Here is a 225495-nt window from a genome sequence, read left to right as displayed (position 1 = left end):
CTGCCGCCGGCATCGGCAGGGCACGGATGGCCACGCTCCTGCGCACGATCGTCAGCACCCCCGCCAGGCTCGCCTCCACGGCGCGGCGACTGGTGATGCACCTGCCCGCGCACTGGCCCTGGGCCACAGCCTGGACGCTGCTATGGGAGACCGCGACCGGGCCACCACGCACCGCGATACCCTGACCACCCAGCCCGCGACGGGCGCGACCGGAAACCAAAGTGGAAAAGCCAGAGCACCGGCTGGCCGACCCCGCACGCCCCCGCAACAAGCCACGCCACCGAAACACGAAACCACGCCCACCAAAACCACGACGGTGGATCAGGGCTCAGTAGCACGATCACCGCGGCGCTTGCCGCTGCCGCGATTGTGGGTGGCCTGGCCGGCGTTGGCCTTCTGTATGCGCTGCGCCCGGTGATTGCCGCGGTCAGTTCTTCTGCGCTCGGCGTGCCTCAGCACATCCCCGGACTGATTGCCCTGGTCGCGGCCGTCACAGCTGGCAGCGCGCTCTGTGTGCTCTTGTTCGGCGCTGTCGCACTCCCCAGGGCTTCTGTGCGTCGCCACAGCCGATCGTCCTGGTGGGTGCTGGGCATCGCGAGCGCTCTCTTCATTGCTGGGATTGTGATCTCCAATGAGGCTGACATCAATACCAAAATCCTCGCCGTCGTCTTGATAAGTGCTGCACTGTGCGTCGCGGGCTCACAGTGGCTACGCGTGATTCCGAATAGGCACGGTCCGTCGCCGTGGGTTCTCGCCGTGCGTCGGGTACGCGGCGAGGGTCGAGGTGCCACCGTCACACTGATCGCGCTCAGTGTCTTGCTCTCGTCAGGTTTCGCGCTCATCACCCTCTATGCGTCTGATTCGGCCACATCGAATGAACAGATTGTTGAGCGGATGCCACCCGGGCAGGCCTACTTCGAGCCGCCAGAGCCCGATGACGCTCTGCTGCGGCAGATCGAGGATTACCTCGGAGTCGACGCAGCGACGCCATTCGCGTTCATAGCTGCCGATACCGCGCAGATGAACGGCCTCGCGATCGCGGTACCATCGGCTTCTGACGTCGAGCGACTCATCACACGCCCGCTGACTTCAGGTGAGCGCAGTGCGCTGCAGTCGGGTGGCGCCCTTCTGACCACGTCCGCCTCGGGCGGGAGCCTGAAACTCAGCACCGATGACGGGCACGAGGTCGATTGGCCAGGGGTAGTGATGCAAGATGTCCCTGCCAGCTTTCGGCGGCTGAGTGGGATCGTGCTGCAACGCACGGCGGAGAACGCAGACCTTCCGCTGGTACGGAGAACGTGGGCATTCACCGGCCTCACGGCGTCGCAACTCGAGAAGGTCGACAGCGCACCTCAGGATCTCGGCTTCGATGCGCAGTGGTTGGAAGGTTACCGCGTGCCCGACACTTACAGTGTGTCGGACGAGGTGCTGCTCATGCTGGGGGTGCTCATGTTGGTGGGTGCGTGCGTGATCGTTGCTTATTCGGCGGGCACCACGCGAGCGCTGCGACCGCGGGTGAGCGGGCTGATGGCCGTCGGCCTCGGCCGCGGATGGCTCGCGCGTGCAGTGGCGGGAGAGATCAGCCTCGTTGTGGTGCTCGCTATCGTCACCGCCGCTGTGGCGGCGGCACTCGGTGTCACCATCGCCATCGCTATCGGCGCGGTCCCGTTGCACCTGTCGGTACCGTGGGGGCTCATCGGACTGGTCACATGCTCCTTCCTCGTGGTGGCATGTGGCGCGGCTGCGATGTCGATTCGGCGACTACGTCCAGAGGAACGCAACGGATGGTAAGTCGCCGCACAAGCGGGGCATGGAACCGACTGTCACGCCAGCTCGGTGATGACCGGATGGGTTTCATGCCCAGTGTCTGCAAAGTTACCCACCACACCCTTATCCACCACACCCTTGTGCGCCGCCTGGTCAATCCCATGCATACAGGCGGTGGGCTCACTCCCACCGCACTTGCGCCTTGACTCGTGCTTTCAATACGTCTCGGATCGACGATGGACGGCTGGTGTCATCGTGAGACCGAAGCCGGCTTCGTCCAGATGAGCGCAATGGCCGGTGGGTCGTCGCACCGTCATGGTGCGTGACGGTCGTCAGGCCAACTCGGCGATGATCGGGTGGATCGCCGTGTCGAAGGCCGCGACGTCCTGCCGCAGCCCGTCGGTGACGGCTATCGTGAGGGTGCCGATCCACCAGACGCCGCGCTGGGTCAGCGGCAGCACCTGCACGTTCAGTTCGAACGAGTGCGCGCGGCGGCCCACCTGGCGCTCGTGCTCGGCGATCGCGCTCGCATACGCCCGGTATGAGGTGCCCGGCTTGGCCGTGGCATCCTTCGTATACCGTGCATGCATGGTCTGTGAGAGGGCCATCGCCTCGGCGGCATGCGGCGCGATCGCGGCACGCAGCTCGTCGAACCCGTCGACGGGCAGGGCGAGCAGAGTGCCGAAGCCGTCGACCAGCTCCAGTGGCACCGGCGACGGATGCGCCTGCGGCTCGACGGTCATCTGCCAATACGCCGTCCACTGGCGCTCGAGTTCGTCCTGCGCCTGATCAGAGCGGTCGGCCGTACGAGGCGGGATGCCACGCAGGTGCGGCAGCTCAGAGGGTGCGCGGATGCCCACCAACTGACGCAGGCAGAGCGCGAGCAGCACGGGATGACTCGCATCCTCCCGGATGGTCCACTCGGGACCTGCCACGCCCGCCATGCCGCCATTGTAGGGCGGCGTGTCGGGCCGCGACCCGGGCGAACGCAGCGGGGGAGGTGCTCAGAACGGAGGGTCGGGGACGAACTGGACCATGTGCACCGGGGTGTCGACATAGACGCGACCGGTGGGACTGGTCCACCGCAGGATGCCGTGGCCGAGTTGCTTGACGCGCCAGGGCGTATGGTGCTTGACGATGTGATGTCGTCGACAGAAGTCCGCGAGGTTGTCGCTGCAGGTCGGTCCGCCGAGGGCCGCATCGACGGTGTGGTCGTGATCGTCTCGCCATGGTGGCTGCGTGCAACCGGGAAAGCGACAGTGCTCGTCGCGGGTGTCGAGAAAGCGTTTCAGGGTGGCGCTCGGCCGATACCGGTCGACGAGGAGGGGTTCGCCGGTGTACGGGTCGGTGAGCACGCGGTTCCAGCCGGGAGCACCGGCGGCGAGGCGTTTCGCGGTCTGCATGTCGATGGGGCCGTGCCCGGCCAGCAGCGCGGGCTGCTTGCTGCGGCCGAGGATGCTCAGCACCGGCACCGTGATGTGCACGGTGGCGCGGATGGCGTCGAGAGCATCGCCGGTGCCGTGTGCGGTGGGCACGGCGGTCAGCAGGATGTCGGCCAGGATATCGGCCCGCTTCTGGTCCACCGTCCGGGTGTCGCCGTCGCCATCCGTGCCGGCCGAAGGTCCGGTGGTCAGTGTCACACGGTCGGTGGTCATTGGGTCGGTGGTGGCATCGCCTGCTGCGGCCTCGGACGCGGCCTCCGAGTCCTCGGGATCTTCGGACTCGGTGTCGTCGGCGCCTTCGCGATCGTCGGCGGGGCCTGCCGCGGCCTCGGGGTCGTAGGCGTCTTCGGGCTCAGTGTCGTCTGCGCCATCGCGATCCATGGCGTCGCCGGTCCCATCGTGATCGTCCTCGGCATCGCCGGTCCCATCGCGATCGTCCTCGGCATCGCCGGTCCCATCGCGATTGCCCTCGTCGTCGCCGACCAGCGCGATGTCGGGATTCCGGCCGATCGCATGTGCCATGGACGTGAGCCGGTCGTAGATGGCGTGCGCGAGCATTGCGGGGCCCTCGAAGATGACGCGGGCGAGATCGTCGGACAGGTCGATCAGCCGCACACTGCGCTGTTCGTGCGCGAACGCGATCTGCTCGGCGGCGCCGTCGGGGTCGACGCGCGCGGCGATCACGCGGGCGATCTTGGCGAGCCGGTACGGGGTCTCGGCACGTGCGGCCTCGAGGACGCGCCGTTCGTAGTCGGCGCGCTTGTCGGGGTCGGCGATCATGGCGCCGGCGTCGAGGATCGCGTGCGCGTGGGCCTGGTCGATGTCGCCGTTCTTCCAGGCGGCGTGCGTCGCTTCGAACTTCTCGATCAGTTCGGCGGCGCGTCCCATCCGTGACTGCACGGAGCGGTCGGACAGCCGCATCGCCGCGCCGAGCTCACTCGAGACTTCACGTAGGGGCAGATCGCTGCAGTACCCGTGCTTCTGGTCGCGGTACTCCTGCTCGCGTGCGATCACCAGGTCGACGGCGTCGGCGAGCAGTCGGGTCTCGCGGGCCTGCAAGGCCGCGACCTCGCGGCGTGTGTCGACCATCTGCGTGACCAGGTCGTCGAGCGCACGCCAGACTCCTGGCGGTGTCGGCTGCTCGTGCTCCACGTCCACTCCCGGGTGGGTACGTCGACGACGACCCGCGCGCGGCGGTGTCCTCGCCGGACCGGTGCGATAAGTGGGCACGAGCTCCGATCCACTCTCAGAATAGCACAGATCTACGATTCATGCAGATTCTAAAATGAGGATGTATTCATACAAGTGTGCGGATCAGCAAATGGGTCGGCGGGTAGGTGGATCTCCCCGCACCGCAGCGTCAGCACTGCATCGACGTCGCCGGGTGACATCCTCCATCCGTGATATCCCGAGGCACGCGGTCCCTCGACAGGCTCAGGTGCACCAGGATGCTGCCGCACGGGCCCGACAGTGCAGTTGAGCATGTCGACGGCACGTGCCCCGCGACGCAGCCTCCACCCGAATCCCGGCATCTGCCCAGGCGCCGCCCCGGTAGGCTGGGCTCGTGGCCGCACCCTCCTCTGCGAACCCCTATGCACAAGCCGGAGTCGACACCGCCGCGGGTGATCTCGCCGTGGAGTTGATGAAGTCGGCCGTCAAGCGCACCCACGGTCCCGAGGTGCAGGGCGGTGTGGGCGGTTTCGCCGGACTGTTCGACGCCTCGGCCCTGCGCGGCTACACGCGTCCGCTGCTCGCGTCGAGCACCGACGGCGTCGGCACCAAGGTCGCCATCGCGCAGGCGATCGACAAGCACGACACCATCGGCCAAGACCTCGTCGGCATGGTCGTCGACGACATCGTCGTGGTGGGTGCCACACCCCTGTTCATGACCGACTACATCGCCTGCGGCAAGGTCGTTCCCGAGCGCATCGCCGCGATCGTCGCCGGCATCGCCCACGGCTGCGAGCTGACCGGCACGGCCCTGGTCGGCGGCGAGACCGCCGAGCATCCCGGCCTGCTCGGTCCTGCCGACTACGACGTCGCCGGCGCGGCGACCGGGGTCGTCGAGGCCGACCGCGTGCTCGGCGCCGAGCGGGTGCGACCCGGCGATGTGGTGCTGGCCCTGGCATCCAGCGGTCTGCACTCCAACGGATACTCCCTCGTACGCCACATCGTCGCCGGCGCCGGCATCGCGTACGGCGACCACGCCGCCGACCTCGGCCTGACCTGGGGCGAGGCGCTGCTCGAGCCGACCCGGCTGTACACCGCGCCGCTGCTGCAGCTGATCGAGGCCCTCGGCGACGGCGTGCACGCGCTCAGCCACGTCACCGGTGGCGGCATCGCCGCCAACCTCGCTCGCGTGCTGCCTCGCGGCACCTGGACCGAGCTCGACCGCGCGACCTGGTCGCCGCAGCCGGTGTTCCGGGTGCTCGCCGACATCGGCGGACTGAGCCTCGAAGAGACCGAGGGCACCTGGAACCTCGGCGTCGGGTTTCTCGCCGTGGTGGCGCCCGAGAAGGCGACGGATGCCACGGGCGCACTGCGCGCGGTGGGCATCGACACCTGGCAGGTCGGGGTCGTGCACGACGGCGCTCGCCCGGACGGCGAGTTCGAGTCGGGCGCGAAGGGTGTGGACGGCGGCGCGGTGCGCCTGGTCGGATCGTACGCAGACACCAGCAACGGAGCGAAGTAACACCACATGTGCGGCATTGTCGGCATGGTCGGGCGCGGCCCGGTCAACCAGGACATCTACGATTCCCTGCTGCTTCTGCAACACCGCGGCCAGGACTCCACCGGCATCGCCACCGCCGAGCCGAGCGGCGTGTTCCACATGCACAAGGCGCAGGGCATGGTGCGCGAGGCGTTCCGCACCCGTGACATGCGCTCATTGCTGGGCACGATCGGGCTCGGGCACGTGCGCTACGCCACCAAGGGCACTGCGTCGAGCGAAGAAGAAGCGCAGCCGTTCTACGTCAACGCGCCCTACGGCATCGTGCTGGTGCACAACGGCAACCTCACGAACACGCGGGAACTGACCGACGAGTTGTTCCACAAAGACCGCCGGCACCTGAACACCAGCTCCGACACCGAGCTGCTCGTGAACGTGCTGGCCAACGAGTTGCAGTCCTCGATCTCGGGCCTGGAGCTCGGCCCCGACGAGCTGTTCCAGGCCGTGACGCGGGTGCACGAGCGCGTCGAGGGGTCGTACGCGGCGATCGCACTGATCGCCGGCTACGGGCTGTTGGCGTTCCGCGACCCGTTCGGCATCCGTCCCCTGATCCTCGGGGTGCGTGAGGCGGCCGAGGGCGGCTACGAGTGGATCGTGTCGAGTGAGTCGCTCGTGATGGAGAACGCCGGCTTCGAGGTGGTACGCGATGTCGAGCCGGGCGAGGCGGTGTTCATCGACCTCGACGGTCGGCTGCACACCCGCCAGTGCGCACAGCATCCCCAGTTGTTCCCGTGCTCGTTCGAGTACGTGTACCTCGCACGTCCCGACTCGGTGATGAACGGCATCTCGGTGTACGAGTCGCGGCTGCGCATGGGTGAGCGACTGGCCGACACCATCGCCAAGCACGTGCCGCGCGACAAGATCGACGTGGTCATGCCGATCCCCGACTCGTCGCGTCCGGCGGCGATGCAGGTGGCGCGAAAACTGGGCATCGAATACCGCGAGGGCTTCTACAAGAACCGCTACGTGGGGCGCACGTTCATCATGCCGGGTCAGGCAGTGCGCAAGAAGAGCGTGCGGCAGAAGCTGAACGCGATGTCGAGCGAGTTCAAGGGCAAGAACGTGCTGTTGATTGACGATTCGATCGTGCGGGGCACGACGAGCAAGCAGATCATTCAGATGGCGCGGGATGCCGGGGCCGCATCCGTCACGTTCGCTTCCGCTGCGCCGCCGGTGCGCTATCCGCATGTGTATGGCATCAACATGCCGTCGCGGCACGAACTGGTCGCGCACGGGCGCACCATTCCCGAGATCGCCGAGGAACTCGGCGCGGACTTCATGGTGTACCAGGAGATCGAGGATCTGAAGGCGGCCATCCTCGAGGGCAGCGAAATCGACGATCTCGATATGAGCTGCTTCGACGGCCGCTATGTCACCGGCACCGTCAGCGACGAGTACCTCACCTGGGTCGAAGGCTCGCAGACGAGCTGACCGATCGGTCTCTACACCGATACGGCCATCAAGGCGGCGGCGATCGCGAACCCCAAGACACTGCACATCAGGCAGGCGATGGATATCCGCCGGATGATGCGTCTCTTCTTCCGGAACACCGCCCACAGGATCGCGCCCACAACCGGAACGGCAAGCGCAGTCAGGGCCGAGAGGATGTTGGCGCTGTCGATGCCGCCTGCTCGGATACCTTCACGTCCCCATGCGCTGAACGTGATCAGATACAGCACGACCGGCACGCACACCGACAGGACGATCACCGTGACCCACATCGGTGCAATCGACTGCTCGTTCATTGTCACTGCTGGACACGTCCTTGACGTTGCTGCGAACCTCCGGGCACAACATGCTACGCGACGTGCACCACGCGGGTCCTGAGGGCCACGCCGCCTGAGGGCAGTGGGCATGCCCGGCGGCATCTCACGCTCACACCGACGTCGACCGCCGTGCCTCGTCGGCTGTCGACGCCGGCCGACTCCCGGCATCCCGCTGCGTTTCCCCTGCCCGCCCACAGCGGCCTTTGTCAAGGGGCTCGGCGACGCCGTACCCGGGTCGTACCGTCGGGGCATCCGACGACAGGGGTGAGACATGACCGACGATCCGCGCCACGCACACCGGCCGGAGGGCTTTCCCGGCCAGGAGCAGGACCAGCCCGGTGACATCGACCAGACCGCGCCCGAACCCGACCACGGCGAGGACAGCTACGTCGGCTGCGGCCGGCTCGACGGCCGGCGGGCACTGATCACCGGCGGCGACTCGGGCATCGGCCGCGCCGTCGCCATCGCATTCGCCCGCGAGGGCGCCGACGTCGCCATCGCGCACCTGCCCGAAGAGCAGGACGACGCCGACGAGACCATCGCCCTCATCGCCGCCGCCGGCCGCACCGGACTCAGCCTGCCCGGCGACGTGCGTGACGAGGACTTCGCCGCCGGCATCGTCGACCGCACCGTCGACGCGCTCGGCGGCCTCGACATCCTCGTGCTCAACGCCGGCTACCAGAAGGACCGCGACTCGCTCGCGACCCTGCCCACCGACGGATTCGACCGCGTCATGCGCACCAACCTCTACGGACTGGTGTTCACCGCCCGCGCCGCCGTGCCGCACCTGCGTCCCGGCTCATCGATCATCGTGACAGCCTCGATCCAGGCCTTCCACCCCTCGCCGTCGCTCATCGACTACGCCATGACCAAGGCCGCGCAGGTCGCGTTCGTGCGGGCCCTCGCCGAAGAGCTCGGCCCCGACGGCGTGCGCGTGAATGCCGTGGCCCCCGGGCCGATCTGGACGCCGCTGATCCCCGCCACCGGCTGGGACGCCGACCGGCTGGCCTCGTTCGGCCAGGACACCCCGCTCGGCCGCGCCGGGCAGCCCGCCGAACTCGCCGGCGCCTACGTCTACCTCGCCTCGGACGCCGCCTCGTACGTGTCGGGCGCGGTGCTGCCGGTCACCGGAGGAAAGCCGCTGTGACCCGCCGCCGGGCACACCGACGCGCGCCGGGCGGCCGCCGGCGTCGACCGCGACTGCTCGCCGCGCTCGCGGTGACGGTCCTGCTCACCGGCTGCGCGCCGGCGAGCCCTGACCCGCAGCTGGTCTCGGCCGCACAGGACGCGCTCGCCGCCGACCAGACACTGCGGCTCGGCGTGCGCCAACAGCAGGGGCACCTGCTGCTGGACACCACCGCATCCGTCATCTACGACGACATGCGGCAGCAACTGGCCGACATCGCCCGGCAGCTCGAGACGACGGATGCCGCGACCGCCGCCGACGGTCGCTACCGGGCCGCGGTGCTGACCGCCCTGCGCACCGCGCTCGAGGGTGCAGACGCCGCCGCCCGCGGCGACCTCACCCAGGCGGAGCGACTGCTCGCCCGGGCGTCGGCCGCACTGCACGACCTGGAGCGGCAGCCATGAAGCGCCTCTTCGCGGTCGCGCTCGGCATTCTCACCGCCATCGGCGGGTTCGTCGACATCGGAGACCTCGTCACCAACGCCGTGGTCGGCTCCCGCTACGGCATGGGCCTGGCGTGGGTGGTCGTCGCCGGCATCGTCGGCATCTGCGTCTATGCCGACATGGCCGGCCGCGTCGCCGCGGTGAGCGGTCGCGCCACGTTCGAGATCATCCGGGAACGTCTCGGACCGCGCACCGGGCTGGCCAACCTGGGCGCCTCGTTCCTCATCAACCTGCTCACGCTCACCGCCGAGATCGGCGGCATCGCGCTCGCCCTGCAGCTGGCGGCGGGTGTCGGCCCGGGGATGTGGATCCCGGTCGCACTGTTCGCGGTGTGGATCGTGATCTGGCGCACCAAGTTCTCGATCATGGAGAACGTCGCCGGGATGCTGGGGCTGTGCCTCGTGGTGTTCGCGGTCGCCGTGTTCCTGCTGCATCCCGACTGGGGCACGCTCGCCGCCCAAGCCACCCGGCCCTGGGCGGCCGCCGGCCCCGACCTGTCGTACTGGTACTACGCGGTGGCGCTGTTCGGCGCCGCGATGACCCCGTATGAGGTGTTCTTCTTCTCGTCGGGAGCGGTCGAGGAAGGATGGAAGCCCCGCGACCTGGTCACCGAACGCATGAACGTGTTCATCGGGTTCCCGCTGGGCGGCACGCTGTCGCTGGCGATCGCGGCCTGCGCCGCGGTGGTGCTGCTGCCCCAGGCGATCGAGGTCACCTCGCTGTCGCAGCTGGTGCTGCCGATCGCGCAGGCAGGCGGACAGCTGGCCCTCGCGTTCGTCATCGTCGGCATCCTCGCCGCCACGTTCGGCGCGGCCCTGGAGACCACGCTGTCGAGCGGTTACACGCTCGCCCAGTTCTTCGGGTGGAGCTGGGGCAAGTTCCGCCGTCCCCGTGAGGCCGCCCGCTTCCACCTGTCGATGATCGTCTGCCTGCTCGTCGGCGGCGGCGTGCTCGCCACCGGGGTCGACCCGGTCATGGTCACCGAGGTGTCGGTCGTGTTCTCGGCCGTCGCACTGCCGCTCACCTACTTTCCGATCCTGGTCGTGGCGAACGACCCCGAGTACATGGGCGACAAGGTCAACGGTCGGGTGCGCAACGCCCTCGCCGTCGTCTTCCTGGTCGTCATCCTCGTCGCGGCGCTCGCGGCGATCCCGCTCATGATCGCGACGGGGATGGGCTCATGAGCCGCGCCCGCACGCCCTCGCACCCGCTCGAGTGGTACCGCGATCCGGACGGCCGCGGCGTGGACGCCCGGCTGCACCTGCTCGACCGGCAGATGCTCGACCGCGACGGTGTGCCGGTCAGCACCGTCGACGACGTCGAACTCGACGGGATCTCGGTCGGCGAGAGCGTCGACCACGATCATCCACCCACCGTCTCGGCCGTGCTCGTCGGCGCGGCGGTGCTGCCGCGCATCTTCGGCGGCAGCATGCCGCGCTCCCGCTGGGACCGCATCGAGTGGAGCCGCGTCGTGCGCCTCGGCACGGTGCTCGAGCTGCGCGTGCGCGCCGATGACCTCGACGCCACCTGGCTGGAGCGTTGGATCCGCGACCGTATCATCGCGCGCATCCCGGGGGGTTCCCATGCTCCTGAGTGAGTTGCTCGACTCGCGCGTGCTCGCCCGCGGCGGCGATGAGCTCGGCCGGGTGGTCGATGTGCGCTTCCGGCGCGGACCGCGCCGGTCGGGTCGCGAAGGCGAGCTGGTGCTCGTCGCGCTCATCGTGAGCCCGCACAGCCGGCTCTCGTTCTACGGCTACGAACGGGGCCGGGTGAACCGCCCGGTCGTGATCGCCCGGCTGATCGAGTTCCTGCACCGGCGCTCCCGCGTCATCCCGTGGGAGTGTGTCGGCCGTGTCGACGTCGACACCGTGCGGCTGGGCGTCGACCCGCCGCACATCCCGCTCGACGCACGCCGACCGATCCCCGACGACGACACCGCGCCGGCAGCGAGCGAGCCGGAGCGATGACGCGCACGTGACGAGCGCCTCACCCCGAGACGGACGCGGAGTCGTCCTGACCGGGCGAACCCGGTGCCGGTTCGGGCAGCAGTCGCAGACCCCCGATCGAGTTCGCCTCGACCGCCAGCGTCTCCAGCCACACCCGGTTCAGCTTCGGCATGCGGCTGCCGTAGAACTTGAAGACGATGTTGGACTGCGCGTTCAGCCACACCACGGTACGGCCCGAGCCGAGCGAGGCGTCGTCGGTCCACGTGAACGCGAACGACTCGCTGCGGCGCAGCTTGTCCATCACGACGATCTGCAGGTGCGCGAGCGCGCGATCCTCGATCTCGGTGTGCACCGAACCCTCGTAGATGAACCTGCCCATGCCGGCCCTCCGCCTGTGTGCTGTTGCCGCATCCCACGATATCGGTTGCAGATCGGTGGCGGACCGTCAACCCCCTGCCGGGCCCGCGGCATCCGTCGCACCATGGCGAAGACGAACGGATGCGGTGGGCATCACCGCAGAGGAGGTCGGAACATGACGTACCCAGAGGTCTCGACGACCCACGCGTCGTGGGGTGCCGGCAGCCCACGGCTCATCGTCACCGGGCGAGACGAGCGCCGGGAGGTGCTGCTGGAGGACGACGTGGTGCGCATCGGATCGGGCGCGGACGCGCAGATCCGGCTCGACGGCATCGACGCCCTCGCCGCCGAGATCCGGCACGACGCGAACGACGAATACGTGTACGTGCCGCACCAGCCCGGCGAGACGAACGCCCGGCTGCGGCCGATGGACGCCGCCGAGGGGCAGGATGGCGAGATCCTGCGCACCGGCGCCCGGTTCACACTCGGCGACTGGTCGTTCGTGTACCTGCGCGACGAGTTCGCCGACCACGGCCGGCCCTACGGCGGTCGTGAGGGCGGCGAACTGTCGCGGCAGTCGGAGCAGCCGCCGCGCCCCGACTACACCGCCGAATCCGGCCGGGCACCCGACGGGCCGCCGCCGGAGCAGACGGCACCGAACGAGGAGCCGGCCTGACGGGAGGCCTGTCATGGGCAAGTTCATCTACGAAGGCACCGTCAAGGTCGACTTCGAGGATCGCACCCTCGCCCACCTGCAGTTGGTGATCGGCAACAAGCTGCGACGCGGTGAGGCGTTCCACTTCAGCTGGCGCGACGACTCCAGCATCGGCGACGGTCGCACCACGGTGTGGGTGCATCCGCGGTCGTCGCTGGTCTACAAGTTCTACGGCAGCCGGCGTCCCGCCCTGAACCGGGCATGGGTCGACGCGCTCGCCTACACCGCCAACTCGCCTGCCGGGCTCTACATCGTCCCCGAGCCGGCGATGGGCACCGAAGAGCCGGAGTGGCCTGATGAAGAGGATTGACATCGTCTACGGCGGCCAGCTGTACAGCGTCGGCGGTCGCGACCTCGAGGAGTTGATGGACGAGATCGCCGAGGGGGTGCGCGTCGGCGGGCGCTGGCTGCGGGTCAACGACGGCGAAGGCTTTCGTCGTGACGCTCTGCTGCTGCTGGGGCCCGGCATACCGATCGGGGTGATCCCGGTGCCGGCGGATGCCGCGCTGACCGAGCCCGCCGGTGACCTCGCCGACGACCTGGGTCGCAACGCCGGCAGCGCGCTCGGCGACGACTTCGGGCGCGACGACGGCAACGACCTCTGGTACACCTTCGGTCACGGCTTCAGGCACCCGGACTGAGCACGAGCGGACTCACCCCTTGAGCCCGCTGGTGCTCACCCCCTGGATGATCTGCCGCTGCGCGACGAAGAACACGATGATCATCGGGACCGTGGTGATGACGCTGGCGGTCACGATGACCTCCCAGTGCCATTCCCCGCCGAAGCCGAAGGCGTCCACCAGCGACTTCAGGCCGCGCGGCACGGTGAACGTCGACGAGTCGCGCAGGTAGATCAACGCCCGCATCAGGTCGGTCCACACCGCCTGCACCTCGAAGACCAGCGTCACCGCCAGCGCGGGCCGGGTCAACGGCAGCGCCACACGCCAGAACACGCCCCAGTGGGATGCCCCGTCCACGCGCGCCGCGTCGAACAGATCGCGCGGCAGCCCGAGCATGAACTGACGCAGCAGAAAGATGTAGAACGCACTGCCGAACAGGTTCTGCGCCCACAGCGGCACCAGCGTGCCCACCAGGCCCAGGGCATTCCAGATCAGGAATGTGGGGATCATCGTCACCGCGCCCGGCAGCATCATGCTGCCCAGCACCAGGCCGAACAGGGCTCCGCGACCGCGGAAGCGGAAGTACGCGAACCCCCACGCCACCATGGCGCTCGACAGCGTCACGGTCACCGCCGCCAGCACCGTCACGATGGCGGTGTTCGCCAGCCACAGCGCCAGCGGCGCCTGCTGCCACACCGTGACGTAGTTCTCGGGCGTGAACGTCTGCGGGATGAGCCGGTTGTCGAACACCTCGCCGCGGGGCTTGAACGAGGCGCTGAGCAGCCACACGAACGGGTAGGCGAACACCACGGCGAGCACGCCGAGCGCGGTGAGCACGAGCACGCGGCGCAGCACGCGGCCGCGCCGCACGGCCGAGGGGCGCAGGTCTGCTCCCTCGGCCGGCGGTGCGTCCTCGATCAGATCGCGGACACGGGTCGGCCCGCCGGCGGCGAGCGGCTCGACCTGCGCCTCGCGGTCCGGGACGCCATGCGGCAGCGTGCGGCTCATCGCGAGGCCTCACCCTCGTAGTAGACGAGGCGACGCGACAGCGCCACCTGGATCACGGTGATGACCATGATGACCAGGAACAGCATCCATGCCATGGCGGACGCGTACCCCATGTGGAGGAACTCGAACGCCTGCTGGAAGAGGTAGATGACGTAGAACAGGGCGGCGCTGTTGCCGTAGGTGGTGTTGCCCGAGCCGAAGAACGCGGTGTACGCCTCGTCGAACGTCTGGAACCCGGCGATCGTGTTGATCACGATCAGGAAGAACAGCGCGGGACTGATCATCGGCAGCGTGACGCTCACCGATTGGCGCAGGAATCCGGCACCGTCGAGCCGCGCCGACTCATAGAGCTCTTCGGGCACGTTCTGCAGTGCCGCCAGCAGGATGATCACCGATGCGCCCACCGTCCACAGGCTCATCAGCACCAGGCCCGGCTTGACCCATGCCGGGTCGGTGGTCCAGGCCGGGCCGTCGATGCCGAACCAGCCCAGCACCGTGTTGACCAGGCCGTTCTGCCCGTTGAACAGCAGCAGGAACAGGATGCCGACGGCCACCGGCGGGGTCATCTTGGGCAGGAAGAACACCGTGCGGAAGAACCCCGCAGCCCGACCGGCGCGGTGCAGCAGCATCGCGAGCGCCAGGGCCACCAGCACGTGCAAGGGCACCTGCAGCACGGTGAACACGAGGGTGTTGGTCATCGCCAGCGCGATCTTGGGGTCGCTGAACAGGGTCGCGTAGTTGGCGAACCCGACCAGGTGCGGGTCGTTGATGACGTCGTAGTCGGTGAACGAGAGGTACGCACTGTAGAGCAGCGGCCAGGCTGTGAACACGAGGAACCCGACCAGCCAGGGACTCACAAACAGCAGCGCGGATGCCGTGTTGCGCCGCCGTGCGCGGGCCTGCGAGCGCCGCCGCTGCGGGCTCGGTGCCCCGACCCGCGCCGGGGCCGCGACCGTCGACGCCGCGGTGCTCATTTCTTCTGCTCGCCCCATGCGGCCCAGGCGTCGTCGAGCGCCTTCTGCGCCACCTTCTGGGCACCTGCCATGGCCTGTTCGGGCGTGGCCTGTCCGTTGAGCACCGAATTGACGGCATCCTGCCACGCCGTCGTGAACTCGGCGTCGGCAGGGTTGGCCGGCAGCGAGAACGCGGCCTTGTTCGCCTCGTACATGTCGGCGACGGCGGTGTCCCAGGGCTCGCCGCCCGAGGTGACCATCTTCTGCACGATGGCGTCGGCCTCGGCGTTGCCGGTGAGGATGCCGGTGAACGGCTTGTGGTCCTTCTCGCGCGCCGTCAGCCGCGCGTTCGCGGCGGCCTTCCAGGCGTCCACCGACGTCATCACCCGCGCCCAGCGGCACGCCGCCTTGGGGTTCTTCGCGCCCTTCGGAATCGCCCACGCCGAGCCGGACGCGAAGGCGATGGTCGCGCCCTGGCGGTCGCGCACGGTGTCGAACGCCATCGGCGCCTTCGGCGAGACCTCGTTGAGGGTGTTGATGTACCACTGCTCCATCGGCATCGCACCGAGCACGTTCGTGGCGAACTGGTTGCCCTTGCCGAAGAAGTCGGCCGAGTCGCGGTAGGCCTTGACCGCGCTGAAACCGCCCTGCTCGTCGTACACCGACACCGCCCAGGTCAGCGCCTCGACCACCTTGGGGTCGTCGAGCTGCGCCTTCTTGCCGTCGGCCGAGATCAGGTCGGCGCCGTTGGCCTTTGCCCACAGCGGCAAGAACTCGGGCAGCTTGGTGTCGACGCCGATGACCTGAAGCTTGCCGTTCTGCTTCTTCATCAGCTTCGTCGCGGCGGCACTCATCGCCGACCAGTCCGAGCCGTCGACGTCGTCGAGGGTGAGTCCGGCGGCCTTCAACAGCGCGGCGTTCGCCATCGTCACCTGCACCGTGTTGAATTCGGGGATGCCGTAGACGTGGCCGCCGAGGGTGACCTGCGCCAGCGCCGAGGGCACATACATCTTGGTGTCGATGTCTTCGCCGGCGATGCAGTCCTCCAGCGGCAGGATGGCGCCGCGCGCGGCGAGCGACCCGATCTGGCTGCGGTTCGCGTACACCAGGTCGGGCGGGCTGCCGGTGGCGACCGCCGAGAGGAACTGCTGCAGGTCGAGATCGCCCTCGGTGAGCTTCACCGAGACGGCGCCGAGGGCCTTCTTCGCCAGGTCCATGCGCGACGTGGCGACCTCATCGACGCCCGAGAAGCCCATCACGTGCAGCGTTCCGTCGAGGGTCGCGGTGCGCGAGTAGTCGACCTTCTGCGTCGGCCCGCCACCGGTGCCGACCGCGCAGCCGACCGCGGTCGCCGCCAGCACCGCGCACAGTCCCACCGCCCCGATCGTCCGCGTGGTCTTGCGCGTCGCTCTGGCCATCGTGCACCTCCGTCGCCGCCCCGCTTCGAAGTGGGCGGGCGGATTGCACGCTAGGCGGCGCGGGTTAGGGCCGCGCAGAGGCTTGATCCCCCCGGTGTCGCGGCGTACAATCGCGCGGCCGGGCGGGTTGCACGCCGATCGGCGCGTGTCAAGCCCCAGTCATCCGGAGGCCTGTCCGGGGCAGGCTGCTCCGGGAGGTACGAGATGGATCATCGCGTCGAGCTGGTGCGCCTGGGTGAGGGTGCCTGGCGGTTGTGCGATCGGAGCGTGCCGGAGCACGATGCCGGCAGCGTGCTCGCCTACATCGAAGAGGGACGCTTCGGCGTCGACGTGGTCTGGCTGTGCGAGAGCCATGCCCCCTCGCGCTTTCCGACCCTCGATGACGTCGTGGCCGCGGCATCCCGCATGCTCGCCGGTGCGCGCTCGTCGGGCCCGCGCCGCCCGGTGATGATCCCGCACCACCCGCCGCTGCCGCACTGAGTCGGCGGCGTCGGTGTGCGGGGCGCCACAGACGGGAACCGAACGCGCGGGAGCGAGGACGAGTGGCGTCGGAAGGGGAGTGCGCGTCGGGCAGGCGGCGGTCGGTGCCGCGGTCAGGAGTCGTCGTCCGACACGCCCACCGCGTGCACGACCTGCGAGGCATCCTCTTGCACATCCTCCGGGGCGGTGTCGATGTGCTCGGCGATCAACATGATGCCGCCCGACGAGTTCGCCGAATTGGCGAGGTCTTCGATCCACTTTCGGCTCAGGGGCGGCGTCTCGGGCTCGTCGAACACGAACCGCAACGGGATCGACGGATGCAGCCAGATCGTGCTGCGCCCACGGGGCTCATCGTCGGGGTGCTGCCATGAGACGGTGAAGCTCTCGCCGCGGCGCAGCTTGGTCGCGATGACCACTTTCAGGTGTGCCAGGGCACGATCTTCGATGTGGATGGGGGTCGCCGACCCGCCGTAATAGATGGTGCCCATGCGCTCATCCTAGGCCCGCGCGCCACAGTCCCGGCGCGCCATCGACTCGGCCCGTGCGCCACGGCCTCGGACCGCACGCGACCCAGCCCCGCGGGCGGCAGTCCAGCCTCGCACGGCCGCACCGCCGTCGCGCGAGAGCACCGCGGCCGCACTCGCCGAACGCCTGCCGGTGCTATGCCTGCTGACGCTGGTACGAACCGGTCGCCGCGTCGTCCTCGTCGTCGGCGTACTCGTCCGCCCACTTGTCGACGTACGCGTCCTCGCCACCCTCGTGGTGCCCGAGCTCGCGCTCGAGCGCCGAGAAGTTCACGTTGTACGTGTCGTACTTGAGTTCACGGGCGATCTTGGTGTGCTTCGCCTTCTGACGGCCACGCCCCATGCGAGACCCCCTTATATCAAGTCGCGGGCAGCTGGTGGGCCCGACGCGTTCACGAATCCGGCCTTCAAACCGGTAAGAGTAGCATTCAGGATAACACGCGGGGTGATGACCGGCCGGGTCGCACGGCGGTCGCATGCGACGCCCCCACGGGAGGTGAGCGGGTATATGTCCGACGAGGCATCCGACGCGCCGCACGAGGGCGGCGCACCCGAACAAGGGCTGCCCGGTGCGGGTCTGCCCGGTGCCGGGCTGCCTAGTGCTGATCTTCCCGGCGCGGATCTGACCGATGACGCGCTGACCGGTGCGGTCATCGTCGGGGTGGTGCCCGGCGAGCCCCCGCGGGTGGTCAAAGAAGCCGCGCGTCACGCGAAGGCGTTCGGCGCCCCGCTGGTGGTGGTGAACGTCGACGTCACCCGGTTCGTGGCGTACGAAGACCCCGACGGCACCGTGCAGACCGCGCCGGTCGACCTCGCCCTGGTCGGCCGTGAGAACGAGCGCCGGCAGGTGGTCGCCGAGGTGACCGAGGCGCTCACCGGCAGCGAGCTGACCTGGGCGCTGCGCGAGCTGGTGGGCGATCCGGCCCTGGCCATGAAACAACTCGCCGAGAAGCTTCGTGCCCGCCTGCTCGTGGTCGGCACCCGCAAGCGCGGTTTCGGCGAATCGATCCGGGAGTTCTTCACCGGGTCGGTCGCCGTGCGCCTCGCGCACCGGCAGACCCGCCCGGTGCTCGTCGTGCCGATCGGCGAGATGGTCGCCGACGACGAAGACTTCCCCTGGTGACACCGCCCCGGTCACGCAGCGTCCGCTGTCGGCACTGGACACGTCGCGTCGGCTGACACGGGTACGCCTCAGCCGCGCAGACCGCGGGTGAGTGCGCGCGCCGCCTCGTCCAGGGCACGGTCGAGCTCGTCGACCACGGCCGCGGTCAGTTCGCCGCCGCGCGCCACGTGCGTGCGCAGATCGGAGCGCACCCGCGCGCGGAACGCGTTGACCGTGGCATCCGCCCGCTGCAGCTGCACCCGGCTGCGCACCCGCACGTCGTCGCTCGGCCCGGGGGCGGGGCGGGATGCCGCGTGCCGCTCCGCGGCTGCGGCCGCGGCCAGATCGGCTCGCAGGCTCTTCATGGCGTCGCGCACGCTCGAGCGCACCTCGTCGGCGATGAGTCGCACCGAGTCGGCCAGGCCCGCCTCGATGCCCTCGAGCTCGTCGGCGCGGGCGGCCACCTCGGCGCGCCCGGCGTCGGTGATCGCATAGACGGTCTTGCGTCCGTCGACGGTCTTGGTGACCAGCCCCTCCTCTTCGAGCTTGGCCAGGCGCGGATAGATCGTGCCGGCGCTCGGGGTGTACGTGCCGCCGGTGCGGTCCGACAGCGCCTGCATCAGGTCGTAGCCGTGCCGGGGCGACTCGTCGAGCAGGCTGAGCAGGTACAGCCGCAGGTCGCCGTGCGAGAAGACGGCGGGCATCAGCGCTGCTCCCCGTCCGCGCCGGGCTCGCCGGGTGTGCCGGCGGCGCTCGCCGGGCGGCGCATCACGGTGGTGTCTCCCGACACCGAGTTCGTGCGCACGTCGGCGAAGACGCCCGAGAGCTCGCCGACCGAGCCGGTGAAGTTCGTGGTCAGGCCGTTGCCCGAGCGCACCGTGCCGTCCACGACGACCCGTCCACTCACCGAGCGCACGGCGTAGTTCACGGCGAGGTCGTCGTCCAGGCGCACGGTCGCGTCGCCGCTGACCGTGTTGAGCGAGATCTGGTGCACCTCGCCGGTCGAGTCCACGAGCATCCCACCCGAGACGGTGTCGATGAGGGTCTTGCGGATGCGCCCGGTCGCGGCCACGTCGCCCGACACGCTGTTGGCCGACAGCTCGCCGACCAGCTCGCGCACCTGCACATCGCCCGAGACGGCGTTGACGGTGAGGTTGCCGACCAGGCCGTCGGCGATGACATCGCCCGAGACGGTGTTCAGCTTGACGTCGTGATGGATGCCGCTGATCAGCGCGCTCGCGCTGACCACACCGAGGGTGAGGGCGATGCTGCGGGGGACGGCGACGCTGACCTCGGCCTTGGGCCCGCCGGAGCCGAAGTTGCGGAAGACGTCGAGGAAGTTGTCCCACCGCAGCTGCGGGTGGTCGATCTCGACGACGTCGCCGGTGACCTCGATGCGCAGGTCTTTGCCGGTCACGGCGTGCACCTCGATGCGCAGGCCGGGCTCGTCGTGCGCGACGACGTCGACCTGGCCGCCGATGAGGCCGATCTTGAGCTTGCGGGCGTCGTCGATGTCGATGACGCGCGTCTGTCCGGGCTGGATGAGCCACTTCTCCAGGGTCATGGGGTGCTCCTCTGTGGTGGGGCCGTTGGTTGATCACGATATATCGCGTGTGGCCACTGTAACACGATATATCGCGACGACGCCACTGTGGCGTAAGGCTGTCCGAGCGGGGCGAGCTGGGTCGAGCGGGTCGAGCGGGTCGGAAAGCCCGGCGCGGGCGGGGCCGGAAAGCCCGGCGCGGGTGGGTCGGGGCGCCGGGCGCGGGCGCGGTTGACTTTGACGCAGCGTCAACCTCTAGCGTGGGCCGTGTCAGAGAGGAGGAGGGGCATGGAGTGGTCGATCCAGCAGGTCGCGCGGCTCGCCGGCACCACCAGCCGCACGCTGCGTCACTACGACGACATCGGACTGCTGCCGCCGACGCGCATCGCGCCCAACGGGTACCGGCACTACGACGAGACCGCGCTCGTGCGCCTGCAGCGCATCCTGCTGCTGCGCGAGCTCGGCCTCGGGCTGCCGCAGATCGCCGACGTGCTGGCGCGGCAACGCAGCGAGGTCGACGCGCTCACCGCGCATCTCGGCCTGCTGCGGCAGGAGCAGCAGCGCCTTCAGCGGCAGATCGCCGCCGTCTCTTCGACCATCGATGCATTGAAAGGAGGTGATTCACCCATGGCAGAGAACATGTTCGACGGATTCGACCACACGCAGTACGAGGACGAGGTCACCGAGCGCTGGGGCGCCGATGCGTACGCGCAGAGCGACCGCTGGTGGCGCGGCATGACCGCGGCCGAGCGTGAGGCGTGGCAGCAGCGCGTGGCGCAGCTGCAGGCCGACTGGCAGGATGCTGCGGCCCGCGGCATCCGTCCCGATGCGCCCGAGGCGCAACAGCTGGCGGCGCGCCACGTCGCGTGGTTGCGCGGCATCCCGGGCACGCCCGCCGGCACCCCCGGCGGCGACCTGGTCGGCTACCTGCTCGGTCTCGGCGAGATGTACGTCGCCGACCCGCGGTTCGCCGCCGCCTACGGCGGCGTCGAGGGTGCGACGTTCGTGCGCGATGCGCTGCGTTCGTACGTCGAGGCGCAGCTGTAGACCCGTGGGCCGGGTGCACACGGCCCACGGGCACCTACCCTGGAGGGGTGACCGATCCCGTCGCCTTTCTGCGCGCGTGCGAGCTGGGCACGCGCGTCACCGTGCGCCGCCGCATCGATGGCGGCTGGAGCGACGCACTCGGCTACCTGCGTGAGCGCACCGACACCGGGTGCGTGGTCGAGACCCGGCGCGGCCCGGTCGCCGTGCCGTGGGATGCGGTGACCCATGCCATCCGCGTGCCCGAGCCGCCGCCGCGCCGCGGCCCGCGGCATCCGTGCTGATGACGTCATCACCAACACACCGGCCCGTCGATGACCCTGGCCACCGTTGGATCGACCGGTTCGGGCTCAGCGCCGTTCGTGCACGAACCGCGGCCGGCCGGCGAGGATGCCGAACACGAGGATCCCGACGGTGACGATCAGCAGCGCCAACAGCGGGCCGTCCCACGAGCCGGTGGCGTCGTGCAGGATGCCGACGAGGATGGGGCCGAACGCGGCGAGCAGGTAGCCCACCGACTGCGCCATGCCCGACAGCGACGCCGCGTGCAGATGGTTGCGGGTGCGCAGCCCGAACAGGGAGAGGGCGAGGGTGATCGACGCGCCGCCCGAGGCGCCGAGCAGGATCACCCACACGATGCCCCAGCCGGGCAGCAGCAGCTGGCCGCCGATGCCGGCGAAGGCGAGCACCGCGGCCACGGCGGCCAGTGCACTCTGCGCGCGCAGCCGATGCAGCAGGGCGGCGGCGCTGAGGCTCCCCGCGATGCCGAGGGTCTGGAACACGAACTGGTGCCAGCCGGCCGCCGCCGGCGACAGGCCGTCGTGCTGTTCGATCGCCGGCCACCAGGTGATCGCCGTGTAGTAGATCGTCGACTGCAGTCCGAGGTACAGCGTCACCGTCCACGCCAGCGGCGACGACCACATGGTGCCGATGTGGGCGGGATCGGCCGGGGCGTCGCTGTCGGCGACGGCACCGGCATCCGCCGCCCGCTGCGCCGAGGTGTGCCGCGCGCGCAGCGCGGGCAGGAACACGGCGAACCCGATCAGCGCCAGTGCCGCCCACACCCCGAGCGACAGCCGCCATCCCGCCGCGCTCGCGCCCGCGATCGGCACCGCAAGGCCCGCCGCCACCGCGGCCACCCCGCTCTGCAGGGCGGAGTAGATGCCCGTCATCGGGCCGACCCGGGTCGGGTATTCGCGTTTGACCAGGGCCGGCAGCAGAACGTTGATCATGGCGATCGCCGCGCCCAGGATGCCGGTTCCCGCCCAGATCGCGCCGGGCAGCGGCACCGACCGCAGCACGATCGCGGCCGCCAGCACCAGCAACGAGCCGGCGAGCGACCACTCCAGTCCGATGCGGCGCGCGATCGTCGGGGCGACCGGCGAGATCACCGCGAACCCGATCACCGGCAAGGCGACGAGAAAGGATGCCGCGGCCCCGCCGATGCCCAGATCCGTGCGGATGTCGGCCATCACCGGCCCGACCGACGTGATGCCGGCGCGCAGGTTCGCGGCCAGCAGCAGCACGCCGGCGAGCATCAGTCCGGCACGGACCGTGCGGTCGCTGCGCGCGGGTGAGGGCGTCGGGACCGCGGGCATGGGTTCAGGCTATGCCTGCAGCCCGGCACCCGACGAATCGCCGCGATCGTCGGCGCGCAGCACCGACAGCCGCAGCCGCGCGGTGCCCAGATGCAGGGTGTTCACGGTCGCCGCGGCCGATGCCGCGCCGACGAAGACACGGCACCGGGGGCACGCAACGGTGCGCGCTCCGGTGCCGTGTGGGGCGGGATGCCTCCGGCCGCGCCTCAGGTGCGGTTGCGGCCGCTGATCACCCGGAACAGGAAGGCGATCAGGGCGATCACGCCGATGATCAGGGCGACCCACAGCAGCCAGTGCAGCGCGGCGTTGAGCCCGCTGAAGATCGCGACGATGATCGCGATCACGATGATGATGATCAGGGCGATGTTCATGGGGCACTCTCCTTGTCTGCCGGCGCGGGTCGTCGCGCGGACACAACACACACTGGCAAACACCACGCCCGCCCGGCAAGGGGTTGACGCCCGGTCCGCCGCGATGGTACCGGGCCAGGTCCGTAGCACGCACGACGCGGAAGTCAACCCCCTGTGGCCGGATGCCGCACCGCCCTACGGTCGTGGCACGAGCAAGGAGGAGTCATGCCCCGAGGACGCGCATCCAACAGCCTGAAGGACCCCGACCTCTACGAGGACCTGCGCAAGGAGGGCGCCTCGAAAGAGAAGGCCGCCCGCATCTCGAACGCCTCTGCGGCGCAAGGCCGCAGCACCGTCGGCCGCCGCGGCGGCAAGGCCGAGGACTACGAGGACCGCACCGTCGCCGAGTTGCGCACGCGCGCCAAAGAGCTCGGCCTGCACGGATACTCGGGCAAGAAGAAGTCCGAGCTCATCTCCATGATCCGCAACCACTGACCCCCATGGTGCGCGTCCACCGCGCGCATCCCCACCGGGACCCCGGGATCCGTCGCATCGCGGCGGGGTCGGGGTTCCGGTTCGTCGATGCCCGCGGCAACCCCGTCGACGCCGTCGCCCGCGCCCGCATCGACGCACTCGTCATCCCGCCCGCCTGGACGGATGTCTGGATCAGCGCCGACCCGGTCGGACACATCCAGGCGGTCGGCACCGACGACGCCGGCCGACGGCAGTACATCTACCACCCCGCGTGGACCGCCCGTCGCGAGCGCGGCAAGTTCGCCCGCGCGCTCGCGCTCGCCGAGGCGCTGCCGGGCATCCGCGGCCAGGTCACCCGCGCCCTGCGCGCGCCCGACATCACGCGGGAACGCGTGCTCGCGGCGGCGATCCGGATGCTGGATGCCGGTGCCCTGCGCATCGGCGGCGAACAGTATCTCACCGCCCACGGCAGCCACGGCCTGGTGACGCTGCAGTGTCGGCACGCGCGTGTGGACGAGGCATCCGTGCGCCTGGCCTTTCCTGCCAAGAGCGGACAGCGCATGGAGGTGACCGTCGACGACCCCGACCTGGTCGCGCTGCTGGCCGAGTTGATCCGCGGACGACCACGCGCGCCGCTGCTCGCCTACCGCCGCGGCCGGCGCCGGGTGCCGATCCGCTCCCGCGACGTCAACGGCGAGCTCGCGCGGCTGAGCGGCGGCCGGTTCACCGCCAAGGACTTCCGCACCCTGCGCGGCACGATCGCCGCGGCGCAGGCGCTCGCGCTGCACGACCACGTCGACGGCGCCCGCGGCCGCGCGCAGGCCGAGCGCCTCGCCGCCGAAGCTGCAGCCGAGGTGCTCGGCAACACGGTCGCGGTGGCCAGGCGCAGCTACATCGACCCGCGCGTGTTCGAGCGGTTCGAGCGCGGCCGCCTGCTCGAACTGGACGGGTCACCCGAGGCGGCGCTGGTGCGCCTGCTGCGCTGAGATCGGTTCGCAGCGGCCGTCGCCCCGCGCCGCGTGAACACCGTGACAGCGGCCCGCACGGTGTACACATTCCGACGTGGAATACTGAGCGCGGCGCGGCCGCTGGCCGTGGCATCCCGCCCCTGAATCCGCCCGAGGGTATTCGTGTCGAAGCTCGCCGTCCTCAGTCTGCGCAACCGTGCGCTCATCGCGCTCGTGACGATCGTCGCCGCCGTGTTCGGCTCGCTCGCGCTCGTGAACCTGAAACAGGAACTGATCCCGTCGATCGAGTTCCCGCAGCTGGTGGTCATCTCGAATTACCCGGGTGCGTCGCCCACCGTGGTCGAGACCGACGTGTCCACCCCGATCGAGCAGGCCATCCAGGGCGTGCCGGGGCTGGAGAAGACCAGCGCCACCAGCACGACGAACTCGTCGATCGTGCAGGCCCAGTTCACCTACGGCACGAACCTCGCCGGCGCCGAACAGAAGATCGACCTGGCGATCAGCCGCATCAAGAGCACCCTGCCCGACGGTGTCGACCCGAACGTGGTCTCGGCGTCGATCGACGACTTCCCGGTCATCCAGCTGGCCGTCACCGGCTATGACGACGAGCAGAAGACCCAGGCGGTGCTCGAGTCCACCATCGTCCCCGACCTGCAAGATCTGCCCGGCGTGAACGCCGCGCAGATCGTCGGCGGCCGCGGGCAGCGGGTGACCATCACGCCCGACACCGACAAGCTGGCTGAGGCCGGGTTCACGACGCAGTCGATCACCGACGCGCTGGCGCAGAACGGCATGCTGTTCCCCGGCGGCGACATCACCTCGGGGCAGCAGACCCTCACCGTACAGACCGGCACCAAGCTCGACGCCGTGAAACAGGTCGCCGACCTGCCGCTCGTGCCCACGGCATCCGTCGCGCCCGCCGGCCCCGGGTCGGGCGCCGCGCCGAAACCTGCCACGGTCACGACCATCGCCGACGTCGCGAAGGTCGTGCTCGAGCAGGACCCGGTCACCACCATCTCGCGTGTGGACGGCAAGGCCGCGCTGACCCTCGCGATCACCAAGCTGCCGTCGGCGAACACCGTCGACGTGTCGAAGGCCGTGCGCGCCGCGCTGCCCGACCTTGCGCACAAACTCGACGGCGCCACCTTCACGGTCGTGTTCGACCAGGCCCCCTACATCCAGCAGTCGATCGACTCGCTCGCGCAAGAGGGTCTGCTGGGCCTCGTGTTCGCGGTGATCATCATCCTGATCTTCCTGCTGTCGGTGCGCTCGACCCTGGTCACCGCGATCTCGATCCCGACCAGCGTGCTCATCACCTTCATCGGCATCCAGGCGTTCGGCTACTCGCTGAACATCCTCACCCTGGGGGCGCTGACCATCGCGATCGGACGCGTCGTCGACGACTCGATCGTGGTGATCGAGAACATCAAACGCCACTACGTCGACGGCGCCGACAAACGCGAGGCGATCACCCGTGCCGTGCGCGAGGTCGCCACCGCCGTGTCGGCGTCCACGATCACGACCGTCGCGGTCTTCTTGCCGATCGCGTTCGTCGGCGACATGACCGGCGAGCTGTTCCGGCCGTTCGCCCTCACCGTCACCATCGCGATGGCCGCGTCGCTGCTGGTCGCGCTCACCATCGTGCCGGTGCTCGCCTACTGGTTCCTGCGGCCCGGCAAAGCGGTGACGGATGCCGCGGGCCGCGCCGTCGATCCGGAATCGCCCGACGCCCCGCCCTCCCGGCTGCAGAAGGCGTACCTGCCGATCTTGCGCTGGACGCTGAAGCACTCGTGGATCACGGTGCTGCTGGCGCTGCTGGTGCTCGGCGGCACGGTCGGGCTCGCCCCGCAGATGAAGACGAACTTCCTCGGCGATTCGGGGCAGAACACGTTCACCATGACCCAGGACCTCGGGCCGGCGGCATCCCTTCACGCTCAAGACGCCGCCGCGCAGAAGGTCGAAAAGGCGTTGCAGGGCGTGTCGGGCATCCAGACCGTGCAGGTGTCGATCGGTTCGAGCGGCTCGTCGCTGCGCGACGCGTTCGCCGGCGGCGGCAGCGGGGTCACGTATTCGATCACCACCGACCCCGACGCCGACCAGCAGCGGGTGCGCGACGATGTGCGGGCCGCCGTCGCCGGGCTGACCGACGTCGGCGAGCTGACCGTGTCGGCCTCGGAGGGGCTCGGGTCCAGTGACGTCGAGATCGACGTGACCGCACCCGACGGCGCCACCCTGAGTGCGGCCACCGACGCCGTGGTCGACGCGGTGAAAGGCAAGAAGGGCATCGGCCAGGTGACCACGAACCTCGCCGCCGCGCTGCCGTACATCGCCGTCGACGTCGACCGCGACAAGGCCGCGCGGCGAGGGCTCAGCGAGGTCGCCGTCGGCAGCCTGGTCTCGCACACGATGCGCCCGCAGTCGATCGGCACGGTCGAACTCGACGGCACCGGCGTGACCGTGTACCTGGCGGCGTCGAGCGTGCCCGATTCGATCGACGCACTGAAGGCGCTGAAGGTGCCCACCGCCACCGGTACGGTGCGCCTGGACAGCATCGCGACCGTGACCCGCACCGACGGACCGACGTCGATCTCGACGCAGCGCGGGGTGCGCACCGCGACGGTGACGGTGTCGCCGTCGACCGATGATCTGACCGCGGCCTCGGCCACCATCGACGAGGCACTCGCATCCGCTGACCTGCCCGAGTCGGCGAACGCGTCGATCGGCGGCGTGCTCTCGCAGCAGACCACCGCGTTCGGCCAGCTGGGTCTGGCGATGCTCGCGGCGATCCTGATCGTCTACATCGTGATGGTGGCGACGTTCCGTTCGCTGCGGCAGCCGCTGCTGCTGCTGGTGTCGGTGCCGTTCGCGGCCACCGGGGCGATCCTGCTGCAGATCGCAACGGGCGTGCCGCTGGGTGTGGCATCCCTCATCGGTGTGCTCATGCTGATCGGCATCGTGGTGACGAACGCGATCGTGCTCGTCGACCTGGTGAACCAGTACCGCGAGAAGGGGCTCAGCGCCCATGATGCGGTGATGGCGGGCGGCTCGAGGCGGCTGCGGCCGATCCTGATGACGGCGCTGGCGACCATCTTCGCGTTGACCCCGATGGCGCTGGGGATCACCGGGCACGGCGGGTTCATCTCGCAGCCGCTGGCGATCGTCGTGATCGGCGGCCTGGTGTCGTCGACCGTGCTGACGCTGCTGGTGCTGCCCACGCTGTACAACCTCGTCGAGGGTGCGCGTGAGCGGCGGGCTGCACGCCGGGCGTCGGGTAGGCGGGCGGCCGTCGACGAGAGCGGGGCGATGGATGCCACCGGACCCGCCGTGCCCGACACGACGGTCGCAGGCTCGGCAGAGGCGGCGGTCACCGTGGAGCAGGGTGCGGATGTCGCCGGAGCCGGCGCCGCGGCGGGTTCGGTCGGTGGGTTGCCGGCGGCGGCGCCGGTGCACCAAGAGACCGCCGACGAGCCGCGGCGGCGCAGGCGGCGCTGAGCGCTTCGCCGCCGCGTGGCCGTGCACAGTGCGCTGTGCAGGCAGAACGAGAACAGCGCCACCCAGCCGAACACCAGCACGAACGCGATTAGCTCGAACGCGGCCAGTGAGATGAGTTCGAAGAGGCGCAGCACGACCAGCGGGATGAGCACGGATGCCACAGCCGCGGTGATGCGCAGCAGACCCGGCGAGTGGTGGCGGCGACGGATCGCGACGACGGTGAGCATGCCGAGGAACGAGAGCATGATGCCCGAGGCGGCCCGCTCGTGCCAGAAGCCGTTGACGTTGACCGGAATCAAGCCGACCGCCGACAAGTGCAGGCCCGCCGAGACCATCAGCACGCTGAACGACCGCGACCGGCTGACGCCGCGCAGCTCTTGCAGGCGGCGCAGGTCGGCCCCCAGGCGGCAGGCGAGCACGACGATCATCAGGCCGGCGGCGAGCATGGTGAGGTTGAACGCATGGCCCGAGAAGTCGTCGAGGGTGCCCAGTTCGCTGAAGGCGGTGCGCCACCAGCCGTGCACGGTGGTGGTCGACATCGACAGCGCGGTGCCGGCAGCGAGCACGGCGATGGCCACCAGGGCGAGTGCGGGGCCGGTCTGCAACCGCCGCAGGTCGGGTCGCGGCAGGCGGAGGGCGCGCGGAAGAGAGGACTGCGGGAGGAGTGCGAGCGTCGTCATCGGGTACCACGGTTCTCGGGGCGCCCTGAGACATCCCGGACCCCCGGCTCCCCAGCCTCCGGTACCTCATGGCGCCGGATGCAGATCTTGCCAGCCCCCAGCGCGACGGTCACCCGTCGAGTCGATAGTATTCCGCTTTCGCTGTGAAGCGGGAGTGGGATGTTCCCGCAGCGGAATACGGCACGCCGGGTGTGGGGTGAGTTCACAGCGTGCACCGGTACTGTCGGAGGGTCGGTTCAGGACACCGTCGCGCATGCGGCGGATGGGTTTGTGAGTCCAGGGGCCGATGGTGAGCGCCGATCGGTGCACATGACCATCACAGGAATGGCCCCGGCCGACGGTGTTCCGGGTTACTCGGGCGCGCGCCCGAGCTCGCTCTTGTGCGACAGAACCCAGAAGGACACCCCGTGCCCAAGAACAAGAAGCCCGCGGGCGGGCGCCCCGCCGCCAACTTCGACCCGCGTTACGGCAAGCGCCGGCCCGGCGAGTCGTCGTCCGGCACCGCCGGCAGCCGCAGCCCGGGTCACCGCGGGCACCGTCCCGCCGAGACCGAGGGCGGCAAGCGCCGGTGGAGCGCGCAGGAGCGCGCCGGTCGCGCCGAGGCCCGAGCCATCCGCGACCATCGCGGCGCGCGCCCGGCCCGCGCAGACGACGAGCGCCGCACCCGCCCGTGGGACGAGCGCCCGCGTCGCTTCGAGGACCGACCTGCTCGTCGGGTCGATGAGCGCCCCCGACGCGACGATGACCGGCCTGCACGTCGATTCGAGGACCGGCCTGCGCGTCGGTTCGAGGACCGGCCTGCGCGTCGGTTCGAGGAGCGGCCTGCGCGTGCACCCCGCTCCGAGGACGGACGCCGGGGGTTCGATGACCGCCCGGCCCGTCGCTTCGAGGACAGGTCCGCGCGTGCGGATGATCGGTCTGAGCGCCGGTTCGAGGATCGCCCCGCACGCCGGTTCGAGGACCGGCCGCGTCGCTCCGATGACCGTCCGGCCCGAGCGCCCCGTGGCGTTGGCAACCGCACCCGGAACCACGACGACCGGCCGGGGCGGTCCGACGATGCGCCCCGTCGGTTCGATGACCGTCCGGCCCGCGCGCCGCGCCGGTTCGAGGACGGACCGCACCGCTTCGACGATCGCCCGCGTCGCGCGGATGCCCGGCCTGCCCGCCGGTTCGACGACCGCACCGACCGCCACCACGACGCCCCACGCGGGCGTGATGCGGTCGCCGAGCAGCGCATCGACGTCGTGCACGAGCGGCTCGAAGCCCAAGCGGTGCAGGCGGATGCCGGGTCCACGGCATCGTTCGCCGACCTGGGTCTCGGCCAGAACATCGTGAAGACCCTCGCCGAGCTGGGGGCGCAGCATCCGTTCCCCATCCAGGCCGCGACCACCCCGGCGATCCTCGCCGGCAAGGACGTGCTCGGCCGCGGACGCACCGGATCGGGCAAGACGATCGCGTTCGGCGCGCCGCTGGTCGAGTCCCTGCTGCGCGCCCGGGCCGGCCGCACGCGCGACTTCGGCCGGGCTCCGCAGGCGATCATCCTCGCTCCCACGCGCGAGCTGGCCCTGCAGATCGACCGCACCGTGCAGCCGATCGCGCGCTGCGTCGGCCTGTTCACCACGCAGATCTACGGCGGCGTGCCGCAGGGCCGTCAGATCGGTGCGCTGCGCAAGGGCGTCGACATCGTCATCGGCACACCTGGGCGCATCGAAGACCTGATCGATCAGGGTCGCCTCGACCTCTCCGAGGTGCGCATCGCGGTGCTCGACGAGGCCGACCACATGTCTGAACTGGGCTTTCTCGAGCCGATGCAGCGCATCCTGCGTCAGGTGCCCGCCGGCGCGCAGAAGCTGCTGTTCTCGGCCACGCTCGACCGTGAGGTCGCCGCGCTGGTCGACGAGTTCCTGGTCGACCCGGCCGTGTACGAGGTCGAGGGCGAAGACCAGGACTCGGGCACCATCGACCACCGCGTGCTCGTGGTCGACCACCGCGACAAGGCCGAGATCCTGTCGGCGCTGGCCGCACGCGAGGGCAAGACGCTTGTGTTCTCACGCACCCGTGCCTACGCCGAGATGCTCGCCGAACAGTTCGACGAGGCCGGCCTTCGCGCGGTCGCCCTGCACGGCGACCTCAACCAGGCCAAGCGCAGCCGCAACCTGCAGCGGCTGACCTCGGGCAAGGCCGACGTGCTGGTGGCCACGGATGTCGCAGCCCGCGGCATCCACGTCGACGACATCGACCTCGTGATCCAGGCCGACCCGCCCGCGGAGTACAAGACGTACCTGCATCGGGCCGGGCGCACCGGTCGCGCCGGCAACGCCGGAACCGTGGTGACCCTGATCACCCACCAGCGCCGGCGCAAGATGGCCGAGATGCTCGAGCACGCCGAGATCCGTGCGCCGTTCGTCGACGTGCGTCCCGGCGACGACCTCATCGAGCAGCTGCGCGCCGGCTCGACCGCGCGCGACGAGTAGGCGGCACCGGTGCGCGCCGGGGAGATGCCCGGCGCACACCGGCGCGGGTATTCCCCGCCGCCGTCGGTCGAAGTCGGCTACTACGAGCGTGACACGACCCACGTCCGACCTGACTCGATCCACGTCCGACCTGACACGATCCACGTCCGACCTGACTCGTCCATGTCCGACCTGACTCGTGCCACGTCCGACCTGACTCGTGCCACTTTCGGTGGTCTGGTCCCCGCGCCGCCTTGTGATCGTTGGTTTCTCGGGGTTCTTGGTGCTCGCATGGGGCACTAAGTCGTGGGGCACTAAGTCTGGTCCGTGGATGACTCTGGTGGAATCGTTCGTGCGGCGTGTGAAGACCGCGTCCGGGCCGACGGCGGTGCAGATCCAGCAGAAGCGCCGGCCCGCATTCCGCGGGCGCCGACCGGGGCCTCCGGGCCTCCCGGGTACGCGCGCCCCCGTCCCCGCCCCGAGTCGGCCCCCGATGCCTGCCCTCGCCCCGGGCCCGCCGCCGCCCCGGGCCGGCCCCCGATGCCCGCCGCGTGCACAACTGCGGGGATTTTCGGCGACACGCCGAGGGCGGGTGCCGTTGCTGCGGCGTGTCGTGCACGATCCCCGCAGTTGTGCACGGCCCAGCATCGCCGACATCCGTCGCAGGCGATCTCGTCACGGTTTCCGCCCGTACGATCGCCGCCTGTCTACGGCACGCGCAGTTCTTTGATGGGTCCCCGCCGCCTGGCGGCTCGGGCTGAGGAGCCGGATATGCCCGGCGCACACCGGGTGCGGGTATTCCGCCCCGGGCGATACTCTGCCAGGATGGCGCGCGTGTCCCACCGCTTGTCCGCCCTGGTGGCCGCCGTCGTCGGCGCCCTGGTCGCCGGGGCACTGGCGGCCCTGCCTGCGGCTGCCGCACCGGCATCCGTCGCCGACGTGGATGCCGGCACGACGAGCCTGAACGGCTATCGCAGCGTCGCCTACTACGGCGGCTGGCAGGCGACGGGCGGCGCGAAGGCGACGCTCAAGCGCCTGTTCGTCGGCAGCGCGACCTCGCGCAACATCACCCATCTCGACTACGCGTTCGGCAACATCGCCGGGTCGCAGCAGGCGCTGGACGACGCCCGCCGCGCCGGCGCACAGGGACTGGACGATACCCGGCCGTACACCTGTTTCGCGTCGGATGCCGCAGCCGGCCCAGCCGGTCAGACCGAGGCCGCCGGGTCGGCGCGCGACGACTTCGTACGCACGTACTCGGCCGCCGACTCGGTGCTGGGCATCGCCGACACCGCCACGCAGAAGCTCGCCGGCACGTTCAACCAGCTGCGCCAACTCAAGCGGCTGCACCCCGATCTGAAGGTCAACATCTCGCTCGGCGGGTGGTCGTACTCGGCGTCGTTCTCGGCGGCGGTGTCGACCCCGCAGCGGCGCGAGCAACTGGCATCCAGCTGCATCGATCTGTACATCAAGGGCAACCTGCCGGTCATCGACGGGCGCGGCGGGCCAGGCGCGGCAGCCGGTGTGTTCGACGGCTTCGACCTGGACTGGGAGTGGCCGGGCGCGCCGAGCTGGGCGCAACAGGCCGGCAACTCCGTCGACGAGCAGCACGATGCGGCGAATTTCCTCGCGTTCGTGCACGAGCTGCGCCGTCAGCTCGACGCCCTGACGGCCACGACGGGCCGGCATTACGAGATCTCGGCCTTCTTGCCGGCGAGCCCCACCGTGATCACCGCGGGCGGCTGGAACGTACCCGCGCTGTTCCACGACCTGGACTACGGCAACCTGCAGGGGTACGACCTGTGGGGGTCGTGGGCCGACACGACCGGCTATCAGGCCGGCATCCACGGCGATGCCGCCCACAACTGGGGGCTGGGGCTCGACACGATCGTCGCGTCGTACACGCAGGCCGGGATCGATCCGGCACAGCTGAACCTCGGCATGCCCGCCTATGGGCAGGGCTGGAAGGATGCCGCGGCCCGGCCGTGGGCGTCAGGTGTCGGCATCGGTCAGCAGTCGTGGGATGCGCTGAAGGCCCGCGGGTTGCAGGTGCACCACGACTACACGGCGGGCGGCGAATTCAACGCGACATGGGGATACGACCCGGCGACGGGGCAGTTCTGGTCGTTCGACGACCCGTTCGCCGTCGCCGAGAAGACGAGGTGGGCGACCCGGCTGGGGCTGGGCGGCGTCGACTTCTGGGACCTGGGTCAGGACGTGCGCGGCGATCTGCCCGCCGCGGCGGCGACGGTGCTGCGCGCGGCGCCGCGCGGACCGGTGGCGGGCCGGTCGCCGGTGTCGTGCCGCACCACCCCGAATGCGAAGGCGCGTGCGTGGAATGCGCAGCGCACCTATCACGGCGGCGACCGCGTGTACCTCGACGGCCACGTGTATGAGGCACTCTGGTACGCGAAGGGCGAGCAGCCGGGGGCTGCGTCGGCCGGACCGTGGTCGACACTGACCGCCTGCGGTGTCGACCCGGCGACCGTGCAGCAGTGGTACCCCGACCGGGTGTACCGGGCGGGCGATCAGGTGATCCACCGCGGCGTCACCTACACCGCGCAGTGGTGGACCCGCGGCCAGACCCCGGGCAGAGCCTCGGGCCCCTGGCACCGGTGACGGCGGGCGCGGCAGCCGGCGCGCCCGGAACCGCGTGACGTGTGGAGAACAGACATCCGAATGAGTGCCGACGAGAGCGGGCGAAGGGTCGAAGCGGGCGCGTTCTGCTCGCATGTTCAGGTTGTCAGGGGCAGAATAGGGCGGGTGACGGTTCCCGACCCGCACGAGTCTTCGCGCGCACCGCTGACCCGGCGTGCGCTGCGCGAGGCACGCGAACGCGCGACGCGCGAGGTCGCCGCGCGCGCCGAGGTCGACCCCGCCGACGCCGACATGGGCGTGGCGACCGTGCCCATCCCGGTCGTCACCACCCCGGCCAGCTCGGCCCCCGCCGATGCGGTGCAGGACCATCCGCCCATCTTCAAGCCGCCGCCCCCGCCCGTGCGCGCGCTGCGCACCCGGCCGATCGCCGTCGCGGCTGCCCCCTTGCTGAACGGATCCCACACGGTGCCCCGCATGCGTCACGCCCGCCGCACGGCCGCGCTGCCCGCGCGGGCCGTGCTGGCCGCGGCATCCGTGCTCATCCTCGCCGGCGGCACCGCCGGCACCGCGATGGCACTGTCGGATCGCGGCCCCGACCCGCTGCGACCGCCCGCCGCGACCGCCGACATCATCGCCTCGCAGGTCGACGGCACGAGGGCGGATGCCGCGACCCCGACACCGGCGACATCCTTGCCGCCGGTGACCACCGAGCAGTCCGCACCCCTCGTCGAGGTCGCCTCGCTCGACGTGTGCGACATCCCCGCGTTCACCACGGCGCTCGCCGCGCACGACGACGCCGCGGCGATCCGTGCGGCCGGGGGTGCCGACGAGTTCCGCACGGCGGTCGCCGAGGGGCGCGCGCCCTGCGTCTCACTGAGCGACCCGGCACATGCCTGGGTCGTCGTCGACAAGCTGCGACCGTTCGACCCGATCGACTACACCCCCTCGCCGTTGACCGTTCCCGACAAAGTGCGCTCGATCGTCGGCGGTGAGTTGCGCGCCGACGCGGCCGCCGCGCTGACGCGCATGGTCGCGGCCGCCCGTGCCGACGGGGCCGGAGAGATCGCCCTGCAGAGCGGGTACCGCTCGTACAAGACGCAGAAGCAGTCGTACGGCGTGCAGGTCGACATGCGCGGCACCGAGAAGGCCGACCTGGTCAGCGCCCGCCCGGGGTACAGCGAGCACCAGTCCGGCCTGACCGGCGACGTGGTCGCCTGCAACGGCGGATGCGGCACGCTCGACGACCTCGCCGGAACCCCGCAGGGCGACTGGATCGTCGCCCACGCGTGGCAGTACGGCTGGATCGTGCGCTACGAGAAGGGGCACACCGGCGTGACCGGCTACCTGCCCGAGCCCTGGCATCTGCGCTACATCGGCACCGAGCTGGCCACCGCCTACCACGACGGCGGATTCCACACCCTCGAGGAGTTCTTCGGCCTGCCGGCCGCACCCGACTACGCGCACTGAGCCCCGCGGTGCGCCCGGCGCACCGTCGCCGATCACCCGACGGCATCCACCGCGTAGCCCCTACCACGAGCCGCCCGCGGATTCTCGGCCACGGGCCGTGTTGTACACACCGACGAGCGTGGGCCGTGGCATCCGCCGTTTCGTTGTAGGTGGTACTGAATGCCATCGGCGGTGACACTGGATGCCGCGTAGCATCGTGTGTGCGGATGGTTCACGCCCGTCCGCCCCACCGAAGAGAGAGGTTCCACACGCCATGGAACGGCAGATCTACGACGAGGACCACGAGGCGTTCCGCGACGTCGTCAAGGAGTTCATCAAGCGCTACGCCACGAACGACAAGCGCGAGAAGTGGGATGCGGACGGCGAGATCGACCGTGAGACGATGCTCGCCGCCGGTGAAGCCGGCATCATCGGGCTGAGCGTGCCCGAAGAGTTCGGCGGCGCCGGCATGCTGCAGGACTACCGCTTCCGCGCGATCGTGCTCGAAGAGACCATCGCGTCCGGCAACGGCTCGCTGGCCGGTGCGCTCGGCATCCAGGACGACCTGGCCGTGCCCTACCTGGTGCACATGGGCACCGACGAGCAGAAGCAGAAGTGGCTGCCCAAGATGGCCACCGGCGAGGTGCTCGGCGCCCTGGCGATGACCGAGCCGGGCGCAGGCTCCGACCTGCGCGGCATCAAGACGACCGCCAAGAAGGTCGACGGCGGCTACCTGGTCAACGGCGCGAAGACGTTCATCTCCAGCGGCAAGACCGCCGACGTGGTCGTCACGTTCGTCAAGACCGGCGAGGGCAACCGCCCCGACGCGTTCAGCCTGGTGCTGATCGAAGACGGCATGGAAGGCTTCGAGCACGGCAAGAAGCTGAACAAGGTCGGATTCCACGGCTGGGACACCGCCGAGCTGAGCTTCACCGACGTGTTCGTGCCCGACGCGAACCTCATCGGCGGTGTCGAGGGGCGCGGCTTCATCCAGTTGATGATGAACCTGCCGCTGGAGCGCCTGTCGATCGGGGTGGCCGCAGCTGCCGCCGGAGAGGCCGCGCTGAAGTGGACGCTCGACTACACGCTGAGCCGCGAGGCGTTCGGGCAGCCGGTCGCCGACTTCCAGAACACGCGCTTCGCCCTGGCCGACATGGCCACCACCGTCGACGTGATGTGGGCGTACGTCGACCGCGCGATCATGCTCTACAAGGACCGCAAGCTCAGCCCCGAAGAGGCCGCGAAGGTCAAGTTCTGGGCCACCGAGCGCGAGTGGGAGCTTCTCGACCTGGGCGTGCAGCTGCACGGCGGGTACGGGTACATGCTCGAGTACCCCATCGCCCGCGCCTGGGCCGACGCCCGTGTGCACCGCATCTACGGCGGCACGAACGAGGTCATGCGCGAGATCGTCGCCCGTGAGGTGACCGGCCGCAAGTAGCCCGAACCTGCGGCATCCGTCGTCTGTTCACACCGGGTCGGTCTCGCCCGGCATCGACGACTCAGGGCACGCGCAGTTCTCTGATGGGTTCGCGGCGGCTGGCCACCAGCGCGGGCAGCAGGGCGGCGAGCAGGCACACAACCACGGTGAGCACCGCGAGGGCACCGACGAACGCGATGCCGGGCAGGGGGTCGCCGGTGGCCAGCAGGATGACGGTGGCGGCGAGCACCCCGGCGGTGATGCCGATCGCGGCCAGGATCGCCGTCTGGGTGAGCAGCAGGCCGATGATCAGGGCGCGGGTGGCGCCGAGGGCGCGGCGGCGCCCGTAGTCTTTGCGCCGCATCATCACCAGGCCGTACAGCAGGATCGCGATGAGCACGCCGGCGACGGCGAGCAGGGCGAGCACGAGACCGCGGCCGAACCCGGCGAGCTGTCCTTGGATGAGGCCGCGCAGCGTGGCGAGTGCTTCGGAGGTCTCGACGGTGATCTTGCCGGGGTCGGTGGCGGCGAGCACGCCGGTGACGGCGGTGGTGACCGGTCCGACCAGTTCGGGGGTGTCGGCGATCACGAGCAGGATGTTGACCGGCTCGGTGCCGTCGGGGGTGCGGGGGATGAGCATGACGGGCTCGAAGTCCGCCAGGTACGCCGGTGTGTGCAGGGTGCCGCCGATGCTGTACTGCGCGCCGGTGGTGAGCGTGATGCCGCCGGCCGCGTCGGGCATGCCGAGCTGGGTGAGCGCTTCGGGTGACGCGTAGGCGAGTTGACCGGGAACCGGGATGCGGGCGGGGATGCCGAGGGCGGTCAGGTGGGTGCCGTACGCGTAGCGGGCGGGGACGAGGGTGCCGCCGGGGATGCGGCTGTTGGTGGTGTCGATGGCGGTCGAGAACGCGGCGGCGAATTGGATGCCGTCGATCCCGGCGATACGGTTCAGCACGCTGGTGGTGATGCCGGCCTCGTCGCCGGCGCGGATCATGATGGTGCGGGTGCCGGCGGAGTCGATCTGCCCGAGGACCTGCTGCTCGTTGCCGACGGTGCGGCCGGTGGTGAGCATGATCGCGAGGATCATGCCGGTGACCATCAGGATCGTCAGGATCGAGGCGACCGGGCCGGAGCGGGCCGATGCCGCGGCCTCGCGCACGACGGCGGCCAGGCGGGTCACAGCCGGATCTCCGTGTCGCAGGCGGCGGCCACCTCGGGGGAGTGGGTGACGACGATGACCGTGGCGCCGGTGCGGGCGTGGTCGCGCAGGGCGTCGACGACGATGTCGGTGGTGGCGGGGTCGAGGTTGCCGGTGGGCTCGTCGGCGAGCAGCACGTCGGGACTGTTCAACAGGGCGCGGCACAGGGCGATGCGCTGGGCCTGGCCGCCCGAGACCTGCCCGGGTTTGCGGTGTGCGGGCACGTCGACCCCGAACCGGTCGAGCAGAGCGCCGGCGCGGGCCACGGCATCCTGCCGCTTCTCTCCCCGGTACAGGGCGGTCTCGGTGATGTTGTCGAGCACGGTGCGGGTGGCATCCAGCGCGGCGTCTTGGAACACGAACCCGAACCTGTCTGCCCGCAACCGTGCGCGGGGGCCGTCGCCCAGCGTCGAGGCCGGCACGCCGTCGAGCCGGACCTGCCCGCCCGTGGGGTGCAGCATGAGTCCGAGCAGGTACAGCAGGGTCGACTTGCCGCGGCCGGACGGCCCGGTCAGCGCGGTCATGGTGCCCGGCTCGAACCGCGCCGTCCACCCGTCGAGCACGGGGGTGCCGGGCACATAGGCGAACGACACGTCACAGGCTTCGAGCAGTGCGGTCATCACTTCTCGTCCGCGGTGGCGGGCACCCGGGCGCGGAACCCCTCGTCGACGCCCTCGATGACCGACATGCCCTGCGCGGTCGCGGTCACGGTGACGGGATGCTGCGCACCGGCCTTGTCGATCAGAACGGTCTGCCCGTCTGCGGTCGTGGTCAATGCCGCGGTGGGCACCACGAGTCCTGTGACGGTGGGGGCGGTCACGATCTTCGATGCCAGCAGGGTGTCGCCGGTGACGGGCACCTGGTCGCAGTCGTTGCCGCAGATCGGTGCTTTGCCGGTGGCCGCGAGTGTCACGTTCACGCTGTTGGACTGCGGGTCGGGTTTCTGCGAGTCGACGACGGCGTTCCACGTGCCGCCCTTCGGTGCGGTGATCTGCACCGGCGTGCCGCTGGGCATGAGCGCTGCCTGACCCTGTGCGACGGGCACGGTGAACGACGGCGATGCGGGCAGCGCACCGATCGCGGTCTCGCCACCGGTGACCGTCTTGCCTCGGGCGATCACCTCGCCATCGAGTGCGACCCGGGTGGGCAGGGTCGGCAGGAACACGACATCACCCAGTCGCACCGTGCCGTCGGTGGCCACCCCGGTCGACTTCTGCCAGGCTCTGATCGCCGCCACCGTGCCCGGGCCGGCCTTGCCGTCGGCGGGGCCGGAGTAGAAGCCGAGGGTCTTCAGCATGCGCTGCACCTGGGCGACATCGGCACCGTGGTCGCCGGGCCCGATCGCGCGGAACGCGGGCACGCTGCCCTGCGCGGCCACGGTCGGGCGCAGATCGACGGTGTACAGGGTCGTGCCCATGGTGACGACGGCACCCGGCTTGACGCCCACCGACGTGACCACGCCCGCCGCGGCGTTGGATGCGACCGGGGTGGTCGACCACGATGCCACCGTGTTCAATGCGATGCTCGAGCCCACCTGGCCGGACTGCACCGTCGCGTACGTGTACTTCGTCGCCGTCGTCGGATCCTCGGCCGGCCGCAACACCGTTGCGACCGCCCAGCCGGTGATGCCGGCGACGACCGCCACGACCACGACGACGAGCACCCACACCCACCAGCGACGACCGCGAGGGGGCACGGTCGGCTGTGCAGCGTCACCATCGACTGTCACTGCAATCCTCTCTGCCGGTTCATTCGCACTCTATCGGCCCGTTGACACAGTGGCCCGCACAGGCCACCTGATCGGACACGCGCTGATCGGACACGCGCCGTGCGCGACGCGACATGCACTGGCAACGATGTCGTGGCCGACTACCCGACGCCTGCCTCGCGTTGCCATTTCACGGGGTCGACGCCGTCGTACAGTACGGCCCCGGGAGCCTGTTGCGGACCGCATTTCGCCGCGATATCGAATTCGTTGACACCGGGGTCGACTTGTGCGAAGGGGTAGAAGGGCGTGCTGTTCCATGTGTCGACGAAGACGGTCTTGCTGGGTTTGTCGGTGATCGTGTAGCCGAGTTTCTGCAGGCACGGGATGTATGCACGCACATCCCACTCGTATTGGGCTTCGGTTTGCGCGCGACCCCACGGTTTCTCGTAGCGTGGCCACACCGGGTATTGTGCGAGGCACTTGTACGTCGCGTCGTTGAACGCCTGCTTCTGCCCCGGAGGAACGGCGATGCCACCCTGCTCGTCCGCGGAGTAGCCTGCCGCGGTCAGGCACGATATCTGCACAGTCTCACGCTCTTCGGGATTGATGAACCGAATCACGCGATACACCGGCGGCGAGACGACGCCGAAGACATCTGCCCACCCAGCCAGCGTTTTCTCATAGATTGCGCGGTCTGCCGGGCTGAGCTTTGCGACCAATGGGTCATCGGTCGGCCCATACGACGCGCTGTTCGTTGTCTGGCTCGGTGCCGGGCTACCTGCGCCCGGTGCAGAACATGCGCTCAGGACGCACGACAATGCGACCGCAGCAAGGAAGACCGTCCCGGCTAGGCCGCGACGCATACAACGCCCGTCATCTTGATCCATCGACTCATCATTGAGATCACGACCTTCCTGAACACGGGACGCTACCACACGGGCGCGCCGCGCAACACCACCCCCGTGTTCCGGTTCGAAGTGCAACGTCGAGTTGTGGGGTGAGTTCGTCTTGGCGGTCAAGGGTGCTCCGACGGATGCTCCAGCACCGGTACGACCGGTACGGGTGCGGTGACGCACAATCACTACATCAACGGAGTGTGGAACTTTCAGACGTTCCAGAATGGGGTGGTGAATGCGAGGCGTGAGAAGACGTTCTGGGATGGCGTGACCACGATGGCCAGCGTTTCTGGGGCGGGACCCACCTACGCGACGTACTACTGCGACTGACGTACTAGTATCACGGAATATGACGCGAACCGGGCTGCGCAGGCGGGCCGTTCAGGGCTTGGTTGTTCTGTGTGCCGGTCTCGCAATGACGGGGTGTACGTCCGGCCGGAACGAAGGTGAGACGCCGACACCGACGCCCCCTGCCTTGTCGGCGGCCAGCCGGCAGGCACTGTTGAAGGCTGATCTGGACCGGCAGTGGCAGGAGACGGGACTTCCCGATGCGAACCGCCCGAATGTCGACGTCGTCCGCTTCACGACGCTCTTCGATTGGGCCGAGGCGTCAGCCGACTGCCTGCAACGAGACGGCTGGGACGCCGCGGCGGAGGATGGCGGGCTGAGCGCGACGGAGCCTGCTGATCCGGCACAGGCCAACGCGATGAGGTACGCGGTCTACGTCTGTTACGCGAAGTACCCTATGGATCCTCGATTCAGCGTGCCGCTGAACGAATCGCAGCTCCGTTACCTGTATCGGTACTACACCACGACGATGCGTGACTGTGTGAGAAAGCAGGGCTACGAGATCTCCGATCCGCCCTCTGAATCGACGTTCGTCGAAAACTATCAACGGAATGCATGGACGCCGTTGTAGGACGTTCCGCCGGCGGCCTTCAGCGAGGTGAGTGCGGCTTGCCCTCAGATACCTGAGGGGTTGTGGGGTGCATCCGGCTGACACGTCGCGGTCGTGTGTGCGCGGTGTGCTCGCCGGTGCGGGGCGCAGGCCGGTGGTCAGGGCGTCCAGGGAAAGAGCAACCAGAACACTGACGCCGAAGCGGTGAGCATGAGTACGGTGAACACGGTGTCGCGCACCCGCCACGGCACCCGGTGACGCTCGGTGCGGGTCGGGTACGCACCGAAGGCACGGGCATCCATCGCCAACGCCACCCGCTCAGCGTGCCGGATGGCGCCGGCCAGCAGCGGCACGATGTAGCCGAACCCGCGGGCGATCGCCGCGAACGGGCCGCGGCGGGCGCCCGCCGCGCGTACGCGATGCGCCTGGCGGATGATGTCGAGCTCGCGCCGGAACCGCGGCACGAACCGGAACGCCGCGATCGCGGTGTAGCCCACCCGGTACGGCACGCGCAGCTGCTGCACGAGCGAGCGCGCCAGATCGGGACCGGTCGTGGTCAGCCCCGCGATCAGCGCCAGCGCGACGATCGCCGCCAGCCGCAGCCCCGTCGCGAACCCGATCTGCACCGCGCCGGCATACAGCGTCCACCCGCCCACGCGCACCAGCGCGGGCGTGCCGGCCACACCGGCCGGATCTGTCCACAGCCCGAACGCGACACCCAGCAGGGCCACAAGCAGCGGAATCACCGCGAACAGGATCAGTGCCAACCGCACGGTCATGCGGGCACCGACGAGCACCACCGCGTACGCCAGCGCCAGAAACACCAGTGGCGTCGCCAGGTCACGCACGAACACCAAGGTCAGCATCGCCGGCGCCGGCGCGAGCAGTTTCGCCAGCGGGTTCAGCCGGTACAGAAAACGCACCGGCGAGACCGGGCCCGCCTCGGCGTACGGGTCGATGGCGACGGATGCCGTTGTCATGGCACGCTCACCCCCTGCGGCAGATCGGCCAGCCGTGCCACACCCGTCAGACCGGGGTGCGCGGTCAGCCCGTGCAGCGCCTCGCGCAGCGGCGGAAGCCGCAGACCCGCCCGCAGGATCAGGGCGTCGTCGGCGAACACCTCGGCGGTCGGTCCGTCGGCCAGCATCCGGCCGCCGCCGAGGACGATCGTGCGGTGCGCGTACTCGGTCACCAGCTGCATGTCATGCGTCACGATCAGCACCGTCGTGCCGTCTCGGTTCAGGCCGGTGAGCAGGTCGAGCAGCTCGTCGGCGCGGGCCCGATCCTGCCCGAAGGTGGGCTCGTCCAGCGCCAGCACGGGCGCCCCGGCGACCAGCGCCGTGCCCACCGACAGACGGCGCTTCTGACCGCCCGACAGCAGGAACGGATGCACCTCGGCTCGGTCGGTCAGCCCGAAGCGGTCGAGCATCTCGGGCACCCGGGCTGCGGCATCCGTCGCCGACAGGCCATGTGCCAGCTCGTCGCGGACCGTATGCGTGACGAACTGGTGCTCGGGGTTCTGGAACACGAACCCGATGCGTCGCGCGATCTGGCGGGTGGGCAGCCGGGTGATGTCGGTGCCGGCGAGCCGCACCGTGCCGCGAGGCGGGGTGATCACGCCGGCGATCGCGTGCAACAGGCTGGTCTTGCCCGCACCGTTCGCACCCACGATCGCCACGAACTCGCCGGCATCGACCTCGAAGCTCACGCCGTGCAGCACCCCGGTCTTACCGCGCCGCAGCGTGAGGTTGCACACCGCGACGGCGGCCACTCGCGGCGGCGCTGCGAGCTCCGCGGGCGGGGATGCGGCCGGCTCGGCCGCCCGGCGAGGGAACGAAGCGGCCGTGCAGAGACCCGGCGGCGGCTGTGTCGTGACCTCTCGCGGCTGCTCCACGGGCTCGGGCGTGGGCATGGCCCGGGGCTCTGCCGCGGGCTCGGGTTCGGCCTCGGGCGCGGGTGCGGGCTCGGCCTCGGGTGCGGGTGCGGGCTCGGCCTCGAGCGTGGGTGCGGGCTCGGCCTCGAGCGCGGCCCGCAGCTCGGCCGGGGTGAGCGGCAGCGGATCCATGCGGTACCCGGCTGTGCGTAGCCTCAGGGCGGCCAGCGTCGCAGTGGGCAGCCACACGCCCAGCGCATGCAACTCGGCGGCCCGCTCGCGCAGCACCGCGCCGGCCTCGCCGGCGGCGATCGTGCGGCCGGTGGCATCCAGCACCACCACCCGGTCGACGAACCCGATCGCCTCATCGAGGTTGTGCTCGATCAGCACCACCGCCCGATCTTTCGCTGCGACGATGTCGGCCAGCGCCGCGTACACCTCGCCGACGCCCTGCGGGTCGAGGTTCGCGGTCGGCTCGTCGAGCACCAGCACCGGTGACCCCAGGGCGAGTGCCGCGGCGATCGCCAGCCGCTGCCGGCCGCCGCCCGACAGGGCGTCGGGGTTCTCGTGCCGGCGCTGCCACAGGCCGACCCGGCGCAGGGCCGACTCACACCGGGACAGCACCTCGGCCAGCGGCAGCCGCAGGTTCTCGGGCCCGAACGCCACCTCGTCGAGCACCGTACCGGTGACCAGCTGCGCGTCGGGGTCTTGGAACACCATGCCGACCCCGGTCGACAGCCGCGACACCGGCGTGGTCGCGGCATCCTGCCCCTGCACCCGCACGGTGCCGGTCACCTCGGCGGGCACGTCATGCGGAATCAACCCGTTGAGGGTCAGCGCGAGCGTCGACTTGCCCGACCCGCTCGGGCCGAGCAGCAGCACGACCTCGCCGGGCCGCACCGCCAGCGAGGCGCCGGCGGGGGCGAACACGTCTTCACCCTCATGGCGCACGGCCAGATCCGTCACCTCGATCAGGTGGTCGGCGTCGGGTGCGGCGTCGGTCACGTCACCCTCAGCGGCGCACGGGCCGGCGGCCGATGCCCGCCTGCCGCAGCTTCGCGCCGATGAGCAGGCCGAGGGCGGTCCAGACGACGGGGCCGAGCACGGCGACCACGACATAGACGATCTGCGCCCACAGGGCGAACTGCCCGAGGTCGACGGCCAGGGCCACGACGACCGCCACGAGGATGCCGATGATCGCCGCCGAGATGAAGTACCGCCACACCTTCCACACCCGGTAGCGGGTGAGTGCGGCCACCCCTTCTTGGATGCCGCCGAACAGCAGTGCCGTGCCGATGAACCGGCCCGCCCACTGCGGCGCGGTCGCGCTGGCGACCAGCGCCGCCAGCACGTGCGACAGCAATGCCACCCACGGCAGGTGCAGTGCCTCCTGCGCGATGATGCCGGGGATCACGTGCGCGCCGAGCACCAGCCCGTACAGCATCGGTGCGGTCAGCAAGACGGCGGTGGTGATCCATCCCGCGGCACTGCCGACCAGGCCGGATGCCACGCCGATGGCGGCGCACACGAGCAGAACGCGCGTCGACAGGGAGGCAGGGGCGGGCACGCGTCCAGTCTATCGGCGCGGGTTAGGTGCCCCTTACCGGGGCGGATGCCGGGCGGCGTTCAGATCCGGCGGTGCCGGCGGGTGAGGCGGACGCCGGGCAGTGGCGGGGCGGGGATGCGCTCCGGGCCGTGACCGACCACGTGCCCGAACCGCGGGTCGCCGGCCTCCCACGCCTCACGCGCGGCGACGATCTCGTCGTGCGACCGTGCCACGAAGTTCCACCACATCACGATCTCGTCCTCGAACGGCTGCCCGCCGAGCACGAACACCGTCGCCCCGTCGCGGCTCGAGACCTCGACCCCGTCGCGCCCGACGCCCAGATACAGCAGGTGTTGCGGGGTCAGCGCGGTCGTGGCATCCGTCGGCGACCCTGCGGCATCGCCCGGGGCGGGGATGCCGGTGCGCACCTCGAGCGTGCCGTCCACGCCGACCAGCCCGTACTCCCAGTCCGGGCGCAGGGGCAGCCGCACACGGGCTCCGGCCGGCACGCGCACCTCGGCGCCTGCGATCGGCGTGTACGCCGAGGCGGGCGAGACGGCACCGGCGAACCGGCCCATCACCACGATGCCGTACGCGGCCTGGCCGTCGATCGCGGCCAGCTCGACCTCGGGCAGCGAGCGGTGCTGCTCGAAGGCGGCCTCACCGTGCCGGCGCGACTCGGGCAGCGCCACCCACAGCTGCAGCGCGTCGAGCTCGGTCGGTGCGTCGCCGACCGAATACTCCGAGTGCGCGATGCCGGCGCCGCTGGTCATCAGGTTCAGTTGTCCGCGCATGATCTGAACGTCACTGCCGAGCGTGTCACGGTGCCGTACTGCGCCGGCGAACGGCCAGGTGACCGTCTGCAGCCCGATGTGCGGATGCGGTTCCACGCGCATCATCGTCGTCTGCGGTCCGAACCGGTCGAGAAAGCACCATGCGCCGATCATCGGCAGGTCGCGCTGCGGCAGCGAACGGTGCACCTCCATCGCCCGCACGCCGCCCAGCGGCACCTCGCGCGATTCCAGCAGCACCGCGCGTGGACCGTCGCACTCGGCGGCGCCCTCCAGCTCGGCGGGCTCGGCCGCCGAAGCCAGCCGGGTCATACGCCGCCGCCTCCCGCGGGCCACTCGACGATGAGCCCGTCGATCTCGTGATCGCGCAGGTGCTTCTGCGCCTGCTTCTGCACCACGGGGCAGACCGGCACGACGGTCTCGCCGCGGGCCGCGGCATCCGCCAACGCCCCGTCGACCAGCACCCCGGCCAAGCCCCGCCCCCGGAACGACGGGATGATCACGGTGTGCGGCATCACCAGGCGCCCGGCGTCGTCGCGGCGGATCTCGGTGAAGCCGGCGAGCTCGCCGTCGACAGACAGGGTGTAGCGGTGGTTCTCGTCGTCGCGGCGCACGATGGACTCGGCCATGGCGGCTCCTCTCGTCACCTGCCTCTAACGTACGGCCGGTCCGTGGTGTTCCGCAGGGTGGCGCTGCGCCGGGCGGGCACAACGGCGGAGAGCCGGGCGGGCACCGGTGCTGCAGCGGGCGAGCACAACGGCGGGGCCCGGGCGGGCACCGGTGCTGCGCCGGGCGGGCGGGCTGCGCCGGGCGGGCACAGGCGCTGCGCCGGGCGGGCACAACCGGATGCGCCGGGCGGGCACAACCGGATGCGCCGGGCGTGCACAACTGCGGAGATCTTCCGCGACACGCCGGGGCCGGGGCACGCAAGAGCGGCGTGTCGCCGAGAATCCCCGCAGTTGTGTCCGACCGCGGGCGCCGCGTGATCCGGCCGAGTGCTTCGCGAGGGGTGTGCGGGCCGGCGCCTGCATGCGGCGGCCGACCCCGCGGCGGTACGGCAGACTCGAGGGGTGAGTTCCCTGCTCGACCGGATGCGCAGCGCCGGCGCCGACGCCGACAGCGTGTACGACGGGTTCGTCTCGTGGGCCGCCGACCGGGGGCTGACTCTGTATCCAGCCCAGGACGAGGCCGTGATCGAACTGGTCTCGGGATCGCACGTCATCCTGTCGACACCCACCGGCACAGGCAAATCGCTGGTCGCCGTCGCCGCGCACGCGGCGGCCGTGGCATCCGGCCGCCGCACCTTCTACACCGCGCCGATCAAGGCACTCGTGAGCGAGAAGTTCTTCGCCCTCGTCGAGATCTTCGGGGCGCAGAACGTCGGCATGGTCACCGGTGACTCGTCGGTGAACCCCGACGCGCCGATCGTGTGCTGCACCGCCGAGATCCTGGCGAACATGGCGTTGCGGCAGGGCGCCGATGCTCCGGTGGACCAGGTCGTGATGGACGAGTTCCACTTCTACGGCGACCCCGACCGCGGCTGGGCGTGGCAGGTGCCACTGCTGCTGCTGCCGCGCGCGCAGTTCCTGCTGATGTCGGCCACGCTCGGCGACGTCACGGCGCTCGCCGAAGACCTCGAGCGGCGCACCGGACGCCCGGTGGCACAGGTCACCGGCGCCCAGCGCCCGGTGCCGCTGCACTTCTCGTACGAGATCCGGCCGGTGCACGAGGTGGTCGAGCTGCTGCTGCGCGACGCCGAGACGCCGGTGTACATCGTGCACTTCTCGCAGGCCGCCGCGCTCGAGCGCGCGCAGGCGCTGTCGAGCATGAAGATCGCCACGCGCGAGCAGTGCGACGCCATCGCCGAAGCGATCGGCGACTTCCGCTTCTCGACCGGATTCGGCAAGACCCTGTCGCGACTCGTGCGCGCGGGCATCGGCATCCATCACGCCGGCATGCTGCCCCGGTACCGGCGCCTGGTCGAAACGCTCGCGCAGCGCGGGCTGCTGCGCGTGATCTGCGGCACCGACACACTGGGCGTGGGCATCAACGTGCCCATCCGCACCGTCGTGATCACCGAACTGGCGAAGTTCGACGGCACCCGGATGCGGCAGCTGAGCGCCCGCGAGTTCCATCAGGTCGCCGGCCGCGCCGGGCGCGCCGGGTTCGACCCGTACGGCAACGTTGTGGTGATGGCTCCGGAGTGGGAGATCGAGAACGCCGCGGCGCTCGCCAAGGCGGCCGACAACCCCGCCAAGCGCAAGAAGATCGTGCGCAAGAAGGCGCCGATCGGCGCCGTGAACTGGGGCAAGGGGTCGTTCGAACGGCTGGTGGATGCCACACCCGAAGCGCTCGTGCCGCAACTGCCGCTGACCGCGGCGATGCTCATCAACGTGATCGCCCGCGGCGGCGACGTGTTCGGGAACGTGCGGTCGCTGGTGTTCGACAACCACCAGACGCGGCCGCAGCAGTACGCGCTGGCGCGACGGGCGTTGGCGATCTTCCGCACCCTGCGCGACGCCGGCATCGTCGAGGCTTCGGGGCCTGGCATCCGTCTCACCGTCGACCTGCAGCCGAACTTCGCGTTGAACCAGCCGCTGTCGCCGTTCGCGCTCGCCGCGATCGCGCTGCTCGACCCGGACGACGCGCCCGGCGCGGCCGGATCCGGGCATTACGCGCTCGATGTGGTGAGCGTGATCGAGGCGACGCTCGACGATCCGCGGGCGATCCTCGCGCAGCAGGAGTACAAGGCGCGCGGCGAGGCCGTGGCGGCGATGAAACAGGACGGTCTCGACTACGACCAGCGCATGGAGCTGCTCGAGGAGGTCACTTACCCCAAGCCGCTCGACGAGCTGCTGCACCAGGCGTACGAGGTGTTCGCGTCGAGCCAGCCGTGGGTGCGCGACTTCACGCTCTCGCCGAAATCGGTGGTGCGCGACATGTTCGAGCGGGCGCTGTCATTCTCGGAGTTCGTATCGTTCTACCAACTCGCCCGCAGCGAAGGGCTCGTGCTGCGCTACCTCTCCGACGCGTACCGCGCGATCCGGCAGACGGTGCCGCTCGAGGCGCGCACCTCGGAGCTGCTCGACGTGATCGAGTGGCTGGGCGAGCTGGTGCGGCAGGTCGATTCGAGCCTGGTCGACGAGTGGGAGCAGCTGGTGCATCCGTCTGTCCGCTCCGACGAGCCGGTGCTGCCGCCGGCGCCGCCGTCGGTGGTCGCGAACCATCGGGCGTTCACGGTGCTGGTGCGCAACGAGATGTTCCGGCGCGTACAGCTGGCGGCGCTGCAGCGCGACGACGAGCTGGTCGAGCTCGACCCGGATGCCGCGTGGCCGGTCGTGCTCGACGAGTACTTCGCCGAGCACGATTCGATCGGCATCGACGGCCACGCGCGCTCGCCGCGGCTGTGCGCGATCGACGAGTCGGCCGCCTCGAGCGGGACGTGGCACGTCGAGCAGACCATCGACGATCCCGCCGGCGACCACGACTGGCGCATCCGCGCGGTGGTCGACCTGGACGCGTCGGCCGAAGCCGGTGCGGCCGTCGTGCGGGTGACCGAGGTCGTGCGGCTGTAGGGCCGAGCTGATCGCGGTCTCGCCCGTGGGTGGGCGTGTCTGCGGGCGGTGTATCTGCGGGGTGCGTCTGTGCGGTGCATCTGCGGTGTACACAACTGCGGTGTGCACAACTGCGGGGATTTTTCCCGACACGCCGTGCCCCGCGCGGAATCGACGGCGTGTCGCCGAGAATCCCCGCAGTTGTGCACGGATGCCTCGATCCATCGGCCGAGGCCGGCGCAGCCGTTGCGCGCGAGACGGAGGCCGTGCGGCCGTAGGGCCACGTCGACCTCAGCGCGCATCCCATTTACCGGGCCGCGGTTGGCGGCGGCGCGACCCGGTGTACCTCGGATCCCACGGGAACCGGCCACGCCTGTCGGTGTATGTCAATTGCAGCAGGGGCACCGATGCCTCAGCCGGGCGCTGATAATGCCGGTTGGCACCGAAGGCGATGTCGCCGGGGTTCGGCACTTCCTCGACGAAGATGCGCCTGTCCCAGCAGGGAAGTATGAGGTTCTCGCCCGGGGTGAGGCGAGCCCCGTCGAGCACGAGTCGCGCGGCGGAATTGAGGACGGATGCAACCGTCGGCATCCCGACGCCGACGATGACGAGCTCGGGATGGGCAATCCCGAACAGTCCGATCGTGTAGGCGAACGGCCTTTCCGATTCGGCCGAGCACATGCAGCCGGGAACGGAGCACGTGCCCATGCCGATGAGTTGCAGGCAGACGCCATGGCGGCGGATCGTATCGGCGGTGCGTGCGTCGTCTTGATCGAGCCAGGCGCTCTGTTGGGGTGTGGGTGCGGGTGACATGAAGGCGTTCCTCTCGGAGTGGATGCATCGGGTCGAGGGCACGTGCCGAGCACGATAGTCCGGGCCGCGGACAACGCTCCGTGGTTATCCACAGGGCGTCGTGCAGCCAGGGTAGAAAGGTGCTCGCAGCGCTCGAAGAGGCCGAACATGTCGGGATGTCGGCTGCGACGCTGGTCGAGGCATCCGTCGTCGCGGACGGCCCACGAGACCCCGTCCGCTCCGGGCGTTTCGATGCGTTCATCGACGCACTGGAGCTCGACGTCGTGCCACTGGATGCGGAACAGGCGCGCGTCGCCCGCCAGGCATATCGGGACTACGGACGTGGGTCAGGGCACCCGGCGCGGCTCAACCTCGGCGACTGCTTCGCCTATGCGTTGGCGACCGTGCGGCGTGAGCCGCTGCTCTACGTCGGCGATGACTTCGCCCGCACCGACGTCCGCGGTGCGCTCGAGGGCTGATGCGCTCAGGCGCCGTCGTGCTCGGTGCGGAACACGTGCACGAGCGCGTTCGCGTGGCCGTGACCCATACCCTGCTCTTTGAGGAACGCGACCTGGTCCATGTGCTTCTCGCCCGCATGCGGGCGCAACACGGCGATCCATTCGTCGATGGTCCGGCCGTATTTCGCCTCGATCGACGGGAAGTACGACTTCGGACCCTTCACCTGCTCGGCCATCCGCGCTCCGTCCGTTCGGTGGCCTCGACGCTACCAGGACGCACTGATGACCTGACCGGTCAGATAATCAGATAGTGTCGAAGCGTGCGCACCATCACCGCGACGGAGGCGTCTCGTCGCTTCTCCGACCTGCTCGATGCAGTCGAGGGCGGCGAAGGCGTGACGATCACGCGAGGGGGCCACGCTGTCGCAGAGATCCACCCCGCGCGGCGTCGGACCGGGCGTGACCTGCGTTCTGCGCTGGAGTCGGGTGTGCCCGGGTTCGATATCGACCTCGACGGCGATGTCGCCGATGCCCTGCGTCTGGTCCGCGACGACTCGGTGGACCCGTGGCGCGACGCCTGATACTCGATACCGACGTCCTCATCGAGTACGAGCGCGGTTCCATCGACCGCGCGATGTTCGACGACGACGAGCTCGCTGTCGCGTCGATCACGGTCGCCGAGTTCCGCGTCGGCATCGAGTTGGCAGCGACTCCGGAGCGCGCGGCTGAGCGAGCCCGAATACTGGCAGTCCTCCTGTCGGTGGTCGACGTGCTCGACTACACCGAAGCGACGGCCGCCCACCACGCTCGGCTGATCGCCGACGTTCGTCGCCAAGGAGCCCCGCGCGGCGCCCATGACCTCATCATCGCCGCGCACGCACTGCAGACGGATCGGACCATCGTCAGCCGCGATGCCGTCGCACGGTTCGGCACCTTGCCGGGCGTGCGCGCCGAAGCCGTCTGACCCTGGCGAGGCACGCGCTGAGCGATGACGTCGCGGGTGCCGCTGCGCGCGGGTGCCGCTACGCTCGCGGGATGACCGTGAGCGTGCTCGGCATCGACGTCGACGACGAGCTCGTGGGGCGTTGGCGCGGTTGGCTCATGCCCGAGCGCCAGCCGTTCGTGGTGCCCGCCGCGCTGATCGCAGAGCGGGCGTGGCGCGACGATCGGTCAGCGGTCTCGTTCGAGGTCGCGGACGCGTTCGAGCTGTACGGCGTCACCCGCGGCGACGCCATTGTGCTGCTCGATCATGGATGTCACCGGTACAGGTGCTGACCGTGCGCGACGTGATCAACCGCTCGCGGTATCGCGGGCTGCGGCTGGAACGCCGGTCGCTGGTCTGATCGGCCGACCAGGCGAGCGGCGCGCCGGTCACTCCTTTGAGCGCGGCGGGTTGAACATGAACTCGATGCGGATGCCGTTGTCGTCCTCGACGAACGACGCGTAATAGCGCTCGGTGAAGCGCGGATACTCCTTGGGCTCGCGCACCACGGCCCAGCCCGCGTCGGTCGCGATCTTGTGCAGGCGGTCGACCTCGTCACGCGAGCTGACATCGAACGCGAGATGCTGCCAGCCGACCCGGCCGTGCACGTGCGGTCCGGTGCCTTCTTCACGCGCGCGGTACAGCAACAGCTCGGTCTCGCCGTCGCGCGTCCACGAGGTGCCGCGGTCGTAGTCGCTGCGGGCGTAGCCGAACGCCGTCATGATCGGATCGAACTGCGTGCGGGCGCGCTCGAGGTCGTCGACGGTGATTCCGAGGTGATCGAAGATGGGCATGCCGCGAGTGTAGAGGGGGGCTCCGACGTCGGTGTCGCCGGCACTCGAACCCCGACGGTGTGATCCACGCGCAGTGTCTTACATTCTGTGTCACACTGAAGACATGGCAGCCACGATCACCTTCCGCCCCGACGAAGACGCGCGCCGCGCACTCGATGAGCTCACCGCTGACGGCACACCCACGTCGACAGCCGTGCGCAATGCCCTCATCGAGGCCGCCGGCCGGCACGCGAAGACGAGGCTCCGCGCCGAGGCGGATGCGCTGGCCGCCGACCCAGACGACCGCGCCGAGGTCGCCCAAGTGCTGCGTGACATGGAGACACTGCGTGCGTGGTGACGTCTACCAGCTGCGGGCACCACGCGGAACACGGGGCCACGAGCAGCGCGGCCCCCGATATGCCGTCGTCGTACAGTCCGACGACCTTGATGTGCTGTCGACATGGATGGTCGCGCCCACGTCGACGTCGGCACGCCCCGCGAGCTTCCGGCCGGCGGTCGAGCTCCACGGAACCCCGACACGCGTTCTCGTGGAGCAGACCTCGAGCATCGACCCGAGTCGGCTCGGCGACCGGGTCGGGCACCTGAGCTTCGACGAGCTGCGCGCCGTCGACGCCGCATTGCGCCTGGTTCTCGCGCTCTGACGCCCGCGCGTCAGTCGGTGTCGACGTCGGTGTCGCCGGTCCCGGCTACGTTGAAGGGGTGAGCACACCCGCCGGCGACCCGTACGCAGACATCGCGTGGAGCGATGCCGACGCACCGCCCGACGAGTGGGCCCCGCCGGAGGACGACGGGTGGATGCCGCCGCCTGACGACGGCGACCGGGCCGGCGTTTTGACCCGCCTCGCCCGCGGGGCGGCCGAGCCGTCCACGACGCCCGGGCCCGCGGCATCCCGAATCGTGTCGCCACGTCGCGACTTCATCCCCACGCCCCCTCCGCGCGGCGCCGGCGCCCCGCGCGGAGCCTCCGGGCGCGTGGGCCCAGCAGCCGACCCGCTGCACGTGCTGCGAGAGGTGTACGGCTACGACGCGTTCCGCGGCGACCAGGCGGCGATCGTCGACCAGGTGATCGGCGGCGGCGACGCCGTCGTGCTGATGCCCACCGGCGGCGGCAAGTCGGTCACCTATCAAGTGCCCGCGCTCGTGCGCGCCGGCACCGGGCTGGTCGTCAGCCCCCTGATCGCCCTCATGCACGACCAGGTCGACGCGCTCGTCGCCAACGGCGTGCGCGCCGCCTACCTCAACTCGACGCAGAGCCCTCCCGAGCGCGCCGCTGTCGAGCAGGCGTACCTGGCCGGCGAACTCGACCTGCTCTACGTCGCCCCCGAACGGCTCAACCTCGCCCAGACAACCGCCCTGCTGCAGCGCGGCCGGATCAGTGTCATCGCGATCGACGAGGCGCACTGCGTGTCGCAGTGGGGACACGACTTCCGTCCCGACTACCTCGCGCTCGGCGACCTCGGCGAGCGGTTCCCGGGCGTGCCGCGCATGGCGCTGACGGCGACCGCGACCCGCGAGACCCACCGCGAGCTCACCGAGCGGCTGCGCCTACCCGACGCGAAGCACTTCGTCGCCAGCTTCGACCGGCCGAACATCCAGTACCGCATCGAGCCCAAGGTCGATCCGCGCCGCCAGCTCGTGCAGTTCATCGGCACGATGCCCGAGGGATCCGCCGGCATCGTCTACGCCCTGAGCCGCAAGAGCGTCGAGCAGACCGCCCAGCACCTGCGCGCGCAGGGCATCGACGCGCTCGAATACCACGCCGGCTTGGACTCCGGCATCCGTGCCCGGCACCAGTCCCGGTTCCTGCGCGAGGACGGCGTCGTCATGGTCGCGACCATCGCCTTCGGCATGGGCATCGACAAGCCCGACGTGCGATTCGTCGCGCACATCGACCTGCCCAAATCGGTCGAGGGCTACTACCAAGAGACCGGCCGCGCCGGCCGCGACGGCGAGCCCGCGGTCGCCTGGATGGCGTACGGCCTCGGTGACGTCGTGCAGCAGCGTCGGCTCATCGACGCGTCGGAGGGCGACCGCGCCTACAAGATGCGCCTCGGGCAGCACCTCGACGCCATGCTCGCGCTGTGCGAGACGGTGGGATGCCGCCGCCAGAACGTGCTCGCGTACTTCGGTCAGGCATCCGATCCGTGCGGCAACTGCGACACCTGCCTGCAGCCGCCCGAGACCTGGGACGGTCTGGTGCCCGCACAGAAGCTGCTGTCGACGATCGTGCGGCTGCAGCGCGAGCGCGGACAGGCGTACGGCGCCGGGCACCTGGTCGACATCCTGCGCGGCGCGCAGACCGAGCGGATCGTGCGCTTCGGGCACGACCGGCTCGCGACCTACGGCATCGGTGCCGACCTGACCGACCAGGACTGGCGCAGCGTCATCCGTCAGCTGCTGGCCCGCGGCATCCTCGTGGCAAAGGGGGAGTACGGCACTCTCGCTCTGGGTGACACGGCGGCCGGGGTGCTGCGCGGCGAGACCGACGTACCGCTGCGCCGCGACGTGCTCGGGCGGGGCGGCTCGCGGTCGTCGGCGCGCAAGACCGCGGCGACGGATGCTGTGGCCCCCGCCGATCGCGACCTGTTCGAGGCGCTGCGCGCCTGGCGCGCCGGCGTCGCGAAGGAGCAGGGCGTGCCCGCGTACATCGTGTTCGGCGACGCCACGCTGCGCGCCCTCGCCGAGCATCGCCCCGCGACGCCCGCCGACCTCGACGGCATCACCGGGATCGGAGCCAAGAAGCGGGAGGCCTACGGCGATGCCGTGCTCGCGGTGATCGCCGCGCACGGCTGAGCTGCGGCACAGTCCCACGCCCGACGCGGCCGCACGGGCTCCCGGTCAGCGGTCGTCGTGCGTGACCGGAATGTCAGTGAGCTGAAAAGCGGTCTTCGCGTCGCCCTCGAAGCTGTCCACCAGCTGGATCGTGATCGTCTTGCCCACGCTCATCGGCGGGAACACGATGTCGGACGTGCGGGTGTCGCCGCCGTCCAGCCGCTGGAAGGTGGACAGGTCGGTGAGGGGCAGGAGCGTTCCCGCCACGGCGCCCGACGGTTCATGCAGTCCGGCGATCGTTGCGACCGATCCGTTCATCACGGCGATACCGGCCATCGAACGCAGCCGGTCGAGACCGGGGGGCCCGATGAAGGAGCCCTCGAAGATCGCGGGGCCGAAGGCGCTGTCGACGGCATCATCGGTCGCGGTGAGCACGATCGTCACGATCGGGTGTCCGTCGACGATGCGGGCGCGCGGCGCGGAGACGTGGTAGGGCCGGACGATGTCGATGTCCACGCCGTCGGGTCCGGTGGCGCGCGGCCCGTCGAGGGGAGGTACGGCTGCGGCATCCCTCGTCGTCGTCTTCACCGGCGCGGTGTCGAGCGACAGTTCGACGCGTCGGTTCGCGGCGCGGCCGGCCGCCGTGTCGTTGGAGGCCACAGGCTCGGTTTCGCCGCGGCCCGACACCCGCAGTGGGTACGCGTCGGTGTCGATGAGCTGCGTCAGCGCGTCGGCGACGGCCTGCGCACGCTTCTTCGACAGGGCGAGGTTGTAGGCGTCCGTATCGACGCTGTCGGTGTGACCGACGACGCTCACCGTGCCCGGCTCGCGGTTCTTCAACTCTGCGGCGGCGTCGGCGATGACGCCCTTCGCCTTCGCGGTGAGTGTGGCCGAGTCGGTGGCGAACAGCACATCCGAACCCAGGGTGATGCGCACCTTCTCGGCGTTCTGCTCCTGGCGCGTCTGGGTCGCCAGATCGAGTGCGAACGAGGTGATCCCAGACACGGGGGCCGACTGGGCGCCGCTCAACGATGACTGTGCACCGTCGTTGATGACCGATCCGTCATCGCCGTCGACGGGCGCCGCCGGCGGCGGCGCGTGGATCACCGGGATGCCGGTGACGACGCCGCCCTGCGGGATGAACAGCTGCAGCGTGTCGGCGCCCGGGTCGCCGTACAGCACCTGCATGCGTCGCACGGCGTGCGCCGCAGACGGTGTCGCCGTGCCGGGCGCCTGTGTGCCGGGCGTCGCGGCGGTGGCGGCACCGGGCCGGTCGCCCAGGACGAAGACGGACTCGTCGTGCGCGGTGACCGCGGGTGAGACGACGCGATCGTGGGCGAGATCGAGCACGCGCAGTCCGGCGAGGGTCGGCAGCTTCGCCTGCGAACTCGACGACCACGCGGCGGTGAGTTGGTAGTCCGCGACAGCGTCATCCGAGGAGATGTCGAGGGTGAGCACCAGCCCGTCGGCCGTCCGCGCGATCGGGTGCACGGCGGCCGTGAGCGTCGCCGGTCCGACGGTGAACGGCATGTGCCCGACGATGGTTTCGGCGTCGACGGACGCTGTCGGCGACGGCGCCGTCTCTGAACGATCGGGGTCGGGCGATGCGGTGCATCCGGTCAGCAGCAGGATGGCGGCGGTGATGCAGACGAGGATGCCGCGTCGCATGGGTGGCTCGCTTCCGTCGGTGCAGATCCCTCTCAGTGTACGGACGCGCCGTCGCGCTCGATCGGGACCGGAGTCGCACCGATACCGGTACGGTCCGGCACACCGCCGGGCGGGTCAGCCTGAACCGCGGCGGAAATCGGGAACTCGACGATGGGGTATCGCGACCTGTTCTGAGCCGGATGCTGTCGCCGGCGCGCGAGGCTCCGTAGGCTGAGGCCAGACCGTCCACGAGACGCCGACGGAGCCGGAGGTTCCACCCATGGGCCTGAGCAACATCGAGATCGCACAGGCCGCGCAGCTGCGGCCCATCACCGAGATCGCCGCGACGTTGGGCATCCCAGCCGACGCGGTCATCCCCTACGGCACCACCAAGGCGAAGATCGCCCTGCCCTACCTGCACGAGATCGGCGACCGGCCGCAGGGCCGGCTGATCCTGATGACCGGCACGTCGCCGACACCGGCCGGCGAGGGCAAGAGCACCACCGTCGTCGGCCTCGGCGATGCCCTGAACCGCATCGGCGAGAAGGCCATGATCTGCCTGCGCGAGCCGGCACAGGGCCCGGTGTTCGGCATGAAGGGCGGGGCGTGCGGCGGCGGCTACGCGCAGGTCGTACCGATGGAAGACATCAACCTGCACTTCACCGGCGACTTCGCCGCCATCGCCGCGGCGGCCAACCTACTCGCCGCGCTCGTGGACAACCACATCCATCACGGCAACGAACTCGGCATCGACGTGCGCCGGGTCAGCTGGCGGCGCGCGCTCGACGTCAACGACCGGGCGCTGCGCGACACCGTGATCGGCCTCGGCGGCACCGGCAACGGCTACCCGCGCGAGTCGGGGTTCGACATCGTCGTGGCCAGCGAGGTGATGGCGATCTTCTGCCTGGCCACCAGCCTGGCCGACCTCAAACAGCGCCTCGGCGAGATCGTCGTCGCCTACACCCGCGACCGGCGCCCGGTGCGCGCCCGCGACCTGAACGCGCACGGCGCGATGACCGCGCTGCTGCGCGACGCGCTGGCACCGAACCTGGTGCAGACCATCGAGCACACCCCGGCGTTCGTGCACGGCGGACCGTTCGCCAACATCGCGCACGGCTGCAACTCGTACCTCGCCACCGGGTCGGCGCTGCGCCTGGCCGACTACGTCGTCACCGAAGCCGGCTTCGGCGCCGACCTCGGCGGCGAGAAGTTCGTCGACATCCTGTGCCGCGCCACCGGGCTGCGCCCGTCTCTGGCCGTCGTGGTCGCCACGGTGCGTTCGCTGAAATACCAGGGCGGGGTGGATGTCGCGGACCTGCCGCGCGAGGATGTGCCGGCCCTGCAGCGGGGTCTGGTGAACCTCGAACGGCACCTGCACATCGTCCGCGACGTGCTGGGCCTGCCCGCCGTGGTCGCGATCAACCACCGTGCCGAGGACGGCGAGGCCGAGGTCGCCGCGCTGCTCGACGCGTGCGAGCGGATGGGCGTCACCGCCTCGGTGGCGACGCATTTCACCGACGGTGGGGCCGGTGCCGAAGACCTCGCCCGCAAGGTGGTCGCAGAGTGTACGAGGCATCCCGAACCCGCCGAACCGGCCTACACCTACCCGTCCGAGGCGACGCTGTGGGACAAGATGACCGCGATCGCCACCCGGGTGTACGGGGCCGAGGGAATCACCGCCGACTCGGCCGTGCGTGCGCAGATCCAGCGGCTGCAGGACGACGGCTACGGCGGCCTGCCGGTGTGCGTCGCCAAGACGCAGTATTCGTTCTCGACCGATCCATCGGCACTGGGCGCGCCCGAGGGGCACACCGTCAACGTGCGCGAAGTGCGCCTGGCTGCGGGGGCGCGGTTCATCGTCATGATCTGCGGCAGCATCATGACGATGCCCGGGCTGCCGGCACGGCCGGCCGCGGCATCCATCGACGTCGACGCCGACGGGAAGATCACCGGGCTGTTCTGAGGGGCGGGGGCATCCTGCACTGTACCTGAGGGTGGTGAGGCCGGGGTGGGCCGGGCGGGCTGCGCGCGGCTGGGTTGGTCACTCCGTGAAGATGATCTCGAGGCCCGTGAATCGGGTGAAGCCGCGGTCGGCGGTGATCACGGGCACACCGAGGCTGACCGCGTGCGCCGCGATGAGCGCGTCCTTGGACCGCGCCGCGCTCGGCGGCATCGCTGTCAGCGACGCGTAGGCAGTGGAGGCCGCGCCGTCGAATGGTCGCCAGAACGCGCGCAACTCATCGAGGGCGGAGACCAGCTGGGCCCGCACGCGCGCCAGTTCGCGCCCGTTCGGCTGCGCGGCGAAGCGCTCTGCGCCCCGAAGCAACTCGCCGCGCACGATATGGGAGGCGCCGTGGTCCTCGATCGCATCCACGATCTGGTCGGGCAGCACGCCGATCAGCACGCTGGTGTCGATCATGGCTCTCACCGTGCGTCGTCCAGCCGGTCGGCGTCGCGATCAGCGGCGAGGGCGCGTCGTTCTTCTTCGACGACCTCAGCCGGGAGCAACGCGCTCAGCAGGCGCAATCGCGTCTTGATCGCCGCCAGTTGCTCGGGCTCGTCGTCCGGCAACGGCACAACGCGCAGGCGCGGCCTGTTATGCACGGTCACGATGGCGCCGGTCTCAGCGAACGCAGACGGGTTCGCCTTGAAGACGCTCATCGGAACCTCTGGCGTAACGTTCTGGGCTGACATGATCGATTAGGTCTCTTCGGTATGAATAAGTCTGTTTGTACTCATATTAGTCCGATTTGTCTCGTTCACGCCGTCCTTGTCGCGGGAAGGATCCATCGCTGGCCGATGACCCGGGCGCGGGTGGATGCCGCAGCCTGCGACATCACGACGCCGAGAGTGAGAGCTCCCACACGTTGTAGACGACCTCGCCGCCGCGCCACGGCATCGTGCTCGTGCCGGTGTGCGTGAAGCCCGCACCGCGGCACAGCGCGTTCGAGCCGGGGTTGTCCTGGCCCGGATGCGCGACGAGCAACCCTCGGATCGATCAGCGCGTGGCCCCCCAATCGGTTCTGTGCGCCGCGCACCGGCCCGCGCTGACGCGCGAGTGTGCGGATGCCACAACCCGGGCGCGGCACGGGAGCGGCCGAGGTTGTGGCATCCATCAACCTGTTTGAAGGTGCGTTGTGGGAGACCTACCGTGAGGGTGTTCCCCAGGAAAGGTGATCCTCGATGGTCGACGTCGTCCGCACGAAAAGGCCCGCCCTGCACAAGCGCACCCCGGCCGGGGGCGCCCCCACCGCGCCGCGCAGCGCCGACGAGGCGCGCCGCGCCGACGCGTCCGAGCCGCGCATCGACGTCGCCGCGGTCACCGAGCTGCTGCTGGGCACCTGGGCGCAGGCGCGGCGGCAGTCGCGCGAGATGATCACCGACGAGGCCTTCTGGCAGGTCCCGGGGCAGCCCGTCCCGGAGCACCGCGAGCGGGTGCTGGGGCAGCTGCGCCGGTTCGTGGATGCCGGCGCCAGCGGCCGCGCGTACCCCGTCGAATACGGTGGCCAGAACGACAACGGCGGCAACCTCGCCGCGTTCGAAGAGCTCGTGCTCGCCGACCCCAGCATGCAGATCAAGGCCGGCGTGCAGTGGGGGCTGTTCGGCTCGGCCATCCAGCAGCTGGGCACCAAGAAGCACCACGACGCCTGGCTCGCCGACGTGCGCACCCTGGCGCTGCCCGGCGCGTTCGCGATGACCGAGATGGGCCACGGGTCGGATGTCGCAGCGATCGGCACGACGGCGACCTACGACCCCGATACCGATGAGTTCGTCATCCACACCCCGTTCCGCGCCGCGACCAAGGAGTTCCTCGGCAACGCGGCGCTGCACGGCCGCGCCGCGACCGTGTTCGCGCAGCTGATCACCGGCGGCGTCAACTACGGCGTGCACTGCTTCTTCGTGCCGATCCGGAGCGACGACGGCCACGACCTGCCCGGCATCACCACCGAGGACGATGGTGTCAAGGGCGGCCTGAACGGCATCGACAACGGCCGCATCTCGTTCGATCACGTGCGCATCCCACGCGAGAACCTGCTCAACCGCTACGGCGACGTCGACGCCACCGGCGCCTACTCCAGCCCGATCCCCAGCCCCGGCCGGCGGTTCTTCACCATGCTCGGCGCGCTCGTGCAGGGCCGGGTGTCGCTGGACGGCGCCGCCACGACCGGCGCCGCGCTCGCCGAGTACATCGCGATCACCTACGCGAACCAGCGCCGCCAGTTCGACTCCGGCGTCGGCACCGAGGAGGTCGTGCTGCTCGACTACGGCCGGCACCAGCGCCGACTGCTGCCGCGGCTGGCGCAGACCTACGCGCAGGCGTTCGCGCACGACCAGCTGCTGCGCCGGTTCGACGGCGTGTTCGGCGGCGAACGCGACACCCCCGACGAGCGCGAAGACCTCGAAACCCTCGCCGCCGCGCTCAAGCCGCTGTCGACCTGGAACGCGCTCGATACCATCCAGGAGTGCCGCGAGGCGTGCGGCGGCGCCGGATTCATGGCCGAGAACCGGCTGGTCGGGCTGCACCACGACCTCGACGTGTACGCCACGTTCGAGGGCGACAACAACATCCTGCTGCAGCTGGTCGGCAAACGACTGCTCAGCGATTTCGCCAAGCAGTTCACGGGCAAGGATGCTGCGGCCCTCGCCCGTTACGCCGTCGGGCAGACCGCGGAGCGCATCTTCCACGGTGCCGGGCTGCGCCGGCTCGGGCAGGCGGTCGCCGACTTCGGTTCCACCGCGCGCTCGGTGGAACTGGGGCTGCGCGCCGAGCAGCAGCACGAGTTGCTGGCCGGTCGGGTGGAGCAGATGGTGACGGATGTCGCGAGCGCGCTGCGGCCCGCATCCTCACTGCCGCCGGCCGAGGCCGCGGCGCTGTTCAACCAGCACCAGTCCGAGCTCATCGAGGCCGCGCGGGCCCACGGCGAGCTGTTGCAGTGGGAGGCGTTCGCCGAAGGCGTCGCCGGGATCGAGGATGCCGGCACCCGCCAGGTGCTGACCTGGCTGCGCGATCTGTTCGGGCTGTGGCTGATCGAGAAGCACCTGGCCTGGTACCTCATCGGCGGGCGGCTGTCGAGCCAGCGGGCCGCCTCGGTCACCCGGTACATCGACCGGCTGTGCGCGCGGCTGCGGCCGCACGCGCAGGACCTCGTCGACGCGTTCGGGTTCGCGCCCGAACACGTGCGCGCCCCCATCGCCTCGGGTGCCGAGCAGCAGCGTCAGGACGAGGCACGCGCCTACTACGCCGAGCTGGCCGCCTCGGGTGCGGCGCCGGTGAGCGAGAAGTCACTGAAGAAAAAGGTCACGAAACCATAACGAACGCCGTTCGCATGTGAGGTTTCGGCCCGCTGCGGACATTAACCATATGAAGGCGTCGTCGGGACACGGCCTTCACAGGGGGACCGTTCGGGCTACGGTCCCCCTTTTCCGTTCCCGCGCGGTGCTAAGTCGGGCTACGGTCCCCCTTTTCCGTTCCTGCGCGGTGCTCAGTCGGGTGCGGTCCGCTCCGTTGCTGCGCGGCGCCCGCTCGGTGCGCGCGCGGATATGCTCGCCGGATGACCGACGTGACCGACCTGCGTACCGGGCCGGACGGCCGCGCCCGCTGCGGATGGGCCGACAGCGACCCGGAGTACCGCCGCTACCACGACGAGGAGTGGGGCTCGCCCCTGCACGGCGACCGTGCGCTGTACGAGAAGCTCACCCTCGAGGGCTTTCAGGCCGGGCTGTCGTGGATCACGATCCTGCGCAAGCGGCCCCGGTTCCGCGAGGTGTTCGCCGGGTTCGACCCGGCCGTCGTGGCACAGTTCGGCGACGACGACATCGCCCGGTTGATGGCGGATGCCGGCATCATCCGCAACCGCGCCAAGATCGAGGCGGCGATCGGCAACGCCCGCCTGGTCGCCGACATGGCCGACGGCGACCTCGACGCTCTGCTGTGGTCGTTCGCACCCGACGCCGTGCGTCCCCGGCCGGTGGCCTTCGCCGACGTGCCCGCGGTCACCCCCGAGTCCACCGCGATGAGCCGCGAACTGCGCCGCCGTGGATTCCGCTTCGTCGGCCCCACCACCCTCTATGCGCTCATGCAGTCGGCGGGCATGGTCGACGACCACCTACAAGGGTGCTGGCGCGCCCGCTAACCTGACTCGAGTCGCCCACGAAGGACCAACGAAGGATCCGCATGCCGTTCGCCGTCCGCCGAGCCGCGCCGAGCGCGGCCGGGCTTGCGGCGATCGCCGCCGTGGCGGCCGTGCTCGCCGGCGGGCTCGCGGCATCCACCGCCCTCGCCGCCAGCACCGTCGACGACGGCGCCGCGACCCTCGTGGCCGCCGCCGACCCCGCCGACCGCAGCATCGTCGTCGACGCACCACCCGACGCGGCTGCCGCGGTCACCGCCGCCGTCGACCGTGCGTTCACCGGCGCGCCCGTGCACGTCGCACGCACCATGCAGGCGACCGCGGTCGGCTCGCTCGGACCGACGCTGCTGTGGGATGCGCCCGGCATCGCCGCCCGCGCCCGCCTCGTCGACGGCACCTGGCCGTCGGGTGCGGGCGAGGTCGCCGTCGGCGAGCCCGCCGCCGCCCATGCCGGCCTGCACGCCGGATCGATGCTCACCCTCGACGGCCGGCCCGTGCAGGTCAGCGGCATCTGGCAGGCGACGGATGCCACAGACCCGGCGTGGGCGGATCGACCCGCCGTGTTCAGCGGACGCGACGCCGACGCCGTCGGACCGGTGCTGGCCGACGCGTCACTCGTCGAGCAGGCCGGCGGCGCCCGGGCGACCTGGACGATCAGCGCGGCGCGGCCGGTGACGACGGCCCGCATCGCCGCGTACCGGGACGGCATCGATCGGCTGACCGCATCCGTCGACGCGATGACCGGGCAGGGCATCCGCGTCACCGGACGCTGGGAGGCCACCCTCAACCGCGCCGCATCGGCCGCCGCCCTGGCCCGGGGACTGCTCGGCGTGCCGGCGGCACTGCTGGCCGTGATCGGGGCGCTGACCCTGGGCGTGCTTGCACACTCGGCCGGGCGCCGCCGCGCCGACCAGGTGCGGCTGCTGCGCGCCCGCGGCGCCGCGACCGGGTCCATCGTGCGCGAATCGACCGGGCTCGCCGCCGGTGCGGTCGCGGCGGGCGTCGTGGCGGCCGCGGCGGTGCTCGCAGCCACTGGCGTGCTCCCGCTCGCTTCCGCTGCCGGCGCGGCGTCGGTGATCGGGGTGATGGCGGTGGTCGGGATCGTGGCGGCGCTGCTGGTCGCGACGGTGCTGGCCGTGGCATCCCTCGCCGCGCCGCCTGCCCGCGGTGACGTCGGCCGCCGCAGCCTCGCCGGGGTCGCCGCGGCGCTGGCCCTCGCCGCGCTGCTGACGGCGATCGCCGCCGCGCAGCTGCTGTCTGCGGGGCTGGTGCGCGACGGGTCGACGGATGCCGCAGCCGCCGCGGCCCCGGCCCTCGCGCTGGTCGCCGCCGCCCTGGTGGTCACGCTGCTGGCCGCCCCCGTCTTCTCGCTCGCCGAGCGCGCGGTGCGGCCCGGGCGCGGGCTGCCCGTCGTGCTCGCGGTGCGGCGGCTCGCCCGGCAGGCCGCGGTCGTGGTCGCCGGCGTGCTCAGTGTGGCCCTGGCCGCCGCTGCGATCGCGTTCGCCGTGTCGGCCACGACCCGGGTGGGCCAGGTGGTGCACGCCGACGTCGCCCGGCTGGTCGGTACCGACGTGCGCGCCGTGTACGACTCTTCGCCGGTGGTCGACCCTACGCATCCGTCGATGTCGGCAGGCATGCTGCCGGCCGGCGCAGGGTCGACGACCGCCGCGTTCGCCGCCGATGCGACCCTGGGCCGGACACCGGTGCGGCTGGTCGCGCTGCCCGGCACACGGCTGGGCGTCTCCGCCGCCGACGCGCCGGTCGCGCACGGGCCGGTGTCGGTCACCGTCACGGCGGCGATGGCCGACGGCGGCGCCTGGCCGGACGGCACCTTGGCGGTGCGGGTGTGGCTGCTCGACCGCGACGGCGCCGCCCGCGAGCTCGACGTCGGCGACGTCCCGGTCGACGGTCGAGCACACGCGCTCGCGGTGCCCACTGCCGACGGCGATCCAGCCGACGGCGATGCGGCCGACGGTGATCGGGTCGCCGCGATCGAGGTGGCCGCGGCATCCGCCCCCGGTGCGATCAGCGTGCGTGTGACGGTCGCCGGCGCCGCCGTCGACCCTGCCTCGGTGACGCTCGACCCCGCGATCGGGCGGGTGCGCGCGCTGACCGCGGTCGGCGCCGACCAGCCGCTGCCGGTGCTCGTGACCCGCGCGCTGGCCGACCGCCTCGCTCTGCAGCCGGGTTCGCCCGTCGCGCTGCGGGTGGGCACGATCGCCCGCCCGGTCGAGGGCCGGGTGGTCGCCGTGCGCGACGGGTTGCCCGGCGTGGGCGCCGGTGCGGGTGTCGCCGTCGATCTGGGCGGTCTGACCGTGCGCGCGCTCGCGCTGGGCGGGTCGGTGCCGGCGGCCGGTGAGTTGTGGGTCGACACCGCCGACGTCCCGGCAGCGTCGGCCGCGCTGCGCGGCATCGCCGACCGCCCGGTGCGGGTGCTCACGGCGGCGGCGGTGGGCAGCACCGCCGTGATCGATCCGGTGCTCGGCCTGAGCGCGGCCGGCACCGCCGTGGCCGCGGGGCTGGCGGCGGTGGCCGCCGCCGCGGTGGCGATCGCCGCCGTGCGCACGCGTCGCGCCGAGTCGGTGCCGCTGCGCGCGTTCGGGTTCTCGCGATCGCGACAGCGCGCCACCGGCGCGATCGAGATGGGTGCCGCCGCCTGTTTCGCCGCGATCGGCGGGGCCGCGGCGGGCATCGGTGTCGCCGCGTGGCTGGCCCCGGCGCTGCTGGCCGCCGTCACGGTCGGAGGCGTGTCATGACCCGCGCCGCACCCCGCCATTCGCCCCGCGCTGCTCCGGGCCAGGCTCCCCGCCATTCACCCCGTGCTGCTCCCCGCCATGCGACCCGCGCCGCGCCCCGCCGCGCCCCCCGCGTCGGCGGCATCCGCGTGGCGCTGCGCGCGGCGTGCACCGCGCCGTTCGCCTCGGTGCTGGTCGTACTGCTGGTGACCGTGGTCGCCTTCGCCGGGGCAGCACTGCCCGCGCTCCTCGACGACGCCCGCACCGCCACGGTGCAGCGCACACTCCACAGCGCCCGGACCGACACCCTCGATGCCACCGCCCACATCCGTGGCACGCCGACGGCGGGCCCGGGCACCGGCGTCGCCGTCTGGGATCCGATGCGCGCGCAGCTGAGAGGCATCCACGACCGGATGCCGCAGCCGCTGCGCACCGTCACCGCCGCCGGTGCCGGTTTCGTCACGCTCGACGGCCAGACCGCGATGCCGCTGGACGGATCGGCCCGGCCCGCCAACCGCATCACGATCCTGCTCGATCCCGACGTCGGCGCGCGCATCCGGATCGTCGCCGGACACCTGCCCGAGCCGGATGCCGTCGACCCGCCCGTCGACCAGATCGTGCAGGTCGCCCTGTCGCGTGAGGCGGCCGACACCCTGGCCTGGCCGCTGGGCGAGCGTCGCCGCCTCGACTTTCCGTCGCACCCGATGACCGTCGAGCTCGTCGGCGTCTATGAGGCCCGGCGCCCCGCTGAGAGCGCCTGGACGCACCAGCGCACCGGGCTGCACCCCGACATCGAGCAGGTAGGGACCGGCGACGTCGTGCACCTCGCCTCGGCGTACGCCGCTCCGGGTCTGCTCGACCGGCTCGACCCGTGGCTGGATGCCACAGCCACCACCGTCTTCTTTCCGTTGCGCGCCGACCGGGTCGCCGGCACGCAGGCCGCCGTGCTCGCCGCGCAACTGCGCGGCTTCGCGGCACGGCCGCAGGCGTTCTCGGGCACGTTCGGACCCGACAACTCCGCGCTCACCTTCCTCAGCTCGGCGCCGGCGCTGCTGGATGCCGGCGCCGCCCGCGGCGACGCGATGACCGCCATCGTCACGCTCGCCGCGATCGGCCCGCTCACGGTCGCGATCGCCGCCGTGGCGATGACGGGGTGGATGCTGGCCGCCCGGCGCGTGCCGACCGTGCGCGCCGCGCGTGCCCGGGGCGCGGCCATCGGTCTGCTGGCCGCGCTGCTGGCCGGTGAGGGGCTGGCGCTGGCGGCGGTCGGCGCCGCCGTCGGTGCCGCGTCGGCGGCCGCGATCGTCGGCTGGGCCGGAGCGTCCGCCCTCGTCGTGCCGGTCGCCGCCGTGATCGCCGCCGCCGTCGCGTGCCCGCTCGCGGCGCTGCCGGCCGCGGCCCGGCGCGCGCGCACCGACCTCGGGGTCGCCGACCGACCCACCCGCATCCGCCGGCTCGCGATCGAGGGGGGAGTGCTGGTTGCGGGCGTCGCGGTGCTTCTGGCTGCCGCGCTCGGCTCGCAGACGACGGTGGCCCCGGTGCGGCTGGCCGCGTCGGCCGCCGTCTTCGCGATCGCCTGTGTGGTGGTGCTGCGACTGGTGCCGCTGCTGCTCGGCGCGGTCGAGGCGCCGCTGGCGCGTGGCCGCGGCGTCGTCGCGCTGGTCGGCCCCGCCCGCGCACGCCGCGGGCGGACGCTGCCGGTGATCCCGGTGCTGGCCGCGCTAGTCTGCGTCGCCACGGCGTTGTTCGCCCTGGTCGCCTCGGCGACGGTGGCATCCGGCGTCGAGGCCACCGCCCGGGCCCGAACCGGTGCCGATCTGCGGGTGAGTGCGACGCAGATCCCCGACGCCGCGATCGCGCGCGTGCGCGCGCTGGACGGCGTGCATGCCGTCGCCCCGATCTACGCCGACGTGCAGCTGCCCGCCCGCGGCACCGCCCAGTGGCTGACCGTCACCGTGTACGCCGTCGACCCGCACGAACTGGCCGCGGTGCAGCACGACGTGCCCGGCGCGGTCGTGCCACCGGCCACCGCGCCCGACGACGCGATCCCGGCGGTGGCCGCGGCATCCGTCGTCGACGCCGCCGGCTCCGGACCCCTCGTGGTCCACGGCGTCGACGTGCAGCTGACCGCAGCCGACAGCCAGCCGGCGTACGTCGACGGCGCCCGCTGGGTGCTCGTCGACCGCACGTACGCCGACCGGTTGGTCGGGCCCGCGCCCACCGTGCACACCCTGCTCGTCGACCTCGGCCCCGAGGCATCCGTCGCCACGGTGGCTGCGGCGGTGCGACAGGCGGTCGGCGGCGACGCGCAGACCCGCACCCCGCAGGCCGAGGCGGCGCAGATCGCCGCCGACCCGGCGCTTCAGACCGTGCGCGGAGCGTTGGCCGGTGCGCTGGCGGTGGCGGCGGTGCTGTTCGTGCTGACGATATCGATGACGCTGCTGCGCGGCGCGCCCGAGCGTGGGCGCATGCTCGGGCTGTTGTCGACGATGGGCTACCCGCGCCGCCGCGAGCTGCCGCTCGTGTTGTGGGAGGTCGGGCCCGCACTCGCGCTGTCGCTCGTGGTGGGGCTGGGCGCCGGGCTCGCGCTGCCGCCGCTGCTGCTGGGCGGCGTCGACCTGACCCGCTTCGTCGGCGGCCGGTCGCAGCCGCCGGTGGTTCTCGAAGGGTGGATGCCGGTGGCCGTGGCCGCAGGGTTCGCCGCCGTCGCCGCGGTCGCGGTGACGGCGGCGGCGGTGGTGGCCTCGAGGTCCAGTGCCGCCGCTGCACTGCGCCGGGTGGATGAGGAGGTCGTGTCGTGATCGAGGAGGTGGGCCATGGCCGATGAGCCGGACATCGTGTGCGAGGCGCTGGTGCGCATCTACACCGCGCAGGGGGTCGAGGTGCAGGCGTTGCAGGGGCTGGACCTGACCGTGGGCCGCGGCGAGATGGTCGCGCTCGTCGGAGCGTCGGGGTCGGGCAAGTCGACGCTGCTGAACATCCTGTCGGGGTCCGACACCCCCAGCGCCGGCCGCGCCCGGGTGGCCGGGCACGACCTGGTGGCGATGCGCGGCCGCGAACGGCTGGACTACCGGCGACGCTGCGTGGGGTTCGTGTGGCAGCAGTCGGGACGCAACCTGCTGCCGTACCTGACGGCGCGCGAGAACATCGCGATGGTGCACGCGGTGGCCGGGGTGATCCCGCGCGGCCGGCGCGCGCAGCGGGCCGACGACCTGCTGGCCGCGCTCGGGGTCGCCGAGGTCGCCGACCGGCGCCCTGCGCACATGTCGGGCGGGCAGAAGCAGCGCGTGGCCATCGCCGTCGCGCTGGCCAACGAGCCGGCGGTGCTGCTGGCCGACGAACCGACGGGCGAGCTCGACGAGGCGACGAGCGCGGATGTGCTCGCCGCGATGGAGTCGGTGAACCGCGACCACGCGGTGACGACGCTGATCGTCACGCACGACGCCGCGGTCGCCGAGCACGTCGACCGCACGGTGCGCATCCGTGACGGCCGCACCGCGACCGAGACGCTGCGCACCACGCACACCGACGACGAGGGCCGGCGGGTGCGCACGGCGGCGGAATACGCGGTGCTCGACCGGGCGGGGCGGATGCAGTTGCCGGCGGACTACGTGCAGGCCCTCGAGCTGCGCGACCGGGTGCGGCTGTCGCTGCAGCCCGACCGCATCGAGGTGCGACCCGGCCACGCTGCGGTGCCGCCGGCGGACGAAGCGCCCGACACCGACACCGAGGGGGAATCATGAGCATGCTGCGGGCACAGGGGCTGAGCCGGGTGTACCGCACGCCCGCCGGCGAGGTGCACGCCGCCCGCGAGATCGACCTCGAGGTCGATGCGGGTGAGGTCGTCGCGATCCGGGGACGGTCGGGCGCGGGCAAGACGACGCTGCTGACCATGCTCGGCGGGCTCGACCGGCCGACCGCGGGGCGCGTCGAGATCGACGGGCGCGACCTGTACGGTCCGGACGGCACCGCGCTGCTCGGCGTGACGGTGGCGAGCGTGTTCCAGGGGTTCGGGCTGGTGCCGATCCTGTCGGCGGCCGAGAACGTCGAGGTGCCGCTGCGCATCCGCCGCACCGACCCGGCCGAACGCGCCCGGCGGGTGGCGCAGGCGCTGGATGCCGTGGGCCTTGCCGACCACGTGAACCAGCGCCCGGCGGAGCTGTCGGGCGGGCAGCAGCAGCGCGTGGCGATCGCCCGGGCCCTGGTCGCCGAACCGGCGGTGCTGCTCGCCGACGAGCCGACCGGGCAGCTCGACTCCGAGACCGGCGCGCAGATCATGGACCTCATCGCGCGGCTGGCGCACGAGCGCGGCACCGCCGCCGTGGTGGCCACGCACGACCCCGTCATGCTCGCCCGCGCCGACCGGGTGCTGCAGCTGCACGACGGCCGCCTCAGCCGGGTGGGGTGAGGCGGCCCCACCGACCCATGGGCAAACGGACCCATCGCCGTTCTCAGCCGCGTCACATATCCTGCTGAGGGTCGGCCCGACGGTCGGCCCGTCGAATCATGCCCGCAAGGTCCCAGGGGGGAGACCGCACATGAGGTTCGCCGCGTGGCTGCGCGCCCGCCCGAAGACCCTCGCCGCCGCCGGCGTGGTCACCGCGGGGGCCGTGGCGATCACGACGCTGGCGTTCGTCTACCGGGGCAACCCCACCGCCCAGCTCGACCTCAACGACGGCAGCGTGTGGATCACGAAGCAGTCGGCGCTCATGGTCGGCCATTTCAACGACTCGTCGCGGGTGCTCGACGGCGGGCTGAGCACCTCGACCGACAAGTACGACATCCTGCAGTCCGGACAGACCGTGATCATGCACGACGAGGCAGGCAACGCCGTCTCGTCGGTGGACCCGGCCACCGTCGCCCTCACCGGCTCGACGAACGTGCCGGCCGGCGCCCAGGTCGTCCTCGGCGGCAGCACCGTCGCCGTCGTCGATCCCGCCAAGGGGTCGCTGTGGGTGGTGCCGGCGGCGGGCATCGCCGGCTTCAAGGCCGCCGGCACCAAGCCGACCGCCTCGCTCGGCGCGGGCGCGGTGGCCACCGTCGCCACCGACGGCACCGTGTTCGCCGTCTCGCCCGCCAAGCGGTCGCTGGTCACCGTACGCGTCGACGCACAGGGCGCGCCCACCGGGACCGACACCCGCTCGCTCGAAAAGCTGACCGGGCCGGTGACCGTCGCCGCCGTCGGCGACACCCCGGTCGTGCTCGACGCGCGCGGCACGCTGCTGACCGGTTCCGGCCTGCACACGACGGTGCCCGCCGGCTCGGTGCTGCAGCAGCCGTCCGCTGCCGCCGATGCGGTGACCGTCGCGTCCGAGTCCGCGCTGCTGCGCGTGCCGTTCGACGGATCCGAGGTCCGCAGCCGCGACGCGGGCGGATCGGGCGCGCCGGCCGCCCCGGTGTGGCTGAACGGCTGCGCCTACGCGGCGTGGGGGGCCTCGGCCCGGTTCGTGCGCGACTGCACGGGCACCGCAGACGACCTGGCCCGCGACATCCCGGGCCTTCCCGCCACCGCGCAGCTGACGTTCCGGCAGAACCGCGACGTCGTCGTGCTCAACGACGTCATCGGCGGCTCGGCGTGGATGGCCAGCGACAAGCTGCAGCAGGTCGACAACTGGGACGACCTGAACCCCGACAAGGGGCAGACAGAAGACGATCAGGAGCAGGTCACCGAAGAGACGATCCAGTCCACGCTGCCCAAGCGCACCCCGCAGAACACCACCCCCATCGCCAACCCCGACGCATACGGCATCCGCCCCGGCCGCACCACCGTGCTGCCGGTGCTCGAGAACGACACCGACGCCGACGGTGACGTGCTCACCGTCACCGTGCCCAAGGGCAACCCCCGGCTGGGGCAGCTGGAGCGGATCAACAACGGTTCGGGACTGCAGATCGTCGTGCCGGCGGATGCCTCGGGCAGTGACTCGTTCACGTATCAGGTCGACGACGGCCGGCCGAACGGCACGGCCACCGCGAAGGTGTCGCTGCGGGTGCACCCATGGAGCGTCAACGAGGCCCCGAAGCAGACCCGGGTGACCTCGCTCGAGGTCGAGGCCGGCGGGGTGCTCAGCTACAACGTGCTGCCCGACTGGCGGGACCCCGACGGCGACAGCATCTACCTCAGCGGCGCCGAACCCGCGCCCGGCGACGAGGTCGAGGTCACCTCGGACGGGCGGATCACGTACCGCGCCACCTCGGGCACCCTGGGTCGCAAAGACGTGAAGATCCACGTCTCGGACGGCACCAAGACCGCCACCGGCACCATCCGCCTCGACGTGCGGCCCCGCGGCGCCACCGAGCCGATCGCCACCGCCGACCACGTCATCGCCCGTGTCGGCCGCGCCATCACCGTCTCGCCGCTGGTCAACGATCTGTCGGCCGGCAGCCAGGAGCTGCGGCTGACCCGGGTCGAGAACGTCGACGGCGCGACGGTCACCCCGGACTTCGCGAACAAGACGTTCCGGTTCATCTCGTCGAGCCCCGGCACCTACTACGTGCAGTACCTGATCGCCGCCGGCACCGCCACCGCCGAGGGCATCGTCCGCATCGACGTCCAACCCGACACACCCACCGACGATCCGCCGGTCGCGGTGCAGGACGTGGCGCTGCTGCCCGCCGGCGGCGACACGCTCGTGAACGTGCTGGCCAACGACTCCGACCCCGGCGGCGGCATCCTCGTCGTGCAGTCGGTGTCGGTGCCGCCGGATGCCGGTGTCTCGGTCGCCGTGCAGGGCCACGAGACGCTACGGGTCAGCGACCAGGGGACCCTGAAGGGGCAGCTGACGATCGGCTACACCATCTCGAACGGCACGCACAGCGCCGACGGCGAGGTCGTCGTCATCCCGGTGCCGGCGCCGTCCACGATCCGCCCGCCGGTGGCCGAAGACGACCAGGCTGTGGTGCGCGCCGGCGACGTGGTGACCATCCCGGTGCTCGAGAACGACTCCGACCCGAACGGCGGCCGGCTGCACGTGGCGCCCGACCTGGTGCCGCCGCTGGTCGACGCCAAGGACGGCGAGGCGTTCGTCTCGCAGGACGAGGTGCGGTTCAAGGCCGGCACCACACCCGGCACCGCCTACCTCACCTACGAGGCGGTCGACGCCAGCGGGCAGAAGGATGCCGGTTACGTCACCGTGCAGATCCTGCCGGTCAGCGTCAAGACCAACCAGGCGCCGCGGCCCAAGGACCTCACCGCGCGCGTGCTGAGCGGGTCGCAGGTGCGCATCCAGATCCCGCTGGACGGCATCGACCCCGACGGCGACTCGGTCGAGTTGACCGGCATCGCCTCGGCCCCCGGCAAGGGCCGCATCGCGCAGGTCGGTGACGACTACATCGACTACGAAGCGATCGGCGACGACACCGGCGCCGACACGTTCACCTACCGGGTGCGCGACCGGCTCGGCCGCGAAGGCATCGGCACCGTCCGCGTCGGCATCGCGCCCGCGGCATCCGAGAATCAGCCCCCCTACGCCGTCAAAGACACCGTGGTGATGCGGCCGGGCCGCCAGGTGGCCGTGCCGGTGCTCACCAACGACTCCGACCCCGAGGGCGATCGCATCGGCCTGGTGACCGACGGCATCGTGCTGCCGAAGGTGGCGGGGCTGGATGCCACCGTGCAGGGCGACCGGGTCGTGGTCACCGCGCCGTCGCAGCCGGTGCAGACCTCGCTGCAGTACACCATCCAAGACGCGCGCGGCGCGCGGGCGGTGGGCGTCGTGCAGGTCTCGGTGCGCCCGGACGTGCCGCTGCTGCGGCCGATCGCCCGTGACGACCGGGTGCAGCCCGAAGACATCGTCGACGGCTCGGCAGTGGTCGACGTGCTCGGCAACGACGAAGACCCCGACGGGACCGTCGACGCGTTGACCCTGAGCATCGACGGCTCCACCGCGCAGGTGCTCGGCGACGGCAAGGCCCGCATCCGTCTCACTGACGAAGACCAGCTGCTCACGTACACGATCACCGACCGCGACGGGCTGACCGCATCCGCGTTCATCCGCGCCCCCGCCCTCGGCTCGCTGCCCCCGGCGCTGGCGTCGACCAAGCCGGTCACCGTCAAGAGCGGCGAGACGATCGAGCTGCCGCTGGCCGACTACGTGCGCACCGCCGGCGGCAAACCCGCGGTGATCACCGAGACCGAGAAGGTCAGCGCCGTGCACGGCAACGGCGACGGCCTGGTCAAAGACCGCACCACCCTCGTCTACACGTCGGCGAAGCGGTACTACGGCCCCGACGCGCTCACCTTCGAGGTGACCGACGGCGCCGGACCCGACGACGCGGCCGGGCACAAGGCCACCCTGGTGCTGCCGATCACGGTGACCCCGCCCGACAACGAGCCGCCCACGTTCACGAACGGCCAGTTGAAGGTGGCGCCGGGTGAGGATGCCGCGGGCATCGACCTGCGCGCGCTGACCACGGACCCCGATCCGGGAGACCTGGCGGGCATGCGCTACCGCATCGCCGGCGACGTGCCGGCCGGGCTGTCGGCACGCGTGGACGGCCAGAGCCTGCAGGTGGCGGCCGACGCGTCCACCCCCAAGGGCACCGCGGCGACCATCCCGATCGAGGTCAGTGACGGGCACACCGAGCCGGTGCGCGGTTCGGTCGCCGTCTCGGTCACGGCATCCACCCGCCCCCTGCCCACCGCGAACGACGACGTGATCGAGCAGGCCGACCAGGGCAAGACGATCCGCGTCGACGTGCTCGACAACGACGTCAACCCGTTCCCCGACACCCCGCTGAAGATCACCGCCGCGGTGGTCGAGGCAGGCGACGGCACCGCCGAGATCGCCGGCGACCACCTGCAGATCACCCCGGCGAATCACTTCGTCGGCCGCATGACGGTGCGCTACCGCATCCAGGATGCCACCCGCGACCGCGACCGCGAGGTCGAAGGCCACGTCGTGGTCACCGTGCAGGGGGTGCCTGCCGCGCCCGGCACGCCCACCGTGTCGAGCGTGCAGGACCGCACCGTCGTGCTCAGCTGGACGCCGCCGGTGGACAACGGCGCCCCGATCACGAAGTACACCGTCTCGGCGACCTCGGGCGGTTACAGCAAGGTGTGCCAGGCGACCACGTGCACTCTGGACGGGCTGACCAACAACGTCGAGTACAACTTCCGGGTGGTGGCCACCAACCGGGTGGGCGACTCGCCCGCGTCGCCGCCGTCCGAGACGGCACGCCCCGACGCCCGCCCCGACACCCCGCAGCCGCCGACCCTGAAATACGGCGACCGCAGCCTCAAGGTGACCTGGACGACCCCGCCCACCCCGGGCTCGCCGGTCGAGTCGTTCAACCTCGAGATCTCGCCGGCCCCGCCGTCGGGCATCGCGCAGAAGACGAAGGTCACCGGCAACTCGCTGACCTGGACCGGGCTCGAGAACGGCACCGCCTACCAAGTGCGCGTACAGGCGGTCAACCGTGCCCCCGAGCCGTCGAGCTGGAGCGCCTGGTCGGCGACCGAGATCCCGGCGCGCGCCCCCGACGCCCCCGGCAAGCCTGCGACCGCGATGCTCGAGCCGGTCGGCGACCAGGCGCAGATGCGGGTGACCTGGACCGCGCCGAACGACAACGGCGACGCCGTGTCGCAGTACCAGCTCGACGTCATGCGCGGCTCATCGGTGCTCAACTCGATCACCGTCGGCGGCACCACCCGTTCGCAGGCGGTGCGGGTCGACACCTCGACCAGCGACTACACGTTCCGGGTGCGGGCGCAGAACAAGGCCGGCTGGGGCACCTGGAGCCCGGTGTCGGCACCACGCCGCGGCGTGACCGCGCCCGGCCAGCCCGGCGCCCCGAAGGCCACCCCAGGGGACCGGCAGATCGCGGTCAGCTACACCGCCGCGGCCGGGCACGGTGCCACCAGCGGTGAGATCCGGTACCAGTACAGCCTCAACGGCGGTGCCTGGCAGGGCAGCTGGAGCGGCACCAGGGGCACCATCACCGGGTTGACCAACGGCACCGACTACAAGGTGCGGGTGCGCGCGGTCTCGACCGTGGACGGCACGACCTACCCGGGCGGCGCCTCGGCCGCCTCGGCCGCGGCCGTGCCGTTCGGAAAGCCCGGTACGCCGGGTGCCTCGGCGAGCGCGAGCGGCCAGACGATCACCTACCACTGGTCGGCCCCCGACGCCAACGGCGCCGCCATCGACCAGACGCAGATCCGCATCGACGGCGGTGCCTGGCAGACGAAGTCGGCCAGCGGATCCACCTCGGGCAACTACGGTTTCTCGCAGCGTCACACCATCGAGGTGCGTGCGCACAACAAGGCCGGCTGGAGCGCGGTCGCCTCGGCCAGTGCGACCACCGCCGCGCCACCGCAGCCCACGGCGATCGTCTCGCGCGGTGCGTACCACACCAGCAGCACGTGCACCTCGTCGACGTGCGCGTACTTCAAGGTGACGGTGTCGAACTTCACCGCCGGCGACTACCAGGTCTACTGCAACGCGACCGGCCCGTACGGCGGCACGCCGTTCGCCGGTGGTGCGACCTGGCACTTCCCGGCCAACGGCACCGTGCAGCTCGGCTGCTACTTCGGCGGTCCCGGCCAGCAGGTCTGGGTGACCATCGGCGGCAAGGACTATCAGAGGTCGACGTGGTAGCGCACCGCGCGGCAGGACGGCAGGCGCGCACGGTGCGCACGGCACAGGAGGAGACACCGAGATGACGATGACACCCGAGCAGGCGACCTGGTTCCAGGGCACCTTCACGCGCCTGGTCGACAACATCGACCAGGCCGTGCTGGGCAAGCGCGAGGTGGTCGCGCTCGTGCTGGCGGCGATGCTCGCCGAAGGGCACGTGCTTCTGGAAGACGCGCCCGGCACCGGCAAGACCAGTCTCGCCAAGGCGCTGGCGGCCACCGTGCAGGGCACGTCCAGCCGCATCCAGTTCACCCCCGACCTGCTGCCTTCGGACGTCACCGGCGTCACCATCTACGACCAGAACACGCGCACGTTCGAGTTCCACCGCGGCCCGGTGTTCGCCTCGATCCTGCTGGCCGACGAGATCAACCGCGCCTCGCCGAAGACCCAGTCGGCGCTGCTGGAGGTCATGGAGGAATCGCGGGTCACCGTCGACGGGCAGCCGCACGAGGTCGGGCGGCCGTTCCTGGTGATCGCCACGCAGAACCCCATCGAGCAGGCCGGCACCTACAAGCTGCCCGAGGCGCAGCTGGACCGGTTCCTCATCAAGACCAGCATCGGCTACCCCGACCTCGCCGTCGCCGAGCAGATCCTCGCCGGCGCCGCCGACCGCAACCCCTCGGCGCACCTGCCGGCGATCATCACCACCGGTGCGGTCGCCGACATGGCCGACCTCGCCTCGACCGTGCACGTCGAACCCGCGGTGCTGCGCTATGCCGCACAGCTGGCCGAGGCCACCCGCACCGACCCGGCCACCCGGCTGGGCGTGTCGGTGCGCGGGTCGCTGGCCATGGTGCGCATCGCCAAGGTGTGGGCGGCCGCCCAGGGCCGGCACTACGTGATCCCCGAGGACGTCACGGCGCTGAGCGGTCCGGTGTGGACGCACCGGCTCGTGCTCGACCCCGAAGCCGAGTTCTCGGGGGTCGACGCCGACACGGTGATCGCCCGGGTGCTCGAGCAGGTCGCCGCGCCGCAGGCGAGGTCCGTCGCCTGATGGGGGCGCCGGTGATCGACGCTCCCGCCGGCCTCTCGCCCTGGCGTGAGGCCGTCGTGCGCGTGGGCCGCGCGTCCGGTGCCGGCATACGCCGTGCCGCCGGGACGGTGCGACCGGTCACCTGGGCGCTGATCGTCACCACCGCCGCGCTGTGGGTGCTCGGCACCGTGCTCGGCTGGTGGGAGCTCACCGTCGCGGCCGTCGTGCTCTCCGTCATCCTCGTCGCCTGCGCACTGCTGCTGATCGGGCGCACCGCCTACGACGTCGGCCTCGACCTGACCCGCACCCGGGTCGTCGTCGGCGAACGCGCGGTCGGCGCGCTCATGCTCGCCAACCCCGGCACCCGCGCCATCCTGCCGTCGCGGGTCGTGCTGCCGGTGGGTGCCGGCCGTGGCGTGTTCGCCGTGGCACGCCTGGCACCGGGCGAGTCGGTCGAGGAACTGTTCGCGATCCCGACCAGCCGTCGCGGCGTGCTGCCGGTGGGGCCGGTCAGTGTGGTGCGTGGCGACCCGCTCGGGCTGTTCGAGCGGGTGCACCGCCGTGACGACCCGGTCGACCTGTATGTGCACCCGCGCACGGTGGCGTTCGACGGGCAGACCCTCGGGTTCCTGCGCGACCTCGAGGGTCTGCCGGCGACCGACCTCTCGCCCGACGACGTGTCATTCCACGCACTGCGCGAGTACCAGCCCGGCGACGACCTGCGGCACGTGCACTGGCGGTCGACCGCCCGCACCGGGGCGCTCATGGTGCGCCAGTACGAAGAGACCCGCCGCTCGCACTTCGTGATCGGGCTGTCGGGCGCCGCCGGCGACTACCGCACCGACGCCGAGTTCGAGTTGGCGATCTCGGTCGCCGGGTCGATCGGCCTGCGCGCGCTGCGCGATTCGCGGCGCGTCGACGTGCACGTGCCCGGTCGCACCCTTCCCTCCGGCACCGGCAAGCGGTTCCTCGACGCGCTGGCCGCGCTCGAGCACACGCGTCCCCGTGACGGTCGTCTCGAAGCGCTGGCCGGACAGGTGGCGGCCGCTGTGGCACTGGCGAGCATCGTCGTGCTGGTGTGCGGGTCGACGGTGGATGCCTCGCGCCTGCGCCTGGCCTGTTCCCGGCTGCCGTACGGGGCCCGGGTGCTGGCCGTGCGTGCTGAACCGGGCGCCGCACCCGCCATGCGCCGCATCGGCGAGGCGTCGGTGGTCACCGTCGGTGCGCTCGACGAGCTGCCGGCGGCCCTGCGGAAGGTGCTGGCATGAACAGCATCCGTCGCCGGATCGTCGACGTGGCCGCCGTGGCGGCCCTGCTGCTGGTGACCGTGATCGGCTTCTGGCCCACCTTCGGCGGCCCCGGCTATCTGCTGCCGGCGCTGGGTGGTCTGTCGCTGGGCCTTGGCATCGCCGTGGTGGCGGCCCGGCTGCGCTGGGGCGTGCTGCTCACCACCGCCGCCGCGATCGTCGCCTATTTCGTGCTCGGCTCGGCGCTCGCCGTCCCGTACAGCGCGATCATCGGCGTCATCCCGTCGCTCGACTCGCTGCAGCAGCTGGCCGCCGGGGTGGTCACCTCGTGGAAGGCGCTGGTGACCACGGTGGCCCCGGTCTCGGTGGCCGACGGCTTCGGCATCGTGCCGTTCCTGCTGCTGCTGATCGCCGCGGTGCTCACCGGCAGTCTCGCGCTGCGGCTGCGGCATCCCGCCTGGGCGCTGCTGCCGGCGGGCGCGGCCCTTCTGGTGCAGATCGCGCTGGGCACCTCGACGCCGGCGGCCCCGATCGTGCAGGGTGTGGTCTTCGCCGTGACCGCGGTGGTGTGGCTCGCGCTGCGTCAGGCGTGGGCCCCCGCGCAGACCGTGGTCTCGCTCGGCGAGACCGGGCAGGCCACGCGTGCGGGCACGCGCCGCCGGGTCGCGCTCGGGGCGGGGATCATCGCGGTCGCGGTGGCCGCCGGCGCGGTCACCGGCGCGGTCGCCGCCCCCGTCTCACCGCGGTACGTGGTGCGCGATGTGGTGATCCCCCCGTTCGACATCCACGACTACGCCAGTCCGCTGCAGTCGTTCCGGGCGATCGTGCGCGACGACCGGCAGACCACACTGTTCACGGTGCAGGCGCTGCCGCACAACGCCCGGGTGCGGTTGGCCGTCATGGACGCCTATTCGGGCGTGGTCTACAACGTGTCGGACGCCGGGTTCGGCTCGTCGAGCGCGTTCTCGCCGGTGCGCGCGAACATGTCGCCCGACGCGAAGGGCACGCCGGCGACGGTGCACATTCAGATGGGGGCGCTCGACGGGGTGTGGATGCCGTCGGTCGGCGCCGTGCAGTCGATGGTGTTCGACGGGCCCCGGGCCGACGACCTGCGCCGTGCGGCCCTGTACAACGAGGCGACCTCGTCGGCGCTGGTGACCGCCGGGCTGACGAAGGGCGACGGGTACGAGCTGAACACCGTCGTGGCCGCGCGACCGAGTGACAAGGCGCTGGCGAAGGTGCCGGTGGCGCCGGTGCGGATGCCTCGGCAGCAGGGTGTGCCGCAGGAGGTCGCTGCGGTCGCGGCGAAGGCCACTGCCGACGCGCGCACGCCGATCGAACAGGTGCGGGCCCTGGAGAAGTACCTCGCCGACGGGGGGTTCTTCAGCCACGGGCTCGAGAACGAGCCCCGCTCGCTGGCAGGGCACGGCGCGGCGCGCATCTCGGCGTTGCTGCAGTCCCGGCAGATGGTGGGCGACGACGAGCAGTACGCCACCGCGATGGCGTTGATGGCGGGGGCTCTGGGCATTCCCGCGCGCGTGGTGATGGGGTTCTATCCCGCCGAGGACGAGGCATCCGGCTCGGTGTTCTCGGCCACCGGAGACGACCTGCACGCGTGGGTCGAGGTGCCGTTCACCGGGGTGGGCTGGGTGGCGTTCGATCCGACCCCGCCGAAGGATCATGTGCCCACCGACCAGACCACCAAGCCGCAGACCAAGCCCAAGCCGCAGGTGCTGCAGCCGCCTCCGCCCGCGCAGCAGCCGGCGGACGAGCCGCCGACGGTGCCCGCCGACCACGGCAAGAAGGACGACAAGAATCCCGCCGGCGCGATCCTTCTCGCCGTGCTCGCCGCCGTCGGTGTGTCGGCCGGGGCCGTCGGGGTCGTGGCCGCGCCGTTCCTGGTCATCGGGGCACTGAAGTCATCGCGGCGGCGCCGGCGGCGCACCGCCGAACGGCCGGCCGACCGGATCAGCGGCGGTTGGGACGAACTGAAGGACGCGGCGCTCGACTACGGCACGCCGGTGCGCGCGGGTGCCACCCGCTCCGAAGACGCCCGGGTCGTCGCCGCCGCGTTCGACCGACCCGCCGTGACCGCGCTCGCCCAGCACGCCGACGCGCGGGTGTGGGCGCCGGGCGAGCCCACAGACGCCGAGGTCGACGAGTTCTGGTCGCACGTGGACGGCATCGTCGACGAGGTCGGAGCGGAGCGCGGTTTCTGGCGACGCACCCGCGCACGCTTCACGGTGCGGTCGCTGGTGGCGGGCACCGCGCTCGAGCGATGGATGCCGCGCATCGGCCGCCGGCGTGCCGGTGACGCCGGTGCACACCAGGGCGGGCGTTCCGGGCACGGTGTCGGTTCGCGGCACAATGGCAACGGGCACGACGACCGGGCCGGCAGCGGCGCCGGCCGGCATGAGGAGGGCGCATGACGGCATCCGAACCCGCCGCACTGGGCGCACGCGTACTGGCATGCGTGATCGACGGCGCCATCGGCGCAGGGGCGGCCGTCTTCGCCGCCGCCGGGTGCGCGGCCGTACTGGCCGGCACGGTGCACGATCCCCGCGGGGTGTTCGTGGTGGTCGCGACGGTGCAGGCGGTGTCGTGGCTGGTCGCGCTGGCCTGGCTGGTGGTGCTGTCGGTACTGCAGGGCGGCGCCGGATCGGTGGGCCAGCGCGCGCTCGGCCTGCGGACGGTCGACCGCGACACCGGGGCACCGCTCGGCTTCGGGCGGGCGCTCGTGCGCAACCTGGTGTGGGCGCTGGGCGGGGCGATCGTCGTCGGATACGTCAGTCCGCTGTTCGATGCCGGCGCCTACCGCCAGGGCTGGCACGACCGGGCCGCCCGCGCGGTGATGGTGCGCGTGGCCAGGGACGGTGCCGGGATGCCGCAGCCATCGCCCGTGCATCGCTCGGTGCCCGTGTCGCAGCCGGTGGCCCCGGGGGCCCCGGGCGTGCCGGCTCCGGAGCCGGCGTGGGTCACGACGGGGGCAGGGGCACCGGCCGTACCGCCGCCTGTGCGCGAAGCGGGCGAGACTGTCGACGGGGACAGCATCCCGTATCTGACCGCCCAGGGCAGTGCGACCGGAGCCGGGTCCCGCGCCGTCGGCACCCGCCGCACCGCACCCGCACCGTCGTCCGCACCGACACCTCCGGCCGCGCCGGCGTGGATCACACCCCGGCCGCTGCCGGCCGCCGGCGCGGTCGCCCCCGACTCGTCGGCGGCTGAGCCGGCGCCATCCGCTGCCGCATCCCCCGGCCACACGACACCTGGCGCCGAGACACTCGGCGCCGAGACACCCGGCGCCACGGCGTCCGCGCCTGCGACACCCGCTGTCACGGGGGCCTACCTGCGCCCGGCGGCCGGCCGGTCCGACGCGCCGCGCCCGTTCTCGACCGTGCCGGCCGGGTGGCCCAGCTCGCCGTCGCCGTTCGCGGCACCCGTGCAGCCGGCGCCCGCGGCTGGTCCGGCGCCGATGCTCGCGCCGCCTGTGCCCGCGGCCCCGGCGCTGCCGGTGGAACGCCGGGGCGTGATCTCCCAGGTGCCCGGCGTCACGCACGACCGGTCCACCGCGACCGACGTCCCGCCCGAGTCGCCCCCGCCGACCGGGGCCGTGGCATCCGCCTCACCCGGCCCGGTCGATGTCGGCCAGACCATCGGTGCCACCACGATCACCCGCGGGTTCGCGGCCGCCGCACTCGGCCCCGACGGCGCCGCACCGGCATCCGCCGCCGCCATGCTGGTGTGGGACAACGGCACGCGCACCGGCATCCACGGTCGCACCGTGCTCGGCCGCAATCCGGCCGGCGAAGACGGCGCGGTCGTGGTCGCCGTGCGCGACGAGACCCTGTCGCTGTCGAAGACGCACTTCGAGATGGGGGTGGATGCCACCGGCGTCTGGGTCGTCGACCGGCACTCCACGAACGGTGTCGTGCTGGTGCGCAACGGTCGCCGCGCGCCGGTCGTGCCCGGGCGACGCGCCCCGGTGCGGGACGGGGACCGGCTCGAGTTCGGCGACCGCACCGCGACCGTGGAGATCCTCGGATGAGCGATCGCGACGTCATCGCCGTGCAGTGCGGCGCCGCCACCGACACCGGGCTGCGACGGCGGCTCAACGAGGACTCGTATATCGCGGCATCCCCCGTCTTCCTCGTCGCCGACGGCATGGGAGGGCACCACGCCGGTGAGGTGGCCAGCGCCGCCGTCATCGACGAGTTCGCGCACCTGGTCGGCCGGCCGAGCGTCTCGGTCGACGACCTGCGCGCCACGTTCGACCGGGCCCGTGCCCGGGTCGAGCAGCTGCCGGTCGGCGCCGGTGCCGGTGCCGGCACCACGCTCAGCGGCGTGGCGATCGCCGACATCGACGGCGACGGGTACTGGCTCACCATCAACGTCGGCGACTCGCGCACGTACCGGCTCAGCGACGGCGAGCTTGAGCAGATCAGCGTCGACCACTCCGTGGTGCAAGAACTCATCGACCGCGGCGAGCTCGACATCGCACAGGCCTCGCGCGACACCCGGCGCAACGTGATCACCCGCGCGATCGGTGCCGGCAGCGACGCCGACCCGGACTATTGGCTGATCCCCGCCGAAGAAGGCGACCGCATCCTGGTCTGCTCGGACGGGCTGCCCACCGAGCTCGACGTCGCCCGCATCGACGCCATCCTGCGCGCCGAGGCGCATCCGCAGGCGGCTGCCACCCGGCTCGTGCACGAGGCGGTGCTGCACGGCGGGCGCGACAACGTCACCGCGCTCGTGGTCGACGCGATCAGCGTCGGCGACGCCTCGTGCCGGCCCGACGGGCGCGGCACCCAGCCGGTCGTGCCCGACGAAGACGACGAGCTGAACGCCGACACCCGCCCCCGCACGCCGTACCCGACAGGAGGATCACGCTGATGGTCGCACTGCACTACGCACCCGGCGACGCCCACCTGATCGCCACCCGGTCCGCCGTCGTCCTCATCGACGCCGACGTGCCCGCCGACCTGCTCGCCCGCATCTGGCGCGAGGTCGACGGTGGACGCGGTCTCGCCGCGGTGCTCGAGGCGCTCACCGGCGCGTTCGGGACCTCGCTGACCGCGATCCCGCCGTTCCTGGTCGCCGTCGCCGAGCCGGGCGGGGTGCGCCTTGCCGTGCGCGGCGACATCTCGGCGACCGCCACCGGCGGCGGTGCCCCGGTCACCGTCACCGGTGCGGGGGTCACCACCTGGTCCGAGCAGGTCGCCGCCGGTGCCACCCGCACCGAGATCGGCGCCGGCGCCACGGCCGACGCCGTGCTGCCGCTGCGCGACGGTGTCGCCCGCGCAGGCGCCGTGGTCGTCGATTGGGGGGTGCATGCCGCGTCCGGCGCGCCCGCGTCCGGTCCTGACGCCGAACCGGGTCGACCGCCGGTGCCGCCTGCGCCGCCGGTCACCGCGGCGTCCGCACTGCCGCTCATCCCGCCCCCGCCACCGCTGCCTGCCGCCTCGGCCGCACCCGCAGCGCTCGCCGAGCCCGCACCGGATGCCGAGCCCGCAGCGCTCGCCGAGCCCGGACCGGACGAGGAGCCGCCCGTGCTCCAGCCGCCCGCCGAGCCCGCCGTCCCCGAGCCGGCTGCCGTGCCCGGACCGGATGAGGTGCCGCCCGTGCCCGAGGCGCCCGCGCCGTCCGTCCCCGAACCACCTGCCGTACCCGAGCCGGTCGCGCCCGAGCCGTCCGCCGCGCCCGAGCCGCTCGTCGTACCCCAGCCGTCCGCATCCGAGCCGGCCGCCGTGCCCGGACCGGATGAGACGCCGCCCGTGCCCGAGGCGCCCGTGCCCGAGGCACCCGCGCCCGAGCCCGCCGAGCCCGGACCGGCCGCGGAGACGCCCGTGCCCGAGCCGTCCGCGCCGGAGCCGGCCGTACCGGAACCGGCCGCCGAGACGCCGGTGCCCGAGGCATCCACCCCGGAGCCGGCCCCGCCCGCCCCCGCCGCACCCGAGCCGCCCACCGAGACGCCTCCGGCCGGAATCGAGACCCTCGCCCCCTCGCACGTGACGATGGTGCCCGGGCTCATCGACGACGTGCCGCGCCCGATCGTCGATGCACCGCCCGCGGGCGGCGATGTGGGCGATACAGTGGCTTCCGTGCGTGTTCGGGGGGACCACGACGGCGAGACCATCTCGGTCTCGCGCGCCCGCGAGCTGCGCGGCGAGACCGGCGGCGACGAGGCGCCCGAGCCGCTCGCCCCGCCGCGCCCCGCCGCCCCCGGCCGGTTGCGGCTGTCGACCGGCCAGGTGGTTCCGCTCGACCGCACCGTCGTGATCGGACGGCGGCCCCGCTCCACCCGGGTGACCGGCACCGACCTGCCGCACCTGATCGCGGTCGCCAGTCCGCAGCAGGACATCTCGCGCAGCCATCTCGAAGTGCGCGTCGAAGACGACAGCATCCTGGCCACCGATCTGCACACCACCAACGGCACCACGCTGCGTCGCGCCGGTGCCGACCCGGTGCGGTTGCACCCGGGCGAGCGCAACGTCGTCGTCCCCGGCGACGTGCTCGACCTCGGCGACGGCATCACGGTCACCGTGGAGGACATCGCGTGAGCCCCCGCCGGAGTCCCGCCGCGCCGCCGGATCTGCCCGGCTTCACGTACGTCGACCTGCTCGGGTCGGGCGGGTTCGCCGACGTGTATCTCTACGAGCAGCAGCTGCCGCGCCGCCGTGTCGCGGTGAAGGTGTTGCTGACCGAGCGGATGGCGTCCGGGTCGGTGCGCGAGTTCACCGATGAAGCCAACGTGATGGCGATGCTGTCCACGCATCCGGCCATCGTCACGATCTACCAGGCCGGGGTCGCCGCCGACGGACGCCCCTACCTGGTGATGGAGTACTGCCCGAAACCGAACCTGCAGGTGCGATACCGGCGCGAGCCGTTCTCGGTCGCCGAGTCGCTGCGCGTGGGCGTGCAGGTCGCCGCCGCCGTCGAGACCGCGCACCGCGCCGGCGTGCTGCACCGCGACATCAAACCGGCGAACATCCTGGTCACCGAGTACAACCGCCCGGCGCTGACCGACTTCGGCATCGCGTCGACCACGAACGCCGACACCGAATCGGCGGGCCTGTCCATTCCGTGGTCGCCGCCCGAGTCGTTCGCCGACACGCCCCACAGTGACGTGCGCAGTGACGTGTACGCGCTGGGCGCCACCGTCTACACCCTGTTGGCCGGGCGGTCGCCGTTCGAGTTGCAGGGGCAGCGCAACACCGCCGCCGACCTGATCGGGCGCATCGAGACCGCGCCGCTGCCGCCGTTGGGGCGACAGGATGCTCCGCCCTCGCTGCAGCGCACCCTCGAGCGGGCGATGGCCAAGAGCCCGGCCGGGCGCCACCAGAGCGCGCTCGAGTTCGCCCGGGCGCTGCAGAAGGTGCAGATCGAGCTGTCGCTGGCGGTCACCCCGATCGACATCCTCGACGACGGGTCGGTCGACGACGTCGCCCGCGACGAGGACGACGGTCTCACCCGGGTGCGGGGCGTGGTCAGCATCGACCCGCAGACCGCGCCGGCGGCGGGGCTGACCCATCCGGCCGACCTGCCCCGTGCGCCGGCGTCGCCGTTCGCACCGGGTGGCGGCTCGGCCGGGGGTGGTTTCGGGCCGGGCGCGGTCGCTGCGCCGCGTGAGGCGTTCGGCGCGGGCGCGGTGCCGCCGCGTCCACCCCTGCCCGACGCGGCGGACGAGACGGTGGTACGTGCGGCCGTCGCCCCGACGGCGGCCACCGCGCCTGACACGATCGCGCGCATCTCGGACCAGCCGGCGCCGGCTGCGGCATCCGTGCCCCCGCCGGCCGCGCACCGGGCGGTGGGTCTGTGGGCGTGGATCGGTGCGGGCGTGGTCGTGGTCGCGCTGATCGTGGTCGGCGTGGTCGCGCTGCCGCAGCTGCTGGGCGGACCGGCGCCCGAGAAGTCCGCGAGTGCCGCGCCGCCGAAGCCGAAGGATCCGCTGCCGGCGACGGTGCCGGCGCCGACCGATCTGGCGGGCACGGTCGAGAAGGGCGTGGTCGTGTGGACCTGGCGCAACACCGACAGCGAGGCGGGTGACGCGTTCTTGTGGCGGGATGTGTCGCGTGCGGACGAGCCGGGCGCGCTGCAGCGGGTCGACGAGCCGACGGTGCGGCAGAAGACGGATGCCACGGGCCGCACCTGCATCGAGGTTCGCACGGTGCGCGGGGACGGGGCGAGCTCGGACGCGGTGACGAGGTGTGTGCCATGACCGATGAGACGGTGACGCGGGAGCGCGACGAGGTGGTCGTGGAGTTCGCGGGGGAGCGGTTCACGGTGCGGCCGGGGGAGGTGTTCACGGTGGGTCGCGAGGGCGACCTGGCGATCGACGACAATCTGTTCCTGCATCGCCACTTTCTCACGATCGAGTGTGTCGACGGGTTGTGGCTGTTGTCGAACGTGGGCTCGCGGCTGTCGGCGACGGTGACCGATTCGGGCGGTCGGGTGCAGGCGTGGCTGGCACCGGGCGCGCGGCTGCCGCTCGTGTTCGAGGCGACGACGGTGATCTTCAGCGCCGGGCCGACCACGTACGAGATCGTGCTGCATGCCGCGGCGCCGGCGTTCCGCGAGACGGCGCGGTTCGACGACGAGGTGGGTCAGTCCACGATCGGCGAGGTGCCGCTCACGCAGAGCCAGAAGGCGATGATCGTGGCGCTCGCCGAGCCGCTGCTGCGGCGCGAGGGCGCCGGCATGAGCGAGCTGCCGACCTCGGCGCAGGCCGCGCAGCGGCTGGGGTGGACGCTGACCCGGTTCAACCGCAAGCTCGACAACGTGTGCGACAAGCTCGATCGCGTGGGGGTTCCCGGAATGCGTGGGGGCGTGCGTTCGTACGCGACGAATCGGCGGGTGCGACTGGTCGAACACGCGATCGCCGCCCGGCTGGTCACCCGCGACGATCTGCCGCTGCTCGACCTCGCCCACTCGGGCGAGGACTGATCCATCCCGCTCTGCCCCCCGTTCCCGCTCTACCCTCGTTGCACGCCCCCTCACAGGCTTCGGACGATCGCGCCAAGTTCGGAGCGATCCGCCGGAATCCTCCGAACGTCGTCCAATCCTCCGAACTCTGGGAGCGACGATCGGCGTGCAGGCTGGACGAGCGTCCCAGCAGCCTGTACAGCTCGTACGCAGTCTCCCTTCCGAATCACCGCGAGCCTCCTCGAGCTCCCGTCGACGTCGCGCCCGCCTCACAGGCTTCGGACGATCGCGCCATGTTCGGATTGATCCGCCCGAATCCTCCGAACGTCGTGCAATTCTCCGAACTCTGGGAACGTAGGCTGCTGACCTACGCCGTCCGATGGGTCTCAGATGCCGTGATGCCCGCCCGGAGCATACGAGCGTGCTCTCACGCCGGAGGCTGTGGATAACTCTGACGGGGCGTGCGCGGAACTCGCTACGGTGGCGTGTATGTCTCGTCGCGCGTTCGTGTCTGCCGCGGTGATCGTGCTCGGGCTGCTGACCGGGTGCTCGGCGCACCCGGCGCCGAGCCCGACCCCGAGCCCCCGGTTCACGAGCGAAGCCGACGCGTACAAGGCCGCGGAGGACACGTACCGGACGTACGTGGATGCACTCAACGCCATCGACACCGCCGAGCCTGCGACGTTTGAAGACGTCTTCAGACTGGAGTCCGGCAATGCGCTCGATGACGACAAGAAGACACTCAGTGGGTTCCACGCCGATGGCGTGAAGATCGAGGGAGACGCTCACGTCACCGTTATGGAACCCGCGTCCATCACGCTGTCACCGCTGACCGTGCGGCTGAGTGCGTGCTTCGATGTCTCCGATGTCCGGGCTTTCGATGCCGATGGCAATTCCCTTGTCGATCCCGAGCGGGATGATGTCCAGAGCGTCACGGTCACGATCGAAGAATCCCAAGCCTCTCCGACAGGGCTTGCCATCAGGGGGGTCAAGTCACGCGATGGTGATCCAGAATGCTGAGGGCCATCGCTGTGCTGGCGCCCTCACATGGGTCTCAGATGCCGTGATGCCCGCCCGGAGCATACGAGCGTGCTCTCACGCCGGCGGCTGTGGATAACTCCGAGGGTGCGTGGACGGATGTCGCTACGGTGGCGTGCATGTCTCGTCGTGTGCTCGTGACTGGCGCTGTGCTCATGCTCGCGCTGCTCACCGGGTGCGCGGCGCACCCGTCCCCGAGCCCGACGCCGAGCCCGCGGTTCACCAGCGAAGCCGACGCGTACAAGGCGGCCGAGGACACGTATCGCGCGTACGTGGATGCGCTCAACCGAGTTCGGCTCGAGGATCCGGCCACGTTCGAGTCGCTCTATCGTCTTGAGACTGCCGATGCACTTGATACGGATAAGGAGGCGTTCAGCGCCATGCATGCGGACGGGTGGCGGATGACGGGAAGGACGGTCGTGACTCTTCTTCAGCCGTCGACCACGCGAACTCCCGGTTCCCGGATGACGTATCTCGATGCGTGTGTGGATGTCAGCAACGTCGAGCTCGTCGATGCTCACGGCAACTCAATGGTGGATTCGGACAGAGGCGACGTCCAACAAGTCGTCGTGGCCTTCACCCGGTCGGATACGTCGCCGACCGGCTGGCTCATCTCAAGCGTCGACGGGCGTACCGAAGGACCAACATGCGACTCCTGACACTCACGATCTCTGCCACGCTGTCGTCGCTGCCCACAGGCAATCCCGTTATCCCTGGGTCACGCCGCTGCCGCAGGCAGCCGACCTGTGCCGCTCCGTGGGCTTCAATGCCGTGATGACCGTCTGGAGTGAGCGAGCGCACCATCGCGTAGGGGGCTGTGGATAACTCTGCCGGTGTGTGCGTCCGATCTCGGTACGGTGGCGTGCATGTCTCGTCGTGTGATCGTGTCTGCCGCCGTGATCGTGCTCGGGCTGCTGACCGGATGCGCCGCGCAGCCGGCTTCGAGCCCGACGCCGAGCCCGCGGTTCACCAGCGAAGCCGACGCGTACAAGGCCGCGGAGGACACGTATCGCGCGTACGTGGATGCGCTCAACTCGGTCGACACGACTGAGGCGGCGACTTTCGGGCCTGTCTTTGCACTGACGACCGCGGAACAGAACTCGAGCGACAAGAAGGCATTGACCGCCTACCATGCGGCCGGCGTAACGGTGTCGGGCAAATCAAAGATCACGAAGATCGCTCCTGCGGCACGCATCGCGGGTGCCGCGACGATTGAACTTGCGGTCTGCCTTGATGTCTCGGCAGTCGAGGTCACGAACAAAGATGGATCATCCCGAGTCAACCCAGACCGGGTCGACGTCCAGAGTCTCGCGATCCACCTTGATGAGGACGACCACGCTACGTTCGGCTACCTGATCTCGCTGGTCGAAGGACGGGAGGGTGAACCGGCATGCTGAAAGCTGTCGCTGCCATCGTGTTCGGTCTTTCGGTCTTCCTTGCGGCTATGTTCGGGTCCGGCGACATGCCGGACCTCCCTTTGAACTGACGCTGAGTGGCCTCAGACGACAGATGATGGCGCACAAGTGATCGTGCATCCTGGTCGCCCACACCTGCACCGACGAACCGACCGGCCCCGGTTGTTGACGCACGGGCCGCCGTGGTGATCGCACCGCCGGTGGTCAAGTCCCCCGGTACGGAATCGCGCAGCGGGCGAGCCTCCGAGAGCGACGACCGGCGCCGGTTCATGGATCTCGGACTCTGTGACGACTGCTCGGAGTGGACGAGTGCGCCCTCATTCCGGCGGCGCCGCCGGTGGCTGTGGATAACTCTGACGGCGCGTGGACGGATCTCGCTACGGTGGTGTGCATGTCTCGTCGTGTGATCGTGTCTGCCGCCGTGATCGTGATCGCGCTGCTGACCGGGTGCGCGGCGCACCCACCCCCGAGCCCGACGCCGAGCCCCCGGTTCACCAGCGAAGCCGACGCGTACGAGGCCGCGGAGGACACGTACCGGACGTATGTGGATGCACTGAACGCCATCGACACCGCCGAGCCTGCGACGTTTGAAGACGTCTTCAGACTGGAGTCCGGCAATGCACTTGATGACGACAAGAAGACACTCAGTCAGTACCACGCCGATGGCGTGAAGATCGAGGGAGACGCTCACATCACCTTGATGGAACCCGCGTCGATCACACGGTCACCGCTGACCGTGCGGCTCAGTGTCTGCTTGGACGTGTCCAAGGTCACGATCTTCGATACTGATGGCAACCTCCTTTCTGACCCCGACCGGGATGATGTCCAGAGCGCGACGGTCACGCTCGAAGAGTCCCAAGCCTCTCCGACGGGGCTTGCGGTCCTGGGAACAAAAGGGCGTGACGGAGACCCGAAATGCTGAGGCTCATCGCTGTGCTGGCGATTCTTGGTGCCGGCATGACGCTTGCATCTGCGACCGATAGCAGCGGGAACAGTGATGGCGGAATCGAGAGCATCGGTCAACAGCTCAACTCGGATGGCCGCGCGGTCGTCGTCCAGGGCACGCAGACGACGGGTGGGGGTACGTCGACCCACTCGAGGACTGGTCGGGATAGCAACAATCGTGCCGGTGGCGGGCATGTGATCCCGCGTGGTCCGGTCACGCATCCGAATCCTGATGCGATGCCGGCGGTGCCGGGGGTGATCAATCCGGTGGATTGCCGGACGGCGTCGGTGCCGTGCCGACTCACCCCGGATGCCACCCCGGGCCCGGCACCGCGCCCGCGGGTGGATACGGTCCCGGCCGTGACGTTGACCGACCTGGCCCGGTTCCGGCCGGTGCCTCCGGTGCTGGTCAGCGAACCGGACCGGGTGGGGATCGCCGGGTTGCCGGTGAACCTGGTCGCCACCGCTCCCACCCAGACCCTGCATGGGGAGTTGTTCGATCATGCGGTGACCGTCCGGTTCACCCCGCACCATTTCACCTGGACACCCGGGGATCACACCCACACCACCACTAGATCCCCGGGCACGCTGTGGTCGCGTGCGGGGGAAGTGCGGTTCACTCCGACTCCCACCAGTCACATCTACCGTGACCGGGGCACGTACACGGCCACGGTCACCGTCGCGTACACCCCCACCGTCACGTTCGACACCGGGCAGTCGCAGACGGTGCCCGGGTTCGTGACATCCACCAGTGCCGGGGTGAGCATCCGCATCTACGAAGCCCACACCATGCTGGTCGCCCACACCTGCACCGAGGACCCCACCGGCCCCGGCTGCTGACACCACCACCGGCGCCGGCTCTCCACCGCGCCACCCCCGGGCACGGAATCGCGCAGCGAGCCAACCTCCGAGAGCGACGACCGGCGCCGTTCCATGGGTCTCGGTCTCCGTGATGCCTGTCTGAAGTGAGCGAGTGTGCCCTGGCGTCGGGGGCTGTGGATAACTCTGACGGTGTGTGCGTGGATCTCGCTACGGTGGCGTGCATGTCTCGTCGCGCGTTCGTGTCTGCCGTCGTACTCGTGCTCGGGCTGCTGACCGGGTGCGCGGCGCACCCGTCGCCGAGCCCGACGCCGAGCCCGCGGTTCACCAGCAAAGCCGACGCCTACAAGGCGGCGGAGGACACGTACCGTGCGTACATCAACGCGACGAATCACCTCGACCTGTCAGATCCCGCAACACTCGAGAATGTCTACCGATGGGCCACTGGCGGCGCACGTGATGCAGACAAGAAGACCCTGACGCGCTACCACGCCGAAGGTGTCGTCGTGAGTGGCCAGATCCGCCTCAGTCTGGTTGAACCACGGAGCATCGATGGAGATCTCTCGGTCGTCATGCTCAACGTGTGCAACGACGTGTCATCCGTCGAAATCCGCGCTTCCGACGGCACGAACCTCGTGAAGGACACGAGATCGCCGGTTCAGTCGCTGGCCGTCGAGCTCAGAGAAGACGACCACTCACCAACAGGCTTCCTTGTGAGCGAAGTCCTGGGCAGGAAAGACGGGCCCCCATGCTGAAGTTCCTCGCCGTAGGGGTGAGCATCCGCATCTACGAAGCCCACACCATGCTGGTCGCCCACACCTGCACCGAAGACCCCACCGGACCCGGTTGCTGACATCACCACCGGCGCCGGCTCTCGACCCCGAGCATCCCGTCGCCGGACGGCACCGCCCGCCCCTCAGTAGTTGCCGCGAATGGTCGTTATGATCGCGATCTTTCCCACCACTTGCGGCAACTACCGGGGAGATGGGGGAGTCGGGCCCGAGCCCGGCGCCCAGCCCGGACCCCGGCACTCACCCCGGCGCCCAGCCCAGACTCCGGCACCCAGCCCAGACCCCGGCGCCCAGCCCGGTCGCCCCGCCGCCCACCTCGACCGGCCCACCCCGGCGCCAGCCCGGACCCCGGCGCCCAGCCCGGTCAGCCCGCCGCCCACTTCGACCGGCCCACCCCGCGACGCGGACCGGGTCAGCGCCCGGCGTCGAACAGGTGACGGCCGGTATGGCTGAGCACCTTCACCACGACACCGCGGCGTTGCAGTTCCGCCACCGTGCGGGTCTCTTCGTCGATGTCACGGCCGAGCGCATGGATGCTCGCCACCACCAGCACGTCGCCCCGCCGCAACGTGCCGAACAGTCGCACCAGTCGCTGCTCCCACGTCTCCAACGTCTCGGGCGCAGGGTGCCGGAACCCGTCGATCGGCACCCCGAACCGTGCCAGATCGTCGCGCTGCTGCTTGATCGACGGCATGTCGTCGCGCGCGACCACCAGACCCACCAGCCGGGCACCCGCCGGCCGGGCCTGCCACCAGTCGCGGTCACGCTGCAACTGTTCGAAACACTCCGGGCAGGCGGCAGCCTCGTGCGGCAGGGGGAGGGGGCCGGTCTCATCCATCACCCCATTCTCCCCCGTCGCCCGCGATGCTGTCACCCGTCGCCCAGCCGCAGCTGCAGACTCAGCTCGTCGGCATCCAACTCGGCCAGCGTGTGCCGCAGCACCGCCGAGCCGACCGACCCGTCGTGCGAGAGCTCGTCGAGCCGCCGCCGCATGGCCGCGATCGTCGCCAGCCGCAGTTCGAGCATCTCGCGCGTGGTCACCGCGCTCTCATCGCCCTCGTCCGCCGGCGGAGCCTGCAGCCGCTCCCTGATCCGCTCGGTCATCTCGGCGCTGAACGGCGTTCCATCGCGCTTGCGCAGATCAGCGGATGCCAGGGCCTGCCCGGCCGCGGCACGCAACTCGTCGTCCACCCGCTGCCGCTCGGCCGCCGTGATCGCCTCGCTGCCGCTTCCCTGCAACCCCAGTCTGCGCACCAGCCAGGGCAGGCTGAAGCCCTGCAGCAGCAGGCTGATCAACGCGACCAGGAACGCGACGAAGATCAGCAGCGGCCGATGCTCGATGTCGCGGGGGAGCGTCTGCGCCGCCGCGAGTGTGACCACACCGCGCATCCCCGCCCACACGATCACCGTGCCGTGCCGCCAGCCCAACGGCGACGCCTGGTAATAGTCGATGTCGGCGATCAGCCGGCTCACCCTCGTGCGCATCGACTGCACCCGGCGCTGCTGCCGCGCCGCATCGACCTTCTTGCCGCGCGGCGCCGGCATCGGCTTCGCGCCCGACGCGACGGCATCCAATCGGTCGTTGAAACTCTGCAGCCGGTCGCGGTCCATGCGACGCGCCCGCCGGCCCTGTCCCCACACCAGCGCCGAGACGTACCCGGCGCGCACGACCACCACGATGCCGAGCGCGGCCAGCGCCAGCCACGCGCCATGCCACAGGCCGCCGCTGTCGGCGGCGTTCTGCTGCACGATCTCGCGCAGTTCCAGCCCCATGATCAAGAACACCGCACCCTCGAGCACGAGCTCGACGGTGCGCCAGTTGAGCCTGTCGCTCAACCGCTGCTCGGGCGTCAGCCGACGGCGCGCACCCTGCCCGGTGACGATGCCCGCCACCACCGCGGCCACCAGTCCGGAACCGCCCAGGTGCTCGGTGGGAAGGTACGCCAAGAACGGCACGGTGAAGCTGACGGCCGTGTTGGCGGCCGAGTCGCCGATCCATTCCCGCAGCCGCAGCACGAGCCATCCCACCACCGCCCCGACCAGGATGGCCACGAGCACACCCCACGCGAACGTACCGATGGCCCCACCCACCGAGAACCCGGCGGCGATCGCGGCGATGGCGGTGCGCAGCAGCACCAGGGCGGTGGCGTCGTTGAGCAGGCTCTCGCCCTCGAGCATCGTCACCACCCGCGGCGAGATGCCCAGCCGTTTGACGATCGAGGTGGCGACCGCGTCGGTGGGGCTGAGGATCGCGCCCAGCGCGATGCCCAACGGCAGTCCGACGCTCGGGATCGCCAGCCAGAAGAACACCCCGAGGATCAGCGCGCTGAGCACCACGAGCACCACCGACAGACCGGCGATCGGCCCGAAGTCGCGACGGAACTCCAGCGCCGGCAGATTCACCGCCGCCGAATACAGCAGCGGTGGCAGCACGCCGATGAGGATCACGTCGGGCGGGATCGGCGGGATGTCGACGAACGGCACGAGCGCGATGAGCAGCCCGACGCCGACCATCAGCAACGGGCCGGCCACGCCGATGCGCTGGGCGACGGCGGTGACCAGGGCGACGATCAGGATGCCGGCGACGGCGACCAGCAGGCCCAGCAGCAGCGGCTCCATCCGGGGCTCCTTCCACAACGGTGCGACGGTGGGGCGGGTCCGGCCCGAGCCTATGCCCGCGCCGGCATCCGACGGTACCGTGTATTCCGTCGGCGGCCCAGGGCGTGGTTTCCCTGCCCGGCGCAGTCGTGTCGGGATGCCACGACCTCCTCGCCCGGGCGGGATGTGCACGATAACGTAAACGCATGACGTTCACCAAGCCTGCGAACGTCGGGGGGACGAAGTGAGCACACCGGCGCACCTGGAGGGCATCCTCTATCCGCCCGTCGACCCGTATGACACCGGCATGCTGCTGGTCGGCGACGGCAACCGCGTGTACTGGGAGCAGTCGGGCAACCCCGACGGCAAGCCGGTGGTGTTCCTGCACGGCGGCCCCGGCGGCGGCACCGCACCGTGGCACCGGCGCTTCTTCGACCCCGCGCATTACCGCATCGTGCTCATGGACCAGCGCGGCTGCGGCCGGTCCACGCCGCACGCGTCCGATCCGGACGCCGACCTGCGGCACAACACCACCTGGCATCTGGTCGCCGACCTCGAATTGCTGCGCAAGAACCTCGGCATCGACGCCTGGCAGGTGTTCGGTGGATCATGGGGCAGCGCCCTGGCGCTCGCGTACGCGCAGACGCACCCCGCCGCGGTCACCGAACTGGTGCTGCGCGGTGTGTTCACACTTCGCCGGCACGAACTGGAATGGTTCTACGAGGGCGGGGCGGGGGCACTGTTCCCCGACCTGTGGGAGGAGTTCATCGCGCCGATCCCCGTGCTCGAGCGGTCGCGCATGATCGAGGCGTACCACCGGCGGCTGGCCGACCCCGATCCGGCCGTGCACGTGCCGGCGGCGGTGGCCTGGAGCCGCTGGGAGGCGGCGACGATCTCGCTGCTGCCCGACGCCGACCGCGTCGCCGAGTCGAGCGAGTCCGAGCACGCCGTCGCGTTCGCGCGCATCGAGAACCACTACTTTCTGCACGGCGGCTGGCTGCGCGAGGGGCAGCTCATCGACGAGGCCGCCACGCTGCGAGGCATCCCGGCCACCATCGTGCAGGGGCGGTACGACGTGTGCACCCCGGCGATGACCGCCTGGGACCTGCACCGCGCCTGGCCCGAGGCCGAGCTGGTCATCGTGCCCGACGCGGGGCACGCGGCATCCGAACCGGGCATCGCCCGCGCGCTGCGCACGGCCACCGACCGGTTCGCCGGGGTCGGCGGGACGGATGCCGCAGCCGGCGCCGCGGCTTCGGACGATGCGCGCGAGCCCGATCAGGTCGGGCCCGACGAGCCGGACGGCTACTGGGGCTCCTGACCGACCCGGGCCGACGGGGTGTCCCGCCGTGGCGGCCGCAACCGTCTCAGTGGCCGCGGATCAGGTCGGCGGCGACCTCGCCGATCACGATCGCCGCGGCGTTCGTGTGTCCGCGCACGATCGTCGGCATGACCGAGGCATCCGCCACCCGCAGCCCCTCCACGCCCCGCACCCGCAGCTGCGTGTCGACGACGGATGCCTCGTCCCGGCCCATCCGTGCGGTGCCCACCGGGTGGTACAGCGTGTGCGAATAGCGCCGCAGCGACAGCTCGTCGCGCTCGGCCGGCGACATCCGCTCGCCACCGGGCGGCTGCACCCAGCCACCAGTGGTCACCGCCGTCAACGCCTGCGTGTCGATCAGCCGCTCGCACACGGCCAGCCCCGCCAGGAGCGTCTCGACGTCGGCCTGGTCGGACAGGTACGCCGGGTCGATGAGCGGTTTGTCGGCCGGATTGTCCGACGCCAGCCGCACCGTGCCGCGGCTGCGCGGCTGCAGCAGGATCGCGCCGACGGTGATGCCCTCGGCCGGCAGCGGCACCAGCCCCTCGCCCACGTACGGCGCGGGCGCGAAGATGATCTCGATGTCGGGCAGGCCCGGCGGGGCGCCGAACCGGTCGGCGGCCTCGGTGCGCACGAACCCGTACGCCTCGGCGACGTTCGAGGTCAGCATCCCGCGCCGCGCGGCGAGGTAACGCACCAGTTGCGCCGGCTTCTCGGCGGTGTACAGGGTGCCGCCGCGCGCGGCGGGTGCGAGCCCTGAGACGAGGTGGTCCTGCAGGTTCGCGCCGACCTCGGGGGCGTCGGCGACGAGCGGGATGCCGTGGTCGGCGAGGTGATCGGCGGGCCCGACCCCGCTCAGCATCAGCAGCTGCGGGGTGTTCACCGCCCCGCCGCAGAGGATCACCTCGCGCCGGGCGGACGCGTGCCGGGCGATGCCGTCGATGTCGACGTACACGCCGGTGGCCCGGGGGAGCTCGCCGGTGCGGTCGCCGACGGCGGCGTCGAACCTCACTCGGCGCACGAACGCGCCGGTGAGCACCCGCAGGTTGCGGCGCCGGCGCGCCGGCCGCAGGTACGTGTCGGCGGTGGAGGCACGCGCCCCGCGATGGTGGGTCACCATGGTCTGGCTGAACCCCTGCCCGTTCGGCAGGTTCGCCGGGGTCACCGGGTAGCCGGCTTCGCGCGCGGCCTGCAGGAACGCGGCGGTGTGCGGCCGCGGGTCGCGCTGGTGCTCGACCGGCTGCGCGCCGTCGGTGCCCTGCGTCGGATCCGCGGCGTCCTCGGTGCGCTCCACGCGGCCGAAGTAGGGAACGAGCGCGTCCCACGACCAGCCTGGGCCCGCGGCATCCGCCCACCCGTCGTAGTCGGCGGCGAACCCGCGCACCCACATCATCGCGTTCAGCGACGACGACCCGCCCAGCGTCTTGCCGCGCGGCCAGTACACGGTGCGGCCGTCGAGGCCCGGCTGCGCCACGGTGTCGTAGTTCCAGTCGTACCGGCCACGGAACAGCTTCGAGAACGCCGCCGGCACGTGCAGTTCGAGCGCGGCGTCGGGGTCGCCGGCCTCGAGCAGCAGCACCGACACCGACGGGTCTTCGCTCAGCCGTGCCGCCAGCGCGGCGCCGGCCGATCCCGCGCCGACGACGACGTAGTCGGCGACGAGTGGCTTCGCGCTCACGACCGCATCGCCTTGGCGAGCGTGGCGACAAGGCCCGGGATGCTGTGGTGCATATGCCACCGGGTCAGGCCCTCGGCGACCGGGGTCGCGGTGCGGGCGTCGACGAACCACGGCGGCTTGGGCAGCACCGAGAACCGGCCGCGACGGCCGAGCGAGCGGGGGAACGGGCGGAACGGCCCGCGCAGCACGGAGCGTTCGACCTCGGCGAGAAGCTTCGTGTTGTGCACGACCCCGATGCCGCTCGACACATCGTGGAGGGTGGCACCGGGGTAGGCGCCCCACGACAGCACGGGGGTGGCGAACACGACGCCGGTCCAGGTGTTGATCGCGATGCCGCCGTAGCGCAGGTCGGCGATCGCCCGCTCGAAACCGTCCGCCAGTGCGGCCTCGGTGTCGGGGTCGATCAGCACGTTCGCGCCGAGTGTGCCGGCGAGCTTGTCGTTGGCGTGGGCGACGGCCGCGTCGAGGAACTCCTGTCCGCTGCCGCGCAGCTCGACCACGCCGAGCACCGGCGCGAAGTACTCGGTGGACTCCAGCGCGGTCGCGTCGCCGCCCGGGGCGGTCTCGACCATGGCGCGGGTGTGGTCGGCGCACCAGGTGGCATCGGGATAGTCGTCGGCTGCGGCATCCATCTTCGCCGCACTGTTCGGGTACCAGACCGGGCGTGCCGGCGCCGTCTGATAGGCCTCACGCAATGCGGCCAGGAACGCGTCGCGCTGGGGCCAGTCGCGGCTGAGGATGACGACCTGTCCGGCGATGCAGTTGTGGCCGCTGTTGTGCAGCCGCATGGTGGCGACGTGCGACGCCTGGTAGCGCAGGTCGGCGTCGCTCCAGCGGCCGGGCACCACGATGATCGGCGAGACGCCGCCGAGCTCGGCTGTGATCGGCGTTTTCAGCAGCGGCGTGTCGGCCGCGCGGCGGCGGGTGGCCGCGGCGCCGGTGCCCCACACGATCGCGTCGAACGTGGCCGCCGAGCCGGTGATGTGCACGTGCGCGAACGCGTCGTGCTCGGTCAGGAAGGCGCCGACGTCGCCGCCGCCGCGCACGATGCGCAGAAATCCGGGCTCGATCAGCGGGGCGAGCGCGCGCTCGAACACCGGCACCAGCGCGTCCTGTGTCGGGTTGACCTTCAGCACGCTCACCCGGTTCGCCGACAGCAGTTCGTAGAGCACGTCGAGCACCGGGATCGAGGTGATGTTGCCGGCGCCCAGCACAAGACCGACGGTCGCGTCGGCATCGGGATGCCGCTGCCCGAGGCCCGCGGCATCCCGCGCCTGCGGCAGCGTGACACCCGGCCGCAACCAGACCTCACCGGTGAACCCCGACAGCAGCAGGTGGTCGATGCCGGTGGCCGGGAAGACGTGCGCACGCAGCCGGCCGCCGGGGGCGATGTCGGTGCGCACGCCGTCGAGCGGACTCGTGCCCTTCTCGAGCGCGCGCAACGTCGACAGGTAGCCGTCGAGCGCGCCCAGCACCGCGTACGGGCCTGACAACCACTCCTCGCCCACGAGCGGATGTCCGGCCGGAAGGCCTTTGCTGTGGGCCGCGGTCGACGCCCACTCTTCGGCGCAGGTGACCACGCTTGCCCGCACTCGTTCCAGCAGTCGCACGCGCTGGCCGAGGGTGAGGTGGGCCCATGCGCGGGCGCCGGTCTGCACGGCGGCGATCGCGGCGTCCAGGCCCGCGCGCACCTCGTCCGGCAGGGTGGGGGATGCCGCGGCCTTGGGCTTCGCGACGGCCTTGGGCTTCGCGGTGGCCTTGCGTGTGGCAGTGGCCTTGGGCGTGGCGGTGACCTTGGCTGGGCCGGTGGCCTTGCGTGTGGCAGTGGCCTTGGGCTTGGCTGCGGTGCTCGGCTCCGCGGCGGTCTTCGGCTTCGTCGCGGCCCGGGAACGCGCGGCGGCGTTCGGGTTCGCGCTGGCCTTGGGCTCAGCGGCGGCGTTGGGCTTCGCGGCGGCCTTGCCCGCGGCGGCGGCCTTGCGCGTGGCAGTGGCCTTGGGCTTGGTTGCGGATCCCGGCTTCGCCGCGGTGTCGGGCTCGGCCGGGCTCTGCGGGTCGTTCGAGGGTGTCGACACGGCGCTCTCCTTCGGGCGAGGGTCCGCCCAGTCTATGTCGCGACACCGGGTGTCAGCGTGGCTGCGACCCGGTGCCGGTCAGCTCGATGTCGGTGCGGCGCAGCCGGTAGCGCGCCAAGGCGAGAAGGCTCAGCGCGATGAGGGCGGCCGGCAGGATGCTGAAGGCGACGACGATGCCCGTCACCGCGGCATCCGGCTGTGTCACCGCCATCCCGACCGTCGACGAGACGTATCCGGTGACCGCCAGGGTGATCGACAGCACGGCAGCGCCGAGCGCGAAGCCGACCGTCTCACCGGCGGTCCACACCCCGCTGAACGCGCCGGCACGGCCGGGGCCGTGCGCGTGTTCGTCGTGCGAGATCACGTCGGGCAGCATCGCCATCGGCAGCGACTGCATGCCGGCATACCCCACCCCGGCCAGGGCGACCGGCACGTACGCCCAGTCGCCGGGGGCGAACTGCAGCCCGAACAGTGCGAGCGCGGCGAGTGCGAACAGCACGCTCGCCGCCGCGAACGTGCGCTCTTTGCCCCACCGGTTCGACACCAGTCCCCACAGCGGGGCGGCGAGGAACGCGGGTGCGATGAGCGCGACGAACAGCAGCGTCACGGCGGCTTCGGAGTGCAGCACCCAGGTCGCCACGTACTGTGCGCCCGCCAGCATGAGCCCGGTGGCCAGCGCCTGCAGCAGGTAGGCCGACAGCAAGGTGCGGAACGGCGCGCTGCGGCGCAGCGCGGCGATCCCCGCGGCATAGTGTGCACGGATGCCGGGGGCACCGCCGGCGGTCACCCGCGGCATGGCGTCGGTGCCTGCGGCGGCCGGGCGCACTTGGCCGCCGGTGGCCGCGGCCGCGTGCCGGGCGACCGTGGTGGCCACCAGCATCCCGAGCCCCAGCACCACCCCCGAGACGATGCCCATCACCAGGTAGCCGAGGATCGGGTCGGCGCTCACATCGCGCAGCACCGGACCACCCGCGCCGAACAGCAGGATCGCGAGCGTCAGCGCCACCACCCGCCAGGTGAGCAGCCGGGTGCGTTCGTCGTAGCCGGCGGTGAGTTCGGCGGGTAAGGCGATGTACGGCACCTGGAACAGGCTGAATGCCGTCGCGGTCAGCAGGAATGCGATCAGCACCCACACGGCGCCGAGGATCGGGCCGAGCGCCGGCGGGGCGGCGAAGGTGAGCGCGAAGAAGAGCGGGATGCTGCATGCCCCGATCAGCATGAACCGACGGCGGGTGCCGTGCCGCGCCCGGTCGCGGTCGCTGAGCGCGCCCACGACGGGGTCGATGATCACGTCCCAGATCTTCGCCGCGGTGATCACGACACCGGCCATGATCGCGGCCACGCCGAGCGAATCGGTGAGGTAGTAGGTCAGCACCAGCCCGGGCAGGGTGGCGAACCCGCCGGTGCCGATCGAGCCGATCGCATAGCGGACGATGACGGCGACACCGAGCCGGGGCACACCGGGTGAGGGGGATGCCGCGGCCTCGGGTGCGGCGGCATCGGGAGCGTCGTTGCCCATCGCGCCAGTGTATTGCTCCCCGCCGACACCGCGGGTCCCCGCCGAACGCGCCGCCGAACGCATCCGGCGACAGGGCGGTCTCAGGGCTCGTGGACGGCCAACTCCTCAGCCGGCACGACGGTCGCCGCGCCCAGCCAGTGCGGGATGGAACCGGCGTCGGCCGGCGGCGGCCCGGGCACGAACGTCGCCACCGCGTCGTCGGCCGCGGGCCGGGGCCACGGATCGGTGAGGGCACGGATCAGGGCGGGGCCGCGCACCCCGGCCCGGTGCAGGCCGCGCAGTTCGGCGACGTCCAGGCGACTGGGCCGTTCGCCGTTGCCGAGGTCGGTGCCGTAGAGCACCGTGCCGCCCGCCGCCGCGAACGCCGCCGTGTTGTCGATGGCGATCTGGGGGTCGTCGTGCACGGCGAACGTCGAGATCCAGCGCTGCCCGGCGGCGACGGCGCGGGCGATGAGTTCGTCGTCCAGCCGTTCGGTGAACGGCGCGTGGCCGAGCGCGTCGATGCCGGCATCCAGCGCCAGTTGTGTCATCCGGTCGCCCTCGACGTGTGCGACGACGGGCAGCCCCCGCTCGTGCGCGGCGGCGACCACCGCGTCCAGGGTCGTGCGGTCGAACACCGGGCCGGCATCCGCGTTCAACGCCACTTTGATGACGGATGCCCCGGCGTCGGCCATCTCGTCGACCGACGTGCGGGCGCCCCCGGGGGTGCCCGGCGCGGCCGACGGCGAGGTCACCATGCGCACGATCTGTGCCGGGGCCCATTCCCGGAACGACGGGTAGCCGCCGGGCACCGTGAGGAACGCGCCGGAATATTCCACATGCGGAATGCCCGACCTCGGGCGGCGGGCGAAGTAGGCCGGGTCGCCGCCGAGGTCGAGGGCGGCGGCGATGCCGTGCGCGGGCAGGGCGTGCTCGTCGACGAGGTGCAGGTGGATGTGGTGGTCGGTGAACGGTGCGAGCGCGACACCCTCATCGTTGGTCAGCGCACGGCGCACCAGGCGTGCGGTGGGTCCGAGCAGTGCCTGCAGCGCGTCCGCGTCGGGGCGCGCCATGTCAACGGCCGATCTCGGTGCGCACCGCGTACAGCTCGGGGAAGAACGTCAGGTCGAGCGCACGCTTGAGGAACGAGACCCCGCTCGAGCCGCCGGTGCCGCGCTTGTACCCGATGATGCGCTCGACCGTCTTGAGGTGGCGGAACCGCCAGAGCTGGAAGTTGTCCTCGAGGTCGACGAGCTCTTCACAGGTCTCGTAGGCGCCCCAGTGCGCGGCGGTGTCGGCGTAGATGCCCGTGAACATCGGTACCAGTTCGGGGGTGAACGACCACGCCTTCGTCACGTCGCGGTTCAGCACCTGCTCAGGCACGTCGTAGCCGGCGCGGGCGAGCAGGCGCAGGAACTCGTCGTACAGGCTCGGGGCCTCCAGTGCGCCCTGCACCAGCGCGAGGTTGTCGGGTTCGGCGGCGAACACGCGCAGCATGCCGGCGTGCTTGTTGCCCAGGGTGAACTCGACCGCGCGGTATTGCGCCGACTGGAACCCGCTGGCATTGCCCAGCACGTCGCGGAACTGGGCGTACTCGGCGGGGGTGAGCGTGGCCAGCACCGACCACTGGTCGGTGATCTGCTTCTGGATGTGCTTGACCCGGGCGATGCACTTGAGCGCCGGCGCCAGCTCGTCGGCGCGCAGGTACGCGCACGCCGCCGACAACTCGTGCAGGATGAGCTTCAGCCACAACTCGGTGGTCTGATGCTGCACGATGAACAGCAGTTCGTCGTGGTGCTCGGGGTCGCTGAGCGGATGCTGCGCCGAAAGCAGGGTGCGTAACTGCAGGTAACCGCTGTAGGTCATGCGGTCTTCGAAGTCGGTGATCACCGAGTCTTCGATCGTTCGGGTATTGCGCTCGACGCCGTCGTCCACGGCATCCACTCTATGACGTATTGCGCGAACTCAGATCAACGACAGCTCGCGCAGCTTGGCCTCGACGTCGGCGTTCGACGGCTCGACCTGGTGCGAGGAGTCGGGGTACACCACGACCGGGATGTTCGTGCGGCCCGAGATCTCCTTGGCGACGTCGGCGGCGGCCGGGTCGGCGACGAGGTCGACGTAGGTGTAGTCGATGCCCAACTCGTCGAGCTGCTTCTTGGTGCGGATGCAGTCGCGGCACCAGTCGGCGCCGAACATCGTGATGGTCTTGTCTGAGGTCGTCATGCGTCCATTCTCCCAGGTGCAGGCTTTGCGGGCACTGTGCGCAACCCGGCGATGCCGTCCAACACGACCGCGAGCTGGCCGGCGAAGCGCTCGTCGGCCGTGCCGGCACGCATCCGTCGCCCCGACACGGCGACTGACGCGGCTATCGGATCGGCAAGGATCGGCTGTGCATCCGCACAGCCGGGTGGGCGCGGATGCCCGGGCATGACACGATGGTGACACCCCGCCCGACGGGGGTTCGTGCGACCGGAAGACCCATGCAGCTGTCGATCATCGTCCCGACCTACAACGAGGCGCCCAACGTGGCCGAGCTCGTGCGCCGCATCGCCGCGGCGGTGGCCGGCATCGAGGCCGAGATCGTGTTCGTCGACGACAGCACGGATGCCACACCCGACACGGTCCGTGCGGTGGCCGCCGATGCGCCGCTGCCGGTACGGCTGATCCACCGCGACGTGGCCACCGGGGGGCTCGGCGGCGCCGTGCTCGAGGGGTTGCGCGCCGCCGCCGCCGACGAGTGCCTCGTGATGGACGGTGACCTGCAGCATCCCCCCGAGGACATCCCCGTGCTGCGGGCGCGCTTTGCCGCCGGCGATGTCGATGTGGTCGTGGCATCCCGTTATCTGGGCGAAGGGTCGGCGCAGGGGCTGGCCGACCGCACGCGGGTGTGGGTGTCGCGGTTGTCGACCATGCTGACCCGGGCGATGTTCCCGCTGCGGTTGCGAGGGGTGTCCGACCCGATGACCGGGTTCTTCCTCGTCGACCGGCGGCGGCTCGATCTGGCGGGGTTGCGTCCTCGCGGGTTCAAGATCCTGCTCGAGATCCTGGCGCGGCGCAGCCTGCGCGTGGCCGAGGTGCCGTTCCGGTTCGCCGACCGGTACGCCGGCCAGTCGAAGGCGTCGGTGCGGCAGGGCGTGCACTTCCTGGTGCAGCTGACCGCGCTGCGCTTCGGCAAGATGTCGCTGTTCGCGCTGATCGGCGCGCTCGGGGCGGTCGCGAACCTCGCGATCATGTGGGCGCTGACCGAGGTGGGCATGCACTACATCCCGGCGGCGATCATCGGCGCCGAGGTCACCATCGTCTCGAACTTCGTGCTGCAGGAGCGGTTCGTCTTCCAAGACCTGCGAGCGGATGCCTCGGGCACCGCCAGTCGGTTCGCGAAGTCGTTCGCGTTCAACAACGTCGAGGCTGCGGTGCGGATCCCGGTCATCGCGCTGCTGGTGAACACCTGGCACATCTCCAGCGTCATCGCCGCCGGCATCACCCTGGTCGTCGCGTTCGTGGTGCGGTTCATGTTCCATTCGCTGGTGGTCTACGCGCCGCGGCGTGCCGGCGCGCCTTCTGTCGCCCGTGAGATCGTCGACGAGATCGACGCGCAGGCGATGTCGCCGGGGGAGCTGTAGACGGCGGACGAGCGCGCGCGGCCAGCATCATGGATATCTGTGGCACGTGCGACGATGGGGCCATGAGGACACGACCGCGTGAGGGGCTGCAAGAGTAGCCCCGGTTCGTCCTTCGCCGAGGGGTAGCGGACCGGGGCGCTGAGCACCCGCGGAGGCCCGCTGTGTCTCGTACCGACGCCCATGTTCCGCTTCGCGTTCGTGTCGCCCGTGGCGATATCGGTCGTGCCGAGGTCCACGATCACACCGATGGCGTGTGCGACCTGCCTGACCCTTTCACCGATGAAGCCTGGTCTCACCGCCGCGGTCACTGCCACTGGGAGTGGCGCTACGACGGTCACGGCGTCTGTTCCTGCGGGATGTGCCATGGCGGATTCGAGCTGCGCGCCGAGCGTCGCCACGACCGCCGGCGTGCACGCCGGGAGCTCCGCGCTGAGCGCGCGCTCCGCCGAGCCGGCGCGCCGAACGCGGCGGACGTTGTGGAGGGGATTCTTGGCGGCTGATCTTCACCAACGGGAGGGAGATCGGCGTGGTCGCACTCAGAGAACTCATGCATCGCGGGTGACAAAGCAAAACCCCCGCCATGTAGAAGCTAGGCGAGGGTTTCTGGGACCGCTGTAACGACGGTCCTTGTGGCTCCGACGGGCGTCGATCCCGTGACCTCACGATTTTCAGTCGTGCGCTCTACCAACTGAGCTACAGAGCCGCGCGGCACAGCTGCCGCGTCCTACACGAAGGGCCCTCCAAGAAGGGCCCGTCGCTCGGAGCGACCCTGACGGGACTTGAACCCGCGACCTCCGCCGTGACAGGGCGGCACGCTAACCAGCTGCGCTACAGGGCCAGAACTATGAAATTGTATCGGAAGCGTGACCCCAACGGGATTCGAACCCGTGCTACCGCCGTGAAAGGGCGGCGTCCTAGGCCGCTAAACGATGGGGCCGGATGAACTCCTGACCCTCGCGGGCGCGGTGCTCACGTGCCGACGCTCAAGCATAAGAGATTCCGGCCGGAATCGCGAATCGGGCCGCGGGCGATTCCGCGACCCGCGCGGCCGGTGCCGCCGCCGCGCGCCCGTGGGGGCGCATGATGGGGCGGGATGCCACGCACCGGGCCGGGTCGCCCGGCACAAACCTGTTGCATCTGTGACTGATGTTGTTACTGTGGACTGCAGTTGTGTCCTCGATCACCCCGACAGCCCGACGGCGGGGAAAGGAGGCCGGATGATCGACGAGCGATCAATCGACCCCGAAACGTGCGACTGCGCACCCACCGAGCGTGAGCGTCGCGCCCTCTGGCCGAACGCGGTCACCCGTCGCGGTGCCCTGGCCCTCGGCATCCTCGGCGTCGCCGCCGCCGGTGTCGCCGCGGCACCCACGCTGCCCGCCGCCTACGCCGCCGACTACCCGTCCTGGCCCGACGTGCAGAAGGCCAAGGCCAACGAGTCTGCCAAGCAGGTCGAGATCCGCAAGATCGAAGGCCTCATCCAGAGCCTGAAGAACGCGGCCAGCCAAGCGCAGCAGGTGGCCGAGCAGCGCGGCGCCGAATACTTCGACGCCCAGCAGGCCTTCCTCGACGCCGCCCGGCGCGCCGACGACCTGCAGGCGCAGGCCGACGCGCAGGCCGCCAAGGCGAAGGATGCCGCGGACAAAGCCGGCCGCGTCGCCGCCCAGCTGTATCGCAACGGCGGCGACGACACCTCGCTGCAGCTGTTCCTGGCCGGCTCCGCAGCCAACGCCGACGACCTGCTCGCCCGCCTGGGCACGATGGACAAGCTGCTCGAGGCCAACCGTTCGGTGTACGCGCAGGCGGTCTCGGCCCGTGACTCGGCGCAGAACCTCAGCGACACCGCGAAGAAGCAGCGCCAGGAGCGCGACCGGCTGCAGCAGATCGCCGAGCAGAAGATGGTCGCCGCACAGCAGGCGGCCGACGCCGCCCAGGCCGCCGTCGAGAACCAGAACGCGCACCTCGACGTACTCGAAGCCCAGCTGGCCGCCCTGCACGACAAGACCGCCAAGACCGTCGCCGGCTACCAGGCCGGTGTCGAGGCACGGCGCAAGGCCGAACAAGAGCGCAAGCGCAAGCTCGCCGAACAGGCCAAGAAGGCCGCCGAAGCCGCCAAGAAGGCCGCACAGAACAACGGCGGCTCAGGCGGAGGAGGCGGTGGTTCCCCGGCGAGCTCGGGCGGCGGCGGGTCGGTGGTCGGCTCGGGCTGGTGCCGCCCCAACAGCGGCTGGCAGAGCTCGGGCTACGGCCCGCGCACGGTCTGGTGCGGTGACCGCTACTGCTCGAGCGGGTTCCACGAAGGCGTCGACCTCGCGGCATCCTGCGGCAGCAACATCTACGCCGCCCATTCCGGCACCGTCGTGTACGCCGGTTACAACGGCGGCTACGGCAACTACATCCGCATCGACCACGGCGGCGGCATCGCCACCGGGTACGGCCACATCCGCAACGGCGGCATCTTCGTGCGCTACGGCCAGCGGGTCAGCGTCGGCCAGGTCATCGCCAGCGAGGGCAACACCGGCAACTCCTTCGGCTGCCACCTGCACTTCGAGGTCTATGTGAACGGCCGCACCGTCAACCCGGTGCCGTTCATGCGCGCCCGCGGCATCTCGGTCTGATCGCCACGAGACACGTGAAAGGGGGGATGCCGCGGCATCCCCCCTTCGTGTGTGAGAGCTCAGTGCGTCTCGAAGCGGGCGTAGGCCGCGCCCACCAGGCGCTCGGCCTCGGCGGCATCCGCCCACGCATCGACCTTGACCCACTTGCCCTCTTCGAGGTCCTTGTAGTGCTCGAAGAAGTGCGAGATCTCCTTCTTCGTGTGCTCGGGGATGTCGTCCACATCCTGGATGTGCGCCCAGCGCGGGTCCTTCGCGAGCACAGCGACCACCTTGTCGTCGCCCCCGGCCTCGTCGCTCATCTTCAACACCGCGACCGGCCGCACCGTCACGTGCACGCCCGGGAACAGCGTCGTGTCCAGCAGCAGCAGCACGTCGAGCGGGTCGCCGTCTTCGCCGAGCGTCTTGTCGAAGAAGCCGTAGTCGGCCGGGTAGCCGAACACCGTGTAGAGGATGCGGTCGAGGTGGACGTGGCCGGTCTCATGGTCGACCTCGTACTTCACGCGGCTGCCGCGCGGGATCTCGATGACGGCGTCGTACGCGCCCATGCTGTGCTCCTTCGGTGACGGGGATTTCCGCGCACCAGCCTAGTCGCGTGCCGCGATCGGCCGCCCCCGAGCCGGCGTGACGGAACGACGGTGTCGGCGCGCGCCGACTCGCCGGCTCATCGACCGGGCGCGTACCGTCGACATGCGGAAACGCCACCGGGTCCGGCCCGCAGGCCACCTCCGGGCCGGTTCAGCCTGTCGACGGCCCGCTCTGCATGCGGGTCCGCCCGCTCACGCGCGCACAAGCGGCGGTACGGTGGGCTCGTGGAGCACCGCCCGAGTCTGGATCCCGCCGTCGCGCACACCCGCCGCGCGGTGCGCGACGCCCTCGCCGACGTGCGGCCCGGTGCGGTCGTGGTGGCCCTGTCGGGCGGCGCCGACTCGCTCGCCCTGGCCGCCGCCACCGCGTTCGAGGCACCCAAGCGGGGCATGACCCTCATCAGCGCCACGATCGACCACGGCCTGCAGCCCGGCTCGGACGAGGTCGCCGAAGCCGCCGCCCGCCAGGCCGAACGCCTGGGCTTCGACGCCCGGGTCGAACGCGTGCAGGTCGCCGGCGACGGCGGGCCCGAGGCATCCGCCCGCATCGCCCGCTACGCGGCCCTGAGCCGCATCGCCCGCGGGGCCGACGCGGCGGCCGTGCTCGTCGGCCACACCCGCGACGACCAGGCCGAGACCGTGCTGCTGGGCCTGGCCCGCGGTTCGGGGGCGGCGAGCCTGCAGGGCATGGCACCGGTCGCCGACCTCGACGGCATCCCGCTGCTGCGCCCGCTGCTGGACCTGCCCCGCGAGACCACCCGCGCCGCCTGCGCCGCGCAGGGCCTTGAGGTGTGGGACGACCCGCACAACACCGACCCGGCCTACGCTCGCGTGCGGGTGCGCACGCGCGTGCTGCCGGTGCTCGAGGCCGAACTCGGCCCCGGCATCGCCGGGGCCCTGGCCCGCACCGCCGAGCAGCTGCGAGAGGATGCCACGGCCTTCGCCGCGATGGTCGACGAGACCATCGAAGACATCGTGGAGCACGCCGAAGCCGGCATCGCCGTCTCGGTCGCCGCCCTCGCCGCCAACCCCGCCGCACTGCGGCACCGGATCATCCGGCACGTGGTGGCCGGCGAGTTCGGGCAGAGTCTCAGCAGAGCCCAGACCCTCGAGGTGGCCCGGCTGGTCACCGAGTGGACGGGACAGGGACCGATCGACCTGCCCGGCTGCACCGCCCGCCGCGTCGGGGCCCGCATCGTGTTCACCGCCGCGCGCCCGTAGACTTCTCGCATGCGCGCGGCGGACATCTCCGATCAGATCACCGACGTCCTCGTCACCGAGGAGCAGATCCAGGCCAAGCTGGAAGAGATCGCCGCGCAGGTCGCGGCCGACTACGCAGGCAAGGACCTGCTGCTGGTCGGCGTGCTCAAGGGCGCGGTCATGGTGATGGCCGACTTCGCCCGCGCGCTGCCGTACGTGGTGCCGATGGACTGGATGGCGGTGTCGTCGTACGGCAGCGGCACCCGCTCCAGCGGCGTGGTGCAGATCCGCAAAGACCTCGACACCGACATCCACGACAAGCACGTGCTGATCGTCGAGGACATCATCGACTCGGGCCTGACCCTCAGCTGGCTGCTCGAGAACTTCGCCTCCCGCGGCGCCGCGTCGGTCGAGGTGTTCGCACTGCTGCGCAAGCCCGAGGCCGCGAAGGTGCAGGTCGACTGCAAGTACGTCGGCTTCGACATCCCCAACGAGTTCGTGATCGGCTATGGCCTGGACTACGCCGAGAATTACCGCAACGTGCGCGACGTCGCCGTGCTCGCCCCACACGTCTACTCCTGAGTCGGTCACGGGCCTGCGCGCCCAGTACGCCGTGGGCGAATGCACAGACGACGCATAGTGGCCGCGCGATACCCTAGACGACAGTCCGCGCGCGTGCGGACCGCGACGAAAGGGCCCGGGGGCCAGCCCCACCATGGATGTCAAGAAGATCACCCGCAACCCGCTGCTGTACGTGCTGCTGATCGGGATCCTGCTGATCGTGGGATTCTCGCTGATCTCCAGCCTCGGTGGGGCCAAGCAGATCACCACCCAAGAAGGACTGGACCTGCTCAAGGGCGGCACCGTCACCAAGGTGCTCAACACCGACGGCGACCAGCGCGTGGACATGACGCTGTCCAAGCCGTATGAGGACGCCACCGAGGTGCAGTTCTACTACGTCGCCGCGCGCGCCGACGAGGTCGTGACGGCCATCAACACGGCCGACCCGAAGGACGGCTTCAACGACGCGGTGCCCAAGCCCAGCTGGTTCGACGGCTTCTTGTCGCTGATGCTGCCCATGCTGCTGCTGGGTGTGCTGTTCTGGATCCTGCTGGCCTCGGCCCAGGGCGGCGGCAGCAAGGTCATGCAGTTCGGCAAGTCGCGCGCGAAACTCGTGACCAAGGAGATGCCGCAGGTCACCTTCGCCGACGTCGCCGGCGCCGACGAGGCCATCGAAGAGCTCGAAGAGATCAAGGACTTCCTCAAGGAGCCCACCAAGTTCCAGGCGGTCGGCGCCCGCATCCCGAAGGGCGTGCTGCTGTACGGCCCTCCCGGCACCGGCAAGACCCTGCTCGCCCGCGCCGTCGCCGGCGAGGCGGGCGTGCCGTTCTACTCGATCTCGGGCTCGGACTTCGTCGAGATGTTCGTCGGCGTCGGCGCCAGCCGGGTGCGCGACCTGTTCAACCAGGCCAAAGAGAACGCCCCGGCGATCATCTTCATCGACGAGATCGACGCCGTCGGCCGCCACCGCGGCGCGGGCCTGGGCGGCGGGCATGACGAGCGCGAGCAGACCCTGAACCAGATGCTCGTCGAGATGGACGGGTTCGACCCCAAGGCGAACGTCATCGTCATCGCCGCGACGAACCGCCCCGACATCCTCGACCCGGCGCTGCTGCGCCCCGGCCGTTTCGACCGCCAGATCGGCGTGGACGCTCCCGACCTGCAGGGGCGCCTGAAGATCCTGCAGGTGCACGGCCGCGGCAAGCCGCTGGCCGACAGCGTCGACCTCGAAGTCGTCGCCCGCAAGACGCCGGGCTTCACCGGGGCCGACCTGGCCAACGTGCTCAACGAGGCCGCCCTGCTGACCGCGCGCTCGAACGCGCAGTTGATCGACAACCGCGCCCTCGACGAGGCCATCGACCGCGTCATCGCCGGCCCGCAGCGGCGCACCCGCGTGATGAAGGACAAGGAGAAGCTCATCACCGCGTACCACGAGGGCGGTCACGCCCTGACCGCGGCGGCGATGAACCACTCCGACCCGGTCACCAAGATCACGATTCTGCCGCGCGGCAAGGCCCTCGGCTACACCATGGTGATGCCGCTGGACGACAAGTACTCGGTCACCCGCAACGAGCTGCAGGACCAGCTGGCCTGGGCGATGGGCGGCCGGGTCGCCGAAGAGATCGTGTTCCACGACCCCACCACGGGCGCGTCGAACGACATCGAGAAGGCCACGAGCATCGCCCGCAAGATGGTCACCGAGTACGGCATGACCGCCGCGGTCGGTCCGGTCAAGCTCGGCGGGTCGTCGGGCGAGATGTTCCTCGGCCGCGACATGGGCCACGGCCGCGACTTCTCTGAGACGATGGCGCAGACCGTCGACCAGCAGGTGCGCGACCTGCTCGAGCAGGCGCACAACGAGGCCTACCAGGTGCTGAACGCGAACCGCGAGATCCTCGACAAGCTCGCGCTGGCCCTGCTCGAGAAAGAGACCCTCGACCACATCGAGATCGCCGAGATCTTCACCGACGTGACCAAGCTGCCCGAGCGGCCGCAGTGGCTCTCCAGTGAAGACCGTCCGGTGTCGGCGCTGCCGCCGGTCGAGATCCCGCGGCGCCCGGATGCCGGTGGCATCGCCGCGTCGGTCGAGTCGGCCTCCGGCGCGCAGAAGGCGCCCCGGCGCCGGCCCAGCGGGCAGGCGCGTCCCGCGACGGCGTAGGCTCGGGCCTGTGGCCGTGGACCGTGACCGGGTGAGCGCGCTGGTGCGAGAACTGCTCGTCGCGATCGGCGAGGACCCGGACCGACCCGGGCTCCGCCAGACCCCGCAGCGCGTCGCCGACGCCTACACCGAGTTCTTCGCCGGTGTGGGGCAGGATGCCGCGGTGCCGCTGCAACGCACCATCTCGGTCTCGCACGGCCCCGCCCCCGACACGACGCCGTCGGGCGCAGTCATGCTGCGCGGCATCCGGTTCCGCTCCGTCTGCGAGCACCACCTGCTGCCGTTCGCCGGCCACGCGCACATCGCCTATCTGCCCGGCGAACAGGTGGTGGGGCTGGGTGCCCTGCCGAAGGTCGTCGACATCCTCGCCACCCGTCCGCAGGTGCAGGAGCGGCTGGGCGAGCAGATCGCCGACACCATCGCGGCGGCACTGGACTGCCGCGGCGTGCTGGTGGTGCTCGACGCCGTGCACGAGTGCGTCACGATGCGCGGCGGTACGCAGCCGGATGCCTCGACCGTGACGATCGCGGCGCGCGGCGCCCTGGCCGAACCGGCGGCACGGGCGGAACTTGTCGCCCTGATGGGACGGGAGGGCGCATGACCCTGATCATGGGGGCGGTGAACGTCACCCCGGACTCATTCAGCGACGGCGGACGCTACCTGAACGTCGACGACGCCATCGCGCACGGCCTGCGGCTGCGCGCCGACGGCGCCGACATCCTCGACATCGGCGGCGAATCCACCCGGCCCGGGGCCGAACGGGTCGACCCCGCACTCGAACGCGAGCGCGTGCTGCCGGTGATCAGAGAGCTCGCCGCCGCCGGCGCGCAGGTCAGCGTCGACACCATGCACGCCTCGACCGCCGCGGCCGCGGTCGAGGTCGGCGCCCGCATCATCAACGACGTCGCCGGCGGGCTGGCCGATCCGGACATGCTGCGGGTGGCGGCCGAGTGCGAGGTCGACCTGGTGATCAGCCACTGGCGCGGCCACTCCGACGACATGTACGCGCACGCGCAGTATGCCGACGTGACCCGTGACGTGGTCACCGAGCTGGTGCAGCGGATGGAAGAGGCGGCGGCCGCCGGCATCCCCCCGGCCCGCATCATCCTCGATCCCGGCATCGGCTTCGCCAAGCGCGGGGCGCAGAACTGGCAGATGCTGCGCGGGCTTCCGGCCCTGGTCGGTGTCGGCCCGCGGGTGCTGGTGGGCACCAGCCGCAAACGGTTCCTCGCCGACCTGCTCGAATCCGGCGGCGGCGGACCGGCCACCGAGCAGCGCCGCGACCTGGCCACCGCGGTCACCAGTGTGCTGGCGGCGCAGGCGGGCGTGTGGGCGGTGCGCGTGCACGACGTCGCCGTCACCCGCGACGCCCTGCGGGTCGCCGAGGCGTGGAGGAGCTGATGGGAACGCACGACGAGATCTCACTGCACGGGCTGCGCGCCTTCGGGTACCACGGTGTCTATCCGCATGAACGCCGCGAGGGTCAGATCTTCGTGGTGGACCTGACGCTGCAGGCCGACCTGCGCCCGGCGGCCGCCTCGGACGACGTCGCCGACACCGTGCACTACGGCGACGTCGCCGAGGCGGTCACCGCGATCGTCACCGGCGAGCCGGTCGATCTGATCGAGACGCTCGCGGCGCGTATCGCGCACGCGGTCCTGGCCTTCGCCGGGGTGCAGGCGGTCACCGTGACCGTGCACAAACCCGACGCGCCCATCACCGTGCCGTTCGATGACGTCACCGTCACCATCCACCGCACCCGGGAGGGCGTGTGAATCGCCGACTCGCCCAGGGATTCCGCCCCGACGGGACGGCGGCCGTGGTGGCGCTGGGCGCGAACCTCGGCGAGAGGGCCGCGACGCTCGATGCCGCGCTGGCCGACATCGCCGCCCTGCCGCTGACCGGCGGGGTACGTGCCGCCGAGCCGGTCGAGTCCGTCGCCGTGCGGCTTTCGGGGCCGGATGCCACCGCCCCGCGCTATCTGAACACCGTGGCGATCGTGCACACCCGGCTCGCGCCGTCGGTGCTGCTGGCCGCGCTGCACGAGATCGAGGCCCGGCACGGCCGGGTGCGCGCCGAGCGCTGGGGAGATCGCACCCTCGACCTCGACCTCATCGCGTACGGCGGGGTCACCAGTGCCGACCCGGAGCTCATGCTGCCGCATCCGCGCGCCGCCGAACGCGACTTCGTCCTGGACCCCTGGCTCACGCTCGACGCCGACGCCGTGCTGACCGGACAAGGCCCGGTACGCGAGCTTCGTGACCGGCTGCGGGCGGGCGCATGACACGCACGCATCCGGTCTCGCTCGTGGTCGCCGCGGTGCTCGGCGGCGGCGCCGGGTACCTGCTCGACCAGCTGCTCACCGCCGCCGGGCGGGCGACGTTCACGCCCATGGTGTCGCTGCCGATCATGCTCGTGGTGCTGGGAGTGCTCGTGGTCGCGCTGGCGATCCCCATCCGCCGTGCCACCCAGGGCCGGTCGCACGCGGCGGTGAACCCGTTCCGCGCGGTGCGTATCGCCATGCTCGCCAAGGCGTCGAGCCTGCTCGGTGCGGTGTTCGGCGGGGTCGGGATCGGGCTGATCCTGTTCCTGTTCAGCCGCCCCGCCGAGCCGTCGATAGGCTCGTTGAGCGCGCAGATCGCGACCGTGGTGTGTGCCGCGCTCCTCGTGGCCGCGGGGCTGATCGCCGAGCACCTGTGCACGATCCGGAAGGACGACGATGACGAACATCCCGGGGGAGCAGCCGGGGGCGACGAGCCCGACCGGCCGCCGCTTGCCGGCGGATCCCACGCCGGCGAATGAGCCCGTTCCCGGTCCCGCCCTCGACGAGGCCACATTCCGTGGCATCCCGCAGCCGCGCAGCGAAAGCCGTCTGCCCCTGGACGACGGCACCTGGCACCAGCTGGCCCGCGCGTATGTGTGGGTGCGGCTCATCTCGGTCACCGCGCTGCTGGTGATCGTGCTGGTCGCCGCCTGGGTGCTCTCGTCCGTCGCGCAGACGCCGTGGCCGTGGATCCCCGGCGGCGTGCTCGCGCTCGGGTTCGCGTGGGCGGCGATCATCACCCCGCGCCAGGCCCGCTCGTTCGGCTACCGGCTGCGCGCCGACGACCTGGTGTTCCGCCGCGGCATCCTGTGGCAGCGCATGGTGGCGGTGCCGTACGGGCGCATGCAGCTGGTCGACATCACGCACGGGCCGCTCGACCGGGCCTTCGGCATCGCCCAGCTCAAGCTCGTGACCGCGGCCGCCGCCACCGGGGTGGTCATCCCGGGGCTGACCCAGCAGGCGGCCGAGCAGTTGCGCGACACGCTCATCGCCGTGGCCGAGACCCGCAGGACCGGCCTATGACCGTCCCCGGCGCAGGTGCCGCGCCGCCGGGTCGTGCACCCGGCGCCGCCCGCTCACCGCTGTCGGACGGCGAATGGCACCGCATGCACCCGTTGACCCCGCTGTTCCGGGGCGGGCTGGTGCTGGTGGTGGTCGCGGGCATCGTGATCTCGAACCTGCGCGAGCGGATCATCGACTTCTTCCTGCGCACGGCCGTGCCGGATGTGCCCGACTTCGAGCAGGACAGCGGCGACCCGGTCGATTTCATCGTGTCGCACAACCTGGTGCTGCTCGCCCTGGTGGCCGTGCTCGGTGTCGTGCTCGTGCTCATCGGCCTGTTCTACCTGGCGTGGCGGTTCCACACCTTCCGCATCACCGGCGACGACGTCGAGGTGCGGCAGGGCGTGCTGTTCCGCAGCCACCGCCGTGCGCCGCTGGACCGGGTGCAGGGCGTCAACCTCACGCGGCCGATGCTGGCGCGGCTGTGCGGCATGGCCAAGCTCGAGGTGGTCGGCGCCGGCGCCGACGCGAACGTCAAGCTCGAGTACCTGTCCACCTCCAACGCCGAAGCCGTGCGCGCCGACATCCTGCGGTTGGCGTCGGGGCGCCGGCTCGCCGAAGCGCAGGCACGGGATGCCACGGCCACCCCCGGATCGCGGGTCGCCGCCGCGGCATCCGTGGTCACCGAGGCGATGACCGATCTCGTGCTCGGCGCCGAGGACCCGGTGGCCGAACCGGAGTCGGTCGTCGCGATCCCGGTGGCACGGCTGATGCTCGCACGGGTGCTGGGCGGCGGCACCCTCGTGCTGCTGGTGCTGGTCGTCGTGGCGGTGTGGGGGTCGATCGTGGGCACGCCGTGGATCCTGTTCACGATCGTGCCGATGTTCCTTGGGTTCGGTGCCGTGCTGGTGCGCTCGGTCACCAAATCGCTGCGCTATGCGATCGCGCCCACCCCGGACGGGGTGCGCATCACCTACGGGCTGTTCACGACGGTGACCGAGATCCTGCCGCCGGGCCGTATCCACGCCGTCGAGGTCAGCCAGCCGCTGCTGTGGCGGCCGGCGGGCTGGTGGGCGGTGCGCGTGAACCGCATGAGCGGACGCAGCGCGTCGTCGGGTGAATCCGACCAGTTCGCCGAGGTGCTGCCGGTCGGTGACCGCGCCGATGTGGAACGGGTGCTGCGTCTGCTGCTGCCGGCCATGCCCGACGGGCAGTGGCCGCTCGTGTTCGAACACGGCATCCTGGGGCCGGTCGCCGGCGACCCGTACACCAACACACCGAAGCGGGCGTGGCCCCTGCATCCGCTGTCGTGGCGGCGCAATGGTTTTCAGCTGTCGGCTCCGGCGCTGTTCCTGCGCCGCGGGGTGGTCTGGCGCACCCTCGGGATCTTTCCGCTGGCCCGGCTGCAGAGCATGGGGCTGACGCAGGGGCCGCTCTCGCGCGCACTGCGCGTGGCGACCGTGCACGCGCACACCATCACCGGACGGGTGTCGGGTCGGCTACGCGCCGTCGACCGGGATGCCGCCGTCGCGCTGTTCACCCAGGCCGAGGCCGCCGCGATCGCCGCCGGTGCCGCCGACCGCACCCACCGTTGGGCCGGGGAGGGGATGCCGGTGGCCGCACCGCCGGCGGAGGCCGGACCGGACGGGGGTGCGTCGTGAACCGTGACGGCCGGTTGGGCGTCGGGATCATCGGCGCCGGCCGGGTGGGCCCGGTGATCGGGGCGGCCCTCGGCGGCGCGGGGCACGCCGTGGTCGGCATCACGCACGGCTCCGACGACGACCGCGTCGAATCGATGTTGCCGGGGGTGCCGTTCCTCGACGCCGACGAGGTGGTGCGCCGCGCCGAGCTGGTCGTGCTGGCGGTACCGCACGCCGCACTGGCGCCGGTGGTGTCGGGCCTGGCAGAACTGGGCGCGTGGCAGGTCGGCCAGCTGGTGCTGCACACCGACCCCGGTCACGGCCTCGACGTGCTCGCCCCGGCCGCGGCCGCCGGCGCCATCCCGCTCGCGGTGCACCCGGCCATCACGTTCACCGGCACCTCGATGGACCTGCGCCAGCTCACCGATGCGTTCGCCGCGGTCACCGCCCCGCCCGCGGTGCTGCCGATCGCGCAGGCCCTCGCCGTCGAGATCGGCTGCGAGCCGGTGGTGGTGGCGGATGCCGACCGCCCCGCATACGCCGAGGCCATCGCCACGGCCACCGAGTTCTCGCACGCGATCGTGCGGCAGGCCGCCGACCTGCTCGCGTCGGCGGGGGTGGACAACCCCCGCGCGTTCCTGTCCACGATCGTGCACTCCAGCGTCGACCGGGCCCTCGCCGAGCCCGGCACGGACCTCATGCTCTGACCCCATCATCCGCCCCCCGGCTCTGACCCGATCATCATGCTCTGACCCGATCATCCGCCCCGCCGGCTCTGACCCGATCATCCGCCCCGCCGGCTCTGACCATCCGCTGCCCGCGCCACCCGGCCGAGCGCAGGAGATTCCGCCCAGGGAAGGAGTTCTCGCGCGCAAATCTCCTGCTGTGGCCGGATTCTCCTGCAACCGACCGCGCGACAGCGATGACACCCGGGGCCCGACGGGCCGGGAAGACCCCGCCGATAGACTGGACGCCGACTTTCCGAGGAGCCCCGTGACCGACACCGCCGAACCCACCTCTGCCGCCGCGACGTACGAAGAGGACGTCATCGAGCAGAAGGCCGTGCGCCTGGCCAAGCGTGAGCGGCTGATCGCCGAGCGGGCGGATGCCGCAGGCGGCGCGTACCCCGTCACCGTCCCGGTGACCGACACCATTCCCGCACTGCGGGAGCGGTTCGGCGACCTTCAGGCCGGCGACGAGACCGGCGTCACCGTCGCCGTCGCCGGACGGGTGGTGTTCAGCCGCAACACCGGCAAACTGTGCTTCGCGTCGCTGCAGTCCGGTGACGGCAGCCGCATCCAGGCCATGGTCTCGCTCGCCTCGGTCGGTGAGGTGTCGCTGGCCCGGTGGAAGGAGCTCGTCGACCTCGGCGATCACGTCTACGTGCACGGCGAGGTGATCTCCAGCCGCCGCGGTGAGCTGTCGATCATGGTCGACGACTGGGCCATCGCCTCCAAGGCCCTGCTGCCGCTGCCGAACCTGTACACCGAACTGAGCGAAGAGAGCCGGGTGCGTTCGCGGTTCCTCGACCTCATCGTGCGTGACCAGGCGCGCCAGACCGTGCGCGCCCGGGCGAAGGTCAACCAGAGCCTGCGCGACACCTTCGCCGCGCACGAGTTCGTCGAGGTCGAGACGCCGATGCTGCAGATCCAGCACGGCGGCGCCAGCGCGCGCCCGTTCATCACCCACTCGAACGCGTTCGACACCGAGCTGTACCTGCGCATCGCCCCCGAGCTGTACCTCAAGCGCGCGGTCGTCGGCGGCATCGACCGGGTGTTCGAGATCAACCGCAACTTCCGCAACGAGGGCGCCGACTCCACGCACAGCCCCGAGTTCGCGATGCTCGAGGCCTACCAGGCGTACACCGACTACAACGGCATCGCCGACCTCACCCAGGAGCTCGTGCAGAACGCCGCGACCGCCGTGACCGGTTCCACGACCGTGACCTGGGCCGACGGCACCGTGTACGACCTGGGCGGGCAGTGGGACCGCATCTCGATGTACGGCTCGCTGTCCGAGGCATCCGGCGTCGACATCACCCCGCAGACCCCGCTCGCCGACCTCGTCGCCCTCGCCGAGCGCGCCGGCGTGGACGCCCCGCCGCACCCCACCCACGGCAAGTGGGTCGAGGAGCTGTGGGAGCACTTCGTCAAGGGGTCGCTGACCCGCCCCACGTTCGTGATGGACTTTCCCGTCGACACCAGCCCGCTGGTGCGCGACCACCGCCGCGTCGCCGGCGTCGTCGAGAAGTGGGACCTGTACGTGCGCGGCTTCGAGCTCGCGACCGGCTACTCCGAGCTGATCGACCCGGTCATCCAGCGGCAGCGGTTCGAGGCGCAGGCCCGGCTCGCCGCCGGCGGCGACCTCGAGGCCATGCGCATCGACGAGGAGTTCCTGCGCGCGATGGAGCACGGCATGCCCCCGATGGGCGGCATGGGCATGGGCATCGACCGGCTGCTGATGGCGATCACCGGCCTCGGCATCCGCGAGACGATCCTGTTTCCGCTGGTCAAGTAGCAGCGGGATGCCTCCGGGCCGGCCGACCGGACGCGTCCGGCGCGCCGGTACCATGGAGGCATGGACAACTTCTGGGTCGCCGCCTTCTGGTCGATCATCCCGACCGTGGTGGTGCTGGGGCTGTTCATCTACATCCTGCGTTCGGTCGTGCACCTGGACCGCAACGAGCGCCGCGCGTACGCGAAGGTCGAGGCGCAGGAGCGCGCCAAGCGCGGCCTGCCGCCCGCACCCGCCCGCACCCATCCACTCGACGGGCGCGCCCCGCGAAAGCTGAGCCGCGAAGGCTGAGCCGCGCAGGCTGAGCTTCGAAAGCTGAGCCGCGAAGGCGGTCGGCGAACACCGATCCGCCCGTGGCGCCTGCCCCCACTACGCTGGAGCCAGACTCCGGAGAAAAAGGGGACCGATGTCGTTCGTGGTGACGTGGTGGCCGATCGTCATCCTGGTCTTCGACGTGGCGATCCGCATCGCCGCGATCATCATCGTGCCGCGCAACCGGCGGCCCACCGCGGCGATGGCGTGGCTGCTGGCGATCTATTTCATCCCCGTCGTCGGCGTGCTGCTGTTCCTGCTCATCGGCACGCCGCGGCTGCCGCGCAAGCGCCGCCGCAAGCAGGACGCCATCAACGACTACATCCGCGAGACCAGCGAGCACCTCGACTTCGGCACCCTGCGCCCGAACGCCCCGGAATGGTTCACCTCGATGGTGACGATGAACCGCACCCTGGGCGCCCTGCCGCTGGCCGGCGACAACGAGGCGCACCTCATCTCGGACTATGACGCAAGCCTGGCCGCCATGGCCCGCGCGATCCGCGCCGCGCGCCGGTACGTGCACGTCGAGTTCTACATCCTGCAGTCCGACGCCACCACCGACGACTTCTTCCGGGCCCTCGAAGAGGCCGTCGCGCGGGGTGTGGTGGTGCGGGTGCTGCTGGACCACTGGGCCAACCGCGGCAAGCCGTACTACCGCCGCACGCTCAAACGCCTGGATGCGATGGGCGCGCACTGGCACCTGATGCTGCCGGTGCAGCCGCTGCGCGGCCGATACCAGCGGCCCGACCTGCGCAACCACCGCAAGCTGCTGGTCGTCGACGGCGACGTCGCCTTCATGGGGTCGCAGAACGTCACCGACTCCACCTACAACCTGCCCAAGAACATCAGACGGGGGCTGCACTGGGTCGACCTCATGGTGCGCCTCGAAGGCCCGGTCGTGGCATCCGTGAACGCCGTCTTCCTGTCGGACTGGTACAGCGAGACCGGCGAGACCCTCGAACACGAGGTGGAGCTGTTCGAGATCACCCCCTCGGACGGCGACCTGGACTGCCAGATCGTGCCCAGTGGTCCCGGCTTCCGGTTCGAGAACAACCTGCGGCTGTTCCTCGGGCTGCTCTACTACGCGCAGCACAAGCTCATCATCGTGAGCCCCTACTTCGTGCCCGACGAGGCGATGCTGCTGGCCATCACCACCGCCTGCCACCGTGGCCTGCAGGTCGAGCTGTTCGTGTCCGAAGAGGGCGACCAGGCCATGGTCTACCACGCCCAGCGCAGCTACTATGAGGCGCTGCTGCGGGCCGGTGTCAAGATCTGGATGTACCGCAAGCCGTTCATCCTGCACTCCAAGTCGATGACCATCGACGACGAGGTCGCCATCATCGGCTCGAGCAACATGGACATGCGCTCGTTCGGTCTCAACCTCGAGATCTCGATGCTCGTGCGCGGCGAGGAGTTCGTGCGCGAGATGCGCCTGGTCGAAGAGAAGTACCGGCAGCTGTCGCGCGAGCTCACGCTGGACGAATGGCTGAAGCAGCCACTGCGCTCCACCGTGCTCGACAACCTGGCACGGCTCACCTCGGCGCTGCAGTGATCCGGATGCGAGGATGGACGGGTGAGTGAACCGGTGCCCCTCGACGAGCTCGCGGCACAGGCCGGGCGGGTGCGCGTCGCCGTGGTCGGCGGCGGCGTCGCCGGTCTGGTCGCCGCGCACGAGTGCGCGAAGGTGGGCCTTGCGGTCACCGTGTTCGAGGCGGCCGATCGGCTCGGCGGCACCGTCCGCACGGTGGAACTGGGCGGCCTGGTCGTCGACACCGGTGTCGACTGCATCGGGCTGCAGCCGGCCGCGGCCGGCCTCGTCGACGAGCTGGGTCTTGCCGAGGCGCTGGTCGAACCCGGCGAGCAGACCCGCTGGGTGGTCGGCGTCGGGCAGGCGACGGATGCTGCGACCCGGGCACGTCGGCCCGGCGTGCCCGCCGCTCCTCTGCCGGGCGAGGCGGTGCTGGGCATCCCCGAGAACATGTTCTCGGACGACTGCCGGCGGCTGCTCGGCACCGGCGGCACCTGGCGGGCCTACCTCGACCGGCTGCGGCCGCCGCTGACCATCGGTCACGAACGAAACCTGGCCGCGCTCGTGCGCAGCCGCATGGGTGTCGCGGTGCTCGACCGGCTGGTTGCCCCGCTCACCACCGCGGTGTACGGGGCCCGCCCCGACCGCATCGACGTCGATGTCGCCGCGCCGGGGCTGAACGCCGCCCTCACCCGCGCCGGGTCGCTGTCGGGCGCCGTCGCCCAGCTGCGGGCCGAAAAGCCCCCCGCCCCGCTGCGCGGTCTTGTCGGCGGCATGTCGCGCCTGGTCACCGCGCTCGACGCACGCCTGCGCGCGCTCGGCGCCGACGTGCGCTGCGGCACCCCGGTCACCGCGCTCGAGGCGGACGGCACCGACACCGGCTGGATCGTGCACACCACCGGCGAGGAGTTCGACACCGCCGACGATGCGGTCGTGGAGCGTTTCGACGCGGTCGTCGTCGCCACCGACGAACGCGCCGCGCGCGAGTTGCTGGCCCCGGTGGTGCCCGCGCTCGGGGTGCGGCCGGTGGCGTCCGTGCCCGTCGAGACCGTCACCCTCGTCGTGGACGCGCCCGCGCTCGACGCGCATCCCCGCGGCGCCGAGGCGATCGCCCTGCCGGGCTCGCGCGCGGCCGCGAGCGTCGTGCATCTGACCGCGAAGTGGGGTGGCGCCGGTCGCCACGCGGTGCGGGTCGCGTTCGGCGGCCCCGACACCGTGCCGGCCACGGCCGCCCTCGACGACGCTGCGGCCGCAGAGCTCGCCCGAGCCGAGGCATCCGTGCTGCTGGGAGTGGAACTGCCGGCGCCGGTCGCCGCCGATCGCGCCCGGTTCACCCTCGCCCCGGCGCGCGCGCTCACCGGGCACGAGGCCGCCGCCACCCGGGTGCGCAACGCCGTCGAGGCCATGCCGCGCCTGGCCGCCACCGGCGCCTGGCTGAGCGGCAGCGGGCTCGCGCAGGTCGTTCCCGACGCGGCCGCGACCGCCGATCGGCTGCGCCGGCGGGCGCTGTTCGGGGCGGATGCCGCATCCTGAGCCGCAGCGCACGCCCGCGTCGGACGGTGGATGCCGGAAACGGCATACAGCGTTACCCTGGTGGAGGACGACAACGGTGAGGAGACCCGATGAGGGGCAAAGTCGGACTCGTGATCGGACTGGCCGCGGGCTACGTGTTGGGCACGCGTGCGGGCCGGGAACGGTACGAGCAGATCAAGGAGCAGGCCGCGAAGGTCTGGAACCTCCCGCCCGTGCGCAAGCAGGTCGACAAGGCGAAGGGGTTCGCCACCTCCGCCGTCATGGCGCTGCCGAACGCGCTGTGGGACACCGCCGTGAAGGTCACCCGGGCGGCCGGTGATCGCGGCACCCCGGGACAGAAGCTGGATGCGGCACTGCGCGCCGGCAAGGACTCCGCCGACAAGATCGCCGATGCCGCCGAGAAGACCGCGGACGAGGTCGCCGACGCGATCTCCGACCGCGACGGGAGCTGACATGACCACGCCACGCGGATTCCGCGACCGTGCCGACGACGGGTTCCTCACCTTGCTGGGCGAGCTGCCCGAACTGATCCGCAACCTCATCGTCGCCGAGATCGACGCCGCCAAAGCCTGGGTGGCCAAGACGGCGAAGGATGCCGGATTCGGCGCCGGCTGGATGGTCGTCGCCCTGTTCTTCCTGTTCTGGTCGGTGCCGGTGCTGCTGACGTTCTTCATCGCCGGGCTGTCGTCGTGGTGGCCGGTGTGGCTGTCGGCGCTGGTGGTGTTCGGCATCGGACTGCTGATCGCGGCGTTCTTCGCGCTGCTGGGGTTCTTGCGCTTCCGTCGGCTCACCAGGCGCGAGAATCCGGGCGCGGCCATCGCCCGAGACGTGAAGATCGTGAAGGATGTCGCCGATGAGTTCTGAGTCCGTCGTGCCGCTGCCCCGCACCGCGGTTCCGCTGGGGATCGACGACCCGGTCGAGAAGGCGCGGGCCGAGCTGAAGGCGGCGCTGGCCGCCATCGAAGAGAAGGCCAACGTGCCCAAGCGTGTCGCCCGGGCCACCGGCCGCGGGGTCGCCGACGCCCGGGTGTTCGCACGCAAGAACCCGGCGATGGCGGTGGTGGCCGTCGCCGGCGTCGCGATCGCCGTCGGCGCGAGCGTGTGGGGCCTGGTCAAGCTCTACACGCGCTGATCCCACCGGCCGCCGGCGGCTGCGGACGCAGCATCGGCGGATGCGGGGTATGCTCAGAGGCTAGGCAGTGGCAATGGTGCGAGTGCTGCCGACGGCGCGGACCCGAACGCGCACCACAGTGCGCCGGGGCCCATGTCGCCCGTCGGTTGCTCGAACGTGGGGCGGCCGGCGTCGAAATCCGTGAGCCGACCCCGAACACCACATGATGAACTCAGCACTACCCCACACCGGTGGCATCTCCACCAAGCCCCTCGCCGGGTGGCGCGTCCTCGTGCCCCGCGGCGGCCCCTGGGGCGACGGCGTGGCGGCCACCCTGCGGGCACAGGGAGCCGTCCCGGTGGTCGCGCCGCTGATCAACTTCGCCCCCACCGAAGACCTCACCACCCTCGAGCAGGCGCTGAGCGATCTGGCAGCGGGCGCCTTCGACTGGCTCACGCTCACCAGTGCCACCACCGTGGACGTGCTGTTCGCCTACCGGGCGGTGATCCCGGCCACCACCAAGGTCGCCGCCGTCGGTGAGACGACCGCCGCCGCACTGCAGGCCGTCGGCTACCGCGTCGACCTGGTGCCCGAGAAGGACAACTCCGCCGCCGGCATGGCCGACGAGATGATCGCACTGGAGTCCGAGCCGCGTCGCATCCTCACCCTGCGCAGCGAGATCGCCAAGCCCGTGCTCACCAAGCGGCTGATCGCCGCCGGCCACGACGTGCGGTCGGTCGTCGCCTACCGCACGGTGGGGGTGCCGGTCACCGAGCGCATCGCCCGCGACGTGGCGAACGGGCGGATCAACGCCATCCTGGTGACCAGCGGATCGGTGGCGCAGCAGGTGCGCGAGCAGTTCCCCGAGATCCCCGACGAGACCGTCATCGCCGCGATCGGCCCGCGCACCGCGAAGGACGCCCGCAAGGCCGGGCTCGACGTCGACGTGGTCGCCCCGCGGCAGACCGTCGACGCGCTCATCGAGGCGGTGTCGCGGCTGCCGCTGCCGCACGCGTCCGACGAGTTCCACTTCTGATCGGGGCGCGGGCCGTGGCATCCCTTCGTGTCGTCGTGCTGGCCGGCGGCGTGGGCGGGGCGAAGTTCACGCTCGGCGTGCGCGAAGCGTTGGCCCGACGCGGCGCACCGCCCGCCACGGTCGTCGTGAACACCGGCGACGACCTGTGGCTGTCGGGCGTGCGGCTGCAGCCCGACGTCGACTCGATCCTGTACGCGCTGGCCGGGGTGAACGACACCGCCCGCGGCTGGGGGCGGGCCGGTGACACCGAGCGGGTGAACGACGAGCTGCAGGCGTGGGGCGCGGGATGGCCGTGGTTCACGCTCGGCGACCTCGATCTGGGCACCCACCTGGCGCGCACCGGATGGCTGCGCGAGGGCGCCTCGGTCACCGAGGTCGTCGCGCGGCTGTCGCGGCGCTGGCCGATCGGGGTGCGGCTGCTGCCGATGACCGACAGCGAGGTCGACACGCATGTGGTGACGGATGCCGGTCGGATGCACTTCCAGGAATGGTGGACGCGGCATCGGGCCGCGCCGGCGCCGCGGGCGTTCGAGAACCCGGGCATCGAGGCGGCCGTGCCCGCGCCCGGCGTGCGCGAGGCGATCGCCGAGGCGGATGTGGTGCTTCTCGCGCCCTCGAACCCGGTCGTCTCGATCGGGCCGATCCTCGCGGTGCCGGGCGTGCGCGACGCGCTGCGGGCGACTCCGGCGCGGGTGGTCGGGGTGTCGGGCATCATCGGCGGCGCGGTCGTGCGCGGCATGGCCGACGTGTGCCTGGCGGCGATCGGCGTGCCGACCACGGCCGCCGCGGTGGCCGGGCATTATGGCGCGCGTGCCGCGGGCGGGCTGCTCGACGCGTGGGTGATGGCCGAGGAGGACGCGGCGCTCGCGCCCGAGGTCGCGGCGCTCGGCGTGCGGCCGGTCGTGTCGCCGCTGTGGATGACGGATGCCGCGGCCTCCGCCGCGATCGTCGACGCCGCGCTCGAGGCGTAGCGGATTCTGGGGCGCAGGGCGAGGGCCGCGGGCCCGAGTCGAACGCACGGCCGCGGCATGTCTCAGAAGATGCGGGGCCGCGGCCTGAGCCGGCGTTTTCTGAGACACGCGTCGCGGGCATGTCTCAGAAGGTGCGGGATGCCGCGGCCTGAACACGCATCTTCTGAGACACGCTCAGCGACCGGCGCCCGGCCAGAGCGCGGCCGTGCGGGGGCCGAGGCCCAGCCGGGCGGCGGCGGCAAGCTGATCGACGGTGTCGACGTCGCGGCGCAGCGTCGAGGCATCCGGAACCGGCAGCACCGCGCACCCGAGCGCGACGTGCCGCGCCAGCGACCCCTCGCCGAACGCCGACGCCCACGGCACCCCCGCGCGGGTGGTGACCAGCGTCGAACCGGTGCCCTCGGCATCCGGCACCACCGCCCGGTCGACGGATGCCGCGGCCTCGAGCGCACTCGTCAGCTGCGCCGGGCGCAGCGCGGGCAGGTCGCCCAGCAGCGCCGCTCGGTGGCCGTCGCCGGCCGCGGCCACCCCGCGCGCCACCGCCGCGTTCAGGCCCCCGCCCCCGCCCTCGCCCTCGCCGCGGCCACCGCCCTCGCCCCGGCCGCCGCCCTCGCCGACGACGGTCGCGCCGAGTTGCCGTGCGGCCGCGGCCACCTCGGCGTCGTCGGTCACCACGATGACCGCGCACACCGCGGCCGCCGCGGCGATGGTGTCGAGCGCGATCGCGCGGGCCAGCGCCGCCCGGTCGACGCCCGTGGCGAGCCGCGACTTGCCGCGCGCGCTCGGCTTGACCGGGACGACGACGGTCCAGTCCGGGACGCCGTCGGTCCAGGCCGTGCCGAACGGCGGCATGTCATCGTCCACACGCCCTCCGGGAGGCCGTGTTCACGTCAACACTCCGGAGTTCGGCACGCCGCGCCGCCGTCACGACCCGTACCGCGCCCGCAGCCGGGGCAGGATCTCGGCACCGTACATGCGCAGGAACTCCTCCTGATCGGCGCCCGGGTCGTGGAACACCAGGTGCCGGAACCCGAGCTCGATGTACTCGCCGATCCGCTCGACGTGCTCGTCGGGGTCGGTCGAGACGATGAACCGCTGCGCCACCCGCTCGATCGGCAGCTCGGCGGCGCGCCGCTGCATCTCGATCGGGTCGTGCACGTCGCGCTTCTCCTCGGGCGACAGCGCGAGCGGCGCCCAGAACCGCGTCTTGCCCAGCGCGACCTCCCGGTCGGGATGGTACGAGACCTTCACCTCCATGAGGGTGTCGACCTCGTCTGCCGACCGTCCCGCCTTGGCGAGCCCCTCCTCGAGCGCGGGCAGCAGCGTGTCGGTGTACAGCGCCCGGTCCTTGCCGCTCGTGGTGATGTAACCGTCGGCGATCCGCCCCGCCAGCCGCGTCGCCGCCGGACCCGAGGCGCCGATGTAGATCGGCACCTCGTGGTGCGGACGGTCGTAGACCGTGGCATCCGTCACCTGCCAGAACCGGCCGTCGAAGCTCACCCGCTCGCCGCGCCACAGCTCACGGATCAGCGTGATCGCCTCTTTCAGCCGCTGGAACCGCTCGGGCGGGTCGGGCCAGTCAAGGCCCAGCGTCACCTCGTTGAGCGCCTCGCCGGTGCCGACCCCGAGGATCACCCGCTCGGGGTACAGCACCCCGAGCGTCGCGAACGCCTGCGCGATCACCGCCGGGTGGTACCGGAACGTCGGGGTCAGCACCGAGGTGCCGATGAGCACCCGCTGCGTGCGGGCGCCGAGCGCGCCGAGCCACGGCAGCGCCGCGGGCGCGTGACCGCCCTCGTGCATCCACGGTTGGAAGTGGTCGGACAGAAAGACCGAGTCGAACCCCATCTGCTCGGCCAGCACGCCGAAGCGCAGCAGGTCGGCCGGGCCGAACTGCTCGCTCGAGGCCTTGTATCCGAACCGGAGCCTCATCGTTTTCCCCTCTCCAGGGTCACGGGCAGGAACTCGTCGCCGCAGGCTTTGGCCAGCCGGTCGCGGAACGCGTCGACGGTGCCGGGCCACAGCAGCGTGAGCCGGCCCGACCGCTCGTCGACGTACCAGTTGCGGCATCCGCCCGCGACCCATGGCGTGGATGCCGCAGCCTCGTCGATCTCGGCGGTGTACGCGGCCTCGGCGCGCGGGTCGACGCGCAGCACCCCGGCGCGGCCGGCGAGGGTGCGGGCGACGTACCCGGCCTGCGCCTCCATCATCAGCACGGAGGAGTTGTGCCCGAGCGACGCGTTCGGCCCGTCGAGCACGAACAGGTTCGGGAACCCGGCGACCACGGTCGAGGCGAACGAGGTCATCCCCGCCGACCAGTGCGCGGCGAGGGTCTGCGTCTCGCCCCGCACCAGCTCGGCGTACGGCTGCCGGGTCGAGTGGAACCCGGTCGCCAGCACCAGCACATCAGCTTCGTGCCGGGCGCCGCTCGCGGCGACGAGCGTACGGCCCTCGACGGTGGCGAGGGCGGATGCCTCCAGCCGCACCCGTCCGGACGCCAGCGCCGGATAGAATTCGTCCGACAGCAGCACCCGCTTGCACCCGAACGCGTAGTCGGGCGTGAGCTCGGCGCGCAGTCGCGGGTCGGGCACCTGCGCGTGCAGGTGCGCCAGCGCCGCCGCGCGGGCGGCGGCCGCGGCATCCGCGTCGCCCGACCGGGACGCGTACCGGGCCTCGCCCTCGGCGTACAGTTCGTCGCGCAGTCGCTCGAGCAGCGCCGGATCGGCGGCGAACCGGTCCTGTTCGTCGGGGGAGTACGGCCGGTCGTCGCGGGGCACGATCCACGCCGGGGTGCGCTGGAACAGCGTCACCTCGCTGCGCCGGGCCAGCCGGGGCACCAGCTGCACCGCCGAGGCGCCGGTGCCCACGACGGCGACGCGGGCGCCGTCGAGGTCGACGCCGTGGTCCCAGCGGGCGGTGTGGAACATCGGCCCTGGGAAGGACTCCAGGCCCGGGATGTCGGGGATGCGCGGCTCGGTGAGCCGCCCGCACGCGAGCACCAGCGCGGCGGCGTCGATCTCGCCCGGTCGGGCGCCGCCGGTGCGCACCCGCCAGCGGTCGGCCGCGGCATCCCACCTCGCGTCGAGCATCGGCGTGCACAGCCACGGGGTGATGCGCTCGGTGGCGGCGGTCCGCTCAAGGTAGGCGCGGATCTCATCGCCGCGCGCGAACACCCCCGACCAGTGCGGCCACGGGTGGTCCGCGAAGCCGTACAGGTGACTGGGCACATCGCACGCGACGCCCGGATACGTGTTGTCGCGCCAGGTGCCGCCGATCGATGCCGCGCGCTCGAGCACGATCACGTCGTCGATGCCTTGCGCGCGCAGCGCCATGACCGCGGCGAGCCCGGCGAAGCCCCCGCCCACCACGACCACCTCGGCGCGGGTCATCGGTCCGCCACCGATGCGTAGTCGGTGGTGCGCACGCGGAACGGCCGGAACAGGTGCGCGGCGAGGGCCGCGGCATCCGTCACCGGCAGCTCGAGGCCGCACTCGACACCCGCCTGCGGGCGCACGCGGCCGTCGAGCAGAGTGCCGCCGAGATCGTCGCCGCCGCACTGCAGCAGCGTCTTCGCGGCGTCGCGGCCGACGCGGGTCCACGGGATCTGGATGTGCGGGATGCGCTCGCCGAGCAGCAGCCGGGCGACGGCCACCATCGCCCGGTGCTCGTCGATCGCGGCCCGGCCGGGCACGAGCGGCACGCCGCCGGCGGGCGCGGGCAGCGGGATCGGCACGAACTCGGTGAAGCCGCCGGTGACCTCCTGGATCGCGCGCAGCCGGCGCAGGTGGGCGATGCGTTCGGCGGCGGTCTCGACGTGGCCGTAGAACAGCACGCTCGTCGAGCGGAGCCCGGCGCGGTGCGCGGCGGTGATGCCCTCGATCCACCGGTCGATCTTGAGATCGCCGGGTGCGACGAGGCCCCGCACCCGCTCGCTGAGCACCTTGACCCCGGTGCCGGGCACGGTCCGCACTCCCGCGTCGCGCAGGGCGTCGAGTGCGCGCTCGAGGCCGAGGCCGCCGCGGTCGGCGAGGTCCCAGACGTCCTGCGGGCGGTATGCGTGCAGGTGCAGGCGGGGAACGACGCCTGTGGCAGCGCGGGCGATGTCGAGGTAGGCGGCCGGATCGGCCTGCGGCGACAGCCGGCCCTGGATGCACAGCTCGGTGGCGCCGAGGTCGGCGGCGTCGGCGGCGATCCCGGCGACGTCGTCGAGCGTGAAGGTCGCCGGGTCGGGCTCGGGCCGGGTGCGGAACCCGGTCGTGGTGAGGTTGCGGTTGACGACGATGCCGACGGCCTCGCCGACCGTGTAGCGCCGCACGTCGTCGGCGACGCCGGTGAGCGCGTCGAGGTCGGCGCCGGTCGCGCGCAGCACGAGCTCCCAGTCGGCGTCGTCGAGGGCCGTCGGGTCGGATGCCGCGGCCTCGGCGAGACGGGTGACCGTCGAGGCGCGTACCGTCGACATGCCCACACGGCTCGACCCCGCCGGGGCGGGGGTGCCGGCGGCACGTGAGCCTGTTCGCGGCCCGCGATCGGTCGGGCGGTCCTCTCGTGCCAGCCCGGTCTCGGGGTCGGCCAGCGCCGCGACGGCGTCATGCAGACCCGGATCGATCCAGGCCGCGGCATCCCGCACGTACTCGGGGTGGGCCGTGAGCCGCTCGCGCAGCGTGAAGCCGAGCGCCGCCGTGCGGGCGGCGAGGTCGTCGATGTGCGGCCACGGTCGCTCCGGGTTGACGTGGTCGGCGGTCAGCGGCGACACCCCGCCCCAGTCGTCGATGCCGGCGCGCACGAGCAGCCCCAGTTCGGCGGCATCCGAGAGGTTCGGCGGCACCTGGATGCGCATGCGCGGGCCGAGCGCGAGCCGCGCGACCGCGACGGCGGCGACGTACTCGCGCAGGTCGGCGTCGGGCGCCGCGCGCATCGCGGTGCCGGGCTTCGCGCGGAAGTTCTGCACGATCACCTCCTGCACGTGCCCGTGGCGTTCGTGCGCGTCGCGGATCGCGACCAGCGACTCGGCGCGGTCGCGCAGCCTCTCGCCGATGCCGACGAGGATGCCGGTGGTGAACGGGATGCGGGCAGCCCCGGCATCCTCGATCACCTGCAGCCGGATCGCGGGGTCCTTGTCGGGGGAGCCGTGGTGCACCTGCCCGGGCTCGTCGAACAGCCGCCGCGAGGTGGTCTCGAGCATCATGCCCATCGAGGGTGCGACCGCGCGCATCGCCTCGAGCTCGGCCCGGCTCATGACACCGGGGTTCGCGTGCGCGAGCATGCCGGTCTCGGCGGTGATCAGCCGCGCCATGGCGGCGACGTAATCGAGCGTCGAGGCGTAGCCGTGCTCGTCGAGCCAGGCGCGGGCGGCCGGCCACCGGTCCTCGGGCCGGTCGCCGAGGGTGAGCAGCGCCTCTTTGCAGCCGAGCGCCTGCGCACGGCGCACGACGGTGAGCACCTGGTCGGGCGACATGTACATCGGCTTGTGCAGCTTGGCGAGCTGCCCGGGGGTGTCGACGAACACGCAGTAGTGGCAGCGGTCGCGGCACAGCGTGGTCAGCGGCACGAACGCCTTGCGCGAATAGGTGATGATCCCGGGGCGCCCGGCCTGTCGCAGCCCCTCGTCACGGACGGATGCCGCAGCCCGCAGCAGCCGGTCGAACTGTGCGCCCTCGGCGTGCAGCAGCGCCCAGGCGGCGTCTGCATCGAGGCGTTCACCGGCTTCGGTCGCATCGAGCACGGCGGCGATCTCGGCGGGCGAGACGTCGGCAGCCCGCGCGTCGGCGGCACGGTGTGCTGCGGACTCGATCAGTGCAGCGGACTCGGTCGGCGTCACCGTCCCAGTCTGTCACCGCCGCATGCGGTCGGCGTCGCGGTGACGGCGGCCGAAAGCCCTCGGATCGTTGCCGCACTGTGAGCGATTCGCCTGCACCGGGCCGTGCCGGACTGGCAGACTGGAGGCATGGTGACGCTGTTGCTCGACTCGACCCAGCTCGAGGTCGTGCTCTCGCTCACCGAGCATGCGCTGTCGTTCCGCAAACAGAACGTGGCGATCGACCGTTCGCAGATCACGAAGGTGCAGCTCACCGACGACGCCTGGACGTGGCTGCGCGGCGTGCCCGACCCGGGCACGTACATCCCGTCCACGATCGCCATGGGCACGTGGAAGTCGGCCACCGGTCGCGACTTCGCGGTCATCCGCCGGCGCCGCCCCAGCGTCGTGATCGACCTCGACGGGCACGACGAGTTCCAGCGGGTCGTCCTCACCACCCGGCACGGGCTGGCGTTGGTGAAGGCGCTGCGCATGGATGCCGGTGACGAGCTCGCCGACGTCACCGAGATCGCCGCGAAACCGGCGCGCAAGCCCGCACCGAGGCCGCGTCCGGCGACCGCGTAGGACCGCGGCACCGCGTAGGACCGCGGCACCTGTGGGTGGCGTCGCGGCCGGAGCCGTGGCATCCGTCAGCTGACGTCGCGCCGCCAGCTGGTCAGGTGACCGAGCACGATGAGCACGACGGCGTAGCCGAGCAGCACGATGCCGCCCGCCCACCACTCGAGCTGGGCGCCTGAGCCGGCCGTCTGCCCCATGGTGGAATAGATGCTCTGGCCGACCAGTGCATCGCTGGCGGCGCCGGGCAGGAACTGTGTGACGGTGTCGAGGCCGTTCACGAACGCGGCGGCGACGCGGCCGATCGGCTCGACGAACTGGGTGAACGCCAGCACGATCACAACGGCCGCGACCTGGTTGCGCACGAGCGTGCCGACGCCGATGCCGATGAGCACCCACAGCACGAAGGCGATCACGATGCGACCGAACATCGCCCAGGTGTCGGCCGAATCCAGCTCGGTCTTCAGCCCGAACCCGGCGAGGAACCCGGCGGACGGTCCTGCCGCGGCGATCAGGGCGAGCACCGCGTACAGCACGCCGACCCCGACGCCGACGATCGCCTTCGCCGACAGGGCGACGCCGCGGCGTGGGGTCGCCAGGAAGGTCGGGGTGAGCGTCTGGTGCCGGAACTCGCCGGTCACCATGAGCGTGCCGATCAGCAGCGGGAACACGTACCCGATCGACGCGGCCACGCTGTACAGCAACGTCGCGGCGCCGTCGCCCGACAGTTGCGGGCCGTTTTGGTCGCCGGGCAGCGACCCGGTGGCGGATGCTGAGAACACGAACCCTAGACCGGCCGCCGTCATGCCCACGTAGACGACGAGCACGAGGGCGAGGATCCACCACATCGCGGTCGTGAACAGCTTGGTGGTCTCGGACCGTGCGGACGCGACAAGGCTCATCGCCGGTCACCTTCCTCGTCGGATGCGTCGACGGGTGCACCGCTCGCACCCTCCGGGGTGGGGGCGTCGGCAGGGGCGGACTCGTCGGGGGCGGGCTCGTCGGGGGTGGATGCCTCATCCCGCGCGGCTTCGTTGCCATCGGCAGCGCCGTCGAACGAGTGGAAGAACGCGTCCGCGGCGGCATCCGCCTCGGTGTGCGGCTCGGGGTGGTCCTCGTCGTCGGGCAGGTGGTCGGGCTCGCCCGCGACGACCTCGTCATCCGCGCCCGGCGACGGCGACTCGGCCTCGTCGGGCGGGATGATGTCGATCACGCCGGTGGCGGCGACCGCGAACGCCGCACCGGGAAGTGAGCCGCCCGTGGTCTCCAGACCCGCCGCGACGGCCGCGGCCATGGCCGCCTCAGCCTCGTTGTCGCCGGATTCGCTGACCTCGCTGTCGTCCGGTTCGCCGGCCAGGCTGTCGCCGGGTTCGCTGGGCTCGCGGTCGGTCGGTTCGGTAGCAGCGCTGTCGGCTGGTTCGCTGGGGCCGATGTCGCTCGGTTCGCTGGGCTTGCCCTCGCCGGGGCCGGTGGGTTCGCTGCCGCTCGGTTCGCTGGCCACGCTGTCGCCGGGTTCGCTCGCCTCGCGATCGCCGGGTTCGCTGGCCTCGCTGTCGCCGGGGTCGCTTGACTCGTTGTCGGCCGGTTCACTGTCGCTCGGCTCGGCGGCCTCGCTCTCGGCCAGCTCGCTGGGTTCGCCGTCGCTCGATTCGGCGGCCTCGCTGCCGCCGGGTTCGGTGAGGGCTGCGCCCGGCCGCGCGTCGGGGTGGATGTCGGGGTGCCGCACCTGATCGGTGGTGGGTGCGGGCTCTGCCGTCGCCGGCTCAGGGGGCGTCGCTGCACCCGCCGCACCCGCCGCACCCGCCACGCCCGCCGCCTCGGCGGGCGGAGCCATGCCCTGCGCCGACGGATGCACGCGCAGGCCGTTGACGAGGTCGAAGAAGACCTCCTCGAGAGCCGGGCCGCGCCGCTGCAGCAGCGACAGCGCGACCTGGGCGTGCGCTGCCACGCGCCCGACCGTGGCCGGATCGGTGCCGCGCACGGTGAGCCCGCTGCGCAGCACCTCGAACCGGATGCCCGCCGCGTTCAGCGCGGCCGTCAGCCCCGCCCGGTCGGGCGAATCGACCACGGTGGCGTGCTCGGACGGATCCGACAGTTCCTCCAGGCCGCCCTGGAACACGAGCCGGCCGTGCGCGATGATCAGCAACCGGTCGACGGTCTGCGCCACCTCGGCCAGCAGGTGCGACGAGACCAGCACGGTGCGCCCCTGGCCGGCGAGCGTGCGCAGCAGCCCGCGCATCCAGGTGATGCCCTCGGGGTCCAGTCCGTTCGACGGTTCGTCGAGCACCAGCACGCCCGGGTCTCCCAGCAGCGCGCCGGCCAGACCCAGCCGCTGGCGCATCCCGAGTGAGTATCCGCCGATGCGCCGCCCCGCGACATCCGCCAACCCCACCGTGCCCAGCGCCTCGTCGACCCGCGTCAACGGCAGCCCGGCAGCCTGCGCGTAGACCTTCAGATGGTTCGCCGCGGTGCGACCGGGATGGAAACTGGATGCCTCGAGCACCGCGCCCACCGTCTGCATCGGCTGCCGCAGCCCGGCGTAGGGCACGCCGCCGATCGTGACCCGGCCGGCGGTCGGGCGCACCAGGCCCAGCAGCATGCGCAGGGTGGTCGTCTTGCCCGCGCCGTTCGGGCCGAGAAAACCCGTGACCGCACCGGGGGCGACCCGGGCGGTGAACCCGTCGACGGCGAGGACGGAACCGAACCTCTTGGTGAGCCCTGCGAATTCCAGCACCTGGCCTTCGGGCATGCGGAACCTCTCGTCGTCGCGGGCAGTGTCCCCCCTATCTTTGCGGAAAACCGCGCCCGCGTCCTGCTGAATCTCCGAACCGGGCGCAGCGGGTAACGTGGGGCCCGTGACACAGTCGCCCACACCCGCCGAGCCCACCGTCATCGCACGATCCGAAGGCGGTCTCGGACGCATCACCCTGAACCGCCCGCGGGCCATCAACGCGCTCGACACCGACATGATCGTGCAGATCGCGCAGATCCTCGACCGGTGGCAGGACGACCCGGACGTCGGGCTCGTCGTGCTCGACGGGGCCGGCGACCGCGGCCTGTGCGCGGGCGGCGACGTGCGCAGCCTGTACGACCAGATCACCGGCGGCCACGCCGCAGACACCAGCGTGTTCTTCCGCGCCGAGTATGCGCTCAACGCCCGCATCGCCGAATACCCCAAGACGATCATCGCGCTCGCCGACGGCATCACCATGGGCGGCGGCATCGGCCTGGCCGGGCACGCGGCGATCCGGGTGGTCACCGAGCGTTCGAAGCTCGCGATGCCCGAGACCCGCATCGGATTCACGCCCGACGTCGGCGGCACCTGGCTGCTCGGCCGGGCGCCCGGACGCGTCGGCGAGTACCTGGGGCTGACCGGGGCGACGATGGATGCCGCGGATGCGATCTACGCCGGATTCGCCGACCACTTCGTGCCCGCCGACCGCCTCGACCACCTGCGCGAGGCGCTCGCCACCCGCGCCGACCCGCCCACGCCGACCGGCATCGTGCTGCTGTTCGACGAGACCCCGAAGCCGTCGCGGCTCGAGGCGGCCCGGCCGTGGATCGACGACGCGTTCTCGGCCGACACCGTGCCCGAGATCGTCGCGCGTCTGCGTGCCCGGCCCGAGCCCGAGGCATCCGCCGTCGCCGACACCATGGCCGAGCTCTCGCCCACCGGCATGGCGGTGACCCTCGAGGCGGTGCGGCGCGCCCGGACGCTGCCGGACCTGCGCACCGACCTCGCGCAGGAGTACGGCCTGGTGATGTGGTTCGGGATGACGCAGCCCGACCTGGTCGAAGGCATCCGCGCGCAGCTGGTCGACAAGGACCGCGACCCGCACTGGAAGCCCGCCTCGCCCGACGAGGTCACGGCCGCCACCGTCGCCGACGCGTTCGCGCACACCCCGCCCGTGCCGCTCTGGGACTGACGTGTTCGACAGTCCGCTGTCGGCGTCGGCCTACGAGGTGCTCGGCGTCGCGCCCGACGTCGACGACGAGGCGCTGCGCCGCGCCTACCGGCTGCGGCTGCGGCAGACCCACCCCGACACCGGCGGCGACGCGGCCGCGTTCGTGCAGGTGCAGCGCGCGTGGCAGCTGGTCGGCACCGCCCCGGCGCGGGCGGCGTACGACCGCGGGCACGGGTTCGGCGCGAGCGCCGCACCGCAGTGGGACGGATGGCACGTGCCGGCACCGCGCGCCGACACCCGGCCGCGCGCCCGCTCGTACGGGCACCCCGGCGGCCGGCGGCGGGAGCGCTACCTCGACCTGATCCGCGAGTGGGTCGGTCGTGGTGTCGAGCTGCCCGACCCGTACGATCCGGCCCTGGTGCGCTCGGCGCCCGTCGAGATCCGGCGGCTGCTGGCCGACGCACTCGCCGAAGAGGCCACCGCGCGCATCGTCGGCGACCTCGGCATGGGATACACGGTGTGGCACGACGTCGCCGCCGGCGGCCGCCCCGACGAGAAGATCGACCACATCGTGCTCGCGCCCAGCGGGCTGTATGGCATCCTCTCCGAAGACACCGGCGGCCCGGTGCGGGTGCGACGCGGGGAACTGGTCGGGGATGGTGTGGCCGGCACGCCGATCGCGGACCTGATCGCCGGCATCCGCACCATCGCACGTGATGCGCGCGTGCGCTTCGGCGGCGCGATCGTGGTCGTGCCCGACGACGATGCGCCCGAACCGATCCACGAGCTCGGCAAGGTGCGCGGCGTGCGCACCGTGGTGTGCGGACGCAGCGCGCTGAGCACGGTGCTGCGCCGGGGGATCACCGGGGCGCGCGAGGTCGGTGGCACCGAGCTGTTCGACGTGCGCACCCGGCTCAACCAGTGCGTGCGGTTCGCGTAGCCCGGCGACGCTCAGTCTCCGTCGGTGTCGCGTGGGCGCCCGTCCGGCGCGGCGCCGCCGGGCCGTGCGACGCGGCAGCCCGGCATCGACCAGGTCGACGACGTAGCCGAGCAGGCCGGAGGCGATGGCGACGATGCCGATGCCGACGATCGCGACCTGCAGCGGCCCCTGCGCCATCAGGTGCGGTATCGCCGAGGCGTCGGCCAGGTGCACCGCCAGAAACAGCGCGGCGACCAGCAGCAGGGCGGCGCCGAGGGTCGGGTAGAGCACCTTCGCGCGATCGCCCGAGGAGTTGCGCGCGCGCCGCTGTGCCCGCACGTATCTGCGCCAGCGCCACCGCCATCGCACCGGGAACTCCCGTTCTCCGGGGTGGTTCTGCAACGTCACGCCCCGATGCTACCCATGTGGGGTGTGGGCGAATGATGACTGCGGGTGCCGTCAGGCCACTCCGAGCAGCTGCAGCGGATGGGTGATCCGCCACCACAGGCCCGGGCCGTCCAGCTCGTCGGCCAATGCGGCATCCACCGTCGTCGCCTGCACCGGACCGGTCACCGTGACGCTGCCGGCCGCAGCCCCGGCCGCCCAGTCGTCGCCGAGCGTCAGCTGCGCGGTCGCGGTCGGGGTCGCAGCGTTCCACAGCACCAGATCGGCGTCGGAGGACGCGACCACCGCAACCGAGGCGCCCCACGCCGTCGACACCGTGCCGACCACCGTACCGGCCGCCACCGCCGTCGTCGGCTGCAGCTGCGCCTGCACCTGCGCGAACAGGTTCCGCGCGACCGTCCAGCGCGTCTTGGCGTCGGGCTGGTTCAGCACCGCGGCCTGCACCTGCACCGTCGTGCCGCCGACGGTGACATCCTTGACCGCCAGCACGTTGTAGCCGTCGAGGATGCCCGTCTTCATGCCCACCACCCCGGGGTCGGCGAGCAATTCGTTCGTGTTCGTGACCGTGCCCGCCCCCGGCAGCGTCACCTGCTTCTGCGCGACGATCTCGGCGATCACCGGATTGTCCATCGCGACCTGGGCCAGCCGCACCAGTGCCGCCGGCGTCGCCGTGTTGCGCGCGTCGAAGCCGGTCGGATCGGCGATCGTGATGCCCGTGATTCTGCGGGCGGCCAGCCACGCGTTCGCGGCCGAGGCGAAACTCTCGTCGGACGGCCACCACTGCCCGGCCAGCCGCGCCGCATAGTTGCTGGCCGAGGCGATCAGCATGCCCTGCAGCATCTGGTATTCGGTCAACGAGCCGCCCACCGGAACATCCAGCGCCGACTCGTTGCGTCGCAGGTAGCTCCAGTACTCGAGATTGTCGGCGTACGAGAACCGGAACGCGATGCCCTGCGCGCTCGCCGTCACCGGGCTGCGGTCGAGCACCAGCAGCGCCGTCACCACCTTCGTGATGCTCGCGATCGGGCTCTGCGCGGTGGTCGAGGCCACCGGTGCGCCGAACCCCGACACGGCCACCCCGGCCGCGCCGGTGGCCGGCCAGGTGACGGATGCCGCCGCCGCCGGCTGCGCGGACACCGTGGCCGCCGTCACCGTCGGGGCCACCTCGCCCAGCGGCCACAGCCCCATCGTCGCGGCGTACCCGACCACCAGCACCAGCAGCACGCCCAGCGGCACGAGCATGCGGGCACGAAGCGCCGACCGGCGCGGACGATCGGGTAGCAGCGGGACCACCGCCGGCACCAGGCCCGTCGTGGTCTCGAGCGTCGTCGCCGTCGTCGTCGAAGTGCGCGCCCGCAGCGCCGTGACCGTGGCGTCGTCCCACCACGACAGCGCCGTGATCGCGACCGTCGAGGTCGCCACCGTCGAGGTCACGATCGCGTCGAGGTCGTCGCCTTCCGCGTCCGCGGCGACCGCGGGGTCGGGCGTCGGGTCGGCACGGGTCACCAGGCCACGGTACCCGACGGGCGACTATACTGACCGGCACAACCACGGGAGTCCGGTGTGCCGGGCTGAGAGGAAGCGAACACGCTTCGACCGTCGAACCTGATCCGGATCATGCCGGCGCAGGAAGGAGCATCGATGCACACAACCACGTCCGCATCCACCGTCGCCACGCCGCGTCTGCGCTGGCGTGTCGTCGACATCGTCGTCGCCAGCGTCGTCGGCGTCGCCGCCGGGGTGATCTTCTGGCTGTGGGGCCAGGCCTGGACCCCGCTGTCGACCGGACTCGCCTTCCTGCCCGGGCTGGAGGGTGCACTCGCCGGCGGCTGGCTGTTCGCCGGCGTGCTCGGCGGCCTCATCATCCGCAAGCCCGGCGCCGCCCTGTACACCGAGATCGTCGCCGCCGTCGTGTCGATGGTCGTGGGCACCCAGTGGGGTCCCGAGACCTTCATCTGGGGTGTGATCGAGGGTGTCGGCGCCGAACTCGGGTTCGCGCTGCTGCTGTACCGCAACTGGCGGCTGCCCGCCGCGCTGGTCTCGGGCGCGCTGGCCGGACTGTCCACGGCGATCCTCGACACCAACTTCTCGTCGGTGGCGGCGAAGTCGTTCGAGTTCCGCGCCATCTACTTCGGTGCCGCGATCGTCTCGGGCATCGTGCTGGCCGGTTTCGTGTCGTGGCTGATCGTGCGGGCCCTGGCCGCCACCGGCGCGCTCGACCGGTTCGGCGCCGGTCGCGAGGCCCGCACCCGCGAGACCGACGATCCCGACGCCGCATAGGGGCCGTCGTGAGCCAGCTGGGACGGATGCCGTGACCGCGCTGCGTCCCGCCGCCGTCACCGCCGCCGGGTGGGGGTGGCGGCACGCCGGCCGCCGCCGCTGGGCGGTCGCCGACCTCGACCTCGAGGTCCCCGCCGGGCAGCGCGTGCTGCTGCTGGGGGCCAGCGGTGCCGGCAAGTCCACGCTCATGCGGGGACTGGCCGGTGTGCTCGGCGACCAGGAGGACGGCGAGCAGACCGGACGCCTGTTCGTGGACGGTGTGCCGCCGGCCCACGCGCGCGGCCGCGCCGGGCTCGTGCTGCAGGACCCCGACGCGCAGGTCGTGCTCGCCCGGGTCGGCGACGACATCGCGTTCGCGTGCGAGAACCTCGGGGTGCCGCGCGACGAGATCTGGCGGCGGGTGGATGCCGCGCTCGACGCGGTGGGCCTGCCGCTGCGGCGCGATCACCCGACCACGCGGCTGTCGGGCGGGCAGAAGCAGCGCCTCGCCCTGGCCGGTGTGCTCGCGATGCGGCCCGGCCTGGTACTGCTGGACGAGCCCACCGCCAACCTCGACCCGGACGGCGCCGTCGAGGTGCGCGACGCCGTGCTCGCCGCCACCGGCGGCGCGACGCTCGTGGTCGTCGAGCACCGGGTCGGGTTGTGGGCCGCACACATGGACCGGGTGATCGTGCTCGGCGAGCACGGACTGCTCGCCGACGGCACGCCCGACGACGTGTTCGCGCGCCATGCGCATGAGCTGACCGCCGCCGGGGTCTGGGTGCCCGGCACCGAGCCCTGGCACTCGCCGCGGCCGCGGCGAGCAGGTGACGCACCCGTGCTGCTGCAGGCTCGTGACCTGGCCGTGGGCCGGCGGGCGTTCGGGGCACGGATGCCGCAGGTCGCGGCATCCGGAATCTCGGTCTGTGTCGACGCCGGACGGGCCCTGGCGGTGACCGGGCCGAACGGAGCCGGCAAGTCCACCCTGGCGATGACCCTCGCCGGCCTGCTCGAACCGGCCGGCGGCGAGCTCGCCGCCACCGCTCGGCTGCGCGCGGGCATCGGCCCGGCCCCGCGCGAATGGAGTTCACGCCGGCTGCTCACCCGTATCGGCATGGTCTTCCAGGAGCCCGAGCACCAGTTGCTGACCGCGCGGGTCCGCGAGGAGCTCGCCGTCGGCCCGCGCGCGGTGCGCCTGGGCGAGACCGAGGTCGCCGCCCGCGTCGACCCGCTGCTGGAGCGGCTGCGGCTGACCCGGCTGGCGCAGGTGAACCCGTTCACGCTGTCGGGCGGCGAGAAGCGGCGCCTGACCGTCGCCGCCGCGCTGGCCACCCGCCCGCGTGTGCTCGTGCTCGACGAGCCCACGTACGGACAGGACGCCCGCACGTGGCGCGAACTCGCCGACCTCATCGACGAGGTGCGGGATGCCGGTACCGGCGTCGTGTTCGTCACCCATGACCGCGAACTGGTGTCTGCCCTCGCCGACGACGAGCTGTGCCTGCAACCGCAGCCGGGACTGCGGCCGGGTGCGCTGCCGGTGCACGGGAGCAGGCGATGAGCGTGCTGGCGGCTGACCCGACCGCACGGGTGTCGTCGTTCAACCCGGTGGCCAAGCTCGGCGCGACCCTCGTGATGACGGTCACCCTGCTGCTGTCGATCGACCCGGTCTCGGCGGGGGTCACCCTGGTGTGCGTGCTCGTTCTGCTGCCGCTGTCGGGCCTGCCGGTGCGGATGCTGTGGCTGCGCTCCTGGCCGCTGCTCGTGGCCGCCGTGCTCGGCGGTGTGGCGACCGTGTTGTACGGCCGCCCGTCCGGGCAGACGTACCTGCACTGGGGGCTCGTGCAGGTCACTGACGGGTCGATCTCGCTGGCGTTGGCGATCGTGCTGCGTGTGCTGGCGATCTCGCTGCCGGCCGTCGTGCTGCTGTCGACCACCGACCCGACCGACCTGGCCGACGGGCTGTCGCAGCTGCTGCGGCTGCCCGCGCGGTTCGTGCTCGGCGCCCTGGCCGGGCTGCGGCTGGTCGGCCTGCTGGTCGAGGACTGGCGGGAGCTGTCGCTCGCGCGCCGCGCGCGCGGGGTCGCCGACACCGGACGGTTCCGCCGGTTCGCCGGGCAGTCGTTCGCCCTGTTCGTCCTCGCGATCCGGCGCGGCACCAAGCTCGCCACGGCGATGGAGGCGCGGGGCTTCGGCGCCCCCGGGCCGCGCACGTGGGCCCGCCCGTCGCGGTTGCGCCCGCGCGACGTCGTGCTCGTGCTCATCTCGGTCGCGGTGGCCGCGGCATCCGTCGTCGCCGCCCTCGCCGCCGGCACCTGGACGTTCGTCTGGGCGCTGTGACGTTACGGCCTGCGCGTCAGGCTCGTTCAGCGGACCAGGACGACGCCGGGTCGTCCTGACCACGCCGTGTCGGCGGTGAGGATCGTTCCCCCTTCGCGCTCGCCGAGTGCGAGGCAGAGTCGATCACCCAGTGAGAGCGCGTCGCCGCGACGCCACAGTCGTGCGGCGGCTTCGGCATCCGCTTCGCTCACCGGCTCGATCCGAATCCCGTAGCTGAGCAGCAGCCCCCGGGCGAGGGCCCAATCGGCGCCGGCGGCCTGCACCTTCTGCGCCGTCTCCGACCAGTTCGCGGCACTGACGGTCCCGCCCTGCTCCAGGTACTCGGCCACGATGTCGGCGCCGTGTTCTGTCTGCAGGAAGGCGAGCAGCGCCGAGGCGTCGAAGACGGTCATGCGGCGTCGTGCACGGCTTCGGCGCGGCGGGTGGCGATCAGATCCGCGACGAGGTCGTGGCCGGCGAGCTGGTCGCGCAGCAGGCGTCGCGCATCGTCGCGTCCCACGAGCACGAGTCCGGCGGCGGTCTCGATGCCGACGAGGGGCGTGCCCTCGCGCCACGAGCGGCGTTCGCGCACCTCTGCCGGAACGACGATGCGGCCCTTGTTTCCCACCGTGACGGTGAACGTGCCACTCATGTGGTTACGGTACCACTCCGTCCACCTCCAGGAGGCCTCATCCCTCACTAAGATGAGAGGGCTCTCATATGGAAAGACGGGCGCGGCGATCGGTCGCGTCCTGCGGAGATCGATCGTGACGAAGTCCTTCTGGCGCCGGCCGGCCACCTGGGTCGGGCTGTCGCTGTCGGCGGTGCTGCTGCTCGTCGCCGGCGCCGGCACTGGCATCGGCGGGATCATCATGATGGCCGGGTTCATCGCCCTGTTCACCGGCGGCTACACCTTCGTGACGCGTCGCCGATCGTGGCTGGCGCTGCAGGGGCGCAGGGCGGGAGCCGGACTGGCGATCGGCGCGCTGGTCGCCGTCTTCCTGGGGTCCGGCGTGTATGCGGTGACCGGGCACGGGCCCGGCGTGGCGCGGTCCGCCCCGTCCACGGAACCGACCTCGCGCGCGGCCGCAGCATCCACCGCCCCCACCGCGACAGGGCGGTCCACTCCCATCCCCAGCACCACACCGACGCCATCGTCGAGCCCGACGGTCACGGTCACGCCGACGCCGACGCCGACGCCGACGCCGACGCCGTCGTCATCCGCCCACCCCTCGAACACCGCGCTCGCGCTGCTGCAGACCCTGCCGGTCAAGGGCCGGGCGCCGAAGACCGGATACGACCGCACCGTCGTGTTCGGGCCGGCGTGGAAGGACGTCGACCGCAACGGCTGCGACACCCGCAACGACATTCTGCGCCGCGACCTTGCGAAGGTCACGATCAAACCCGGCACGCACGGATGCGTGGTGCTCACCGGCACCCTGCGCGACCCCTATACCGGCACGACGATCGCGTTCCAGCGCGGGCAGGGCACCTCGACGGCGGTGCAGATCGACCACGTCGTGGCGCTGATGGACGCCTGGCAGAGCGGTGCGCAGCAGCTCACCCAGGCGCAGCGTGAGGCGCTGGCCAACGATCCGCTGAACCTGCTCGCCGTGCAGGGTCGGGCGAACGAGCAGAAGGGCGCCGGAAACGCCGCCACCTGGCTACCGAAGAACAAGGCGTACCGGTGCGCGTACGTCGCGCGGCAGATCACCGTCAAGGCGCGCTACCGGCTGTGGGTGACCGCCCCCGAGCGCGATGCGATGGCGCGCGTGCTGGCCGCCTGCCCGGGCCAGAAGATCGCGACGGCGGGCACGGTGCGGTTGATGCCGGATGCGGTGGCCACCGCCCCCGCGCCGAAGAAGGCGTCAACGGCCCCCGCCAAGCCCAAGCCGGCGCCGGCCAAGCCCAAGCCGGCGCCGGCCAAGCCCGGCCCGCGCGTCGTGAGACCCGGATCGTTCTGCACTCCGGCCGGGTCGACCGGGGCGACCGCCAAGGGCACGCCGATGCGATGCATCCTCAAACCCGGCGAACCCCGCGCCCGCTGGCGCTCGGGCTGACCCCGTCCCGACCGCGGTCAGGCCAGCAGCGCCTCGCGCAGCAGCCCGGTGTGGTTGTGTTCGGTGTCGTGTGTGGCGTAGAGCAGAGTCACCACGTCGTGTCCGGTCAACTTCTTGCGCAGCGCCGCGACGGCGTCCGCGCCCGCCGCAAGCTCCGCGCGGTACGCCTTCTCGAACTGGCTGAACGGCATGCCGTCGTGGTGGAACGCCGTGCGCAGCTGGGCGCTCGGGGCGACGTCCTTGTCCCACAGGTCGACCTGCGCGCGCTGCTTCGACAGTCCGCGCGGCCACAGCCGATCGACCAGCACACGGAAGCCGTCGGCGGGGTCGGGATCGTCGTACACGCGCTTGCTGCGGATCTCCATACGCCCAGTCAACACCCGCTCGGCCCGCACGGGCGCGGTCGGTCCCGGCTAGGCTGGGCTCAGCCACGGCGGTCGTGACACTGAGTACCGCATAAGCTGAAACGGAATGTCGAACCGCTCGTTCGAAGGAGAACAGATGGAGATCAGCGGAGCATCCGCCCTCGTCACCGGCGGGGCCAGCGGCCTCGGTCTTGCCACCGCCCGCCGCCTTGCCGAGAAAGGCGCGGCCGTCACGATCGTCGACCTGCCGACCTCGGCCGGCGCCGAGATCGCGGCCGAACTCGGCGGCACGTTCGCCGCCGCCGATGTCACCGATCCCGACCAGGTCGCCGCCGCCGTCGAGGTCGCCTCGGCCGCTGCGCCGCTGCGCGTCGTGGTCAACTGCGCCGGCATCGCCCCGCCCGCCAAGGTGCTCGACCGCGAGGGCAACCCGACCCCGCTGGCCCAATTCGCGAAGATCATCCAGGTCAACCTCATCGGCACCTACAACGTCACCTCCCAGGCCGCGGCATCCATCGCCCGCACCGAACCGACCGAATCGGGCGACCGCGGCGTCATCGTCAGCACCGCCTCGGTCGCCGCGTTCGAGGGGCAGATCGGCCAGCCCGCGTACTCGGCCAGCAAGGGCGGCGTGCACGCGATGACCCTGCCGATCGCCCGCGAGCTCGCGCGCTACGGCATCCGGGTGTGCACGATCGCCCCGGGCATCATGGAGACCCCGATGCTCGCGGGGCTCCCCGAGGCCGCGCAGGCCTCGCTCGGTGAGCAGGTGCCCTACCCGGCCCGGCTCGGCACGCCCGACGAGTACGCCCGCCTGGTGCTCTCGATCGTCGACAACGGCTACCTCAACGGCGAGACCATCCGCCTCGACGGCGCGATCCGGATGGCGCCACGGTGAGCGACCCGATCCTGCTGCACGTCGAGGACGGCCTCGCGCGCATCACGCTGAACCGGCCCGACCGGCTCAACGCGTTCAACGCCGAGTCGGCGCGGCTGTGGGCCGAGCTCACCCGCGCGGCGACGAGCCGCGACGACGTCGGGGCGATCCTGGTGGACGCCGCCGGCCGCGCGTTCTGTGCCGGCGGAGACGTGCGCGACATGGCCGAGCAGATGGGGTCGGGCGCCGAGATCACCGCGCTCGCCGAGGTGATCAACAGCGGCATCCGCGCGCTGACCGAGTCGGCGATCCCTGTGGTCGCCGCCGCGCACGGCACGACCGCCGGCGGCGGACTGGGCATCCTGCTGGCCAGTGACTACGCGGTGGTGGGTGAGGACTCGCAGCTCGGCAGCCTGTACGCGAACATCGGGCTCACCCCCGACCTGTCGGTGTCGGCGCAGCTGGCCCGCGCGGTCGGCGAACGCCGCGCACTGCAACTGGTGCTGCAGGACCGGATGCTGTCGGCACAGGAAGCGCTCGAGTGGGGCCTGGTCGCCGAGATCACCGCCCCCGACGCCGTCGCACTGCGGGCCGAAGAGGTCGCGCGGTTCTGGCTCGCCGGCGCCCACGGCGCCTACGGCCACGCCAAGCGCCTGATCCGCTCGCAACCGCACCGTACGTTCGCCGAACAGCTGGCCGAAGAGGCCCGTTCCATCGGCGCCGCCTTCGACACCCCCGAAGCCCAGGCGCGCATCGCCGCGTTCACCCAGCGGTCGCGCTGAGCGCCGCATCCACCCCCGGAATCCCCCCCCGGAATCCCACCTCGGAGACGACATGACCGACACGCCCCTGGCCGGCAAGACGATCCTGCTCTCGGGCGGCAGCCGCGGCATCGGGCTGGCCATCGCGCTGCGCGCCGCCCGCGACGGCGCCAACATCGCGCTGCTCGCCAAGACCGACACCCCGCATCCGAAGCTCGAGGGCACCGTGCACACCGCGGCGCAGGCGATCCGGGATGCCGGAGGCCGGGCCCTGCCGATCGTCGGAGACGTGCGCAGCGACGACGACATCGCCGAGGCGGTGCTGACCACGCGCGGCGAGTTCGGCGGCATCGACATCGTCATCAACAACGCGAGCGTGATCGACCTGTCGGGCTCGCTCGAGCTGAGCGCCAAGAAGTACGACCTCATGCAGGACGTGAACGTGCGCGGCACGTTCATGCTCTCGCGTGCGGCGATCCCGGTGCTGCGCGACGCCGAGAACCCGCACATCCTGTCGCTGTCGCCGCCGCTGAACATCACGCCGCGCTGGCTCGGCGCGCACACCGGGTACACGCTCGCGAAGTACGGCATGACCATGGCGACCCTCGGTCTGGCCGCCGAGTTCGCATCCGACGGCATCGCCGCCAACACGCTGTGGCCGCGCACCACGATCGCGACCGCGGCCGTGCAGTTCGCGCTCGGCGGCGACCGGATGATGAAGGTCAGCCGCACTCCCGAGATCTACGCCGACGCCGCCTATGAGGTGATCACGAAGCCCGCCCGCGAACGCACGGGCCAGACGCTGATCGTCGAGGACGTGCTCGCCGAGGCCGGGGTGACCGACCTCTCGGGGTACGCCGCGGTGCCGGGCACGCCCGACGCCGAGTTGTTCCCCGACATCTTCCTCGACTGAGCCTTCTCGATTGGGCTTCCTCGATTGGGCTTGCTCGATTGGGCGCGCGCGACTCGGCGTCTGCGCAGGCGGCTGGCCTACCCTGAGGGGATGACCTCCGAGACCACGCGCGCGCCGCAGGTGCGGCCGCGCACCGAGGGGTGGACGCAGCGCAAGGATGCCGCGGGCCGCCCGCTGCTGCAGTTCGCCAGCCCCCGGCGGGGCAAGCCGCCGGCGCACCTGGCCGACCTGACCCCCGAGCAGCGGGTCGAGAAGGTCACCGAACTCGGGCTGCCGGCCTTCCGGGCGGCCCAGCTCGAGAAGCACTTCTTCGTGCACTGCACGCACGACCCGGCCGAGATGACCGACCTGCCCGCCGCCGGACGCGACGAGCTCGTGCACACCCTGCTGCCGCCGCTGTTGACCGAGGTGCGGCGACTTGAGACCGACCGCGGTGACACCGTCAAGTTCCTCTGGAAACTGCACGACGGGGCACTGGTCGAGTCGGTGCTCATGCGCTACCCCGGCCGGATCACGCTGTGCGTGTCGAGCCAGGCCGGCTGCGGCATGAACTGCCCGTTCTGCGCCACCGGGCAGGCGGGCCTGACCCGCAACATGTCGGCGGCCGAGATCGTCGCGCAGGTGGTGCGCGCCAACCGGGTCATCGCCGACGGGCAGCTGGGCGACCCCCGCAAGGTCGGCCACGCCGGCGAACGGGTCTCGAACATCGTGTTCATGGGCATGGGTGAACCGCTGGCCAACTACGCCCGTGTCATGCAGGCGGTGCGCGTGATGACCGACAAGAAGCACGGCATGGGCATGAGCGCGCGCGGCATCACGGTCTCCACGGTGGGATTGGTGCCCGCGATCCGCAAGCTGTCGGACGAGGGCATCCCGGTCACGTTCGCGCTGTCGCTGCACGCCCCCGACGACGAACTGCGCGACGAGATGATCCCGGTCAACTCGCGGTGGAAGGTCGACGAGGCGCTGGATGCCGCCCGCGAATACTTCGAGAAGACCGGACGCCGCGTCTCGATCGAGTACGCGCTCATCAAGGACATGAATGACCACGGCTGGCGCGCCGACCTGCTCGCCGACAAGCTCAACGCCCGCGGCCGCGGCTGGGTGCACGTCAACCCCATCCCGCTGAACCCGACCCCCGGCTCGGTGTGGACCGCGTCCGAGAAGCCGGTGCAGGAGGAGTTCGTGCGACGGCTCGAAGCCCACGGCATCCCCACCACCATCCGCGACACCCGCGGCAAGGACATCGACGGCGCGTGCGGGCAGCTCGTGGCCACCGAGTCCGACCAACAGGCCGCGGCCGCCACCCCCGTCGAGGCCTGACCGGGCGGGGACGGGTGAGCATGGTCCACAGCGCCGGGCTGCTGCTGTACCGCCGCCACGGCTCGGCCGTCGAGGTGCTGATCGCGCACATGGGCGGCCCGTTCTGGGCGCGCAAGGACGAGGGCGCGTGGTCGATCCCGAAGGGCGAGTTCGACCCCGACATCGAGACGGCGCGGGATGCCGCGGCCCGGGAGTTCCGGGAGGAGCTCGGCATCGATCCGCCCGCGGCCGAGCCGGTGGAACTGGGCACCTGGGCGTACTCGTCGGGCAAGCGGGTGACGGTGTTCGCCGTGGACGGCGCCGGGTTCGAGGCATCCGGATTCTGCTTCGGCACGTTCGAGATGGAATGGCCGCCGCGCTCGGGCCGCATCGCGACCTTTCCCGAGGTGGACCGTGCCGAATGGGTGGGGCTGGATGCCGCGGCCCGGCTGCTGGTGAAAGGGCAGCGTCCCGCGCTGGCCGCCCTCGAGAGGCTGCTCGGGATCGGTCCGCGGATCGGGTAGCAGAATGTCGCCGGGTCGTGGCACTCTAGGACGTCCGCGCATTCGCGCGATCCCCTCTTGGAGTCCGCCGTGCTCGCCAGAATCCTGTACCGCTATCTGAAAACCTACCGCTGGCTGCTGCTGGGCGTGCTGGTGTTCCAGTTCGCCTCGGCGATGGCCCAGCTGTACCTGCCGCGGCTGAACGCCGACATCATCGACCACGGCGTCGCCACCGGCGACACCGGCTACATCTGGTCGCACGGCGCGTTCATGCTGCTGATCTCGCTCGGCCAGATCGTGGCATCCGTCGTGGCCACCTTCTTCGCCGCCCGCGCCGCCATGGCGGCCGGCCGAGACATCCGCCGCGACGTCTACGACCGGGTCAGCTCGTTCTCGGAGCGCGAGCTGTCGACGTTCGGCGCCGGGTCCCTGATCACCCGCAACACGAACGACGTGCAGCAGGTGCAGATGCTCGCGATGATGGCCTCGACCATGCTCGTGACCGCCCCGCTGCTGGCGATCGGCGGCGTCATCATGGCGCTGCAGCAGGACGTCGGGCTGAGCTGGCTGATCGCCGTGTCGGTGCCGCTGCTGCTGCTGATCGCCGCGCTCGTGATCAGCCGCATGGTGCCGCTGTTCCGTTCGTACCAGGTCAAGCTCGACGCGGTGAATCGCATCATGCGCGAGCAGCTGACCGGCGTGCGCGTGGTGCGTGCGTTCGTGCGCGAGCGCATCGAAGAAGACCGCTTCCGTGGGGCCAACACCGGCATCTTCGTGGTCGGGCGCAGGGTCGGGTCGCTGTTCGTGCTGCTGTTCCCACTCGCCATGCTCGTGCTGAACCTCACCGTCGTCGGCGTGATCTGGTTCGGCGGGCTCGCCGTCAACACCGGTGACGTGCAGATCGGCACGCTGTTCGCGTTCATGCAGTACGTCGGCCAGATCCTCATGGGCGTGCTCATGGCGAGCTTCATGACGATCATGATCCCGCGTGCGGCGGTGTCGGCCGAGCGCATCGGCGAGGTGCTCGACACCGACACCTCGCTCGCCCGTCCCGCCCACCCGGCGCGGGAGTTCCCCACGCCCGGCACCGTCGAGTTCGACCACGTCACCTTCGCGTACCCGGGCGCCGACGAGCCGGTGCTGACCGATGTCAGCTTCCGTGCCGAGCCGGGCGAGACCGTCGCGATCGTCGGGTCGACCGGGTCGGGCAAGACCACGCTGGTCTCGCTCATCCCGCGCCTGTTCGACGTCACCGGCGGCGCGGTGCGCGTCGCCGGCGTCGACGTGCGCGAGGCCGACCTCGACGCCATGTGGCAGGGCATCGGCCTGGTGCCGCAGCGGCCGTTCCTGTTCACCGGCACCATCGCCTCGAACCTGCGGTTCGGGCGTGAAGACGCCACCGACGCCGAACTGTGGGACGCGCTCGAGATCGCCCAGGCACGCGATTTCGTCGCCGAGAAGGAGGGCGGCCTGGCCTCGCGCATCGCCCAGGGCGGCACCAACGTGTCGGGCGGGCAGCGGCAGCGGCTCGCCATCGCCCGCGCCATCGTGCACCAGCCCGACATCCTCGTCTTCGACGATTCGTTCTCGGCGCTCGACCTGTCCACCGACGCCCGACTGCGGCAGGCGCTGTGGCGACGGATGCCACAGGTGACCAAGATCGTCGTGGCCCAGCGGGTGTCGACCATCACCGACGCCGACCGCATCGTGGTGCTCGACGACGGGCGGGTGGTCGGCATCGGCACCCACGACGAACTCATCGAGACGTGCCCCACCTACAAAGAGATCGTCGACTCGCAGCTGGCGGTGCAGGCATGAGCGCCCCCGACATGCAGACCGAAGAGGAACGCCTCGAACTCGAGCTCGCCGAACAGGCGCGGCTCTCGTCGGGCGACTGGGACAGCGTCGCCCCCGGCAAGGCCGCGAATTTCGGCACCAGCTTCGCCCGCATGATCGGGTTGCTGAAGCCCCACTGGGTCGGGTTCACCCTGGTCTCGATCGCCGGGGCGATCGGGGTGGTGCTGGCGGTGATCGCCCCCAAGGTGCTCGGCGAGGCCACGAACATCATCTTCGAAGGCTTCACCTCGCTGATGTTGAAGGCCGCGCACATCCCCGACGGCACCTCGCAGGCCCAGGTCGTGCAGATGCTGCGGCAGTCCGGGCAGACCGACATCGCCGACATGGTCGCCGCGATGAGCGAGTTCCGCGTCGGCGCCGGCATCGACTTCGACCGGCTGCGGCAGGTCATCGTCTGGGTGCTGGCCATCTACGTGGCATCCGCCCTGCTCAGCTGGGTGCAGGGATACGTCATCAACGTCATCATGGTGCGCACCATGTGGCGGCTGCGTGAGGACGTCGAGGCCAAGCTCAACCGGTTGCCGCTGTCGTACTTCGACAAGGTGCAGCGCGGCGAGCTGATCTCGCGGGTCACCAACGACATCGACAACATCACCCAGACCATGCAGCAGTCGCTGTCGGGGGCGCTCACCAGCGTGCTGACCGTGGTCGGCGTGCTCGTGATGATGTTCTCGATCTCGTGGCAGCTGGCCCTGGTCGCGCTGGTGTCGCTGCCGCTGATGGCGGTGATCTTCGGCGTCATCGGACCGCGCTCGCAGAAGGCGTTCGCCACGCAGTGGCGCAAGGTGGGGCGGCTGAACGCCCGCGTCGAGGAGTCGTTCTCGGGGCACGCGCTGGTGCAGGTGTTCGGCCGTGAGCAGGACTCGCGGCAGAAGTTCGCCGACGAGAACGAAGAGCTGTTCCAGGCGTCCTTCACCGCGCAGTTCCTGTCGGGCATCATCATGCCCGGCATGATGTTCATCGGCAGCCTGACCTACGTCGGCATCGCCGTGCTCGGCGGGCTCATGGTCGCGTCGGGCAACCTGCGCCTGGGTGACGTGCAGGCGTTCATCCAGTACTCGCAGCAGTTCACCCAGCCGCTGAGCGAACTGGGCGGCATGGCCGCGGTGGTCCAGTCCGGCACCGCGTCGGCTGAGCGCGTGTTCGACCTGCTCGACCAGGACGAGCAGGAGCCCGACGCCGACGACGCGCCCGCACTGCAGCCCGGGCGCGGCGTCATCGAGTTCGAGCACGTCAGGTTCTCGTACGATCCCGATCAGCCCCTCATCCACGACCTGTCGTTCCGGGTCGAGCCGGGTCAGACCGTCGCGATCGTCGGCCCGACCGGTGCCGGCAAGACGACGCTGGTGAACCTGTTGATGCGGTTCTACGAACTGGACGGCGGGCGGATCCTGCTCGACGGCCAGGACGTCGCCGAACTGACCCGCGACGACGTGCGCAGCCGCACCGGCATGGTGCTGCAGGATCCGTGGCTGTTCGCCGGCACGATCCGCGAGAACATCCGCTACGGCCGGCAGTCCGCCACCGACGACGAGATCGTCCAGGCGGCGACCGCCACCCGGGTGGACCGGTTCGTGCACTCGCTGCCCGACGGGTACGACACCGTGCTCGACGAGGACGCCTCGAACGTGTCGGCGGGCGAGAAGCAGCTGATCACGATCGCCCGGGCGTTCGTCGCCGATCCGTCGGTGTTGATCCTCGACGAGGCCACCAGTTCGGTCGACACCCGCACCGAGCTGCTGCTGCAGCACGCCATGGCGGCGCTGCGGCAGGGGCGCACCTCGTTCGTGATCGCGCACCGGCTCTCGACGATCCGCGACGCCGACCTCATCCTGGTGATGGAGCACGGCGACATCGTCGAGAAGGGCACGCACGACGAGCTGATCTCCGCCCGCGGCGCATACTGGCGCCTCTACCGGGCGCAGTTCGAGCAGGCCGCGACCGACCCCGACGCCGACGATGCCCTCGTGGGCGGTGACGCCCCGGCCTGAACCGGTCAGACCAGCCCGCGCCGCCGGCCCTCGCGCAGGGCGTCGGTGCGGGTGGTCGCACCGAGCTTGCGGTACAGCGACCGCTGGTGCGTCTTCACGGTGTTGACCGTGATGAACAGCTCCTGGGCGATCTCGGTGCGTGACAGGCCACGCGCCAGCAGCGTGAGCAGCTCGAGTTCACGCGCGGTCAGGGCACGCTGGCGCAGCGTCGCCTGGTCGGCCGGCACGGTGGCATCCGTCGGCCACCCGGGCACCCGCTGTGCGGCGCGCGCGGCGAAGGTGGGAGCGAATCGGCCGAGCATCGCGAGCGTGAGCGGGTCGAGGTGCGGCGCGATGTCGGCGAGCACCGACTCGGCGTCGTCGTGCTCGTCGGAGACCGCATGGGCCACCGCCAGCACCATGCGGCGGAAGGTGTCGGCCCGCGTCAGCCCGCGCGTCTGTTCGGAGGCGCCGTGCAGCAGCCGCATGGCCTGCGGCGGCGCCCCGCGCACCAGGGCGATCCCGGCGGCGATCACCGCGGTCTGCCACACCGTGTCGTCGGCCTGCTCGAGCTCGGCGGCGACCTCGCCGCCGACGCCGGCCAGGATGCCGTGCACGACCAGACCCTGCGCGAGCACGCTCCCCATCAGGCCGGTGCCCTCGGTTCCGGCAAGCCGGATGGCGCGGAGCTGCGCCAGACGCTCGCGCAACTCGGGCAGGCGCCCCGTGCGCATGCCGAGGTAGTACGTCGCCAGCGCGTGATACGGCCACAGTTCGTGCATGTGCGCGATCGGGATCTGCAGCAGGTCGGCGAACGCGGCCTCGGGATGCTCGTCGGCACGGGTCGCGATCTCGGCCAGCGCCTCATCGGTGTCCAGCGCCGCCTCGGCCCAGCTGTCGGTGCGCGGCACCTGACGTGCCAGGTGCAGATGCCGTCGCGCGCGGTCGGGGTCGCCGTCGAGCGCTTCGATGATCGCGATCCGCAGATGTGCTTCGCGGCGGAAGAACGCCAGCGTGGGCGGCACCGGGAACACGAGCGCCTTCTCGAACAGCACCCGCGCCCGCCGTTCACGGCCGGCCAGCATCGCCGACAGCGCCGCCTGCAGGACCACGCTCGCCCGCTCGCCGCGGCCGGGATCGATGACGGCCGTGACCGGGTCGCGCACCAGCGGCAGCTCGCAGAGGATCTCGGTGGCCTGCACCGGGTCGCCGGCAAGGCGCAGCTGCACGGCGTGCAGCACCTGCCAGGCCGTGCGCGTGCGTTCGTCGGCGCCGTCGGCAGGCCGGCGGCCTGAGGTCGCCCGCCGCCGCGGCACGCCCGAGACCGACGCCCGCATCAGCAGCGTGCCCACGCCGGCCGGGCGCAGCAGCCGTGGCGGGGTGGTGTCGATGATCAACTGCAGTTCGGACGGCGGCATCCGAAACCACAGCTCGATGGGGCAGCGGGTAAGAAGGGCCGCGACCTGATGGACGTCACGCTCGGCGGCGGCGCGGCGCACCAGGACGACCGGGTCGATCTCGTCGGGAGCCTCATCCGACCCGGTCTTCTGCACGCCCTCACCTCCCGAACGGGTGCACCGACGGCGGGGCGGATGCGGGGCGGATGCGGTGACGGGCGCCACGGCCGTCCCCCGCGAGGTCCCGGCGTCATCCCGCTTCGAGACTATCCGCATCGCGCCTGAAACCGGCCGTGAGAAAAGACCGACCGGGGGTGAGTGACCCGGGTGATTTCTCGGGATCGACCGGGCGGACCCGGCCACACCCTGGTGGGATCGTCTGGAGTGCGCCGGCCGGGGGAGGGTCGGGGCACGGTGTCGTCGGCCTGCGCGCGGGGAGAGCGCCCCGGGTCCGGCGCGACCATCATGCACGGATGCCGGCAGCGCACAGGCGCGACGGGCACTCAGCAACGAACACACGGCAGCGGACGGAATGGAGCGCGATGAGTCGGGCAAGCGGGAGCGGTGCGGTCGACGAGCACACGCAGCGGGTGCGTGGCGGGCGGTTCGGCGCCCGGGTCGGCACGAGGCTGGCCGCGGTGCTGGGCACCGTCGGCGTGGTGCTCGCCTCGGTGATCGCCGTACCGGCCATGGCGCAGGCGGCCGGGCCGAACGACAAGATCACGGTCGGCGAGATCACGATCAGCCCCGCCGACGCCCAGGCGAAAGTCGGTGACACGCTCACCATCAGCGGTGCCTGGGATGCCTCGCACGCACAGCCGCAGGCCGGTGACACGTTCACGATCGGCCTGCCACCCGAGCTCGGCTTCACCGCGAACGTGCCGTTCGAGCTGCGCGGCGAGAACAGCGACGGTGTCGTGACCACCTGGGCGAACTGCCTGACCGCCAAGGACGACGGCCTGCTGACCTGCACCCTGACCGCCGCCGTCAAGGACTACCCCGAGTGGGTCAAGGGGACGTTCGAGTTCGACGTGAACGCCGTCCGGGCCACCGAAGAAAAGGATGTGGTCTTCTCGCTCAACGGCGCGAAGGTCGCCGTACCGCTGCCGGGCGGGGGAGGCATCGACGACGGCATCACCCCGCCGACCGACTGGACCAAGACCGGCGTCATGAACGCGAACCAGTGGTCGATGGGATGGACGATCGACCTGCCCGGCGGACGGCTGCGCGGCCACGACACCGTGCACGTCGCCGACACGCTCAGCGACGACCACGTGCTGTGCGAGCCGTCGGGGCTGAAGCTGACAGCGGTGTACGGTGACGCCGGCCAGGACATCACCTCGCTGGCCGATCTCACCGCCACCGGCGACCACGCCTTCACCATCGAGCTGAGCGCCCCCGACGGCGGGTGGGACGCGAAGACGACCTACCGCATCACCTACAACACGTGCACGCCCGACGGACAGATCGACCCGAAGGGCACCGAGTACACGAACGAGGCGACCGTCGATGTCTGGGGCGAGAGCTCCGGGGTGATCGGCGTCACCCAGGATCGGGACTACTTCACCGCCAACGTGAGCAAGTCCGGCAGCGTGCTCGGCGGCGCCGAGCGCAACGGCACCATCGCCTGGACGATCGCCGTCGACGGCGACCGTGTCGCCGGACACTCGTCGGTCACCCTCACCGAGGCCCTCGGCGGCGACCAGGAACTCTGTGCCAGCACCGTCGAGAACCTGCAGGTGGTCGAGAGGTACGGCCCGAGCGGGCAGCGGCAGAAGAACGTCACCGACCAGCTCGAGGTCACCCCCGGTGCATCGACCGACACGACCTTCACCGCGACCATCGCGCCCAAGGCCGGTTCGTCGTTCACGTTCCAGGCCTCGCCGTACGTCTACCTCGTGCAGTACCGCACCTGTGTGACCACCGACGGGCTGCCTGTCGGCGGCCAGAAGTTCGGGAACACCGCGAGCATCGACGGCACCCAGGTCACCGGCACCGCCACCACCCCCGGGCGCGCCGACCACAAGACCGGGCAGCTGAACGGCGGCACGGTGCGGCTGGACGGCGTCGACCACCTGCCGCAGACCACGCTCGGCTGGACGATCACCGTGCCCGGTGAGCGGCTCACGGACCTGGGCGGCGCGCTGACCGTGACCGACGTGCTGAGTCCCACACAGATCGTCTGCGCGGGGACGGGCGGCGACCTGGTCGCCCGCCTGGGCCTGACCGTCCGCGCGGTCGACCAGATCAGCGGTGGGGGACTGAAGACCCAGGACCTGACCGGCACCGTGACGGCCACACAGGACGGTGCCACCCTCACCGTCAGCATCCCGCAGCCCACACTGCCCACCCCGGGCGGCGACACCGCCACCGGGTTCAGCCGCGAGTACCAGTACGTCATCGGGTACACCACCTGCACGGCCAGCGGCGGGATGGACGCTGTCGGCACGATCTACGACAACGAAGCCGTCGTCGCCGGCAAGGAATACAGCTCGCGGGTCGAGCAGAACAACCGCGGCAGCGGCACCGGCCAGGGCAGCACCCGCGGCTCGGTGGCCGTGGTCAAGCACCTCGCCGACACCCCCGGTGCGGCGCTCGTGCCGGCCGACACCGCGTTCACCGTGCACGCGAAAGAGATCGACCCCACCGGCGCCGTGCAGAACGAGTACGACCTGACCGTGCCGCTGGACGGCGACCCGGTCAGCGGACCGAACCCGCGCGGCACCGGCTGGACGATCCAGCTGTCCGAGCCGACGATGCCGAAGGTTGCGGGCGTGGTCTTCGGTGATCCGGTGTTCACGGCATCCGACGGCGTCGTCGTCGGCGACGGCGGCACGACCGCGACGGCGACCATCACACCCGCCACGAACATCGCGGTGACGCTCACGAACACCGCGCAGCTCGGCTCGTTGCGGGTCGTCAAGGCCGTCGACGGTCCCGCGGCGGACCGCGTGCCGGACGGGACGCGGTTCCCGGTGACGGCGCACATCGACACGAGTGGTCTGTCGGGTGTGCCGGCACCGCAGGACCGCTCGTTCACGATCACCGCCGGTGTCCCGGTCGTCCTCGACGACCTGCCGGTGGGCGCGGTGGTGACCCTGACCGAGGGCACGGCGCCGTCGGTGGACGGTGTCACCTGGGGCGGTGTCGCGATCACCGGTGACGGGGTGGCGGATGCCGGTGACGGCAGCGCCACCGTCACGGTGACCGGCGCGCAGACCGACGTCGCATTGACGACGGTGACCAACACCGCGCAGTGGACCCCGGCGACGTTCTCGCTGCACAAGGCCGTGACCGGCCCCGGGGCGGACCTCGTGCCCGGCGACACGCGCTTCACGGTGCACGTCGCCGAGGTCGACCCGGACGGCGCGACGAAGGCCGAGTACGACCTGACCGTGGGTGTGGGCGACAACGAGCCGGTCACGGCACGGGTCGCCTCGGGCCCCGGCTGGACCGTGCGCCTGTCCGAGCCGACCTTCCCCGAGGTCGCCGGCACCACGTTCGGCGCGCCGGTGTTCACCGCCGGTGACGATGTCACGGTCGACGAGGACGGCACCGTCGCCACCGCCGCGCTGGTGCCCGGGGCGAACACGGCCGTGTCGCTGACGAACACAGCACTGCTCGGCGCGATCACGGTGACCAAGAAGGTCGACGGCCCCGCCGCCGACCGGGTCGACCCGCAGCGGCCCTACCAGGTGACCGCCACCGTCGACGTCAGCGGCATCGACGGTGACGTGCCGGCGCAGCCGGACCGCACGTTCACGGTCACCACCGGCCAGCCCCACACGCTCGAGGACCTTCCGATCGGTGCGACGGTGACGTTCGCCGAGACGCTGCCGATCGACGACGACGTGCTCACCTGGGCGCCGGCGACCTTCTCGCCCGAGTCCGTCACGGTGACCGCCGACGCGGCCCGCACCCCGGCGGCGGTGAGCGTCACCAACCACGTCACCCGCACCGTCGGCACGTTCGCGCTGTCGAAGACCGTCGCCGGGGCCGAGGCATCCAACCCCGCCGTACCCGACGAGGTCACCGTGACCGCGACGTGGAACCAGGAGGGCGCCGAAGGCCACACGACCCTCACCCTGCCCACCGACGGCACCCCGGTGCCGCTGGGCGAGCAGCTGCTGATCGGCACGAAGGTCACCCTCACCGAGGCGGCCCCGGCCGACGGGGCGGGGATCGCCTGGGGCGCCCCGGTCTGGTCGGGTCCGGGCGTGACCGTCGACGGCACGTCCGCGGTGGTGACCGTGGGCCGGGATGCGGCAGCCACGGTCACGGTGGAAAACCACGCCGCCACCTCCACAGCCGGGATCAGCGTGCTCAAGGGCATCGCCGGCGCCGCCGCCGACGAGGTGGACCCGGCGACGACGTTCCCCGTGACCGCGGCATGGACCGACGCCGACGGGGCCCACCACACGCGCGAACTGCAGGTCTCGGCGACCGAGCCGACCCCGCTGGGCGTGGCGCTGCCGCACGGAACGGTCGTGACCCTCACCGAGCACGACCGGCCGCAGATCGACACGGTGCGATGGGGATCGACCGTGTTCGCCGGTGCGGATGTGACCGATGCCGGCGACGGCAGCGCCACGGTGGTCGTCGCCGACCGGCAGGATGCCACCACCCTGGTGACCCTCACCAACGAGGCCGACTGGGCCCCCGGCAGCCTGTCGGTCGCCAAGACCGTCACCGGCGTCGCCGCCGACCACGCCGGCGTGCCCGGCACGGTCACCGTCACGGCCGCCTGGACCGACGCCGACGGCGCCGCACGCTCGGCCGAGCTGACCGTGCCCACCGACGGCACCGCCGTGCCACTGGGGCGTGACCTGCCGTACGGCACCGAGGTCACCCTGAGCGAGGCGATGCCGGCCGATGCCGCCGACTTCACCTGGAACACGCCGGCGTGGGCGGGCGAGCGGGTCACCGCCGACACCGACGGATCGGCGCGGGTGGTGATCGGTGCCGCCGACGTCGCCGCGGTGACGGTCACCAACACCGTCACAGCGGTGCGCGGCACGCTCACCCTCGACAAGGTGCTCGCCGGCGCCGGCGCGTCCGCCGTGCCGAAGGACACCGCCTTCCCGGTGACACTGACGTGGACCGACCTTCAGGGTGCCGCCCAGCAGCGCGCGATCACCGTGACCGCAGGCTCGCCCACCGTGGTCGACGACCTGCCGGTGGCCACCCCGATCCAGGTGACCGAAGGCACCGTGACGCTGCCGAAGAACGTCGGCTGGACCGGTGTCGGCTTCACCGCCGGCGACGGCGTCACCGTCACCGCATCCGACCGTGACGCGGTCGTGACGATCGGGCAGGCCGGCCACGGCACCCTCGTGGTCACCAACACGTTCACGAAGGATCCGGGCCTGGCGATGACGGGCATGGACGGCATGCTCACCATCGGCATCGGGCTGGCCGCGGTGGTGCTGGTCGCCGGGGGAGTGCTCCTGCTGCTGCGCCGCCGCCGCACGGCCTGAGCACCGGGCCGACGTCGAGCGCGCCGCCGCCGGCTCACCGGCTGCCGGCGGCGCGCTCGACCTCCCATTCCTTCACGAGCTCCGGCATCCGCCGGGCCATGAACCGAAGGAAGTCCGACATCTCGCGGGCGTGTGCACCGGCATCCGGGTCGTCCTGGGCGGCACGGATCGCGTCGATCAACTCGGCCAGCCGCAGGTACGTGGGCGCGTTCGCCGTCATGACCCCGAACCACGAGTCCGAAACCACCTCGTAGCGTTCCCTCCGGTGGCCGGGCAGCGAGCGGCGGCGGATGAAGTGCAGCGTCTGCAGATACCGCACCGCGCCCGACACCGCCGCCGCGCTCACGCCGAGCCGCTCACGCAGATCGGCGGCCGTGTAGCCGCCGGTCGGGGCCGCCAGCAGCGCCATGAGCACGCGCGCGGGCATGCGCGGCATTCCGGCCGTGGCCATGGCCGCCGCCGCCTGCTCGGCGGCCTCGATCGCGCGGTGCTCGGTCACGCTTCGAATCTATCCGGCCGAGGCCAGTTGGCGCCGCCGCATTCCGGTGACGGATGCCACGGCCCCCACAGCGATCGCCAGCACCAGCCACCACAGCCCGCGCACGTCGACGTCGCCGTGCGAGACGACCGGCGCGACTCCGAACGGCGACACGTTCACCGTCCACTCCGGCATGCCCAGCAGCGGCCCGAACATGCCGAGCATCATCGCGACCAGCAGCAGCGCCCACGACAGGCCGATGGTCGCGCGCGGCAGCAGCACGAAGATCAGTCCGGTCAGCACCGTGAACACGGATGCCGCGACCCACTGCCCGAACCCGACCACGAGCACCGTTCGGTAGAGGTCGGCATCCCCGCCCGTGGCCGCGAGCCCGAGGCATCCGGTCGCGATCGCGGCGGCGGTGATGATCGCGGCCGCACAGGTCGCGACGATCAGGTAGTCGCCCAGCCACCGCACCCGCCCGACGGGGCTCGCCAGCACCGGCTCGGCGGTGCCGTGCGTCTCGTCCTGCCGGGCGCGCACGACCGTCTGCACCGCGGCGCACCCGGCGAGGATGCCGAGCATCGTGAAGAACACGGTGATGACGGCCTCATCGATCGAGCCGCCCTGCGCGATCTTCTCGATGATCTCGACGACGGCGGGGTTCTGGCCGCCGACCTGGTCGACGATGCCACTCAGGGTCGTGGCGAGGATGCCGGCGATGGCGCCGCCGACCGCCCAGCCCACGATCGAGCCGGAGGCCTCTCGCCACACCAGGGCGTGCGCCGACGACAGCGCCGGCCGGGCATGCGCGCGTCCGGCGCGTCCGGCGACGAAGCTTCCCCCCATGTCGCGCACCGACTGCAGCACGGTCGCGACCGCCGCCAGCACGACGCCGACCCCGGCCGCCAGCAGCACGGGCCACCACAGGTCCTGATCGTACGGGCGGGCCTGCTCGGCCCAGCCGAACGGCGAGAGCCACGCCGGCCAGGCGCTGTGCACACGGGTGAGGTCGTCGTTCGGCGTGCCGGCGGCGTTGCCGAACCCGCGCAGCAGGAACGTCGCCACCAGCACCCAGATCGTGAGCGCATTGGCGCCGCGCGAGGTGCGCATCAGCTGCGCGGCGACGAGCCCGATGCCGACGAACGCGACGCCGGTGGCACCGGCCGCCGCCCCGGCCAGCCACGACCCGCCGGCGGGCAACCCCGTGGCGGCCAGGGCGAGCGCGGTGACCACACCCAGCACGACGTTCGCGATCACGCCGTGCACGATCGTGGCGACCGTCGGCAGGGTGCGTGCGGCCGGGGTGGCGGCCAGCAGTTCACTGCGCCCCGCTTCTTCGTCGGCGCGGGTGTGCCGCACCGCGAGGAACGTGCTCATCAGCGCGGCGAGGATCGCCAGCCACGGCAGGATCTCGAACGCCAGGAACCCGCCCTCGCTCGCACCCGACGGCAGCCCCCGGAACATCAGGATGACGGGGTTGGCCAGGGCGGCCGCGAGGATGTTGTGTCGGTCGGCATCGGTGGCGTACGACTGGGTCACGCCGGCGTACCCGGCGTAGGCCATGAGCGCGGTGCCGAGCACCCACAGCAGCACCTGCAGCCAGTCCCGGCGGATGCGCTGGCGAAGCAGCGCGGCGAACCGGCTCATCGTGCGCTCCGTCGGGTGCGACGGGTCCGGTCGCCGGCGCGGTGCTCGGCGCCTTCGCCGGCGCCGTCCTCGGCCGAGGTGAGTGTCTGCAGGTCGTCGCCGTAGTGGCGCAGGAACAGTTCCTCGAGCGACGGCGGAGCCACCCGCAGTCCGGCGACGTCGCGCCGGGCGAGCTCGGGCAGCACAGCGGTCACCCGGTCGCTGTCGACGGTGAACCGCACCCGCCCGTTCTCGGCCGTCGCGTCGTGTGCGTCGACGATCCCGGCGGCGGCCGCGGCATCCGTCCCGTCGAACGACACCTCGACGCGGGTCAGGTGCCGCAGCTGGTCGAGCGTGCCGGATTCGACGATGCGGCCGGCACGGATGATCGAGACCCGGTCGCACAGCTGCTCGACCTCCGAGAGGATGTGGCTCGACAGCAGCACCGTCGCCCCGGCATCCCGCACCCGCGCCACCTCGCGGTGGAAGATCACCGACATCAGCGGGTCGAGGCCGCTGGTCGGCTCGTCGAAGATGTAGAGGTCGGCGGGCACCGCGAACGCGGCGATGAGGGCGACCTTCTGCCGGTTGCCCTTGGAGTAGCTGCGGCCCTTGACGCGTGGGTCGAATCCGAACGCCTCGGTCAGCCGCTCGCGCTGCGCCCGGTACTCGTCGTCGTGTCGGCGCGCGCCGCGCAGCCGGGCGAGCAGGTCGATCGCCTCGCCGCCCGAGAGGTTCGGCCAGACGCTCACGTCGCCGGGCACGTACGCGATGCGGCGGTGGATGGCGACGGCATCGGTCCACGGGTTCTGCCCGAAGACGGATGCCTCGCCCGCACTGGCGCGTGCGAGCCCGAGCAGGATGCGGATCGTGGTGGTCTTGCCGGCGCCGTTCGGGCCCAGAAAGCCGTGCACCTGTCCGGACTCGACCCTCAGGTCGAGTCCGTCCAGGGCGTGGGTGCGACCGTAGCGCTTATGCAGGTCGCGGGTGTCGATCACGGTGGTCATGACGGCCGAGTGTACGCCGATTTCACAAAAGTGTGAACACCGTGAATCTTCGCGTCGGTTCCCGGTCGACGGTCGCCGGTCCCCGGTCCCCGGCCCGCCCCCGTGATGACGTCATGTGTCGTCATCCTTCGTCACAGCCCGGCACCGCCGGCATCCGGTTCCCTAGCATCGGCTCATCCCGGTGGCATCCGCACGTCACCGGCGGCCCCGCAGAAACGAGAACCATGAGCACCCAGACATCGCCGCGCATTCAGCCGGCCACCCGCGGCCCGGTGGGCCGCGTCCTGAGCAACTTCGGATTCCAGATCCTCGTCGCACTGATCCTCGGCATCGTGCTGGGCCTGTGGGCCCGCGCGATCGGCCCCGACGCGGCCGGCAACGCGAACGGGTTGGCGGCGACCCTCGACGTGATCGGGTCGTCGTACGTGACGCTGCTGAAGGCCGCGGTGGTCCCGCTGGTGTTCGCCGCGATCGTGGCGAGCATCTCGAATCTGCGGCGGGTGCGCAACGCGGCCCGCCTGGCCGGTCAGACGCTGCTGTGGTTCGCGGTCACCGCGTTCATCGCGGTGTCGATCGGCATCGTGCTCGGCATCGTCATCCGGCCCGGCGAGCGTGCCGGTGCGGGCCTTGAGACCGGCGAGCCGCACACCGTCGGCACGTGGTGGAACTTCCTCATCGGGCTGATCCCGCAGAACGTGCTCGGGCTGCAGGTGTCGAGCTCGGTCGACGGCGACAGCGTGTCGTCGGCGGTGGGATTCAACATCCTGCAGGTCATCGTGGTCTCGGCCGCGATCGGCATCGCGGCGCTGAAGGCCGGGCGCAAGGCCGAGCCGTTCCTGGCCTTCGTGGAGTCGTTCCTCAAGGTGATCCAGCGCGTGCTGTGGTGGATCATCCGCATCGCCCCGATCGGCACCCTCGGGCTCATCGCCGGCGCCGTCGTGAAATACGGATGGGAGAAGCTGGCCGCGCTGGCCTGGTTCGCCGGCGCCGTGTACATCGGGCTGGCACTGGTGCTGTTCGTCGTCTATCCGGTGCTGGTGAAGGCGCACGGGCTGTCGATCCGGCAGTACTTCTCGGGGGTGTGGCCGGCCGTCGAGCTGGGCTTCGTCAGCCGCTCGTCGATCGGCACGCTGCCGGTGACCGAGCGGGTCGCCGAGCGCAACCTGGGCGTGCCGCGCGCCTACGCGTCGTTCGCGGTGCCGTTCGGTGCCACCACCAAGATGGACGGCTGCGCCGCGATCTACCCGGCGATCGCCGCGATCTTCGTCGCGCAGTTCTTCGGCATCACGCTCAGCCCGATCCAATACATCCTCATCGTCGTGGTCTCGGTGTTCGGCTCCGCCGCCACCGCCGGCACCACCGGTGCGACCGTGATGCTCACCCTGACGCTGTCGACGCTGGGCCTGCCGCTGGAGGGTGTCGGTCTGCTGCTGGCGATCGACCCCATCCTCGACATGGGCCGCACCGCGCTGAACGTCGCCGGGCAGGCGCTCGTGCCCACGATCGTCGCCAAGCGCGAAGGCATCCTCGACCTGGACCTGTACAACGCGCCGCGGCAGGGCCTGCCCTTCGCCGACGAGGCCGACGACGCCGACGAGGACGTGGCTCCCGGCGAGGATGGGGCCGGCTCGAGCGAGGTCGACGAGCAGCGCGAGCCCGCTGCCGTCTGACCCGACCGCGCAACCAGGGCGCGGCATCCTGCCCCACATCGGGACGGATGCCGCGCCCTTCGCGTGCCGACGCAGGATCGCCGGGCGGGCCATGTCTCAGAAGGTGCGGGATGCCGCGGTCCGAGCCCGTATGTTCTGGGACACGGCCGTGAGCCAGCCATCGTCGTGCCGCTGCGCTGAATGTATACGAAAGCACGTATGCAGCCGTGCGAGTGGACCCACGGCGGCTTTTGTGTATACACTGACGCCGAGGAGCGGAGGTGGCATGCGCGCGAGTGATCGGGCCTATCGCACCCTGCTGGATGAGATCCAGTCCGGCGTGCTGGCCCCCGGCACGGTGCTCGGCGAAGTCGAGCAGGCCGCCCGGCTGGGCGTGAGCCGCACGCCGCTGCGCGAGGCGATCGGGCGCCTGGCCGCCGACGGCCTCGTCGTGCAGCAGTCGCCGCGCGTCACGGTCGTCAGCGAGATCGACGCGGGCGACATCCGTGAGCTGTTCGAGGTGCGCCGCGCCCTGGAAGAGACCGCCGCGCGCCTGGCCGCGCAGCGGGCGGATGCCACCGCCTTCGCCGCGCTCGCCGAGCAGTTCGACCGCGTCGGCCGCGGTGGCGCGGTCGCACCATCCGTCTACGACGAGCTGTTCGCCCGCTTCGACGCGGCGATCGACGCCTCGGTCGCCAACGACTACCTGCTGGCCGCGCTGCGCACCATCCGCACCCACCTGGTGCGGGTGCGCCGGCTCGCGCGCGAGAACCCCGACCGCGTGCGCGACGCGGTGCTCGAGCACCGCACCATCTCCCGCGCGATCGCCGCCGGTGACGCGGAGCTTGCCGCGCACGCCACCCACCTGCATCTGCACAACGCCCTCGAGGGCATCCTCACCTCGCTCGAGGGCGCCCCCGCATCCACCGAAGGAGCAGCATGACCGTCACCCACCACGTCCGCGTGCACCGCAGCGAAGAGAACCTTCCGCGCGAAGACCAGCTCGCCTACAAGATCGCCGAGGTGGCCGCCGACCCGGTGCCCGTCGCCGACGAGGTCGTCGACATGATCATCAACCGGGTCATCGACAACGCCGCGGTGGCCGCGGCATCCCTCACCCGCGCCCCCGTCAGCGCCGCCCGTCAGCAGGCGCTCGACCACGCGGTGTCGGTGTCGGGCGACGGCGCGACGATCTTCGGCTGCGCCCTCGAGCGCCGCACCAGCCCGGAGTGGGCGGCGTGGGCCAACGGCGTCGCCGTGCGCGAACTCGACTACCACGACACGTTCCTCGCGGCGGAGTACTCGCACCCGGGCGACAACATCCCGCCGATCCTCGCGGTCGCCCAGCACGCCGGGTGCGACGGCGCCGCGCTGGTGCGCGGCATCGCCACCGGGTACGAGATCCAGATCGACCTGACCCGTTCGATCAGCCTGCACAAGCACAAGATCGATCACGTCGCCCACCTCGGTCCGTCGGCCGCGGCCGGCATCGGCACCCTGCTCTCGCTGCCTGTCGAAACCATCTACCAGGCGGTCGGCCAGGCGCTGCACACCACCACCGCCACCCGGCAGTCGCGCAAGGGCGAGATCTCGACCTGGAAGGCGCACGCCCCCGCGTTCGCCGGCAAGATGGCCGTCGAGGCCGTCGACCGGGCGATGCGCGGCGAGACCAGCCCGTCGCCCATCTACGAGGGCGAGGACGGGGTCATCGCATGGATGCTGGACGGCCCCGACGCGAGCTACGACGTGCCCCTGCCCGCGCCCGGCGAGGGCAAGCGCGCCATCCTCGACTCGTTCACCAAAGAGCACTCGGCCGAATACCAGGCGCAGGCCTGGATCGACCTGGCCCGCAAGCTGCACCACGAGCATCCCGAACTCGCCGACCCGGCCAACGTCGAGTCGATCGTGCTGCACACCAGCCACCACACCCACTACGTGATCGGCTCGGGCGCCAACGACCCGCAGAAGTACGACCCGCACGCCTCGCGCGAGACGCTCGACCACTCCATCCCGTACATCTTCACGGTCGCGCTGCAGGACGGCACCTGGCACCACGTCGACTCGTACGCGCCCGAGCGCGCGGCGCGCGAAGACACCGTGGCGCTGTGGCACAAGGTCACCACCGCCGAGGACGAGGAGTGGACCCGCCGGTACCACTCCGAGGACCCGAACGAGAAGGCGTTCGGCGGCCGCGTCGAGATCCGACTGACGAACGGCGAGACGATCGTCGACGAGATCGCCGTCGCCGACGCCCACCCGCTCGGCGCCCACCCGTTCGCCCGCGCGGACTACATCCGCAAGTTCCGCACGCTGGCCGAGCCGGTGCTGACCCCCGACGAGATCGAGCGGTTCCTCGCGCTCGCGCAGCGGCTGCCCGAGCTGACCGCCGACGAGGTGAAGCAGCTGTCGATCGTCGCCAAGCCCGGCGTGCTCGCCTCAGCGCCCGCGCCGAAGGGGCTGTTCTGATGCGGGCCGGCGTGCTGATGCCCTCACAGACTTCGGACGATCGCGCCATGTGCGGAGCGATTCGCCGGAATCATCCGAAGTCCGCGCGATCCTCCGAACCCTGTGGGTCGGCCTCGCGAGCGGTGTCCCGACAGAAGGGGCTGTTCTGATGCTGTACGCCCAGACCCCGGCCGCGCAGAAGCGGCGGATGCTGCGCGAGCGCCTCGCGTCCGGCGAACTGCTGCGGTTCCCCGGCGCGTTCAACCCGCTGAGCGCCCGCCTGATCGAGCGCAAGGGCTTCGAGGGCGTCTACATCTCGGGCGCGGTGCTCTCGGCCGACCTCGGGCTGCCCGACATCGGCCTCACCACGCTTTCCGAGGTCGCCTCGCGCGGGCAGCAGATCGCACGGATGACGGAGCTGCCGGCGATCATCGACGCCGACACCGGGTTCGGCGAACCCATGAACGTCGCCCGCACCATCCAGACGCTCGAGGACGCCGGCCTTGCCGGCACCCACATCGAGGACCAGATCAACCCGAAGCGCTGCGGCCACCTCGACGGCAAGGCCGTGGTCGACGAGAGCACCGCGGTCAAGCGCATCCGTGCCGCGGCCGACGCCCGCCGCGACCCGGACTTCCTCATCATGGCGCGCACCGACATCCGCGCGGTGGAGGGGCTGGATGCCGCGAAGGACCGCGCCAAGGCGCTGGTGGATGCCGGCGCCGACGCGATCTTCCCCGAGGCGATGCGCACGCTCGAGGAGTTCGCCGCGATGCGTGACGCGGTGGATGTGCCGATCCTGGCCAACATGACCGAGTTCGGCAAGAGCGAACTGTTCACCGTCGACCAGCTGCGAAACGTCGGCGTGAACATCGTCATCTGGCCGGTGTCGCTGCTGCGCATCGCGATGGGTGCCGCCGATCGCGCGCTCGATACCCTGATCGACGAGGGGCACCTCACCTCCAAGCTCGGCGAGATGCAGCATCGCGCCGAGCTGTACGACCTCATCGACTACGAGGCGTACAACCACTTCGACACCAGCGTGTTCAACTTCCAGATCGCCCGATAGGAGCGCACCATGGCCGACGCCGACATCAAGAAGGGCCTCGCGGGGGTCACGGTGGACTACACCGCGATCAGCAAGGTCAACCCCGACACCAACTCGCTGCTGTACCGGGGCTACCCGGTGCAGGAACTGGCCGCCACCGCGCCGTTCGAGGCCGTGGCGTACCTGCTCTGGCACGGCGAGCTGCCCACCGACGCCCAGCTGGCCGAGCTGCGGGCGGCCGAGCGCGCGCACCGGGCGCTGCGCGACGACGTCAAGGCGGCCATCGACCTTCTGCCGTTGGACGCGCACCCGATGGACGAGGTGCGCACCGCCGTCTCGGTGATCGGCGCCGCCGACCTCGCCGGCATCGGCAACGTGCTCGACGCGGTCGGCACCCCCGAAGACAACCTCGATCGCAGCATCCGGCTGTTCGCCGCCCTGCCGGCGATCGTCGCCTACGGTCAGCGCCGGCGGCGGGGGCAGGATGCCGTCGCCGCCCGCGACGACCTGGACTACGCCGCGAACTTCCTGTGGATGACGTTCGGCGACGAGGCCGACCCCGTCGTCGTCGACGCGTTCAACCGGTCGATGATCCTGTACGCCGAGCATTCGTTCAACGCGTCGACGTTCACCGCCCGGGTGGTCGCCTCGACGCTGTCGGACCTGTACTCCGCGGTGGTCGCGGCGATCGGCGCGCTGAAGGGTCCGCTGCACGGCGGCGCCAACGAGGCCGTGCTGCACATCTTCGACGAGATCGGCGAGGCCTCGAACGTCACGCCGTGGCTGGATGAGGCGCTTGCCGCCAAGCGCAAGATCATGGGCTTCGGCCACCGGGTGTACAAGCGCGGCGACTCGCGGGTGCCGACCATGAAGGCCGCGCTCGACAGCCTGGTGGCGCACTACGACCGGCCCGAGGTGCTGGCGCTCTACGACGCGCTCGAGGCCGAGTTCGTCTCGCGCAAGGGCATCTACCCGAACCTCGACTACCCGTCGGGCCCGGCGTACAACCTGATCGGGTTCGACACCCTGACGTTCACGCCGTTGTTCGTGGCATCCCGCGTCACCGGCTGGACCGCGCACATCATGGAGCAGCAGGCGTCGAACGCCCTGATCCGCCCGCTGTCGGCGTACAACGGTCCCGATGAGCGGCACGTCGCCGGGTACGTTCCCGACACCGCGGCGGTCGACGTCGCCTCACGGCCGGAGGAGGCCGCGGAATGACCACCGCGGTCGTCGTCGACGTCGTCCGCACCCCGGTCGGCCGCGGCAAGCCGGGTGGGGCGCTGAGCGGCGTGCACCCGGTCGACCTGTCGGCGCTCGTACTCACCTCGCTGCTCGAGCGCAACGGGCTGCCGTCCACGCAGATCGACGACGTGATCTGGGGATGCGTCAGCCAGGTCGGCGACCAGTCCATGAACGTCGCGCGGCAGTCCGTGCTGGCGGCCGGGTTCGACGAGACCGTGCCGGCCACCTCGATCGACCGGCAGTGCGGGTCGAGCCAGCAGGCCGCGCACTTCGCCGCACAGGGCGTGATCGCCGGTGCGTACGACATCGTCATCGCCGGCGGCGTGGAGTCGATGAGCCGCGTGCCGCTGGGTTCGTCCGCGCACGGCGGCACACCGTCGGACGGGCTGCGGGCGCGCTACCCCGAGGGGCTGATCAACCAGGGTGTGTCGGCCGAGCTGATCGCGCAGAAGTGGGGCTTCGACCGCGAGGCGCTCGACGCGTTCGCCGCGCAGTCGCACCGGCGGGCGGCGGATGCCTGGACCCAGGGCTTCTTCGACGGTCAGGTCGTCGAGGTGCCCGGGGTCGGACTCGCCCACGACGAGACGGTACGGCCCTCGACGACCGTCGAGGCGCTCGCCGGCCTGAACCCGTCGTTTCGCACCGACGAGATGGCGGCGCGGTTCCCCGACCTCGACTGGCGCATCACGCCCGGCAACTCGTCGCCGCTGACCGACGGCGCCTCGGCGGTGCTCATCATGAGCGAGCAGAAGGCGACCGAGCTCGGCCTGCGGCCGCGGGCGCGCTTCCACTCGTTCGCCGTCGTGGGCGACGACCCGCTGATGATGCTGACCGGGCCGATCCCCGCCACCCGGCGCGTGCTCGACCGAGCGGGCCTGACCCTCGACGACATCGACGCCTACGAGGTGAACGAGGCGTTCGCGTCCGTGCCGTTGGCCTGGGCGGCCGACCTGCACGCCGACCCGGCCAAGCTCAACCCGCGGGGCGGGGCGATCGCGCTCGGTCACGCGCTCGGCTCGTCGGGCACACGGCTGCTGGGAACGCTGGTCGCACACCTCGAGGCCACCGGCGGCCGGTACGGCCTGCAGACGATGTGCGAGGGCGGCGGCATGGCCAACGCCACCATCATCGAACGGCTCTGAGCCGCCCCTCGTCCGCCTGATCCGTGGATTCCCGAGAAAATACTCGGACGTCCATGTAAAATGATCATGATGCCAAGGCGGGCATCCCTCGCGGGTCGCACAATGACCGCGAACGGGGCGGACGACAGGCGGTTCGACATGAGCATGACCACGACCGAAGAGCGCGAAGCGATCCTCGAGGCGGTGCGCGACTTCGCGCAGGCCGAGCTCGCACCGCACGCGCAGGAGTGGGATCAGGCCAAGCATTTCCCTCGCGAGACCGTCCGCCGTGCCGGCGAACTCGGCCTCGGCGGCATCTACGTGCGCGAGGACATCGGCGGCGCGGGCCTGGGCCGCAGCGAAGCCGTCGCGATCTTCGAGGAGCTCGCCAAGGGCGACCCCGCGATCGCCGCCTACATCAGCATCCACAACATGGTCGCCTGGATGATCGACGACTACGGCACCGAGGCGCAGCGGCAGGAGTGGCTGCCCCGGCTGGCCACGATGGAGGCCCTCGGCGGCTACTGCCTCACCGAGCCGGGGGCGGGATCGGATGCCGCAGCCCTCGCCACGAGCGCCATCAGGGACGGCGACGAGTACGTGCTCACCGGTGTCAAGCAGTTCATCTCGGGCGGGGGAGAGGCATCCGTCTACGTCGTGATGGCCCGCACCGGCGAACCGGGTGCCCGCGGCATCACCGCGTTCGTCGTGCCGGACGGCACACCGGGCCTGAGTTTCGGTGTGAACGAGAAGAAGATGGGCTGGAACGCGCAGCCGACCCGGCAGGTCATCTTCGACCAGGTGCGGGTACCCGCCTCGGCCGTGCTCGGCGAGGTCGGCAAGGGCTTCAAGATCGCGATGAAGGCGCTCAACGGCGGCCGGCTCAACATCGCGGCGTGCTCGCTGGGCGGTGCGCAATGGGCGATGGACCAGGCGGTGCGCTACGTGCACGAGCGGTTCACGTTCGGCGAGCCGCTGGCCGAGAAGCAGTCGGTGATGTTCGCGATCGCCGACATGGCGACCAAGCTCACCGCGGCGCGGGCACTGGTGCGGGATGCCGCGGCCGCGGTCGACGCGGACGCACCCGACGCCGCGATGCAGTGCGCGATGGCCAAGCGGTTCGCCACCGACGCCGGCTTCGAGGTGGCGAACGAGGCGCTGCAGCTGCACGGCGGGTACGGCTACCTGCAGGACTACGGCATCGAGAAGGTCGTGCGCGACCTGCGCGTGCACCAGATCCTCGAGGGCACCAACGAGATCATGCGGGTGATCGTCGGCCGCGCCGTGCTGCACGGTTGAGCCGCGGCATCCGTCCCCGGCTGCGCCCGCGGCCGGGTCAGATGCGTCCGAGCCGCAGCGTGCGGGTGCGGCCGCCGATGAACCGCACCAGGTAGTGCCCGAAGATGGTGCCGGCCGACAGCGCCCCGGCGATCGCCGCCGCGCGGAAGATATCGAGCAGCCCGTCGACCTGTTCCGAGGCGACCTGCATCATGCCGTTGAACAGCACGAGCCCGGGCAGCAGCGGGATCACCGCCGTGACGATCAGTGGCAGCACCGGTGTGCGGGTCAGGCGGGTGAGAGGGGATGCCACCACCCCGACCGTCACCGCGGCGACAGCCGACCCCCACACCGCGCCGAGCCCGGCGAGGGTGCACGCCAGGAACACCGCCTCGACGATCACCGCCAGCACGCACACCACCCACAGGGCGCGCCAGGGCAACTGCGTGCCGAACGCGAAGCCGATCACGATGATCACGGCGGCGGCCGACGCGATCAGCGGTGCGCTCTCGGGCTGCGCCTCGTTCACCGAGATCGCCAGCGGCGCGCCCAGCCGGTTCAGCAGCAGCGACGTGGCGATCACCCCGCCCGCCAGCCCGATCGTGGCGACGAACCCTTCGGTGATGCGGGCGAGCCCGGTGACGTAGAAGGCGGTGAGCACGTCCTGCACGCCCCCGAACACGGTCACCCCGGCCAGCAGCACGATGATGGTGGCGACGACGATGAGGGATGCCGACGCCTCCGGGTCCACGAGGTGCACGAGCACCGCCGCCACCGGGCCGACGGCGCCGCCGACGAACGTCTGGAACAGCAGCGGCACACCACGCCGGCCGAGCGTGACCGAGATGAGGTCGAGCAGGAACCCGGTGACGAACGCGACCGCTGCCACGAGCATCCCCCCGCCGAGCAGGATGCCGGCACCGGCCCCGACCACACCCCAGCCGATGCGCTGCACCAGCGGCGGGAACAGCGGCCGCCCGCCGGTGATCGCCGGCAGCCGGCGGCGGGCGGTGACCAGGTCGATGCGGTGGCCGAGGATCTCGTCGTAGAGCCCTGCTGCGGCCGCCAGCCGGTGGTAGTCGAGCCCGCGTCGCGAGATGATGTGCCGGCGCGTGATCGCGTCGTCGCCGGTCGGGTCGGTCCAGCTCAGGGTCAGCTCGGTGCTGGTCACGTCGGCGTCGGTGCCGCGCAGTCCGAACGCGCGCGAGACGCCGGTCATCGTGGCCGTGGCATCCTGCGCCCCGGCACCCGCCTCGAGCTGCAGCATCGCCAGCCGGATCGCCAGATCCAGCACGGCCCGCGTGCGTGCAGCGTCGTTCATCCGCACCTCCCGCATCGATCCTGGCACGCGCCGGGCCCGGTGCCGGGTCGTGCCACGATGGGGACATGACCGAATACGCCACCATTCTCACCTCCACGCGCGGACGCGTGGGGTGGATCACCCTCAACCGTCCCGAGGCGCTGAACGCGCTGAACTCGCAGGTCATGCGCGACGTCGTCGACGCGGCGACCGTGTTCGACGCCGACCCGGGCGTCGGCGCGATCGTCGTCACCGGGTCCGAGAAGGCGTTCGCCGCCGGCGCCGACATCAAAGAGATGGAGTCGAAGTCGGGCCTGGAGATGATCATGGGCGATCACTTCGGCGGCTGGGCCGACTTCGCCGCGGTGCGCACCCCGGTGATCGCCGCGGTCTCGGGGTACGCACTGGGCGGCGGCTGCGAGCTGGCCATGATGTGCGACATCATCCTCGCCGCCGACACCGCGAAGTTCGGGCAGCCCGAGATCAACCTCGGCGTCATCCCCGGCATGGGCGGCACACAGCGGCTGATCCGCGCGGTCGGGTACTACAAGGCCGCCGAGCTCGTGCTCACCGGGCGGTTCATGGATGCCACCGAGGCCGAGCGCGCGGGACTCGTCTCACGGGTGGTCGCGGCATCCGATCTGCTCGCCGAGGCGCAGACGGTCGCCGAGACGATCGCGTCGAAGTCGCTGCCGAGCGTGTACGCGGCCAAGGCGGCGCTGGACGCTGCGATGGAGACGACCCTCGCCGAGGGGCTGCGGCTGGAGCGGCACGTGTTCGCGAGCCTGTTCGACACGCACGACCAGAAGGAGGGCATGGCCGCCTTCCGCGAGAAGCGCACGCCCGACTTCGAGAACCGCTGAGCCGGTCGGTACCCCCGGGGGTATTTGCCCGATAAACCCCCGGGGGTATATGCTCGCGGGCATGGAGACATCCGAACGCACCCGACTGGTCGTCGTGGGCGGTGTGGCCGGCGGCATGAGCTGCGCGGCCCGCGCCCGCCGGCTCGACGAGAACGCCGAGATCATCGTGCTCGAGCGCGGCCCGCACGTGTCGTTCGCGAACTGCGGTCTGCCCTACTACGTCGGCGGTGAGATCGCCGACCGTGATGCGCTCCTCGTGCAGACCCCGGCATCCCTCGCCGCTGCGCTGCGGCTCGACGTGCGCTGCGGGCACGACGTGGTGGCGGTGGATGCCGCATCCCGCACCGTCACGGTGCGCACCGCGACCGGCGAGCAGCGCCTCGGGTACGACCACCTCGTGCTCTCGCCCGGCGCGCAGGCCGTGCATCCGCCGATCCCCGGCATCGACTCGCCGCGGGTGCGCACACTGCGCACCGTCGAGGACGCCGTCGCCCTGCGCGAGCGCGTCGACCGCGGGCTGCGCCGTGCGGTCGTGCTGGGCGCCGGGTTCATCGGCGTCGAGGCCGCCGAGGCGCTCGCCGGTCGCGGCGTGCATACCACGCTCGTCGAACTGGCCGACCACGTGCTGCCGCCGCTCGAGACCGAGACGGCCTGGTACGTCGCGCAGGAGCTCGAGCGGATCGGTGTCGTCGTGCGCACCGGCATCGCCGCCACGGCGATCGAGCCGGGGCCCGACGGCGACGTCGTCGTGCTGGCCGACGGCACACGGCTGGCCGCCGACGTCGTCGTGCTGTCGGTCGGGGTGCGGCCCGACACGGCGGTGTTCGAGGCGGCGGGCGTCGCCTGCGACCGCGGCGCGATCCTCGTCGACGAGCACGGCCGCACCAACCTGCCGGGCGTCTGGGCGGTCGGCGACGCCACCGCGAGCACCGATGCGGTCACCGGCATCCGTCGCCCGGTCGCCCTCGCGGGGCCTGCGAACCGCGCCGGGCGCCTGGTCGCCGACGCGATCTTCCGGCCCGAGACGGCGCGGCCGATCCCGGCCGCGGTCGGCACGGCCATCGTGCGGGTGGGTGCGGTGGCGGCAGCGACGACGGGCGCGAACCGGGCCGCGCTGTCGGCCGCCGGCATCCCGTTCCACACCCTGCACCTGCACCCGAACCAGCACGCCGGGTACTTCCCGGGCGCGCAGCCGGTGCACCTCGTCGTGCACATCGGCGGCGACGGGCGGCTGCTGGGCGCGCAGGCGGCCGGGGCCGACGGTGTCGACAAGCGCATCGACGTGCTGGCCACCGCGATCCGGGCGGGCCGTGAGGTCGCCGACCTCATCGACCTCGACCTGGCCTATGCGCCGCCGTACGGGCAGGCGAAGGATGCCGTGAACCTCGCCGGCATGGTCGGCGAGAACGTGCTCGCCGGCACCCTCGCGCTCTGGTACGCCGACGAGCTCGATGCGGTGCGCGAGACGGCGCTGATCGTCGACGTGCGCCGCGACGACGAGGTCGCCGACGGCATGCTGCCGGGCGCCCTGCACATTCCGCACACCCAGTTGCGCGAGCGGTTGGGCGAGGTGCGGGATGCCGCGGCCGGCCGGCCGGTGCGCGTGATGTGCGCGTCGGGGGTGCGCTCGGCGATCGCGCACCGTGTGCTCGCGCAGGCGGGATTCGACTCGGCGTCGCTGTCGGGCGGCATGCAGACGCTGCGCGCTGTGCTCGGCGCCCGCGCCGACGGGATGCTCGTGCCTGGTGGGCCGGGCCTGCAGAAGGAGGAGGCCGCGTGATGACGACGACGAAGGATGCCGCAGCACCGGACGTGCCGGCGGATGCGCTCGAGCAGCAGCGCAAGGTGCTGCACCGGCTGCGCCGGGCGCGCGGCCAGCTGGACGCGGTGATCCGCAAGGTGGAAGAGGGCGGTTCGTGCCGTGAGGTCGTCACGCAGCTGGCGGCGGTCACGCACGCGCTCAACCGCGCCGGGTTCACGATCGTCGCGACCGCCATGCAGGAGTGCCTGGCCGAGCCGGTCGACGGCGAGGGCGACGTCGACAGGATGACGCCCGAAGAGCTCGAGAAGGTCTTCCTGTCGCTGGCCTGACCGCATCCGTTCCGCCCCGCCCATTCCGAAAAGAGACATCATGTGCCGAGCAGTCACCTGTTCCACCTGCGGCAAGACCACCTGGGCCGGCTGCGGCCAGCACGTCGACGAGGTGATGCGCACCATCCCCGTCTCGCAGCGCTGCCCCGGTCACGAGCGCGCAGGTGGGGGCTTGTTCAGCCGTCTGTTCGCCCGGCGCTGAGCGCGGCGGATACCTCGGCGCGCTGCGCACGCAGCACGGCGACGCCGGCGACGGCCATGGTGAGCGCTCCGGCGATGCCGGCCACCACGAACGTCGCGCGCGGGCCGAGCACGGCATTGCCGACGCCGCCCAGCCCCAGCGCGATGAGCGAGGCGGTGCGGGCCAGGCCGTTCAGCGCCGATGACACCCGTCCGCGGTAGGCGTCGGGGGTGCGCGAGGTCAGCAGCGCGCCGAATGTGGCGTTGCCGGTGCCGAACGCGGCCACGAGCGCGGTGATGAGCACGGCGTAGACCCAGAATCCCGGGGCCAGGCCCATGGCGACCATGATCGCGGCGGCCAGCCCGAACCCGGCCGTCGCCACCCGGGCGCGCGTGGTGTTGCTGAGGATCCGTCCGGCGACCGCGGCGCCGATCAGTCCGCCCGCGCCGGCGAAGAACTCGCTCAGGCCGTACTGCCAGTCGGTGGCGCCCAGGGCGTCGCGGGCGAGGAACACCTCGACGGGGTTGATGCCCTCGACCAGCACGATGAACACCACGATCGCGCCGAACATCGGCAGCAGGATGCGGTCGCGGGCCACGATGCGCAGCCCCGCGGTCCACGAGCCCGATGCGGCGGGGTCCGGCCCGTCCACATGCGCCGCGGCATCCGTCGCCCCGTGACGCCGGGTGCGGATGATCAGTGCCGCGCCGGCCAGCAGCACGTAGGTCGCGGCATCCGCCCAGAACCCCCAGGCCACGTCGTCGAGGGTGACCAGCAGGCCGCCCAGGCCCGCGCCGATCGGCGAGGCGATGGCGGACAGGCCCTGCTGCCACGAGATGGCCTGGCCGATGCGCTCCTCGCCGACGATGCGGGGGACCAGCGCCGTCCAGGTGGGCTGTTCGAAGGCCTGCGCGAGCGAGATGACCACGCCGGTGGCGAAGATCATTCCGACCGAGTGCGAGACGCCGAGGGCGGCGACGGCGGCGGCCTGGGCGAGCGAGGCGATGATCAGGATGCCGCGGGAGTCGCGGGTGTCGACGATGCGGCCGGCGATGCCCATGGTGGCGATGGCGGGTATCACGAGCGCGGCGAGGAAGGCGGCGACGCCGAGCGGGCCGACACCGCCGTCGTGCAGCAGCAGGATCGCGGCGATCGAGGTGACCGAGGTGCCCGCGGTGCTCAGAGCCCGGGCGCCCAGGGCGATGCGCGCGTCGCGGATGGTCCACACCGAACTCTGAAAGGAACGTTTCACAATTGTGAAGCATATGTTTCGCATCGCGGCCGCGCAAGTAGACTGACGGCGTGCGGGGCGACGCGATCCAGGTGACCGAGCTGAGCCAGATGCGCGCGGCGATGCATCCGGCACGGTGGCGGGTGCTCACCGAGCTGTTCGACCGGCAGGATGGGATGACGGCGACCCAGGCGGCAGAGCTGACGGGGCTGACGCCGTCGGCGATGAGCTATCACCTGAACGTGCTGGCTCGGGCGGGGTTCATCGAGCGCGACGACTCGGACGACGGGCGTGAGCGGCCGTGGCGGGCCACCGGTGGGGGCTTGGAGATCACCGGCATGCCCGACGAGGCGATGGGCCGGGCGCTGATGCAGAATCTGCTGGCCGAGGTCACCCGGCTGTTCGCGGCGGGGCCCCCGCGCGGGCCGGACGGCACGCCGTGGCCGGCGTCGTTCACGCACACGCAGGTGCATCTGACCAAGGAGCGGGCCAAAGAGCTGCACCGTCGCGTGCAAGAGGTGATCGCCGAGTTCGAGGATGATGAGGACGGCCCGGAGTACGAGCTGTTCTGGATCCAGGGCGTGGGACCCGGGCGGTAGGTCAGAGCGGGTCGGGGGCCGGGCGCGGGTCGTCGAAGTCGCCGGCGCCCCGCCGCATCCGGGCGACCAGGGCGACGAGCTGCTCGACCTCATCGCGCTCCAGGCCCGGGTCGGTGAACACCTCGGCGTTCAGCGCGGCGGTGGCCCGCTCGGCGAGATCGCGGCCCGAGTCGGTGAGCACGACCAGGGTGGCGCGGCCGTCTTCGGGATGCGGTTCCCGCCGCACATGACCGGATGCCTCGAGCCGGTCGACGGTGTTGGTGACACTGGTCGGATGCACCTGGAGTCGTGCGGACGCCGAGGCCATCGGCATCCGGCCGCCCCGCGTGAAGCTCAGCAGCGTGAGCAGCTCATAGCGTGCGAACGTGAGGTGGAACGGCTTGAGGGCGGCGTCGACGCGGGCCAGCAGGATCTGCTGGGCGCGCATGATCGAGGTGACCAGTGTCATGCCGGGCGCGGCATCCGCCCACCCGTGGGAGAGCCACTGCCTGCGGGCCTCGGCGATCGGGTCGACGGGCAGTCGCTTCGCGCGCGCCATACCATGCACCTCCACCACAACGCTATCGGGTGGGTTGCCTTCGGCTGGTACGGTCGGCGCATGAGTCTTGCTGCGATTGACCGGCTCGACCTCTCCGATCTCGTGCACCGGTACGCCGACGCTGTCGATCGCCGTCGCGTGGACGATGTCGTGGCCCTGTTCACTGCGGATGCGCAGTTCGTCAGCCCCGACCCGCCGGAGCATCTCGACGCCGTGAAGACCCGCGAGGGGCATCCTGGCGTGCGGATCGCGCTTGCAGGCCTGGACGGACTGGCCCGCACGCATCATGGAATCCTCGGAGAGGTGTTCCGAATCGACGGCGACGTGGCGGTGGGCTCGATAACAGGCGTCGCCCGGCATTGGATGGAGCGGGACGACCGCGTGACGGATGTCACCTGGTATCTGCGCTACGCCGATGAATACGTGCGCACGGCCGACGGCTGGCGGATCCGACGTCGCGCCCTCACGATCGACGCCATAGAGCACACCCCCGCGCGCGTGGTGCGGGCGTGAGGAGTCTGAAGGACAGGTCTTGACGTTAGCCCAAGCAAGCGCTTGTATTGAAGTGTGCAATCTGACCTTGCGTTCTTCTCGCTCATCGAACTGGCAGACCCCAGTCTGCGCGGCGAGTACAACCGCTGGCATCAACTCGATCACCGCCCGGAGAATCTCGCGCTGCCCGGTGTGGCGTGGGGCGATCGGTGGCAGGCCGATGATGCCCATAAAGCGCTTGCACGCGGAGACTCGGCGTTCGCCGGTACCGACTTCGTCGCCATGTACTGGTTTCGCCCGCCTGCCGACGAGGCTGTCGCCGAGTGGGACGCGCTCGGTGAGACGTCGTTCCAGTGGGGTCGCGGGCCGCTGATCCCGGGCGTGCGGCGGTCGATGCTGGCATTCTTCCGGCCGGTGAAGGGGTACGCCGCCCCCCGGGCGTTGGTGGCGCCTGATGTGCTGCCGTATCGACCGCACCGAGGAGTCCATGTGACGGTGACTCGGTTCGCGGAACCGCATTCTTCCGAGGCTCACGACGCCCACCGGTACGAAGACCGTGAGGTGATTCCGAAGATCCTCGGTGTGGACGGCGTGGCGGGCGCTTGGACGTTCTCATTCAGCCATGCGCAGACGCATCGCACGCTGCCGTTCTCGCCGACGACGGATGACGGACCGGGAAGCATCCGGATCCGGCTCGTCTATCTTGAAGACGATCCGCTCGCGGTCGCTCCGCAGCTCGTCGAGGCAGCGGGGGAACCTCGGTCTGCCGCCGAGACATTGCTCACCGTGCCGCTGAAGACGATCATCCCGTGGCAGGACTGGTGAACCCGTCGCGCCCCTCCGGGGAACGGCTCCGCATCCTCGAGGAACGGCTCCGCATCCTCGAGGATCGAGCTGCGATCGCGGACCTGATCAGCAGGTATGGTCCGGCCGTGGACTCCGGAGACGGCGAGGCCGCAGCGGCGCTGTGGACCGATGATGGTGAGTATGTCTTCGACGACACCGCTCTTGACATCGAGGGCATCCGCGGACTGACAGGACTTCCGTCACAGCGCGCGTACATGGCCGCCGGCTGCGCCCATGTGCTCTCTGCCCCGCGCATCGATCTACGAGCAGACGTCGCCACGGCCGTTACTCACTCCGTCGTGCTCGTGCATGACGGTCCCGCGTGGACCGCCGTGCGGGTCAGCGCCAACCGGTGGGAGTTGGTACGTACCGGTGACGGATGGCGCATCCGCTCGCGCATGAACCGTCTGCTCGACGGCTCAGCGGCCGCACGCCGGCTGCTGGTGCCCTGAGATCACCGTTCGAAGCGGCTCATCGGGGTCTCGCCCTGCTCGGCCAGACGCGAGATCGCACGAGCGCGGCCGGCAAGGGCGTGACCATGGCGGACGTCCCAGTCGCCATATCCACCTGCACTGAGGGCCTTGCGAGCATGATGCGCCCAATTGGGGTCGTCGAGCAGCTGCCGGCCGACCAGTACCAGATCAGCATCCCCCCGCTCGACGAGCAATCCGGCCTGGTGGGGGTCGACGACCATTCCGACGGTGGCGACGGCGACGTCGACGTCTTTGCGTACTCGGCGCGAGAAGTCGGCATGGAACGCGTAGCCTCGCCGCACCCGAGTCTCGACTCGGTGGTCGGTGGAGATACCGCCAGAGGAGGTGTCCACGACATCCACACCGGCGGCAGCGAGCCGCTGGGCGAAAGCGACCGTGTCGTCCAGGGTGAGGCCACCGGGGACACCGTCAACGGCTGAGACGCGGTAGGCAAGCACCACCCCAGGTCCGATCGCTGCCCGGACGGCACTTACCACCTCCAGTGGATAACGCATCCTCTTCTCTGCCGATCCGCCGTACCGGTCTGTGCGGTGGTTGGCCAGGGGTGAGAGGAATTCGTGGAGCAGATACCCGTGCGCACCGTGCAATTCGATATAGCGAAAGCCTGCCCGCACCGCCCGCGCCGCAGCATCCCGCCACGCGTGCACCGACGCGGTGATGCCCTTCTCGTCAAGTGCGTCCGGGACCGGAAAGCCGGGGCCGGCTGCAATGGGCGACGGTCCGACGGTGCGCCACGGAGTCCGCTGTGAGCCATCGTCCCCGGTGACCGGTGCGCCGGCATTCCACGGTTCCCGCACACACGCGCGCCGCCCCGCATGGCTGAGCTGTATGCCCGCGACGGCGCCGGCATCCTCGACGACTCGAGCGACTCGCGCCCACCCCTCGACGAGATCGTCGCGGTAGAGTCCGGCGTCGCGGTGCGAGATGCGCCCGATCGGGTCGACCGCTGTCGCTTCGGCGATCACCAGCCCTGCACCACCAAGAGCGAACCTTCCCAAGTGGGCGATGTGGAAGTCGGTGACGGCGCCGTCGTCGCAGGAGTACATGCACATCGGGGAGACGCCGATACGGTTGGGCAGGGTGACGCCACGTAGCGTGAGCGGGGAGAACAGGGTCAACGGAACCCTCCTGAAGGGATCTGTGCGGGTCGACGTGCCAGGGACAGCGCCACGAGTGCGGTGAGTGCCGCCAGGGCCGCGCTGCCGAGCAGGGCGACCGTCAGCCCCGCATCGGAAAGATAATCACCACCGGGTGTGGACGGCATCGCGGTGAGCACGAGTGCGAAGGCGGCGCTGGTGAGGGCGCCGGAGAGGGCTCGACTCAGGGAATTGACACCGGTTGCGGCCGCCGCCTGCGCCGCAGGGGCGGCCGCGATGATGAGGGTGGGCATCGCGGCGAAGGCGAATGCGACGCCTGCACCCACGAGCAGTGAGCCCAGCAGAACAGCGATGAGAGTGCCGTGCACGAAGGAGCGAAGAAGGAATGCACACGCCATCACCGCACTTCCGAACACCAAGGTTGCCCGACCGCCCCACCGGTTGAGCGTGCGTCCCGCGGCCGGGGAGAGCAGGATCATCGCGAGTGCAGTCGGTGTAAGCACCAACCCAGCGACCGCGATGGGGATGCCGAGCCCCATCCCCTGCGCAACCGGACCGCGGGCCTCTTGCATCGTGAGCAGATAGTTCGAGTACATGCCGACCGAACCGAAGAAGGATGCGATGTTGATCTGAAGGATGGGGTTGCGCAGCGCCAGTCGCAGGTCGACGACCGGACTCGGATGACGCAACTCATATGGCACCCAGAGCGCCAGCGACACAGCCGACGTGATCCCCAGGGTGATAACGCGGGGGCTGGTGAGGCCCCACTGCAGCCCCTGCGAGATGACCAGGAGAAGACTGCTCAGGCAGACGGCGAGCAGCAATGTGCCGATGACGTCGAATGAGCGCCCGCCTGCGGTGGGACCTTCGGGGATGATCACACGGATCAGGATGAGGAACACCGTGCCGACAACGGCGGAGGACCAGAAGACGGCATAGAGTCCGCCCCAAGCGGTGAGGACTCCGGACAGGCCCAATCCCAGCGTGGAGCCGACTCCCATTGTGCCGCTCATCAGAGCGATCCCCATGTTCGCACGCGCGGGGCTCACCAGGGTGGACAGCAGGCTGATCCCGATCGGCAGGATCGCCATGGCGAACCCTTGCAGTGCACGACCCACGAGCATGAGCGGAAGCGTCGTTCCCAGCGGGCCGATGAGGGAGCCCACAACGAGTAGCGCGAGTGAGAGAAGCAGCATCCGGCGTCGGCCGTACATGTCCGCCATGCGCGCGATGATCGGGGTGCCGAGCGTGCTGGTGAGCAGGGTGATCGTGATCACCCACGAAGCATCGGCGGCCGAGACATGGAGCATCGCGGGAATCTCAGGCAGTGCGGGCACCATCAGGGTGAATTGGAGGGAGCTGAGCATGCCGGCCGCAGCGAGCACGGCAACGATGAGGCGCTCTCGGCCCACGTTGCCCGTCGTCTTCGGCATTCCTCACACCCAAACAAGCGCTCAATTGGTAATACTGTAGCGAAGACATCGAATATGACCAAGCGGTAGCTAGGGTGAGATCATGCACGACGACGTCCTGACGATGAGCAGAGCGCAGAGCGACGCCTGGCGCGCTGGGACGCTTGCCCGGCCGGAGGAGGTGGTCCCGGGAGTCTGGGCGTTCGCATCACCGATCCCGGGTGGTGCGCTGCCCTCCACGCTCACCTACGCTCTTGTGGGCCCGGACGGGGTTCATCTGATCGACCCCGGCTGGAACAGCGACGACAATGCAGCGGCGTTGCGGCGTTCGCTTGCACGCCTCGGCTCGTCGGTCGCGGACGTCGTCACGGTGGTCGCGACCCACCATCACCCCGACCACCTCGGAATCGCCGCCCGCCTGCGCGATGAGTCGGGAGCACGAATCGTCTTCTCGCATGCAGAGCGGCGTGTGCTGGCTCAGCAGACGGCGCCTGCCGCACATGACCGCGTGGACTATCGTCACCGGCTCAAGACATGGGGTGTGCCGCTGGCGGCGCGCGACAATCTGCTCGCAAACTTCGACCGTGCCTCACTCGTCGCCGATGTCGAACCCGATCTGGTCGTCGAGGACGGCGACGTGCTGGCATTCGGCGGTCGCCAACTGACCGTCTTGGCCACCCCAGGGCATACCGGTGGTCACGTCTGCCTCGTCGACGACGCCGCTGGGCTCGTGTTCACCGGGGATCATGTGCTGCCGCAGATCTATTCCGGGGTGGGTATCGGCTCGTTACCGGGGACGGATCCGTTGACGGACCTGTTCGACTCGCTCGAGCGGCTCGCGGGTGTCGACGGTTACCAGGTATTGCCGGGACACGAATTCCGGTTCACCGGACTTCGCACGCGTCGGGCCCAGATCGTCGCACACCACCTGCGACGTACGCGCGAAGTCGCGCGCTTGAGGGGTGTGCTGGCGGATGCACCGGTCTGGGAATATGCGAGCAGAATGACGTGGACGGGTGGGTGGGCAGGACTCCATGGCTTCCACCTGCACTCGGCACTGGCGCAGACGGCCTTGCATCTGGAATTCGTACGCAGTGGGCGTGCGGAAAGATTCCTGGACGGTGCATCTTGAGCGTGGCGCGTACCGCGCGATGTCAGAGACGGCGGATGGTCCGGTGGTTGAGGAGCCACCCCTCTGCGGTCAGGGTGAAGTCGTCGTCGTACACACCGATGCTCACCAGCTGCGGAGTTGCGTCGACATGCCGGTAGTACCGGAAGATACTTCGGGCGTGCGCAGTCGGTCCCTCCACGTGCACGTCGATGCTCGAGACGTCATGAATCGTATGAGAGCCGGGACCCTGGATGCCGGCCTCGCGGCGTTCCTGCACCCCTGAGTGGATGGCAGCACGCCCGACGATCCGCTCAGTGCCCATGGGTAGGCCCGTGGCATCCGCCAGGTCCCATACCGCATCAACGGTGAAGCAGCCCGCATAGTCGACGGGATTTCCCTCGTCGGCGAGATGGGCGATGCGGGCGATGAGCATCGTGATCTCGACGCGGTCGGCGACGTCCCCGTTCATGTTCCCGCGCCCACAGGTGCGGAAACCGCCCAAGCGTCCAATCGCTCTCGCAAGCCCGCCGGGATGCGTACCGGGCGCTGATCGGGAGAGACGGTGACGACGATGTTGGCGGCGCGGGCGACGAGCACATCGTCATCGATGCGGAGCATGCGGAATTCGAACCGGAACGAGCTCGTGCCGACGCGTCCGAGTCGCAGCTCGATGCGGATCATGTCGAACAAGCGAGCCGCCGCAAGGTACTCGCATTCGGTCGCGCGCGAGACGGTCCACCATCCGAATCGCTCGATAAGTGTGTCCTGGCGCAAGCCCTGCAAATAGAGGAACTCCGACTGCAACGCCTCCATCTTGGGAAACCACGCGGCGTAGTAGAGGATGCCGGCGGGGTCGGTGTCGGCATAGCTGAGCCGGACCGTGTGACTGTGCAGGACCGGAGGGTCATCGCTCACTGCGTGACCGTCCAGCCTCCGTCGACGGGGAGGAAGACACCGTTCGTGTAGGCCGACAGCGGTGAGAGGAGGAAGAGCACGGCGTAGGCGATGTCGTCGGGTGAAGCGAGCCGGTGCAAGGGAATGCGTGCCAGCGCACGCTGGCCGATCTCGCTTTCAGTGAAGGAGGCGAGGCGAGGCGTGTCGGTCATGCCGGGCGCGACGCCGTTGCTGCGGAACTCGTGTGCGCGGTGTGCGGCCAGGTGGCGCACGTAGCCCATGAGCGCAGCCTTCGACGCCGAATACCAATCGCTTTCGGTTCCGATCCGGTTGCCCGCAACCGACGTCGTGACCACCATCGCAGATGCGGAGTCGGGTAGCTGGGTCGCCCACTGCTCGGTCATCGTGTGTGCGCTGGTGACGCAGATCTGCAGCGCACGATCGAAGGGAAGGGGGCTGCTCGAGGCGGGGCCAGCGTTGTTGTGCAGGAAGCGGATGGAACCGACCGCAGCGGCGGCATCGCTGAAACCGGCCGCCACAGCATCCGGGTCGCTGACGTCTGCCACCCAGGAGTGCACGCGGCCGCCTGCCGCACGGATCTGGTCGACAGTCTGTGCAAGGCCGTCCGGGTTGAGATCCCACGCGCTGACGGCCAGCCCCAACTCTGCTGCGCGCAGTGCCGTGGCACGGCCGATGCCGCTGCCGGCACCGGTCACCAGCAGCACATCACCCTGTGTGAATCCGAAGTTTGCGCTACTCATCATGATCCTCCTTGACCAAGCGTTTGGTCAGCATCGTAGCCCAGAATTCGGCGCCCGGAAGTCCTCGGGCCGACACGGTGGACAGACGGGCGCGTCGCCAGCGGTTGACATGGGTTGAAGATCCGGACTACTCTCAGCAACCAAACGCTTGCTTGATCCGCAGGCTGTGAGCCACAAGGAAGTGGGGCAGATCATGTTCGGTATCGTGAAAGGTGCGCTGACTCTCGGCGCCGTCGCGCTGAGTGCGCTTCTGCTGGCGGGGTGCGCAGCTCCCGACTCGGCAGGCGGCGCCAGCGCTCCGCCGGACGCCGTGGCACAGAAGGCCTCGGAAGCCATCAAGGCGGACCTGATCCGACCGACAAGCATCGGCGTCACCGCACCTCTTGAGGGGCCCGTACCCAAGGGCAAAGTCATCTACTGGATGCAGTGCGGCTCTCCGGCGTGCGCGGTTGTCGGTGGCGCAATCAAGGAAGCCACGGATGCGGTGGGCTGGGAACTGAAGGTCATCGATGCGGGCCTCACGCCGGAGAGCATCAAGGCGGCCTGGCAGCAGGCGGTGCTGGGTGACCCGGACGCAGTGCTCACCAGCGGCTTCAGCCGGGCCCTGTTCGAGGAGGAGCTCGCACAGCTTTCCGCGAGGAACGTCCCCGTTCTGAACATGACGACCGCCGAACCTCCGGAGAAGGGAATCACGGCGGCGCAGAAATGGGGACCAGACTTCACGGAACAGGGCGCCCGTCTCGCGAACTATGTTCTGAGTCGTGCTGGCAAGCACACGAATGCCGTTGCATTCTCGACGTCAGCGTTCCCGAATATCAAGATGGTTTCGGATAGTTTCTCCAAGACGATCAGTGAGAGCTGCCCCGAATGCCAGGTCGACATCGAGGACCTTCCCATCGACGCACTCGGCAATGATCTTTCCACACGTGTCGTCACTTACCTTCAGTCTCATCCTGATGTGAACTGGGTCTACATGGGGTATTCGGACATGATGATCGGCCTGCCTGCCGCGCTCGAGGCAGGGGGCATCGATGACTCGGTGGGTTTCGTGACCTTGGACACGTCACCCACGACCAGTGCGTACCTGTCGACGGGCAAGTATCTGCAGGCGGTGGACACGTCACCAACTTGGGAGGCGGCATTCCGACAGGTTGACTTCTTGCTTCGATACTTCAACGGCGAAGATACCGAGCCATCCACCGCGCACACCCTTCCGGTGTGGATCGTCACGAAGGACACCCTTCCGTCCACCACAGAAGACTTCCCCCTCGTCGTCGACTACGCGAAGCAGTATGAGGAGCTCTGGGGAGTAACCCCGTGATCGCTCCAGTATTGTCGCTGCGGGAGATCTCGAAATCGTTTGGACTGCAACGTGCGCTGATCGGTGTCAATCTTGATCTTGCGCCGGGCCGAATCCACGCACTCGTGGGTGAAAATGGGTCTGGGAAGTCCACACTCATCAAGGTTCTCTCTGGGTACCATCGGCCGACCCCGGGCGGTTCGATGGAGGTCGAGGGGAAGACTGTTCCGCTTGGCTCCCCGACGGAGTCGCGCCGACATGGTCTCCGGTTCGTACATCAGAACCTCGGCCTGGTAGAAGAGTTTTCCGTCTTAGAGAACTTCGGCCTGACAGATGGCTTTCCAACTCGGCGTGGTGTCATAGACTGGGGCGGACTCCGTCTCAGCGCGACCACTTTGCTGAAGAAGCTTGACATCAAGCTCAACTTGAATCGACATGTCTCCGAGCTGACCGCGGTGGAGCGATCTTCGATTGCAATCGCCCGGGCGTTAGGCGCTTCAGGAGACGGTACAGCGAGGGTGCTGGTTCTCGATGAACCGACCGCCGCGCTGCCGGTCGATGACGTGGAGCGGCTGCACGGCCTCGTACGGGGCGTTGCAGGTCAGGGTGTTGCCGTCCTGTATGTCTCGCACCGGTTGGATGAGGTGCTCGAACTCTCTGACCACGTGACAGCACTTCGAGATGGGCGAGTCGTGGCGAGCGTCACCGCAACAGGGCTGGACAGGGAGAAACTGGTGCGCCTGATCGTCGGTTCCGACGTGAAGAACGAGCCGCACGCACCGCCGCAGCCCGTAGCCGCGCACCGGGAACGCACTCGGATTCAAGCTTCGCGTGTGTCAGCAGGCACCATCTCGGGCATCTCTCTCGAGGTCGGCCCCGGAGAGATCGTCGGGATCGCCGGGCTCGACGGATCGGGGCGCGAGTCGATCGCACGGACTTTATGCGGCGCGTCCGGACAGGTCGGCGAGTTGAGAATTGATGGCGAGCGAGTCTTCATGAAGAGTCCGCGCGATGCAGCGCGAGCCGGAGTCGCACTTGTACTCGCCAATCGCGATCTTGGCGCTGCCGTTGGCCAGTTCTCGGTGGGTGAGAACATCTCCCATGTTCTCTACGCATCGACACACAGCCTGTCGGCGCATCACCGCGGGGAGTATGAGCGTGCTCGCGACTGGATCGATCGACTGAGTATTCGACCGCGAAGGGAAGGCGTCGCATACGCTGCGCTGTCCGGTGGAAACAAACAAAAGGTGATCTTCGCCAAGTGGCTCGCAATTAAGCCAAAGGTACTCGTCTTGGATGACCCCACGAGCGGAGTCGATGTCGGCGCCAGAGGCTTGATGTACGCACAGACAAGGGCGGCAGCTGCCGACGGGATCTCGGTGATCATTGCCTCTTCGGACACGGAGGACTTGGTGCGGATGTGCTCCCGAGTCTTGGTTCTGGTCGACGGGCAGGTGGCGTGCGAGCTCAATGGAAGCGATGTGACCGAGGAGAAGCTGGCATACGCCATGTCTTCAGGCCGCACGAATAGTGGTATGGAGCAAGACCATGTTTGAACACGATGCCGAAGTGCCGTCGGTGTGGCGGTTTATGTCGCCTCGGTTGATCGGTGCGGTCTACATCTGGATCCTCTTGATCATTGCTTTCTCGTTATGGATGCCCGCACTCTTCCTCAGGGCGTCGACACCGCAGACCATTCTCAATCAGAGCACCGTCACAGCGATCGTTGCCATGAGCGTCATCCTTCCGCTCGCGGTTGGCGTGTTCGATCTCTCCATCGGGGCCGTTGTTGGCCTATCTGCCGTAGTCAGTGCCTGGCTTCTCGGAAACACGGACCTGCCTGTCGGGTTGGTGATCCTCATCACGCTGTTCGCCGGCGCAGCACTCGGCGCGGTAAATGCATTCATCGTGCTGGGGATGAAGATCGACTCATTCATTGGCACACTCGCCACAGGCTCGATATTTGCGGCGTTGACCGTTGCCATTTCCGATAATAAGATCATGACGAGCGGGATCACCGGAGCGTTCAGCCAATTGTCTACCGCTCGCATCTTTGGCCTGCAGCTTCCCGTACTGTACATGCTTGTACTCATGGTGATGCTCGGCATCTTCCTCGAGAAAATGCGAGTTGGCCGGTTGATGTACGGTGTCGGATTCAACGCTGAGGCTTCGCGGCTGGCGGGTGTGAACGTCACTGCGCTCCGAGCGTCTGCTTTGATAGCCTCATCTCTGATTGGTGCGTTTGCGGGGTTGGTACTCCTTGGGCGAATCCAAGCGGCCGACCCCATGGGCGGTGCCTCCTACATGATTCCCGCCTATTCGGCAGCGTTTCTGGGCGCAACCCAGTTCCGCCGAGGCCGGTTCAACCCGTGGGGCACGGTGGTAGCCGTACTGCTGCTACAGACGGGCTCGTATGGGCTGTTGTTGTCCGGGATCGGTCAGTGGGCGCCCCAGGTCTTCCAAGGAGTCGTGCTGATCGCCGCTGTTGGGGTCACTGTCACTCAACGGCGTGTCTCAACGACGAAGCGGCACCGACCGAGAGGCGGCGATGAGGACCGCAGAGATCGCGGCGCTGTTGCTCACGCCCCGTCACCAGGAGAACGTTCATCCCATACAGAGAAGGAGGCTGTGAAGTGACGCACACAATCGTCGACAGACTGACATTCCCCGAGGGCCCTCGATGGCACGCGGGCGTCCTGTACTTCTCGGACATGCACGCCGGGGAGATCTGTGCGTGGAGCGAGTCTCAAGGACTTCGAACGCTCGCACAAATCCCCGGTCGGCCTTCAGGGATTGGGTTCCTTTCCGATGACGTACTACTTGTGACGTCTCAGGAGGACCGTTGCGTTTACCGGGTCCCGCTGGTGGGGTGTGAGACTGCTCCTGTAGTTCATGCCGATGTTTCGAGCATCGCCACGTGGCACCTCAACGACATGATCACCGATCGCGCAGGTCGGGCGTATGTGGGGAACTATGGCGACGGCGCGCCCCCGGGGGAGCCGATCAAGCCCGCGACACTGGCACTTGTCCAGCCGAGCGGTGAGGTGACTGCCGCCGCCGATGACCTCTACTTCCCCAACGGAATGGTGTTTCGGCGGGGAGGCGCCGAGCTGGTCGTCGCAGAGACACGGTCGACTCCAGGAAGGCTGACAGTCTTCGACGTCGGGCCGGACGGGTCACTCTCGCATCGACGGACACTGACAGAGTTTGACTCGGAGTGGCCGGATGGGCTTGCGATCGATGCACTGGATGGGATCTGGGTTGCCTCGCCATTCTCGGGAGAGGTGATCCGAGTCGACGCCGATGGTCGGGTGACGGACCGTATCGCCATCGCGAACCCCTATGCTGTCGCGCTCGGGGGCGTTGATGGCCGCGATCTCTTCGTCTGCACCTCGGAGAGTTGGGAGCCTGAACGGGCCGTTGTCGAACGCAGCGGGGCAATCCATGTCCTTCGTGTGGAGGTTCCTGCGGAAGGCTGAGTGGTCGGCTGGCGGTCGAGGGGTCAGACCGCGTGTACATCGGGAACTCTCCACCGAATGCCGCCTGTGGTGGGTGGGCCCGCTCGAGGAGGGGTCCTGGTCGATGGGCGGTCAGACGCCGAATCCACCATCCACATCGAGCTTCTGCCCGGTGATGAAGCCAGCAGCCGGAGAAGCGAGAAAGACGGTTGCCGCGGCGACATCTTCGGCGTGGCCGAACCGCCGAAGCGGGATATTGCGCATGGCCACATCCAGGGCCTGATCGTCGAGATCGCCGGAGTCCATCAGCCTCTCGGACATTCCGTCCCAGAGCATGCCTGGTCCGACGCAGTTGACACGCACCCCGTAGCGCCCCTCTTCGGCGGCGAGGGCACGCGACAACGCTTCGACCCCACCCTTGGGCGCGGCGGACAGACCGTCTCTCACCGGGTATCGACGGGTCGCGGCGCTCGTGATCACGGTCAGCGATCCCGATGACGCGCGCAGGGCAGGGATCACCGCGTGGGCAACATTGAAAAAGCCGGTCAAGTCAGCGTCGACCTGGGCGGCGAACTGTGCTGGTGGGACTCGGGAGAGGTGGATCATCGGCACGTGGGGGCCGACGGCATGGACCACCGTGTGGATGGATTGCTCCTGAGCGGTGACTTCCGCCACGAGGTTGCTCACCGCGTCTGCATCCTGCACGTCGAGCTGCCGGGCGCTGACAGTCTCGCCGCACTTTCGGAGCAGATCATCGGGGACGGATGACCGAAAGGTGAGCGTGACGCGGGCTCCGGCCGCCGTCAGTCGCCTGACGATGGCGGCGCCGATGCCGCCCGAGCCACCGACGACGAGAGCGGTGCCGGGAAGTCCGATAAACCCGTCCCGCGGGCCAGCAGCATCCATGGCCGGGACGCTAGCATCGCTTCACCCGACCAAGCAAACGCTCAGTCACAGTTTGGTTGTCTCGCGCGCGTCAGTGTGGTTTACTTGAGCAAGCGTTTGGTCGCTTGCACTCAAAGAGGAGAAGGGTAGGCAGATGCGTTTCAGCAAAATCACAGCCGCCGCCGCCGGTGTCGTCGTCGCTGGACTTGCACTGTCCGGCTGCGCCGGTGGAGGAAGTGAGCCGGGCGGCGCTTCGGGCGATTCCGGTCCGATCAAGGTCGTCGTGCTCGGAGGGATCGGTGCCGAGGGGGTGCTCGCCAACAACGCGACCACCTCCGTCACGGCAGCCAAGGCCTCTGTCGCCGCAGTCAATGCCGCCGGCGGCATCCTGGGGCGTCAGGTGGAGATCTCGGTCATCGACGACACCGCGGACCCGACCGTGGCCGTCACGAAGCTTCGCGAGATGATCGCCGGCGGCGAGAAGCCGGCAGTAGTGATGAACTCGGGTCCATCCACCGTCGCGGATGCCACGATCCCCATCCTTACGCAGAACAAGATCCTCTCGTTCAACATCGGTCCCACGGCTACGTCCGGAGATCCTTCGAAGAACCCGTACAACTTCGACCTGTCTCCCTCCGTCAACGACTACATGGGTTCGTTCGCCGCAACGTTGAAGGACCGGGGCTACGAGAAGGTCGCCATCCTGCATGGGTCGAGCGCGTACGGCGAGCAGTTCGGTGAGCTGGGCGCGAAGACTCTGACCTCCGCAGGATTCACGATCACAGGCAACGAGGGCTACGACAACGCCGCGTTGGACATGACTGCGCAGATCTCCGCACTGAAGTCCGGGAACCCGGATGTAGTCGTGCTGGATGCGTATGGTGCCCCACTCGGGTACGTTCTGCAGGGCTTCGAGAAGCTGGGCTGGGACGTGCCGATCATGGGCAACAACTCCGTCTCGGCCACCGGCCTGATCGCCACCGCCCCGCCGGACGGCGTGCTGGGAACGGATCAGGTCAAGAACCTCACGATGCAGGTGTTCTCGAGCACCAAGTACAGTGCGGACGATGCCGCCGTCAACGATGCGGTCAAGCGGATGGTGGAGGCTGGGGACATCAAGTCGTCGCTGATCCTCGCTTACAACTACGATTCGATGCTCCTCATCAAGGCTGCGGCTGAGAAGGCGAAGTCGCTCAATGCAGAGTCTCTGTCCACGGCACTCGTCGACCCGGCTGTCCAGGCAGATGCCAAGACAGTGATCCTGTCGAAGTACAACTTCACCACGGAATCTCACACCCCGCAGGCGGCACCGGATGAGTTCCTCTTCATCTCGCCCGGCCCGTTGAAGAACGGACAATTCCAGTAACGGAACAGCATGTGGTGGTGGCCTCGGTCGATGTGACGGCCGGGGCCGCCCCTGCAGTGGCTCTCTTGCAAAGGCGCTCATCTCATGACGATCATCTGGTCCGGTCTTGCGCTGGGTGCGGTGTACGCGCTCGTCGCCATCGGATACAACATCGTCTTCCTCTCGCAGAAGACGTTCAACTTCGCACAAGCGGCGCTCATGATGGTGGGCGCGTTCCTCGCCTACATCGGTATCTCGGTGTGGGGACTGCCCTGGTGGCTCGTGGCGATCGGCGCCGGCATCATCGTGGGCGGCGTGGCCGCACTTGAAGAGCGCATCGCCGTGCGGCCGGTGAAGGATTCCCACAACCTCCTGGTGACGACACTCGGCGCATCCATCATCATCGAAGGCATCGCGCAGGTGATCTGGGGCGGTGAGCCCCGCCGGGTGCCGTTCTTCTTCGGTGACCAGGTCCTCACTCTCCTCGGTGGTCGCGTGTACCCCGTCGAACTGTCGCTGATCGTCCTCGTGCTCCTGCTCGTGGTCATCCTCACCCAGTACCTCAAGCGCAGCATTACCGGAATCGCGCTTCTCGGCATGAGTGAGGACCGCGAAGCCGCCCAGCTGCGGGGTGTGAACGTGCGACGCTTCGCACTCATCGCGTTCATCTTCACCGGCGTTCTGGCGGGTCTGCTCGGTGTCTTCGTCGGCCCCAAGACGTATGCAGTCGCCACCCTCGGCGCGTCGCTGGCGATCAAAGGGTTCGTCGTGCTCGCGATCGGCGGTTTCGGATCCATGTGGGGAACCATTGCCGGCGGTCTGATCGTCGGGCTCGTCGAGGCACTCGCCAGTCGCTACATCGGCTCGGACTACGCCAACCTCAGCGTCTTCGTCATCCTCATCGCCATTCTCATGATCAAGCCCACTGGCCTGCTCACCCGTCGCACTGAAAGGACCGTGTAGCCATGGCCACATTCTGGGTGCGTCTGCGCCGCATCCCCGGCTGGATCTGGCCGCTCGCGGTGGGCGTCGTGCTGATCACCCTGCCGTTCGTCGGGTTGAACTACACGGTGACCCGCCAGATCGAACTCTCGCTGCTGCTCGCTCTCATCGTCGGCGGAATGAACCTTTCGTTCGGGTACGCTGGGGAGCTCGCACTCGGTCAAGTCGCGATGTACGCGGCCGGCGCATACACAGCCGGTCTCATCAGCAAGGCTGGGGTGACCGAGCTCTGGCTGCAACTGATCGCCGGAGCACTCGCGGCGCTCGCGGTCGGGCTGATCTCCGGCGTCCCCGGGCTACGCCTGGGTGGCTGGTCGCTCGCGATGACATCATTTTTCCTCATCCTGCTCGTACCCGATGTGCTCTCCATGTTCAAGGGGATCACCGGGGGACGCAATGGAATGTCTGGAATTGCGTCACCGACCTTCTTTGGCGAGATGATCGACACACGCAGCTACTATGTGGCCATCGTTCTCGTCGCGATCCTCTGGTTCGCGGTGATGCGTAACCTTGTGGTATCGCGCCACGGAACCGCGTTGCGAGTTCTCAAACAGAGCCCGGTGCTGGCCTCGTCGATGGGTATCTCGGTCTTCCGCACGAAGCTCATTGCGTACGCGCTCGGTGCCCTCCCGGCAGGCCTGGCGGGGGTGCTGTTCGCCAACCTGGATATGTTCATCTCCCCGGAGGCGTTCTCGTTCTCGTTTGCGATGACGGTGCTGGCCGCATCCATCTTCGGCGGCTCCGCAAGCATCTACGGCGCCCTCATCGGTGCCGCCGTCCTGCAGTTCGGAATGAACCAGTCGACGAACTTCCAGCAGTACGGGCTCATCATCTCCGGCGCGTTCCTTCTGCTCGGAGGCGTGCTGTTCACCGGTGGTGTGTCCGGTCTGGTGCGCAGGGGCATCCGTCGCCTCGATCGTGCCGCGCACGTGCGGCTGGGCCAGACGACCGAAACGGGCCAGACAGGAGAGCTCGGGCCGATGCCGGGTGCTCGCACCGAGATCGCCGGCGTGTCGAAGGCATTCGGCGGTAACCAAGCGCTCTCGGACGTCGACGTGGTGGCCGAGCCTGGCGCTGTGACCGCCATCATCGGTCCCAACGGATCGGGCAAGACAACGTTGCTCAACATGGTGTCGGGCTTCTATAGGGCGGACGCCGGAACCATCAGCCTCGACGGCGAGCAGATCCAGGGGCGCGCCTCGTACCGAGTCGCCCGTGCAGGAGTCTCGCGCACGTTCCAGACTCCGAACATCCCCGAGAAGCTCACTGTTCTGGAGGTCGTCGAGTCGGGGCGCTACGCGGCCGATCGCGCCAGCGTCCTCTCGGCGGTGCTGCGTCTGCCTCGCTTCCGCCGGGTGCGGCGCAGCGACCGTGAGCAGGCACTGCAGGCGCTCGTGCTTGTGGGTCTGAGCGCCCACAGCGACGAGTTCGCCGATGCCCTGCCGCTGGGCAATCGCAGGCTGCTCGAGGTGGCGCGCAGTCTCGCTTCGTCGCCGAAGGTCCTCCTTCTGGATGAGGTCGCGTCTGGACTGGACGAGGATGAACTGGACGTCCTCGAAGCTCTGATCAGGCGGCTGCGGGATGCCGGAATGACAGTCGTGCTCGTCGAGCACAACTTCCAGCTGGTGCTGCGGCTCGCCGATGACATCTATGTCCTCGCACAGGGCAAGGTCATGGCTCATGGGACCCCGGCGCAGATCGAACGTGACCCCCAGGTGCTCGAGGAGTACCTCGGGGCCGCGGTGGACACCGACATCATTGGAGGCGACGATGGCCGCTGACATCTTGCTCGAAGTCGAGCACCTCGCGACCGGCTATGGTGACCTGAAGGTCGTCCGCGATGTTTCGCTGACCGTCCGGAACGGGGAGATCACGGTCTTGCTCGGCCGCAACGGTGCCGGCAAGACCACGACCCTGCGCGCCATTTCGGGTCTGAACCGCGCGACGTCCGGTGCTCTCCGGTACCGGGGGCGTCCGCTCGACGCCCCCGTCCACAAGAGGGTCGCTCAGGGCATCTCGTATGTGCAAGAGGGAAAGCGTGTCTTTCACGAGTTGACAGTCGAGCAGAACCTCCTGCTCGGAGGCTTCTCGACCGGGCAGCGCCGGCACGCACTCGCCGGCGCGCTCGACGAAATCTACGCGCTGTTCCCCATCCTGAAGCAGAAGCGGGCGCTGGCAGCGGCCAGCATGTCCGGCGGTCAACAGCAGATGCTCGCGATCGGGCAGGCGCTCATGGCCCGGCCGAAGCTGCTGATCCTCGATGAACCCAGCCAGGGGCTTGCGCCGGTCATCGTGAAAGAGGTGATGGAACAGATCCACGCACTCAAGAGCACGGGCCTGGGCATCCTCCTGATCGAGCAGGGAGTGAACGAGTCTGTTGCCATCGCAGACCAGGTCACCATCATCGAGATGGGGCGAACCGTGCTCTCGGGACCGTCCAGCGAGGTCACGGCCGAACAGATCCAGCAGGCCTACTTCGGCAGTGCCGTGGGCTGATGCGCGGCATGGTTCGGTCGCGCGTCGAACCTCAGGCGTGATCCGGCATGTTGGTCCAGCCGCGGCCGTGGGCCTTGCGATACCAGCCCGATGCGGCAAGAGTGCCGCCATCGACCGGAATGGTCTGCCCGGTGACGAAGCGTGCGGCGTCGGAGGCGAGGAAGGCGACCACGTCGGCGTAGTCGTCCGGCTCGCCGAAGCGGCCGAGCGGGACCCACGACTTGATGAGCTCGGGGTCGCGACCGGCGAGCATCAGCTCGGCGGGAGTCTGCGGGGTGTCGGCGAGGTCGGGTGCGATCGCGTTCACGCGGATGCCGAACCCTGCCACTTCGACCGCCAGGCTCTTTGTGAACGCAGACACCGCAGCGTTGTAACCCGAGTACACGGCATTCCCTGGAATGCCTCGGAATGCCTCGACTGTAGACACGTTCACGATGGCTCCCGAGCCGCGTTCGATCATTCCGGGCAGCAGCAGGTGCGTCACGGTCAGCACGTGCCAGTAGTTGAGCTTGTGCAGGCGCTCCCACTGCTCGGGCGGGCTCTTGAAGAACACCGCCTTTGCCGGTCGGAAGTCGCCAACGTTGTTCACCAACACGTCGACGCGCCCATCTGCATGCTCGTCCACGGCCGCCCCCAGCGCGCTGACAGTCTCGTCGTCCGTGATGTCGCCTATGACCACGATGCAGGCGCCGCCGGCCGCGACGATCTCCGCCCGTGCCGTCGCAGCGCCGACCTCGTCGATGTCCACGAGCACCACCAGCGCGCCTTCGGCGCCGAAACGCCGACTCACTGCGCCGCCGATACCGAGTGCTCCACCTGTGACCACCACGTGTCGCCGGATGGGGGAGGATGCCACTACGTCGTTCATGCAACAAAACTAGCATTTGTTTGGTAATGTGGCCAAGGGCCCTCGCCCGGCGACGGTGCCGCGTCAGTACACAAGGGAGAAACCCGTGACCATCCTCATCGATCTGTCCGGCAAGGTGGTGGCCATCACCGGTGGTGGCCGTGGCGTCGGGCGAGGCATCGTCACCCGATTCCTGGCATCCGGCGCAGACGTCGAGTTCTGTGGGCGTACCGAACCGGACACCCTGCCCGAGGCGGACGGGCGGCGCGCCCGCTTCACCGCCGTGGATGTCCGCGACCCGGAGCAGGTGGACGCATGGATGTCGCAGCTGCGCGCCCGCCACGGAGGGCTGGACGTGCTGGTCAACAATGCCGGCGGCTCGCCCTTCGGCCGGTTCGAAGCCGGGTCGCCCGGTTACCTGCGCGCGATCACCGAGCTCAATTTCCTCTCGGCCGCATTCACGGCACGTGCGGCGTGGTCACTCCTGCGGGAACGTCGAGGGAGCGTGATCAACATCACCTCCATCAGCGCCCGGCGTCCGAGCCCCGGCACCGCCGTCTACGGGGCGGCAAAGGCCGCTCTCGAGAGCCTCACCCACAGCCTGGGCGCGGAATGGGCCCCCGAGGTCCGCGTGAACGCCGTGCGTTGCGGGCTCGTCGCCACCGACGGCGCCGATGAGCACTATGGCAGCCCCGAGCAGCATGCACGTGTCGCCGGCACCATTCCGCGGGGGCGCCTGGCCACGCCGGAGGAGGTCGGTGACGTTTGCGTCTTTCTGGCCTCGCCACTGGCCGCGCACGTCACCGGCGGTGTTGTGCCGGTGGACGGCGGTGGTGAATGGCCCGCCTTCTTGTCACACACACCCAATGCAGATGTCTTTCCGGGCGACCAGCCCCGTACCTAGAGGAGTTCTCCATGGCCGAAGCCGTCATCGTCTCTGCGGTCCGCTCACCCATCGGGCGGGCATACAAGGGCAGTCTGCGTGAGCTGCGTGCCGACGATCTGGCGACGCAGATCGTGCAGGCGGCGTTGGATGCCGTGCCCGAGCTCGATCCGCATACGATCGACGACCTTCTCATGGGATGCGCGCAACCCGCCGGCGAGCAGGGATACAACATCGGACGGATCGTCGCGATGCAACTCGGACTGGATGATGTTCCCGGTACCACGGTGAATCGCTATTGCTCATCCTCTCTGCAGAGCGCGCGGATGGCGTTCCACGCGATCAAAGCGGGTGAGGGCGATGTGTTCATCGCCGCAGGTGTCGAGGCCGTCTCTCGATTCGGCGCAGGCAAAGCCGATGGCGGGGATGGGACACAGAACCCGCGCTTCGAGGCAGCGACGGAACGTACGCGGACCCAGGCAGAGAACGCCGACCACGTCTGGACCGACCCCCGCGGGGCCGACGAGCTGCCCGACATCTACATCGCGATGGGTGACACCGCCGAGAACGTCGCGACATTCCGTGGTGTCTCCCGGCGCGCCCAGGACGAGTGGGCGGTGCGCAGCCAGCAGCGGGCAGAGGCCGCCGCCGCACGCGGCTTCTGGGAGCGGGACATCACGCCCGTCAGGTTGCCGGATGGCACCGAGGTGTGCGCGGACGACGGTCCACGAAAAGGGGTGACGCTCGAGAGCGTGAGCGCGCTGCAACCGGTGTTCCGGCCGCACGGGACGGTCACGGCTGCCAACTGTTGTCCGCTCAACGACGGTGCGGCTGCCCTCGTGGTAATGAGCGAGGTCCGTGCGGCCGAACTCGGGTTGACCCCACTCGCCCGCATCGTCGCGACCGGGGTCTCGGCGCTCAGTCCTGAGATCATGGGACTTGGTCCGGTGCAGGCCGTCCAGCGCGCCCTCGACAACGCCGGGCTCGCCATTCGTGACATCGATCTCCTCGAGATCAATGAGGCCTTTGCAGCTCAGGTTCTGCCCTCGATCGATGACATCGGCATCGACCCGGAACGGGTCAACGTCAACGGTGGAGCCATCGCCCTCGGGCACCCCTTCGGGATGACCGGGGCACGCATCGCCACGACCGCGATCCACGCGCTGCAGGAGCGGGACGAGCAGTTCGCCGTGGAAACGATGTGTGTGGCGGGCGGACAGGGGATGGCGATGATCCTCGAGCGGCTGAGTTGATCGGTCGCTGAACGGATCGGCCCGGCGCGCTGTGCGTGCCGGGCCGACGTGCGTGACGGGTCAAGACTCGTCGCGAAGCTCCCGCTTCAGGATCTTGCCCGTCGCATTGCGGGGAAAGTCGTCGACGAACACGAACTCGCGCGGCACTTTGAAGTTCGCCAGCCGCTCCCGGCAGAACTCAGCGAGCTCTTGCGCACTCGGCTTTTGCGCATCGGTGAGCAGCTTGACATAGGCGCGGCCCACTGTGCCCAGCCGGTCGTCCGGGATCCCGAGCACCGCCGACTCGTTGACTGCGGGATGTCCCCGGAGCACGTGTTCGACCTCCGCCGGGTAGACATTGAAACCACCGACGATGAACATGTCTTTGATGCGGTCCGTGATCTTCAGGCAACCGTGTTCGTCGAGGCTACCCACATCCCCGGTGTGGAACCAGCCCTCCCCATCGAATGCCGCAGCCGTGGCAGCGGCATCCTCGAAGTAGCCCGTGAACACGATGTCACCGCGCAGCAGGATCTCACCCGGTTGATCGGTCGGCGTGTCACGGCCGTGCTCGTCGACCACGCGGATCTCGAGACCGGGAACCGCCGGGCCTGTCGTCTGGGACGCGTGATCGAGCGACTCGCCGTGCCGTGAGAATGTCGCAACAAGGCACTCCGTGAGTCCATACGCCTGCGCCACGCGGTCGAATCCGAGAACATCGACCATGTCGTGGAACAGTGTAGGCGGAGCCGTGGTCGCCCCGGCCACAGCGAACCGCAACGACGACAGATCATAATCACGCCTGCGGGGGTGGTCGAGCAATGTGGTGAAGATCGTCGGGACTCCGGGGAGCACCGAGATCCGTTCGGCTTCGACGAGCTGCATGAGCGCCTCGGGCTCGAACACCGAGATCGGGATGATCGTGCAGCCGGCGATCAGCGATGAGAGCAGCCCGGCTTTGTACCCGAATCCATGGAACATCGGGTTCACGATCCCGTACACATCGTCGCGGGTCAGCTCCGCACCCTCCGACCATGAGCGGGCGATCGACAAGCTCTGCCGGTGCAACGCGATGACGCCTTTGGGGGCTCCGGTGGTCCCCGACGTGAACAACATGTCGATCATGTCGTCGCGGGTGACTGCCTCCATCCGCGCCTCAAGCGCGTCATCACCGACTGCACGTCCTCTGGCCAGGAACTCACCCCACGAGGCCGTGCCCGGTCCGTGGGAGCCGTCGAGGCTGACCGCCAGGCGCAACGCCGGCAGCCCCGGCGCGGGTTGCCCGTCTGCGGGGGATGGGACCCCGTCCCCGCCGACCAGGGACTGGCCGCCACGACGCAGCATCTGTACGAAGCCCTTCGCCAGGAAGGCATCGTCGAGCACGATGACCCGGGCACGCGAGCGTGACAGGATGTATGCGGCCTCGTGGCCTGTGTAGCGGGTGTTCAACGGGACGACCGCTGCTCCGATCGCTTGTGCTCCGAGCATCGCAAGGATGAACTCGTGGCGATTCGGCAGCCAGACGGCGACGCGGTCGCCGTGGCCGACGCCCGCGGCGATGAACGCGCGGCCGACATCACGTACGCGTTCGTAAAGCCCTGCGTACGATATCCGCACACCGTGGTCGATGACCGCAGCGTGCTCACCCAGAGATGCCTGCTCGCGCAGGAGGGCGGGTACGGTTTCAGCGTGCGAGAGGGGCATCGTCGGGATCCTTTCGCGGGATTTGGGAATGCGGGCGGGTCATCGGGTGTGCTAATTGTTGACTGCGTAACATGAACAAGCAAATGCTTGGCGAAATCGCCGAGCGCCGAAGGGGGAAGGACGCCGATGCCACGCACGACGCGGACGAAGACGGAGCAGAGTTCCGAGCGAAGGGATCAGATCTTGGCGATCGCCGCGCACCTGATCGCCCGACGGGGATACTCGTCCACCACCGTCCGCGACATCGCCGACGAGGCAGGCATCCTCTCCGGCAGTCTCTACCATCACTTCTCGTCCAAAGAAGCGATCCTCGAAGAGATCCTGCGGTCGTTCCTGAGCGGTCTGCTGGCGAAGTTCGAAGAGATCGCGGACTCGGACGCTGGCCCGCGTGAGGTGCTCGACAAGCTCATCGAGCATGCGTTCGTGGCCATCGAGCAACAGCACGACGCCGTCGCCCTCTACCAGAACGAGTCCGCGTTCCTCGCGACCCAGAAGGGCTTCGAGTTCCTCGAGAAAGACAGCATGCGTATCGAGAAGCTCTGGCTGGCGCAGCTGCGGGACGGTCAGGAACGCGGTGAGCTCCGGGACTCGTTCGACGCCTTCGTCGCGTACCGGTTCATCCGTGACGCAGTATGGTCCACTGTGCGGTGGTATCGGCCGGGAAGAGGGCACACGGCAGCCAGCCTTGCCGAGAACTTCCTCGATCTGCTGCACAACGGAATCCTTGCCGAGTAGGGTCAGCCCGCGACCTCGCGCGATCGCAAGCCCTGGGGGTCCAGGACCTCGCGGATGAGCGTGAGTTCGTCGGCGTTGGGGGTGCGCGTGGGGGGTACATCATCGACGTCGACGGGGAACCCGGTGTTGTCGACAACCTGCTGCGGGTCGACGCCCGGGTGGACCGACTTGACCCGTAGGAGTCCCTCGTCATCGAAGTCGAAGACGGCCAGATCGGTGATCACCACACCAAGATGATGGAAACGCAACGTGGAGCCCGCACGGCGGGCGCGGTCATTTCCGACGCCCGAGACCATGTCGACCGCGGGAACGAACACCCGTGGGCTGTGGCGGGATACCCAGTAGTCGACGCGGTGGTTGGCGGTGTTGCCCGGTGCCCCGCGCACACCGATGAGCTGACGAGTCGGCTTGCGCCAGTCGCCGATGAGCGAGATGTTCTGGTTGCCGTACCGGTCGATCTGGCTGGCGCCCATCATGCTTTGGCGTCGCCCGGACGAGAGGATGTCGAAGATCCGGCGAAAGGGCACCCAGCCCTCGACCACACCGCCCGCTGATGCCGGCGCGCCGACCGGGGCGGGAATGCTCATCAGGAATGCCTCGCCGTCGGTGAGAACGATGTCGGGCGCGAACGTCGCCTTCGCAAGGCGGGCGCCGAGGCCAGGGATGATGCCCACCGCATGGGCGAGTATTTCGCCCGCATTGCGATACGTGTCGGCGCACGCGGCGATGCAGACCTCTGCAGTGGTGACTTCGGCAGTCATGACTCTCCCTGGTCGGTGTGGAATCCGGCCACCGCGTCGTGGTAACCGGCTTCATCGGTGCTGAGGAATCGCTCGACGAACGCGGCCCAGGCCTTGGGATCCTTGGCGGACTGCGCGTAGTGGCGCTGGAACATCTCGTCACGCAGATAGTCCGGCTCGCACGTCGTGAAGTGTGCTCCTCGTGGTGTTTCGACCACGCCGGACACGTACATGCGCGGGAGCAGAAGCGTGTGGAAGGTCCCTTCCTCGAGCAGCTGTGAAGTCGGCACGATCTTCTCTGCAGAGACGATCGTGCGCGTGGCGGCCATCGCGAACAGGTCGTCGAAGTAGGGATCAGGTCCGAGGAACTGTCCGTTGCCCGCGGCATCCGCACGGTTCATGTGCACGAACGCGACATCCAGGGGAAGGGCGGGCATCGCCGCGTATTCGTCATCCGAGTAGGGCGATCGCACCGTCTTGAGGTGGGGGTTGGCAGCGAGCACATCCGAGCCGATGCCGGCGCGGATCGGCAGGAAATCCAGACGTCCCGCGGCGGCTCGCAGCCCCGACACGAACATCCCTTCGTCGTACTCTTCGACCTCGAGCCCGCCCCGCTGTCGGACGGCGGTGAACAGAGGGTCGAGGGGAATGCTGTCGAGCGACACGAAGCCGTAGATCAACTTTCGGATCCGTCCCGCGTGCGCGAGAAGTCCGACATCCGGTCCGCCGAAGGCGACGACTGTGAGGTCTGTGACGTCGCTACGCAGCAGGGCGCGCACAAGCGACATGGGCTTGCGTCGTGAACCCCAGCCGCCGATCCCGATGGTCATGCCACTCTCGACTGTGGCGACGGCTTCCTCGATGGTCATGAGTTTGTCGGGCACTCCTGCTCCTCGCACGCATCATCGCGCAAACCTAGCGCTTGTTTGGTAACCAGCGTAGCATGGCACTTGCGACGTAGAGGAGGACGGATCATGAGCGCACCACATACGATCGTCACCGGAGGCGCGAGCGGTATCGGTGCCGCCACCGTCGAGAAGCTGCGCGGCCGCGGTCACGCGGTCACGATCTTCGATCTGACGCCGTCGGCGGATCCCGATTCCGAAGCCGTCGACGTGACGGACGAGGACGCCGTCTCGGCCGCGTTCGATCGCGCCGCCGCACGCCGCGGGCCCGTCACCGGACTCGCGATGTCGCACGGTATCCGCGGCGCGTACGTGCCCGCGCTGGAGATGGACATCGCCCGCATCGCGCGCCTGTACGAGATCCACGTCATCGGGGCGCTCGTGGTCGCCCGGCAGATGGTGCGGCGGCTGGACGGCCGGCCAGGCTCCGTCGTCCTGGTCTCGTCCACGACGGCATACGGCGGCTGGGCGAACCAGACGGACTATGGCACGGCGAAAGCGGCTGAGCGCCAGCTCATGGCGAACCTGGCGATCGAGTGGGCGCCCCTCGGTGTCCGCGTGAACGCGATCGCCCCCGGACACACCCGCACGCCGATGGTGCAGGACCTCATCGACAAGGAGGGGTACGACGTCTCCGATGTCGAGCGCCGCGCGCCGCTGGGCCGGCTCGCTGAACCTGCGGAGCAGGCCGAGGCGATCGCGTGGCTACTCAGTGACGCGACGTTCGTGACCGGGCAGTGCCTGCCGGTGGACGGCGGCTGGACGGCGGCCGGCAAGTGAGATCGCTGCCGCAGCGGCGCATCGGCGATCTCCATGTATCCGCGCTGGGGATGGGCGCCATGACGCTCACGCAGACGCCGGAGCAGGACTCGGCCCGCGGGAGACGTGCGGTGGAAGCGGCATTGGAGTCGGGCATCACTCTGTTCGACACGGCCGACAGCTATGGGCCGACCGATGAGATGGGCGTCAACGAGCGCGCGCTCATCGCCGCGCTGCGTTCGCACCCCGGTGCCCTCGATCATGTCGTCGTCTCGACGAAGGGCGGACACACCCGCGGGCCGAACGCAACCTGGTGGGTGGACGGCAGCCCCGAGCATCTGGCGCGAGCGGCCCGGGAGTCGGCCCTGCGCCTCGGATTCGAAGCCCTGCCCCTTTTTCACCTGCATCGGCCGGACGTGAAGGTACCCCTGGAGGATTCGTTGGGGGCGCTCGCACAGCTCGTCGACGATGGGGTGGTGGTGCGGGTCGGTGTCTCCAACGTCGACGCGGACCAGCTGCTGCTGGCGCTGGACATCCTCGGCGACTCTCTGGTCAGTGTCCAGAACGAGTACTCGCCACTCGCGCGGGGCTCCGATCCCGTGCTACGGCTGTGCGAGGAGCACGGGCTGGCGTTCCTCGCATGGGGGCCGCTGGGAGGTATGCGTTCGGCGAAGGGACTGGGCGAGGAAGCAGCCGCCTTCCGTGCCGTGGCCGCCGCACGCGAGGTGAGCGTGCAGGTCATCGCACTGGCGTGGCTGCTGCGCCTGTCGCCCGTGCTCATCCCGATCCCCGGCGCGAGCCGACCGGAGAGTGTGCGCGATTCGTGTTTGGCCCCCGGCATCGACCTCACCGACGAGGAACTTGCCCAGCTGAACGGCTCGGTCGCCTAGTGGGCGGATGCCTCGGCGGCGGGAGGCTGCACGAGCTCGACGCGCACACCGTCCGGGCCGAGGACATAGACGTAGCGCCAGTCTTCGAGCGGCCCGGTGGTGCCGGTCATCGGCTCGGAGAGGGTCTCGTAGCCGAGTTCCCGCACCTCGGCGAGAGCGGCGTCCATGTCGTCCACGACGACGGCGGGATGCGCGGCGCCGATCGAGGCATTGTTGGGGTCGATGCGCGGGGCACCCGTACCGCGGTACTCGAGCAGCTCGATGACGGCGGCCCCCGCGGACAGGGCGACGAACGCCTGCAGGATCTGCGCGCCCGGATGCCCGGTGGCCGCCTCCACGGCCGGTCCACTCTTGACGTACGGGCCCTCGACGACGCCGCCCGAGACGGTGCGGTAGAAGCGCAGCGCTTCGTCCATGTCGCCGACCGTGATCCCGATGTGGTGAAGACATCGCATCGCTCGCGTCCCTTCGCTGTCCGTGTTCCTTGATAACAACCTAACGCTTGCTCGACTGGCGAGCATCCACCCCGAGAGGAAGCCATGGCAACCGCAGAACCGATCATCGACCTGGAGGGCCGCGTCGCCGTCATCACCGGAGCCGCCGGCGGGCAGGGGCGCGCCCATGCGCGTCTGCTGCACGACCTGGGCGCGCGTCTGGTCCTGACCGACATGGATGAGCCTGGCGTGGCGGCGCTCGCCGCCGAGCTCGGCGAGGGCGCCGTCGCGATCCGCCACGACGTCTCCTCCCGCGACGGGTGGCGTGCCGTCTGCGCCCTTGCGAGCGAAGCGTTCGGGCGGGTGGATGTGCTCGTGAACAACGCGGGATTCTGCCCGACAGGACCGCTGTCCGAGACGAGCGAAGAGACGATCCGTCTGGTCATGGACGTCAATGCGATCGGGCCGATGCTCGGCATGAAGGCGATCCTGCCGCTGATGAAGGAGAACGGCGGGTCGATCGTGAACATCTCCTCGACGGCCGGCCTGACCGGCTACGCGAACCGGGTGCCCTATGCGGCCTCGAAGTGGGCGGTGCTGGGCGCGACGCGGTCCGTGGCCCACGAGTACGGGCCCTATGGGATCCGTGTCAACGCGATCTGCCCCGGCGCGGTCGATACGCAGATGATCAGCGAGGACACCCGTGCCGGGGTCGGGTTCATCACGCAGATCCCGATACCGAGGGCCGGCCGGCCCGAAGAGGTCTCGCGTCTGGTCGCCTTCCTGGCCAGCGATGCCAGCAGCTACTGCACCGGCCACGAGTTCGTCATCGACGGCGGGCAGGTCGCCTGATGCCCGCCTACGAGATCGACGGTGTCGTGCCGGTCGTTGACCCGACAGCGTTCGTCCACGAGACGGCGAGTCTCATCGGCGACGTGATCATCGGTCCCGGCTGCTACATCGGCCCGTTCGCGAGTCTTCGCGGCGACTTCGGCCGGATCGTGGTGGGCGAGGAATCGAACGTGCAGGACTCGTGCACCCTGCACGTCTTCCCGGGCGCCGACACCGTCCTGGCCCCGCACAGCCACGTGGGCCATGGGGCGATCCTGCACGGCTGTCGGATCGGCTCCTACGCGCTCATCGGGATGGGCGCCGTCATCCTGGACGGCGCCGAGGTCGGCGAGGACGCTCTCGTCGGCGCCGGCGCCGTGGTCACCGCGGGCACCCGCATCCCGGCCGCGACGATGGCCTTGGGAAGCCCTGCCCGTGTTGTCAAGGAGCTCGACGTGCAGACGCTGGAATGGAAGCGGAACGGAGTGGGCGTCTATGCGGACCTCGCGCAGCGCTCGCTCGGCTCGTTGCGCCGGGCCACGCCGCTGACCGCCGTCCCCGCGGACCGCTCTCGGGTGAGCACCTCGCGGGAGGTCTCCCGCCCGCTCCACGAGACGCGGTCAGGTGACCACGAGACCTAGTGAGACCGCGGCGCGCGTGCGCTGCTGTGCTGCTGTGCCAAACAGCTGCGCGGTGGCGTGCGCGCGCTTGAACACGAGCTGGGCGTCGTGCTCCCAGGTGATGCCGATACCGCCGTGCAGTTGGATGGTCTCCGAGCCCACGTGCGAGAGGGCGTCAGAGCACGAGGCCTTCGCCAGAAGTGCGAGCTCGGCGCGCTCGGGCGCGTCCTCGGAGTCGGCCCAGGCGGCGGCGCGCGACGCCGTCCGCGATGTCTCGACCTTCACGTGCATGTCGGCCATCCGGTGCTTCAGGGCCTGGAACGAGCCGATGGGCCGTCCGAACTGCACCCGCTGGGCGGCGTAGGCGACGGTCATGTCGAGACCTCGTGCGGCCGTGCCCGACTGCGTCGACGCGATCGCCGCCAAGGCACGGTCGCGGACCGTGTCGAGGGCGTTCGGGTCGCCGTCGCCCAGCGGTCGCGCCGGCACCGCGTCCATCCGCCAGGTTGCAAAGCGCAGGGTGGGATCGAGCGCAGGGGTGGACGTCCGTTCGAGCGCCTCCGGTCGGGTCAGCTCGAACATCCGGGGTCCGTCGTCGGTCCCGGCGATCACGATCGCGATGGCCGCGTCGTGTCCTTCCAGGACGAGTGGGATCTCACCGCTGATGTGCCACTCGCCGTCGAACGTCGCGGTGGCGGCCACTGTGGCGGGTGAGAAGCGGCCGCGCGGGTCGGCCCAGCCGAGCGCGGCGAGCGCGGATCCGTCCGCGATGGCCGGCAGGAGGCGTCGGCATGCGTCCTCGTCTCCCGATGCGAGGATCGCCTGCGCGGCCAGCGCCACCGAGCCGAGGTAGGGGGACGGCACGAGGGAGTAGCCGAGCTCCTCGAGGACCAGATGCGTCTCGAAGCGGCTGAACCCGGCCCCTCCGTACTCCTCGGGAATCGCCAGCGCCGCGGCCCCCACCTCTTCGCACAGCATGCGCCACAGCTCGGGGTCGTAGCCCGCGGGGCCGGCGATCGCACGGCGCACGGCGGGTCCATCGGCGCGGCGGGTGAGGATCTCGCGCACGATCGCGCGCAGTTCGGCCTGTTCCTCAGTGGGTTCGAATTGCATGGGGACTCCGGGAGCGGATGGCGGTGGGATCGGATGCTACGCGGAAAACAGGCTGCGGGCCACGCGCGAGCGGTGGAATCGCACAGTGCCCCAGACGCCGACGAGCGCCGGGACGAGCCCGAGCCAGATGTGCAGCGCGTGCTCGGCCGTGTAGCCGATCGCCCCGTGCACCTGCAGCGAGACGCGCGCCGCCAGCGTGGCGGCGTCGGATGCCGCCACCTTCGCCGCCGAGATGTCGCGTGCCCGGGTGGGCGCTGCGGTGTCCAGCGCGGCCGCCCACACGAGCGGCCGGGCGAACGAGAGCGCGACGCGGACATCGGCGAGCTGGTGCTTCAGCGCCTGGAACTCGCCGATCCGTCGGCCGAACTGTTCGCGGACGCCGGCGTATTCCACGGCCTCGGCGAGCAGACGCTCGCCGGCGCCGACGAGGTACGCGGCTGCGGCCAGTGCCGCTTCGTCGAGCGCGGTCGACAGGGCAGCGCGTTCGACGGGCCAGGACGTCCCCGAGGGCTGCAAGAGGGCGAGTCGCCGGGTCATCGCGAGCGACGAGGTCTCCTCGGCGATCGCGGCGGGCGCGATCGCGCCGTCGGTGACGATGAACCGGTGGGCGGACACCGCGGCGTCGAGCGCAGCGGGCGAGACGCCGGTCACCGCGGCGGTCGCGAGCGCCCCGGATACGAGGTCGCGGCGCACCTCGTCGTCTACGAGGGCAGGAAGGAGTGCGATCGTCTCGAGATAGGGACCGGGTACGCCGTGGTAGCCCAGGCGCTCGAACGCGATGACGAGGTCGCTCAGACCCGCGTCGAGCCCGCCCTGGGCCTCGGGTATACGGAGCGCAGGAAGCCCGAGCTCGGTGAGCTGCGCCCACAGGGCGAGCCCGGGTGCGGTGTCTCCGCTCGCCCAGGCGCGGGCGACGTCGGCGCCGCCGGCGCCACGCACGATGTCGTCGATCGCCTCGGCAAGGGCGGACTGTTCTTCGGTGGGCAGGAATCGCATCAGACGCGCCTTCCGTCGGTGCTGCGGGGCAGGGAGAGGATCCGCTCCGCGATGATGTTTCGCTGCACCTCGTTGGTGCCCGCGTAGATGGGACCGGCAAGGGCGAACAGGTAGTCGTCGGCCCAGCGGCCGTGATCGACCGCACCCGGCCCGCGCAGTTCCGCGGACGCGCCGAGCAGGCGCAGGCCCGTCTCCTGGATGTGGAGGTCGAGCTGCGACCAGAACACCTTGTTGATGCTGCCTTCCGAGCCCACCTGCTCGCCCGCCTGCATCCGACTCACGGTCTGCCAGGTGAACAGGCGGTATGCCTCAGCACCGATCCACGCGTCGACCACGGCATCCATGGCGGCAGGATCGGTGTCGGGATGCTCCGCGCGAAGAGCGACCAGACGTGATGCACCGGCCAGGAACCTTCCGGGCGCGCGCAGGGACAGCCCGCGCTCGTTGCCGGCGGTGCTCATGGCGACCCGCCAGCCGTGGCCCGGCGCGCCGAGGACGTCGTCGTCCGGTACGAAGACGTCGTCGAAGAAGATCTCGGCGAACCCAGTCGTGCCGTCCAGCTGGGTGATCGGGCGCACGGTGATGCCGGGCGCGTCCATCGGGAACAGGAAGTAGGTGAGCCCGCGGTGCCGCTCGGCATCCGGGTCGGATCGGAACAGCCCGAAGCCGCGATCGGCCCACACGGCACGCGAGCTCCAGATCTTCTGGCCGTTGAGCACCCAGCCGCCGCGTGCGTCGTCGCGCCGTGCCGTGCTGCGGATCGCGGCGAGGTCACTGCCCGCTCCCGGCTCGGACCAGGCCTGTGCCCAGATCAGCGTCCCGTCGGACATGTCCTTCAGGTACCGTTCCTGCTGGCTCGGGGTGCCGTGCTCGAAGAGGATCGGTGCGAGGAGGGCGATGCCGTTCTGTGCGACGCGAGATGGTGCGCCTGCGCGGTAGTACTCCTCCTCGAACAGGACCCATTCGACCAGGCCGACATCCCGCCCGCCGTATTCCTCGGGCCAGGCGACGACGGACCATCCGCCCGAGGCGAGTTCGGCCTCCCAGGCACGGTGGGCGTCGAACCCCGCCTCGGTGTCCATCGAGGGCAGCGGCTCGGTGGGCACGTGCTCGGCGAGCCAGGCGCGCGCTTCGGCGGCGAACGCCTCCTGCTTCGGAGTGAGATCCAGGTTCATGCCTCGACCTTCCGATTGCGGATCGTCTTCACGTCGACGCCACCGAGGGAGTCTCCCTGTATTTCGGCGTTGTGTGCGTGCGCGGCGTGGTGCAGGCCGAAGACCGAATCCATCCCGGAGCGCAGACCCTGCAGGTCCTCCGCCTGGTTGACCGCCTTCTTCGTGAGTGCGAGGCCGAGTCGCGGCATCCGCGCGATGCGATCCGCGAGCGCGAGGACGCTCTGCTCCAGCTCGTCGCGTGGCACGACGTGGTTGACCATGCCCAGTTCGTGGGCTCGTCGTGCCGGCATCCGGTCGCCGGTGTACAGCATCTCTTTCGCCGCGCGCGGGTTCGTGACCCACGGATGCGCGAAGTACTCCACTCCGGGAATGCCCATCGTCACGACGGGGTCCTGGAAGAAGGCGTCGTCGGAGGCGACGATGAAGTCGCATGACCAGGCGAGCATGAGGCCTCCGGCGATGCACGCGCCTTGCACCATGGCGATGACGGGCTTGGGGATCTCGCGCCAGCGTCGGCACATCCCGAGGTAGACTTCCGACTCCCTGGCGAAGCGCGAGTCGACCCCCGCGGCCCCGACGTGGTCCCACCAGATCACGGCCTTGCGCTCGAAGCTCTCGTCGATGTCGCGTTCGGGCGTGCCGATGTCGTGACCGGCGCAGAAGTGCTCGCCATTGCCACCGAGCACGATGACCTTGACGTCGTCGTCGTCGACGGCTCGCACGAAAGCGGCATCGAGAGCATAGGTGACCTTCGAGTTCTGCGCGTTGCGGTACTGCGGGCGGTTGAGCCGGACGACGGCGACGGGCCCGATCGTCTCGTACGTGACCACGCCCTCTGCGGTAGCGTCCATGGCGGGCTCCTCTCTGAACTCGGATCAGTGTAACCAAACAAGTGCTTGGTTTGCTACCATGCCGAGAAGACGATGCCGACGGCCCATGGAGGTCCGATGAGGAGAGGGCACACGTGGACGTGATCGACCGAGACGAGCGGTTCCGCGCCGAGATCCGTGGCTGGCTCGAGGAGAACCTCGCCGGCCGCTTCGCGGCGCTGAAGGGGCTGGGCGGCTCCGGCCGCGAGCACGAGGCGTTCGAGGAGCGCTTGGAGTGGAACCGCCACATGGCCGCCGCGGGCTGGACCTGCGTGGCCTGGCCGGTCGAGTTCGGCGGGCGTGGGCTGAGCCTCGACCAGCAGGTGATCTTCCATGAGGAGTATGCGCGCGCCGGCGCGCCCGCCCGCGTGAACCACCTCGGCGAGGAGCTTCTGGGGCCCACCCTCATGGCCCTCGGCACACCCGAGCAGCAGGCCCGCTTCCTGCCGAAGATCGTCGCGGTCGAGGAGCTGTGGTGTCAGGGCTATTCGGAGCCTGGTGCGGGGTCCGACCTCTCGGCGGTCTCCACTCGCGCGGTCCGCGATGGGGACGAGTGGGTCATCGACGGGCAGAAGGTCTGGACTTCGCTCGCCCAGCAGGCCGACTGGTGCTTCGTGGTCGCCCGCACCGAAGAGGGCAGCGTCCGCCATCGCGGGCTCTCCTACCTGCTGGTGCCGATGCACCAGCCGGGCATCGAGGTGCGGCCGATCCTGCAGCTGACCGGTACGAGCGAGTTCAACGAGGTGTTCTTCACCGGCGCGCGCACGAGCGCAGATCTCGTGGTGGGCGGCGAGGGCAACGGGTGGGCGACGGCGATGGCGACCCTCGGGTTTGAGCGGGGAGTGTCGACGCTCGCCCAGCAGATCGGATTCCGTCGCGAACTCGATGCGGTGATCGAACGGGCCCGGCACACCGGTGCGATCGACGATCCCCTCTTGCGGGATCGGCTCGTCGCCGCGCACCACGAGCTGGAGATCATCCGGCTCCACGCCCTGCGCACCCTCGGCGGGGAGCAGGGGCTCCAGGCCTCCGTCACGAAACTGCTGTGGGCGCGCTGGCACCGTGCGCTCGGTGAGCTGGCGATGGACGTCGCGGGCCCCACCGCCCTCACGGTCAGCGAGCCGCCGTATGGGCTGGACGCCCTGCAATCGCTGTTCCTGTTCAGCCGCGCGGACACGATCTACGGCGGGTCCGACGAGATCCAGCGCAATGTCATCGCCGAGCGCGTGCTCGGCCTGCCGAAGGAGGCACGTGCATGAGTTCGACCACCGCACCGGAATACGTCCCCGGTCACGGACTGCTCGAGGGAAAGCGGATCGTCATCACCGCGGCCGCCGGGGCCGGCATCGGCTCCGCCGCGGCGCTCCGCTGCTTGGAAGAGGGCGCGGCGCTCGTCGTGATCGGAGACACCCACGCCGGACGCCTGGCCGAGGCCGAGCGTGAACTCGGTGAGCGCTTCAGCGCCGACCGGGTGCGCAGCGTGGTGTGCGACGTCACCGACGAGGCCCAGATCGCCGCGCTCCTGGATGCCGCCGAGGACGGCGGCCCGATCGACGTCATGATCAACAACGCGGGCCTGGGCGGCACGGCGCCGATCCTGGAGATGACCGACGAGCAGTGGTGGAAGGTGCTCGACATCACGCTCACCGGCACCTTCCGCTGTGTTCGCGCCGTCGGGCGACGGATGGCCGCTGCGTCCACCGGCGGGGTGATCGTCAACAATGCATCGGTGATCGGCTGGCGCGCGCAGGAGGGGCAGGCGCACTACGCCGCCGCGAAGGCGGGTGTGATGGCACTTACCCGCTCCGCCGCGATGGACCTCGCAGGTGCGGGCATCCGCGTCAATGCCGTCTCGCCGTCGCTGGCGATGCATCCGTTCCTGGAGAAGGTGACCTCACCCGAACTGCTGGAGGAACTCACTTCGCGGGAGGCCTTCGGCCGCGCCGCCGCGCCCTGGGAAGTCGCCAACGTGATGGTGTTCCTGGCCAGCGACTACTCGTCCTACATGACCGGTGAGGTCGTGTCCGTCAGCAGCCAGCACGCCTGAGCCGTGCCGCGACCCCTGGAGGCATCCGCATGACCACCGCATATCTCGTCGACGCCGTCCGCACGCCCGTGGGCAAGCGCGGTGGAGGGCTGTCCGCCGTCCACTCCGCTGATCTCGGCGCGCACGCGATCCGGTCACTGGTCGAGCGCACCGGGATCGATCCCGGCGCCGTAGACGACGTCGTCATGGGCTGCACCGACACGATCGGTTCCCAGGCGGGCAACGTCGCCCGCACAGCCTGGCTCGTCGCCGGGCTCCCCGACCATGTGCCCGGCGTCACGATCGACCGTCAGTGCGGATCGAGCCAGCAGGCCGTGCATTTCGCGGCGCAGGCGGTCCTCAGCGGCACCGCCGACCTCGTCGTCGCCGGAGGCCTGCAGAACATGTCGGCCATACCGATCTCCTCCGCGATGACCGTCGGCGAGCAGTTCGGCTTCTCCACGCCGTTCGCCGAGTCGCCCGGCTGGCGTGCCCGCTACGGCGACCAGGAGGTGTCGCAGTTCCGTGCGGCGGAGATGATCGCCGAGAAATGGGACCTCACGCGCGAGCAGATGGAGGAGTTCGCGCTGGAGAGCCACCGACGGGCGATCGTCGCCACGGACGAGGGGCGCTTCACCCGGGAGATCGCTCCGCTGGCCGGAGTGACCGCCGACGAGGGCCCGCGCCGCGACACGAGTCTGGAGAAGATGGTGGGCCTGCCGACGCTCGTCGACGGCGGGCGGGTCACCGCGGCCGTGGCCTCGCAGATCTCGGATGCCGCCAGTGCCGTCCTGATCGCGTCGGAGGCCGCCGTGACGGCGCACGGCCTCACGCCGCGGGCGCGCATCCATCACATCTCGGTGCGGGCCGCTGATCCGGTGTGGATGCTCACCGCCCCGATCCCGGCGACGAAGCACGCCTTGGAGCGCGCGGGGATGACGATCGACGACATCGACCTGTTCGAGGTGAACGAGGCGTTCGCCTCGGTCGTGATGGCGTGGATGAAGGAGACCGGAGCCGATCGCGGCCGCGTCAACGTGAACGGCGGCGCGATCGCCCTGGGGCACCCGATCGGCGCGACCGGAACGCGCCTCATGACGACTCTGCTCGGTGAGCTCGAGCGCACGGGCGGCCGCTACGGCCTGCAGACGATGTGCGAAGGCGGCGGCGTCGCCAACGTCACCATCATCGAACGGCTCTGAGGCGCGTTCAGCGGATGACGGTCGCCGCTGCGGCATCGAGCCGCTCGACGGCCTCGCGCACGATGCGGTCGACGAGTTCTTCGCAACTCGGCAGATCGTCGATGAGACCCACGACCTGGCCCGCGGCGAGCATACCCGCCCGAGTGTCGCCCTCGACGAGTCCCGCCTTCAGCAGCATCGGCGTGTTCGCGGCCAGCACCATCTGCGACCAGCGTCTCCCGGAGGCCTTGCGCATCGAGACCGCATCCTTGGCAAGGGCGGGCCAGCTCAGTCCGGACATCTTCTTGAACGCGAGCGAGCGGCGCGCGGTCGCGGCCAGACGGCGGATGCGACCGGTCGTCTCGAGGCCCTCGACGAACTCAGTCCGCAGCAGCCTGTGGGGCATCCCGTCGGCCTTCGTCGTGACAACCGTGCCGTCCAGACCGAAGCCGAGGTAGCGCTGCTTGATCGCGTCGGGCACGGCGCTGTCGCTGGTGAGCAGGAAGCGCGTGCCCATGCCGATGCCGGCCGCGCCGTATGCCAGCGCTGCGGCCAGCCCCCGGCCGTCGTGGAAGCCGCCCGCGGCGATCACGGGGATGTCCACGGCCGAGACGACCTGCGGGACCAGGATCGAGGTCGGAACAGCGCCGGTGTGCCCGCCGCCTTCTCCTCCCTGCACCATGACCGCGTCCGCTCCCCAGGAGGCGACCTTCTCGGCATGGCGCACGGCTCCGATCGACGGGATCACTGTGACGTCGTTCTCCTTGAGCTTCTCGATCAGCTCGCGCTTGGGCGCGAGCGCGAAGCTGGCGACCTTCACGCCGTGCCGGATGAGCAGGTCCACGCGTTGTGCGGCATCGCCGGCGTCGGAGCGCAGGTTCACCCCGAACGGCCGGTCGGTGCGCTCGGACACCTCGACGACCGCCCGCTCCAGCTCTTCGTAGCTCATCGTCGCGGATGCCAGGATCCCGAGGGCTCCGGCATTCGCGGTGGCCGACACCAGCCGCGCGCCGGCGACCCAGCCCATGCCGGTCTGTACGACGGGATGGTCGACGCCGGTGAGCTCGGTCAGTGCCGTGCGGATCATCGGGGGAGTGCTCATCGTCGTCCTGCTGCCTTTCCGTTCCGCGTCTTGCTCAGGAGTCCGCACTCGAGGCGATGAACTCGTCGCGGCGCTCGTCGGCGACGCCGGCGAGGTTCAGCTCGAAGGTGAAGCCCTGCTCGAAACGGTAGCTGCGGTTGACATCGATCGGATCAATGCCGTTCAGGGCTTCCTTCGCGGCACGGATCACGCGAGGGTCCTTCGCGGCGATCTGGTCGGCGATCTCGAATGCAGCCTCATCGAGGTGTGTGCGCCCGACGACTGCCGCCACCGAACCGAATTCGAGCAGCCGCTGTGCGGTGATCGTGCGACTGGTGTAATACATCGTCCGCAGCAGATGCTGGGGCACGAGGCGCGCGAGATGTGTCGCCGCGCCCAGCGCACCGCGGTCGACCTCGGGTACGCCGAACGTCGCATCCTCCGCAGCGACGATCACATCGCTGTTGCCCACCAGGCCGACCCCGCCGCCCAGGCAGAACCCGTTCACCGCCGCCACGACGGGAACCCGACACTCGTAGATCGCCTTGAACGCCGCATAACAGCCGCGGTTCGCGCCGAGGATGCCGACGAACCCGTCCAGGCTCTGCATCTCCTTGATGTCGACGCCGGCATTGAAGCCGCGCCCCTCGGCCCGCAGCACCACGGCACGCGTGCTGTCGTCGACGGATGCCTCATCCATCGCTGCCGCGATGTCGAACCATCCGGCCACCGGCAGGGCGTTGACCGGTGGGTAGTCCATCGTGACGACGCGCACACCCTTGTGATGCATCGAAGAAGTGACTGGCATGGCGATACCGACCTCACATAGGGCGACCGACGGTCGCGCACCTTCTCAATGGAACGAGAGTAGCAAAGTTCTTGGTCTAGCGTTTGCTTGGTACAGTCGGCTAAGGTGGGATGCACCACCGCACTCGTAGATGGAGTACAGCGATGACCGGAATCCTGGACGGACGTGTGGCGATCGTCACTGGCGCAGGCCGCGGCCTCGGCCGTGCGCACGCGCTGGAGCTCGCCCGGCAGGGCGCGCATGTCGTGGTCAACGATCTGGGCACGTCGCTCGATGGCGAAGGGCGCTCGGTCGGGCCGGCCCAGGACGTGGTCGACCAGATTGTGGCAGGCGGCGGTAGAGCAATCGCCAACGGTGCCGATATCGCCGACTTCGTCCAGGCTGCGGACCTCGTGGAACAGGCGGTGGCCGAGTTCGGCCGGCTCGACATCCTCGTGAACAATGCCGGCTTTGTCCGTGACCGGATGCTCGTCAATGCCGAGGAGGACGAATGGGACGCGGTGATCCGGGTCCACCTCAAAGGCCATTTCGCCATGCTGCGCCATGCCGCGGCGTACTGGCGCACGGAAGCGAAGGCGGGTCGGACGCCGGTTGCGCGCGTGGTGAACACCACCTCGGGAGCGGGGCTCCAAGGCAGTGTGGGACAGGGTGCCTACTCGGCGGCGAAGGGTGGTATCGCGTCTCTCACGCTGGTCGCCGCCGCCGAGCTGGATCGCTACGGCGTGGCTGTCAATGCCATCGCACCGTCCGCACGCACGCGCATGACCGAGGGGCCGTTCGCTGCGGCCATGGCGGCACCGAAGGAGGGCTTCGACCGCATGGAGCCGGCGAACGTCTCGCCGATCGTGGCCTGGCTCTCGAGCGCCGAGTGCACCGTGACGGGACGCGTGGTCGAGGTCGAAGGCGGTCGCATCTGCGTCGAGAACGGCTGGGCACACGGTCCGGTGCGTGACCGCGGTCGACGGTGGCAGGCGCACGAGGTCGGCGCCGTCGTGCGCGAGCTGGTGGCCGAAGCGCCCGAGCCCGACCCGGTGTATGGCGCATGAGCGCTGCGGACTGGGCAGGACGCGACCTCGGCGAACGTGTGGTCTCGTATACCGAGTCGGACGCCATCCTCTATGCGCTGGCCGTCGGCGCGCCCGCCGATCGACTGGACCTCGTCTTCGAGGAGCGCCTGCGCGTCCTGCCCACATTCGGACTCACACTTGCGCAGTGGGCGCCCGACGTTCTTGCAGCCGCCGGGGCGTTCGGGGATCGATCAGTGCACGGAGCGCAACTACTCGACGTCCATGAGCCGCTACCGCGGTCTGGAAACCTCACTCTCGCGGCACGGGTAGGGCAGGTGTGGGATAAGGGCACCGCTGCCGTGTTCGAGGTCATCGTCGCATGCGACCACTTCACCGCGACATGGTCGATCTACGCACCCGGCGTCGGCGGTTTCGGGGGCGATCGTGGCCCGAGCCGCCCGCCATTCATCGACCGGGGCACGCCGCAACGACTCACTCTTGAGACGTTCGCGGCCCAAGCCGCTCTCTATCGGCTGACCGGCGACCGTCATCACATCCACATCGACCCTGCGGCATCCGCACGTATTGGCCAGCCCATCCCGATCCTTCAGGGGCTGTGCACAATGGCGGCGGCCACTATTCCCGTAGCCGACGCACGCGGCGCGCATCCGGCTGAGCTGCGGCACCTGGAGGGTCGCTTCAGCGGCCCGGTCGTCCCCGGCGACGTGCTGACCATCGACTCCTGGGACGACGGAGCCTTCGTCGTCGCCCACGATGGAGTCGCTGTGATCTCGGAGGGGAAGGCGGAGTTCTCATGAACAGACGAACACTGGTCGTGGGCGGTACGGGCATGATCGGCAGCCACATCGTGGATGCGCTCGTGCAGATGGGCGACGAGGTCACGGTGCTGGCGCGTCGGCCTGCTTCGCCTGACGACCCTCCCGCGGTCAGCAGGGTGCCACGACTGGTCGGTGATTACACGACTGGATCGATCGAGGCACAGGAACTTGAGGGGTTCGACGCTGTCGTGTTCGCGGCGGGGAACGACACGAGGCACGTCAGCGCCGAGCGTGAGGACGCCGAGTTCTGGGCGCGTGTGCAAAGCGATGGCGTTCCCGCGTTTGCGGCGTTGGCCAAGCAAGCCGGCGTGCACAGGTTCGTACAGATCGGCAGCTATTACCACCAGCTGCGTCCCGAGCTCGCCCGCACGGTCCCCTACGTCGCTGCCCGTCAGGCGGCCGACGAGCGCACCCGTGCGCTGACCGACGGTGACTTCGCCGCCATCACCCTCAATCCGCCCTCGATCGTGGGCGCGGCTCCCGGAGCGGTCCTCCGACGATTTGCGCGCATGATCGCCTGGGTGCGTGGAGAGCGTACCGACGTGGACTTGTACGCGCCCCCCGGCGGTACCAACTACATGTCGGCGCGATCGCTCGCGCAGGCGGTGGGCGGAGCGCTGAACGCCGGTGAACCGGGCCGTGCCTACCTGATCGGCGATGTGAACCTGACCTACCGTGAATACTTCCAACTGCTCGCCGATGTCGCGGGGTCTGATCGCGTCATCGGGGAACGGGATCGCGAACACCCGTACCAACCTGACCGATTCATCGTGCAAGGGCGCGGCGAGGTGATCTCGTACGAGCCCGACCCCGACGAGGTGGCGTTGCTCGGATACACGCGCCAGGATGTCGTGCGCGCCCTGAATGAGATCGTCGCCACCGCCGACGCCATGAACTGACGCTGCCGCGGGAGAAGACCGGATGACCGGCAAGGAGAGATGATGCGGTTCACGAGAATGGAACTTGTCGGCGTGGCCGTGACCGACCTGGACGCGGCCGTCGAGAAGTACAGCAGACTCTTCGGCCTGAACTTCCACGTGTTCACACCCGGGGATGACTATGCGCTCGAGGTGATCGAGGAAGGAGAGGATGCCACGCCCGCGATCCCGGCAGGTGGTCGTATCGCGATGGACACGGACGGGTGCTTCGAATTGGTCGAGTTGCCCGACACGCCCGAAGGTGTCCGGAACATCCACTTCAGGGTCGATGACGTCGAGGCCGCGAAGGCCCATTGCCTGGCAGAGGGGCTGCGGGTGGTGCGCGACCTGAGAGCGGGCGCGGTGCGCGAGGTCATCTTCGAGCGTCAAGACCTCAATGGGGTGCGCGTGTGCATCGCCGCATACGAGGGGCCGTCGTTCGCCGAGGCGCTGGCCGGCTCGCCACGTCCGTGACCCTTTCACGGCCGCCACAATCCCGACGCCGGAAAAAACGCGCCCGTGGTCGGTTGCCCACTGTCGACTGTGACGCACGCGCCGTCCGAATAGACTCGGTCCAGACGCAAGGAGTGCCATGAAGATCGTCGTGCTGGTCAAGGAGGTTCCCGACACGTACGGGGACCGGAAGCTGAACCTTGAGACCGGGCTGGCAGATCGTGCTGCCAGTGAGCCGGTGCTGGATGAGATCGGTGGGCGTGCCCTGGAGGTCGCGCTCTCGTATGCCGACAAGAACCCGGGCACCGAGGTGGTGGTGGTCTCGGCCGGCCCGTCGTCGGCGCAGGCGACGATCCGCAAGGCTCTCGCGATGGGGGCGGCCCGTGCCGTGCAGATCGTGGACGACGAGCTGGCCGGCGCCGATCTGGGGTTGACCGCGCAGGCGCTGGCCGCCGCGATCCGCAAGGAAGGGTTCGACCTGGTGATCTGCGGCAACCAGTCCACCGACGGCTCCGGCGGGGTGTTGCCGGCGATGATCGCCGAGCTGCTCGACGTGCCGCAGGCCACGAGCCTGAACTCGGTGCAGATCACCGACGCGCAGGTCTCGGGTGAGCGCGCGATCGACGGCGGCACGGCGACGGTGTCGGCGTCGTTGCCGGCGGTGATCTCGATCACCGAGCGTCTTCCCGATGCCCGGTTCCCGAACTTCAAGGGCATCATGGCGGCCAAGAAGAAGCCGTACGAGACGAAGTCGCTGGCCGACCTGGGCGTCGACGCGTGGGACGGGGCGGCGGCCCGGTCGATCATGATCGCGGTCAGTGAGAAGCCGCCGCGTGCGGCGGGTGTGAAGATCGTCGACGAGGGCGACGCGGGTGTCAAGCTCGCAGAGTTCCTGCTCGAGAACCGGCTGGCGTGAGGTGGGTGTGATGGCTGATTTCGCAGCGGACTCGATTCTGGTGCTGTTGGAGACGACCCCGACGGGGGAGCTCGCGAAGTCCTCCGCGGGGCTTCTGGGTGCGGCAGCGGGTGTCGGCACGCCGGTCGCGGTCGTGGTCGGTGACGAGAAGCTGGCGGATGCCGCAGCCGAGCTGGGCGCAGCCCGTGTGCTGGTCGCCGACCCGGGCGAGCAGCTGACGGTGCCGGTGGTGGATGCCCTGGCCGCCGCGTTCGAGCTGGTGCGCCCGGACGCGGTGCTGGTCTCGCATTCGGTCGACGGACGGGATGTGGCCGGCCGGTTCGCGGCCCGCGCGAAACTCGCCCTCGCGGTGGACGCGGTCGGTGTCTCGCGCGACGACGAAGGGGTGATCGCCCACCATTCGGTGTACGGCGGCATGTACAACGTGGACTCCGCGGCCACCTTCGGTGCCCCGGTGATCACGGTGCGCCAGGGCGCGGTCGACGCGCGGGCGGATGCGCAGCCGGTGGCATCCGAGAAGCTTGCCGTGACCGCATCCGGCCGCAAGGCCGCGGTGGTCGAGTCGGTGCACGAGAGCACCGAGACCTCGTCGCGTCCCGAGCTGCGCGGCGCGGCGAAGGTCGTCTCGGGCGGACGCGGGCTGGGCTCTGCCGAGAAGTTCGCGCTGGTCGAACAGCTCGCCGACGTGCTCGGTGCCGCCGTGGGCGCCTCGCGTGCCGCGGTGGATGCCGGATACATCCCGCAGTCGCACCAGGTCGGGCAGACCGGTGTGTCGGTCTCGCCGCAGCTGTATGTCGCCCTGGGCATCTCGGGTGCGATCCAGCACAAGGCCGGCATGCAGACGGCGAAGACGATCGTCGCGATCAACAAGGACGCCGACGCCCCGATCTTCGAGGTCGCCGACTTCGGCGTCGTCGGTGACCTGTTCACGGTCGTGCCGCAGCTGATCGAGACCCTCCAGGCCCGGAAGCAGTAACCGTGGCGACCTACTCCGGCTCGGTGCGTCGAGGTCTTCCCCGCACGCCCGGCGGCCAGCCCTGGCCCGCCGCCGACGCCCCCGCCCCGTCCGCCGCATCCGCGCCGCAGGTCGACACGACGATCCCGACGAACGAGCCCGAGGTTGTTCCGGCTCCGGCCGTCGCCGCTCGCGCTGCGACCGGACCGGACGCGGCGACCGCGGTGAGCGTGGCGAGCGTGCGCCGGGGTCTGCCGCGCACGCCCGGCGGGGACCCCTGGCCGCCCGTCGAGGTCACCGCGTCCGCCTCGGCCACAGCTGCCGTGGAGCAGGTCGACACGACGATTCCGGCCGGCGAGCCCGAGGTTGTTCCGGCTCCGGCTGTCGCCGTGCGCAGGGGTCTGCCGCGTACACCCGGTGGGGAGCCCTGGCCCCCCGCCGCTTCCGTGCAGCGCGTGGAGACGGCGACTCCGGCGACTGCACCGACCGAATCCCGCCCGAGCGTGCGCCGTGGCCTGCCCCGCCCGGGCGCGCAACCTGCCGACGCCGCGCCGGCCGCAGCATCCGTCGCCACCGCCCCGGCCGCCCACGCACCGGCACCCGCCCCGGCCTTGGCACCGCTCCCGTTCCAGCCCTCGGTGTTCGGCGGTGCCGCCGCGGCCCGGTGGCAGGCCGACCGTGCCCGCACCATCCCCACGCACAGCCCGATCCCCGCCCCCGACCCGACACGGTACGGCCCGTTCACCCGCGGCCAGTGGGTGGGCGCCGTCATCGTCGCCGCAGCCGGGTTGCTGTTCGCCGCCGGCATGGTGGTGCTCGCCACCCGCTGGTTCCTCAGCCTCGGCTTCATGCAGGACTTCCTCGCGACCTACCCGGGCGCGTACGAACTGCCCGCCGGCGCCCCCGTGGGATTCCCCGCCTGGCTGAACTGGCAGCACTTCTTGAACATCTTCTTCATGGTGCTGATCATCCGGTCGGGCCTGACCGTGCGGCACCAGAAGCGACCGAGCGTGTTCTGGAGCCCGCGCCGCAACCCCAAGCGCAAGATCAGCATCGCGCTGTGGTTCCACCAGTCGCTCGACATCCTGTGGCTGGTCAACGGCGTCATCTTCGTGGTGCTGTTGTTCTCGACCGGGCAGTGGATGCGGCTGGTGCCCACCAGCTGGGACGTGTTCCCGAACGCGCTGTCGGCGGGCCTGCAGTACTTGTCGCTGGACTGGCCGGTCGAGGACGGCTGGATCACCTACAACAGCCTGCAGCAGCTGGCCTACTTCGCCGTCGTGTTCCTCGCCGCCCCGCTCGCGGCGATCACCGGCGTGCGGATGAGCGGCATCTGGCCCAAGAACGCCACGACCCTCAACAAGATCTACCCGGTCGAGATCGCCCGGGCGATCCACTTTCCGGTGATGCTCTTCTTCGTGCTGTTCATCGTCGGGCACGTCACCCTCGTGTTCACCACCGGTGCCCTGCACAACCTGAACAGCATGTTCGCCGCCAACGGCGGGGACTCGTGGATCGGGTTCTGGTTCTTCGTCGGCGCGATGTTCGTCGTCGCGATCGGCTGGGTCGCCGCCCGACCCCTCGTCCTGGCCCCCATCGCCCGACTGTTCGGCACCGTCAGCGGACGCTGACCGGGGGATAACCCGAAGACAGGTCTGTGGTCTGCCATGCTGTGCCGACGGATGCCGCGGCCTAGCGTAAAGGCATGACCACCCCCACGACCGACGCGGCGCCGCGGCTGTTCACGCCCCTGCGCATGCTGGGCGCGATCGCCCAGCTCGCCCTCGTCGGCATCGTCTGGCCCCTCGCCTTCGGCCTGCTCATCGCCCTGCTGACCGGCGGCATCGGATTGCTGTTCGCCCTCGGTGTCGGCGCGATCGTGCTGCTCGGCTTCGTCTACGCGCTGTACGGCCTCGCCTGGTTCGAGACCGCCCGCGTCGACGGCCTCTACGGCTTCGGCATCAGTCCGCTGCGCCCGCGCACGAGCGGCCGTCCCGGCTTCGCCGGCTGGCTGCGCACCGTCTGGGCCCAGTTCACCGACCCGCTGATGTGGCGCGGCATCGCCAGTGCCGCGGTGGCGAGCCTGCTCGGCTGGGTCGTGCTGGGCCTGCTGTCGATCACCGCCTCGGGGGTGGCGATGGCCTTCGTGCCGCTCCTGCACGGCGATCGCACCGCGATCGGGCTGCGGGGCACCGGCATCGACGTCCCGATCGACATGGCCGTCGTCACCGGCATCGGCGTCGCCGTCGGCGGGGTCGCCGGCCTCATCGGCCTGGCCGCCCTGCACGGCGTGCTGGCCCGCGGCATCCTCGTGCCCTCGCGAGAGGCGCAGCTGGCCGAGCAGGCGCGCACCTCACAGCAGCAGCGCGTCGGCGCGGTGCGCGCCGCCGACGTCGAGCGCACCCGCATCGAACGTGACCTGCACGACGGCGTCCAGCCGCGCCTGGTCTCGGTCGGCATGACGCTCGGCATGGCCCAGCAGAAGATCGACACCGACCCGGCGGCCGCCAAGGCCCTCATCGCCGAGGCGCACACCTCGACCAAGGCGGCGATCACCGAACTCCGGCAGCTGGCCCGCGGCATCCACACCTCGGTGCTCGACGACCGGGGGCTGGATGCGGCGCTGTCGGCGCTGGCGGCACGCTCGCCCGTCCCGGTGACCCTCGACGCGCGGCTCACGCAGCGGTGCAGCCCGCAGGCCGAGGCCGCCGTCTACTTCGTCGTCGCCGAGACGCTCACCAACGCCGCCAAGCACTCCCGTGCCGCCGAATGCCGCGTCGTGGTGCGCCAGCGCGAGGGCGGTGTGCTGTGGGCGCGCATCGAAGACAACGGCATCGGCGGGGCGACGATCGTGCCCGGCGGGGGCTTGGACGGTCTGTCGAACCGGGTGCTCGGGGTGGGCGGCACGTTCCGCCTCGACAGCCCCGCCGGCGGCCCGACGAGCGTGGAGGTGAGCGTGCCGTGCGCATACTGATCTGCGAAGACTCCGTGCTGCTGCGCGAAGGGCTCATCCGGCTGCTCGAGGACGCCGGCCACGAGGTGGTCGCCGCCTTGGCCGACGCCGAGGGACTCGACGAGGCGATCGCCGAGCACGCCCCCGACCTGTGCATCCTCGACGTGCGGCTGCCGCCCACGCGCACGGATGAAGGCATCCGCGCCGCGCTGCACCTGCGCGCCGCACACCCCGACCTGCCGATCCTGGTGCTCTCGCAGTACGTCGAGGAGCGGTACGCGTCCGACCTCATCGCCGGTCGCGGCGGCGCCCTGGGCTACCTGCTCAAAGACCGGGTGGCGGATGTCGCCGACTTCGTGCAGACGGTCGAACAGATCGCCGCCGGGGCCACGGTGTTCGACCCCGAGGTGGTGGCGCAACTGCTCAGCCGCCGCGCGCAGGACGAGCGGATGCAGCGGCTCACCGACCGCGAGTCCACCGTGCTCGCTCTGCTCGCCGAGGGCAAGTCGAACCAGGCGATCGCACAGACCCTGTTCGTCACCGAGGGCAGCGTCGAAAAGCACATCACCTCGGTGTTCGCCAAGCTCGATCTCGAGCCCGACGAGTCGGGCAACCGGCGGGTACTCGCCGCGCTCGCCCACATCGCGCACAGCGGCGACGTGCCGCAGTCAGGAGAGATCCGATGAGAACCACCCCGGGAGCCACCGCCATCGCGACGCTCGCGATCGTTGTCGGCGGACTGGTCGCCGTCGGATCCGTCACGTCGGCTGCGGCATCCACCCTCGCCTCGGCGTCGGTGCACACCTCGACGCGTACCGCGGATGTCGCGGGCGTGAGCGCACTGGACGCCGAACTGGGCGCCGGCTCGCTGCGCGTCGAATACGCCGACGTCGCCGAGGCCACCCTCGCGGTCACCTCCGGATCCGGAGCGGACCGCTGGACGCTGCGCCGTGACGGCGACGAACTGGTGGTGCGCACGCCCCAGAACGGCATCTGGGACTGGGGGTGGGACGGCTGGTTCGACCACGGCAGCGGCCAGGCCGTGCTGCAGCTGCCGCGGCGCCTGGAAGGGATGGATGCCACCCTCGACGTGTCGGCGGGATCGCTGGCGTGCCGCGGCGGGTTCGGCCGGCTGGAGTTGTCGGCCAGTGCCGGGCAGCTCACCGTCGACGGGTCGGCCGACGCGCTGAGCGTCGAGCTGAGCGCCGGTCGCGCCGAGCTGACCCTGTCGGGAGTGCGCACCGCCGACCTGCAGATCAGCGCCGGCGACATGGATGCGACGTTCTCGGGTGCCCAACCGCAGCGGATGACGCTGGCCGCCACCGCCGGTTCGATGAAGGTCACCGTGCCGCAGGGCGCGTACGACGTGGACGCCGACACCTCGGCGGGGTCGTTCGAGAACCGGGTCGGCTCGACCCCCGGGGCATCCAGCAGCGTACGGGTCGAGGTCTCGGCCGGCCGGATCGTGCTGCAGCCGTCCCGGTGATCACGGCCGGCTGCGCCGGCTCGTCAGCGACCGGGGCCGTTCTCGTCCCACACCTCTTCGACCCCGGCGGCGTAGCCCAGGTCGTACGCCTCGTCGGCCCCGAGCCGGAACATGTCGCGCTCGGCGGGGCGGACGATCGAGCGCGCACCGGGCAGGTCGATCTCGCCGACGAGGTCGGCACGGCCGCGCACCACCGCCACCGGCAACTGCGCGGCCTTGCCTTTGAC

208 protein-coding genes, 3 tRNA genes, 1 pseudogene and 1 riboswitch (1 of these 213 running past the window's edge) are annotated in these 225495 nt (G+C 70.6%); of the genes and pseudogenes, 135 read left to right on the top strand and 77 right to left on the bottom strand.

Annotation, left to right across the window (positions count from 1 at the left end; all coding sequences use genetic code 11):
- Window positions 1–369 precede the first annotated feature (369 nt).
- Window positions 370–1791 (top strand): hypothetical protein, encoded by a 1422-nt coding sequence (locus H577_RS0105025; protein WP_029145023.1) that lies wholly within the window; start codon window positions 370–372, stop codon window positions 1789–1791.
- 308 nt (window positions 1792–2099) lie between these two features.
- Here the strand turns inward: H577_RS0105025 and H577_RS0105020 are convergent, their stop codons facing one another.
- The gene (locus H577_RS0105020) at window positions 2100–2711 is read right to left on the bottom strand and encodes a hypothetical protein (RefSeq protein ID WP_029145022.1); all 612 of its coding nucleotides are present in this window, start codon (window positions 2709–2711) and stop codon (window positions 2100–2102) included.
- Between the two features lie 60 nt (window positions 2712–2771).
- Window positions 2772–4367 (bottom strand): HNH endonuclease signature motif containing protein, encoded by a 1596-nt coding sequence (locus tag H577_RS0105015; protein ID WP_029145021.1) that lies wholly within the window; start codon window positions 4365–4367, stop codon window positions 2772–2774.
- Window positions 4368–4773: 406 nt separating this feature from the next.
- Between H577_RS0105015 and purM the strand changes: the two genes are divergently transcribed.
- Window positions 4774–5901, top strand: a complete 1128-nt coding sequence (purM, locus tag H577_RS0105010) for a phosphoribosylformylglycinamidine cyclo-ligase (RefSeq protein ID WP_029145020.1) — start codon at window positions 4774–4776, stop codon at window positions 5899–5901.
- A 6-nt stretch (window positions 5902–5907) separates the two neighbouring features.
- Window positions 5908–7368 carry an amidophosphoribosyltransferase gene (gene purF, locus H577_RS0105005; RefSeq protein ID WP_029145019.1) on the top strand — a complete coding sequence of 487 codons (1461 nt, stop codon included), beginning with the start codon at window positions 5908–5910 and terminating at the stop codon, window positions 7366–7368.
- Between the two features lie 11 nt (window positions 7369–7379).
- Here the strand turns inward: purF and H577_RS0105000 are convergent, their stop codons facing one another.
- Window positions 7380–7682, bottom strand: a complete 303-nt coding sequence (locus H577_RS0105000; protein WP_156876553.1) for a DUF2568 domain-containing protein — start codon at window positions 7680–7682, stop codon at window positions 7380–7382.
- Window positions 7683–7974: 292 nt separating this feature from the next.
- On the opposite strand from H577_RS0105000, the gene H577_RS0104995 reads away from it, so the two are divergent.
- Genes H577_RS0104995 through H577_RS15195 form a run of 5 tightly spaced genes read left to right on the top strand, consistent with a single transcriptional unit; the run spans window position 7975 to window position 11299 of the window.
- On the top strand, window positions 7975–8850 hold the full coding sequence (locus H577_RS0104995; protein WP_029145017.1) for an SDR family oxidoreductase: 876 nt from the start codon (window positions 7975–7977) through the stop codon (window positions 8848–8850).
- The gene (locus H577_RS0104990) at window positions 8847–9293 is read left to right on the top strand and encodes a hypothetical protein (RefSeq protein ID WP_029145016.1); all 447 of its coding nucleotides are present in this window, start codon (window positions 8847–8849) and stop codon (window positions 9291–9293) included. The genes H577_RS0104995 and H577_RS0104990 overlap by 4 nt, the downstream gene beginning before the upstream one ends.
- Complete coding sequence (locus H577_RS0104985; protein ID WP_029145015.1) at window positions 9290–10516, top strand: NRAMP family divalent metal transporter; 1227 nt, start codon at window positions 9290–9292, stop codon at window positions 10514–10516. Before H577_RS0104990 ends, H577_RS0104985 begins: the two co-directional genes overlap by 4 nt.
- Window positions 10513–10929 carry a hypothetical protein gene (locus H577_RS0104980; RefSeq protein ID WP_029145014.1) on the top strand — a complete coding sequence of 139 codons (417 nt, stop codon included), beginning with the start codon at window positions 10513–10515 and terminating at the stop codon, window positions 10927–10929. The genes H577_RS0104985 and H577_RS0104980 overlap by 4 nt, the downstream gene beginning before the upstream one ends.
- Window positions 10916–11299 carry a hypothetical protein gene (locus H577_RS15195; RefSeq protein WP_051191765.1) on the top strand — a complete coding sequence of 128 codons (384 nt, stop codon included), beginning with the start codon at window positions 10916–10918 and terminating at the stop codon, window positions 11297–11299. The genes H577_RS0104980 and H577_RS15195 overlap by 14 nt, the downstream gene beginning before the upstream one ends.
- Before the next feature lie 19 nt (window positions 11300–11318).
- Here H577_RS15195 and H577_RS0104970 read toward each other — a convergent pair whose 3' ends face one another.
- The gene (locus tag H577_RS0104970; RefSeq protein WP_029145013.1) at window positions 11319–11657 is read right to left on the bottom strand and encodes a DUF7882 family protein; all 339 of its coding nucleotides are present in this window, start codon (window positions 11655–11657) and stop codon (window positions 11319–11321) included.
- A gap of 153 nt (window positions 11658–11810) precedes the next feature.
- Between H577_RS0104970 and H577_RS15190 the strand changes: the two genes are divergently transcribed.
- From H577_RS15190 to H577_RS17905, 3 genes are read left to right on the top strand one after another with little or no spacing between them, the layout of a single operon-like run.
- A complete protein-coding gene (locus tag H577_RS15190) occupies window positions 11811–12311 on the top strand; it encodes an FHA domain-containing protein (protein WP_051191763.1) in 501 nt (166 codons plus the stop codon).
- Between the two features lie 13 nt (window positions 12312–12324).
- A complete protein-coding gene (locus tag H577_RS0104960; protein ID WP_029145012.1) occupies window positions 12325–12660 on the top strand; it encodes a DUF7882 family protein in 336 nt (111 codons plus the stop codon).
- Complete coding sequence (locus H577_RS17905) at window positions 12647–12991, top strand: hypothetical protein (protein WP_211217891.1); 345 nt, start codon at window positions 12647–12649, stop codon at window positions 12989–12991. The genes H577_RS0104960 and H577_RS17905 overlap by 14 nt, the downstream gene beginning before the upstream one ends.
- 12 nt (window positions 12992–13003) lie before the next feature.
- On the opposite strand, the gene H577_RS0104950 is transcribed toward H577_RS17905, so the two are convergent.
- The 3 genes from H577_RS0104950 to H577_RS0104940 are packed head-to-tail and all read right to left on the bottom strand — an operon-like array spanning window position 13004 to window position 16349.
- Window positions 13004–13978 carry a carbohydrate ABC transporter permease gene (locus tag H577_RS0104950; RefSeq protein WP_084515833.1) on the bottom strand — a complete coding sequence of 325 codons (975 nt, stop codon included), beginning with the start codon at window positions 13976–13978 and terminating at the stop codon, window positions 13004–13006.
- Window positions 13975–14952: a carbohydrate ABC transporter permease gene (locus H577_RS0104945; RefSeq protein WP_084515831.1), complete on the bottom strand. Its 978-nt coding sequence runs from the start codon at window positions 14950–14952 to the stop codon at window positions 13975–13977. The genes H577_RS0104950 and H577_RS0104945 overlap by 4 nt, the downstream gene beginning before the upstream one ends.
- Window positions 14949–16349 carry a type 2 periplasmic-binding domain-containing protein gene (locus tag H577_RS0104940; protein ID WP_051191761.1) on the bottom strand — a complete coding sequence of 467 codons (1401 nt, stop codon included), beginning with the start codon at window positions 16347–16349 and terminating at the stop codon, window positions 14949–14951. The genes H577_RS0104945 and H577_RS0104940 overlap by 4 nt, the downstream gene beginning before the upstream one ends.
- 204 nt (window positions 16350–16553) lie before the next feature.
- On the opposite strand from H577_RS0104940, the gene H577_RS0104935 reads away from it, so the two are divergent.
- Window positions 16554–16829, top strand: coding sequence for a hypothetical protein (locus H577_RS0104935; protein ID WP_029145008.1), 276 nt, complete (start codon window positions 16554–16556; stop codon window positions 16827–16829).
- Between the two features lie 113 nt (window positions 16830–16942).
- Here the strand turns inward: H577_RS0104935 and H577_RS15180 are convergent, their stop codons facing one another.
- Together H577_RS15180 and H577_RS0104920 are read right to left on the bottom strand one after the other, a co-directional pair.
- A complete protein-coding gene (locus tag H577_RS15180; protein WP_051191760.1) occupies window positions 16943–17317 on the bottom strand; it encodes a DUF7882 family protein in 375 nt (124 codons plus the stop codon).
- Window positions 17318–17489: 172 nt separating this feature from the next.
- Window positions 17490–17696: a DUF3073 domain-containing protein gene (locus H577_RS0104920; protein WP_029145007.1), complete on the bottom strand. Its 207-nt coding sequence runs from the start codon at window positions 17694–17696 to the stop codon at window positions 17490–17492.
- Window positions 17697–17861: 165 nt separating this feature from the next.
- Between H577_RS0104920 and H577_RS0104915 the strand changes: the two genes are divergently transcribed.
- Window positions 17862–18476 (top strand): universal stress protein, encoded by a 615-nt coding sequence (locus tag H577_RS0104915; protein ID WP_084515829.1) that lies wholly within the window; start codon window positions 17862–17864, stop codon window positions 18474–18476.
- 68 nt (window positions 18477–18544) lie between these two features.
- On the opposite strand, the gene H577_RS0104910 is transcribed toward H577_RS0104915, so the two are convergent.
- Window positions 18545–19159 carry a PadR family transcriptional regulator gene (locus tag H577_RS0104910; RefSeq protein WP_029145005.1) on the bottom strand — a complete coding sequence of 205 codons (615 nt, stop codon included), beginning with the start codon at window positions 19157–19159 and terminating at the stop codon, window positions 18545–18547.
- Window positions 19159–20019 carry a DUF4097 family beta strand repeat-containing protein gene (locus H577_RS0104905; protein WP_029145004.1) on the bottom strand — a complete coding sequence of 287 codons (861 nt, stop codon included), beginning with the start codon at window positions 20017–20019 and terminating at the stop codon, window positions 19159–19161. The genes H577_RS0104910 and H577_RS0104905 overlap by 1 nt, the downstream gene beginning before the upstream one ends.
- A 267-nt stretch (window positions 20020–20286) precedes the next feature.
- Here H577_RS0104905 and H577_RS0104900 point away from each other — a divergent pair, with 267 nt between their 5' ends.
- Both H577_RS0104900 and H577_RS0104895 read left to right on the top strand, forming a co-directional pair.
- Window positions 20287–21045 carry a MerR family transcriptional regulator gene (locus H577_RS0104900; protein WP_029145003.1) on the top strand — a complete coding sequence of 253 codons (759 nt, stop codon included), beginning with the start codon at window positions 20287–20289 and terminating at the stop codon, window positions 21043–21045.
- Window positions 21046–21092: 47 nt separating this feature from the next.
- Entirely contained in the window at window positions 21093–21326 is a 234-nt protein-coding gene (locus tag H577_RS0104895; RefSeq protein WP_211217890.1) for a hypothetical protein, read from the top strand.
- Between the two features lie 66 nt (window positions 21327–21392).
- Here the strand turns inward: H577_RS0104895 and H577_RS0104890 are convergent, their stop codons facing one another.
- On the bottom strand, window positions 21393–22640 hold the full coding sequence (locus H577_RS0104890) for a CynX/NimT family MFS transporter (protein WP_029145001.1): 1248 nt from the start codon (window positions 22638–22640) through the stop codon (window positions 21393–21395).
- A gap of 206 nt (window positions 22641–22846) precedes the next feature.
- Window positions 22847–23011: a hypothetical protein gene (locus H577_RS17795; RefSeq protein ID WP_169566240.1), complete on the bottom strand. Its 165-nt coding sequence runs from the start codon at window positions 23009–23011 to the stop codon at window positions 22847–22849.
- 204 nt (window positions 23012–23215) lie between these two features.
- On the opposite strand from H577_RS17795, the gene H577_RS0104875 reads away from it, so the two are divergent.
- From H577_RS0104875 to H577_RS15175, 3 genes are all read left to right on the top strand, one after another.
- Window positions 23216–23485, top strand: a complete 270-nt coding sequence (locus tag H577_RS0104875) for a DUF7218 family protein (protein ID WP_029145000.1) — start codon at window positions 23216–23218, stop codon at window positions 23483–23485.
- A gap of 5 nt (window positions 23486–23490) precedes the next feature.
- Window positions 23491–24450 (top strand): DNA topoisomerase IB, encoded by a 960-nt coding sequence (locus tag H577_RS0104870; protein WP_029144999.1) that lies wholly within the window; start codon window positions 23491–23493, stop codon window positions 24448–24450.
- Window positions 24451–24594: 144 nt separating this feature from the next.
- Window positions 24595–27924: an efflux RND transporter permease subunit gene (locus tag H577_RS15175; protein WP_084515827.1), complete on the top strand. Its 3330-nt coding sequence runs from the start codon at window positions 24595–24597 to the stop codon at window positions 27922–27924.
- Window positions 27925–27983: 59 nt separating this feature from the next.
- On the opposite strand, the pseudogene H577_RS18255 reads toward H577_RS15175, so the two are convergent.
- Window positions 27984–28604 (bottom strand): annotated as a pseudogene (locus tag H577_RS18255) (DUF998 domain-containing protein); the annotation flags it as partial.
- A 407-nt stretch (window positions 28605–29011) separates the two neighbouring features.
- Between H577_RS18255 and H577_RS0104860 the strand changes: the two are divergent.
- The 4 genes from H577_RS0104860 (at window position 29012) to H577_RS0104845 (ending at window position 36539) form a co-directional block, all read left to right on the top strand.
- Complete coding sequence (locus tag H577_RS0104860) at window positions 29012–31078, top strand: DEAD/DEAH box helicase (protein WP_029144998.1); 2067 nt, start codon at window positions 29012–29014, stop codon at window positions 31076–31078.
- Window positions 31079–31882: 804 nt separating this feature from the next.
- The gene (locus H577_RS16900; protein WP_051191759.1) at window positions 31883–33676 is read left to right on the top strand and encodes a glycosyl hydrolase family 18 protein; all 1794 of its coding nucleotides are present in this window, start codon (window positions 31883–31885) and stop codon (window positions 33674–33676) included.
- A gap of 144 nt (window positions 33677–33820) precedes the next feature.
- The gene (locus H577_RS15165; RefSeq protein ID WP_051191757.1) at window positions 33821–35122 is read left to right on the top strand and encodes a M15 family metallopeptidase; all 1302 of its coding nucleotides are present in this window, start codon (window positions 33821–33823) and stop codon (window positions 35120–35122) included.
- Between the two features lie 253 nt (window positions 35123–35375).
- The gene (locus H577_RS0104845) at window positions 35376–36539 is read left to right on the top strand and encodes an acyl-CoA dehydrogenase family protein (RefSeq protein WP_029144997.1); all 1164 of its coding nucleotides are present in this window, start codon (window positions 35376–35378) and stop codon (window positions 36537–36539) included.
- 61 nt (window positions 36540–36600) lie between these two features.
- Here H577_RS0104845 and H577_RS0104840 read toward each other — a convergent pair whose 3' ends face one another.
- From H577_RS0104840 to H577_RS17565, 4 genes are all read right to left on the bottom strand, one after another.
- Window positions 36601–37698, bottom strand: a complete 1098-nt coding sequence (locus tag H577_RS0104840; protein ID WP_245570330.1) for an ABC transporter permease — start codon at window positions 37696–37698, stop codon at window positions 36601–36603.
- Window positions 37695–38336: an ABC transporter ATP-binding protein gene (locus tag H577_RS0104835; protein WP_029144995.1), complete on the bottom strand. Its 642-nt coding sequence runs from the start codon at window positions 38334–38336 to the stop codon at window positions 37695–37697. The genes H577_RS0104840 and H577_RS0104835 overlap by 4 nt, the downstream gene beginning before the upstream one ends.
- Complete coding sequence (locus H577_RS15160; RefSeq protein WP_245570329.1) at window positions 38336–39445, bottom strand: peptidoglycan-binding protein; 1110 nt, start codon at window positions 39443–39445, stop codon at window positions 38336–38338. The genes H577_RS0104835 and H577_RS15160 overlap by 1 nt, the downstream gene beginning before the upstream one ends.
- 140 nt (window positions 39446–39585) lie before the next feature.
- On the bottom strand, window positions 39586–40311 hold the full coding sequence (locus tag H577_RS17565) for a hypothetical protein (protein ID WP_156876551.1): 726 nt from the start codon (window positions 40309–40311) through the stop codon (window positions 39586–39588).
- Between the two features lie 358 nt (window positions 40312–40669).
- Between H577_RS17565 and H577_RS0104820 the strand changes: the two genes are divergently transcribed.
- Window positions 40670–41239, top strand: a complete 570-nt coding sequence (locus tag H577_RS0104820; protein ID WP_029144993.1) for a hypothetical protein — start codon at window positions 40670–40672, stop codon at window positions 41237–41239.
- Window positions 41240–41376: 137 nt separating this feature from the next.
- Here the strand turns inward: H577_RS0104820 and H577_RS0104815 are convergent, their stop codons facing one another.
- From H577_RS0104815 to H577_RS0104795, 5 genes are read right to left on the bottom strand one after another with little or no spacing between them, the layout of a single operon-like run.
- Complete coding sequence (locus H577_RS0104815; protein WP_029144992.1) at window positions 41377–42198, bottom strand: energy-coupling factor transporter transmembrane component T family protein; 822 nt, start codon at window positions 42196–42198, stop codon at window positions 41377–41379.
- The gene (locus H577_RS15155; RefSeq protein ID WP_036283722.1) at window positions 42195–44096 is read right to left on the bottom strand and encodes an ABC transporter ATP-binding protein; all 1902 of its coding nucleotides are present in this window, start codon (window positions 44094–44096) and stop codon (window positions 42195–42197) included. Before H577_RS15155 ends, H577_RS0104815 begins: the two co-directional genes overlap by 4 nt.
- 7 nt (window positions 44097–44103) lie before the next feature.
- On the bottom strand, window positions 44104–44658 hold the full coding sequence (locus H577_RS0104805; RefSeq protein WP_029144991.1) for an ECF transporter S component: 555 nt from the start codon (window positions 44656–44658) through the stop codon (window positions 44104–44106).
- Window positions 44659–44717: 59 nt separating this feature from the next.
- A complete protein-coding gene (locus tag H577_RS0104800) occupies window positions 44718–45740 on the bottom strand; it encodes a pirin family protein (protein WP_029144990.1) in 1023 nt (340 codons plus the stop codon).
- Window positions 45737–46057, bottom strand: coding sequence for a GNAT family N-acetyltransferase (locus tag H577_RS0104795; protein ID WP_029144989.1), 321 nt, complete (start codon window positions 46055–46057; stop codon window positions 45737–45739). The genes H577_RS0104800 and H577_RS0104795 overlap by 4 nt, the downstream gene beginning before the upstream one ends.
- Window positions 46058–46519: 462 nt before the next feature.
- On the opposite strand from H577_RS0104795, the gene H577_RS0104790 reads away from it, so the two are divergent.
- Window positions 46520–49003: a DEAD/DEAH box helicase gene (locus tag H577_RS0104790; RefSeq protein ID WP_051191783.1), complete on the top strand. Its 2484-nt coding sequence runs from the start codon at window positions 46520–46522 to the stop codon at window positions 49001–49003.
- Window positions 49004–49273: 270 nt separating this feature from the next.
- Here H577_RS0104790 and H577_RS0104785 read toward each other — a convergent pair whose 3' ends face one another.
- The gene (locus tag H577_RS0104785; protein WP_029144987.1) at window positions 49274–49795 is read right to left on the bottom strand and encodes a DUF4262 domain-containing protein; all 522 of its coding nucleotides are present in this window, start codon (window positions 49793–49795) and stop codon (window positions 49274–49276) included.
- 119 nt (window positions 49796–49914) lie between these two features.
- On the opposite strand from H577_RS0104785, the gene H577_RS0104780 reads away from it, so the two are divergent.
- Complete coding sequence (locus H577_RS0104780; protein WP_245570328.1) at window positions 49915–50253, top strand: type II toxin-antitoxin system VapC family toxin; 339 nt, start codon at window positions 49915–49917, stop codon at window positions 50251–50253.
- A 5-nt stretch (window positions 50254–50258) separates the two neighbouring features.
- On the opposite strand, the gene H577_RS0104775 is transcribed toward H577_RS0104780, so the two are convergent.
- Window positions 50259–50468: a DUF4287 domain-containing protein gene (locus tag H577_RS0104775; RefSeq protein WP_029144985.1), complete on the bottom strand. Its 210-nt coding sequence runs from the start codon at window positions 50466–50468 to the stop codon at window positions 50259–50261.
- Window positions 50469–50552: 84 nt separating this feature from the next.
- Between H577_RS0104775 and H577_RS0104770 the strand changes: the two genes are divergently transcribed.
- The 3 genes from H577_RS0104770 to H577_RS0104760 all read left to right on the top strand — a co-directional run bounded on the left by H577_RS0104770 (window position 50553) and on the right by H577_RS0104760 (window position 51507).
- Window positions 50553–50813: a type II toxin-antitoxin system Phd/YefM family antitoxin gene (locus H577_RS0104770; RefSeq protein ID WP_029144984.1), complete on the top strand. Its 261-nt coding sequence runs from the start codon at window positions 50553–50555 to the stop codon at window positions 50811–50813.
- The gene (locus tag H577_RS0104765; RefSeq protein ID WP_029144983.1) at window positions 50798–51196 is read left to right on the top strand and encodes a type II toxin-antitoxin system VapC family toxin; all 399 of its coding nucleotides are present in this window, start codon (window positions 50798–50800) and stop codon (window positions 51194–51196) included. Before H577_RS0104770 ends, H577_RS0104765 begins: the two co-directional genes overlap by 16 nt.
- Before the next feature lie 71 nt (window positions 51197–51267).
- A complete protein-coding gene (locus tag H577_RS0104760) occupies window positions 51268–51507 on the top strand; it encodes a hypothetical protein (protein WP_029144982.1) in 240 nt (79 codons plus the stop codon).
- A gap of 96 nt (window positions 51508–51603) precedes the next feature.
- Here H577_RS0104760 and H577_RS0104750 read toward each other — a convergent pair whose 3' ends face one another.
- On the bottom strand, window positions 51604–52008 hold the full coding sequence (locus H577_RS0104750) for a VOC family protein (RefSeq protein WP_029144981.1): 405 nt from the start codon (window positions 52006–52008) through the stop codon (window positions 51604–51606).
- Between the two features lie 103 nt (window positions 52009–52111).
- On the opposite strand from H577_RS0104750, the gene H577_RS0104745 reads away from it, so the two are divergent.
- From H577_RS0104745 to recQ, 3 genes are read left to right on the top strand one after another with little or no spacing between them, the layout of a single operon-like run.
- A complete protein-coding gene (locus H577_RS0104745) occupies window positions 52112–52345 on the top strand; it encodes a hypothetical protein (RefSeq protein ID WP_029144980.1) in 234 nt (77 codons plus the stop codon).
- Window positions 52335–52649, top strand: coding sequence for a type II toxin-antitoxin system PemK/MazF family toxin (locus H577_RS0104740; RefSeq protein WP_029144979.1), 315 nt, complete (start codon window positions 52335–52337; stop codon window positions 52647–52649). The genes H577_RS0104745 and H577_RS0104740 overlap by 11 nt, the downstream gene beginning before the upstream one ends.
- A gap of 58 nt (window positions 52650–52707) precedes the next feature.
- A complete protein-coding gene (gene recQ / locus H577_RS0104735) occupies window positions 52708–54801 on the top strand; it encodes a DNA helicase RecQ (protein ID WP_029144978.1) in 2094 nt (697 codons plus the stop codon).
- 45 nt (window positions 54802–54846) lie between these two features.
- On the opposite strand, the gene H577_RS0104730 is transcribed toward recQ, so the two are convergent.
- Window positions 54847–56448 carry an OmpA family protein gene (locus H577_RS0104730; RefSeq protein WP_029144977.1) on the bottom strand — a complete coding sequence of 534 codons (1602 nt, stop codon included), beginning with the start codon at window positions 56446–56448 and terminating at the stop codon, window positions 54847–54849.
- A 259-nt stretch (window positions 56449–56707) separates the two neighbouring features.
- Between H577_RS0104730 and H577_RS0104725 the strand changes: the two genes are divergently transcribed.
- Entirely contained in the window at window positions 56708–58390 is a 1683-nt protein-coding gene (locus H577_RS0104725) for a formate--tetrahydrofolate ligase (protein ID WP_036283718.1), read from the top strand.
- Between the two features lie 78 nt (window positions 58391–58468).
- On the opposite strand, the gene H577_RS15150 is transcribed toward H577_RS0104725, so the two are convergent.
- From H577_RS15150 to H577_RS17560, 3 genes are all read right to left on the bottom strand, one after another.
- Complete coding sequence (locus H577_RS15150) at window positions 58469–58846, bottom strand: type II toxin-antitoxin system VapC family toxin (RefSeq protein ID WP_036283715.1); 378 nt, start codon at window positions 58844–58846, stop codon at window positions 58469–58471.
- A 5-nt stretch (window positions 58847–58851) separates the two neighbouring features.
- Window positions 58852–59088: a hypothetical protein gene (locus tag H577_RS0104715; RefSeq protein ID WP_029144975.1), complete on the bottom strand. Its 237-nt coding sequence runs from the start codon at window positions 59086–59088 to the stop codon at window positions 58852–58854.
- 175 nt (window positions 59089–59263) lie between these two features.
- Window positions 59264–59413, bottom strand: coding sequence for a hypothetical protein (locus tag H577_RS17560; protein ID WP_156876550.1), 150 nt, complete (start codon window positions 59411–59413; stop codon window positions 59264–59266).
- Between the two features lie 197 nt (window positions 59414–59610).
- Here H577_RS17560 and H577_RS0104705 point away from each other — a divergent pair, with 197 nt between their 5' ends.
- From H577_RS0104705 to H577_RS0104595, 21 genes are all read left to right on the top strand, one after another.
- Window positions 59611–61740, top strand: coding sequence for an acyl-CoA dehydrogenase family protein (locus H577_RS0104705; protein ID WP_029144974.1), 2130 nt, complete (start codon window positions 59611–59613; stop codon window positions 61738–61740).
- A 239-nt stretch (window positions 61741–61979) separates the two neighbouring features.
- Window positions 61980–62561 (top strand): DNA-3-methyladenine glycosylase I, encoded by a 582-nt coding sequence (locus tag H577_RS0104700; RefSeq protein ID WP_211217889.1) that lies wholly within the window; start codon window positions 61980–61982, stop codon window positions 62559–62561.
- Between the two features lie 41 nt (window positions 62562–62602).
- The gene (locus H577_RS0104695; protein ID WP_029144972.1) at window positions 62603–65314 is read left to right on the top strand and encodes a hypothetical protein; all 2712 of its coding nucleotides are present in this window, start codon (window positions 62603–62605) and stop codon (window positions 65312–65314) included.
- Window positions 65315–65442: 128 nt separating this feature from the next.
- A complete protein-coding gene (locus H577_RS0104690) occupies window positions 65443–68094 on the top strand; it encodes an FtsX-like permease family protein (protein ID WP_029144971.1) in 2652 nt (883 codons plus the stop codon).
- Between the two features lie 15 nt (window positions 68095–68109).
- A complete protein-coding gene (locus H577_RS15145; protein WP_036283712.1) occupies window positions 68110–69036 on the top strand; it encodes an ABC transporter ATP-binding protein in 927 nt (308 codons plus the stop codon).
- Complete coding sequence (locus tag H577_RS0104680; protein WP_029144970.1) at window positions 69033–69701, top strand: ABC transporter ATP-binding protein; 669 nt, start codon at window positions 69033–69035, stop codon at window positions 69699–69701. Before H577_RS15145 ends, H577_RS0104680 begins: the two co-directional genes overlap by 4 nt.
- 130 nt (window positions 69702–69831) lie before the next feature.
- Window positions 69832–75888, top strand: a complete 6057-nt coding sequence (locus H577_RS0104675; protein WP_029144969.1) for an Ig-like domain-containing protein — start codon at window positions 69832–69834, stop codon at window positions 75886–75888.
- 61 nt (window positions 75889–75949) lie between these two features.
- A complete protein-coding gene (locus H577_RS0104670) occupies window positions 75950–76921 on the top strand; it encodes an AAA family ATPase (protein WP_029144968.1) in 972 nt (323 codons plus the stop codon).
- An 11-nt stretch (window positions 76922–76932) separates the two neighbouring features.
- Complete coding sequence (locus H577_RS15140) at window positions 76933–78168, top strand: DUF58 domain-containing protein (protein WP_245570327.1); 1236 nt, start codon at window positions 76933–76935, stop codon at window positions 78166–78168.
- Window positions 78165–80576 (top strand): transglutaminase-like domain-containing protein, encoded by a 2412-nt coding sequence (locus H577_RS15135; protein WP_084515821.1) that lies wholly within the window; start codon window positions 78165–78167, stop codon window positions 80574–80576. Before H577_RS15140 ends, H577_RS15135 begins: the two co-directional genes overlap by 4 nt.
- The gene (locus H577_RS16895) at window positions 80573–82192 is read left to right on the top strand and encodes an RDD family protein (RefSeq protein WP_029144967.1); all 1620 of its coding nucleotides are present in this window, start codon (window positions 80573–80575) and stop codon (window positions 82190–82192) included. The genes H577_RS15135 and H577_RS16895 overlap by 4 nt, the downstream gene beginning before the upstream one ends.
- Window positions 82189–83040 (top strand): PP2C family protein-serine/threonine phosphatase, encoded by an 852-nt coding sequence (locus H577_RS0104650; protein WP_029144966.1) that lies wholly within the window; start codon window positions 82189–82191, stop codon window positions 83038–83040. The genes H577_RS16895 and H577_RS0104650 overlap by 4 nt, the downstream gene beginning before the upstream one ends.
- Window positions 83040–84707: an FHA domain-containing protein gene (locus H577_RS0104645; RefSeq protein ID WP_036283709.1), complete on the top strand. Its 1668-nt coding sequence runs from the start codon at window positions 83040–83042 to the stop codon at window positions 84705–84707. Before H577_RS0104650 ends, H577_RS0104645 begins: the two co-directional genes overlap by 1 nt.
- Entirely contained in the window at window positions 84704–86365 is a 1662-nt protein-coding gene (locus tag H577_RS0104640) for a serine/threonine-protein kinase (RefSeq protein ID WP_029144964.1), read from the top strand. The genes H577_RS0104645 and H577_RS0104640 overlap by 4 nt, the downstream gene beginning before the upstream one ends.
- Window positions 86362–87090 (top strand): hypothetical protein, encoded by a 729-nt coding sequence (locus tag H577_RS0104635; RefSeq protein WP_051191750.1) that lies wholly within the window; start codon window positions 86362–86364, stop codon window positions 87088–87090. The genes H577_RS0104640 and H577_RS0104635 overlap by 4 nt, the downstream gene beginning before the upstream one ends.
- Window positions 87091–87558: 468 nt before the next feature.
- Window positions 87559–88089 (top strand): hypothetical protein, encoded by a 531-nt coding sequence (locus tag H577_RS15125; protein WP_051191749.1) that lies wholly within the window; start codon window positions 87559–87561, stop codon window positions 88087–88089.
- A 173-nt stretch (window positions 88090–88262) separates the two neighbouring features.
- Window positions 88263–88766, top strand: a complete 504-nt coding sequence (locus H577_RS15120) for a hypothetical protein (RefSeq protein ID WP_156876549.1) — start codon at window positions 88263–88265, stop codon at window positions 88764–88766.
- 207 nt (window positions 88767–88973) lie between these two features.
- Window positions 88974–89504: a hypothetical protein gene (locus tag H577_RS0104620; protein ID WP_029144962.1), complete on the top strand. Its 531-nt coding sequence runs from the start codon at window positions 88974–88976 to the stop codon at window positions 89502–89504.
- A gap of 319 nt (window positions 89505–89823) precedes the next feature.
- Window positions 89824–90444 (top strand): hypothetical protein, encoded by a 621-nt coding sequence (locus tag H577_RS15115; protein ID WP_156876548.1) that lies wholly within the window; start codon window positions 89824–89826, stop codon window positions 90442–90444.
- A 383-nt stretch (window positions 90445–90827) separates the two neighbouring features.
- On the top strand, window positions 90828–91307 hold the full coding sequence (locus H577_RS15110) for a hypothetical protein (protein WP_051191745.1): 480 nt from the start codon (window positions 90828–90830) through the stop codon (window positions 91305–91307).
- 179 nt (window positions 91308–91486) lie between these two features.
- Window positions 91487–92041 carry a hypothetical protein gene (locus H577_RS0104595; RefSeq protein ID WP_156876547.1) on the top strand — a complete coding sequence of 185 codons (555 nt, stop codon included), beginning with the start codon at window positions 91487–91489 and terminating at the stop codon, window positions 92039–92041.
- A 448-nt stretch (window positions 92042–92489) separates the two neighbouring features.
- Here the strand turns inward: H577_RS0104595 and H577_RS0104585 are convergent, their stop codons facing one another.
- The gene (locus H577_RS0104585; protein WP_084515819.1) at window positions 92490–92915 is read right to left on the bottom strand and encodes a recombinase family protein; all 426 of its coding nucleotides are present in this window, start codon (window positions 92913–92915) and stop codon (window positions 92490–92492) included.
- 32 nt (window positions 92916–92947) lie between these two features.
- Window positions 92948–94696 carry a cation:proton antiporter gene (locus H577_RS0104580; protein ID WP_029144959.1) on the bottom strand — a complete coding sequence of 583 codons (1749 nt, stop codon included), beginning with the start codon at window positions 94694–94696 and terminating at the stop codon, window positions 92948–92950.
- Window positions 94697–94919: 223 nt separating this feature from the next.
- Between H577_RS0104580 and pip the strand changes: the two genes are divergently transcribed.
- Window positions 94920–95996 (top strand): prolyl aminopeptidase, encoded by a 1077-nt coding sequence (gene pip / locus H577_RS15105; protein WP_084515818.1) that lies wholly within the window; start codon window positions 94920–94922, stop codon window positions 95994–95996.
- A 46-nt stretch (window positions 95997–96042) separates the two neighbouring features.
- Here pip and H577_RS0104570 read toward each other — a convergent pair whose 3' ends face one another.
- The 6 genes from H577_RS0104570 to H577_RS0104545 all read right to left on the bottom strand — a co-directional run bounded on the left by H577_RS0104570 (window position 96043) and on the right by H577_RS0104545 (window position 103470).
- Window positions 96043–97674, bottom strand: coding sequence for a GMC family oxidoreductase (locus H577_RS0104570; RefSeq protein ID WP_029144958.1), 1632 nt, complete (start codon window positions 97672–97674; stop codon window positions 96043–96045).
- On the bottom strand, window positions 97671–99746 hold the full coding sequence (locus tag H577_RS0104565) for an aldehyde dehydrogenase family protein (protein ID WP_342664740.1): 2076 nt from the start codon (window positions 99744–99746) through the stop codon (window positions 97671–97673). Before H577_RS0104565 ends, H577_RS0104570 begins: the two co-directional genes overlap by 4 nt.
- 52 nt (window positions 99747–99798) lie before the next feature.
- Complete coding sequence (locus tag H577_RS0104560; protein WP_084515816.1) at window positions 99799–101265, bottom strand: MFS transporter; 1467 nt, start codon at window positions 101263–101265, stop codon at window positions 99799–99801.
- Between the two features lie 80 nt (window positions 101266–101345).
- Window positions 101346–102317, bottom strand: a complete 972-nt coding sequence (locus H577_RS0104555) for an amidohydrolase family protein (RefSeq protein ID WP_029144955.1) — start codon at window positions 102315–102317, stop codon at window positions 101346–101348.
- 1 nt (window position 102318) lies between these two features.
- On the bottom strand, window positions 102319–103179 hold the full coding sequence (gene kynA, locus H577_RS0104550) for a tryptophan 2,3-dioxygenase (protein WP_029144954.1): 861 nt from the start codon (window positions 103177–103179) through the stop codon (window positions 102319–102321).
- A 30-nt stretch (window positions 103180–103209) separates the two neighbouring features.
- Window positions 103210–103470, bottom strand: a complete 261-nt coding sequence (locus H577_RS0104545; RefSeq protein WP_029144953.1) for a glutaredoxin domain-containing protein — start codon at window positions 103468–103470, stop codon at window positions 103210–103212.
- Window positions 103471–103727: 257 nt separating this feature from the next.
- Here H577_RS0104545 and H577_RS0104540 point away from each other — a divergent pair, with 257 nt between their 5' ends.
- The gene (locus tag H577_RS0104540) at window positions 103728–104870 is read left to right on the top strand and encodes a glycosyltransferase (protein ID WP_036283694.1); all 1143 of its coding nucleotides are present in this window, start codon (window positions 103728–103730) and stop codon (window positions 104868–104870) included.
- 630 nt (window positions 104871–105500) lie between these two features.
- Here H577_RS0104540 and H577_RS0104535 read toward each other — a convergent pair.
- From H577_RS0104535 to H577_RS0104525, 3 genes are all read right to left on the bottom strand, one after another.
- Window positions 105501–105573 (bottom strand) — tRNA-Phe (locus H577_RS0104535).
- 61 nt (window positions 105574–105634) lie between these two features.
- Window positions 105635–105708: transfer RNA gene (locus H577_RS0104530), tRNA-Asp, on the bottom strand.
- 26 nt (window positions 105709–105734) lie between these two features.
- Window positions 105735–105807 (bottom strand) — tRNA-Glu (locus H577_RS0104525).
- Between the two features lie 280 nt (window positions 105808–106087).
- Between H577_RS0104525 and H577_RS0104520 the strand changes: the two genes are divergently transcribed.
- Window positions 106088–107488: a M23 family metallopeptidase gene (locus H577_RS0104520; RefSeq protein WP_029144951.1), complete on the top strand. Its 1401-nt coding sequence runs from the start codon at window positions 106088–106090 to the stop codon at window positions 107486–107488.
- Window positions 107489–107547: 59 nt separating this feature from the next.
- On the opposite strand, the gene H577_RS0104515 is transcribed toward H577_RS0104520, so the two are convergent.
- Window positions 107548–108033, bottom strand: coding sequence for an inorganic diphosphatase (locus H577_RS0104515; RefSeq protein WP_029144950.1), 486 nt, complete (start codon window positions 108031–108033; stop codon window positions 107548–107550).
- Between the two features lie 264 nt (window positions 108034–108297).
- Here H577_RS0104515 and tilS point away from each other — a divergent pair, with 264 nt between their 5' ends.
- The 20 genes from tilS to cofD all read left to right on the top strand — a co-directional run bounded on the left by tilS (window position 108298) and on the right by cofD (window position 125961).
- Window positions 108298–109293: a tRNA lysidine(34) synthetase TilS gene (tilS, locus tag H577_RS0104510; protein WP_029144949.1), complete on the top strand. Its 996-nt coding sequence runs from the start codon at window positions 108298–108300 to the stop codon at window positions 109291–109293.
- A gap of 9 nt (window positions 109294–109302) precedes the next feature.
- Window positions 109303–109854: a hypoxanthine phosphoribosyltransferase gene (gene hpt, locus H577_RS0104505; RefSeq protein WP_029144948.1), complete on the top strand. Its 552-nt coding sequence runs from the start codon at window positions 109303–109305 to the stop codon at window positions 109852–109854.
- Window positions 109855–109987: 133 nt separating this feature from the next.
- Entirely contained in the window at window positions 109988–111991 is a 2004-nt protein-coding gene (gene ftsH / locus H577_RS0104500) for an ATP-dependent zinc metalloprotease FtsH (protein ID WP_029144947.1), read from the top strand.
- Between the two features lie 10 nt (window positions 111992–112001).
- Window positions 112002–112592: a GTP cyclohydrolase I gene (gene folE, locus H577_RS0104495; RefSeq protein ID WP_029144946.1), complete on the top strand. Its 591-nt coding sequence runs from the start codon at window positions 112002–112004 to the stop codon at window positions 112590–112592.
- On the top strand, window positions 112589–113392 hold the full coding sequence (gene folP, locus H577_RS0104490) for a dihydropteroate synthase (protein WP_029144945.1): 804 nt from the start codon (window positions 112589–112591) through the stop codon (window positions 113390–113392). Before folE ends, folP begins: the two co-directional genes overlap by 4 nt.
- Window positions 113392–113766: a dihydroneopterin aldolase gene (gene folB, locus H577_RS0104485; protein WP_029144944.1), complete on the top strand. Its 375-nt coding sequence runs from the start codon at window positions 113392–113394 to the stop codon at window positions 113764–113766. The genes folP and folB overlap by 1 nt, the downstream gene beginning before the upstream one ends.
- Entirely contained in the window at window positions 113763–114275 is a 513-nt protein-coding gene (gene folK, locus H577_RS0104480) for a 2-amino-4-hydroxy-6-hydroxymethyldihydropteridine diphosphokinase (protein ID WP_029144943.1), read from the top strand. Before folB ends, folK begins: the two co-directional genes overlap by 4 nt.
- Window positions 114272–114793, top strand: coding sequence for a DUF3180 domain-containing protein (locus H577_RS15100; RefSeq protein WP_051191742.1), 522 nt, complete (start codon window positions 114272–114274; stop codon window positions 114791–114793). Before folK ends, H577_RS15100 begins: the two co-directional genes overlap by 4 nt.
- Window positions 114711–115337, top strand: a complete 627-nt coding sequence (locus tag H577_RS0104470) for a PH domain-containing protein (protein WP_084515814.1) — start codon at window positions 114711–114713, stop codon at window positions 115335–115337. Before H577_RS15100 ends, H577_RS0104470 begins: the two co-directional genes overlap by 83 nt.
- Window positions 115334–116977 carry a PH domain-containing protein gene (locus tag H577_RS15095; RefSeq protein WP_084515812.1) on the top strand — a complete coding sequence of 548 codons (1644 nt, stop codon included), beginning with the start codon at window positions 115334–115336 and terminating at the stop codon, window positions 116975–116977. The genes H577_RS0104470 and H577_RS15095 overlap by 4 nt, the downstream gene beginning before the upstream one ends.
- Entirely contained in the window at window positions 116974–117663 is a 690-nt protein-coding gene (locus H577_RS0104460) for a Rossmann-like and DUF2520 domain-containing protein (protein WP_029144941.1), read from the top strand. The genes H577_RS15095 and H577_RS0104460 overlap by 4 nt, the downstream gene beginning before the upstream one ends.
- Window positions 117664–117949: 286 nt before the next feature.
- Window positions 117950–119473, top strand: a complete 1524-nt coding sequence (gene lysS / locus H577_RS0104455) for a lysine--tRNA ligase (RefSeq protein ID WP_029144940.1) — start codon at window positions 117950–117952, stop codon at window positions 119471–119473.
- Window positions 119474–119533: 60 nt separating this feature from the next.
- Entirely contained in the window at window positions 119534–119761 is a 228-nt protein-coding gene (locus tag H577_RS15090) for a hypothetical protein (RefSeq protein ID WP_036283689.1), read from the top strand.
- A gap of 115 nt (window positions 119762–119876) precedes the next feature.
- Window positions 119877–121334: a cardiolipin synthase gene (gene cls, locus H577_RS0104445; protein WP_029144939.1), complete on the top strand. Its 1458-nt coding sequence runs from the start codon at window positions 119877–119879 to the stop codon at window positions 121332–121334.
- A 21-nt stretch (window positions 121335–121355) separates the two neighbouring features.
- Window positions 121356–122843 (top strand): protoporphyrinogen/coproporphyrinogen oxidase, encoded by a 1488-nt coding sequence (locus H577_RS0104440; RefSeq protein WP_029144938.1) that lies wholly within the window; start codon window positions 121356–121358, stop codon window positions 122841–122843.
- Between the two features lie 89 nt (window positions 122844–122932).
- Window positions 122933–123295, top strand: a complete 363-nt coding sequence (locus H577_RS0104435) for a hypothetical protein (protein ID WP_029144937.1) — start codon at window positions 122933–122935, stop codon at window positions 123293–123295.
- Window position 123296: 1 nt separating this feature from the next.
- Window positions 123297–123707 (top strand): phage holin family protein, encoded by a 411-nt coding sequence (locus H577_RS0104430; RefSeq protein WP_029144936.1) that lies wholly within the window; start codon window positions 123297–123299, stop codon window positions 123705–123707.
- Window positions 123697–123975, top strand: a complete 279-nt coding sequence (locus H577_RS0104425) for a hypothetical protein (protein WP_029144935.1) — start codon at window positions 123697–123699, stop codon at window positions 123973–123975. Before H577_RS0104430 ends, H577_RS0104425 begins: the two co-directional genes overlap by 11 nt.
- 202 nt (window positions 123976–124177) lie before the next feature.
- Window positions 124178–124990, top strand: a complete 813-nt coding sequence (locus H577_RS0104420; protein ID WP_051191739.1) for a uroporphyrinogen-III synthase — start codon at window positions 124178–124180, stop codon at window positions 124988–124990.
- Window positions 124991–125004: 14 nt separating this feature from the next.
- The gene (gene cofD, locus H577_RS0104415; RefSeq protein WP_029144933.1) at window positions 125005–125961 is read left to right on the top strand and encodes a 2-phospho-L-lactate transferase; all 957 of its coding nucleotides are present in this window, start codon (window positions 125005–125007) and stop codon (window positions 125959–125961) included.
- Window positions 125962–126135: 174 nt separating this feature from the next.
- On the opposite strand, the gene cofC is transcribed toward cofD, so the two are convergent.
- Genes cofC through cofG form a run of 4 tightly spaced genes read right to left on the bottom strand, consistent with a single transcriptional unit; the run spans window position 126136 to window position 131779 of the window.
- A complete protein-coding gene (gene cofC, locus H577_RS0104410; protein WP_245570326.1) occupies window positions 126136–126825 on the bottom strand; it encodes a 2-phospho-L-lactate guanylyltransferase in 690 nt (229 codons plus the stop codon).
- Between the two features lie 60 nt (window positions 126826–126885).
- Window positions 126886–127893: a glucose-6-phosphate dehydrogenase (coenzyme-F420) gene (gene fgd, locus H577_RS0104405; RefSeq protein ID WP_029144931.1), complete on the bottom strand. Its 1008-nt coding sequence runs from the start codon at window positions 127891–127893 to the stop codon at window positions 126886–126888.
- A complete protein-coding gene (locus H577_RS15085) occupies window positions 127890–129350 on the bottom strand; it encodes a flavin-containing monooxygenase (RefSeq protein ID WP_036283687.1) in 1461 nt (486 codons plus the stop codon). The genes fgd and H577_RS15085 overlap by 4 nt, the downstream gene beginning before the upstream one ends.
- Window positions 129347–131779 (bottom strand): 7,8-didemethyl-8-hydroxy-5-deazariboflavin synthase CofG, encoded by a 2433-nt coding sequence (gene cofG / locus H577_RS0104395; protein WP_245570325.1) that lies wholly within the window; start codon window positions 131777–131779, stop codon window positions 129347–129349. Before cofG ends, H577_RS15085 begins: the two co-directional genes overlap by 4 nt.
- Window positions 131780–131905: 126 nt before the next feature.
- Between cofG and H577_RS0104390 the strand changes: the two genes are divergently transcribed.
- On the top strand, window positions 131906–132340 hold the full coding sequence (locus H577_RS0104390; protein WP_029144929.1) for a hypothetical protein: 435 nt from the start codon (window positions 131906–131908) through the stop codon (window positions 132338–132340).
- 65 nt (window positions 132341–132405) lie between these two features.
- Here the strand turns inward: H577_RS0104390 and H577_RS0104385 are convergent, their stop codons facing one another.
- Both H577_RS0104385 and H577_RS15080 read right to left on the bottom strand, forming a co-directional pair.
- A complete protein-coding gene (locus H577_RS0104385) occupies window positions 132406–133233 on the bottom strand; it encodes an ABC-2 transporter permease (protein ID WP_029144928.1) in 828 nt (275 codons plus the stop codon).
- The gene (locus H577_RS15080) at window positions 133230–135080 is read right to left on the bottom strand and encodes an ATP-binding cassette domain-containing protein (protein ID WP_036283685.1); all 1851 of its coding nucleotides are present in this window, start codon (window positions 135078–135080) and stop codon (window positions 133230–133232) included. The genes H577_RS0104385 and H577_RS15080 overlap by 4 nt, the downstream gene beginning before the upstream one ends.
- 106 nt (window positions 135081–135186) lie before the next feature.
- On the opposite strand from H577_RS15080, the gene H577_RS0104375 reads away from it, so the two are divergent.
- Genes H577_RS0104375 through H577_RS17555 form a run of 3 tightly spaced genes read left to right on the top strand, consistent with a single transcriptional unit; the run spans window position 135187 to window position 137599 of the window.
- Window positions 135187–136257, top strand: coding sequence for an enoyl-CoA hydratase/isomerase family protein (locus tag H577_RS0104375; RefSeq protein ID WP_029144927.1), 1071 nt, complete (start codon window positions 135187–135189; stop codon window positions 136255–136257).
- 1 nt (window position 136258) lies between these two features.
- A complete protein-coding gene (locus H577_RS0104370; protein ID WP_029144926.1) occupies window positions 136259–137176 on the top strand; it encodes a DnaJ domain-containing protein in 918 nt (305 codons plus the stop codon).
- A gap of 24 nt (window positions 137177–137200) precedes the next feature.
- A complete protein-coding gene (locus tag H577_RS17555; protein WP_156876546.1) occupies window positions 137201–137599 on the top strand; it encodes a hypothetical protein in 399 nt (132 codons plus the stop codon).
- Between the two features lie 15 nt (window positions 137600–137614).
- Here H577_RS17555 and H577_RS15075 read toward each other — a convergent pair whose 3' ends face one another.
- Window positions 137615–139066 carry a D-alanyl-D-alanine carboxypeptidase family protein gene (locus tag H577_RS15075; RefSeq protein WP_051191738.1) on the bottom strand — a complete coding sequence of 484 codons (1452 nt, stop codon included), beginning with the start codon at window positions 139064–139066 and terminating at the stop codon, window positions 137615–137617.
- A gap of 34 nt (window positions 139067–139100) precedes the next feature.
- Window positions 139101–139209: riboswitch (TPP riboswitch) on the top strand.
- Here H577_RS15075 and H577_RS0104360 point away from each other — a divergent pair.
- From H577_RS0104360 to H577_RS0104350, 3 genes are all read left to right on the top strand, one after another.
- Window positions 139202–139840: an ECF transporter S component gene (locus H577_RS0104360; RefSeq protein WP_029144925.1), complete on the top strand. Its 639-nt coding sequence runs from the start codon at window positions 139202–139204 to the stop codon at window positions 139838–139840. (Overlaps the previous riboswitch by 8 nt.)
- Window positions 139841–139871: 31 nt before the next feature.
- On the top strand, window positions 139872–141377 hold the full coding sequence (locus H577_RS0104355; protein ID WP_029144924.1) for an ABC transporter ATP-binding protein: 1506 nt from the start codon (window positions 139872–139874) through the stop codon (window positions 141375–141377).
- Window positions 141374–142156, top strand: coding sequence for an energy-coupling factor transporter transmembrane component T family protein (locus H577_RS0104350; protein ID WP_029144923.1), 783 nt, complete (start codon window positions 141374–141376; stop codon window positions 142154–142156). The genes H577_RS0104355 and H577_RS0104350 overlap by 4 nt, the downstream gene beginning before the upstream one ends.
- A 26-nt stretch (window positions 142157–142182) precedes the next feature.
- On the opposite strand, the gene H577_RS0104345 is transcribed toward H577_RS0104350, so the two are convergent.
- Both H577_RS0104345 and H577_RS0104340 read right to left on the bottom strand, forming a co-directional pair.
- Window positions 142183–142548: a type II toxin-antitoxin system VapC family toxin gene (locus H577_RS0104345; protein ID WP_029144922.1), complete on the bottom strand. Its 366-nt coding sequence runs from the start codon at window positions 142546–142548 to the stop codon at window positions 142183–142185.
- Window positions 142545–142787, bottom strand: a complete 243-nt coding sequence (locus H577_RS0104340; protein WP_029144921.1) for an AbrB/MazE/SpoVT family DNA-binding domain-containing protein — start codon at window positions 142785–142787, stop codon at window positions 142545–142547. Before H577_RS0104340 ends, H577_RS0104345 begins: the two co-directional genes overlap by 4 nt.
- 115 nt (window positions 142788–142902) lie before the next feature.
- Between H577_RS0104340 and H577_RS15070 the strand changes: the two genes are divergently transcribed.
- Window positions 142903–144195 carry an HNH endonuclease family protein gene (locus H577_RS15070; protein WP_051191736.1) on the top strand — a complete coding sequence of 431 codons (1293 nt, stop codon included), beginning with the start codon at window positions 142903–142905 and terminating at the stop codon, window positions 144193–144195.
- 17 nt (window positions 144196–144212) lie between these two features.
- Here H577_RS15070 and H577_RS0104330 read toward each other — a convergent pair whose 3' ends face one another.
- Window positions 144213–144560 (bottom strand): DUF488 domain-containing protein, encoded by a 348-nt coding sequence (locus tag H577_RS0104330; protein WP_029144920.1) that lies wholly within the window; start codon window positions 144558–144560, stop codon window positions 144213–144215.
- Window positions 144561–144696: 136 nt separating this feature from the next.
- Here H577_RS0104330 and H577_RS0104325 point away from each other — a divergent pair, with 136 nt between their 5' ends.
- From H577_RS0104325 to H577_RS0104295, 7 genes are all read left to right on the top strand, one after another.
- The gene (locus H577_RS0104325) at window positions 144697–145458 is read left to right on the top strand and encodes an SDR family NAD(P)-dependent oxidoreductase (RefSeq protein ID WP_029144919.1); all 762 of its coding nucleotides are present in this window, start codon (window positions 144697–144699) and stop codon (window positions 145456–145458) included.
- Window positions 145455–146219, top strand: a complete 765-nt coding sequence (locus H577_RS0104320) for an enoyl-CoA hydratase/isomerase family protein (RefSeq protein WP_029144918.1) — start codon at window positions 145455–145457, stop codon at window positions 146217–146219. The genes H577_RS0104325 and H577_RS0104320 overlap by 4 nt, the downstream gene beginning before the upstream one ends.
- A 52-nt stretch (window positions 146220–146271) precedes the next feature.
- Window positions 146272–147111: an SDR family oxidoreductase gene (locus H577_RS0104315; RefSeq protein ID WP_029144917.1), complete on the top strand. Its 840-nt coding sequence runs from the start codon at window positions 146272–146274 to the stop codon at window positions 147109–147111.
- 90 nt (window positions 147112–147201) lie between these two features.
- A complete protein-coding gene (rlmN, locus tag H577_RS0104310; protein WP_029144916.1) occupies window positions 147202–148434 on the top strand; it encodes a dual-specificity RNA methyltransferase RlmN in 1233 nt (410 codons plus the stop codon).
- A 20-nt stretch (window positions 148435–148454) separates the two neighbouring features.
- Entirely contained in the window at window positions 148455–148937 is a 483-nt protein-coding gene (locus H577_RS0104305) for an NUDIX hydrolase (RefSeq protein ID WP_036283681.1), read from the top strand.
- A 69-nt stretch (window positions 148938–149006) separates the two neighbouring features.
- Window positions 149007–150734 (top strand): ABC transporter ATP-binding protein, encoded by a 1728-nt coding sequence (locus tag H577_RS0104300; protein WP_029144914.1) that lies wholly within the window; start codon window positions 149007–149009, stop codon window positions 150732–150734.
- Entirely contained in the window at window positions 150731–152764 is a 2034-nt protein-coding gene (locus H577_RS0104295; protein WP_029144913.1) for an ABC transporter ATP-binding protein, read from the top strand. Before H577_RS0104300 ends, H577_RS0104295 begins: the two co-directional genes overlap by 4 nt.
- A 5-nt stretch (window positions 152765–152769) precedes the next feature.
- On the opposite strand, the gene H577_RS18165 is transcribed toward H577_RS0104295, so the two are convergent.
- Window positions 152770–154296, bottom strand: a complete 1527-nt coding sequence (locus H577_RS18165) for a LuxR C-terminal-related transcriptional regulator (protein WP_029144912.1) — start codon at window positions 154294–154296, stop codon at window positions 152770–152772.
- A 386-nt stretch (window positions 154297–154682) separates the two neighbouring features.
- Here H577_RS18165 and H577_RS0104285 point away from each other — a divergent pair, with 386 nt between their 5' ends.
- Window positions 154683–159617, top strand: coding sequence for a DUF5979 domain-containing protein (locus H577_RS0104285; protein WP_029144911.1), 4935 nt, complete (start codon window positions 154683–154685; stop codon window positions 159615–159617).
- 34 nt (window positions 159618–159651) lie between these two features.
- Here H577_RS0104285 and H577_RS0104280 read toward each other — a convergent pair whose 3' ends face one another.
- The 3 genes from H577_RS0104280 to H577_RS0104270 are packed head-to-tail and all read right to left on the bottom strand — an operon-like array spanning window position 159652 to window position 162731.
- A complete protein-coding gene (locus H577_RS0104280) occupies window positions 159652–160116 on the bottom strand; it encodes a GbsR/MarR family transcriptional regulator (protein ID WP_029144910.1) in 465 nt (154 codons plus the stop codon).
- Between the two features lie 9 nt (window positions 160117–160125).
- Window positions 160126–161745, bottom strand: coding sequence for an ABC transporter permease (locus H577_RS0104275; RefSeq protein ID WP_029144909.1), 1620 nt, complete (start codon window positions 161743–161745; stop codon window positions 160126–160128).
- On the bottom strand, window positions 161742–162731 hold the full coding sequence (locus H577_RS0104270) for an ABC transporter ATP-binding protein (RefSeq protein ID WP_029144908.1): 990 nt from the start codon (window positions 162729–162731) through the stop codon (window positions 161742–161744). Before H577_RS0104270 ends, H577_RS0104275 begins: the two co-directional genes overlap by 4 nt.
- A gap of 224 nt (window positions 162732–162955) precedes the next feature.
- Between H577_RS0104270 and H577_RS0104265 the strand changes: the two genes are divergently transcribed.
- From H577_RS0104265 to H577_RS0104235, 7 genes are all read left to right on the top strand, one after another.
- A complete protein-coding gene (locus tag H577_RS0104265; RefSeq protein WP_084515806.1) occupies window positions 162956–164401 on the top strand; it encodes a dicarboxylate/amino acid:cation symporter in 1446 nt (481 codons plus the stop codon).
- 265 nt (window positions 164402–164666) lie between these two features.
- Window positions 164667–165323: a GntR family transcriptional regulator gene (locus tag H577_RS0104260; RefSeq protein WP_029144906.1), complete on the top strand. Its 657-nt coding sequence runs from the start codon at window positions 164667–164669 to the stop codon at window positions 165321–165323.
- Window positions 165320–166846 (top strand): MmgE/PrpD family protein, encoded by a 1527-nt coding sequence (locus tag H577_RS0104255; RefSeq protein WP_029144905.1) that lies wholly within the window; start codon window positions 165320–165322, stop codon window positions 166844–166846. The genes H577_RS0104260 and H577_RS0104255 overlap by 4 nt, the downstream gene beginning before the upstream one ends.
- Window positions 166847–166994: 148 nt before the next feature.
- Window positions 166995–167894 (top strand): methylisocitrate lyase, encoded by a 900-nt coding sequence (gene prpB / locus H577_RS0104250; RefSeq protein WP_029144904.1) that lies wholly within the window; start codon window positions 166995–166997, stop codon window positions 167892–167894.
- Between the two features lie 9 nt (window positions 167895–167903).
- Window positions 167904–169094, top strand: a complete 1191-nt coding sequence (locus H577_RS0104245; RefSeq protein WP_029144903.1) for a bifunctional 2-methylcitrate synthase/citrate synthase — start codon at window positions 167904–167906, stop codon at window positions 169092–169094.
- Entirely contained in the window at window positions 169091–170260 is a 1170-nt protein-coding gene (locus H577_RS0104240; protein ID WP_029144902.1) for a thiolase family protein, read from the top strand. Before H577_RS0104245 ends, H577_RS0104240 begins: the two co-directional genes overlap by 4 nt.
- A 138-nt stretch (window positions 170261–170398) precedes the next feature.
- On the top strand, window positions 170399–171538 hold the full coding sequence (locus H577_RS0104235) for an acyl-CoA dehydrogenase family protein (RefSeq protein WP_029144901.1): 1140 nt from the start codon (window positions 170399–170401) through the stop codon (window positions 171536–171538).
- 37 nt (window positions 171539–171575) lie between these two features.
- Here the strand turns inward: H577_RS0104235 and H577_RS0104230 are convergent, their stop codons facing one another.
- Entirely contained in the window at window positions 171576–172838 is a 1263-nt protein-coding gene (locus H577_RS0104230; RefSeq protein WP_029144900.1) for a threonine/serine exporter family protein, read from the bottom strand.
- Between the two features lie 65 nt (window positions 172839–172903).
- Here H577_RS0104230 and H577_RS0104225 point away from each other — a divergent pair, with 65 nt between their 5' ends.
- From H577_RS0104225 to H577_RS0104215, 3 genes are all read left to right on the top strand, one after another.
- The gene (locus tag H577_RS0104225; protein WP_029144899.1) at window positions 172904–173680 is read left to right on the top strand and encodes an enoyl-CoA hydratase; all 777 of its coding nucleotides are present in this window, start codon (window positions 172904–172906) and stop codon (window positions 173678–173680) included.
- Window positions 173681–173741: 61 nt separating this feature from the next.
- Window positions 173742–175460: an FAD-dependent oxidoreductase gene (locus tag H577_RS15065; protein ID WP_036283676.1), complete on the top strand. Its 1719-nt coding sequence runs from the start codon at window positions 173742–173744 to the stop codon at window positions 175458–175460.
- Entirely contained in the window at window positions 175460–175771 is a 312-nt protein-coding gene (locus tag H577_RS0104215; RefSeq protein WP_051191733.1) for a metal-sensitive transcriptional regulator, read from the top strand. Before H577_RS15065 ends, H577_RS0104215 begins: the two co-directional genes overlap by 1 nt.
- A 176-nt stretch (window positions 175772–175947) precedes the next feature.
- Here H577_RS0104215 and H577_RS0104210 read toward each other — a convergent pair whose 3' ends face one another.
- Window positions 175948–177204 (bottom strand): MFS transporter, encoded by a 1257-nt coding sequence (locus H577_RS0104210; RefSeq protein ID WP_169566238.1) that lies wholly within the window; start codon window positions 177202–177204, stop codon window positions 175948–175950.
- 50 nt (window positions 177205–177254) lie between these two features.
- On the opposite strand from H577_RS0104210, the gene H577_RS16890 reads away from it, so the two are divergent.
- Window positions 177255–177782 (top strand): ArsR/SmtB family transcription factor, encoded by a 528-nt coding sequence (locus tag H577_RS16890; protein WP_051191730.1) that lies wholly within the window; start codon window positions 177255–177257, stop codon window positions 177780–177782.
- Between the two features lies 1 nt (window position 177783).
- Here H577_RS16890 and H577_RS0104200 read toward each other — a convergent pair whose 3' ends face one another.
- Window positions 177784–178320 carry a MarR family winged helix-turn-helix transcriptional regulator gene (locus H577_RS0104200; RefSeq protein WP_029144896.1) on the bottom strand — a complete coding sequence of 179 codons (537 nt, stop codon included), beginning with the start codon at window positions 178318–178320 and terminating at the stop codon, window positions 177784–177786.
- Between the two features lie 60 nt (window positions 178321–178380).
- On the opposite strand from H577_RS0104200, the gene H577_RS0104195 reads away from it, so the two are divergent.
- The 3 genes from H577_RS0104195 to H577_RS0104185 are packed head-to-tail and all read left to right on the top strand — an operon-like array spanning window position 178381 to window position 180110.
- Window positions 178381–178833 (top strand): nuclear transport factor 2 family protein, encoded by a 453-nt coding sequence (locus tag H577_RS0104195; protein ID WP_029144895.1) that lies wholly within the window; start codon window positions 178381–178383, stop codon window positions 178831–178833.
- Window positions 178834–178887: 54 nt separating this feature from the next.
- The gene (locus H577_RS0104190; protein ID WP_029144894.1) at window positions 178888–179637 is read left to right on the top strand and encodes a hypothetical protein; all 750 of its coding nucleotides are present in this window, start codon (window positions 178888–178890) and stop codon (window positions 179635–179637) included.
- Window positions 179622–180110, top strand: a complete 489-nt coding sequence (locus H577_RS0104185) for a nuclear transport factor 2 family protein (RefSeq protein ID WP_051191728.1) — start codon at window positions 179622–179624, stop codon at window positions 180108–180110. Before H577_RS0104190 ends, H577_RS0104185 begins: the two co-directional genes overlap by 16 nt.
- A 2-nt stretch (window positions 180111–180112) precedes the next feature.
- Here the strand turns inward: H577_RS0104185 and H577_RS15055 are convergent, their stop codons facing one another.
- Both H577_RS15055 and H577_RS0104175 read right to left on the bottom strand, forming a co-directional pair.
- Window positions 180113–181270, bottom strand: coding sequence for an NADH:flavin oxidoreductase/NADH oxidase (locus H577_RS15055; RefSeq protein WP_036283672.1), 1158 nt, complete (start codon window positions 181268–181270; stop codon window positions 180113–180115).
- A complete protein-coding gene (locus H577_RS0104175) occupies window positions 181267–182682 on the bottom strand; it encodes an MFS transporter (RefSeq protein WP_029144892.1) in 1416 nt (471 codons plus the stop codon). The genes H577_RS15055 and H577_RS0104175 overlap by 4 nt, the downstream gene beginning before the upstream one ends.
- 82 nt (window positions 182683–182764) lie before the next feature.
- On the opposite strand from H577_RS0104175, the gene H577_RS15050 reads away from it, so the two are divergent.
- Complete coding sequence (locus H577_RS15050) at window positions 182765–183793, top strand: MBL fold metallo-hydrolase (RefSeq protein ID WP_051191726.1); 1029 nt, start codon at window positions 182765–182767, stop codon at window positions 183791–183793.
- Window positions 183794–183815: 22 nt separating this feature from the next.
- Here the strand turns inward: H577_RS15050 and H577_RS15045 are convergent, their stop codons facing one another.
- From H577_RS15045 to H577_RS0104155, 3 genes are read right to left on the bottom strand one after another with little or no spacing between them, the layout of a single operon-like run.
- Complete coding sequence (locus tag H577_RS15045; RefSeq protein ID WP_051191724.1) at window positions 183816–184241, bottom strand: nuclear transport factor 2 family protein; 426 nt, start codon at window positions 184239–184241, stop codon at window positions 183816–183818.
- Window positions 184238–184687 (bottom strand): acyl-CoA thioesterase, encoded by a 450-nt coding sequence (locus H577_RS0104160; protein ID WP_029144891.1) that lies wholly within the window; start codon window positions 184685–184687, stop codon window positions 184238–184240. Before H577_RS0104160 ends, H577_RS15045 begins: the two co-directional genes overlap by 4 nt.
- Window positions 184684–185391 carry an SDR family NAD(P)-dependent oxidoreductase gene (locus H577_RS0104155; protein WP_029144890.1) on the bottom strand — a complete coding sequence of 236 codons (708 nt, stop codon included), beginning with the start codon at window positions 185389–185391 and terminating at the stop codon, window positions 184684–184686. Before H577_RS0104155 ends, H577_RS0104160 begins: the two co-directional genes overlap by 4 nt.
- A gap of 184 nt (window positions 185392–185575) precedes the next feature.
- Here H577_RS0104155 and H577_RS0104150 point away from each other — a divergent pair, with 184 nt between their 5' ends.
- The 4 genes from H577_RS0104150 to H577_RS0104130 are packed head-to-tail and all read left to right on the top strand — an operon-like array spanning window position 185576 to window position 190206.
- Window positions 185576–186748 (top strand): sugar ABC transporter substrate-binding protein, encoded by a 1173-nt coding sequence (locus H577_RS0104150; protein ID WP_156876544.1) that lies wholly within the window; start codon window positions 185576–185578, stop codon window positions 186746–186748.
- Window positions 186745–188283 carry a sugar ABC transporter ATP-binding protein gene (locus H577_RS17280; protein ID WP_084515793.1) on the top strand — a complete coding sequence of 513 codons (1539 nt, stop codon included), beginning with the start codon at window positions 186745–186747 and terminating at the stop codon, window positions 188281–188283. The genes H577_RS0104150 and H577_RS17280 overlap by 4 nt, the downstream gene beginning before the upstream one ends.
- Entirely contained in the window at window positions 188276–189364 is a 1089-nt protein-coding gene (locus tag H577_RS15035) for an ABC transporter permease (protein WP_084515791.1), read from the top strand. Before H577_RS17280 ends, H577_RS15035 begins: the two co-directional genes overlap by 8 nt.
- Entirely contained in the window at window positions 189361–190206 is an 846-nt protein-coding gene (locus H577_RS0104130; protein ID WP_029144887.1) for an SMP-30/gluconolactonase/LRE family protein, read from the top strand. The genes H577_RS15035 and H577_RS0104130 overlap by 4 nt, the downstream gene beginning before the upstream one ends.
- 111 nt (window positions 190207–190317) lie before the next feature.
- Here the strand turns inward: H577_RS0104130 and H577_RS0104125 are convergent, their stop codons facing one another.
- Window positions 190318–191091 (bottom strand): SDR family NAD(P)-dependent oxidoreductase, encoded by a 774-nt coding sequence (locus tag H577_RS0104125; protein WP_051191718.1) that lies wholly within the window; start codon window positions 191089–191091, stop codon window positions 190318–190320.
- A gap of 133 nt (window positions 191092–191224) precedes the next feature.
- Here H577_RS0104125 and H577_RS0104120 point away from each other — a divergent pair, with 133 nt between their 5' ends.
- The 4 genes from H577_RS0104120 (at window position 191225) to H577_RS0104105 (ending at window position 195913) form a co-directional block, all read left to right on the top strand.
- On the top strand, window positions 191225–192436 hold the full coding sequence (locus H577_RS0104120) for an ABC transporter substrate-binding protein (RefSeq protein WP_029144885.1): 1212 nt from the start codon (window positions 191225–191227) through the stop codon (window positions 192434–192436).
- A gap of 84 nt (window positions 192437–192520) precedes the next feature.
- Window positions 192521–193378, top strand: a complete 858-nt coding sequence (locus H577_RS0104115; RefSeq protein ID WP_029144884.1) for a branched-chain amino acid ABC transporter permease — start codon at window positions 192521–192523, stop codon at window positions 193376–193378.
- Window positions 193379–193380: 2 nt separating this feature from the next.
- Complete coding sequence (locus H577_RS0104110; RefSeq protein ID WP_029144883.1) at window positions 193381–195198, top strand: branched-chain amino acid ABC transporter ATP-binding protein/permease; 1818 nt, start codon at window positions 193381–193383, stop codon at window positions 195196–195198.
- Window positions 195188–195913: an ABC transporter ATP-binding protein gene (locus tag H577_RS0104105; RefSeq protein ID WP_036283666.1), complete on the top strand. Its 726-nt coding sequence runs from the start codon at window positions 195188–195190 to the stop codon at window positions 195911–195913. The genes H577_RS0104110 and H577_RS0104105 overlap by 11 nt, the downstream gene beginning before the upstream one ends.
- A gap of 31 nt (window positions 195914–195944) precedes the next feature.
- Here the strand turns inward: H577_RS0104105 and H577_RS0104100 are convergent, their stop codons facing one another.
- Window positions 195945–196781, bottom strand: coding sequence for an SDR family NAD(P)-dependent oxidoreductase (locus H577_RS0104100; protein ID WP_051191717.1), 837 nt, complete (start codon window positions 196779–196781; stop codon window positions 195945–195947).
- An 85-nt stretch (window positions 196782–196866) separates the two neighbouring features.
- Between H577_RS0104100 and H577_RS0104095 the strand changes: the two genes are divergently transcribed.
- Window positions 196867–197664 carry an SDR family oxidoreductase gene (locus H577_RS0104095; RefSeq protein ID WP_029144880.1) on the top strand — a complete coding sequence of 266 codons (798 nt, stop codon included), beginning with the start codon at window positions 196867–196869 and terminating at the stop codon, window positions 197662–197664.
- Between the two features lie 11 nt (window positions 197665–197675).
- On the top strand, window positions 197676–198896 hold the full coding sequence (locus tag H577_RS0104090; protein WP_029144879.1) for an acetyl-CoA C-acetyltransferase: 1221 nt from the start codon (window positions 197676–197678) through the stop codon (window positions 198894–198896).
- A gap of 60 nt (window positions 198897–198956) precedes the next feature.
- On the opposite strand, the gene H577_RS0104085 is transcribed toward H577_RS0104090, so the two are convergent.
- Window positions 198957–200579 (bottom strand): AMP-binding protein, encoded by a 1623-nt coding sequence (locus tag H577_RS0104085; protein WP_036283663.1) that lies wholly within the window; start codon window positions 200577–200579, stop codon window positions 198957–198959.
- Between the two features lie 183 nt (window positions 200580–200762).
- On the opposite strand from H577_RS0104085, the gene H577_RS0104080 reads away from it, so the two are divergent.
- Window positions 200763–201314 (top strand): TetR/AcrR family transcriptional regulator, encoded by a 552-nt coding sequence (locus H577_RS0104080; RefSeq protein WP_245570324.1) that lies wholly within the window; start codon window positions 200763–200765, stop codon window positions 201312–201314.
- Between the two features lie 2 nt (window positions 201315–201316).
- On the opposite strand, the gene H577_RS0104075 is transcribed toward H577_RS0104080, so the two are convergent.
- Window positions 201317–202075 carry a CoA-transferase subunit beta gene (locus H577_RS0104075; protein ID WP_029144876.1) on the bottom strand — a complete coding sequence of 253 codons (759 nt, stop codon included), beginning with the start codon at window positions 202073–202075 and terminating at the stop codon, window positions 201317–201319.
- Window positions 202072–202923 carry a CoA transferase subunit A gene (locus H577_RS0104070; protein WP_036283657.1) on the bottom strand — a complete coding sequence of 284 codons (852 nt, stop codon included), beginning with the start codon at window positions 202921–202923 and terminating at the stop codon, window positions 202072–202074. The genes H577_RS0104075 and H577_RS0104070 overlap by 4 nt, the downstream gene beginning before the upstream one ends.
- Before the next feature lie 105 nt (window positions 202924–203028).
- Here H577_RS0104070 and H577_RS0104065 point away from each other — a divergent pair, with 105 nt between their 5' ends.
- Complete coding sequence (locus tag H577_RS0104065) at window positions 203029–203739, top strand: SDR family NAD(P)-dependent oxidoreductase (protein ID WP_029144874.1); 711 nt, start codon at window positions 203029–203031, stop codon at window positions 203737–203739.
- A gap of 50 nt (window positions 203740–203789) precedes the next feature.
- Complete coding sequence (locus H577_RS0104060; protein WP_051191714.1) at window positions 203790–204608, top strand: aldo/keto reductase; 819 nt, start codon at window positions 203790–203792, stop codon at window positions 204606–204608.
- Here the strand turns inward: H577_RS0104060 and H577_RS0104055 are convergent.
- On the bottom strand, window positions 204605–205063 hold the full coding sequence (locus H577_RS0104055; protein ID WP_281166848.1) for a VOC family protein: 459 nt from the start codon (window positions 205061–205063) through the stop codon (window positions 204605–204607). The genes H577_RS0104060 and H577_RS0104055 overlap by 4 nt on opposite strands.
- An 84-nt stretch (window positions 205064–205147) precedes the next feature.
- On the opposite strand from H577_RS0104055, the gene H577_RS0104050 reads away from it, so the two are divergent.
- A complete protein-coding gene (locus H577_RS0104050) occupies window positions 205148–205894 on the top strand; it encodes an SDR family NAD(P)-dependent oxidoreductase (protein WP_029144871.1) in 747 nt (248 codons plus the stop codon).
- Entirely contained in the window at window positions 205894–206514 is a 621-nt protein-coding gene (locus H577_RS0104045) for a gamma carbonic anhydrase family protein (RefSeq protein ID WP_211217887.1), read from the top strand. Before H577_RS0104050 ends, H577_RS0104045 begins: the two co-directional genes overlap by 1 nt.
- On the opposite strand, the gene H577_RS0104040 is transcribed toward H577_RS0104045, so the two are convergent.
- Genes H577_RS0104040 through H577_RS0104025 form a run of 4 tightly spaced genes read right to left on the bottom strand, consistent with a single transcriptional unit; the run spans window position 206494 to window position 210628 of the window.
- Window positions 206494–207606 (bottom strand): acyl-CoA dehydrogenase family protein, encoded by a 1113-nt coding sequence (locus tag H577_RS0104040; protein WP_029144869.1) that lies wholly within the window; start codon window positions 207604–207606, stop codon window positions 206494–206496. The genes H577_RS0104045 and H577_RS0104040 overlap by 21 nt on opposite strands.
- A 36-nt stretch (window positions 207607–207642) precedes the next feature.
- Window positions 207643–208602 carry an acyl-CoA dehydrogenase family protein gene (locus H577_RS0104035; RefSeq protein WP_029144868.1) on the bottom strand — a complete coding sequence of 320 codons (960 nt, stop codon included), beginning with the start codon at window positions 208600–208602 and terminating at the stop codon, window positions 207643–207645.
- A complete protein-coding gene (locus H577_RS0104030; protein WP_029144867.1) occupies window positions 208602–209777 on the bottom strand; it encodes an acyl-CoA dehydrogenase family protein in 1176 nt (391 codons plus the stop codon). Before H577_RS0104030 ends, H577_RS0104035 begins: the two co-directional genes overlap by 1 nt.
- Window positions 209774–210628: an enoyl-CoA hydratase gene (locus tag H577_RS0104025; protein ID WP_029144866.1), complete on the bottom strand. Its 855-nt coding sequence runs from the start codon at window positions 210626–210628 to the stop codon at window positions 209774–209776. Before H577_RS0104025 ends, H577_RS0104030 begins: the two co-directional genes overlap by 4 nt.
- Window positions 210629–210741: 113 nt before the next feature.
- Between H577_RS0104025 and H577_RS0104020 the strand changes: the two genes are divergently transcribed.
- The 3 genes from H577_RS0104020 to H577_RS0104010 are packed head-to-tail and all read left to right on the top strand — an operon-like array spanning window position 210742 to window position 213874.
- The gene (locus H577_RS0104020; protein WP_029144865.1) at window positions 210742–211905 is read left to right on the top strand and encodes an acyl-CoA dehydrogenase family protein; all 1164 of its coding nucleotides are present in this window, start codon (window positions 210742–210744) and stop codon (window positions 211903–211905) included.
- Entirely contained in the window at window positions 211902–212693 is a 792-nt protein-coding gene (locus H577_RS0104015) for an SDR family oxidoreductase (protein WP_029144864.1), read from the top strand. The genes H577_RS0104020 and H577_RS0104015 overlap by 4 nt, the downstream gene beginning before the upstream one ends.
- Window positions 212694–212722: 29 nt before the next feature.
- Window positions 212723–213874, top strand: coding sequence for an acetyl-CoA C-acetyltransferase (locus H577_RS0104010; RefSeq protein WP_029144863.1), 1152 nt, complete (start codon window positions 212723–212725; stop codon window positions 213872–213874).
- A gap of 7 nt (window positions 213875–213881) precedes the next feature.
- On the opposite strand, the gene H577_RS0104005 is transcribed toward H577_RS0104010, so the two are convergent.
- The gene (locus tag H577_RS0104005; RefSeq protein ID WP_029144862.1) at window positions 213882–214955 is read right to left on the bottom strand and encodes an NAD(P)H-dependent flavin oxidoreductase; all 1074 of its coding nucleotides are present in this window, start codon (window positions 214953–214955) and stop codon (window positions 213882–213884) included.
- A gap of 34 nt (window positions 214956–214989) precedes the next feature.
- Window positions 214990–215742: an enoyl-CoA hydratase family protein gene (locus H577_RS0104000; RefSeq protein WP_029144861.1), complete on the bottom strand. Its 753-nt coding sequence runs from the start codon at window positions 215740–215742 to the stop codon at window positions 214990–214992.
- A gap of 143 nt (window positions 215743–215885) precedes the next feature.
- Between H577_RS0104000 and H577_RS0103995 the strand changes: the two genes are divergently transcribed.
- From H577_RS0103995 to H577_RS0103950, 10 genes are all read left to right on the top strand, one after another.
- Complete coding sequence (locus H577_RS0103995) at window positions 215886–216788, top strand: SDR family oxidoreductase (RefSeq protein WP_029144860.1); 903 nt, start codon at window positions 215886–215888, stop codon at window positions 216786–216788.
- A complete protein-coding gene (locus tag H577_RS0103990) occupies window positions 216785–217567 on the top strand; it encodes a MaoC/PaaZ C-terminal domain-containing protein (RefSeq protein ID WP_029144859.1) in 783 nt (260 codons plus the stop codon). Before H577_RS0103995 ends, H577_RS0103990 begins: the two co-directional genes overlap by 4 nt.
- Entirely contained in the window at window positions 217564–218487 is a 924-nt protein-coding gene (locus H577_RS0103985) for an NAD-dependent epimerase/dehydratase family protein (protein WP_029144858.1), read from the top strand. Before H577_RS0103990 ends, H577_RS0103985 begins: the two co-directional genes overlap by 4 nt.
- Before the next feature lie 72 nt (window positions 218488–218559).
- On the top strand, window positions 218560–218979 hold the full coding sequence (locus H577_RS0103980; RefSeq protein ID WP_169566237.1) for a VOC family protein: 420 nt from the start codon (window positions 218560–218562) through the stop codon (window positions 218977–218979).
- A gap of 118 nt (window positions 218980–219097) precedes the next feature.
- On the top strand, window positions 219098–219874 hold the full coding sequence (locus H577_RS0103975) for an electron transfer flavoprotein subunit beta/FixA family protein (protein WP_029144856.1): 777 nt from the start codon (window positions 219098–219100) through the stop codon (window positions 219872–219874).
- A 10-nt stretch (window positions 219875–219884) separates the two neighbouring features.
- Complete coding sequence (locus H577_RS0103970) at window positions 219885–220850, top strand: electron transfer flavoprotein subunit alpha/FixB family protein (RefSeq protein WP_029144855.1); 966 nt, start codon at window positions 219885–219887, stop codon at window positions 220848–220850.
- 2 nt (window positions 220851–220852) lie between these two features.
- Window positions 220853–222460 carry a cytochrome b/b6 domain-containing protein gene (locus H577_RS0103965; RefSeq protein WP_029144854.1) on the top strand — a complete coding sequence of 536 codons (1608 nt, stop codon included), beginning with the start codon at window positions 220853–220855 and terminating at the stop codon, window positions 222458–222460.
- A gap of 74 nt (window positions 222461–222534) precedes the next feature.
- Window positions 222535–223803: a sensor histidine kinase gene (locus tag H577_RS0103960; RefSeq protein WP_029144853.1), complete on the top strand. Its 1269-nt coding sequence runs from the start codon at window positions 222535–222537 to the stop codon at window positions 223801–223803.
- Entirely contained in the window at window positions 223791–224468 is a 678-nt protein-coding gene (locus H577_RS0103955; RefSeq protein ID WP_029144852.1) for a response regulator transcription factor, read from the top strand. Before H577_RS0103960 ends, H577_RS0103955 begins: the two co-directional genes overlap by 13 nt.
- On the top strand, window positions 224465–225268 hold the full coding sequence (locus tag H577_RS0103950) for a DUF4097 family beta strand repeat-containing protein (RefSeq protein ID WP_051191711.1): 804 nt from the start codon (window positions 224465–224467) through the stop codon (window positions 225266–225268). The genes H577_RS0103955 and H577_RS0103950 overlap by 4 nt, the downstream gene beginning before the upstream one ends.
- A 23-nt stretch (window positions 225269–225291) precedes the next feature.
- Here the strand turns inward: H577_RS0103950 and cofE are convergent, their stop codons facing one another.
- Window positions 225292–225495: the 3' portion of a coenzyme F420-0:L-glutamate ligase gene (gene cofE, locus H577_RS15030; RefSeq protein ID WP_051191708.1), read on the bottom strand. It continues 576 nt past the right edge of the window; the window shows 204 of its 780 coding nt (coding positions 577–780); the start codon falls outside the window, past its right edge; its stop codon occupies window positions 225292–225294.

Source organism: Microbacterium luticocti DSM 19459, assembly GCF_000422405.1.
Classification (GTDB): domain Bacteria; phylum Actinomycetota; class Actinomycetes; order Actinomycetales; family Microbacteriaceae; genus Microbacterium; species Microbacterium luticocti.
Note: the sequence above shows the minus strand (reverse complement) of the source record. Positions and strands in the feature narration are given on the sequence as shown.

Coding starts and splice junctions, on each gene's coding strand:
- H577_RS0104675 (WP_029144969.1), top strand. CDS start 69,832: ATGAGGTTCGCCGCGTGGCTGCGCGCCCGCCCGAAGACCCTCGCCGCC.
- H577_RS0104085 (WP_036283663.1), bottom strand. CDS start 200,579: ATGCCCCTCTCGCACGCTGAAACCGTACCCGCCCTCCTGCGCGAGCAG.
- H577_RS0104425 (WP_029144935.1), top strand. CDS start 123,697: ATGAGTTCTGAGTCCGTCGTGCCGCTGCCCCGCACCGCGGTTCCGCTG.
- H577_RS0104670 (WP_029144968.1), top strand. CDS start 75,950: ATGACGATGACACCCGAGCAGGCGACCTGGTTCCAGGGCACCTTCACG.
- H577_RS0104030 (WP_029144867.1), bottom strand. CDS start 209,777: ATGAACCTGGATCTCACTCCGAAGCAGGAGGCGTTCGCCGCCGAAGCG.
- H577_RS15095 (WP_084515812.1), top strand. CDS start 115,334: ATGACCGTCCCCGGCGCAGGTGCCGCGCCGCCGGGTCGTGCACCCGGC.
- H577_RS0104385 (WP_029144928.1), bottom strand. CDS start 133,233: ATGAGCCTTGTCGCGTCCGCACGGTCCGAGACCACCAAGCTGTTCACG.
- H577_RS0104435 (WP_029144937.1), top strand. CDS start 122,933: ATGAGGGGCAAAGTCGGACTCGTGATCGGACTGGCCGCGGGCTACGTG.
- H577_RS0104540 (WP_036283694.1), top strand. CDS start 103,728: ATGCAGCTGTCGATCATCGTCCCGACCTACAACGAGGCGCCCAACGTG.
- H577_RS15145 (WP_036283712.1), top strand. CDS start 68,110: ATGGCCGATGAGCCGGACATCGTGTGCGAGGCGCTGGTGCGCATCTAC.
- H577_RS15100 (WP_051191742.1), top strand. CDS start 114,272: ATGACACGCACGCATCCGGTCTCGCTCGTGGTCGCCGCGGTGCTCGGC.
- H577_RS15180 (WP_051191760.1), bottom strand. CDS start 17,317: ATGGGCACCATCTATTACGGCGGGTCGGCGACCCCCATCCACATCGAA.
- H577_RS0104945 (WP_084515831.1), bottom strand. CDS start 14,952: ATGAGCACCGCGGCGTCGACGGTCGCGGCCCCGGCGCGGGTCGGGGCA.
- H577_RS0103975 (WP_029144856.1), top strand. CDS start 219,098: ATGAAGATCGTCGTGCTGGTCAAGGAGGTTCCCGACACGTACGGGGAC.
- H577_RS0103960 (WP_029144853.1), top strand. CDS start 222,535: ATGACCACCCCCACGACCGACGCGGCGCCGCGGCTGTTCACGCCCCTG.
- H577_RS0104730 (WP_029144977.1), bottom strand. CDS start 56,448: ATGCGACGCGGCATCCTCGTCTGCATCACCGCCGCCATCCTGCTGCTG.
- H577_RS0104950 (WP_084515833.1), bottom strand. CDS start 13,978: ATGAGCCGCACGCTGCCGCATGGCGTCCCGGACCGCGAGGCGCAGGTC.
- H577_RS0104980 (WP_029145014.1), top strand. CDS start 10,513: ATGAGCCGCGCCCGCACGCCCTCGCACCCGCTCGAGTGGTACCGCGAT.
- H577_RS0104270 (WP_029144908.1), bottom strand. CDS start 162,731: ATGACCACCGTGATCGACACCCGCGACCTGCATAAGCGCTACGGTCGC.
- H577_RS0103950 (WP_051191711.1), top strand. CDS start 224,465: ATGAGAACCACCCCGGGAGCCACCGCCATCGCGACGCTCGCGATCGTT.
- H577_RS0104265 (WP_084515806.1), top strand. CDS start 162,956: ATGAGCACCCAGACATCGCCGCGCATTCAGCCGGCCACCCGCGGCCCG.
- H577_RS0104070 (WP_036283657.1), bottom strand. CDS start 202,923: ATGACCATCGAGGAAGCCGTCGCCACAGTCGAGAGTGGCATGACCATC.
- H577_RS0104000 (WP_029144861.1), bottom strand. CDS start 215,742: ATGCCAGTCACTTCTTCGATGCATCACAAGGGTGTGCGCGTCGTCACG.
- H577_RS0104935 (WP_029145008.1), top strand. CDS start 16,554: ATGGATCATCGCGTCGAGCTGGTGCGCCTGGGTGAGGGTGCCTGGCGG.
- H577_RS0104695 (WP_029144972.1), top strand. CDS start 62,603: ATGCCGTTCGCCGTCCGCCGAGCCGCGCCGAGCGCGGCCGGGCTTGCG.
- H577_RS0104200 (WP_029144896.1), bottom strand. CDS start 178,320: ATGGCGCGCGCGAAGCGACTGCCCGTCGACCCGATCGCCGAGGCCCGC.
- H577_RS15120 (WP_156876549.1), top strand. CDS start 88,263: ATGCTCGCGCTGCTCACCGGGTGCGCGGCGCACCCGTCCCCGAGCCCG.
- H577_RS0104120 (WP_029144885.1), top strand. CDS start 191,225: ATGCGTTTCAGCAAAATCACAGCCGCCGCCGCCGGTGTCGTCGTCGCT.
- H577_RS0104225 (WP_029144899.1), top strand. CDS start 172,904: ATGACCGAATACGCCACCATTCTCACCTCCACGCGCGGACGCGTGGGG.
- H577_RS0104790 (WP_051191783.1), top strand. CDS start 46,520: ATGCGCAGCGCCGGCGCCGACGCCGACAGCGTGTACGACGGGTTCGTC.
- H577_RS0104075 (WP_029144876.1), bottom strand. CDS start 202,075: ATGACTGCCGAAGTCACCACTGCAGAGGTCTGCATCGCCGCGTGCGCC.
- H577_RS0103970 (WP_029144855.1), top strand. CDS start 219,885: ATGGCTGATTTCGCAGCGGACTCGATTCTGGTGCTGTTGGAGACGACC.
- H577_RS0104835 (WP_029144995.1), bottom strand. CDS start 38,336: ATGACCGCACTGCTCGAAGCCTGTGACGTGTCGTTCGCCTATGTGCCC.
- H577_RS0104230 (WP_029144900.1), bottom strand. CDS start 172,838: ATGAACGACGCTGCACGCACGCGGGCCGTGCTGGATCTGGCGATCCGG.
- H577_RS0104585 (WP_084515819.1), bottom strand. CDS start 92,915: ATGGATGAGACCGGCCCCCTCCCCCTGCCGCACGAGGCTGCCGCCTGC.
- H577_RS0104960 (WP_029145012.1), top strand. CDS start 12,325: ATGGGCAAGTTCATCTACGAAGGCACCGTCAAGGTCGACTTCGAGGAT.
- H577_RS15035 (WP_084515791.1), top strand. CDS start 188,276: ATGTTTGAACACGATGCCGAAGTGCCGTCGGTGTGGCGGTTTATGTCG.
- H577_RS0104845 (WP_029144997.1), top strand. CDS start 35,376: ATGGAACGGCAGATCTACGACGAGGACCACGAGGCGTTCCGCGACGTC.
- H577_RS15125 (WP_051191749.1), top strand. CDS start 87,559: ATGTCTCGTCGCGCGTTCGTGTCTGCCGCGGTGATCGTGCTCGGGCTG.
- H577_RS0104545 (WP_029144953.1), bottom strand. CDS start 103,470: ATGACGACCTCAGACAAGACCATCACGATGTTCGGCGCCGACTGGTGC.
- H577_RS15045 (WP_051191724.1), bottom strand. CDS start 184,241: ATGAACGGGGACGTCGCCGACCGCGTCGAGATCACGATGCTCATCGCC.
- H577_RS0104360 (WP_029144925.1), top strand. CDS start 139,202: ATGCACACAACCACGTCCGCATCCACCGTCGCCACGCCGCGTCTGCGC.
- H577_RS0104970 (WP_029145013.1), bottom strand. CDS start 11,657: ATGGGCAGGTTCATCTACGAGGGTTCGGTGCACACCGAGATCGAGGAT.
- H577_RS0104555 (WP_029144955.1), bottom strand. CDS start 102,317: ATGGCGCGCCCCGACGCGGACGCGCTGCAGGCACTGCTCGGACCCACC.
- H577_RS0104215 (WP_051191733.1), top strand. CDS start 175,460: ATGACGACGACGAAGGATGCCGCAGCACCGGACGTGCCGGCGGATGCG.
- H577_RS0104340 (WP_029144921.1), bottom strand. CDS start 142,787: ATGAGTGGCACGTTCACCGTCACGGTGGGAAACAAGGGCCGCATCGTC.
- H577_RS0104050 (WP_029144871.1), top strand. CDS start 205,148: ATGGCAACCGCAGAACCGATCATCGACCTGGAGGGCCGCGTCGCCGTC.
- H577_RS0104715 (WP_029144975.1), bottom strand. CDS start 59,088: ATGAGCGTCTTCAAGGCGAACCCGTCTGCGTTCGCTGAGACCGGCGCC.
- H577_RS0104390 (WP_029144929.1), top strand. CDS start 131,906: ATGGTGACGCTGTTGCTCGACTCGACCCAGCTCGAGGTCGTGCTCTCG.
- H577_RS0104515 (WP_029144950.1), bottom strand. CDS start 108,033: ATGGGCGCGTACGACGCCGTCATCGAGATCCCGCGCGGCAGCCGCGTG.
- H577_RS0104995 (WP_029145017.1), top strand. CDS start 7,975: ATGACCGACGATCCGCGCCACGCACACCGGCCGGAGGGCTTTCCCGGC.
- H577_RS0104245 (WP_029144903.1), top strand. CDS start 167,904: ATGGCCGACGCCGACATCAAGAAGGGCCTCGCGGGGGTCACGGTGGAC.
- H577_RS0104055 (WP_281166848.1), bottom strand. CDS start 205,063: ATGCGATGTCTTCACCACATCGGGATCACGGTCGGCGACATGGACGAA.
- H577_RS0104635 (WP_051191750.1), top strand. CDS start 86,362: ATGACCGATGAGACGGTGACGCGGGAGCGCGACGAGGTGGTCGTGGAG.
- H577_RS0104110 (WP_029144883.1), top strand. CDS start 193,381: ATGGCCACATTCTGGGTGCGTCTGCGCCGCATCCCCGGCTGGATCTGG.
- H577_RS17795 (WP_169566240.1), bottom strand. CDS start 23,011: ATGAACATCGCCCTGATCATCATCATCGTGATCGCGATCATCGTCGCG.
- H577_RS15090 (WP_036283689.1), top strand. CDS start 119,534: ATGGACAACTTCTGGGTCGCCGCCTTCTGGTCGATCATCCCGACCGTG.
- H577_RS0105020 (WP_029145022.1), bottom strand. CDS start 2,711: ATGGCGGGCGTGGCAGGTCCCGAGTGGACCATCCGGGAGGATGCGAGT.
- H577_RS0104090 (WP_029144879.1), top strand. CDS start 197,676: ATGGCCGAAGCCGTCATCGTCTCTGCGGTCCGCTCACCCATCGGGCGG.
- folB (WP_029144944.1), top strand. CDS start 113,392: ATGGGAACGCACGACGAGATCTCACTGCACGGGCTGCGCGCCTTCGGG.
- H577_RS0104985 (WP_029145015.1), top strand. CDS start 9,290: ATGAAGCGCCTCTTCGCGGTCGCGCTCGGCATTCTCACCGCCATCGGC.
- H577_RS0104645 (WP_036283709.1), top strand. CDS start 83,040: ATGGTCGCACTGCACTACGCACCCGGCGACGCCCACCTGATCGCCACC.
- folP (WP_029144945.1), top strand. CDS start 112,589: ATGACCCTGATCATGGGGGCGGTGAACGTCACCCCGGACTCATTCAGC.
- ftsH (WP_029144947.1), top strand. CDS start 109,988: ATGGATGTCAAGAAGATCACCCGCAACCCGCTGCTGTACGTGCTGCTG.
- H577_RS0104870 (WP_029144999.1), top strand. CDS start 23,491: ATGGTGCGCGTCCACCGCGCGCATCCCCACCGGGACCCCGGGATCCGT.
- H577_RS0104800 (WP_029144990.1), bottom strand. CDS start 45,740: ATGACCCGGCTGGCTTCGGCGGCCGAGCCCGCCGAGCTGGAGGGCGCC.
- H577_RS0104350 (WP_029144923.1), top strand. CDS start 141,374: ATGAGCGTGCTGGCGGCTGACCCGACCGCACGGGTGTCGTCGTTCAAC.
- H577_RS0104025 (WP_029144866.1), bottom strand. CDS start 210,628: ATGGACGCTACCGCAGAGGGCGTGGTCACGTACGAGACGATCGGGCCC.
- H577_RS0104910 (WP_029145005.1), bottom strand. CDS start 19,159: ATGCCCGCCGTCTTCTCGCACGGCGACCTGCGGCTGTACCTGCTCAGC.
- H577_RS15050 (WP_051191726.1), top strand. CDS start 182,765: ATGCACGACGACGTCCTGACGATGAGCAGAGCGCAGAGCGACGCCTGG.
- H577_RS0104775 (WP_029144985.1), bottom strand. CDS start 50,468: ATGGCCGAGCAGGTGAAGGGTCCGAAGTCGTACTTCCCGTCGATCGAG.
- H577_RS0104725 (WP_036283718.1), top strand. CDS start 56,708: ATGGGCCTGAGCAACATCGAGATCGCACAGGCCGCGCAGCTGCGGCCC.
- H577_RS0105000 (WP_156876553.1), bottom strand. CDS start 7,682: ATGAACGAGCAGTCGATTGCACCGATGTGGGTCACGGTGATCGTCCTG.
- cls (WP_029144939.1), top strand. CDS start 119,877: ATGTCGTTCGTGGTGACGTGGTGGCCGATCGTCATCCTGGTCTTCGAC.
- H577_RS15195 (WP_051191765.1), top strand. CDS start 10,916: ATGCTCCTGAGTGAGTTGCTCGACTCGCGCGTGCTCGCCCGCGGCGGC.
- H577_RS17905 (WP_211217891.1), top strand. CDS start 12,647: ATGAAGAGGATTGACATCGTCTACGGCGGCCAGCTGTACAGCGTCGGC.
- H577_RS15150 (WP_036283715.1), bottom strand. CDS start 58,846: ATGATCGACACCAGCGTGCTGATCGGCGTGCTGCCCGACCAGATCGTG.
- H577_RS15080 (WP_036283685.1), bottom strand. CDS start 135,080: ATGCCCGAAGGCCAGGTGCTGGAATTCGCAGGGCTCACCAAGAGGTTC.
- H577_RS15085 (WP_036283687.1), bottom strand. CDS start 129,350: ATGACCCGCGCCGAGGTGGTCGTGGTGGGCGGGGGCTTCGCCGGGCTC.
- H577_RS0104745 (WP_029144980.1), top strand. CDS start 52,112: ATGGCAGCCACGATCACCTTCCGCCCCGACGAAGACGCGCGCCGCGCA.
- H577_RS0104700 (WP_211217889.1), top strand. CDS start 61,980: ATGACCGACGTGACCGACCTGCGTACCGGGCCGGACGGCCGCGCCCGC.
- H577_RS0104875 (WP_029145000.1), top strand. CDS start 23,216: ATGCCCCGAGGACGCGCATCCAACAGCCTGAAGGACCCCGACCTCTAC.
- H577_RS0104255 (WP_029144905.1), top strand. CDS start 165,320: ATGACCGTCACCCACCACGTCCGCGTGCACCGCAGCGAAGAGAACCTT.
- H577_RS0104005 (WP_029144862.1), bottom strand. CDS start 214,955: ATGAGCACTCCCCCGATGATCCGCACGGCACTGACCGAGCTCACCGGC.
- H577_RS0104060 (WP_051191714.1), top strand. CDS start 203,790: ATGGGCGCCATGACGCTCACGCAGACGCCGGAGCAGGACTCGGCCCGC.
- H577_RS0104920 (WP_029145007.1), bottom strand. CDS start 17,696: ATGGGGCGTGGCCGTCAGAAGGCGAAGCACACCAAGATCGCCCGTGAA.
- H577_RS15190 (WP_051191763.1), top strand. CDS start 11,811: ATGACGTACCCAGAGGTCTCGACGACCCACGCGTCGTGGGGTGCCGGC.
- rlmN (WP_029144916.1), top strand. CDS start 147,202: ATGACCTCCGAGACCACGCGCGCGCCGCAGGTGCGGCCGCGCACCGAG.
- H577_RS0104045 (WP_211217887.1), top strand. CDS start 205,894: ATGCCCGCCTACGAGATCGACGGTGTCGTGCCGGTCGTTGACCCGACA.
- H577_RS0104795 (WP_029144989.1), bottom strand. CDS start 46,057: ATGGCCGAGTCCATCGTGCGCCGCGACGACGAGAACCACCGCTACACC.
- H577_RS0104580 (WP_029144959.1), bottom strand. CDS start 94,696: ATGGAGCCGCTGCTGCTGGGCCTGCTGGTCGCCGTCGCCGGCATCCTG.
- H577_RS0104750 (WP_029144981.1), bottom strand. CDS start 52,008: ATGCCCATCTTCGATCACCTCGGAATCACCGTCGACGACCTCGAGCGC.
- H577_RS0104235 (WP_029144901.1), top strand. CDS start 170,399: ATGAGCATGACCACGACCGAAGAGCGCGAAGCGATCCTCGAGGCGGTG.
- H577_RS0104275 (WP_029144909.1), bottom strand. CDS start 161,745: ATGAGCCGGTTCGCCGCGCTGCTTCGCCAGCGCATCCGCCGGGACTGG.
- H577_RS0104680 (WP_029144970.1), top strand. CDS start 69,033: ATGAGCATGCTGCGGGCACAGGGGCTGAGCCGGGTGTACCGCACGCCC.
- H577_RS0104315 (WP_029144917.1), top strand. CDS start 146,272: ATGACCGACACGCCCCTGGCCGGCAAGACGATCCTGCTCTCGGGCGGC.
- H577_RS0104650 (WP_029144966.1), top strand. CDS start 82,189: ATGAGCGATCGCGACGTCATCGCCGTGCAGTGCGGCGCCGCCACCGAC.
- H577_RS16895 (WP_029144967.1), top strand. CDS start 80,573: ATGACGGCATCCGAACCCGCCGCACTGGGCGCACGCGTACTGGCATGC.
- H577_RS0104175 (WP_029144892.1), bottom strand. CDS start 182,682: ATGCCGAAGACGACGGGCAACGTGGGCCGAGAGCGCCTCATCGTTGCC.
- H577_RS0104900 (WP_029145003.1), top strand. CDS start 20,287: ATGGAGTGGTCGATCCAGCAGGTCGCGCGGCTCGCCGGCACCACCAGC.
- H577_RS0104420 (WP_051191739.1), top strand. CDS start 124,178: ATGATGAACTCAGCACTACCCCACACCGGTGGCATCTCCACCAAGCCC.
- H577_RS0104325 (WP_029144919.1), top strand. CDS start 144,697: ATGGAGATCAGCGGAGCATCCGCCCTCGTCACCGGCGGGGCCAGCGGC.
- fgd (WP_029144931.1), bottom strand. CDS start 127,893: ATGAGGCTCCGGTTCGGATACAAGGCCTCGAGCGAGCAGTTCGGCCCG.
- H577_RS0103995 (WP_029144860.1), top strand. CDS start 215,886: ATGACCGGAATCCTGGACGGACGTGTGGCGATCGTCACTGGCGCAGGC.
- H577_RS0104560 (WP_084515816.1), bottom strand. CDS start 101,265: ATGGGCAACGACGCTCCCGATGCCGCCGCACCCGAGGCCGCGGCATCC.
- H577_RS0104345 (WP_029144922.1), bottom strand. CDS start 142,548: ATGACCGTCTTCGACGCCTCGGCGCTGCTCGCCTTCCTGCAGACAGAA.
- H577_RS0104430 (WP_029144936.1), top strand. CDS start 123,297: ATGACCACGCCACGCGGATTCCGCGACCGTGCCGACGACGGGTTCCTC.
- H577_RS0104785 (WP_029144987.1), bottom strand. CDS start 49,795: ATGTCACCCGCACCCACACCCCAACAGAGCGCCTGGCTCGATCAAGAC.
- H577_RS0104010 (WP_029144863.1), top strand. CDS start 212,723: ATGACCACCGCATATCTCGTCGACGCCGTCCGCACGCCCGTGGGCAAG.
- H577_RS0104285 (WP_029144911.1), top strand. CDS start 154,683: ATGAGTCGGGCAAGCGGGAGCGGTGCGGTCGACGAGCACACGCAGCGG.
- H577_RS0104905 (WP_029145004.1), bottom strand. CDS start 20,019: ATGACCCTGGAGAAGTGGCTCATCCAGCCCGGACAGACGCGCGTCATC.
- H577_RS0104100 (WP_051191717.1), bottom strand. CDS start 196,781: ATGAACGACGTAGTGGCATCCTCCCCCATCCGGCGACACGTGGTGGTC.
- H577_RS0104105 (WP_036283666.1), top strand. CDS start 195,188: ATGGCCGCTGACATCTTGCTCGAAGTCGAGCACCTCGCGACCGGCTAT.
- H577_RS0104520 (WP_029144951.1), top strand. CDS start 106,088: ATGATCGACGAGCGATCAATCGACCCCGAAACGTGCGACTGCGCACCC.
- H577_RS15135 (WP_084515821.1), top strand. CDS start 78,165: ATGAACAGCATCCGTCGCCGGATCGTCGACGTGGCCGCCGTGGCGGCC.
- hpt (WP_029144948.1), top strand. CDS start 109,303: ATGCGCGCGGCGGACATCTCCGATCAGATCACCGACGTCCTCGTCACC.
- H577_RS16900 (WP_051191759.1), top strand. CDS start 31,883: ATGGCGCGCGTGTCCCACCGCTTGTCCGCCCTGGTGGCCGCCGTCGTC.
- H577_RS0104940 (WP_051191761.1), bottom strand. CDS start 16,349: ATGGCCAGAGCGACGCGCAAGACCACGCGGACGATCGGGGCGGTGGGA.
- H577_RS0104240 (WP_029144902.1), top strand. CDS start 169,091: ATGACCACCGCGGTCGTCGTCGACGTCGTCCGCACCCCGGTCGGCCGC.
- H577_RS0104760 (WP_029144982.1), top strand. CDS start 51,268: ATGACCGTGAGCGTGCTCGGCATCGACGTCGACGACGAGCTCGTGGGG.
- H577_RS0104470 (WP_084515814.1), top strand. CDS start 114,711: ATGACGAACATCCCGGGGGAGCAGCCGGGGGCGACGAGCCCGACCGGC.
- H577_RS0104815 (WP_029144992.1), bottom strand. CDS start 42,198: ATGACAACGGCATCCGTCGCCATCGACCCGTACGCCGAGGCGGGCCCG.
- H577_RS0104295 (WP_029144913.1), top strand. CDS start 150,731: ATGAGCGCCCCCGACATGCAGACCGAAGAGGAACGCCTCGAACTCGAG.
- prpB (WP_029144904.1), top strand. CDS start 166,995: ATGCTGTACGCCCAGACCCCGGCCGCGCAGAAGCGGCGGATGCTGCGC.
- H577_RS0104115 (WP_029144884.1), top strand. CDS start 192,521: ATGACGATCATCTGGTCCGGTCTTGCGCTGGGTGCGGTGTACGCGCTC.
- H577_RS0104125 (WP_051191718.1), bottom strand. CDS start 191,091: ATGGATGCTGCTGGCCCGCGGGACGGGTTTATCGGACTTCCCGGCACC.
- H577_RS0103990 (WP_029144859.1), top strand. CDS start 216,785: ATGAGCGCTGCGGACTGGGCAGGACGCGACCTCGGCGAACGTGTGGTC.
- H577_RS0104305 (WP_036283681.1), top strand. CDS start 148,455: ATGGTCCACAGCGCCGGGCTGCTGCTGTACCGCCGCCACGGCTCGGCC.
- H577_RS0104620 (WP_029144962.1), top strand. CDS start 88,974: ATGTCTCGTCGTGTGATCGTGTCTGCCGCCGTGATCGTGCTCGGGCTG.
- H577_RS17565 (WP_156876551.1), bottom strand. CDS start 40,311: ATGGATCAAGATGACGGGCGTTGTATGCGTCGCGGCCTAGCCGGGACG.
- H577_RS0104330 (WP_029144920.1), bottom strand. CDS start 144,560: ATGGAGATCCGCAGCAAGCGCGTGTACGACGATCCCGACCCCGCCGAC.
- H577_RS0104915 (WP_084515829.1), top strand. CDS start 17,862: ATGTCCGACGAGGCATCCGACGCGCCGCACGAGGGCGGCGCACCCGAA.
- H577_RS0104705 (WP_029144974.1), top strand. CDS start 59,611: ATGGTCGACGTCGTCCGCACGAAAAGGCCCGCCCTGCACAAGCGCACC.
- H577_RS0104065 (WP_029144874.1), top strand. CDS start 203,029: ATGAGCGCACCACATACGATCGTCACCGGAGGCGCGAGCGGTATCGGT.
- H577_RS0104820 (WP_029144993.1), top strand. CDS start 40,670: ATGACGCGAACCGGGCTGCGCAGGCGGGCCGTTCAGGGCTTGGTTGTT.
- H577_RS0103985 (WP_029144858.1), top strand. CDS start 217,564: ATGAACAGACGAACACTGGTCGTGGGCGGTACGGGCATGATCGGCAGC.
- purF (WP_029145019.1), top strand. CDS start 5,908: ATGTGCGGCATTGTCGGCATGGTCGGGCGCGGCCCGGTCAACCAGGAC.
- H577_RS0104035 (WP_029144868.1), bottom strand. CDS start 208,602: ATGCGATTCCTGCCCACCGAAGAACAGTCCGCCCTTGCCGAGGCGATC.
- H577_RS15065 (WP_036283676.1), top strand. CDS start 173,742: ATGGAGACATCCGAACGCACCCGACTGGTCGTCGTGGGCGGTGTGGCC.
- H577_RS0104040 (WP_029144869.1), bottom strand. CDS start 207,606: ATGCAATTCGAACCCACTGAGGAACAGGCCGAACTGCGCGCGATCGTG.
- H577_RS0104015 (WP_029144864.1), top strand. CDS start 211,902: ATGAGTTCGACCACCGCACCGGAATACGTCCCCGGTCACGGACTGCTC.
- H577_RS0104195 (WP_029144895.1), top strand. CDS start 178,381: ATGAGTCTTGCTGCGATTGACCGGCTCGACCTCTCCGATCTCGTGCAC.
- H577_RS0104260 (WP_029144906.1), top strand. CDS start 164,667: ATGCGCGCGAGTGATCGGGCCTATCGCACCCTGCTGGATGAGATCCAG.
- H577_RS0104890 (WP_029145001.1), bottom strand. CDS start 22,640: ATGCCCGCGGTCCCGACGCCCTCACCCGCGCGCAGCGACCGCACGGTC.